Origin of the sequence: Micromonospora parathelypteridis (assembly GCF_014201145.1) — a bacterium.
GTDB lineage: Bacteria > Actinomycetota > Actinomycetes > Mycobacteriales > Micromonosporaceae > Micromonospora > Micromonospora parathelypteridis.
The window spans coordinates 2,291,664-2,521,380 of the sequence record NZ_JACHDP010000001.1 but is presented as its reverse complement, the minus strand read 5'-3'; the positions used below and the strand labels follow the sequence as shown (position 1 = coordinate 2,521,380).

The 229,717-nt window shown below is 70.1% G+C and carries 218 protein-coding genes, 4 tRNA genes, 3 pseudogenes and 1 riboswitch (2 of these 226 only partly in view); of the genes and pseudogenes, 161 read left to right on the top strand and 64 right to left on the bottom strand.

The annotated features are described in order from the left end of the window. Both HNR20_RS11125 and HNR20_RS11120 read left to right on the top strand, forming a co-directional pair. Positions 1-4 (top strand): annotated as a pseudogene (locus HNR20_RS11125) (NADH-quinone oxidoreductase subunit C); its annotated part reaches 593 nt to the left of the window's first position; the annotation flags it as partial. A 230-nt stretch (positions 5-234) separates the two neighbouring features. Continuing rightward, positions 235-1,197, top strand: coding sequence for a complex I subunit 1/NuoH family protein (locus HNR20_RS11120; protein WP_184178804.1), 963 nt, complete (start codon positions 235-237; stop codon positions 1,195-1,197). 104 nt (positions 1,198-1,301) lie between these two features. Here HNR20_RS11120 and HNR20_RS11115 read toward each other — a convergent pair whose 3' ends face one another. Continuing rightward, positions 1,302-2,366, bottom strand: coding sequence for a glutathione S-transferase family protein (locus HNR20_RS11115; RefSeq protein ID WP_373291028.1), 1,065 nt, complete (start codon positions 2,364-2,366; stop codon positions 1,302-1,304). A 73-nt stretch (positions 2,367-2,439) separates the two neighbouring features. Here HNR20_RS11115 and HNR20_RS11110 point away from each other — a divergent pair, with 73 nt between their 5' ends. The 11 genes from HNR20_RS11110 (at position 2,440) to HNR20_RS32975 (ending at position 13,375) form a co-directional block, all read left to right on the top strand. Then, on the top strand, positions 2,440-2,871 hold the full coding sequence (locus tag HNR20_RS11110; protein ID WP_184178802.1) for an ester cyclase: 432 nt from the start codon (positions 2,440-2,442) through the stop codon (positions 2,869-2,871). A gap of 94 nt (positions 2,872-2,965) precedes the next feature. Further along, positions 2,966-3,589, top strand: coding sequence for a NuoI/complex I 23 kDa subunit family protein (locus tag HNR20_RS11105; RefSeq protein ID WP_184178800.1), 624 nt, complete (start codon positions 2,966-2,968; stop codon positions 3,587-3,589). A gap of 43 nt (positions 3,590-3,632) precedes the next feature. Next, positions 3,633-4,196: an NADH-quinone oxidoreductase subunit J family protein gene (locus HNR20_RS11100; protein ID WP_184178798.1), complete on the top strand. Its 564-nt coding sequence runs from the start codon at positions 3,633-3,635 to the stop codon at positions 4,194-4,196. Continuing rightward, complete coding sequence (gene nuoK, locus HNR20_RS11095) at positions 4,193-4,555, top strand: NADH-quinone oxidoreductase subunit NuoK (RefSeq protein WP_184178796.1); 363 nt, start codon at positions 4,193-4,195, stop codon at positions 4,553-4,555. Before HNR20_RS11100 ends, nuoK begins: the two co-directional genes overlap by 4 nt. Continuing rightward, positions 4,552-6,489 (top strand): NADH-quinone oxidoreductase subunit 5 family protein, encoded by a 1,938-nt coding sequence (locus tag HNR20_RS11090; protein ID WP_184178794.1) that lies wholly within the window; start codon positions 4,552-4,554, stop codon positions 6,487-6,489. Before nuoK ends, HNR20_RS11090 begins: the two co-directional genes overlap by 4 nt. Next, the gene (locus HNR20_RS11085; RefSeq protein ID WP_184178792.1) at positions 6,486-7,994 is read left to right on the top strand and encodes a complex I subunit 4 family protein; all 1,509 of its coding nucleotides are present in this window, start codon (positions 6,486-6,488) and stop codon (positions 7,992-7,994) included. Before HNR20_RS11090 ends, HNR20_RS11085 begins: the two co-directional genes overlap by 4 nt. Further along, the gene (locus HNR20_RS11080; protein WP_184178790.1) at positions 7,991-9,478 is read left to right on the top strand and encodes an NADH-quinone oxidoreductase subunit N; all 1,488 of its coding nucleotides are present in this window, start codon (positions 7,991-7,993) and stop codon (positions 9,476-9,478) included. The genes HNR20_RS11085 and HNR20_RS11080 overlap by 4 nt, the downstream gene beginning before the upstream one ends. 121 nt (positions 9,479-9,599) lie before the next feature. Continuing rightward, positions 9,600-10,475, top strand: coding sequence for a zinc metalloprotease HtpX (htpX, locus tag HNR20_RS11075; RefSeq protein ID WP_184178788.1), 876 nt, complete (start codon positions 9,600-9,602; stop codon positions 10,473-10,475). 147 nt (positions 10,476-10,622) lie between these two features. Then, positions 10,623-11,882: an MFS transporter gene (locus tag HNR20_RS11070; protein ID WP_184178786.1), complete on the top strand. Its 1,260-nt coding sequence runs from the start codon at positions 10,623-10,625 to the stop codon at positions 11,880-11,882. A gap of 62 nt (positions 11,883-11,944) precedes the next feature. Continuing rightward, a complete protein-coding gene (locus HNR20_RS11065; protein WP_184178784.1) occupies positions 11,945-12,472 on the top strand; it encodes a dihydrofolate reductase family protein in 528 nt (175 codons plus the stop codon). Positions 12,473-13,000: 528 nt separating this feature from the next. Next, complete coding sequence (locus tag HNR20_RS32975) at positions 13,001-13,375, top strand: zinc finger domain-containing protein (RefSeq protein WP_444543403.1); 375 nt, start codon at positions 13,001-13,003, stop codon at positions 13,373-13,375. A gap of 127 nt (positions 13,376-13,502) precedes the next feature. On the opposite strand, the gene HNR20_RS11060 is transcribed toward HNR20_RS32975, so the two are convergent. After that, positions 13,503-13,997, bottom strand: a complete 495-nt coding sequence (locus HNR20_RS11060) for a YajQ family cyclic di-GMP-binding protein (RefSeq protein WP_124774541.1) — start codon at positions 13,995-13,997, stop codon at positions 13,503-13,505. A 147-nt stretch (positions 13,998-14,144) separates the two neighbouring features. On the opposite strand from HNR20_RS11060, the gene HNR20_RS11055 reads away from it, so the two are divergent. Together HNR20_RS11055 and HNR20_RS11050 are read left to right on the top strand one after the other, a co-directional pair. After that, positions 14,145-14,228, top strand: a tRNA-Tyr gene (locus tag HNR20_RS11055). A gap of 1,724 nt (positions 14,229-15,952) precedes the next feature. Then, complete coding sequence (locus tag HNR20_RS11050) at positions 15,953-16,651, top strand: hypothetical protein (RefSeq protein ID WP_184178782.1); 699 nt, start codon at positions 15,953-15,955, stop codon at positions 16,649-16,651. A 158-nt stretch (positions 16,652-16,809) separates the two neighbouring features. Here HNR20_RS11050 and HNR20_RS11045 read toward each other — a convergent pair whose 3' ends face one another. After that, positions 16,810-19,125 carry an ATP-binding protein gene (locus HNR20_RS11045; RefSeq protein WP_184178780.1) on the bottom strand — a complete coding sequence of 772 codons (2,316 nt, stop codon included), beginning with the start codon at positions 19,123-19,125 and terminating at the stop codon, positions 16,810-16,812. A 99-nt stretch (positions 19,126-19,224) separates the two neighbouring features. Between HNR20_RS11045 and HNR20_RS11040 the strand changes: the two genes are divergently transcribed. Next, positions 19,225-20,298, top strand: coding sequence for a DNA cytosine methyltransferase (locus HNR20_RS11040; RefSeq protein ID WP_184178778.1), 1,074 nt, complete (start codon positions 19,225-19,227; stop codon positions 20,296-20,298). A gap of 462 nt (positions 20,299-20,760) precedes the next feature. Here HNR20_RS11040 and HNR20_RS11035 read toward each other — a convergent pair whose 3' ends face one another. Then, a complete protein-coding gene (locus HNR20_RS11035; protein WP_184178776.1) occupies positions 20,761-21,183 on the bottom strand; it encodes a GntR family transcriptional regulator in 423 nt (140 codons plus the stop codon). A gap of 542 nt (positions 21,184-21,725) precedes the next feature. Here HNR20_RS11035 and HNR20_RS32255 point away from each other — a divergent pair. The 4 genes from HNR20_RS32255 to HNR20_RS11015 all read left to right on the top strand — a co-directional run bounded on the left by HNR20_RS32255 (position 21,726) and on the right by HNR20_RS11015 (position 24,142). Next, positions 21,726-22,070 carry a hypothetical protein gene (locus HNR20_RS32255; RefSeq protein WP_229687083.1) on the top strand — a complete coding sequence of 115 codons (345 nt, stop codon included), beginning with the start codon at positions 21,726-21,728 and terminating at the stop codon, positions 22,068-22,070. 187 nt (positions 22,071-22,257) lie between these two features. Further along, positions 22,258-22,407 (top strand): hypothetical protein, encoded by a 150-nt coding sequence (locus HNR20_RS32250; RefSeq protein ID WP_229687082.1) that lies wholly within the window; start codon positions 22,258-22,260, stop codon positions 22,405-22,407. Positions 22,408-22,556: 149 nt separating this feature from the next. Further along, on the top strand, positions 22,557-23,378 hold the full coding sequence (locus HNR20_RS11020) for a GntR family transcriptional regulator (protein ID WP_184178772.1): 822 nt from the start codon (positions 22,557-22,559) through the stop codon (positions 23,376-23,378). Then, a complete protein-coding gene (locus tag HNR20_RS11015) occupies positions 23,366-24,142 on the top strand; it encodes a glycosyltransferase family 2 protein (RefSeq protein WP_229687081.1) in 777 nt (258 codons plus the stop codon). The genes HNR20_RS11020 and HNR20_RS11015 overlap by 13 nt, the downstream gene beginning before the upstream one ends. Here the strand turns inward: HNR20_RS11015 and HNR20_RS11010 are convergent. Both HNR20_RS11010 and HNR20_RS11005 read right to left on the bottom strand, forming a co-directional pair. Further along, a complete protein-coding gene (locus tag HNR20_RS11010; RefSeq protein WP_184178770.1) occupies positions 24,132-24,575 on the bottom strand; it encodes a hypothetical protein in 444 nt (147 codons plus the stop codon). The genes HNR20_RS11015 and HNR20_RS11010 overlap by 11 nt on opposite strands. 28 nt (positions 24,576-24,603) lie before the next feature. Further along, entirely contained in the window at positions 24,604-26,049 is a 1,446-nt protein-coding gene (locus HNR20_RS11005) for a hypothetical protein (protein WP_184178769.1), read from the bottom strand. 279 nt (positions 26,050-26,328) lie between these two features. Between HNR20_RS11005 and HNR20_RS11000 the strand changes: the two genes are divergently transcribed. The 8 genes from HNR20_RS11000 to HNR20_RS10965 all read left to right on the top strand — a co-directional run bounded on the left by HNR20_RS11000 (position 26,329) and on the right by HNR20_RS10965 (position 32,855). Then, complete coding sequence (locus HNR20_RS11000) at positions 26,329-26,724, top strand: hypothetical protein (RefSeq protein WP_030489556.1); 396 nt, start codon at positions 26,329-26,331, stop codon at positions 26,722-26,724. A 148-nt stretch (positions 26,725-26,872) separates the two neighbouring features. Then, complete coding sequence (locus HNR20_RS10995) at positions 26,873-28,495, top strand: FtsK/SpoIIIE domain-containing protein (RefSeq protein WP_229687080.1); 1,623 nt, start codon at positions 26,873-26,875, stop codon at positions 28,493-28,495. Beyond that, positions 28,492-28,758 carry a hypothetical protein gene (locus tag HNR20_RS10990; RefSeq protein WP_121676974.1) on the top strand — a complete coding sequence of 89 codons (267 nt, stop codon included), beginning with the start codon at positions 28,492-28,494 and terminating at the stop codon, positions 28,756-28,758. Before HNR20_RS10995 ends, HNR20_RS10990 begins: the two co-directional genes overlap by 4 nt. A 3-nt stretch (positions 28,759-28,761) precedes the next feature. Next, positions 28,762-28,950 carry a hypothetical protein gene (locus HNR20_RS10985; RefSeq protein ID WP_091402447.1) on the top strand — a complete coding sequence of 63 codons (189 nt, stop codon included), beginning with the start codon at positions 28,762-28,764 and terminating at the stop codon, positions 28,948-28,950. Next, positions 28,947-29,489 (top strand): DUF2637 domain-containing protein, encoded by a 543-nt coding sequence (locus tag HNR20_RS10980; protein WP_184178767.1) that lies wholly within the window; start codon positions 28,947-28,949, stop codon positions 29,487-29,489. The genes HNR20_RS10985 and HNR20_RS10980 overlap by 4 nt, the downstream gene beginning before the upstream one ends. Beyond that, on the top strand, positions 29,486-31,240 hold the full coding sequence (locus HNR20_RS10975; protein ID WP_184178765.1) for a replication initiator: 1,755 nt from the start codon (positions 29,486-29,488) through the stop codon (positions 31,238-31,240). Before HNR20_RS10980 ends, HNR20_RS10975 begins: the two co-directional genes overlap by 4 nt. Beyond that, positions 31,237-31,422: a helix-turn-helix transcriptional regulator gene (locus tag HNR20_RS10970; RefSeq protein ID WP_030329852.1), complete on the top strand. Its 186-nt coding sequence runs from the start codon at positions 31,237-31,239 to the stop codon at positions 31,420-31,422. The genes HNR20_RS10975 and HNR20_RS10970 overlap by 4 nt, the downstream gene beginning before the upstream one ends. Further along, positions 31,419-32,855, top strand: coding sequence for a tyrosine-type recombinase/integrase (locus HNR20_RS10965; protein WP_184178763.1), 1,437 nt, complete (start codon positions 31,419-31,421; stop codon positions 32,853-32,855). Before HNR20_RS10970 ends, HNR20_RS10965 begins: the two co-directional genes overlap by 4 nt. Before the next feature lie 11 nt (positions 32,856-32,866). Here HNR20_RS10965 and HNR20_RS10960 read toward each other — a convergent pair whose 3' ends face one another. Continuing rightward, positions 32,867-33,373: a hypothetical protein gene (locus tag HNR20_RS10960; protein WP_184178761.1), complete on the bottom strand. Its 507-nt coding sequence runs from the start codon at positions 33,371-33,373 to the stop codon at positions 32,867-32,869. 493 nt (positions 33,374-33,866) lie between these two features. Here HNR20_RS10960 and HNR20_RS10955 point away from each other — a divergent pair, with 493 nt between their 5' ends. Both HNR20_RS10955 and HNR20_RS10950 read left to right on the top strand, forming a co-directional pair. Then, on the top strand, positions 33,867-34,613 hold the full coding sequence (locus HNR20_RS10955) for a hypothetical protein (RefSeq protein ID WP_184178759.1): 747 nt from the start codon (positions 33,867-33,869) through the stop codon (positions 34,611-34,613). 505 nt (positions 34,614-35,118) lie between these two features. After that, the gene (locus HNR20_RS10950) at positions 35,119-35,982 is read left to right on the top strand and encodes an alpha/beta fold hydrolase (RefSeq protein ID WP_184178757.1); all 864 of its coding nucleotides are present in this window, start codon (positions 35,119-35,121) and stop codon (positions 35,980-35,982) included. Between the two features lie 61 nt (positions 35,983-36,043). Here HNR20_RS10950 and HNR20_RS10945 read toward each other — a convergent pair whose 3' ends face one another. Beyond that, positions 36,044-36,415, bottom strand: coding sequence for a hypothetical protein (locus HNR20_RS10945; RefSeq protein WP_184178755.1), 372 nt, complete (start codon positions 36,413-36,415; stop codon positions 36,044-36,046). A 118-nt stretch (positions 36,416-36,533) separates the two neighbouring features. Here HNR20_RS10945 and HNR20_RS31900 point away from each other — a divergent pair, with 118 nt between their 5' ends. From HNR20_RS31900 to truA, 57 genes are all read left to right on the top strand, one after another. Beyond that, the gene (locus HNR20_RS31900) at positions 36,534-36,692 is read left to right on the top strand and encodes a hypothetical protein (protein WP_189062296.1); all 159 of its coding nucleotides are present in this window, start codon (positions 36,534-36,536) and stop codon (positions 36,690-36,692) included. 736 nt (positions 36,693-37,428) lie between these two features. Then, positions 37,429-39,954: a putative bifunctional diguanylate cyclase/phosphodiesterase gene (locus tag HNR20_RS10940; protein ID WP_184178753.1), complete on the top strand. Its 2,526-nt coding sequence runs from the start codon at positions 37,429-37,431 to the stop codon at positions 39,952-39,954. A 93-nt stretch (positions 39,955-40,047) separates the two neighbouring features. Beyond that, a tRNA-Thr gene (locus HNR20_RS10935) sits at positions 40,048-40,120 on the top strand. A gap of 24 nt (positions 40,121-40,144) precedes the next feature. After that, a tRNA-Met gene (locus HNR20_RS10930) sits at positions 40,145-40,217 on the top strand. Between the two features lie 133 nt (positions 40,218-40,350). Beyond that, the gene (gene rpmG / locus HNR20_RS10925; RefSeq protein ID WP_007073056.1) at positions 40,351-40,518 is read left to right on the top strand and encodes a 50S ribosomal protein L33; all 168 of its coding nucleotides are present in this window, start codon (positions 40,351-40,353) and stop codon (positions 40,516-40,518) included. Between the two features lie 126 nt (positions 40,519-40,644). Then, the gene (locus HNR20_RS10920; RefSeq protein ID WP_184178751.1) at positions 40,645-41,091 is read left to right on the top strand and encodes a MaoC family dehydratase N-terminal domain-containing protein; all 447 of its coding nucleotides are present in this window, start codon (positions 40,645-40,647) and stop codon (positions 41,089-41,091) included. A 1-nt stretch (position 41,092) separates the two neighbouring features. After that, on the top strand, positions 41,093-41,485 hold the full coding sequence (locus HNR20_RS10915) for a MaoC family dehydratase (RefSeq protein ID WP_184178749.1): 393 nt from the start codon (positions 41,093-41,095) through the stop codon (positions 41,483-41,485). Positions 41,486-41,614: 129 nt separating this feature from the next. Then, positions 41,615-41,687, top strand: a tRNA-Trp gene (locus HNR20_RS10910). Positions 41,688-41,900: 213 nt separating this feature from the next. Then, positions 41,901-42,293, top strand: coding sequence for a preprotein translocase subunit SecE (gene secE / locus HNR20_RS10905; protein WP_184178747.1), 393 nt, complete (start codon positions 41,901-41,903; stop codon positions 42,291-42,293). 39 nt (positions 42,294-42,332) lie between these two features. After that, on the top strand, positions 42,333-43,055 hold the full coding sequence (gene nusG, locus HNR20_RS10900; protein ID WP_184178745.1) for a transcription termination/antitermination protein NusG: 723 nt from the start codon (positions 42,333-42,335) through the stop codon (positions 43,053-43,055). 187 nt (positions 43,056-43,242) lie between these two features. After that, on the top strand, positions 43,243-43,674 hold the full coding sequence (gene rplK / locus HNR20_RS10895; RefSeq protein WP_110563109.1) for a 50S ribosomal protein L11: 432 nt from the start codon (positions 43,243-43,245) through the stop codon (positions 43,672-43,674). Positions 43,675-43,749: 75 nt separating this feature from the next. Then, complete coding sequence (gene rplA / locus HNR20_RS10890; protein ID WP_184178743.1) at positions 43,750-44,466, top strand: 50S ribosomal protein L1; 717 nt, start codon at positions 43,750-43,752, stop codon at positions 44,464-44,466. A gap of 80 nt (positions 44,467-44,546) precedes the next feature. Then, the gene (locus HNR20_RS10885; protein WP_184178741.1) at positions 44,547-45,410 is read left to right on the top strand and encodes an ABC transporter ATP-binding protein; all 864 of its coding nucleotides are present in this window, start codon (positions 44,547-44,549) and stop codon (positions 45,408-45,410) included. Further along, positions 45,407-46,096 (top strand): hypothetical protein, encoded by a 690-nt coding sequence (locus HNR20_RS10880; RefSeq protein ID WP_184178739.1) that lies wholly within the window; start codon positions 45,407-45,409, stop codon positions 46,094-46,096. Before HNR20_RS10885 ends, HNR20_RS10880 begins: the two co-directional genes overlap by 4 nt. A 349-nt stretch (positions 46,097-46,445) precedes the next feature. Then, entirely contained in the window at positions 46,446-46,991 is a 546-nt protein-coding gene (gene rplJ / locus HNR20_RS10875) for a 50S ribosomal protein L10 (protein WP_184178737.1), read from the top strand. A gap of 54 nt (positions 46,992-47,045) precedes the next feature. After that, on the top strand, positions 47,046-47,435 hold the full coding sequence (gene rplL / locus HNR20_RS10870) for a 50S ribosomal protein L7/L12 (protein WP_184178735.1): 390 nt from the start codon (positions 47,046-47,048) through the stop codon (positions 47,433-47,435). Between the two features lie 570 nt (positions 47,436-48,005). After that, on the top strand, positions 48,006-51,437 hold the full coding sequence (gene rpoB, locus HNR20_RS10865) for a DNA-directed RNA polymerase subunit beta (protein WP_184178734.1): 3,432 nt from the start codon (positions 48,006-48,008) through the stop codon (positions 51,435-51,437). 80 nt (positions 51,438-51,517) lie between these two features. Further along, a complete protein-coding gene (locus tag HNR20_RS10860; RefSeq protein WP_184178732.1) occupies positions 51,518-55,408 on the top strand; it encodes a DNA-directed RNA polymerase subunit beta' in 3,891 nt (1,296 codons plus the stop codon). A 93-nt stretch (positions 55,409-55,501) separates the two neighbouring features. Continuing rightward, entirely contained in the window at positions 55,502-55,870 is a 369-nt protein-coding gene (locus HNR20_RS10855) for a hypothetical protein (RefSeq protein ID WP_184178730.1), read from the top strand. 535 nt (positions 55,871-56,405) lie between these two features. After that, positions 56,406-56,786, top strand: coding sequence for a hypothetical protein (locus tag HNR20_RS10850; RefSeq protein WP_184188292.1), 381 nt, complete (start codon positions 56,406-56,408; stop codon positions 56,784-56,786). Between the two features lie 520 nt (positions 56,787-57,306). Next, positions 57,307-57,681, top strand: a complete 375-nt coding sequence (gene rpsL / locus HNR20_RS10845; protein ID WP_014440718.1) for a 30S ribosomal protein S12 — start codon at positions 57,307-57,309, stop codon at positions 57,679-57,681. A 1-nt stretch (position 57,682) separates the two neighbouring features. Continuing rightward, positions 57,683-58,153 carry a 30S ribosomal protein S7 gene (gene rpsG, locus HNR20_RS10840; RefSeq protein WP_030489583.1) on the top strand — a complete coding sequence of 157 codons (471 nt, stop codon included), beginning with the start codon at positions 57,683-57,685 and terminating at the stop codon, positions 58,151-58,153. Positions 58,154-58,228: 75 nt separating this feature from the next. Further along, the gene (fusA, locus tag HNR20_RS10835) at positions 58,229-60,325 is read left to right on the top strand and encodes an elongation factor G (protein WP_184178729.1); all 2,097 of its coding nucleotides are present in this window, start codon (positions 58,229-58,231) and stop codon (positions 60,323-60,325) included. A gap of 212 nt (positions 60,326-60,537) precedes the next feature. Further along, the gene (gene tuf / locus HNR20_RS10830) at positions 60,538-61,731 is read left to right on the top strand and encodes an elongation factor Tu (protein WP_184178727.1); all 1,194 of its coding nucleotides are present in this window, start codon (positions 60,538-60,540) and stop codon (positions 61,729-61,731) included. A gap of 350 nt (positions 61,732-62,081) precedes the next feature. Further along, the gene (gene rpsJ / locus HNR20_RS10825) at positions 62,082-62,390 is read left to right on the top strand and encodes a 30S ribosomal protein S10 (RefSeq protein WP_007073037.1); all 309 of its coding nucleotides are present in this window, start codon (positions 62,082-62,084) and stop codon (positions 62,388-62,390) included. Between the two features lie 11 nt (positions 62,391-62,401). Continuing rightward, positions 62,402-63,067 carry a 50S ribosomal protein L3 gene (gene rplC, locus HNR20_RS10820; RefSeq protein ID WP_184178725.1) on the top strand — a complete coding sequence of 222 codons (666 nt, stop codon included), beginning with the start codon at positions 62,402-62,404 and terminating at the stop codon, positions 63,065-63,067. Continuing rightward, positions 63,064-63,714, top strand: coding sequence for a 50S ribosomal protein L4 (gene rplD / locus HNR20_RS10815; RefSeq protein WP_184178723.1), 651 nt, complete (start codon positions 63,064-63,066; stop codon positions 63,712-63,714). Before rplC ends, rplD begins: the two co-directional genes overlap by 4 nt. Continuing rightward, positions 63,711-64,013: a 50S ribosomal protein L23 gene (gene rplW, locus HNR20_RS10810; RefSeq protein ID WP_007465304.1), complete on the top strand. Its 303-nt coding sequence runs from the start codon at positions 63,711-63,713 to the stop codon at positions 64,011-64,013. The genes rplD and rplW overlap by 4 nt, the downstream gene beginning before the upstream one ends. 12 nt (positions 64,014-64,025) lie before the next feature. Next, a complete protein-coding gene (rplB, locus tag HNR20_RS10805; RefSeq protein WP_110563095.1) occupies positions 64,026-64,865 on the top strand; it encodes a 50S ribosomal protein L2 in 840 nt (279 codons plus the stop codon). A 12-nt stretch (positions 64,866-64,877) separates the two neighbouring features. Continuing rightward, on the top strand, positions 64,878-65,159 hold the full coding sequence (gene rpsS / locus HNR20_RS10800) for a 30S ribosomal protein S19 (RefSeq protein WP_007465299.1): 282 nt from the start codon (positions 64,878-64,880) through the stop codon (positions 65,157-65,159). Positions 65,160-65,200: 41 nt separating this feature from the next. Then, the gene (gene rplV / locus HNR20_RS10795) at positions 65,201-65,659 is read left to right on the top strand and encodes a 50S ribosomal protein L22 (protein WP_088987577.1); all 459 of its coding nucleotides are present in this window, start codon (positions 65,201-65,203) and stop codon (positions 65,657-65,659) included. Next, a complete protein-coding gene (gene rpsC, locus HNR20_RS10790) occupies positions 65,659-66,528 on the top strand; it encodes a 30S ribosomal protein S3 (RefSeq protein WP_007465294.1) in 870 nt (289 codons plus the stop codon). Before rplV ends, rpsC begins: the two co-directional genes overlap by 1 nt. A 3-nt stretch (positions 66,529-66,531) precedes the next feature. Continuing rightward, entirely contained in the window at positions 66,532-66,957 is a 426-nt protein-coding gene (gene rplP, locus HNR20_RS10785; protein WP_007465292.1) for a 50S ribosomal protein L16, read from the top strand. Then, positions 66,957-67,193, top strand: coding sequence for a 50S ribosomal protein L29 (gene rpmC, locus HNR20_RS10780; RefSeq protein ID WP_007465283.1), 237 nt, complete (start codon positions 66,957-66,959; stop codon positions 67,191-67,193). The genes rplP and rpmC overlap by 1 nt, the downstream gene beginning before the upstream one ends. Beyond that, entirely contained in the window at positions 67,190-67,468 is a 279-nt protein-coding gene (rpsQ, locus tag HNR20_RS10775) for a 30S ribosomal protein S17 (protein WP_184178721.1), read from the top strand. The genes rpmC and rpsQ overlap by 4 nt, the downstream gene beginning before the upstream one ends. Positions 67,469-67,569: 101 nt before the next feature. After that, positions 67,570-67,938, top strand: coding sequence for a 50S ribosomal protein L14 (gene rplN, locus HNR20_RS10770; RefSeq protein WP_007465279.1), 369 nt, complete (start codon positions 67,570-67,572; stop codon positions 67,936-67,938). Beyond that, positions 67,935-68,255 (top strand): 50S ribosomal protein L24, encoded by a 321-nt coding sequence (gene rplX, locus HNR20_RS10765; protein ID WP_184178719.1) that lies wholly within the window; start codon positions 67,935-67,937, stop codon positions 68,253-68,255. Before rplN ends, rplX begins: the two co-directional genes overlap by 4 nt. Further along, entirely contained in the window at positions 68,255-68,821 is a 567-nt protein-coding gene (gene rplE / locus HNR20_RS10760) for a 50S ribosomal protein L5 (RefSeq protein WP_110563094.1), read from the top strand. Before rplX ends, rplE begins: the two co-directional genes overlap by 1 nt. 1 nt (position 68,822) lies before the next feature. Next, on the top strand, positions 68,823-69,008 hold the full coding sequence (locus HNR20_RS10755) for a type Z 30S ribosomal protein S14 (protein ID WP_007465272.1): 186 nt from the start codon (positions 68,823-68,825) through the stop codon (positions 69,006-69,008). A gap of 116 nt (positions 69,009-69,124) precedes the next feature. Continuing rightward, positions 69,125-69,532, top strand: coding sequence for a 30S ribosomal protein S8 (rpsH, locus tag HNR20_RS10750; RefSeq protein WP_007465270.1), 408 nt, complete (start codon positions 69,125-69,127; stop codon positions 69,530-69,532). A 16-nt stretch (positions 69,533-69,548) separates the two neighbouring features. Then, positions 69,549-70,091 (top strand): 50S ribosomal protein L6, encoded by a 543-nt coding sequence (gene rplF, locus HNR20_RS10745; protein ID WP_184178717.1) that lies wholly within the window; start codon positions 69,549-69,551, stop codon positions 70,089-70,091. Then, a complete protein-coding gene (gene rplR / locus HNR20_RS10740; RefSeq protein WP_184178715.1) occupies positions 70,088-70,477 on the top strand; it encodes a 50S ribosomal protein L18 in 390 nt (129 codons plus the stop codon). Before rplF ends, rplR begins: the two co-directional genes overlap by 4 nt. Positions 70,478-70,510: 33 nt before the next feature. Next, positions 70,511-71,125 carry a 30S ribosomal protein S5 gene (gene rpsE, locus HNR20_RS10735; protein WP_074314587.1) on the top strand — a complete coding sequence of 205 codons (615 nt, stop codon included), beginning with the start codon at positions 70,511-70,513 and terminating at the stop codon, positions 71,123-71,125. Then, positions 71,125-71,307 (top strand): 50S ribosomal protein L30, encoded by a 183-nt coding sequence (gene rpmD, locus HNR20_RS10730; RefSeq protein ID WP_110563092.1) that lies wholly within the window; start codon positions 71,125-71,127, stop codon positions 71,305-71,307. The genes rpsE and rpmD overlap by 1 nt, the downstream gene beginning before the upstream one ends. Beyond that, entirely contained in the window at positions 71,307-71,750 is a 444-nt protein-coding gene (gene rplO, locus HNR20_RS10725; RefSeq protein WP_184178713.1) for a 50S ribosomal protein L15, read from the top strand. The genes rpmD and rplO overlap by 1 nt, the downstream gene beginning before the upstream one ends. A gap of 233 nt (positions 71,751-71,983) precedes the next feature. After that, complete coding sequence (gene secY, locus HNR20_RS10720) at positions 71,984-73,312, top strand: preprotein translocase subunit SecY (protein ID WP_184178711.1); 1,329 nt, start codon at positions 71,984-71,986, stop codon at positions 73,310-73,312. After that, positions 73,313-73,966: an adenylate kinase gene (locus HNR20_RS10715; protein WP_184178709.1), complete on the top strand. Its 654-nt coding sequence runs from the start codon at positions 73,313-73,315 to the stop codon at positions 73,964-73,966. It abuts the gene before it with no gap. An 87-nt stretch (positions 73,967-74,053) separates the two neighbouring features. Further along, complete coding sequence (gene map / locus HNR20_RS10710; RefSeq protein ID WP_184178706.1) at positions 74,054-74,905, top strand: type I methionyl aminopeptidase; 852 nt, start codon at positions 74,054-74,056, stop codon at positions 74,903-74,905. A gap of 172 nt (positions 74,906-75,077) precedes the next feature. Then, a complete protein-coding gene (locus tag HNR20_RS10705) occupies positions 75,078-75,653 on the top strand; it encodes a DUF1707 SHOCT-like domain-containing protein (protein ID WP_184178704.1) in 576 nt (191 codons plus the stop codon). 331 nt (positions 75,654-75,984) lie between these two features. After that, positions 75,985-76,206: a translation initiation factor IF-1 gene (gene infA, locus HNR20_RS10700; RefSeq protein ID WP_007073013.1), complete on the top strand. Its 222-nt coding sequence runs from the start codon at positions 75,985-75,987 to the stop codon at positions 76,204-76,206. A gap of 91 nt (positions 76,207-76,297) precedes the next feature. After that, on the top strand, positions 76,298-76,411 hold the full coding sequence (rpmJ, locus tag HNR20_RS10695; RefSeq protein WP_043965539.1) for a 50S ribosomal protein L36: 114 nt from the start codon (positions 76,298-76,300) through the stop codon (positions 76,409-76,411). 266 nt (positions 76,412-76,677) lie between these two features. Continuing rightward, positions 76,678-77,058 carry a 30S ribosomal protein S13 gene (gene rpsM, locus HNR20_RS10690; RefSeq protein WP_184178702.1) on the top strand — a complete coding sequence of 127 codons (381 nt, stop codon included), beginning with the start codon at positions 76,678-76,680 and terminating at the stop codon, positions 77,056-77,058. A gap of 89 nt (positions 77,059-77,147) precedes the next feature. Continuing rightward, positions 77,148-77,555, top strand: a complete 408-nt coding sequence (rpsK, locus tag HNR20_RS10685) for a 30S ribosomal protein S11 (protein ID WP_030329919.1) — start codon at positions 77,148-77,150, stop codon at positions 77,553-77,555. A 13-nt stretch (positions 77,556-77,568) separates the two neighbouring features. Then, the gene (gene rpsD, locus HNR20_RS10680) at positions 77,569-78,195 is read left to right on the top strand and encodes a 30S ribosomal protein S4 (protein ID WP_030489600.1); all 627 of its coding nucleotides are present in this window, start codon (positions 77,569-77,571) and stop codon (positions 78,193-78,195) included. 98 nt (positions 78,196-78,293) lie between these two features. After that, positions 78,294-79,316: a DNA-directed RNA polymerase subunit alpha gene (locus tag HNR20_RS10675; protein ID WP_007465227.1), complete on the top strand. Its 1,023-nt coding sequence runs from the start codon at positions 78,294-78,296 to the stop codon at positions 79,314-79,316. A 34-nt stretch (positions 79,317-79,350) separates the two neighbouring features. Beyond that, on the top strand, positions 79,351-79,908 hold the full coding sequence (gene rplQ, locus HNR20_RS10670; RefSeq protein ID WP_184178700.1) for a 50S ribosomal protein L17: 558 nt from the start codon (positions 79,351-79,353) through the stop codon (positions 79,906-79,908). 67 nt (positions 79,909-79,975) lie between these two features. Beyond that, entirely contained in the window at positions 79,976-80,806 is an 831-nt protein-coding gene (gene truA, locus HNR20_RS10665; RefSeq protein WP_184178698.1) for a tRNA pseudouridine(38-40) synthase TruA, read from the top strand. A 21-nt stretch (positions 80,807-80,827) separates the two neighbouring features. On the opposite strand, the gene HNR20_RS10660 is transcribed toward truA, so the two are convergent. Continuing rightward, entirely contained in the window at positions 80,828-81,895 is a 1,068-nt protein-coding gene (locus tag HNR20_RS10660; RefSeq protein WP_184178696.1) for a hypothetical protein, read from the bottom strand. Positions 81,896-81,998: 103 nt separating this feature from the next. On the opposite strand from HNR20_RS10660, the gene HNR20_RS10655 reads away from it, so the two are divergent. The 3 genes from HNR20_RS10655 (at position 81,999) to HNR20_RS10645 (ending at position 85,353) form a co-directional block, all read left to right on the top strand. Then, the gene (locus HNR20_RS10655; protein WP_184178694.1) at positions 81,999-82,604 is read left to right on the top strand and encodes a class I SAM-dependent methyltransferase; all 606 of its coding nucleotides are present in this window, start codon (positions 81,999-82,001) and stop codon (positions 82,602-82,604) included. Between the two features lie 41 nt (positions 82,605-82,645). Continuing rightward, a complete protein-coding gene (locus HNR20_RS10650) occupies positions 82,646-84,325 on the top strand; it encodes an ABC-F family ATP-binding cassette domain-containing protein (RefSeq protein WP_184178692.1) in 1,680 nt (559 codons plus the stop codon). Between the two features lie 65 nt (positions 84,326-84,390). Next, positions 84,391-85,353 (top strand): aldo/keto reductase, encoded by a 963-nt coding sequence (locus HNR20_RS10645; RefSeq protein ID WP_184178690.1) that lies wholly within the window; start codon positions 84,391-84,393, stop codon positions 85,351-85,353. Between the two features lie 142 nt (positions 85,354-85,495). On the opposite strand, the gene HNR20_RS10640 is transcribed toward HNR20_RS10645, so the two are convergent. After that, entirely contained in the window at positions 85,496-86,179 is a 684-nt protein-coding gene (locus HNR20_RS10640) for a TetR/AcrR family transcriptional regulator (protein ID WP_184178688.1), read from the bottom strand. 109 nt (positions 86,180-86,288) lie between these two features. Between HNR20_RS10640 and HNR20_RS10635 the strand changes: the two genes are divergently transcribed. Beyond that, positions 86,289-86,807: a hypothetical protein gene (locus tag HNR20_RS10635; protein WP_184178686.1), complete on the top strand. Its 519-nt coding sequence runs from the start codon at positions 86,289-86,291 to the stop codon at positions 86,805-86,807. 63 nt (positions 86,808-86,870) lie between these two features. Here HNR20_RS10635 and HNR20_RS10630 read toward each other — a convergent pair whose 3' ends face one another. Both HNR20_RS10630 and HNR20_RS10625 read right to left on the bottom strand, forming a co-directional pair. After that, a complete protein-coding gene (locus tag HNR20_RS10630) occupies positions 86,871-87,419 on the bottom strand; it encodes a hypothetical protein (protein WP_221309763.1) in 549 nt (182 codons plus the stop codon). Between the two features lie 65 nt (positions 87,420-87,484). Beyond that, positions 87,485-93,325, bottom strand: coding sequence for a ThuA domain-containing protein (locus HNR20_RS10625; protein WP_184178682.1), 5,841 nt, complete (start codon positions 93,323-93,325; stop codon positions 87,485-87,487). Positions 93,326-93,637: 312 nt separating this feature from the next. Further along, positions 93,638-93,747: riboswitch (TPP riboswitch) on the top strand. Between HNR20_RS10625 and thiE the strand changes: the two genes are divergently transcribed. The 7 genes from thiE to thiC all read left to right on the top strand — a co-directional run bounded on the left by thiE (position 93,742) and on the right by thiC (position 99,618). Continuing rightward, positions 93,742-94,368 carry a thiamine phosphate synthase gene (gene thiE, locus HNR20_RS10620; protein ID WP_184178680.1) on the top strand — a complete coding sequence of 209 codons (627 nt, stop codon included), beginning with the start codon at positions 93,742-93,744 and terminating at the stop codon, positions 94,366-94,368. Its footprint overlaps the riboswitch before it by 6 nt. Continuing rightward, positions 94,362-95,522 carry a glycine oxidase ThiO gene (gene thiO / locus HNR20_RS10615; protein ID WP_373291005.1) on the top strand — a complete coding sequence of 387 codons (1,161 nt, stop codon included), beginning with the start codon at positions 94,362-94,364 and terminating at the stop codon, positions 95,520-95,522. The genes thiE and thiO overlap by 7 nt, the downstream gene beginning before the upstream one ends. Further along, the gene (gene thiS / locus HNR20_RS10610) at positions 95,513-95,713 is read left to right on the top strand and encodes a sulfur carrier protein ThiS (protein WP_184178679.1); all 201 of its coding nucleotides are present in this window, start codon (positions 95,513-95,515) and stop codon (positions 95,711-95,713) included. The genes thiO and thiS overlap by 10 nt, the downstream gene beginning before the upstream one ends. After that, a complete protein-coding gene (locus HNR20_RS10605) occupies positions 95,710-96,489 on the top strand; it encodes a thiazole synthase (RefSeq protein ID WP_184178677.1) in 780 nt (259 codons plus the stop codon). Before thiS ends, HNR20_RS10605 begins: the two co-directional genes overlap by 4 nt. Continuing rightward, entirely contained in the window at positions 96,486-97,226 is a 741-nt protein-coding gene (locus HNR20_RS10600) for a thiamine phosphate synthase (protein ID WP_184178675.1), read from the top strand. Before HNR20_RS10605 ends, HNR20_RS10600 begins: the two co-directional genes overlap by 4 nt. Next, entirely contained in the window at positions 97,223-98,008 is a 786-nt protein-coding gene (thiD, locus tag HNR20_RS10595; protein WP_184178673.1) for a bifunctional hydroxymethylpyrimidine kinase/phosphomethylpyrimidine kinase, read from the top strand. Before HNR20_RS10600 ends, thiD begins: the two co-directional genes overlap by 4 nt. A 17-nt stretch (positions 98,009-98,025) precedes the next feature. Then, complete coding sequence (gene thiC, locus HNR20_RS10590; protein ID WP_184178671.1) at positions 98,026-99,618, top strand: phosphomethylpyrimidine synthase ThiC; 1,593 nt, start codon at positions 98,026-98,028, stop codon at positions 99,616-99,618. Positions 99,619-99,716: 98 nt separating this feature from the next. Here thiC and HNR20_RS10585 read toward each other — a convergent pair whose 3' ends face one another. From HNR20_RS10585 to HNR20_RS10570, 4 genes are all read right to left on the bottom strand, one after another. Further along, complete coding sequence (locus HNR20_RS10585) at positions 99,717-102,776, bottom strand: hypothetical protein (protein ID WP_184178669.1); 3,060 nt, start codon at positions 102,774-102,776, stop codon at positions 99,717-99,719. Between the two features lie 77 nt (positions 102,777-102,853). After that, complete coding sequence (locus HNR20_RS10580) at positions 102,854-103,165, bottom strand: cupin domain-containing protein (RefSeq protein ID WP_184178667.1); 312 nt, start codon at positions 103,163-103,165, stop codon at positions 102,854-102,856. Next, positions 103,162-104,112 (bottom strand): LLM class F420-dependent oxidoreductase, encoded by a 951-nt coding sequence (locus tag HNR20_RS10575; RefSeq protein ID WP_184188286.1) that lies wholly within the window; start codon positions 104,110-104,112, stop codon positions 103,162-103,164. Before HNR20_RS10575 ends, HNR20_RS10580 begins: the two co-directional genes overlap by 4 nt. A 2-nt stretch (positions 104,113-104,114) precedes the next feature. Continuing rightward, positions 104,115-104,900, bottom strand: coding sequence for an ABC transporter ATP-binding protein (locus HNR20_RS10570; protein WP_184178665.1), 786 nt, complete (start codon positions 104,898-104,900; stop codon positions 104,115-104,117). 270 nt (positions 104,901-105,170) lie between these two features. On the opposite strand from HNR20_RS10570, the gene HNR20_RS10565 reads away from it, so the two are divergent. Next, a complete protein-coding gene (locus HNR20_RS10565) occupies positions 105,171-106,202 on the top strand; it encodes an ABC transporter substrate-binding protein (protein ID WP_184178663.1) in 1,032 nt (343 codons plus the stop codon). 105 nt (positions 106,203-106,307) lie between these two features. Then, entirely contained in the window at positions 106,308-107,168 is an 861-nt protein-coding gene (locus HNR20_RS10560) for an ABC transporter permease (protein ID WP_184178661.1), read from the top strand. Between the two features lie 251 nt (positions 107,169-107,419). Here the strand turns inward: HNR20_RS10560 and HNR20_RS10555 are convergent, their stop codons facing one another. Continuing rightward, positions 107,420-108,598 carry an ABC transporter substrate-binding protein gene (locus HNR20_RS10555; protein ID WP_184178659.1) on the bottom strand — a complete coding sequence of 393 codons (1,179 nt, stop codon included), beginning with the start codon at positions 108,596-108,598 and terminating at the stop codon, positions 107,420-107,422. Positions 108,599-109,042: 444 nt separating this feature from the next. On the opposite strand from HNR20_RS10555, the gene HNR20_RS10550 reads away from it, so the two are divergent. The 4 genes from HNR20_RS10550 to HNR20_RS10535 all read left to right on the top strand — a co-directional run bounded on the left by HNR20_RS10550 (position 109,043) and on the right by HNR20_RS10535 (position 113,640). Next, a complete protein-coding gene (locus tag HNR20_RS10550; protein ID WP_184178658.1) occupies positions 109,043-112,177 on the top strand; it encodes a sensor histidine kinase in 3,135 nt (1,044 codons plus the stop codon). Continuing rightward, positions 112,174-112,581: a roadblock/LC7 domain-containing protein gene (locus HNR20_RS10545; protein WP_007465177.1), complete on the top strand. Its 408-nt coding sequence runs from the start codon at positions 112,174-112,176 to the stop codon at positions 112,579-112,581. Before HNR20_RS10550 ends, HNR20_RS10545 begins: the two co-directional genes overlap by 4 nt. Positions 112,582-112,670: 89 nt before the next feature. After that, positions 112,671-113,036 carry a DUF742 domain-containing protein gene (locus HNR20_RS10540; protein ID WP_007465174.1) on the top strand — a complete coding sequence of 122 codons (366 nt, stop codon included), beginning with the start codon at positions 112,671-112,673 and terminating at the stop codon, positions 113,034-113,036. Then, on the top strand, positions 113,017-113,640 hold the full coding sequence (locus tag HNR20_RS10535; protein ID WP_184178649.1) for a GTP-binding protein: 624 nt from the start codon (positions 113,017-113,019) through the stop codon (positions 113,638-113,640). The genes HNR20_RS10540 and HNR20_RS10535 overlap by 20 nt, the downstream gene beginning before the upstream one ends. Positions 113,641-113,681: 41 nt before the next feature. Here HNR20_RS10535 and HNR20_RS10530 read toward each other — a convergent pair whose 3' ends face one another. Together HNR20_RS10530 and HNR20_RS10525 are read right to left on the bottom strand one after the other, a co-directional pair. Further along, positions 113,682-114,770 carry a uroporphyrinogen-III synthase gene (locus tag HNR20_RS10530; protein ID WP_184178647.1) on the bottom strand — a complete coding sequence of 363 codons (1,089 nt, stop codon included), beginning with the start codon at positions 114,768-114,770 and terminating at the stop codon, positions 113,682-113,684. After that, a pseudogene (locus HNR20_RS10525) lies at positions 114,770-114,913 on the bottom strand (nitrite reductase (NAD(P)H) small subunit); the annotation flags it as partial. The gene HNR20_RS10530 and the pseudogene HNR20_RS10525, both read right to left, overlap by 1 nt. Before the next feature lie 782 nt (positions 114,914-115,695). Between HNR20_RS10525 and HNR20_RS10520 the strand changes: the two are divergent. The 7 genes from HNR20_RS10520 to glmM all read left to right on the top strand — a co-directional run bounded on the left by HNR20_RS10520 (position 115,696) and on the right by glmM (position 120,601). Further along, the gene (locus HNR20_RS10520; protein WP_184178645.1) at positions 115,696-116,388 is read left to right on the top strand and encodes a methyltransferase domain-containing protein; all 693 of its coding nucleotides are present in this window, start codon (positions 115,696-115,698) and stop codon (positions 116,386-116,388) included. Positions 116,389-116,443: 55 nt separating this feature from the next. Next, positions 116,444-117,208, top strand: coding sequence for an SDR family NAD(P)-dependent oxidoreductase (locus HNR20_RS10515; protein WP_184178643.1), 765 nt, complete (start codon positions 116,444-116,446; stop codon positions 117,206-117,208). Positions 117,209-117,314: 106 nt separating this feature from the next. After that, on the top strand, positions 117,315-117,572 hold the full coding sequence (locus HNR20_RS10510) for a DUF6364 family protein (protein WP_088950199.1): 258 nt from the start codon (positions 117,315-117,317) through the stop codon (positions 117,570-117,572). Then, complete coding sequence (locus HNR20_RS10505) at positions 117,562-117,855, top strand: hypothetical protein (RefSeq protein WP_110563057.1); 294 nt, start codon at positions 117,562-117,564, stop codon at positions 117,853-117,855. Before HNR20_RS10510 ends, HNR20_RS10505 begins: the two co-directional genes overlap by 11 nt. Before the next feature lie 338 nt (positions 117,856-118,193). Continuing rightward, positions 118,194-118,637 (top strand): 50S ribosomal protein L13, encoded by a 444-nt coding sequence (rplM, locus tag HNR20_RS10500; protein WP_053653864.1) that lies wholly within the window; start codon positions 118,194-118,196, stop codon positions 118,635-118,637. A gap of 20 nt (positions 118,638-118,657) precedes the next feature. Continuing rightward, positions 118,658-119,125 carry a 30S ribosomal protein S9 gene (gene rpsI / locus HNR20_RS10495; protein WP_110563055.1) on the top strand — a complete coding sequence of 156 codons (468 nt, stop codon included), beginning with the start codon at positions 118,658-118,660 and terminating at the stop codon, positions 119,123-119,125. A 117-nt stretch (positions 119,126-119,242) separates the two neighbouring features. Next, positions 119,243-120,601 (top strand): phosphoglucosamine mutase, encoded by a 1,359-nt coding sequence (gene glmM, locus HNR20_RS10490; RefSeq protein ID WP_184178641.1) that lies wholly within the window; start codon positions 119,243-119,245, stop codon positions 120,599-120,601. A gap of 72 nt (positions 120,602-120,673) precedes the next feature. Here the strand turns inward: glmM and HNR20_RS10485 are convergent, their stop codons facing one another. Next, positions 120,674-121,870, bottom strand: coding sequence for a pyridoxal phosphate-dependent aminotransferase (locus tag HNR20_RS10485; RefSeq protein WP_184178639.1), 1,197 nt, complete (start codon positions 121,868-121,870; stop codon positions 120,674-120,676). 39 nt (positions 121,871-121,909) lie between these two features. Then, positions 121,910-122,452, bottom strand: coding sequence for an MmpS family transport accessory protein (locus HNR20_RS32660; protein WP_184178637.1), 543 nt, complete (start codon positions 122,450-122,452; stop codon positions 121,910-121,912). Positions 122,453-123,153: 701 nt separating this feature from the next. Here HNR20_RS32660 and glmS point away from each other — a divergent pair. Next, positions 123,154-125,067 (top strand): glutamine--fructose-6-phosphate transaminase (isomerizing), encoded by a 1,914-nt coding sequence (gene glmS / locus HNR20_RS10475; protein WP_184178635.1) that lies wholly within the window; start codon positions 123,154-123,156, stop codon positions 125,065-125,067. 4 nt (positions 125,068-125,071) lie between these two features. On the opposite strand, the gene HNR20_RS10470 is transcribed toward glmS, so the two are convergent. Continuing rightward, positions 125,072-126,661 (bottom strand): alpha/beta hydrolase, encoded by a 1,590-nt coding sequence (locus tag HNR20_RS10470; RefSeq protein ID WP_184178633.1) that lies wholly within the window; start codon positions 126,659-126,661, stop codon positions 125,072-125,074. Then, positions 126,658-126,954, bottom strand: a complete 297-nt coding sequence (locus HNR20_RS10465) for a type VII secretion target (RefSeq protein WP_184178631.1) — start codon at positions 126,952-126,954, stop codon at positions 126,658-126,660. The genes HNR20_RS10470 and HNR20_RS10465 overlap by 4 nt, the downstream gene beginning before the upstream one ends. Positions 126,955-127,128: 174 nt before the next feature. Here HNR20_RS10465 and HNR20_RS10460 point away from each other — a divergent pair, with 174 nt between their 5' ends. From HNR20_RS10460 to ung, 6 genes are all read left to right on the top strand, one after another. Continuing rightward, complete coding sequence (locus HNR20_RS10460; RefSeq protein WP_184178629.1) at positions 127,129-127,497, top strand: holo-ACP synthase; 369 nt, start codon at positions 127,129-127,131, stop codon at positions 127,495-127,497. 54 nt (positions 127,498-127,551) lie between these two features. Further along, entirely contained in the window at positions 127,552-129,021 is a 1,470-nt protein-coding gene (locus HNR20_RS10455) for an NAD(P)H-hydrate dehydratase (RefSeq protein WP_184178627.1), read from the top strand. Between the two features lie 90 nt (positions 129,022-129,111). Beyond that, complete coding sequence (alr, locus tag HNR20_RS10450) at positions 129,112-130,230, top strand: alanine racemase (protein WP_184178625.1); 1,119 nt, start codon at positions 129,112-129,114, stop codon at positions 130,228-130,230. Continuing rightward, complete coding sequence (locus tag HNR20_RS10445; protein ID WP_184178623.1) at positions 130,227-131,330, top strand: alpha/beta fold hydrolase; 1,104 nt, start codon at positions 130,227-130,229, stop codon at positions 131,328-131,330. The genes alr and HNR20_RS10445 overlap by 4 nt, the downstream gene beginning before the upstream one ends. Next, on the top strand, positions 131,327-131,809 hold the full coding sequence (gene tsaE / locus HNR20_RS10440; protein ID WP_184178621.1) for a tRNA (adenosine(37)-N6)-threonylcarbamoyltransferase complex ATPase subunit type 1 TsaE: 483 nt from the start codon (positions 131,327-131,329) through the stop codon (positions 131,807-131,809). The genes HNR20_RS10445 and tsaE overlap by 4 nt, the downstream gene beginning before the upstream one ends. A gap of 65 nt (positions 131,810-131,874) precedes the next feature. Further along, positions 131,875-132,576 (top strand): uracil-DNA glycosylase, encoded by a 702-nt coding sequence (gene ung / locus HNR20_RS10435; RefSeq protein ID WP_184178619.1) that lies wholly within the window; start codon positions 131,875-131,877, stop codon positions 132,574-132,576. A gap of 12 nt (positions 132,577-132,588) precedes the next feature. Here the strand turns inward: ung and HNR20_RS10430 are convergent, their stop codons facing one another. Then, a complete protein-coding gene (locus HNR20_RS10430) occupies positions 132,589-133,293 on the bottom strand; it encodes a helix-turn-helix domain-containing protein (protein WP_184178617.1) in 705 nt (234 codons plus the stop codon). A gap of 308 nt (positions 133,294-133,601) precedes the next feature. Between HNR20_RS10430 and tsaB the strand changes: the two genes are divergently transcribed. From tsaB to HNR20_RS10410, 4 genes are read left to right on the top strand one after another with little or no spacing between them, the layout of a single operon-like run. Continuing rightward, positions 133,602-134,279, top strand: coding sequence for a tRNA (adenosine(37)-N6)-threonylcarbamoyltransferase complex dimerization subunit type 1 TsaB (tsaB, locus tag HNR20_RS10425; RefSeq protein ID WP_184178615.1), 678 nt, complete (start codon positions 133,602-133,604; stop codon positions 134,277-134,279). Continuing rightward, entirely contained in the window at positions 134,276-134,758 is a 483-nt protein-coding gene (gene rimI / locus HNR20_RS10420; RefSeq protein ID WP_184178613.1) for a ribosomal protein S18-alanine N-acetyltransferase, read from the top strand. The genes tsaB and rimI overlap by 4 nt, the downstream gene beginning before the upstream one ends. After that, entirely contained in the window at positions 134,751-135,797 is a 1,047-nt protein-coding gene (tsaD, locus tag HNR20_RS10415) for a tRNA (adenosine(37)-N6)-threonylcarbamoyltransferase complex transferase subunit TsaD (protein ID WP_184178611.1), read from the top strand. Before rimI ends, tsaD begins: the two co-directional genes overlap by 8 nt. A gap of 14 nt (positions 135,798-135,811) precedes the next feature. Continuing rightward, a complete protein-coding gene (locus HNR20_RS10410) occupies positions 135,812-136,066 on the top strand; it encodes a hypothetical protein (protein ID WP_053660576.1) in 255 nt (84 codons plus the stop codon). Positions 136,067-136,097: 31 nt separating this feature from the next. Here the strand turns inward: HNR20_RS10410 and HNR20_RS10405 are convergent, their stop codons facing one another. The 8 genes from HNR20_RS10405 to HNR20_RS10370 form a co-directional block, all read right to left on the bottom strand. Next, positions 136,098-136,838 (bottom strand): DUF4142 domain-containing protein, encoded by a 741-nt coding sequence (locus tag HNR20_RS10405; RefSeq protein WP_184178609.1) that lies wholly within the window; start codon positions 136,836-136,838, stop codon positions 136,098-136,100. Between the two features lie 125 nt (positions 136,839-136,963). Then, positions 136,964-137,263, bottom strand: coding sequence for a DUF1707 SHOCT-like domain-containing protein (locus HNR20_RS10400; RefSeq protein WP_184178607.1), 300 nt, complete (start codon positions 137,261-137,263; stop codon positions 136,964-136,966). A 19-nt stretch (positions 137,264-137,282) separates the two neighbouring features. After that, positions 137,283-138,464 carry an ROK family protein gene (locus HNR20_RS10395; RefSeq protein ID WP_184178605.1) on the bottom strand — a complete coding sequence of 394 codons (1,182 nt, stop codon included), beginning with the start codon at positions 138,462-138,464 and terminating at the stop codon, positions 137,283-137,285. 22 nt (positions 138,465-138,486) lie between these two features. Beyond that, a complete protein-coding gene (locus HNR20_RS10390) occupies positions 138,487-139,749 on the bottom strand; it encodes a sugar ABC transporter permease (protein WP_184178603.1) in 1,263 nt (420 codons plus the stop codon). Then, positions 139,746-140,564, bottom strand: a complete 819-nt coding sequence (locus HNR20_RS10385; RefSeq protein ID WP_184178601.1) for an ATP-binding cassette domain-containing protein — start codon at positions 140,562-140,564, stop codon at positions 139,746-139,748. Before HNR20_RS10385 ends, HNR20_RS10390 begins: the two co-directional genes overlap by 4 nt. Positions 140,565-140,678: 114 nt before the next feature. Continuing rightward, complete coding sequence (locus HNR20_RS10380; protein WP_184178599.1) at positions 140,679-141,773, bottom strand: sugar ABC transporter substrate-binding protein; 1,095 nt, start codon at positions 141,771-141,773, stop codon at positions 140,679-140,681. 180 nt (positions 141,774-141,953) lie between these two features. Beyond that, complete coding sequence (gene ybaK / locus HNR20_RS10375; RefSeq protein ID WP_184178597.1) at positions 141,954-142,433, bottom strand: Cys-tRNA(Pro) deacylase; 480 nt, start codon at positions 142,431-142,433, stop codon at positions 141,954-141,956. 10 nt (positions 142,434-142,443) lie between these two features. Further along, positions 142,444-143,640: a THUMP-like domain-containing protein gene (locus HNR20_RS10370; RefSeq protein WP_184178595.1), complete on the bottom strand. Its 1,197-nt coding sequence runs from the start codon at positions 143,638-143,640 to the stop codon at positions 142,444-142,446. 265 nt (positions 143,641-143,905) lie between these two features. On the opposite strand from HNR20_RS10370, the gene groES reads away from it, so the two are divergent. From groES to HNR20_RS10355, 3 genes are all read left to right on the top strand, one after another. Then, on the top strand, positions 143,906-144,214 hold the full coding sequence (groES, locus tag HNR20_RS10365) for a co-chaperone GroES (RefSeq protein WP_506280100.1): 309 nt from the start codon (positions 143,906-143,908) through the stop codon (positions 144,212-144,214). A gap of 70 nt (positions 144,215-144,284) precedes the next feature. Next, entirely contained in the window at positions 144,285-145,925 is a 1,641-nt protein-coding gene (groL, locus tag HNR20_RS10360; protein ID WP_184178591.1) for a chaperonin GroEL, read from the top strand. 125 nt (positions 145,926-146,050) lie between these two features. After that, a complete protein-coding gene (locus HNR20_RS10355) occupies positions 146,051-147,736 on the top strand; it encodes a molybdopterin-dependent oxidoreductase (protein ID WP_184178590.1) in 1,686 nt (561 codons plus the stop codon). A gap of 686 nt (positions 147,737-148,422) precedes the next feature. On the opposite strand, the gene HNR20_RS10350 is transcribed toward HNR20_RS10355, so the two are convergent. After that, complete coding sequence (locus HNR20_RS10350; RefSeq protein WP_184178588.1) at positions 148,423-149,007, bottom strand: hypothetical protein; 585 nt, start codon at positions 149,005-149,007, stop codon at positions 148,423-148,425. A gap of 984 nt (positions 149,008-149,991) precedes the next feature. Further along, complete coding sequence (locus HNR20_RS10345; protein ID WP_184178586.1) at positions 149,992-150,375, bottom strand: WhiB family transcriptional regulator; 384 nt, start codon at positions 150,373-150,375, stop codon at positions 149,992-149,994. A gap of 253 nt (positions 150,376-150,628) precedes the next feature. Here HNR20_RS10345 and HNR20_RS10340 point away from each other — a divergent pair, with 253 nt between their 5' ends. After that, positions 150,629-151,447 (top strand): helix-turn-helix transcriptional regulator, encoded by an 819-nt coding sequence (locus tag HNR20_RS10340; RefSeq protein ID WP_184178584.1) that lies wholly within the window; start codon positions 150,629-150,631, stop codon positions 151,445-151,447. A gap of 22 nt (positions 151,448-151,469) precedes the next feature. Here HNR20_RS10340 and HNR20_RS10335 read toward each other — a convergent pair whose 3' ends face one another. Next, positions 151,470-151,889, bottom strand: coding sequence for a DUF5319 domain-containing protein (locus HNR20_RS10335; RefSeq protein ID WP_110563029.1), 420 nt, complete (start codon positions 151,887-151,889; stop codon positions 151,470-151,472). Between the two features lie 184 nt (positions 151,890-152,073). On the opposite strand from HNR20_RS10335, the gene guaB reads away from it, so the two are divergent. After that, positions 152,074-153,636 (top strand): IMP dehydrogenase, encoded by a 1,563-nt coding sequence (guaB, locus tag HNR20_RS10330; protein WP_184178582.1) that lies wholly within the window; start codon positions 152,074-152,076, stop codon positions 153,634-153,636. Between the two features lie 30 nt (positions 153,637-153,666). After that, positions 153,667-154,785 (top strand): GuaB3 family IMP dehydrogenase-related protein, encoded by a 1,119-nt coding sequence (locus HNR20_RS10325; RefSeq protein WP_184178580.1) that lies wholly within the window; start codon positions 153,667-153,669, stop codon positions 154,783-154,785. Between the two features lie 69 nt (positions 154,786-154,854). Here HNR20_RS10325 and HNR20_RS10320 read toward each other — a convergent pair whose 3' ends face one another. After that, positions 154,855-158,172 (bottom strand): ThuA domain-containing protein, encoded by a 3,318-nt coding sequence (locus HNR20_RS10320; RefSeq protein ID WP_184178578.1) that lies wholly within the window; start codon positions 158,170-158,172, stop codon positions 154,855-154,857. Positions 158,173-158,382: 210 nt separating this feature from the next. Continuing rightward, positions 158,383-159,498 (bottom strand): sugar phosphate isomerase/epimerase family protein, encoded by a 1,116-nt coding sequence (locus tag HNR20_RS10315; RefSeq protein ID WP_184178576.1) that lies wholly within the window; start codon positions 159,496-159,498, stop codon positions 158,383-158,385. 321 nt (positions 159,499-159,819) lie between these two features. Between HNR20_RS10315 and HNR20_RS10310 the strand changes: the two genes are divergently transcribed. Both HNR20_RS10310 and HNR20_RS10305 read left to right on the top strand, forming a co-directional pair. Further along, complete coding sequence (locus HNR20_RS10310) at positions 159,820-161,241, top strand: M1 family metallopeptidase (RefSeq protein WP_184178574.1); 1,422 nt, start codon at positions 159,820-159,822, stop codon at positions 161,239-161,241. 82 nt (positions 161,242-161,323) lie between these two features. Continuing rightward, on the top strand, positions 161,324-162,781 hold the full coding sequence (locus HNR20_RS10305) for a M1 family metallopeptidase (RefSeq protein ID WP_184178572.1): 1,458 nt from the start codon (positions 161,324-161,326) through the stop codon (positions 162,779-162,781). 6 nt (positions 162,782-162,787) lie between these two features. On the opposite strand, the gene HNR20_RS10300 is transcribed toward HNR20_RS10305, so the two are convergent. Beyond that, positions 162,788-163,906, bottom strand: coding sequence for an LCP family protein (locus tag HNR20_RS10300; RefSeq protein WP_184178569.1), 1,119 nt, complete (start codon positions 163,904-163,906; stop codon positions 162,788-162,790). A gap of 145 nt (positions 163,907-164,051) precedes the next feature. On the opposite strand from HNR20_RS10300, the gene HNR20_RS10295 reads away from it, so the two are divergent. Both HNR20_RS10295 and guaA read left to right on the top strand, forming a co-directional pair. Next, positions 164,052-165,749, top strand: a complete 1,698-nt coding sequence (locus HNR20_RS10295; protein ID WP_184178567.1) for an FAD-dependent oxidoreductase — start codon at positions 164,052-164,054, stop codon at positions 165,747-165,749. A 149-nt stretch (positions 165,750-165,898) separates the two neighbouring features. Further along, a complete protein-coding gene (gene guaA, locus HNR20_RS10290) occupies positions 165,899-167,455 on the top strand; it encodes a glutamine-hydrolyzing GMP synthase (protein WP_184178565.1) in 1,557 nt (518 codons plus the stop codon). A 7-nt stretch (positions 167,456-167,462) separates the two neighbouring features. On the opposite strand, the gene HNR20_RS10285 is transcribed toward guaA, so the two are convergent. Beyond that, entirely contained in the window at positions 167,463-167,831 is a 369-nt protein-coding gene (locus tag HNR20_RS10285) for a PspC domain-containing protein (RefSeq protein WP_184178563.1), read from the bottom strand. A gap of 143 nt (positions 167,832-167,974) precedes the next feature. On the opposite strand from HNR20_RS10285, the gene HNR20_RS10280 reads away from it, so the two are divergent. The 3 genes from HNR20_RS10280 to HNR20_RS10270 all read left to right on the top strand — a co-directional run bounded on the left by HNR20_RS10280 (position 167,975) and on the right by HNR20_RS10270 (position 171,614). Further along, complete coding sequence (locus HNR20_RS10280; protein WP_184178561.1) at positions 167,975-168,925, top strand: NUDIX hydrolase; 951 nt, start codon at positions 167,975-167,977, stop codon at positions 168,923-168,925. A gap of 439 nt (positions 168,926-169,364) precedes the next feature. After that, a complete protein-coding gene (locus HNR20_RS10275) occupies positions 169,365-170,330 on the top strand; it encodes an NUDIX domain-containing protein (RefSeq protein ID WP_184178559.1) in 966 nt (321 codons plus the stop codon). Positions 170,331-170,675: 345 nt separating this feature from the next. Beyond that, positions 170,676-171,614, top strand: coding sequence for a CDP-alcohol phosphatidyltransferase family protein (locus HNR20_RS10270; protein ID WP_184178557.1), 939 nt, complete (start codon positions 170,676-170,678; stop codon positions 171,612-171,614). A 59-nt stretch (positions 171,615-171,673) separates the two neighbouring features. Here the strand turns inward: HNR20_RS10270 and HNR20_RS10265 are convergent, their stop codons facing one another. From HNR20_RS10265 to HNR20_RS10255, 3 genes and pseudogenes are all read right to left on the bottom strand, one after another. Next, complete coding sequence (locus HNR20_RS10265; RefSeq protein ID WP_184178555.1) at positions 171,674-172,927, bottom strand: phosphatidylserine decarboxylase; 1,254 nt, start codon at positions 172,925-172,927, stop codon at positions 171,674-171,676. A 553-nt stretch (positions 172,928-173,480) separates the two neighbouring features. Continuing rightward, positions 173,481-173,714 (bottom strand): annotated as a pseudogene (locus tag HNR20_RS32655) (hypothetical protein); the annotation flags it as partial. Beyond that, entirely contained in the window at positions 173,711-175,531 is a 1,821-nt protein-coding gene (locus HNR20_RS10255) for a PspC domain-containing protein (RefSeq protein WP_184178553.1), read from the bottom strand. The gene HNR20_RS10255 and the pseudogene HNR20_RS32655, both read right to left, overlap by 4 nt. 154 nt (positions 175,532-175,685) lie before the next feature. On the opposite strand from HNR20_RS10255, the gene HNR20_RS10250 reads away from it, so the two are divergent. From HNR20_RS10250 to HNR20_RS10220, 7 genes are all read left to right on the top strand, one after another. Then, on the top strand, positions 175,686-176,951 hold the full coding sequence (locus HNR20_RS10250; protein WP_184178551.1) for an ATP-binding protein: 1,266 nt from the start codon (positions 175,686-175,688) through the stop codon (positions 176,949-176,951). A gap of 2 nt (positions 176,952-176,953) precedes the next feature. Then, positions 176,954-177,640 (top strand): response regulator, encoded by a 687-nt coding sequence (locus tag HNR20_RS10245; protein ID WP_030337843.1) that lies wholly within the window; start codon positions 176,954-176,956, stop codon positions 177,638-177,640. Between the two features lie 593 nt (positions 177,641-178,233). Beyond that, positions 178,234-179,871 carry a peptide ABC transporter substrate-binding protein gene (locus tag HNR20_RS10240; protein WP_184178548.1) on the top strand — a complete coding sequence of 546 codons (1,638 nt, stop codon included), beginning with the start codon at positions 178,234-178,236 and terminating at the stop codon, positions 179,869-179,871. Positions 179,872-180,019: 148 nt separating this feature from the next. Further along, positions 180,020-180,946 carry an ABC transporter permease gene (locus HNR20_RS10235; RefSeq protein ID WP_184178546.1) on the top strand — a complete coding sequence of 309 codons (927 nt, stop codon included), beginning with the start codon at positions 180,020-180,022 and terminating at the stop codon, positions 180,944-180,946. Then, positions 180,939-181,907, top strand: a complete 969-nt coding sequence (locus tag HNR20_RS10230) for an ABC transporter permease (protein ID WP_184178544.1) — start codon at positions 180,939-180,941, stop codon at positions 181,905-181,907. Before HNR20_RS10235 ends, HNR20_RS10230 begins: the two co-directional genes overlap by 8 nt. A gap of 25 nt (positions 181,908-181,932) precedes the next feature. Further along, positions 181,933-182,961 (top strand): ABC transporter ATP-binding protein, encoded by a 1,029-nt coding sequence (locus tag HNR20_RS10225; protein ID WP_184188283.1) that lies wholly within the window; start codon positions 181,933-181,935, stop codon positions 182,959-182,961. Beyond that, positions 182,954-183,967, top strand: a complete 1,014-nt coding sequence (locus tag HNR20_RS10220) for an ABC transporter ATP-binding protein (protein WP_184178541.1) — start codon at positions 182,954-182,956, stop codon at positions 183,965-183,967. The genes HNR20_RS10225 and HNR20_RS10220 overlap by 8 nt, the downstream gene beginning before the upstream one ends. Positions 183,968-184,177: 210 nt before the next feature. On the opposite strand, the gene HNR20_RS10215 is transcribed toward HNR20_RS10220, so the two are convergent. Then, positions 184,178-184,489, bottom strand: coding sequence for a chorismate mutase (locus HNR20_RS10215; RefSeq protein ID WP_229687079.1), 312 nt, complete (start codon positions 184,487-184,489; stop codon positions 184,178-184,180). Positions 184,490-184,839: 350 nt separating this feature from the next. Here HNR20_RS10215 and pcrA point away from each other — a divergent pair, with 350 nt between their 5' ends. Next, positions 184,840-187,245, top strand: a complete 2,406-nt coding sequence (gene pcrA, locus HNR20_RS10210; protein ID WP_184178537.1) for a DNA helicase PcrA — start codon at positions 184,840-184,842, stop codon at positions 187,243-187,245. 132 nt (positions 187,246-187,377) lie between these two features. On the opposite strand, the gene HNR20_RS10205 is transcribed toward pcrA, so the two are convergent. Both HNR20_RS10205 and HNR20_RS10200 read right to left on the bottom strand, forming a co-directional pair. Then, positions 187,378-188,151 (bottom strand): M23 family metallopeptidase, encoded by a 774-nt coding sequence (locus tag HNR20_RS10205; RefSeq protein ID WP_184178535.1) that lies wholly within the window; start codon positions 188,149-188,151, stop codon positions 187,378-187,380. Between the two features lie 273 nt (positions 188,152-188,424). Further along, positions 188,425-189,132, bottom strand: a complete 708-nt coding sequence (locus tag HNR20_RS10200; RefSeq protein WP_184178533.1) for a M23 family metallopeptidase — start codon at positions 189,130-189,132, stop codon at positions 188,425-188,427. A gap of 459 nt (positions 189,133-189,591) precedes the next feature. Here HNR20_RS10200 and icmB point away from each other — a divergent pair, with 459 nt between their 5' ends. From icmB to HNR20_RS10180, 4 genes are all read left to right on the top strand, one after another. Continuing rightward, positions 189,592-189,996, top strand: a complete 405-nt coding sequence (gene icmB / locus HNR20_RS10195) for a coenzyme B12-dependent isobutyryl CoA mutase small subunit (protein ID WP_030491849.1) — start codon at positions 189,592-189,594, stop codon at positions 189,994-189,996. Between the two features lie 458 nt (positions 189,997-190,454). Further along, positions 190,455-191,633, top strand: a complete 1,179-nt coding sequence (sucC, locus tag HNR20_RS10190) for an ADP-forming succinate--CoA ligase subunit beta (RefSeq protein ID WP_184178531.1) — start codon at positions 190,455-190,457, stop codon at positions 191,631-191,633. 2 nt (positions 191,634-191,635) lie between these two features. Then, positions 191,636-192,523: a succinate--CoA ligase subunit alpha gene (sucD, locus tag HNR20_RS10185; RefSeq protein WP_110563005.1), complete on the top strand. Its 888-nt coding sequence runs from the start codon at positions 191,636-191,638 to the stop codon at positions 192,521-192,523. 93 nt (positions 192,524-192,616) lie between these two features. Then, positions 192,617-193,216, top strand: coding sequence for a GNAT family N-acetyltransferase (locus HNR20_RS10180; protein WP_184178529.1), 600 nt, complete (start codon positions 192,617-192,619; stop codon positions 193,214-193,216). Here HNR20_RS10180 and HNR20_RS10175 read toward each other — a convergent pair. Beyond that, a complete protein-coding gene (locus HNR20_RS10175) occupies positions 193,112-193,378 on the bottom strand; it encodes a DUF4190 domain-containing protein (RefSeq protein WP_184178527.1) in 267 nt (88 codons plus the stop codon). The two genes, HNR20_RS10180 and HNR20_RS10175, sit on opposite strands and share 105 nt — an antisense overlap. 197 nt (positions 193,379-193,575) lie before the next feature. Here HNR20_RS10175 and HNR20_RS10170 point away from each other — a divergent pair, with 197 nt between their 5' ends. Next, entirely contained in the window at positions 193,576-194,865 is a 1,290-nt protein-coding gene (locus HNR20_RS10170; RefSeq protein WP_184178525.1) for a cell division protein PerM, read from the top strand. 55 nt (positions 194,866-194,920) lie between these two features. Here HNR20_RS10170 and HNR20_RS10165 read toward each other — a convergent pair whose 3' ends face one another. Next, entirely contained in the window at positions 194,921-195,442 is a 522-nt protein-coding gene (locus HNR20_RS10165) for a DUF4190 domain-containing protein (RefSeq protein ID WP_184178523.1), read from the bottom strand. Positions 195,443-195,598: 156 nt separating this feature from the next. Here HNR20_RS10165 and HNR20_RS10160 point away from each other — a divergent pair, with 156 nt between their 5' ends. The 3 genes from HNR20_RS10160 to purH are packed head-to-tail and all read left to right on the top strand — an operon-like array spanning position 195,599 to position 197,961. Next, entirely contained in the window at positions 195,599-195,751 is a 153-nt protein-coding gene (locus HNR20_RS10160; protein WP_184178521.1) for a hypothetical protein, read from the top strand. 21 nt (positions 195,752-195,772) lie between these two features. Continuing rightward, a complete protein-coding gene (gene purN, locus HNR20_RS10155) occupies positions 195,773-196,393 on the top strand; it encodes a phosphoribosylglycinamide formyltransferase (protein WP_184178520.1) in 621 nt (206 codons plus the stop codon). Next, positions 196,390-197,961: a bifunctional phosphoribosylaminoimidazolecarboxamide formyltransferase/IMP cyclohydrolase gene (gene purH, locus HNR20_RS10150; protein WP_184178517.1), complete on the top strand. Its 1,572-nt coding sequence runs from the start codon at positions 196,390-196,392 to the stop codon at positions 197,959-197,961. Before purN ends, purH begins: the two co-directional genes overlap by 4 nt. 117 nt (positions 197,962-198,078) lie before the next feature. Here the strand turns inward: purH and HNR20_RS10145 are convergent, their stop codons facing one another. From HNR20_RS10145 to HNR20_RS10125, 5 genes are all read right to left on the bottom strand, one after another. Further along, positions 198,079-199,113 (bottom strand): ABC transporter ATP-binding protein, encoded by a 1,035-nt coding sequence (locus HNR20_RS10145; RefSeq protein WP_184178515.1) that lies wholly within the window; start codon positions 199,111-199,113, stop codon positions 198,079-198,081. Then, the gene (locus tag HNR20_RS10140) at positions 199,094-200,125 is read right to left on the bottom strand and encodes an ABC transporter ATP-binding protein (protein ID WP_184178513.1); all 1,032 of its coding nucleotides are present in this window, start codon (positions 200,123-200,125) and stop codon (positions 199,094-199,096) included. The genes HNR20_RS10145 and HNR20_RS10140 overlap by 20 nt, the downstream gene beginning before the upstream one ends. Positions 200,126-200,192: 67 nt before the next feature. Then, on the bottom strand, positions 200,193-201,149 hold the full coding sequence (locus HNR20_RS10135; protein WP_184178511.1) for an ABC transporter permease: 957 nt from the start codon (positions 201,147-201,149) through the stop codon (positions 200,193-200,195). Further along, positions 201,142-202,080 carry an ABC transporter permease gene (locus HNR20_RS10130; RefSeq protein ID WP_184178509.1) on the bottom strand — a complete coding sequence of 313 codons (939 nt, stop codon included), beginning with the start codon at positions 202,078-202,080 and terminating at the stop codon, positions 201,142-201,144. Before HNR20_RS10130 ends, HNR20_RS10135 begins: the two co-directional genes overlap by 8 nt. A gap of 197 nt (positions 202,081-202,277) precedes the next feature. Next, the gene (locus HNR20_RS10125) at positions 202,278-203,879 is read right to left on the bottom strand and encodes a peptide ABC transporter substrate-binding protein (protein WP_184178507.1); all 1,602 of its coding nucleotides are present in this window, start codon (positions 203,877-203,879) and stop codon (positions 202,278-202,280) included. Positions 203,880-204,328: 449 nt separating this feature from the next. Here HNR20_RS10125 and HNR20_RS10120 point away from each other — a divergent pair, with 449 nt between their 5' ends. Next, a complete protein-coding gene (locus tag HNR20_RS10120; protein WP_184178505.1) occupies positions 204,329-205,189 on the top strand; it encodes a bifunctional methylenetetrahydrofolate dehydrogenase/methenyltetrahydrofolate cyclohydrolase in 861 nt (286 codons plus the stop codon). A gap of 96 nt (positions 205,190-205,285) precedes the next feature. Next, positions 205,286-206,236 (top strand): malate dehydrogenase, encoded by a 951-nt coding sequence (locus HNR20_RS10115; protein WP_184178503.1) that lies wholly within the window; start codon positions 205,286-205,288, stop codon positions 206,234-206,236. Between the two features lie 139 nt (positions 206,237-206,375). Here HNR20_RS10115 and HNR20_RS10110 read toward each other — a convergent pair whose 3' ends face one another. Then, on the bottom strand, positions 206,376-207,206 hold the full coding sequence (locus HNR20_RS10110; protein ID WP_184178501.1) for an MBL fold metallo-hydrolase: 831 nt from the start codon (positions 207,204-207,206) through the stop codon (positions 206,376-206,378). Between the two features lie 136 nt (positions 207,207-207,342). Between HNR20_RS10110 and HNR20_RS10105 the strand changes: the two genes are divergently transcribed. Next, positions 207,343-208,560, top strand: a complete 1,218-nt coding sequence (locus HNR20_RS10105) for an NADP-dependent isocitrate dehydrogenase (RefSeq protein WP_184178499.1) — start codon at positions 207,343-207,345, stop codon at positions 208,558-208,560. A 297-nt stretch (positions 208,561-208,857) separates the two neighbouring features. Here the strand turns inward: HNR20_RS10105 and galT are convergent, their stop codons facing one another. From galT to cysC, 3 genes are all read right to left on the bottom strand, one after another. After that, a complete protein-coding gene (galT, locus tag HNR20_RS10100; RefSeq protein ID WP_184178497.1) occupies positions 208,858-209,934 on the bottom strand; it encodes a galactose-1-phosphate uridylyltransferase in 1,077 nt (358 codons plus the stop codon). After that, positions 209,931-210,755: a DeoR/GlpR family DNA-binding transcription regulator gene (locus HNR20_RS10095; protein WP_184178495.1), complete on the bottom strand. Its 825-nt coding sequence runs from the start codon at positions 210,753-210,755 to the stop codon at positions 209,931-209,933. The genes galT and HNR20_RS10095 overlap by 4 nt, the downstream gene beginning before the upstream one ends. 113 nt (positions 210,756-210,868) lie before the next feature. Continuing rightward, positions 210,869-212,398, bottom strand: coding sequence for an adenylyl-sulfate kinase (cysC, locus tag HNR20_RS10090; RefSeq protein WP_184178494.1), 1,530 nt, complete (start codon positions 212,396-212,398; stop codon positions 210,869-210,871). Between the two features lie 380 nt (positions 212,399-212,778). Here cysC and HNR20_RS10085 point away from each other — a divergent pair, with 380 nt between their 5' ends. The 5 genes from HNR20_RS10085 to HNR20_RS10065 all read left to right on the top strand — a co-directional run bounded on the left by HNR20_RS10085 (position 212,779) and on the right by HNR20_RS10065 (position 216,952). Then, positions 212,779-213,693 carry an ABC transporter ATP-binding protein gene (locus HNR20_RS10085; RefSeq protein ID WP_184178492.1) on the top strand — a complete coding sequence of 305 codons (915 nt, stop codon included), beginning with the start codon at positions 212,779-212,781 and terminating at the stop codon, positions 213,691-213,693. Continuing rightward, positions 213,686-214,591, top strand: a complete 906-nt coding sequence (locus HNR20_RS10080; RefSeq protein WP_184178490.1) for an ABC transporter permease — start codon at positions 213,686-213,688, stop codon at positions 214,589-214,591. The genes HNR20_RS10085 and HNR20_RS10080 overlap by 8 nt, the downstream gene beginning before the upstream one ends. After that, positions 214,591-215,502 carry an ABC transporter ATP-binding protein gene (locus tag HNR20_RS10075; RefSeq protein WP_184178488.1) on the top strand — a complete coding sequence of 304 codons (912 nt, stop codon included), beginning with the start codon at positions 214,591-214,593 and terminating at the stop codon, positions 215,500-215,502. The genes HNR20_RS10080 and HNR20_RS10075 overlap by 1 nt, the downstream gene beginning before the upstream one ends. Before the next feature lies 1 nt (position 215,503). Next, the gene (locus HNR20_RS10070; RefSeq protein ID WP_184178486.1) at positions 215,504-216,214 is read left to right on the top strand and encodes an ABC transporter permease; all 711 of its coding nucleotides are present in this window, start codon (positions 215,504-215,506) and stop codon (positions 216,212-216,214) included. A gap of 93 nt (positions 216,215-216,307) precedes the next feature. Next, complete coding sequence (locus tag HNR20_RS10065) at positions 216,308-216,952, top strand: hypothetical protein (RefSeq protein WP_184178484.1); 645 nt, start codon at positions 216,308-216,310, stop codon at positions 216,950-216,952. A gap of 48 nt (positions 216,953-217,000) precedes the next feature. Here the strand turns inward: HNR20_RS10065 and valS are convergent, their stop codons facing one another. The 8 genes from valS to HNR20_RS10025 all read right to left on the bottom strand — a co-directional run bounded on the left by valS (position 217,001) and on the right by HNR20_RS10025 (position 228,261). After that, the gene (gene valS / locus HNR20_RS10060) at positions 217,001-219,565 is read right to left on the bottom strand and encodes a valine--tRNA ligase (RefSeq protein WP_184178482.1); all 2,565 of its coding nucleotides are present in this window, start codon (positions 219,563-219,565) and stop codon (positions 217,001-217,003) included. A gap of 56 nt (positions 219,566-219,621) precedes the next feature. Then, complete coding sequence (locus HNR20_RS10055; protein WP_184178480.1) at positions 219,622-221,502, bottom strand: ABC transporter ATP-binding protein; 1,881 nt, start codon at positions 221,500-221,502, stop codon at positions 219,622-219,624. Continuing rightward, complete coding sequence (locus HNR20_RS10050) at positions 221,499-223,355, bottom strand: ABC transporter ATP-binding protein (RefSeq protein ID WP_373291003.1); 1,857 nt, start codon at positions 223,353-223,355, stop codon at positions 221,499-221,501. The genes HNR20_RS10055 and HNR20_RS10050 overlap by 4 nt, the downstream gene beginning before the upstream one ends. 37 nt (positions 223,356-223,392) lie before the next feature. Continuing rightward, complete coding sequence (locus tag HNR20_RS10045) at positions 223,393-223,902, bottom strand: methylated-DNA--[protein]-cysteine S-methyltransferase (RefSeq protein WP_184178478.1); 510 nt, start codon at positions 223,900-223,902, stop codon at positions 223,393-223,395. Then, on the bottom strand, positions 223,899-225,422 hold the full coding sequence (locus HNR20_RS10040; protein ID WP_184178476.1) for a DNA-3-methyladenine glycosylase 2 family protein: 1,524 nt from the start codon (positions 225,420-225,422) through the stop codon (positions 223,899-223,901). The genes HNR20_RS10045 and HNR20_RS10040 overlap by 4 nt, the downstream gene beginning before the upstream one ends. Positions 225,423-225,529: 107 nt before the next feature. Beyond that, the gene (locus HNR20_RS10035) at positions 225,530-226,975 is read right to left on the bottom strand and encodes an FAD-binding oxidoreductase (protein WP_184178474.1); all 1,446 of its coding nucleotides are present in this window, start codon (positions 226,973-226,975) and stop codon (positions 225,530-225,532) included. Positions 226,976-227,221: 246 nt separating this feature from the next. Then, complete coding sequence (locus HNR20_RS10030) at positions 227,222-227,755, bottom strand: hypothetical protein (RefSeq protein WP_184178472.1); 534 nt, start codon at positions 227,753-227,755, stop codon at positions 227,222-227,224. Then, positions 227,752-228,261, bottom strand: a complete 510-nt coding sequence (locus HNR20_RS10025; RefSeq protein ID WP_184178470.1) for a SigE family RNA polymerase sigma factor — start codon at positions 228,259-228,261, stop codon at positions 227,752-227,754. Before HNR20_RS10025 ends, HNR20_RS10030 begins: the two co-directional genes overlap by 4 nt. 140 nt (positions 228,262-228,401) lie before the next feature. On the opposite strand from HNR20_RS10025, the gene HNR20_RS10020 reads away from it, so the two are divergent. Together HNR20_RS10020 and HNR20_RS10015 are read left to right on the top strand one after the other, a co-directional pair. Further along, positions 228,402-228,905, top strand: a complete 504-nt coding sequence (locus HNR20_RS10020) for a hypothetical protein (RefSeq protein WP_184178468.1) — start codon at positions 228,402-228,404, stop codon at positions 228,903-228,905. 98 nt (positions 228,906-229,003) lie between these two features. Further along, a protein-coding gene (locus HNR20_RS10015; RefSeq protein ID WP_184178466.1) for a Type 1 glutamine amidotransferase-like domain-containing protein crosses the window boundary here: on the top strand, positions 229,004-229,717 show its 5' portion. The gene runs 21 nt beyond the window's last position; the window shows 714 of its 735 coding nt (coding positions 1-714); the start codon lies at positions 229,004-229,006; the stop codon falls past the right edge of the window.

Genomic DNA, 229,717 nt, shown 5'->3' with positions numbered 1-229,717 from the left:
TGGCGTGGGGGAGGGTCCGCGTGGCGGCACCCCGGCCAGGCCGGCCGGTGAGCGTCCGGCGCGGCCCGCCCCGGGAGCCCGTCCGGCGCGTACTCCCCGGGCTGCGACGGCCGACGACGGCCCGGCGGTCCCGGTTGAGAGGTCCGCGCCCGCGGCCGAACAGCCGGCGCCCGGTCCGGTCGCGGACCAGCCGGCCCGCGACGGCCGCACCGACGACGACGGGGGTACGACCTGATGCCGCTCTGGGTGGAGCTGGTGCTGCGGGTGGGCGGCGTGTTGGTCGCGTTCCTCACCCTGCCGTTGCTGGTCGGCCAGGCCGAGCACAAGGTGATGGCGCACATGCAGGGCCGGCTCGGGCCGATGTACGCGGGCGGCTTCCACGGCTGGGCCCAGTTGGTCGCGGACGGGGTCAAGTTCGTGCAGAAGGAGGACGTGACCCCGCGCGAGGCGGACCGGGCGGTGTTCCGGCTGGCCCCGGCGGTGGCCCTGGTGCCCTACCTGCTGGTGCTGCTGGTCATTCCGCTCGGCCCGAACGACCTGGTCGGGCAACCATTGGACATCGGCCTGTTCTTCGTGCTGGCCGTGGTCGGTGTCGGGGTCGTGGCGGTGCTCATGTCGGCGTGGGCGTCGGCCAACAAGTACAGCCTGCTCGGTGGCTTGCGGGGGGCCGCCCAGTTGCTCGGCTACGAGCTGCCGTTGGTGCTGGCCGCCGCCTCGGTGGCGATGGCGGCGGGCACGCTCAGCCTCTCCGGCATCGTCGAGGCGTGGCAGCCGTGGTGGCTGCTCTGGCAGGCGCCCGCGATGATCATCTTCTTCGTCGCCGGGCTGGCCGAGATCCGTCGGCCGCCGTTCGACATGCCGGTGGCCGACTCGGAGCTGGTCTTCGGCTACATGACCGAGTACACGGGTCTGCGCTTCGCGTTCTTCCTGCTCGCCGAGTACGTCGGAATCGTGGTGATCGCCGCGCTGACCACGGTGTTGTTCCTCGGTGGGTGGCAGGGCCCGTTCGCCGACGATCAGCTGGGCTGGCTCTGGACGCTGCTCAAGATCTTCGCCGTGTCCTTCGTGATCATCTGGCTCCGGGTGTCCTACCCCCGCCTACGCGAGGACCAGCTCCAACGCCTCTGCTGGCTGGTACTGGTGCCCGCCTCCCTGGCGCAGCTCGTCCTCACCGCAGCCGTCCGCATCGCCCTGTAAGCCTGCAAGATCGCGCTCGATCCTGGATGTCGGGGCCTCCCGCGCCGCCAACACCACTACAACAAGGATCGAGCGCGATCTTGCGGTGCGAACTCGACCGCGGCTCAGCGCAGCGGAGTGTGTGCGGGGTCGACGGGCTCGGCCGGAGGCGGGGGCGGCGTGCCGTCGCCGAAGGGGCGGCCACCGAGGGCCTCCCGACCGTGCGGGGTGAGCCAGTTGGACAGGTCCGGGCCCAGCGGCACGATTCCGGTCGGGTTGATGTCGCGGTGCACCTCGTAGTAGTGCCGCTTGATGTGGTCGAAGTCGATGGTGTCGCCGAAGCCGGGGGTCTGGAACAGGTCCCGCGCGTACGCCCACAGCACCGGCATCTCGCTCAACTTCTGCCGGTTGCACTTGAAGTGACCGTGGTAGACGGGGTCGAAGCGGACCAGCGTGGTGAACAGCCGAACATCCGCCTCGGTGATGGTGTCGCCGACCAGGTAGCGCTGGTCCGTCAACCGCTCGGTCAACCAGTCCAGCCGGTCGAAGAGCCGGTGGTACGCCTTGTCGTACGCCTCCTGGCTGCCGGCGAACCCGCAGCGGTAGACGCCGTTGTTGACGTCCCGGAAGACCACGTCGTTGACCTCGTCGATCTGGGCCCGCAGGTGCTCGGGGTAGAGCTGCGGGGCACCGTCGCGGTGGTACGCGCCCCACTGCGTGGACAGGTCGAGGCTCATCTGCGCGTAGTCGTTGGTCACCACCTGCCCGGTCGGCACGTCGACGATCGCCGGGACGGTGATGCCGCGCTCGTAGCCGGGGAAGCGCTTGAAGTACGCCTCCTGGATGCGCTCGATGCCGAGCACCGGGTCCCGCCCGTCCGGGTCGAGATCGAAGGTCCAGCTCCGGGCGTCGTGGGTCGGGCCGGCCACCGCCATCGACATGGCGCCCTCCAGGCCGAGCAGCCGCCGCACGATGATCAGGCGGTTGGCCCACGGGCAGGCCCGACTCACCGCCAGCCGGTAACGGCCCGGCTCCACCGGGTACCCGTCGCGCCCGTCCTCGGTGATCCGAGTCGCGATGTACCGCTGGTCGCGGGTGAACTCGCCGCCTGGCTCGACGTACTTCCCGCCTGTTTGCTCGCCCACGTCATCCTCCGGTCCGTTGCCCTCTTCCGTCCCATCCTCGCGGATCTCCGGCCCGCTGGTGCACCGTGAGCCAACCTGGCCCCGTCGCCGGGGCCGCCGGCCCGGATACCCTGCCGGCATGACGGATGTGGAGGCCGCGGCCCGGCGTTTCATCGCGGACGTGTGGAACGCCCGCCGGGAGGAGTCGGCGTACGAGTTGATCGCCGAGGAGTGCCCGGGGCTGGGCGGCACCGGGCCGGAGGCGACGCTGGCCTGGCACCGGGAACGGCGGGCGGCCTTCCCGGACCTCCGCTACAAGATCGTGGACGTGGTCGCGGCCGGCGAGCGGGTGGCCGTGCACTGGCGGGCTGCCGGCACACACGTCGGACAGTTCGGGCCGGTGCCGCCGACCGGGCAGGTGGTCAGCTACTCCGGTGCGACGTTCCTGCGGTTCGACGCGGCCGGCCGGATCGTCGAGGTGTGGAGCTGCAACGAGCTGTTCCAACTGCTCCAACAGCTCGGCGTCGAGATGTTGCCCCCGACCGTCGTCAGCGGGCCCACCGGGGCGTGATCCAGCTGATCGGCAGGTAGCCGCCCTCTTCACGTACATCCTGGGGCCGTCCACCCACGGGTGGTGGTCGCGCGCGTCGAGGCCACAGGGCAGGATGGTCGACATGAGCGACCCGAGCGAGCACGGCGACCCGGCCGGCGCCACCAGCGCGCGTAGTCTGCCCGGCGCGGGTCTGGTGAAGGGGCTGGCGGTCACCCTCAAGACGATGACCAGCCGGTCGACCACCCAGCAGTACCCGGACGTGGCCCCCGACCTGCCGCCCCGCTCCCGCGGGGTGATCGCGTTGTCGGAGGAGAACTGCACGGTCTGCATGCTCTGCGCCCGGGAATGTCCGGACTGGTGCATCTACATCGACTCGCACAAGGAGGAGGTGGCGGTCCCCGGCGCCGCCCGCCCTCGCCAGCGCAACGTGCTCGACAAGTTCGACATCGACTTCTCGCTCTGCATGTACTGCGGTATCTGCATCGAGGTCTGCCCATTCGACGCGCTCTACTGGTCGCCGGAGTTCGAGTACGCCGAGTACGACATCAAGGACCTGCTGCACGACAAGGACCACCTCGGTCAGTGGATGGCCACCGTTCCGCCGCCGCCCGCACACGACCCCAACGGCGAGCCGGCCAAGGAGGAGACCGCCGCCGCGCGCAAGGCGTCCGCCGCGCGTCCGGCCCCTTCATCGGTACGCCCCGAGCCCGGCGCCGACCCAGGTCCGGCGTCGTGACGACCGCCCGACGAGTGCAGGCCCCAGCCGTGGGGGCGGCTCGGTGACCGGCGCGGACGTGCTGCTGCTCGCCCTCGGCGCGGTGGCGGTCGGTGCCGGCGTGCTGGTGGTGACGACGAAACACCTGGTCCGTGCAGGGCTCTATCTGGTGGTGTGTCTGGGCGCGCTGGCCGGTGACTTCCTGGTGCTCAGCGCCGAGCTGGTGGCCTGGGTGCAGGTGCTGATCTATGTGGGCGCGGTGGTGGTCCTGCTGCTGTTCGCGGTGATGCTGACCCGGGCCCCGATCGGCGCCTCCGACGACCTGGACCGGTCTGGCTGGCCGGCCGCCCTGATCGGTGGTGGCGCCGGGCTGGGGCTGACCGTCCTGCTCGTCGACGCGTACCGCTGGAGCACCGTCGCGCTGCCCCGAGCGGGCACCGCCGAGCGGCTGGGAGAGCAGATCTTCCAATCCTGGGTGCTGCCGTTCGAGGTGCTCTCGGTGCTGCTGCTGTCCGCCCTGGTGGGCGCGATCGTGCTGTCCCGGCCGGACATCGGCCGACCCGGCCCAGTCGGGGACGCCGCCGCCGAGCGGCCCGGGATCGACGTCAAGACCGGGGGTCGCCGGTGAGGCCGGTCATCCCGTACGTCACCGCGGCGCTGCTGTTCGGCCTCGGCGTGTTCGGCGTGCTGCGCCGACGCAACGCGGTGCTGGTGCTGATGTCAGTCGAGCTGATGCTCAACGCGGTCAACCTGATCCTGGTCACCGCGGACACCACCGCCCGCGCGGTGTTGCCGCACTCCGGGCAGGTCTTCGCGCTGTTCGTCATCGTCCTCGCCGCCGCCGAGATCGGGGTGGGGCTGGCGATCGTCCTGCAGCTCTACCGGCTGCGGGCCACCGTGGCGGTGGATGACGTGCCACTGACCGAGCCGGCTCATCCCGTCGGCGGGCGCGAGCCGGCCGTCCTGGACACGGAGGCGGGCCGGTGACCGGGCTGCTCGGGGCGCTGCTGCCCGCCGTCCCGCTGGTCGCCGGCCTGGTCGGTCTGCTGTTGCCGCCGGCCCCGCGGCACCCGAGCGCGGGTGCGACCGGTGGTGACCGGGCCCGACGGTTGGCCATCGCGCTCGGCGTCATCGGCGCGGCCGGCGCGCTGGCGCTGGCCGTGGCGCTCCTGCTGACGGTCGACGGGCCGACGGAGACGTCGACCACCTGGGTCGACGTCGGCGGGCTGATGGTGACGCTCGGCGTACGGCTGGACGGCGCCGCCGCGCTGGTCGCGGTGGCGGTCACCGCGGTCGCCCTGGCCGTGCAGGTCTACTCGATCGGCTACCTGCGGCGCGGTCCGCACGACGACGTGGACGTCGACCACCGCTACCCGCCGTACGCCGCTCAGATCAGCCTCTTCACCGGTGCCATGCTGCTGGTGGTGGTCGCCGGTGACCTGATCATGCTGCTGGTCGGCTGGGAGGTGATGGGCCTCTGCTCGTACCTGCTCATCGCCCACGACCGCCGACTGCCCGGCGCTCCGGCCGCCGCGATGAAGGCGTTCCTGGTGACCCGGGTCGGTGACGTCGGGTTCCTGCTCGGCATCGCGTTGCTCGGCGTGTCGACGGGCAGCTTCCGGATCGCCGACGTGCTCGCCCATGACCACTCCGGTGCGACGTTGACCGCCGCCGGCCTGCTGTTGCTCGCCGGGGTGGCCGGCAAGAGCGCGCAGTTCCCGCTGCACACCTGGCTGCCGGACGCGATGGCCGGCCCGACGCCGATCTCCGCGCTGATCCACGCGGCGACGATGGTCGCCGCCGGGGTGTACGCGGTGGCGCGGCTCTACCCGCTGTTCACGGCCGCGCCGGTCACGCTGACCGTGCTGGGGGTGCTCGGCGCGATCACACTGCTGCTCGGCGCGCTCGCCGCCACCGCACAGGACGACATCAAGCGGGTGCTGGCCTGGTCGACCGTGTCCCAGTTGGGCTACATGACGGGCGCACTGGCGGTCGGCTCGCCGTCGGCGGCGCTGTTCCACCTGCTCACCCACGCCGCGTTCAAGGCGTTGCTGTTCCTCGCCGCCGGCGCGGTGATCCACGCGGTCGGTACCACCCTGATGTCCGAGATGGGCGGGCTGCGGCGAAGCATGCCGGTGACGTTCTGGTGCACCGTGGTGGGCCTGGGCGCGCTGGCGGGGGTGCCGCCGTTGGCCGGCTTCTGGAGCAAGGACGGCGTACTCACGGTGGCGGAGTCGGCCGCGCTGGAGGGCACCGGCCCGGCACCGTCCTGGGTGGGCTGGCTGGTGTGGCTGGCCGGCTTGGTCGGTGTGGCGGTCACCGCCTGGTACGCCGGTCGGCTGCTGCTGCGCGCCTTCTTCGGCGCGCCACGCCTGCCGCTGGTCCGGCCGCACGATCCGCCGGCGTTGCTGCGCTGGCCGGTGCTGCTGCTGGCCGTGCCGGCCGCGCTGCTCGGTCTGGCCGGGTTCGTCGGGGCGTTCGCCGACCGCCTGCGGTTCGCCACCGTCCCGGTGGCGGGCTCCGAGGACGGCCTGGTCCACCTCGGGTCCGGGGTGCTGCTGCCGTTGGCGTTGCTGCTGGTCGGCGCGGCGCTGGTAACGCTGGGTTGGCGTCGGAACCGGGCCGCCGACCCGGCCGCCGCGCTGGGTCCGCTGCGGCCGGTCTTCGCCCGCGCGTTCCGGCTCGACGACGTCCAGCACACCCTTGTCGTACGCCCCGTCCGCGCGCTGGCCCGCGCCACACGCGCCGGCGACGAGGTGGTGGTGGACGGTGCCGTCGAGGGCAGCGGGCGGGCCGCGTCCGGCCTTGGTGCGGGGCTGGCCGCGCTGCACCGGGCGGCGCTGCCCCGGGCCGCCGCCAGCGTGCTGGCCGGCGCGCTGCTGATCGGTTTGGCAGCCGCCGTATTTGGAGTTATCCAATGACGTTTGGGCAGGTATTGCTGGTCGCCGTTCTGGCGGTGCCGGCGCTCGGCGCGGTCGCGGTGGCGGCGACGCCCCGGGATCGGGCGGCTCGGCTGGTCGGCACGGTAGCGGCGGCGCTGACCCTGTTGGCCGCGGTGCCGCTGGTGTTCGAGGGGCGGGGCTGGTTCGCCTGGTCGGCGGACGCGCCGGCGGTGCGCCCGTGGCACCAACTGGACCTGCCCTGGGTGCCGGGCCTGGAGTTGCGTTTCCATCTCGGCGTCGATGGCATCTCCTGGCCGCTGGTGGTGTTGACCGCGCTGCTCACGCTGCTCTGCTGCGCGTACACGATGTGGCGGGTTCCGGACGGCGGCAGTGGCCGGGCGTTGGTCGCGCTGCTGCTGGTGGTCGAGGTGGGCATCCTGGGCACCTTCCTCGCCCTGGATCTGGTGCTGTTCTTCCTCTTCTTCGAGGTCGTCCTGCTGCCGATGTACGCGATCATCGCCGGCTGGGGTGGCGCGGACCGGCGTCGGGCGGCCCGCAAGTTCGCGCTCTACACCCTGTTCGGCTCGGTGTTGCTGTTGGTCGGCGTGTACGTCGTGGTGGCCGCCGCCGGCACCGCCGACGTGGTGGCGTTGACCGGCGGTGCCGGAATGTCCCGGGGTACCCAACTGGCCGCGTTCACCCTGCTCGCGTTGGCGTTCGCGGTGAAGAGCCCGCTGTGGCCGCTGCACTCCTGGCTGCCCGACGCGCACACCCAGGCCCCCACGGTGGGCAGTGTCGTGCTGGCCGGGGTGCTGCTGAAGATGGGCACCTACGGTCTGATCCGGGTGGCGGTGGGGGTGGCGCCGGAGGGCGCCCGCTGGGCGTCGCCGGTGCTCGGCGTGCTGGCCGTCGCCGCGATCCTGATCGGTTCGCTGGTCTGCCTGGCCCAGTCCGACGTGAAGCGGCTTATCGCGTACTCGAGCGTGGGGCACATGGGCTTCGTGCTGCTGGGTGTCGCCACGTTGACCACCATCGGCATCCAGGCGGCGTTGATCGGCAACATCGCGCACGGGGTGATCACCGGCCTGCTGTTCTTCCTCGCCGGGGCGGTGAAGGACCGCACCGGCACGGGCACTCTCGCCGAGCTGTCCGGGCTGCGGGAGACCGCGCCCCGGTTGGCTGGTCTGCTCGCGTTCGCGGCGATCGCTTCGCTCGGCCTGCCCGGCCTGGCCGGTTTCTGGGGCGAGGCGTTCGCGGTGATCGCGGCCGTTCAGGTGGGCGGCCCACTCTGGACCACCCTCGGGGTGCTGGCCGCGGTCGGCGGAGCGCTCACCGCGGCGTACTTCCTGCGGCTGCTGCGCCAGGTCACCCACAACCGGCCAAGCCCCGCCGTCGGGCCCGTCGGCCCTGGTCTGGCCGGTGCGGAGCTGACCGCGTGGGTGCCGTTGGTGCTGCTCGCGTTGGCCATCGGGCTGGCCCCGGCGCTCGTCCTCGGCGTCGCCGAGGCCCCCGTCGACGCCCTGATTGGGGTGGTCTTCCCATGACTGGCGTGCAGAGCGTGGACAACGTCGCGCTGTTGCCGGCCTACCTGGCCGCCGGCACCGCCGTGCTCGTGCTCCTCACCGACCTGCTCCTGGCCCGGCCACGGGCCACGATCGTGGTGGCGGCGCTCGGCGCGCTCGGCACCGCCGTCGGTGCCGTCCTGGTCGGCGTGGGCGGGGAGCGGCGGACGTTCTGCGTCGGCGCCGACTGCTCCTGGATCTTCGGAGGCCGGGCCGCGCTGGTTGCCACGGTGGTGGCGCTGCTCACCCTGGGCGTGCTCGGGCTCTCCGTGCCGGCGCTGCTCGCCGGGCGGTCGCCGGTGGGGGAGTACGTCTTCCTGCTGGCCTGCTCGATGACCGGCGGTGTGGTGCTCGGCGCGGCCGGCGACCTGATCACCCTGATCGTCGCCCTGGAGACGCTGACGCTGCCGCTGTACGTGTTGGTCGGTCTGCGCCGGGGCAGCCTCGCCAGTGCCGAGGCGGCACTGACGTTCTTCGTGGTCAGCGTGGTGGCGACCACGCTGACCCTGCTCGGCGCCGCGCTGCTGTACGCGGTGACCGGTGGGCTGCACCTGGACCGGCTCAGCACATTGCTCGCCGAGCGGCCAGAGCTGCGGGACCTGCCGCTGACCACCGCCGCGGTGGCGGTGCTGCTGGTCGGGCTGGCCTTCAAGGTGGCGGCGGTGCCGTTCCACGCCTGGGCGCCGGCCACCTACGACGGCGCGCCGCTGCCGGTGGCCGCGTACCTGTCCACGGCGTCGAAGCTGGGCGGCCTGGTCGCTCTGCTCGCCGTGGTGCAGCGGGCGCTGCCGGCGGATCAGACCGGCCCGGTGCTCGCCCTGCTCGCGGTGCTCACCATGACCGTCGGCAACCTCGTCGCCCTGCGCCAGCGGCGTACCGTCCGGCTGCTCGCCTGGTCGTCCGTCGCGCAGGCCGGTTACATCCTCGCCCCGCTGGGCGCTCTGGCGCTGGCTGCCGGCCGCACGGACGAGGCACGGGCCGCCGCGTACGCCGCCGCGGTGGCGTACGCCGTCTTCTTCGTGGTGTTGGAGCTGGCCGCGTTCGCCGGGGTGACCGCGCTGCGCCCGGCGGGCGCGGATGGCGGCACGGTGGACGACCTGCGCGGGGCGGCCCGTCGGCACCCGTGGCGGGCCGCCGCGCTCGGGCTCGCGCTGGTGGGTCTGGCGGGCCTGCCCCCGGGGCTGGCCGGCCTGTTCGCGAAGGTGACCGTGGTGCGGGCGTTGCTGGACGGCGGGGCGGCCTGGCTGGCGCTGGTGGTGGCGCTGAACGCGGTGATCGGGCTGGCCTACTACCTGCGGGTGACCGCCGCGCTCTGGACGCCCACGCCCCTCGCCGCCCCGAATGGCGGCGGCGCTGCGGCCGTACCCCTGGTGGGTGTGGTGGCTGTGGTGCTGGCGGTGGCGACGGTGGCCGCCGTGGTGCTCGGCGTCGCCCCGCAGTTGGTGCTCGACCTGGCCGGCCGCTGACCACACCTGATCTGCGACTCCAGTCTCAGTGAACTCTCAGCGTTGAGACGGATGGTTGGTGGGTACCGGGTTGTTACACCGGTCAGCGGATCCCGGCGATCCGTGCACCGAAGGAGAGATCGTGCACCACAACCGTCTGAAGACCGCCGCGCTGCTCGGCCTGCTCTCCGCACTGATTCTCGCGGTGGGCTACGGGTTCGGCGGCAGTGGCGGCCTGGTCATCGCCGTCCTTATCTCGTTGGTCATGAACGGCGTTTCCTACTTCTACTCCGACAAGCTCGCACTGCGCTCGATGAGGGCGCAACCGGTCACCGAGGCACAGTTCCCCGAGCTGTACCGGATGGTGCGCGAGTTGGCGACCGACGCCCGCCAACCGATGCCACGGCTCTACGTCAGCCCGACCGCGCAGCCCAACGCGTTCGCCACGGGTCGTAACCCGCAGCACGCAGCGGTCTGCGTAACCCAGGGCATCACCGAGATCCTCGACTACCGCGAGCTGCGCGGTGTGATCGGGCACGAGCTGTCACACGTCTACAACAGGGACATCCTGATCTCCAGCGTGGCGGCAGGTCTGGCCAGCATCATCACCCTGCTGGCGAACCTCGCCTTCTTCATCCCGCTGGGCGGTGGGGACGACGAGGACAGGCCCAACCCGGCCGTGCTGCTGCTGACCCTGATCCTCGGCCCGATCGCGGCCACCGTGATCCAGTTGGCGATCAGCCGGAGCCGCGAGTTCCAGGCGGATGCCTCGGGCGCCGAGTTGAGCCGTGACCCGCTGGCCCTGGCCAGCGCACTTCGCAAGATCGATGCGGTGGCTCGACGTCGGCCGTTGCCGGCCCAGGGCCAGCTCACCAGCACCGCGCACCTCATGATCGCCAACCCGTTCCGGGGCGGCGGCATGGCCGCGCTCTTCTCCACCCACCCGAAGATGGAGGACCGCGTCGCCCGGCTGGAGCAGATGGCCGCCAACTCGGGGCCGGTGCAGTTCCAACGCTGACCCGCTGAATTTACGCCTCCGCCCGTACCCGGTCACACCGGGTGCGGGCGGAGTGCTGTGCCGGGGCAGATATCCGGTATCAGCCGACACGTCGGTGGCGTTAGGGTCGTAACGGCTCTCGCTCATTACATCCCCAGGAGGTTCACGGTGGCCGCGCTGCGTCAGTACCTGGGTGTCTGGCGGATTCCCGGCGCGCCGATGTTGCTGGTCCTCGGCATCATCGGGCGGCTCGGGATCGGCATGACCCCGCTGGCGCTGCTCCTGGTCGTCGAGCAGGTGACCGGGCGATACTCGCTGGCCGCCATCGCGGGCGGGATCTACGCCGTCGCCGGCGCCGCGCTCAGCCCGGTGGCCGGGCGGATCGCCGACCGGGTCGGCCCGAGCCCCGTCCTGCTGGTCACCGCTGTGGCCCACCCGCTGGCACTCATCGGCCTGCTGCTGGCCAGCCGCTCGGGCGACGACGCCCTCGCTGCCATCTACGTCGCCTCAGCCGTGGCCGGTGCCACGTACCCGCCGCTCACCGCCGCCATCCGTGGCGCCTGGAACGACCTGACCGGCCCCAACTCCGGCCGGTACCCCCTGCGCAACACCGCCCTGGCCGCCGAGACCTCGCTGTTCGAAATCGTCTTCGTGCTCGGCCCCCTGCTCGTGGCCGGCTTCGTCCTGTTCGCCGACGCGGCGGCCGCGCTGATCGGTGCGGCCGTGGTCACCCTCGTCGGCACGACCGCCGTGGCCCTCGGCCGGGTCATGCGCGGCTGGCGTCCGCACGCGCGGGAGCACCACGCCCGAGGGCTCGGCCCGCTGCGGGTCGCCGGCTTCCCGGCCCTGCTGGTCTGCGTGGCCGGCCTGGGCATCGCGTTCGGCGCCGCCGGGGTGATCGTCCCGGCGTACGCGAGCGGCCACACCACCGACGACCCGGAGAGCCTGGCCGGCCTCCTGCTCGCGGTCTGGGGGATCGGCAGCGCCATCGGCGGGTTCTGGTTCGGCGTTCGCAAACCAGCACTGAACATGACCCGCCAGTTCGCCCTGCTACTCGCCGCCCTGGCCGGCACCTTCGTGGTGTTCGCGGTGATGCCCACCCCGCTGGCGCTGGGTGTCGCGTTGGTCTTCGGTGGGGCCACCATCGCGCCCGCGCTGACCCTGGAGAACACCCTGGTCGGCCGGATCGCACCCACCGGCATGCTGAACGAGGCGTACACCTGGGTCGTCACCGTGGCGGTGGCGGCGAGCGCCGCCGGCGGCTCGGTGGCCGGCCTGATCGTCGATCACGCCGGTGGCGTCCGGTGGGCGTTCCTGTTCGCCGGGGCGGCGGTCGCCGTCGGGGCCGCGGTCGCCGCGTCGCCCACCGGGTCCATCGCCCGTGCCGAAAACACGGCGGTACGCACCGAAGAGCCGCTCACCGTCTGACCTGAGCCGTTGCTCCTGCCGCCGACGGACAGCAGACTGAACGCCGCGGAGAGGAGAAATTCGTGGCCAAGGTCCTCTATTCGGCGACGGCGTCGCTCGACGGCTACATCGCCGGCCCAGGCGGCGACATGTCGTGGCTGACCGAGCACCTCGGCGGCGACAATCCGACGGCGGAGCGCCTGCTCGACAACGTCGGGGCGATCCTGGCCGGCAACGGCACCTTCGGCGGCGACGACCCGAACCGCGGCACCGACAGCGAAGGCGCATTCGGTGGTCAGTACCACGGGCCGGTCTTCGTACTCACCCACCGGCCGCCGGCCGAGCCACCCCCGGACATCACGTTCGTCGGTGACCTGCACACCGCCGTCGCGCAGGCCAAGGAGGCCGCCGGGGACAAGTACGTGAACGTCCTCGGCGCGAACGTCGCCAAGCAGTGCATTCAAGCCGGGCTGCTCGACGAGATCCTCATGTTCTTCGCCCCGGTGCTGCTCGGCGACGGGGTGCGCATGTTCGACCACCCGGGCGGCACCAACGTGCGGTTGGCGCCGCTACCCGGCGAGACCGCACACTGGTACACCGTCGTCTACTGAGCCGCTACCGGTAGTTGTTGAACTGGTGGACGACCAGGTTGACGGTGATCGGAGCACCGCCGGGCATCTCCCACGGCAGTGTTAGCGGCACCCTCCAGGTGACCAGTAAGGGCTGTCCCCACCAACGCGGGCAACGGGATGTCTCGTGTCTTGCGACCCTTGGGCAGCGCGGAGACGAGCCGGCTACCCACAATCTTCAACTGACGGACGACATGCAGGGTGCCCCGAAGGAGGTCGATGTCTTCCACGGCCAGGGCTGGAACGATCGATGTCTGCTGAGGGTCCAGGCCACCTTCGCTGATGTCCGTGCCTCACCGGTCTGGGACTGCGCGCGTTGCCGAGGAGCGGGGCGATTGGGACCGAGCGACCGCGGTGGTCGGTGCTGCTGCGGAGTGCTACGGCACCGACTACGAGCGCCACAACGCATACCCCTGCAAGCTCAAGGGCGCTACGCGGCGCAGGCGACGGCCCTACCGTCCGTGACCGCGGATCCCCTGCGACCGTCGGGCAGGAGTCGTGGGCAGGCCGATGGCCTGCCCTCAGGTTCCTCCGGCCCGATGGTGGGAAGGCGCAGTCGTGCGCATCGACATAAACGAGCCAAGGGCTGCCGAACGGTTCTGGGAAGGGCTGCGAGAGGTAGCTGCTGCTGCTTCGCGGCATCGGGATCCAGAGCTGTACAAGTCGATCGTCAAGATCGGCAGGTCCGCGCTATCCCAAGGTGTGGAGCTAGTGCCATCGAGCGGACTCTTTCTCCAGTGCCCCGTTTGTAGCGTCTCGCCCGGCCAGCGCTGTATTAGCGTGCCCAGACACCCTCTACAAGACGACATTCTCCATCCGGCTCGTCTGGAGCTGGCTGAGAAGGCGCTCAAGGGAGAGATCCCTCTTCCTGTTCCACTCCGCTAGCTGTCTCCCAGGCCGTCGCCAGGCCGTCGGAGGTCGGTCAAAGCCAACCAACGATGACCCTTGGCGACGACGAGTGCACAGGTAGCACAGGGCGACCCAGACGAGGACCTGCGCCGCAGCCAGCGGCTTACCTGTAGTTGTTGAACTGGAGGGCGACGCCGAAGTCCTCGCCCTTGAGCAGCGAGATGACCGCCTGGAGATCGTCCCTCTTCTTGCCGGTGACCCGCAGCTGGTCGCCCTGGATCTGCGCCTGCACGCCCTTGGGGCCCTCGTCGCGGATCTTCTTGCTGATCGCCTTGGCCTTGTCCGTCTCGATGCCCTGGATCACCTTGCAGTCGATCTTGAAGATCTTGCCGGACGGGCGCGGCTCGCCGGCGTCCAACGACTTCAGCGAGATGTTCCGCTTGACCAACTTCTCCTTGAACACGTCCAGCGCGGCGCGAACCCGCTCCTCGGTCTCCGCCTGAAGGCCGATCGCCTCCTCACCAGACCAGGAGATCTCCGCGCCGGTGCCGCGAAAGTCGAACCGCGTCGCGAGCTCCTTCTCCGCCTGCCGGAGGGCGTTGTCGACCTCCTGGCGGTCAACCTTGCTCACGATGTCGAACGACGGGTTTGCTGCCATGTTTCTGCTCCTGCTGTCCGGCGGTCTGGGCCTGCCGTCGGCCACCGACCAGCGGCACGACCCCCTGACCGTACCCGGTTGCGCCGGTACCGGGGGGAGCCGCTATTCTTGCTTCCGCCGCCGCGTTGCGACGCGGTGGGGTGCCCTGGCGGGTTGCCCGAGCGGCCAATGGGAGCGGACTGTAAATCCGTCGCGAAAGCTTCAGAGGTTCGAATCCTCTACCCGCCACCAGGTGCAGACACGGCCCCTGATCAGCAGAGATGCTGGTCAGGGGTCGTCGTCGTTGATCTAGCCGAGTCCGGCTGAGTCCAGCCGTTGACGACTCGTTGTGGGCAGATCGTGGGCAGGTTGATCTTGCCGCCGAGGGGCCCTTCTAGGGCTGTGAACGCTGCGGCTGGTGTCTTGGGGTCCTCGCCTGGCGGAGTCCGTGCCTGTGGCGATCGGCTGAGGGGTCTGCGCGGTGATGTGTCGCCGGCTGCGGGGAGGCCGGGGGCAAGCCAGTCCCGGGGTTGGACTGGCGCGGCAGTCGGAAGCCCTGATCGTCGACGAAGCCGACCGGTTCGGCTTCCGTACCGCCTGGCTGTGATCGTGCTGCCGCAAGGATCAGCAGACTTGGGGCGGCGGGCCGGCGGCAGTCGGTGGCTTCCCGCCCCGGCGCCGGAGGCGGCCGGGGCGGCTTGCCGCCGGCCGGGTTACCGCCCCGCGTCGCGCGGAGCGCGGCGCCTTGATCCAGAACAGAAGAAATCGGCAGCAGCGTAGGACGGAGGGCATATTAGGGACAGCCTGGATCGGCGGGTGACGGCGTCGTCGCCTACGGCTTCTGCAACCCCTGGACCGGAGGACCGTCTCGCGCTGCTCCTCTACGGTGCCGATCTTCCTGATGGCGGCCGCAGTGAGCAGGTCAACCTCCTCACGCTGGTCAGCTTGCCGACAGCGAAGGCCTGAACGCATACGAGCGGCCGTTGCTGAACTCTTACCACTGGCGACATTGCGAGCAAGACCTATAGTTCTGCTGTGGACGGTATTTGGGGCACGGTGCCGGCATGGGTCTCCGCTGTCGGTTCGACGATTGCCCTGCTGATTAGCCTCAGGCTTCTAGCCAACACACTGGCTCAGCGTTCGGAGGAAATTGAAGAACACCGCCGCCAGCAGGCTAGCCTGGTTTCGGCTTGGGTTCCAACGGGTGGGCTCCGCGTCGTCCGCGTACGTAATAGCTCTGACGCGGCCGTCTACCACTGCTTCGTGGTCTATCAAGCAATCCCCTCTGGTACCGGGCCGAGGAGGGGAAGGTACGTGGAACTTCCTGTGGGAGCGTTGCCGCCGAAAGAGGTCACCGACGTCGAAATTCCCCTGGTCGTAGGGTCGGCCTGGTCGCTCAAGGGAATACAATTTGAGGATTCGATCGGGCGGGTTTGGATTAGACGTGAACGCACGGGTCTCGAGCTAGAGTTTGACCCGCTGGCCCGACGATCCTTTCCGAAAAGACTCTGGTTCAGCCTCGGCAAGCTCTTGCCCTTCTTTCGTCGACGGCCAGTCCGCATCCCTAATCCGAATGAAGAACTGGAGACGAGGTGGAGTCGATTGTAGGGCGCTGCCGGCGTAGAGCCGATGTTCTGGGCTAGCCGTTAAGCGGAAAGCCCTTACTACCCAAGCTCCCTGACACTTGCGCGTCTAGCCACCCAGATGTCGCACAAACCTCGGCGGGCTTCCGGACTTGGGCTCGAGAGGGCTGAGGTTTGAACGTCGCTTCGAGGCTTTGCAAGGCCAAGCCTGGTCGGAGCCGGTCATAGACACGATCCCGCGTCGTCCCGCAACCCGACGAACGAGTGCGATTTACCACGGTCGTGCCGCGCTGATCCCCCGCCGTCGTCCGGATACTTGGTCGTCCGCAGCGCCAACTCGGTGTCGTCTATCCGACATCGCCGCATGTGAGGGAGCCCGGCAAAGTGGCCCTAATGAAGAAGCCTGCTGCCACAACCCGGAACCTACTCATCGGCTGCATCGCTCTGAGCATCACAGGTGTGGCCCTCAGCATGTCTGCCATCGTCGGTAATCGAGTTGTCGACTGGGGGTCATTTCCGGACTGGCTTGGTGGTATAGGCACAACGACGGCTACAGTCCTGTTCGCGCTGGGTTGGCAGCGAGAGGCATGGCTTCGCAGGCGGGATCACGAGCGGCAGGCCGTCATGGCTATCCGACAACTGTTGCTGGACATTGAACACCTGTACGTCGTGGAGCGAGATGAGAACCATTCCCTCACCGCCGACGGTCGCAATACAGAGAGTCGTCTCCTCCGGGAGATCCAGGCCCACACTGCGGCCGCGCCAACGCCGCTACGTGAGCGTCTGTACCAGCTCACGAGGTTCTACAGCAGGAGTGCCATCAACAACTTCGAAGGGGACCGCGACTGGCTCATCGCCCATAACTGCAATCGGTACGGTCTCGCTCTTGTCGCGGCCTACGTGCAAGGTAACCCGCCTCCCGCACCGCCCAGCTTCGTTGCGGCCTACGAGGCAGCTCTAGCCGACGAAGAGGCGATCCTTGAGGATATCGACCGCGAGAAGCGTGAGGAGCGGGAGCGGCGTAGAAAAAGCTCCGGCGCCGAGGCGGCGCAGGTGCCCGGTGAAGAAAATCCGCAGAGCGATCCGAGCTAAGGCACTCTCCCGCCCTCGTTAGCCCGGACTCGCCGGAATCATTGCCGGCACTGATACCGATACCGTCTACCGAGCCACGGCAAACCTTGGGCTTGAGAGGCTCGGCCACGGACCTTCAACCGGGCCTCTCAAGCCGCTGATGCTGAATGCGTTGGAGGCTAGCGAACTTCCTCAGAAACGCTCACCGAACCCTGGCTGTCGACTTCGAACAGAACGAAGTCGCCGTCCTCGGCCTCCGTATCTTGAGCAGCGCCCATTGCTTGCCCAGCCTTGACTGCGTCGACCCTGGCAAGGAAATCTTTGTGCGCGCGCTTTGTCAGGTCCAAGAGCCCATGCCAGGTTTGTCGGTTGATCCTTGGGTCCGACTCCAATGAGGATTTAGCCATCGAGCCAAGCTTATCGACGTGATCTACCACGAAGGTGAGGCGTCGGAACGGGAACTGATTCCCCAATTCTGGATTGCCGTCAAGAAAGTTGTTAAGAGCCTGAAGATAATCCGTACCACGCTCGTACTCGCCATTGGTCAAGTGATATTCGAGCCGTTTGATCTCCACGATCCAGAGGGTGCCGGACTCATTCAGCATGACGAAATCGGGCTCCTTCCGCTTGTTGTCGATTGCGGAGGTCACGATTTCTTCGCCAAAGTTCTTGAAGTACCACGCCTCGAAACTCGCACGGACGCGCTTCAGCGACTCATTCATGCCGAGTGGCGTCCATTCTGGGGCAAGGATCCATGGGGCCTGCTCGATCAACTCTTGCAGCGGCCGCTCGAGGGTGGCGGGGTCAGCAACCAGTTGCTCAAGTTTCGCTATCACTTCTAAGCGCTTATCGGCAACTTGTCCGAGCGAATACATCTCGGCAAGTCGTGCACGATGAAATAGGGCCATGACGGCGTCGACTGTCGTAGCAGTTGTTTCTGCTACCTCCCTGAGCGTCCCTAGCAGAGTTCGGTGCGGACCGATAGCAATCGCCAGGTCGGCTATTCGGTCGACATGCTCTTGGTCTTCGAGCGCCTCCGGATCCACATCCTTTACTAGCAGTTTTGCGGCCTCCGTGACGGACTCCCGAAGCTCTGGCTCGTTCGTTGAGGAACTCCCCAGTTTCTTATCAAGCTCGGCCTTCTTCTGGAACTCCTTCCACTTCTCCTTGCGCATCGCCTCGTCAGCACGCTTGGCGAGTTCCTTAACTACGAGTTGGCCCCAGAGCTTCAGGGCCTCACCCTGGTCAGAGGCCCAGATGATGTCCTGTCGGTCTGAACGGACAAGATCGTCCTCCTGGTCGAGCCATTCGGCGTGAATCTCTCCGACTAGGTAAGACCGCATCTTGAATTCACCGGTGAAGCCAGAGTTAATATCAAAGTCCCGCGTCTGCGCAACGATCTTACCGCGCGCATAGACACGAACCCCCGCCATGGCGGGGTCCTTATACGGCTTCCGTGCGTACGCTACGAAACCGGTCACGGGGAGGTAGGTGTCTCCATATGGAACAGGGCGATCTGAAAGTTCAATCTTCGTGTCTTCAAGATAGTCAATCTTAAGCGTTCCCAATTCGAAAGACTGGTCGCTTTGCAAAGAATTTTGGATCGTTACTTTCCAATCCTCTCGCGTCAAACCGAAGCGAGCGCAGAGCTGACGGTCCAATTCTTCACGGCTAGGGACGCGTTTGCGGAAAAAGTCGCGAAGCTTGATCGTAGTACCATGGTTCGGTGTGTATGTCCCATCGAGCTCGCCTGGCTCCGGGTTGTATTCGGCGTCAGTGTCGGCCAACATCTCACCGAGTCGCATAACGATGTGCGAAACGCGGTAGCCCTTCGCTGTTGCGTCGCCCCCAGCGGTAATTACCTCCACCGTCTCGCAAATACCGAATGGGGCAAGCTTGCCGATCCCCTTACGCCCCATCACTGGCCGTAACTTGTCACGAGATTTGTCACTGCCAGTCCGCTTGCGGCGGTCGGCTCCGACGGATAAGTAGTACTGGTTTAGCTCTTCTGCCGTCATGCCATGACCATCGTCATCGATCGTTATCTCGTGCATGGTCACGACAGGCTGGGCGTCTTCAAACGCAACAAGTGCCGTTTGAGCGGAGGGTATGGGCGAATTAGTAACAGGATCTTGAGCCGGTTGTATAACCTGAGCCGCGTCCGCCGGCCCCGTCTTCGAGCTGCCCGCGCTAAGGAAGACCCCCCACGGGAGAATGATCTCAACTTTCTCGGCGTCAGCATCATAGGAGTTGGCAATGAGCTCCGCCAAAACAGCCGTGACTCGGTCGTACAGTTTGATGCCCAGCTTGTCGATCGTCAGGCGACTGATCTTCATCGTGTATTTGTGCTTCGGCGGCTGGCCATCACCCGGTTGCCTCATCGCTGGCACGCCCGACGCGGCGACCTCACCCACCTGATCTGAGGTTCCCCCACCCGCTGGCACTGTCGGCTCCTGCATCTCCTGCACGTCACCCTCCATCGTGTAGACCAGCATCGTGACCCAGGAGAACCTTGAGCGCTACCCCCCTGTAGACCAGGTTGTCACGGAATGTCACCGTCGCGGCCATCACCATTGATCATGTAGCATGCCTTCGTGGATCACCTGACGTGCATCGACCTGTTTGCTGGAGCAGGCGGTGCCACGGAAGGGTTACGTGCTGCGGGCTTTGCCGTCATCGGGGCAGTGGAGAACGACGCCGCAGCCGCGGCCTCGTACCGGCTCAACCAACCGGCCACGAAGCTGTGGGAGCAGGACATCCGGACGCTGGCTGCTAGCCAGTTGCGACGAGATTTGGGGCTCGAACCCGGTCAGCTAACTCTCCTAAAGGCTTGTCCGCCATGTCAGGGCTTTTCGACCCTCGCGCACGGCGGAGAGACGGCAAATAACAGCGAGCGTAACGACCTCGTCCTAGACGTCATACGATTCATTAGATCCCTGCGCCCGTCTGCGGTCCTGCTAGAGAATGTGCCGGGGCTCGAGCGGGACGTGCGATTCAGTCGGATGAAGGAAGCGCTTGCCTCGTTGGGCTACTCGTTTGTCTCCTTCAAGCTGGATGCCGCAATGGTCGGTGTGCCGCAGCGGCGGCGACGCCTTATCATGGTGGCGGTCCGAGGTCGACGTGGCCACTTGCCTGGCACTCTCCCTGAGCTACTGGGTGAGTGGTTTGCGCAAGCACCCAAGACGGCAAAAGAAGCGTTAGACGAGCTCCGCCACAAAGCCGCTCCCGACGACGCTCTGAACAAGCATCGCCGCCACTCGCCCAAAGTTGCTGCTCGTATTGCTGCCGTGCCCGTTGGTGGTAACCGTTTTGATCTGCCGCCGGAGCACCAGTTGGCCTGCCACATCAATCTGAGGAAAAGAAACGCGACTGCCTCTTATGGGCGGGTTCGGTTGGACGCTCCTGCTCCAACGATGACGACTAGGTGCGTCACGCCTGCCTGCGGCTCTTTCATTCACCCGACTGAACACCGTGGCCTGACTCTTCGCGAAGCGGCCGCATTTCAGACGTTCCCTTCGAACTATCGCTTTGTAGGGGACTTCGGTTCCATTGAACGGCAGATTGGTAATGCTGTTCCTGTGCGGATGGCGCAAGCACTCGGTGCGGCGGTCCTAGCGATTCTTCAAAACCGTCAGAAAGGCCGCTCTCGGCTAAGGGGGGGCCGCTGACCCTAACGGCATCTCATCTGCCGTCGACTCGCCCTTCTTGGGAGCGGGCCGGCTCTCGGTCCACCACGTCAAGATGGCTTGACGCAAGTTCGGACGCAGGCGGGTCGGGGGGTGGTCTGCTCGGCTTGCCGGATCGAGGGTAGGCGGGATGGCTTCCGCAACCACCCACGGACAACAGCCCGCCGATGGAGGTTGCGACCACTGTGGAGCCTGAGCACCCCGGCCGGAGACGCAGTAGGCGTAGCCCCGCGATCACCGAAAGTTCGCCGACGCGACCGTCGTACGCTTCCCTACGCCGCGCGGTGCTGGCCGCGCGGCTCGGCCGGCTTGCGGCCGTAGCTTCCGTGCCGGCCGCCGGGCATTTTTTCGTAGCCGAGTCGGAGCGGCGGACGCGCGCCTAGGCGGTGGCGCGCGCGGACCGCCTAGGGCCGCCTTTAGGACGTATCGAAGGTGCGGGCTGGTCTATCGCTCTGTCTGAAGCAGTCGGTAGGTTCTGACGACTGTTCCGACTGCTCCGTTTGTTCGAGTAAGGCGCTGTTGTTCCATCAGGGCCGTGCCCACCTCGACAGCGAATAGGGCTGCAAGCTCTGCGTCAGCGGCGACGTGGCGCTGTTGCGTTTCCGTCTCGGAACCCTCGTCTGGCCCACGCTCGTGCCGGCGGGGGGTCGCATAGGTTCCTCGGCCGTGTTCGGTGGTCACCAAGCCCGCCTCGCGCAACGCGGCTATCGCCTGACGCACCGTGCCACGCGCTGCCTGGAATTGGGCGGTGAGCGCGCTCTCAGCCGGCAAGAGGGCTCCGGGCGGGATGAAGCCGCTCTCGATGCGCGCTTTCAACTCGTCGGCGATGACGCGGTAGCGGGGCTGTCCGTAGTGCGGGGTGGGCACCTGCTCACCGTACCTGGCACTTGTCTTACCAAGTGCCAACCAAGTGACCCGTTTCGACGTCTAGACAACTCGTCCACTTGTAGATACGTTTCCTGATGTGCGGCTGGGGTGACGGCTCGTGTCAGGGGTGGCCTCGCGCCGGCCCTGGTCGCACCTGATGCGCGGCGTCCTGTCGGACCGGTTGCGGTAGCCGCGCCTACAAGTTGGCTCGGCGATACCCGGCCCGTCCGGCGTCGGACGGTGCGCCGTGCCTTCATCCGGGCCGGTGGCCGGCTGCATTCCCCCGTGGCCGGCCACCGGTCCCCGTCTACCTGTGGAGGTGCGATGTCTGGTTCTCATCGCCGGAGCCGCTGGTTCTCGTCCTGGCGGCTCTGGAGACGACCATCCGCCATGAGTGCTAGCAGCAATCAGCCGCCGGGTCCACGCACGGCTTCTGGGACGATCTCGCCGCGGTGGTCCACCGGGGCAACCCGTGAGTTGCCCGTGCTCCGGCTTGCGCCGCTGATGACCCGGGCGCAGCTCCACCGAGGCAACGGCGGGCGGTGGCCGCGGTGAGCCGTACGAACAAGCCATCTAAGGTCACGAGCCACCCGGACTGGTGCGACCCGGAACGCTGCGGCTACCTCGTGCCGCCGGTGATGGCACACATGGCCCGCCGTCATCGCGGCCCGATGCAGCGAGTTGGCGACGGCCGTGCGGCCGGCCTGGTCGTCACGTACCTCATCGGTGCTGAGGCTTTGGATGGTGCCCTGGTCGGTGTTCACGTGACCTGCCGTAGCGGGATCGCCTGGGCCGAGTTGTCGTTGCTACAGGCGATCGAACTGGCCGAGCAACTTGGCGCCCTGGTGAAGCAGGTACTCGGAGAGCCGAAGGCCGACGATGAGTGAAGGCGTCCCACTCACAGGGGACCAACCGCCGTCGTCGACCGCTGCGGTCGTGTGCCCGGTGTGGTGTCGGGGCTGCGGACCGAACGATCCGATGCACCGAGGGCTCCTCGCCACGATCGGACGGGAGCGCAGCGGGTGGGTCTCTGTTCAACTGCTCGTGGACCGCTTTGCCCGGCGGGACCTGGCCGTGAAGCTCGATGTGACTCGTTACGGCGCGACGCAGACCGCGCTTCTGTCCGGCGCGCAGGTGGACCGGCTCATTGACGAGCTGACGCACGCCCGCCTGGAGATGCTGACCCCGGCTGATGGAGGCGAGCAGGCGGGGGAGACGCGGTGAACACCAACAGACGTCCGGGTGTGGCTGTACCTCGTACCCCCGGATCACGCCCTGGGCGACAACCGCGACCGGCGGTCGTCGTACCCCCGGTGCCTGAGCGGCCGGCCGGCGGGACCGCCTGGCAGACGTTGGAACGTCTAGGGGGTACGGTGACCGGTGTGCAAGGCCGGGACTGGCGCCCTCGCTACCTGCAACTCGCGGAAGAGTTGCGGGCGAAGATCGTGAGCGGTGAACTTGCCCCCGGCACTCTGATGCCCAGCGAGACCGAGTTGGCCGACACCTCGGGCCTGTCGCGCACAAGCGTCCGCAACGCCATCCGGCAGCTCCGCGAATGGGGCCTGGTCCGCGCGGAGCAGGGGCGCGGCACCTACGTGCGGGCACCCCGCCAGCGGGTACGCCGTCGCAACACCGAGCGCTACCAGTGGGAGAAGGATCGCGTCCTGCTCGACGAGGACGAGCGGCTAAAGACTGGCGCCACCGAGCACGACACCGGCCTGACCGTCGACGATCTGAAGTTCCACGCCGAGTACTCGCGGGTGGAGGCTGATGCGGAGATGGCGGCGGCCTTGCAGGTCGAGCCGGGTACGCCGCTGCTGCGCCGGGTCTACTGGACGTCGTCGCGGCATGAGAACGCGCCGCTGACCGTGTCGTACTCCTACCTGCCGCACGATCTGGTGGCCGCGAACCCGGATCTGCTCGACGCGGGCAAGGAACCGTGGCCGGGCGGCACGCAGCATCAGCTCTACACGCTGGGTATCGAGTTGGACCGGATCGACGACGAGATTCGCGCCCGCCCGCCGTCGCCCGATGAGGCCGAGCTGCTGGACATCGACCCGGGCGTCTCCGTGCTCACCGTGCGGAAGACCTCGACCGACACCACGGGTCGGATCGTCGAGGTCGCCGACGTGGTGATGCCGGGCGACCGCACCGAGCTTGTCTACTCCCACAAACTCCAGCGGTGGAAAACTTGACGCAGCTCGTCTCGGTCATCACCCCGGTCCACGCGCCCAGCATCGAGCACCTGCCTGGCGCCTACGAGTCATTGGCCAAGCAGGAGATGCCTGACGGCTGGGACTGGGAATGGCTCGTCCAGGAGGACGGGCAGACCGGCGCCCTGGTCGACGCGCTCCCTGACGATCTCCGGATCAGTCTGGGCACCGGCCGTCCCGGTGGGCCTGGTGTCGCCCGTACCCTCGCTCTCTCCCGGGTCTCCGGGCAACTCATCAAGGTCCTGGACGCCGACGACCAGTTGACCGCCGGTGCGCTCGCGCGGGACATCGCCGCGTTCGACGCGCACCCGCAGATCGGCTGGACCACCTCGCGGGTACTCGACCTGCTGCCCGACGGGTCGACCGCAGGATGGGACAAGGACCCGGCCGGCGGCGTCATCGACCGCGGTTCGGTCCTGTCGTTCTGGAAGGCCAATGACTACCGGGCCTCGGTGCACCCGGCGACCCTGTGCCTGCGGCGGGATCTTGTGTTCGCCCTCGGCGGCTGGATGGCGCTGCCGGCCTCCGAGGACACCGGCCTGTTACTCGCCGCCAACGCGGTCAGCGCGGGCTACTTCACCCGGGAGTACGGCCTGCTTTACCGCAAGTGGCCCGGCCAGGTGACCAGCCAGGGCGCGCACCGAGAGCCGGCCGAATACCGGGCTCGGATGCGGATCATCGAGGCCAGAGCCAACGCCCTAGCCTCGATGATCCCGAACGGCTTCGGCGGTCGCGCTACGGCGTAGCTTCGTGCCCTGGCATCCCGTGGGTACGCCGCCGCTCCTTCATCTCCGCCTCAAAGATGTGCCGCCGACCGCCGGCCAACTTCTCCCGCGCGTCCCGCTCGATCTCCTGGAACGCGGCGTAGTAGCCGTCGTCGAACTCCTCCACGATCTGGAACGTCCACCGGCCTGGTAGGACGTTGCGGCCCAGGAGCTCGTGTTCGACCCGGTCGGCCATCTCGTCGTGTCCGGCTTCGCGGAATAGCTTCACGACACGGTCAAGTGTGAGGTCCGCCCCGCCGACGAGTTGGTGTGCCGAGTACAGGTGACCTCGCACCCGATGGATCGTTTCGAGCGCCTTGCTCAATTCGCCTAAGGCCTCAACGGTTATGTCTTCCGTCTTTCCCGGCCGCGCATGCGACTCATCAACCGGCTTCGTGTGTTTCCTTCCTGCCATGCTGGCCCTCTACCCAGAAAAAACGCCCTTACGCATCGTTCCGGGCATCGGTGTCCATCGCGCCCACAAGGGTTAGCGGTGACCCGAAACCGGAGATCACTTCTATGGCCACCACCCGCAACAGTTCTAGATCTGGCTGCAGGGCATTCGCTTCGCGATCTCCTGGGAAGATTGCTTCAATGCCTTCCTTGCCGCCGCCGGCTTTGGAGTGGACTATGCGGCACCTGACGTCGTAAATACGATTTGCGACTTGCTTGACGATGTCTCGCGATGTGTCCTTGGACGAGAGAGTGGTGACATGCTTGATGGGCCCTCTCTTTGTAAAATGCTCTGGTACGGATCGTTCGAGTTGTGTCAACCAATTCATTATTCTGTCGGACCCCACGGAGTCGGCAACCAAGTCTACGAACGAATCGCGCTCACTTTTGGATGATTGCCTGCCTAGGATGCCAATCAGGCTAAGTACGTCTTCATCCTCGGACAGGCTAAAAAGTGGGGAGTGCAAGGTCCGCCGAATCTGTTGGATGGCTGCCTTCCGGTCATGCAGCGGTAGGTAGTATTCGACGCTTTGGTAGTAGAGAATGTAACGGTTTAGGACGGTCTGGTTGAAATGATCGGAGGCAAGTTGGAAGAGGGCGGCAGCCTGATCATTGAACCGTGCGACAGGAAAGCGCAGAGTCGCAAGGCGCGAAGCTATACGGGCATGATACGACCCTCGCTCCCTTCTGGGAATGAGGCTCGTCGACGTGCGCAATGAAGCGGCGGCTTCAAAGAGCAGGGATCGAGCCAATTCTTCTGCCACATGTAGGGCTACCGAGCGGCCGAGATCGTTTTCGAATCGAATCTTGATCGAGTAGAACCGCGTTAACTCTCGGCCGTCTCTCGACCAAGGGGACCCCCAACGAGCCTCCGCCTCAAGCATTTGAAACGCCATGCTCGCGCTCGCGGCTGAAATCTCGATGCAGGTCCTCGCGCGCGGACTGTGCACGTGGGCCCAGATTGCAGGGCCAGGCTCCGCCATGCCTAGGTGAGTTCGTGCATTCGGGAAGAGCGAAGGATGGTCGTTGCTCCTGAGTGAATGCGAACAGGCGACGTCGAGGTGGATTTGGCCACGCCCAAACCTGCTTTCAAGAGCTTTGAGGACAAATTCGACGTATCGGTTGTCAGCGGATATATGTCCGACATGTTTGTCGGTCGGCGTAAATCCGAACGAATGTTCGTGTGCAAGTAACCTGACACCAACCGAACTGCATTTGGCGGCCGCATCTGCTTGAGGATTGCTCTTTATCTCATAGCGGCCCTCAGCGTCATATGTAATGGACCATCCGGAAGCGGAAAGGAGTTCGGTCGCCACGTCAATGGGGGGGAGGTGGGGGTGTGCTTCAAGGTGAGGATCTTGATTGTCGATCTCAACCTCTGGCGTAAAGTCTGCCTCGCTGGACCCGATTTCAACGGGGGATTCTTCGATGCTCAAGGGATAACGATTCCCATCAAATGCGATTGATCATCCTGGGATCTCCATCCTAAATGAACATGGCGTTGGGCGATACGTACAGCAGGGCCAGGGAGTCGGAGCTCATTGCTGGGCAAAACGTGTCATAGGGGTTCTACCCCCGCACTGGGCGGCTTCAAGGTCTTACGGCCGGGTCGCCGGCGACTCCACGGCATGCCATGAGTTGTTGACTTGTCTGCCAAGTGCCGTCTACCTTGGACCGCAACTTGGCAGACAAGTTAACAAGTTGGAGGTTGAGCGGTGGCTCTGCGAGGCGGCACGAGGTTCGCGGTGCGGTGTGAGGACGTGTTCCCGGCGGGGTGCGCGTTGGTGCCCGAGTCCCTGGGCGAGGTCGAGGACTACGACGAGAAGACCGGTCGGCGTAGCCCGGCGAAGGACAAGCTGACCGGCCAGCGGGTGTGGCAGGTCCGGGTGATGGACCTGGATCCGGAGCTGGGGAAGCGGTCGCGGGAGACGACGGTCAAGATCTCGGCGGACTACCAGCCGGTCCCGCCGACGGGCGGCCTGTTCGAGGCGGTGGAGTTCGACGGCATGACCGTCACGCCGTACGTGGGCAACAACGGTCGGATGGCGTATTCGCTGCGGGCGACCGGGATGCGTGCCCCGGCGGGCGTGGCCGCGAAGGCGGCGCAGTAGCCGCATTTGGTGGGGGCGGGGCTGTCAGGTCTTGGCGGACGGCAGCCCCGCCCTCTGTCTCTTTCCCCTGCTCTGCCGAGAGAGGTAGTGACATGTCCAAGCGTATGCCTGCCGTCCTGCGGCGGCCCACAGTGGCGGGTGCGCGATGATGCGCCGGCCGCGTGGCGAGGTCGTGATGACCACCGCCGGGGATCTGATGGTGATCCGGCCGCGCCGGCTGGAGTTGCCGGTCTGGCTGATCGCGGTCGGCCTGGTGCTGCGGTGGCTGTGGCGTGGCCTGTGGTGGTGTCTTCGCCACCCGCTCGCCGTCGCCCTGGTCGTGGCTGGGGTGAGCCTCTACCGCGAGTTCGGCCGGTCCGGCGTGATCGTGCCCGTGGTCCTGGCCGCTGCCGTCTCGGCGCTGTGGCGGTGGCGGCACGAGTCGTCCTGGTGGACCTGGTGCGCCGGCCCGATCCTCGGCCGGTTCCGCCAACTCTTCGTCTACCGGCGGGCCTGGCGCGAGGCAATGACCCTCTGCGGGCTGGCCAAGGTGTACGACCATCGCACGGTCCTGCCGGAGTTGCTGCGGGTCCGTTCGGATCAGGCGCTCGACGTGCTGACCATCCGCATGGTCCGCGGCCAGACACCGGAGGAGTTCCAGAAGGCGACGGCGAACCTGGCGTACGCCTTCGGCCGGCGGCACGCCCGGGTCTACTCCGAGCGTCCCGATGAACCGCCGATCCGGTCGGGCTACTGGGCGCTGGTCCTGGGCGCGGTGGACCGGTTGCGGTTCCGCGACCGGCCGTCGGTGGTCTACCTGGTGGTGGTCCGCACGGATGCGCTGCGCACCCTGGTCGACCCGTTCGACGTCCCATCGGTGCCCGACTTCACCGCGCTACCCCTGGCTCGACGGGAAGACCTGCGGCACTGGTGCCTGCACCTGCTGGCCACGCACGTACTCATCGGCGGTGCCACCCGCTCCGGTAAGGGCTCGGTGCTGTGGTCGCTGGTCCGGGTCCTGGCCGGTGGGATCTCCTCCGGGCTGGTCCGGCTCTGGGTGATCGATCCCAAGGGCGGCATGGAGTTCGCGATGGGTCGGCCGTTGTTCGCGCGGTTCGCCTGCAAGTCGTTCGAGGCCATGGCCGATCTGCTCGACGAGGCCGTGACAGTGATGCGGGAGCGGCAGACCCGGCTTGCCGGCGCGGTGCGGGTCCACACGCCGACCCTGGATGACCCCCTGGTCGTGGTCGTCATCGACGAGATGGCGGCACTGACCGCGTACCTCCAGGATGTCGACCTGCGTAAGCGCGTCGCCGGGTCGCTCGGTCTGCTGCTGTCGCAGGGTGCCGGCGTCGGCGTCCTGGTGGTGGCCGCGTTGCAGGACCCCCGCAAGGAGGTGCTGCCGTTCCGGGACCTGTTCCCGACCCGGATCGCGCTCGGCCTGACCGAGGCTGCTCAGGTCGACCTCGTGTTGGGTGACGGTGCCCGCAACCGGGGTGCCCTCGCCGACCAGATGCCCCGCTGGGCCAAGGGGGTCGGCTACGTGATTCTCGACGGCATTCCAGAGCCGGCGCGGGTGCGCTTTTCCTACATCTCTGACGACCACATCCGGGAGCTGGCCGCCGAGTACCCGGCGCCGGCCGACGCGGCGGACATCCTCGCCCAGGTCGGCCGGGAAACCGCCACCGAACCAACCCGGCCGCCTCTGCCCCGGCAGCGTCGCGGACCACTGCTTCCGGATTCGCTGCTGAACATCCTCGACCGGGACACCGACGGGGGTGAGCCGCGGTGACCGCCCCGACCGACGGCCGAACCTTCTACCGGCTGCGCGCTCCCGGCACCGACGGCGCCACCAGCACGGCGGTGTCCGTTCGCGTCGACCCCGCCCGGCCCGATGCGTACCCGGTCTATCTCGCAGTAGGCGGCGGCCGGCGCCGCATGTACCTGACCCCTGACGAGGCGTGGGCGCTGTGGCGCTGCCTCTCCGAAGCGGTGGCCTCCCTCGGCGAGCCACCCGACCACATCCGTACCCGCGTCGCCCCGGCCCGGAGGTAACCGATGTCCCTCAAAAGCTTCTTCCTCGGCACCCACCGCCTCAAGCCGCTGCACATCGAACTCAACGGCTCCCCGGACCGGCTCGCCGGTGCCCTGCACGGCCTGGCGCACATGGTCAACCGCCGCCGTGACCTGAACGGCCAGCAGATCTGCATCACCCTGACCGTCCGCGACAACGGCAGCGGCCGATGATCCGCGAACGCGCCGAGTCCGGCGTCCGGGTGCTGATCCTGCTCGCCATCGGCACCATGGCCGGCGCCGCCGCCTTCACCCACGTCCACGACCTGACCGTTGCCCACGGCCAGCCCGACTGGATCGGCTGGGCCAACGCCGTGGCGGTCGAGCTGATGGCGATCTACCTCGGCCTGGAGATCCGTGCCCGCCGTCGCACCGGTCGACCTGTCGGCCTGGTCGGCGTCCTCCTGATCGCGTTCGCGCTGCTCTCCCTCGCCGCCCAGGTCGCCGAAGCCGAACCGTCCGTCTGGGGCTGGATCGTCGCGGCGGTGCCGTCGCTGGCCTTCCTCGCCCTGGTGAAGGTCGTCCTGTCCAGCGCACCCACCGCCGCGCCGGCAGCGGAGCCCGATCAGCCGCAGGGCGATTGGTACGACGAGCCGCAGCCTGTCGAACCCGCGCCGCCGGCTCCGGTGATGCCGCCGGCATCAGCCGCGGTGCTGCCTCGGGTCGGTGTCGTCCAGCCCAATCGGCCCCAGGTCGTCGGGATCATCCGATGACGGCTCCCACCCTGCCCGGCCTCGAACCCGCCCCGACCCCGATTGCTCCTCGGCCGGGGTCGCGGGCGGCCCGCATGGCGCTGCCGCGTTCGATCGACGTCCTCAAGGACATCGCCATCGAGTACGGCGTCTGCGTCCGTCCGCTCGCCATGCGCCGGACCGACCTCGACACCGGCCTGACCGAGGTCATCGACCTGCCCTGCGGGGCGACCCGGGAGGACAAGTGCCCGCCGTGCGCCAAGAAGAACCGCCGGCTACGGCAGGCCCAGATCCGCGAGGGCTGGCACCGCGACGACGAACCACTACCCGGCCCGGAACCCGCGACCGAGGCGCAGAAGTCACTGATCCTGTTCCGCGCACACCTGGAGTTCTCCCGCGACGAGGCCGTACGCGCCGCCCAGTGGGACCAGGTGACCGACCTCGACGAGGCTATCCGCGAGGTAGAGGAAGCCATCGCCGCTGAAGGTTTGCGCGGGCGCGTCGGACCACCCCATGCCACCGACGACGAGGACCAGGACGACGAGCCTGGCCAGCGACGCAAGCGCTCCACCAAACGGCGCCAGGATGCCCCCGAGCTGCCCCGGCGCAAGGTTGAGCGGCGCACCGTCGGCAAGACCTACACCGCCCCGGATGGCGCCACCTACCAACCGTCGATGTGGCTCACGCTCACCCTCGACTCGTACGGCCCGGTCCGCCCCGACGGCACCCCGGTCAACCCCGCCAGGTACGACTACCGCCGCGCAGCCTGGGACGCCGTGCACTTCCCCCGGCTTCTCGACCGGTTCTGGCAGAACCTTCGGCGGTGCGTGGGCTGGAACGTCCAGTACGCCGGCTGCGTCGAGCCGCAACGCCGTCTCGCTCCGCACGCCCACTTCGCCATCCGGGGCACCATCCCCCGGGACGTCCTCCGCACCGTGGCGGCGGCGACCTATCACCAGGTGTGGTGGCCCTCGGTCGACGTCCAGCGTTACACCCTCGACCGGCTCCCAATCTGGGACGAGCAGGCGGCGACATGGGTAGACCCAGACACCCGCGAGCCGCTGACCACCTGGACGGAAGCCCTCGACATCATCGACGACGACCCGGACGCCGAGCCTGTGCACGTCGTGCGCTTCGGCGCCCAGGTCGATGCCCGCGGCGTCATGCCCGGCACCGAGGACGCCGAACGGACCATCCGGTACGTCACGAAATACATCACCAAGCACACCGGCGACTGCCACAAGGCGACCACCGACCGGCAACGCAAGCATCTCGACCGGCTCTGGCACCAACTCCAGCTGACTCCCTGCACCGAGCGGTGCGCTAACTGGCTGCTCTACGGCGTCCAGCCCAAGAAGACGCACGCCAAGCTCAAGCCGGGCCGCTGCAAGGGCAAGGTCCACCAGCGCGACACCCTCGGAATCGGCGGCCGGCGCATCCTCATCTCCCGCGACTGGTCCGGCAAGACCCTCGCCGACCACAAGCACGACGCGCGGGCCTGGGTACGAGCACTGCTCGGCGTCACCACCGACGGCACGCAGCTCGTCGACGACCAGGGCGACACCACCGAACGGGTCCGGCACGCCTGGGAGTTGGCCCGACCGGATGACCCGGACGTCGGCCCGATGACCCACCGACTCATGCGATCGATCAGCGAACGGGCCCGCTGGCGGTCCGAACTGCTCGCAGCCAAAGACCGGGCCGCGCAGGGGTCCACAGATCTTTCGGCAACTCAGCACAGCGCACAGCACAACGGGGAGGAGACGCAGTGAACGAGGAGTTGTTGACCGTGCCGGAAGTGCTCGCTGAACTGCGCGTACCCCGCTCGACCTGGTTCTACTGGCGGCAGACCGGCAAGGGGCCGCGGGTGATCAAGCTTCCGAACGGGCAGCTCCGGGTCCGCCGGTCGGCGCTCGGTCGGTGGCTCGGCGACCTGGAGCAGGACGCCGCATGAAGAGCTACGAGGTCCAGATCTGGGAGATCGCCAAGCGTGCTGATCGGAAGGCTCGGCCGTGGCGGGTCCGCTGGGCGGTGAGCGGCCAACGCTTCGAGGACATGTTCCGTACCAAGGCCCTGGCGCACTCGTTCCGCGCCGAGCTGGTCCAGGCGGCCAACGCTGGGGAGCCCTTCGACCCGGCCACCGGCCGCCCGGTCTCCGAGGCCAGAACCAAGAACCCCACCACCTGGTACGCGCACAGCCGCGCGTACGTCGAGATGAAGTGGCCCCGGGCGGCGGCCAAGACCCGGCGGTCGATCGTCGAAGCGTTGACCTCGATCACGGTGACCCTGACTCGGCCAGCGAAGCGGGGCCGACCGACTGACGCCCTGCTCCGTGAGGCGCTGTACCTCTACGGCCTCAACCCACGCCGCTGGTCCGAGGAGATCCCGGCCGAACACGCGGCGGCCCTCGCCTGGCTGGAAACCGCGTCCCTCCCGGTAGTCGAACTCGACTCACCGGCGATGGTCCGCCGCGTCCTCGACAGCCTGTGCGTACGCCTCGACGGCAAGCCCGCGGCTGCCTCCACCGTCCAGCGGAAGCGGGCCACCTTCTACAACGTGCTCGGGTACGCCGTCGAGCTGGAGCTGATCGATTCCAACCCGGTCGACCGGGTCCAGTGGACCGCCCCCGAGGTCGCGCAGTCCATCGACCGGCGTGTGGTGGCGAACCCGGCGCAGGTCGCCACGCTGCTGGAGGCGGTGAAATCTCTCGGCAAACGTGCCGACAAGGTCACCGCGTTCTTCGGTTGCCTCTACTACGCGGGGATGCGGCCGTCGGAAGCCGCGGACCTTCGGCGGGAGGACTGCGACCTTGCCGGCCGGTGCGCCGACTGCGGGGCCGACTTCGACGACCTGGCGGCCGTCAAGCCTTCCCGGTCCTGCGACCACGAGAAGATCGAACATCGCTGGGGCCGCCTGGTGCTCGCCGGCACCTCGCCGCGCGCCGGGTCGCACTGGACCGATGACGGCGGCTCCCACGAGCGGCGCGGACTCAAGCACCGGGGGAGGGCCGAGACTCGCACGGTCCCGATCCCGCCCCGGCTCGTCGAACTGCTGTGCGCGCACGTCGAGAATCACGGGGTCGGCCCGGACGGTCGGTTCTTCCGGGGCCTGCACGGTGGGCCGCTCTCTGAGTCGGTCTACGACCGGTGGTGGAAGCTCGCCCGGGAGAAGGCGCTCACCGAATCGCAGGTCGCCTCGCCGCTCGTCCGCCGGCCCTACGACCTGCGGCACGCGGCGGCCTCGCTCTGGCTGAATGCCGGCGTGCCGCCCACCGAGGTCGCCCGGCGCCTGGGCCATGGCGTCGCCGTCCTGCTCCGCGTCTACGCGAACTGCATCGACGGCGGCGACGACACCATGAACGACAAGATCGGCGAGGCTCTGGCGTGACCCCGTATGAATCAGACGGTGGAGTCAGCGGCCGACGTGGCGTCGCCAGTAGCGGTCAAGCGCCGGGCCTCGGCCAGAACGCGTGCATCGATGTCCGCTTCGGTCTCCTCGCAGAACTCCAGCATGTCGTAGATGTCGTCGAGCATGACCAACTCTTCCGCGAGCGGCGTGCCGTCGTGCCCGATGACCGAGTGAGCCCAACGCGCCAGCTCGCGCGGGGAGAGGGTGCCAGCGAGAAGCTTGGTCGCCATGATGCGTACGGCAGCGTCCTTGCCCTCTTGGCTGCCTTCGGGGAAGAAGGTCAGGCCAAGCTCGTCAAGGGTGGGTTCAAGCCACTGGAGCAGTTCATGGCTGCTGGCGGAGGGCGAGACTCCGGCCAGGATGCGCAGCGAGGGGCTGTCAACGCCCGCCACGAGGCAGTCACAGACGGCCTCGATCACCTCGGCCGCCGTGCCGTGCCTGATGCTCCAAAGAGTGGTGGCGTCCTGGAGGCGAGCGAGAGCATCCTGACCGAGCATCGCTACATGATCGGGCAGCGAGCCCCCGCTGTCGCTTGCTTATCCGCAGCTCGTCTTGCGGCCGTACGACGTGTGGCACGCAGCGGCCTCGCTCTGGCTGAATGCCGGCGTCCCGCCGACCGAGGTTGCCCGGCGCCTGGGCCACGGCGTCGCCGTCTTGCTCCGGGCCTACGCCAACTGCATCGGCGGGGGAGACGACACCATGAACGACAACATCAGCGATGCTCTCGCAGATGCGCCGGCGGTCCGACCCGGCAGAGGTAGGACTCGGGATCAATAGAGAGTGCGATGCACCGTCGATCGAGAGTGGCTTGACCAGTTCAGGGACACTCGTAATCATGTGGCGACCATGTGTAGCTGTCTCGGCGTCGAGAGTCGCAGGTCAGGCGGGCGGTACACGGTGAAGGTGCATTCTGCCTGCGGTCGGGGAGTGGCAACGGCGGGCGCCCCGAGTCTTGCACCAATACGGCGATATCGAGACCGCACCATATGGTTGACGCTCATTCCTCTACTTCTGGCGCTGGTACTCGCTGGCTGCGACCCAGAGGGGGAGGGTAAGGGCAAGGTCAAATACAAGCCTGCGCTGCTGCCGGTGGCCCTGACAGTCGGTCCGGATGGCGTTGCGGTTGAGGGCGAGACGAGCATTGTCACTCCGATCGGCGAGTTCTCGATCGGGGCGGAGTACTCCCTCCCACCCCGAGATGGAAGCACGATCTACGTCCTGCTTCGGGACCGCAAGAAGGGTGCCACCGGGTTTGACAGGGTGTTCAAGGTCCAGACCGGACGCGACCAGCTCACCGTGGTCGTGAACGGAACCACCACCATCCAGGTCAAGGATGGCCAGGTGTTGATCGACGTCACCGGGGGTGCCGTCAAGAAGATCCAGTTCAAGCGAGTGGATCAAGCGAACGTGAAGGAAGGTGGGGACTCGTACTGGTCCAGCGTCGGCGCGAAGTGGAGCCGGGGTTGGGAGTCCTCCCTCTACAAGCCCTTCGTGTTCACCCGCTGGGCATACGATGACTCGACAATCGACAAGTGGTGCGGCCTGGGGTTTGTCTGGTTCCTGCTGCGCTTGGCGCTCACCGTCGTGCTGCTGCTCGTAGATCTGGTGCTGAGTTCGATCTTCTTACTGGCCCAGATCGCCTATTTGATCTTCGGCTCGACTGGACGGAACGTTGTCTGGGGGATTGCCATCTTGCTGGCGGTCGTCGCGGTGATCCGCGGGTTCCTCTATTACTGATCTGGACGTTCGGCGCGTGGGCAGATGGTGGGCGGCCAGCACCTCCGACCTTGGGGCGGAACGAGAAGGAGCAGGTCAGCACACCTGACGCGGCCAAGATCGCGGACGCCCTGTAAATCCGTCGCGAAAGCTTCAGAGGTTCGAATCCTCTACCCGCCACCAGGTGCACGAGAGAGGCCCCCGACCAGCGTGAACGCCGGTCGGGGGCCTCTCTCGTGAGTCCTGCTCGGTCCAGCTCCGACCCGCTCGGTCTCCCTGGCTGTGCCACATACGTGTCACCGACTGTTCTTGCTTGCGTGGTGCCGGCAGAAACGGCAGTCACACAACCACCCAGGTGACTTGCGGCAACTCCCAGCGATCTGGGGGCGACAGGGGACGGCCGTCGACGCAGCCTCCTGTCATGGCCGGGCCGCGGTCGCAGGCCAATGAAAGCGGTCGCAGGCCAATGAAACAAGTAGCCGATGAGCGGATGTTTGCTCGGTGGGGGCCCGGAAACTAGTCGCGCATGTTTGACGGCTTCGAGGACGAGCGGATCGATGTCGGGGAGGTCGAGCTCCGGGTCCGGCATGCGGGGCACGGGCTTCCGGTCCTACTCATTCATGGACATCCCCGTACGGGATCGACGTGGCATCGAGTCGCGCCCCAGCTGGTTGATCGCGGGTTCACCGTCGTCTGTCCCGACATGCGCGGCTACGGGCAATCCGGCAAGGCGAAGATTCTCGCGGATCACTCGCAGCAGTCCAAGCGGGTGGTTGCGGCGGACATGGTGCAGCTGATGGATGAGCTGGGCCATACGACGTTCGCCACCGTCGGGCACGACCGCGGATCGTATGTGGCGTTACGCCTGGCGCTGGACCATCCCGATGCGGTCAGTCGATTGGTAGTCATCGACGGTGTACCCATCAGTGAGGCTCTTGCCAGGTGTGATGCGAAGTTCGCCCATGACTGGTACCACTGGTTCTTCTTCGCCCAGCCAGACAAGCCGGAGCGAGCCATCGCCGCCGACCCCGATGCCTGGTACGCCAGTAAGGCCCGGCCCGAGAGCATGGGAGCCGAGAACTACCAGGAGTTTCGGCACGCCATCCACGATGCGGCCACCGTGCGGGCGATGCTGGAGGACTACCGAGCCGGCCTCGGTGTTGACCGAGCGCACGAGGAAGCGGACCGGCGTGACGGTCGCACTGTCCGCTGCCCAACTCTGTTTCTGTGGTCGACCCGGGACGACATGGAAGATCTGTACGGCGATCCACTAGCAGTCTGGCGCCCGTGGGCCGCCGATCTACGCGGCCACTCGATCGAGTCCGGCCACCACGTCGCCGAGGAGAACCCCGACGACCTGACCGCAGCGCTGCACCACTTTCTGTCATGAGCGTCCGTCCCCGCACGGCGCCGCTGCCGCCGCTGCCCGGCGGCAACCTTCAGCTGTCGGTTTAGTCGCCCCAATCGAGTTGGTGTGTGGGCACACCCGCGAGCCTTCCGTGCCTCACGGCCTCGGCGCGCCCTGTCTGGTCACCAATGGCGTAGCGGAAGATCCGCCCAGGAAAGACCACGACATGGTCATCGGCGACGCGGAAGTCGGCGTACCAGCCCTGGCCTCCGACCAGAGCGTCTGCCAGCGCGGACGCGAGTTCGTCAGCAGTGTCATCAGGGCCCTCGACATCCAGCAGTGTCCACACGTCAGGCTGGTGGCTACCAGCAGCAGCGGATACGTCCTGCCGATCGATCCGGGTAATCCGAAGGTCCCGGACCTGCAGGTCACATCCGACGCGGAGGCTCTCGGCGATAACCCTTCCCTGCAACATGACGACATGGTGAGAGGCGGGTCTGACAGTCTGTCGGCCTCCACCTCAGGTCCTCGGAGCCTTCGAGGTTGATTGCACCGTCGTGCCGCGCTCAGCGCGATGAGGTGTCGCAGATCAGTTGGCAAGGGGTGTCGCGCATCAGCCGACGGAGGTGGCCTACCCCAACGTCTCGTACTTCAGCGAGGCCGACAGCGGCGGCCACTTCCCGGCCTGGGAGGTGCCGGAGCTCTTCTCCGCCGAGATGCGGGCCGCGTTCCGGCCGCTGCGCAACCGCTGACCGCGCTTCGGCCGGCTGGTGACTCTCCCTGCCCAGTGAACGCTGTGCCCGCGTACCGGATAAGCCTGACCGCCGCGACGCCATCCGGACTGGATGCCGCGCCATTGCCGAACTGATGTGCCTGCATCGATGGCGCGGCGGCCGACGTCGGCCAGCCGGGCGACAATTCCTTCTTCCGATGTCGCCAACTCGACTCCCGGGTACGGACAGAAACCAGACCTGTTGCCGGGAGGTAGCGGCGAGTAGCGTGCGTACTTGGGCGGAGAGGCGCGCACTTCATATCAACTGTTACGTCTAGTAGGTGCCTTTCCTCTGCTAGGTCTTTTTTTGGGGCATACAGGCGTGGGTTGATCAGCAGATCGTCTGGCCGGACGTTGTCCCCGCCCGGCCGAGCGGGTCGGCTCGCGGGTCGGTCGGCCTGATCACGGGTGGGAGAACTTTCCTGGCGGACGCCGCTGTGGCACCATCGTGGAATCTCCATCCCCGCACAGCCCCCCTGCCGACAGGAGTTCCACATGTCTGGTCGAAAGTTTGGCCGGCTGCGTATGGCGTCGCTTGCCCTCGCCGCGCTGGCCGTTGGCCTCCTAGGTGCCCAACTCGGCGGTGCCTTCCAGTCCACCGCTATCGAGTGGGGCGCCCCGGCGGGCCACAGCGTTTCGGTTCCGAGTGGAGTGCAGTCAGTCGTCGGTCGGTGACCCCGGTGCGGCGGCGACGTGATCGATGACAGGGCGGTGCGGTGTCACCTAAGGCTGTCCGACGTCGTACGACCGAGCACGCCTGGCTGATCACGGCTCCCCTCGCCGGGATCGCGTTGGTGGGATCGCTGGTTCTCGCGCTTTCGGTGCCGATCCGCCTGGCGGACTGGCCGATTGCTGTGGCGTTGCTGGTGGTGATGGTTGCTGCCGGGATACCAACGCTCAGCTTCGTGGTCCGCCGCCAGGCGGTCGTGGTGACGCTCAGCGAGATCCCGCTCGTGCTCGCCCTGTATTGGCTGTCGCCGCTGCTCATGGTCGTCGTCGCTACGGCGGCCGAACTCTTCACCCAGATGCACCGCGGTTACGCGCCGCCGAAGTTCTGGTTCAACGTCGCCCGGGCGGCGGCCGGAGTCTCGGTGGCCGGTCTGGTGTTGGCCGCCATGCCACCGCACGTCGGGGTGGGGCCGGCGACGTGGGGTGCGGTCTTCGCCGGCGTCGCCGCCAACTCGCTGATCAGTCTGGTCGCCGTGGTCGGCGTGATCACTCTCCTGCAGGGCTGGCAGGGCACCCGGGAGACGACGAGTACGACCGTCCAGGTTCTGCTGACCACGGCACTGAGCGTCGCGATCGGGATGATCATCCTGATCGTGCTGGCGACGACCCTCTGGTCGACCCTGCTCCTACTGGCCCTGGCGGTGGCCGGCGTCATGCTCTACCGCTCGTACTCGCAGTTCATCCGGCAGCACCGCACCCTGGGCGACATGTACGAGCTGACCCGGGCGATGAGCGAGGCGGGTCAGGAGGGCACCCTGACGGATGCGCTGCTCGGCCGCATCCGATCTCTCATGCAGGCGGAGTACGCCACGCTGTGGCTCCCGGCGCAGGGTCGGCACCCGGAGGTCCTGCTGACCGCACGCCTCGACGACCGGGGCCTCCTGGATGTCGCCCGGACCCCGCCGGTGTTCCGGGAGAAGACCCGTGAGTCGGGCCAGACGATCGCCCTGGGTCGGGCCTTCGGCGGTGATCCGGCGCTGCGGTCCGCGCTCGCCGACTCCAAGGTCAAGGACGTCATCGCGGTACCGCTGCGATCGGGGCAGGCGGTGATCGGCACGCTGGAGGTGGTCAACCGGCTCAGCGACGTGGGTCATTTCGCTCCGGCCGACATCCCCATCTTCGAGACCGTTGCGGCGCATGCCGCCGTCGCCTTGGAAAACTCGCGGCTGGTCGACCGGCTCCGGCACGACGCGTACCACGACGCGCTGACCAGGCTGCCCAACCGTCGGCGGATCACCGGCGCGCTCGCGGAGTCCTTCAAGATCGCTGCCCCCGGCGAGGTGGTGGCGCTGTTGCTCTTCGACGTCGACGGGCTGCGCCAGGTCAACGAGTCCCTCGGTCACGCGGCCGGGGACAAGGTCCTCGCCGAGGTCGCCAGCCGGTTGCGGGCCAGCGCCCCGTCGTCGGCTCTGGTCGGTCGGGCCGGTGGGGACGAGTTCCTGGTGACACTGCGGTTGGAGAGCGCTGACGCGGCGCTCGAGTTGGCCGCTCAACTGCGCGACCAGATCCGCGACGAGATGGTCTTCGACGCGCTCACCCTCGACGTGAACACCGCCGTCGGGGTGGCCGTGCATCCCGATCACGGCAGCGATGCGGCGACCCTCCTGCTCAGGGTCGACCTGGCCGCCACGGCAGCCAAGTCGGTGCCGGGCAGCGTGCAGCTCTTCAACCCTGCGTTGGAGTCCCGATCGCTGCGCCGGCTGGGCCTGGCCGGCGATCTGCGCCGAGCACTGGACCAGGACGAGCTGGAGGTCTACTTCCAGCCCAAGGTGACCCTGCGGGACCGGCGTCTGGTTGGTGTCGAGTGCCTGGCCCGGTGGGAGCACCCGACCCACGGCACGGTCGCTCCCGAGGACTTCGTGGCGGTGGCCGAGCACACCGGCCAGTTGAGCCGGCTCACCGAGGTGGTGCTCCGCGAGGGGCTGCGCCGCAGCCGCGACTGGGCGCTGGCCGATCAGCCGCTGCCCATCGCGGTCAACCTGTCGGCCCGTACGCTCACCGACCAGCACTTCCCGGACCGGGTCCAGGAGTTGCTGACCGAGTACAAGGTGCCGGCGCAGCGACTGACCCTGGAAATCACCGAGGCGGGCGTGCTGGACGGCACGGACCGGCCCATCCCGACCCTGCGCCGGCTACGCGACCTCGGTGTCCGACTCTCGGTGGACGACTTCGGCACCGGCGACTCGTCTCTGGCGCACCTCCGCCGGCTGCCGGTGCACGAGGTGAAGGTCGACCGCTCCTTCGTGCAGGGCATGGCGACCGACCCGGGGGACCTGGCCATCGTCAACGCCGTGGTGACCCTCTCGCAGCAGTTCGGCCTGGCCGTGGTCGCCGAGGGCGTGGAGAGTGAGCTGACCCTGGAGCTTCTCCAGGACATCGGTTGTGAGATCGGGCAGGGCTTCCTGTTCAGCCGGCCGCTGCCGTACGAGCGGTTGGCCGCCTGGTTCGGCGCCCAGGTCGAGCCGGAAACGATCTCCAACGGGGAGCTGCCGCGCCTCCGGGTCGTGCCCTGAGCAGGGCGTAGACGATCACCGGGGATCCGATTTCACCTGTCGAGCCGGGCCGTGTACTCTTACTTCTGCGCGCCCCACGGGGAGATCGCGCAGGCCCCCTTAGCTCAGTCGGCAGAGCGTCTCCATGGTAAGGAGAAGGTCTACGGTTCGATTCCGTAAGGGGGCTCGAGGGTTCAGCTGGACCCATCGCAGCGGTGTAGCTCAGATGGTAGAGCAAGCGGCTCATAATCGCTGTGTCGCCGGTTCAAGTCCGGCCACCGCTACTCTCGTCTTCCGGGCTCGTTGCCGGTGGTCGTAAGAAATGGGCGCTTCCGGCGCCCACTTTGCATGTCCGCGCTGTCAGCGTCTAGGCTGGCGCGTCGTAGTTGTTTCCGTTAGCGAGGAAGGCACTCCGCCGTGGCGAAGGCTACCGATGTCCGGCCGAAGATCACTTTGGCGTGTGTGGAGTGCAAGGAGCGCAACTACATCACGCGCAAGAACCGCCGTAACGACCCCGACCGCATCGAGCTGAAGAAGTTCTGCCCGCGCGACGGTCGTCACACGGTCCACCGCGAGACCCGCTGACCGCTGGCCGGCTCTCCTGCCGGCCGCTGTCGAAGCTTTCCAATCGCCGATCTGACCGGTTTGGCGCGGCTACGCCGCCGCCTGCCGAGCAGGTCGGCGATTGTGCTTTCCGTGTAGGTTCGCGACATGTCTCTGGACCCTTCCTTCGTCGGCCGGACCTATCCGCCGACCGCCCCCTATCAGGTGGGCCGAGAAAAGATCCGCGAGTTCGCCACCGCCATCGGTGCCACCGACCCGGCCCATCACGACCTGGAGGCCGCGCAGGCGCTGGGCCACCCCGATCTGCTGGCCCCACCGACCTTCCCGGTGATCGTCACGATGGCCGCGAGCAGCCAGATCGTCGAGGACCCAGCCCTGGGTATCGACTACAGCCGGGTGGTGCACGGTGACCAGCGGTTCGCGTACACCCGGCCCGTGGTCGCCGGTGACGAGCTGGTCTGCACCAACACCATCGAGGACGTCAGCACCCGGGGCGGGCACGGCTTCCTGACCACGCGCACCGACGTGACCACCGTCGGCGGGGAGCCGGTGGTCGCCGTCTGGTCCAAGATCGTCGTACGCGGGGAGGCCTGAGATGGAGTTTCCAGCCAAGACGTTCCGAGTGACCCGCGCGGACCTGGTTCGCTATGCCGGTGCCTCGGGTGACTTCAACCCGATCCACTGGAGCGACAGGTTCGCCACCAAGGTAGGACTGCCCGGGGTGATCGCCCACGGCATGTTCACCATGGCGCTGGTCGGGCGGGCGATCACGGAGTGGGCCGGTTCGCCGGACGCGGTGGTCGAGTACGGGGTTCGTTTCACCCGGCCGGTGGTGGTCCCGGACGATGACCAGGGGACCGAGATCGAGGTCTCCGCGCGGGTCCGTGAGGTGACCGAGGACGGCCTCACCCGACTCGACGTGACCGCCACCTGCCTGGGCGAAAAGGTGCTCTCGCAGGCCCGGGCAACCATCAGGACGACACGCTGAAGCAGGCCCGCCACGCGTGGCGAGGAGACCGGTTGGGAAAGTCGGGCGGCTACCCGTACACTGGTCCGCCGTGGGGCAAGTGACCCCTGCTCGGTCGTCTGTGACCGCGTGGGGCGAGTGTTGCCGCACAGGGGTGTAGCTCAATTGGCAGAGCAGCGGTCTCCAAAACCGCAGGCTGCAGGTTCAAGTCCTGTCACCCCTGCGCCTCAGGCCTGACCGTTCCCGTGGGTCGCGCCGCCAGCATGGCGGCGTCCGGCCCGTGGTGGTGGCATCAGCGGGGTGGTTCCGAGGCAATCGGGCCCTCCGGATGATCCACCGGCCGCGGCCCGTCGCGGGACGGTTGGGTCCGGCCGGCGTGACCAGCGCCGCGTACGCCACTCGGCGTGCGACCCGAGATTCCGCGACGGAGGGCGAAGTGGCCGACAACAAGCGGCGCGGCGAGGACGCCGGCGACGATCGTCTGGACGACGAGGTCGTCGACGAGGTAGCCGACGACGACGCCACCAGCGCGGACGAGCCGGTCTCCCGGGGCGGCACCGCCACGCGGTCGCGTGCCCGGGCGGAGTCGGCGGACAGCCGGCCCACTACCCGGTCGGAGACCGGTCGGGTGGGCGTGTTCGGCCGCATCGCCCGATTTTTCCGCGAGGTCGTAGCCGAACTGCGTAAGGTCATCTGGCCGACGCGCAAGGAGTTGCTGACCTACACCGCCGTGGTGGTGGCGTTCGTCGCGGTGATGCTGACGATCGTTGGCGTGCTGGACTTCGGCTTCGCCAAGGTCGTGCTGTTTGTCTTCGGCAACTCGGACTGACCGGCTGCCTCCAGCCGATAGTGACGGAAGTGAGCGAGCGTGCCTGAGTACGACGAGACCGCCGGACCGGTGGACGAGCAGTCCACGGTCGCGACGGCGGCTGGTGACGAGTCGGTTGAGGCCGCCAGCGAGCCGGAGTTCCCAACGACTGAGCCTGCGCCGGACGAGGAGTACGACCCGGTCGCCGAGCTGAGGCAGAAGCTGCGCTACGCGCCGGGTGACTGGTATGTGGTGCATTCGTACGCCGGCTACGAGAACAAGGTGAAGACCAACCTCGAGACCCGGATCACGAGCCTCGACATGGAGGACTTCATCTACCAGGTCGAGGTGCCGACCCGGGAAGAGGTCGAGGTCAAGAACGGTAAGCGTTCGCAGATCCAGGCCAAGGTCTTCCCGGGCTACATCCTGGTTCGGATGGAGCTGACCGCCGAGTCCTACTCGTGTGTTCGGAACACGCCGGGCGTGACCGGCTTCGTCGGCGCGACCGACCGGGCCGACCGGCCCGCCCCGCTCTCCCTCGACGAGGTGCTGAAGTGGCTGGCGCCGGCCGTCGAGACCGAGCAGAAGAAGTCGAAGCCGGAGATCAAGGTCCTCGACTTCGAGGTGGGCGACTCGGTCACCGTCACCGACGGCGCCTTCGCGTCGCTGCCGGCCACGATCAGCGAGATCAACGCCGACCAGCAGAAGCTCAAGGTGCTGGTGTCGATCTTCGGTCGCGAGACGCCGGTGGAGCTCAACTTCAACCAGGTCGCCAAGATCTGATTGGTCGTCGGCGGCGGGCCCGGCCCGCCGCCGACGTCGGCGTACGCCGTCCCGCTCGACCTCGGCGGACGAGTGGGCTGCGGCCTGCGCTACTCTTGAATGTCGCCGCTGTCGCATCGCGCTGACCGTGCGCGCTCCGAGAGCGGCGACAGCCGCATTTTCCCAGCTCCAAGCCCCAGGAAGTGACATGCCTCCGAAGAAGAAGCTCGTCAAGACGTTCACGCTTCAGTTGCCGGCGGGCCAGGCCACGCCGGCGCCGCCGGTCGGCCCCGCGCTCGGCCAGCACGGCGTGAACATCATGGAGTTCTGCAAGTCCTACAACTCGCAGACCGAGTCCCAGCGGGGCGACATCGTCCCCGCCGAGATCAGCGTGTACGAGGACCGGTCCTTCACGTTCGTGCTGAAGACCCCGCCCGCTGCCCGGCTGCTGATCAAGGCCGCCGGTGTGCAGAAGGGTTCGGGTGTTCCGCAGGCCGAGAAGGTTGGCTCGGTCAGCCGCGCCCAGCTGCGTGAGATCGCCGAGAAGAAGATGGCCGACCTCAACGCCAACGACCTGGCCCAGGCCGAGAAGATCATCGCCGGCACCGCCCGGTCGATGGGCATCACCGTCAACGACTGACGTCGGCCCAGGCCTTCGATCAGACCGTGGGAGGGCTCGCGCCGAGCCCGCCAGAGACCACAGGAGTAATAAGCAATGCAGCGCAGCAAGAGCTACCGCAAGGCCGCCGACGTCATCGACCGGTCCAAGCTCTACACCCCCGCCGAGGCCGTGAAGCTGGCCAAGGAGACCACCAACGTCAAGTTCGACGCCACGGTCGAGGTCGCCATGCGCCTCGGCGTCGACCCCCGCAAGGCGGACCAGATGGTCCGCGGCACGGTCAACCTGCCGCACGGCACCGGTAAGACCGCCCGCGTGATCGTGTTCGCCAGTGGTGCGAAGGCCGAGGAGGCCACCGCCGCGGGTGCGGACGAGGTGGGCACCGACGAGCTGGTCGCCCGGATCCAGGGTGGTTGGCTCGACTTCGACGCGGCGATCGCCACGCCGGACCAGATGGCCAAGATCGGCCGGATCGCGCGGATCCTGGGCCCGCGCGGTCTCATGCCGAACCCGAAGACCGGCACGGTGACCATGGACGTCACCAAGGCGGTGCAGGACATCAAGGGCGGCAAGATCACCTTCCGGGTGGACAAGCACTCCAACCTGCACCTGATCATCGGCAAGGCGTCCTTCACGGAGAGCCAGCTGGTGGACAACTACGCGGCGGTGCTCGACGAGGTGCTGCGTGCCAAGCCGTCCGCGGCCAAGGGCAAGTACCTCCGCAAGGTCATCCTCACCAGCACGATGGGCCCGGGTGTTCCGGTCGACCCGAACCTGGTGAAGAACCTCACCGGAGACCCCGCCGAGGCCTGAGTCGACAGTTGGTTCCACCGGGGCGCCGCCACGATCGTGGCGGCGCCCCGGCGCGTTTGAGGTGTGGCAGGCTCTACGCCATGCGGCTGGAGAACGTCTGGGTGCGGTACCACCGGCCGGGGCCGTGGGTGCTGCGAGGCGTGGACGTGCGGCTCGGTCCGGGCGAGGTGGCGGTCGTGCTGGGCCGCAACGGGGTGGGCAAGTCGACCCTGCTGCAGGTGGCCGCGGGGGTCCTCCGCCCAGGCCGGGGCCGGGTCACCGGCCGGCCGGCGCGGGTGGGCTGGGTGCCGGAGCGTTTCCCGGCCGACCAGCCGTTCACCGTGGCCCGCTACCTGACCGGGATGGCCCGGGTGGCAGGGCTGCGGGGGGCAGCGGTCGACGAGGCGGTGACCTCCTGGACCGACCGGCTCGGGCTGTCCGCCTTCCGCTCGGTCCGGCTGCCGGAGCTGTCCAAGGGCACCGCCCAGAAGGTGGGCCTCGCCCAGGCGATGCTGCGCCTGCCGGGCCTGCTGGTGCTCGACGAGCCGTGGGAAGGGCTGGACGCCGCCACCCGCGAGCTGGTCCCCGAGCTGATCTCCGAGGTGCTCGCCGCCGACGGTGCCGTCCTCGTCAGCGACCACCGGGGGGAGACGGTCCGGCTGCCGGCCGCGCGCCGCTGGTCGGTGGCCGACGGGTCACTGACCGAAGAGGCGCCGTCGGCGGACGAGACGATCGCGGTGGTCGAGGTCGCGGTGCCGGCCGCGCGGGTCGCCGGCACCGTCGCACGGTTGCGCGCCGAGGGCCACCAGATCCTTCGAGTACGCGCCGACGCCTCCATCGCCGCACCACCGGCTCGCCCCGCCACCCCGTCGGTCCGGTCGGCCGGTGAGCCGACGCCCGAGCAGGCCGTGGGCGCCCAGGGTGCCGACGCGGTGGTCGAGCCGGCAGCGGGGGAGGCCCGATGAGCGCGCTGGTGCGGATGCGGCTGGCCGGTTTCCTACGGACCGGCCGGGCGGTGGCACCGTTGCTCGCCGGCCTGATCACGCTCGGCACGCTCTACGGCGGCGGCCGGGCCCAGCCGGCGGAGGCGTACGGCGTCTCGGCGGTGGTGCTCTTCCCGGTGCTCGCCTGGCAAACCAAGATCCTTCTGGACGTGGAGCCGGACGTGCAGCGCCGGCTGGCGCAGGTGACGGTCGGTGCGGCCCGGGAGCGGCTGGCCGGGCTCCTCGCCGCCGGTGTGGCGGCGCTGGTGACGGTGGCCGTCGCGCTGCTCTTCCCGTGGCTGGTCGGCGGGATCTCCGGCCCGGTCGACCCGGGGGACCGGTCGATCCCGGTCGGGCTCGCCCTGGGTTTGTGGGCACATCTGCTCGCCCTGCCCGCTGCGGTCGCTCTCGGCGCGTTGGCCAGCCGGGCCTCGGTTGGCAGTGCCGGGTACGGCGTCGCGGTGCTGGCCCTCGGTGGTGTCGGCGCGGTGGTGCTCGGCCTGAGCGGCTCGGTGGCCCCCTGGCTGGCGCCGCCGATCATGGCTACCGCCCGCACCACTGGTGGCGATGCCGCGGCGCTCACCCTGCTGGGGCTGACCGTGTGGGCGCTGGCCTGGAGCGCGGTGGTCGTTGGCGGCTACCTGTGGCGGCGGCGGGCACAGGGCTGACCGGCGGCGTGCGTGACGGTCTGCGGTGGCGCGGCTCACAGGGGGCGATTTGGTGCAGGTCGCGGGGTCGCGTACTCTTCAAACGTCATCCGTGTTCTCACGGTTGAGGAACCACCCAGAGACCGCTGGTCACCGTGCTTCGGCACGGTCGAAGGCCCCGCGACAACGGGCGACCCGCGTAGGGCGGCAAGCGTAATTCGGCAGTGAGCATGGTCCGCCGACTGTGACGAACTTCCGGCCCTCGCCCCGTGCGCCCTGCGCCGGGGCTTTTCGTTGTCGTGCTGCCTCCGCCCCCGCTCCGGCTTCGGCTGTGACGGGGACCAGCCTCGAGTAACGAGAGAGGAGGGACATGGCGGACAAGCCGATCCGGGCCGACAAGGCCACGGCCGTCGCTGAGCTGACCGAGAACTTCCGTAGCTCGGGCGCCACCGTGCTGACCGAGTACCGCGGTCTGACGGTTTCCCAGCTCACCCAGCTTCGGCGCACGCTCGGCGCCGACACCAGCTACACGGTCGCGAAGAACACGCTGGCGAAGCGTGCTGCGACGGACGCGGGCATCACCGGCCTCGACGAGCTGTTCACCGGTCCTACCGCGCTGACTTTCGTTTCGGGCGACGTCGTCGAGGCGGCGAAGGGGCTTCGCGACTTCGCGAAGGCCAACCCGAAGCTCGTCATCAAGGGCGGTGTCTTCGAGGGCAAGGCCATTTCCGCGGCCGAGGTCACGAAGCTCGCCGACCTTGAGTCCCGCGAGGTGCTGCTGGCCAAGCTGGCCGGCGCGATGAAGGGCAACCTGAGCAAGGCCGCGGCCCTGTTCCAGGCCCCGCTGTCGAAGACCGCCCGTCTGGCGGCCGCACTGCAGGACAAGCGCGAGAAGGAGGGCGCCGAGGCGGCCTGAGGCCACCACGGCGCACCAGTTCTTACTTAACAGAATCAGGAAAGGACGCCAGATATGGCGAAGCTCAGCACCGACGAGCTGCTCGACGCGTTCAAGGAGATGACGCTGATCGAGCTCTCTGAGTTCGTGAAGCAGTTCGAGACGACCTTCGAGGTCACCGCCGCTGCTCCGGTCGCGGTTGCCGCTGCCGGCGGTGCCGCCGGTGGCGCTGCTGCCCCGGCCGAGGAGGAGCAGGACGAGTTCGACGTCATCCTCGAGGCTGACGGCGGCAAGAAGATCCAGGTCATCAAGGTCGTGCGTGAGCTGACCGGCCTGGGCCTCAAGGAGGCCAAGGACGCGGTTGAGTCCGCGCCGAAGGCCATCCTGGAGAAGGTCAACAAGGAGACCGCCGAGAAGGCGAAGGCCAAGCTCGAGGGTGAAGGCGCCAAGGTCACCCTCAAGTGACCTGACGTTCCACCTGCGCGTACCTGGCTCGTGAGCCGGGACACGATCGCGTAGCGGCGGGCGGTGATCCGACACGGATCACCGCCCGCCGTGTTGATGTGCCGGACGCCGAACGGTCCTGAGCTGGGCTCCGACCACCGGTACCGGCGACCCGATCGAGCGCGGCGGGTCGCCCTCCGGTGGGAAAGAAGGGGCAACCCGGATACCGGCCCTTGACGCGGCCCCGGGCTGCCAGGCACGCTGACACCAGCAAGACACCGCGCTTGCGACGGCCACGACGTGGGTATGACAGCGACGGCACCATCGCCGCGTCAACCCGAGCGGCCCAGTGGGGACGTTGCGTTCTGAGCGGCCCGGCAGACCCCGGTTTACGGGGGGCCGAGGCGCGTTCCGCAAACGACCTGCGGGGTGGGCTGGACAGCGGTTAGCCTCTCGGCTACACTGCTAGTTTGCGCTGCCTTCCGACTTGACCCCTGCTCGGAAATGTCCGTTTACGGATATTTCTGGTGGGGTCATTGGAGTGCACGCGTACCAGCCGTTCTGCAGCACCGGTCCTCGGAAGGACGCATCTTGGCAGCTTCCCGCCCTGCGAAGACCAGTCGTACGTCGAGCGCATTCGCTCCCCGCCGAGTTTCATTCGGCAGGATCACCGAACACCTCGAGGTCCCCAACCTCCTTGCCATCCAGAACGAGTCCTTCGACTGGCTCGTCGGCAACGAGGCTTGGCAGGGCCGGTCGGCGGACGACCCGCACGCACGCTCGGGTCTCGCGGAGATCCTTGAAGAGATCAGTCCCATTGAGGACTTCTCCGGCACCATGTCGCTCTCCTTCTCAGCGCCGCGCTTCGACGAGGTCAAGGCCTCGATCGAGGAGTGCAAGGAGAAGGACCTGACCTACTGCGCTCCGCTCTTCGTGACCGCGGAGTTCACCAACAACACCACTGGCGAGATCAAGAGCCAGACGGTGTTCATGGGTGACTTCCCGATGATGACGCCCAAGGGCACCTTCGTCATCAACGGCACCGAGCGCGTCGTGGTCAGCCAGCTCGTCCGGTCTCCGGGCGTGTACTTCGACAAGCAGCCGGACAAGACCTCCGACCGCGACCTCTCCAGCGTCAAGGTCATCCCGAGTCGGGGTGCCTGGCTGGAGTTTGACATCGACAAGCGCGACACGGTCGGCGTACGCATCGACCGCAAGCGTCGGCAGGCCGTCACGGTCCTGCTCAAGGCCATCGGCTGGTCGGCCGAGCGGATCCGTGAGCGGTTCGGCTGGTCCGAGCTGCTGATGACCACGCTCGAGAAGGACCACATCGCCGGCCAGGACGAGGCCCTGCTAGACATCTACCGCAAGCTGCGCCCTGGCGAGCCGCCGACGCGTGAGAACGCCCAGACCCTGCTCGACAACCTCTTCTTCAACCCGAAGAGGTACGACGTCGCCAAGGTCGGGCGCTACAAGTTCAACAAGAAGCTCGAAGTCGACGTGCCGATCACCACCGGCACGCTGACCGAGGACGACATCGTCGCCACCGTGGAGTACCTGTGCCGGCTGCACGCCGGCGAGGACGGCTACGAGGCCGACGACATCGACCACTTCGGCAACCGGCGCCTGCGTACCGTGGGTGAGCTGATCCAGAACCAGGTCCGAGTCGGCCTGTCCCGGATGGAGCGGGTCGTCCGCGAGCGGATGACCACGCAGGACGTCGAGGCGATCACCCCGCAGACCCTGATCAACATCCGCCCGGTGGTGGCGGCGATCAAGGAGTTCTTCGGGACGTCGCAGCTGTCCCAGTTCATGGACCAGACCAACCCGCTGGCGGGTCTTACCCACCGGCGCCGGCTGAGCGCGCTCGGCCCGGGTGGTCTGTCCCGGGAGCGGGCCGGCTTCGAGGTCCGCGACGTGCACCCGTCCCACTACGGCCGGATGTGCCCGATCGAGACGCCGGAAGGCCCGAACATCGGCCTGATCGGCGCGCTGTCCACCTTCGCCCGGGTCAACCCGTTCGGCTTCATCGAGACGCCGTACCGGAAGGTCGTCGAGGGTCGGGTTACCGACCAGATCGACTACCTGACCGCGGACGAGGAGGACCGGTTCGTCAAGGCCCAGGCCAACGCGCCGCTGAAGGCTGACGGCACGTTCGCCGAGGACCGGGTGCTCTGCCGTCGTAAGGGCGGCGAGACCGAGGACGTCATCCCGAGCGCCGTCGACTACATGGACGTCTCGCCCCGGCAGATGACCTCGGTCGCGACCGCCATGATCCCGTTCCTCGAGCACGACGACGCCAACCGGGCACTGATGGGCGCGAACATGCAGCGCCAGGCGGTGCCGCTGGTCAAGGCCGAGGCGCCGCTCGTGGGCACGGGCATGGAATACCGGGCCGCGGTCGACGCTGGCGACGTGGTTGTCGCCGAGGTCGGCGGTGTGATCGAGGATCTCTGCGCCGACTACGTCACCATCCACCAGGATGACGGCCACCGCCGGACGTACCTGCTGCACAAGTTCCGCCGCTCCAACGCCGGCTCCTGCGTCAACCAGAAGCCGGTGGTCTTCGAGGGCGACCGCGTCGAGGCCGGTCAGGTCATCGCCGACGGGCCGTGCACCGACGAGGGCGAGATGGCGCTCGGGCGCAACCTGCTCGTGGCGTTCATGACCTGGGAGGGGCACAACTACGAGGACGCGATCATCCTGTCGCAGCGCCTCGTGCAGCAGGACGTGCTCACCTCGATCCACATCGAGGAGCACGAGGTCGACGCTCGGGACACCAAGCTCGGCCCGGAGGAGATCACCCGCGACATCCCGAACGTCAGCGAGGAAATGCTCGCTGACCTCGACGAGCGCGGCATCATCCGGATCGGTGCCGAGGTCGTCCCCGGTGACATCCTGGTCGGCAAGGTCACGCCCAAGGGTGAGACCGAGCTGACCCCGGAGGAGCGACTGCTCCGCGCGATCTTCGGTGAGAAGGCGCGCGAGGTTCGGGACACCTCGCTGAAGGTGCCGCACGGCGAGACCGGCACGGTCATCGGTGTGCGGACGTTCTCCCGCGAGGACGGCGACGAGTTGCCGCCGGGTGTCAACGAGCTGGTCCGGGTCTACGTCGCCCAGAAGCGCAAGATCCAGGACGGCGACAAGCTCGCCGGCCGGCACGGCAACAAGGGTGTCATCTCGAAGATCCTGCCGATCGAGGACATGCCGTTCCTGGAGGACGGCACCCCGGTCGACATCGTGCTGAACCCGCTGGGTGTGCCGAGCCGGATGAACATCGGCCAGGTGCTGGAGACCCACCTCGGTTGGGTCGCCAAGACCGGTTGGAAGGTCGAAGGCGACGACACCGACTGGAAGCGGCAGCTGCGCTCGATCGACGCGCACGAGTCCGAGGGGGACACGAACGTGGCCACCCCGGTCTTCGACGGTGCCCGCGAGGCCGAGATCTCCGGCCTGCTGGCGTCGACGCTGCCCAACCGTGACGGCAACCAGCTGATCGGTTCCAGCGGCAAGGCGCAGCTGTTCGACGGGCGCTCCGGTGAGCCTCTGCCGGACCCGATCGCGGTCGGCTACATCTACATCCTGAAGCTCAACCACCTGGTCGACGACAAGATCCACGCTCGGTCGACCGGCCCGTACTCGATGATCACGCAGCAGCCGCTGGGTGGTAAGGCGCAGTTCGGTGGTCAGCGTTTCGGTGAGATGGAGTGCTGGGCGATGCAGGCGTACGGCGCCGCTTACGCCCTGCAGGAGCTGCTCACGATCAAGTCCGACGACGTGCTCGGCCGGGTGAAGGTCTACGAGGCCATCGTCAAGGGCGAGAACATCCCGGAGCCGGGCATCCCGGAGTCGTTCAAGGTGCTGCTCAAGGAGCTGCAGTCGCTGTGCCTCAATGTTGAGGTGCTCTCCAGCGACGGCGTGGCCCTGGAAATGCGCGAGACCGACGACGAGGTGTTCCGGGCCGCTGAGGAGCTGGGCATCGACCTGTCCCGGCGCGAGCCGAGCTCGGTCGAAGAGGTCTGAGGTGAGCGGTCGGGGGCCGGTCTTCCGGCCCCCGACCCCACCCGAGAATTAGCAGTACAGACGACGACATAGGGGACATAGTGCTCGACGTCAACTTCTTCGACGAGCTGCGCATTGGTCTCGCCACCGCCGACGACATTCGTCAGTGGTCGCACGGCGAGGTCAAGAAGCCTGAGACGATCAACTACCGCACCCTGAAGCCGGAAAAGGACGGGCTCTTCTGCGAGAAGATCTTCGGTCCGCAGCGGGACTGGGAGTGCTACTGCGGTAAGTACAAGCGCGTCCGGTTCAAGGGCATCATCTGTGAGCGCTGCGGCGTCGAGGTGACTCGCTCCAAGGTCCGTCGTGAGCGGATGGGGCACATCGAGCTCGCTGCTCCGGTGACCCACATCTGGTACTTCAAGGGCGTTCCGAGCCGGCTGGGCTACCTGCTGGACCTCGCCCCCAAGGACCTCGAGAAGATCATCTACTTCGCCTCGTACGTCGTGACGAGCGTGGACGCCGAGTCGCGTCACCGTGACCTCTCGACGATCGAGAACGAGATCCTGGCCGAGAAGCGGCAGTCTGAGAACAGCCGCGACTCGGAGATCGAGAAGCGGGCCGCCAAGCTCGAGGCCGACCTGGCCGAGCTGGAGGCCGAGGGTGCCAAGGCGGACGTTCGGCGCAAGGTCAAGGAGGGCGGAGAGCGCGAGATGCGCCAGATCCGCGACCGGGCCCAGCGCGAGATCGACCGCCTGGACGAGGTGCTGGACACCTTCCGCAAGCTGGAGCCGAAGCAGCTGGTCACCGACGAGCTGCTCTACCGCGAGCTGCGCGACCGGTTCGGTGAGTACTTCACCGGATCCATGGGCGCCGAGGCGATCAAGGCGCTGGTCCAGAACATGGACCTCGACGCCGAGGCCGAGAGCCTGCGGGAGACCATCCGGTCCGGCAAGGGCCAGCGGAAGATCCGGGCGCTCAAGCGGCTCAAGGTCGTGGCGGCGTTCCTGAACACCCGCAACTCGCCGCTCGGCATGGTGCTGGACTGCGTCCCGGTCATCCCGCCGGACCTGCGCCCGATGGTGCAGCTCGACGGTGGCCGTTTCGCGACCTCGGACCTGAACGACCTGTACCGCCGCGTGATCAACCGGAACAACCGGCTCAAGCGACTGATCGACCTCGGCGCGCCCGAGATCATCGTCAACAACGAGAAGCGGATGCTCCAGGAGGCCGTCGACGCGCTGTTCGACAACGGCCGTCGCGGCCGGCCGGTCACCGGTCCGGGTAACCGCCCGCTCAAGTCGCTTTCCGACATGCTCAAGGGCAAGCAGGGCCGGTTCCGTCAGAACCTGCTGGGCAAGCGCGTCGACTACTCCGGCCGTTCGGTCATCGTGGTCGGCCCGAAGCTCAAGCTGCACCAGTGCGGTCTGCCCAAGCAGATGGCGCTGGAGCTGTTCAAGCCGTTCGTCATGAAGCGGCTGGTCGACCTCAACCACGCGCAGAACATCAAGTCCGCCAAGCGGATGGTCGAGCGTCAGCGCCCGGTCGTGTGGGATGTGCTGGAAGAGGTCATCGGGGAGCACCCGGTGCTGCTCAACCGTGCGCCGACCCTGCACCGCCTGGGCATCCAGGCCTTCGAGCCGCAGCTGGTCGAGGGCAAGGCGATCCAGATCCACCCGCTGGTCTGCACCGCGTTCAACGCAGACTTCGACGGTGACCAGATGGCGGTGCACGTGCCGCTGTCCGCCGAGGCTCAGGCCGAGGCACGGATCCTGATGCTGTCGTCGAACAACATCCTCAAGCCGGCCGACGGTAAGCCGGTCACCATGCCCACCCAGGACATGGTCATCGGTCTCTACCACCTCACCCACCTCACCGCCGGTGAGAAGAAGGGCGAGGGCCGGGCGTTCAGCTCGGACGCCGAGGCGCGGATGGCCTTCGACAACGGTGAGCTGCACCTGCAGGCGCTCGTGAAGATCCGTCTTCGCGGCGTGGTCGGGGTCGACAACGGTGCTGGCGCCGAGGCGTGGACCGCCCCGGAGGGCTGGGTCGAGGGTGAGCCGCTGACCGTCGAGACCACCCTGGGTCGGGTGCTGTTCAACGAGACGCTGCCGCAGGGCTACCGCTTCGTGAACTACGAGATCCGCAAGGGTCAGCTCTCCGCGATCGTCAACGACCTCGCCGAGCGCTTCCCCAAGGTGGCGCTGGCCGCCACCCTGGACGGGCTCAAGGAGGCCGGTTTCCACTGGGCCACCTGGTCCGGCGTGACGATCGGCATGGAGGACGTCATCGCTCCGCCGCGCAAGGCGGAGATCCTGGCGCGGTACGAGACGGAAGCCGACCGGATCGACAAGCAGTACCAGCGTGGTCTGATGACCGCCGAGGAGCGTCGCGGCGAGCTCATCACGATCTGGACCAAGGCGACCAACGAGGTCGCCAAGGAGATGGACACCGCGCTGCCGCAGGAGAACCCGCTGTGGAAGATGATCCACTCGGGTGCCCGCGGTAACCTGCTCCAGCTCCGGCAGATCGCGGCGATCCGTGGTCTGGTGGCCAACCCGAAGGGCGAGATCATCCCGCGGCCGATCAAGGCCAGCTACCGGGAGGGTCTGTCCGTGCTGGAGTACTTCATCTCCACGCACGGTGCCCGTAAGGGTCTCGCCGACACCGCCCTGCGGACCGCCGACTCGGGTTACCTGACCCGTCGTCTGGTCGACGTCTCGCAGGACGTCATCATCCGCGAAGAGGACTGCGGCACCGACCGGGCGATCCCGATGCAGATCGGCGAGAAGCTGGACGGCAAGCTCGTCGTCCACACCCACGCCGAGACCAGCGTGCACGCCCGGACCCTGGCCGACGACATCAAGGGGCCGGACGGCACCGTGGTGGCCGAGCGCGGTCAGGACATCAACTCCATCGGGGTCGACAAGATCGTCGCCGCCGGCGTGGAGACGGTCCGAGTGCGCAGCGTGCTCACCTGTGAGTCGAAGCTGGGCGTCTGCGCGGCCTGCTACGGCCGGTCGCTGCCGACCGGCAAGTCGGTCGACATCGGCGAGGCGGTCGGCATCATCGCCGCCCAGTCCATCGGTGAGCCCGGTACGCAGCTGACGATGCGTACCTTCCACACCGGTGGCGTCGCGGGTGAGGACATCACCCAGGGTCTGCCCCGTGTGCAGGAAATCTTCGAGGCTCGGGTCCCGAAGGGTAAGGCGCCCATCGCCGACACCCCGGGTCGGATCCGGATCGAGGACGGCGAGCGCTCGCGGAAGATCATCGTGGTGCCGGACGACGGCAGCGAAGAGATCGTCTACGACAAGATCTCGAAGCGGGTCAAGCTCCGGACCCACGACGGCGGTCACGTCGCGGTCGGCGAGAAGCTGACCGAGGGCACCATCGACCCGCACGAGCTTCTGCGGATCATGGGTCCGCGGGCGGTCCAGGTCCACCTGACCAGTGAGGTCCAGGAGGTCTACCGCTCGCAGGGTGTGCTCATCCACGACAAGCACATCGAGATCATCATCCGCCAGATGCTCAAGCGGGTGACGGTCATCGACTCCGGCTCGACCGAGTTCCTGCCGGGTGTGCTGGTCGACCGGGCGCTGTTCGAGTCGGAGAACCGCCGGCTCGTCTCGGAGGGCGGCGAGCCCGCCGCCGGTCGTCCGGTGCTGATGGGTATCACCAAGGCCTCGCTGGCCACCGACTCCTGGCTCTCGGCGGCCTCCTTCCAGGAGACCACCCGGGTGCTGACCGACGCTGCGATCAACTCGCGCAGCGACTCGCTGGTCGGCCTCAAGGAGAACGTGATCATCGGAAAGCTCATCCCGGCCGGTACGGGCATCAGCAAGTACCGCAACGTCCGGGTGGAGCCGACCGAGGAGGCCAAGGCCAAGGTCTACTCGATGACCGGGTACCCGGAGACCGACTACGGCTTCGGGCCGGCCAGCGGGCAGGCTGTGCCGCTGGACGACTTCGACTTCGGGTCGTACCGCTAAGCACCAGTCACACGACGAGGCCCCCGGCATCCGCCGGGGGCCTCGTCGTGTCCGGACCCACCCACCCCGCTCCGAGTTCGGCATGATGGGGGAATGACGACCGCACCCGGGCAGGTGTCCGTCGCGCAGGAGGGCCTGCGCCACCCGCTGGACCCGGATCCGGCCCGTGCCACGAAGGCGCGGGCGGTTTTCGCGCTGGGGTTGCTCGGCCTGCTGACCGGGCTGTTCATCGGCGGGGTGGTGCCGGCGACGGTGGCACTGCAACTGGCCAGGCAGGCGCGCCGCGAGGCGTACTCCTCGGGGGGTTTCCTGACCGGCGGCGCCTGGCTGCGACGGGGTGAGCAGATGGCCTGGGCCGGCCTGGTGTTGTTCGCGGTCAGTGTGGTGGCCGTGGTGGTGATCGGGGTCGTGCGGTTGGCCGGCACGCCTTTCGGCCACGACTACCCGGCGAACATGGACTGAGTCGCCCGTGGCCGCGCCCGGCGCGGGCGGCGGCATTCTCGGCGGTAGCCTGGCCGGTGTCCGCCGTGCGGTGGTGGCGGCCTTTCGACAGGAGGACCTCGTGACGGATCCGGCGCGGCCCCCTGCGGACGAACCGGCCGGCCAACCGGATGCGCCGGCCCCGTCCGAGCCGAATGACTGGGCGCGACCGGGCCCGAGCAGCGAGCCGCACCCGCCCGCGTCCGCACCGGGTTGGGGCGCGTCGCCATCTCCGGTGCCGCACTCCGGCTGGCCCACGGCCAGTTCGCCCGGCTCGGGTCAGCCGTACCCGGTCTCCGGGCCGACGACTCCGCCGCCGGGTTGGGGCCCGCCGCCGGGTTGGGGTCCGCCGCAGTCGGGGCCGGGGGTGCCGCCGGGTTGGGGTGCGCCGTCGTCGGGGCCCGGGGTGCCGCCGGGTTGGGGTCCGCCACCGTCGGGCTACGCCCCCGCCTGGGGTGGCCCGCCGGCGCATCCGGTGCCACCGCCCACCGACGACCAGCGCCGGCCGCCGAAGCGGGTGGAGGCGGTGCCGGGTACGCCGTTCGGCGTCGTGCACCTGGACGTGGCGCCGGTCACTTCCGGGCTGGCCATCGGGGCGCTGGTGGCCGGGGTCGCGTCGGTCCTGGTCTCGCTGCTGGTGATCTGCTTCGGGGTGGCCTTCGCCAACGATGGCGGGGCCTGGGCCTCCGGAGCGTTCGCCGTGCTCGGGTTGTTGTCCGGCGTGGCGGCGGTCGTCGCCGGACTGCTCGGCCAGCGGCAGATCCGCCGGCCTTCCGCGCCCTCCGCGGTCCGGTTCACCGGCCGAGGGCTGGCGGTGGCGGGGATCAGTTGTGGCGCGGGCGGGGCACTGCTCAGCCTCCTGGGCCTGGGTCTGGCGCTGCTTCTCGCCCTGGCGTGAGCCTGATCACCGTCTGGCTCGGCGCCTGAGCCGGTTGATCGCCGCTCCCGTGGGAGCATCCCGGTGCCCGCCCCGGGGGCGACGGGTGGTCGCGCGGGGAAGCCGGTACACTTGTGTCCGTAGGTGCCCATCGCGGGCGACGGGGCAGGACGAGATTCGGCCGGCGGGTGTGAGACAGTCGCCGGGCCCTTCCGTTTTGACCTGGGCGGTTGTGGTAGGTACTCTTTCCCCTTGTGCCCGGGCATGCCCGGGCAACTCGTGCGTGCGCTGTTTCCGGAGTCCGGGCGGCGGCACGACAAGCCAAGGATCCGGCACGGGGCGACCCGCGCGCCGGTGACACAAACCCGGTCGCACGCGAAAGCGTCCGCAACGGGACCGTGAAGCGGGCGACACGCCCGACCGCGGGTGCCGGGGTCTCCGCAAGGTGGCCCTGGTCGGAATGTAGGAGAGCCGGTCATCAGGCCGGCTAACGAGCAGACGGCGCGGCCGCGGAAGCGGCCGAAGGGAGCGGAGAAACCCGGTGCCCACGATCCAGCAGCTGGTCCGAAAGGGCCGCCAGGCAAAGACGAGCAAGACCAAGACCCCGGCGCTGAAGGGTTCCCCTCAGCGGCGCGGCGTGTGCACCCGTGTGTACACCACCACCCCGAAGAAGCCGAACTCGGCGCTGCGCAAGGTCGCTCGTGTGAAGCTCAGCAGCCAGATCGAGGTGACCGCCTACATCCCCGGTGTCGGTCACAACCTGCAGGAGCACTCGATCGTGCTCGTTCGCGGCGGCCGGGTGAAGGACCTCCCCGGCGTGCGTTACAAGATCGTTCGCGGCTCGCTGGACACCCAGGGTGTCCGCAACCGCAAGCAGGCGCGCAGCCGTTACGGCGCGAAGAAGGAGAAGAGCTGACATGCCGCGTAAAGGACCCGCTCCGCGGCGGCCGCTGGTCGCTGACCCGGTGTACAACTCGCCGCTGGTCACCCAGCTGGTGAACAAGATCCTGCTGCGCGGCAAGCGTCAGCTCGCCGAGACCATCGTGTACGCCGCCCTCGAGGGCTGCCGCGAGAAGTCCGGCACCGACCCGGTCGTCACCCTCAAGCGGGCGATGGACAACGTCAAGCCGACCCTCGAGGTGCGCAGCCGTCGTGTCGGTGGCGCCACCTACCAGGTTCCGGTCGAGGTCCGCCCGACCCGGGCGACCACCCTGGGCCTGCGTTGGCTGGTCACCTACTCCCGCGCTCGGCGTGAGAAGACCATGGTCGAGCGGCTGATGAACGAGCTGCTGGACGCGAGCAACGGCCTCGGTGCCGCCGTCAAGCGGCGCGAGGACACGCACAAGATGGCCGAGTCCAACAAGGCCTTCGCGCACTACCGCTGGTAACACCCTGGTTCCGGCGCCCCACGGGCGCCGGAACCGCCACCAGTTGAGTCGAGACGACGATAAGTAGGGATTGAAGTGGCCGCCGCAGACGCGCTCGCCAACGTACGCAACATCGGCATCATGGCGCACATCGATGCCGGTAAGACCACCACCACCGAGCGAATCCTGTTCTACACCGGCATCACGTACAAGATCGGTGAGGTCCACGAGGGCGCCGCCGTCATGGACTGGATGGAGCAGGAGCAGGAGCGTGGCATCACCATCACCTCCGCTGCTACCAAGTGTGAGTGGAAGGGCCACACGATCCAGATCATCGACACGCCTGGCCACGTCGACTTCACGGTCGAGGTCGAGCGTTCGCTGCGGGTCCTGGATGGTGCGGTCGCGGTTTACGACGGTGTCGCCGGCGTCGAGCCGCAGACGGAGAACGTCTGGCGGCAGGCCGACAAGTACAACGTCCCGCGCATGTGCTTCGTCAACAAGCTCGACCGGACCGGTGCCGACTTCTTCCGCTGCGTGCAGATGATGATCGACCGGCTGAACGCCACCCCGCTGGTGCTCCAGATCCCGATCGGGCTCGAGGGCGACCACATCGGTGTCGTCGACCTGATCGGCATGCGCGCCCTCACCTGGCGCGGGGAGACCCAGAAGGGTGAGGACTACGCGATCGAGGAGATCCCGGCCGAGCTGGCCGACTCCGCGGCCGAGTGGCGCGAGAAGCTGATGGAGACCCTCGCCGACGTCGACGACTCGGTGATGGAGAAGTACCTGGAAGGCGAGGAGGTCTCCGTCGAGGAGATCAAGGCCGCCATCCGGCGTGCCACCATCGCCGGCAAGGCCAACCCGGTGCTCTGCGGCTCGGCGTTCAAGAACAAGGGCGTTCAGCCCATGCTCGACGCCGTGGTCGACTTCCTGCCGTCGCCGCTGGACGTTCCGGCCATCGAGGGTACGGCCACCGACGGCGAGACCCCGCTGCTGCGGAAGCCGTCCAACTCGGAGCCGTTCTCCGGTCTGGCCTTCAAGATCCAGACGGACAAGCACCTCGGCAAGCTCACCTACGTGCGGGTCTACTCCGGCACGCTCGATTCCGGTTCCCAGGTGGTCAACTCCACCAAGGACCGCAAGGAGCGCATCGGCAAGATCTACCAGATGCACGCCAACAAGCGGGAAGAGCGTCCGTCGGCGCAGGCCGGCGACATCATCGCCGTCCAGGGTCTCAAGCAGACCACCACCGGCGACACGCTCTCGGACCCGGCGAACCCGGTCATCCTTGAGTCGATGACCTTCCCGGAGCCGGTCATCTCGGTGGCGATCGAGCCGAAGACCAAGTCCGACCAGGAGAAGCTGGGCACGGCCATCCAGCGCCTGGCCGAGGAGGACCCGACCTTCCGCGTCCAGTTGGACGAGGAGACCGGTCAGACGGTCATCTCCGGCATGGGTGAGCTGCACCTGGACATCCTGGTCGACCGGATGCGCCGCGAGTTCAACGTCGAGGCCAACGTCGGCAAGCCGCAGGTGGCGTACCGCGAGACCATCCGCCGCAAGGTGGACAAGGTCGAGTACACCCACAAGAAGCAGACCGGTGGTTCCGGCCAGTACGCCCGCGTGATCGTGAGCGTCGAGCCGCTGCCGCTGGACAACGACTCGCCGACCTACGAGTTCGCCAACGCCGTCAGCGGCGGCCGCATCCCCCGGGAGTTCATCCCGTCGGTGGACGCGGGTGCGCAGGATGCGCTGCAGTACGGCATCCTGGCGGGCTTCCCGCTGGTCGGAGTGAAGCTGACCCTGCTGGACGGCCAGTACCACGAGGTCGACTCGTCGGAAATGGCATTCAAGATCGCCGGCTCGATGGTGATGAAGGACGCGGCCCGCAAGGCCGATCCCGCACTGCTCGAGCCGATGATGGCCGTTGAAGTCACCACTCCTGAGGAGAACATGGGTGACGTCATCGGTGACCTCAACTCCCGCCGCGGCATCATCCAGGCGATGGAGGAGCGCAGCGGCGCCCGCATCGTCCGGGCTCTGGTGCCGTTGTCGGAGATGTTCGGCTACGTCGGCGACCTGCGGTCGAAGACCCAGGGCCGGGCTAGCTACAGCATGCAGTTCGACTCCTACGCTGAGGTTCCGCAGAGCGTCGCGAAGGAGATCATCGCCAAGGCAACGGGCGAGTAACGCTCTGAGCAGGTGATTCGTGGTCGGTCGCGGGAGGGTTCACCCGCCCGCGGCCACCACGATCGGATCGCGTGAGACCGGGCCTGTAGGCTTCATCGCCGCAGAACCCACAATGGCTTCCCGGCCGTCAGGCCGGAAAGGCTGTCGACAGAGTCCTAAGCGCCGACCGGCGCGCCGGGCGTACGAACCAAGAAGTCCACAGGAGGACACCAGTGGCGAAGGCTAAGTTCGAGCGGACTAAGCCGCACGTCAACATCGGCACCATTGGTCACATCGACCACGGTAAGACGACGCTGACGGCGGCCATCACCAAGGTCCTGCACGACCAGTTCCCGGACCTGAACCCCTACACGCCGTTCGACGAGATCGACAAGGCGCCGGAGGAGAAGGCCCGCGGTATCACGATCTCGATCGCGCACGTCGAGTACCAGACCGAGGCGCGGCACTACGCGCACGTGGACTGCCCCGGCCACGCGGACTACATCAAGAACATGATCACCGGTGCCGCGCAGATGGACGGCGCGATCCTGGTGGTCGCGGCGACCGACGGCCCGATGCCGCAGACCCGCGAGCACGTGCTGCTGGCCCGTCAGGTTGGTGTGCCGTACATCGTCGTGGCGCTCAACAAGAGCGACATGGTCGATGACGAGGAGCTCCTGGAGCTCGTCGAGCTCGAGGTTCGTGAGCTGCTCTCCTCGCAGGAGTACCCGGGTGACGACCTGCCGGTCGTGCGGGTTTCGGCGCTGAAGGCCCTCGAGGGTGACCCCGAGTGGACCGGCAAGCTGCTGGACCTGATGACCGCGGTCGACACCTCGATCCCGCAGCCGGAGCGCGAGGTTGACAAGCCGTTCCTGATGCCGGTTGAGGACGTCTTCACGATCACCGGTCGTGGCACCGTCGTCACCGGTCGTGTGGAGCGCGGCGTTCTCCTGCCGAACGAGGATGTTGAGCTCGTCGGTATCAAGGAGAAGAGCTTCAAGACCAAGGTCACCGCGATCGAGATGTTCCGGAAGACCCTGGACGACGCCCGCGCAGGTGAGAACGTCGGCCTGCTGCTGCGTGGCACCAAGCGCGACGAGGTCGAGCGCGGCATGGTCGTCGTGAAGCCGGGCTCGAACACCCCGCACACGGAGTTCGAGGCGACGGTCTACATCCTCTCCAAGGAGGAGGGTGGCCGCCACACCCCGTTCTTCCAGAACTACCGTCCGCAGTTCTACTTCCGGACCACGGACGTCACCGGTGTCGTCACCCTCCCCGAGGGCACCGAGATGGTCATGCCGGGCGACAACACCACCATGTCGGTGAAGCTGATCCAGCCCATCGCCATGGAGGAGAACCTCAAGTTCGCGATCCGCGAGGGTGGCCGCACCGTCGGCGCCGGGTTCGTCACCAAGATCCAGAAGTGAACTAGGTAACCCCGATTAGGCCCGCCGCCGGTCGTGCGGCATACTAGTCAGGTTGCGTAACGACAGACCGTTGCCTGTGTTCGGCTTGCGCTGAACCTCCGGGTGACGAGACAGTCGAGCGTGGGGTGGTTGGCGGCCCAGTCGCCAACCACCCTCGCACGGCGTTCAGGTCGCGGTAATGCGATCGGCGCCTTGACCCACCGCGCGGTCAGCACCGCTCCGGAACCTCGGGGCGGAGCCTGATCCGAGGGCGCGACACGCCCGACCGCGGGGGTCGGCGAAGTGGGCCTGTACCAGCCGGTACAGGCGCCCGCAACACAGCGGCATCGAGAGAAGGAACAGAAGCCACCATGGCGGGACAGAAGATCCGCATCCGGCTCAAGGCCTATGACCACGAGGTCGTCGACTCCTCGGCTCGGAAGATCGTCGAGACGGTGACGCGCACCGGGGCGCAGGTCGCGGGCCCGGTGCCGCTGCCCACGGAGATCAACCGTTTCTGCGTTATCCGCTCGCCGCACAAGTACAAGGACTCGCGCGAGCACTTCGAGATGCGCACGCACAAGCGGCTGATCGACATCATCGACCCGACCCCGAAGACGGTCGACTCGCTCATGCGCCTCGACCTGCCGGCTGGCGTCGACATCGAGATCAAGCTGTAGGGACCGGACAAATGGACAGGCAAGTCAAGGGGATCCTGGGCGCCAAGCTCGGCATGACCCAGGTCTGGGACAACAACCGCGTTGTTCCCGTGACCGTGGTCGAGGCCGGCCCGTGCGTCATCAGCCAGGTTCGTAGCGCCGAGAAGGACGGTTACTCCGCGGTCCAGCTCGCGTACGGCACCATCGACCCGCGCAAGGTCAAGAAGCCGATCAGCGGGCACTACGCCAAGGCGGACGTGGCGCCGCGCCGGCACATCGTCGAGCTGCGCACCACGGACGCTGGGGAATACTCGCTCGGCCAGGAAGTCACGGTCGAGGAGTTCCCGGCCGGCGTCACCATCGACGTCACCGGCAAGACCAAGGGCAAGGGCTTCGCCGGCGCGATGAAGCGGCACGGCTTCCACGGTCTGGGCAGCAGCCACGGTGTCGAGCGCAAGCACCGTTCGCCCGGTTCCATCGGCGCCTGCGCGACCCCGGGTCGCGTCTTCAAGGGCACCCGGATGGCCGGCCGGATGGGTGGCGTTCGCTACACCGTGCAGAACCTGACCGTCCAGGCGGTCGACACCGAGAACAACCTCCTGCTCGTCCGTGGTGCCATTCCTGGTCCCAAGGGCGCGCTGGTTCTGGTCCGTACCGCGGCCAAGATCAAGGTGAAGAAGGGCGGTGCGGCCAAGTGACCACCGTTGACGTGCGCACCGTCGAAGGCACCACCAGCGGCTCCGTCGAGCTGCCGGAGGACATCTTCGACGTGCAGGCCAACGTCGCGCTGATGCACCAGGTCGTGGTGGCCCAGCTCGCGGCGGCCCGACAGGGCACGCACAAGACCAAGACTCGGGCCGAGGTCGCCGGTGGCGGCAAGAAGCCTTACAAGCAGAAGGGCACCGGTCGCGCCCGGCAGGGCTCGATCCGCGCGCCGCAGTTCGCCGGCGGTGGCGTCGTGCACGGTCCCGTGCCGCGTGACTACAGCCAGCGGACCCCGAAGAAGATGAAGGCCGCCGCACTGCGCGGTGCCCTCTCCGACCGGGCTCGCGCCGGGCAGGTGCACGTCGTCGAGGCGTTCGTCTCGGGCGAGAAGCCGTCGACCAAGGCGGCCCTGGCCACGCTGACCAAGCTCACCGAGGCCCGTCGGGTCCTGGTCGTGCTGAGCAGCACCGACGAGCTGAACTGGGTGTCGCTGCGCAACGAGCCGCGCGTGCACCTGATCGAGTCCGGCCAGCTCAACACGTACGACGTGTTGGTGGCCGACGACGTGGTCTTCACCAAGGACGCCCTGGACGAGTTCCTGGGCGTGCCCGCCGAGACCACCGAGGAGGGTGGCAAGTGAGCACGATCGCCGACCCGCGCGACATCATCGTGGCGCCGGTCGTCTCGGAGAAGAGCTACAGCGAGCTGAACCGGAACTGGTACACCTTCCTGGTGCACCCGGACGCGAACAAGACCGAGATCAAGATCGCTATCCAGCAGATCTTCAACGTCCGCGTCCTGACGGTCAACACGCTCAACCGCCAGGGCAAGCGCAAGCGCACCAAGACCGGTTTCGGTCAGCGCAAGGCGACCAAGCGGGCGATCGTGAAGCTGGCTGACGGTGACCGCATCGAGGCCTTCGGCGGCCCGGTCAGCTGAGGGGTGTAGACAATGGCTATCCGTAAGTACAAGCCGACGACGCCGGGCCGACGTGGCTCGAGTGTCGCTGACTTCGCCGAGATCACCCGGTCCACGCCGGAGAAGTCGCTGCTGGTTCCGCTGCCGAAGAAGGGCGGGCGTAACGCCCACGGCCGGATCACCACGCGGCACCACGGTGGCGGTCACAAGCGTCAGTACCGTCTGATCGACTTCAAGCGGGTCGACAAGGACGGCGTGCCGGCGAAGGTCGCTCACATCGAGTACGACCCGAACCGCACGGCGCGCATCGCGCTGCTGCACTACGCCGACGGCGAGAAGCGGTACATCATCGCGCCGAAGGACCTGAAGCAGGGCGACCGCGTCGAGTCCGGCCCGGGCGCCGACATCAAGCCGGGTAACAACCTGCCGCTGCGCAACATCCCGGTCGGTACCACGATCCACAACGTGGAGCTGCGTCCGGGTGGCGGGGCCAAGCTGGCCCGTTCCGCCGGCGTCGGCATCCAGCTGCTCGGCCGCGAGGGCGCGTACGCGACCCTGCGTATGCCGTCCGGCGAGATCCGGCGTGTGGATGTTCGCTGCCGCGCCAGCGTCGGCGAGATCGGCAACGCCGACCAGTCGAACATCAACTGGGGTAAGGCCGGCCGTATGCGGTGGAAGGGCAAGCGCCCGACCGTCCGTGGTGTCGCCATGAACCCGGTCGACCACCCGCACGGTGGTGGTGAGGGTAAGACCTCCGGTGGTCGCCACCCGGTCAACCCGCAGGGTAAGCCCGAGGGCCGCACCCGCCGTAAGGGCCAGCCGAGTGACCGGCTGATCGTCCGCCGCCGCTACGCCACGCGTAAGCGCGGCTGAGGGAGATAAGACATGCCTCGCAGCCTGAAGAAGGGCCCGTTCGTAGACGACCACCTGCTCAAGAAGGTGGAAGTGCAGAACGACAAGGGCTCGAAGAACGTGATCAAGACCTGGTCGCGGCGCTCGACGATCATCCCCGAGATGCTGGGGCACACGATCGCCGTGCACGACGGACGCAAGCACGTCCCGGTGTTCGTGACCGAGGCGATGGTCGGGCACAAGCTCGGCGAGTTCGCGCTGACCCGCACTTTCAAGGGTCACGAGAAGGACGACCGGAAGAGCCGTCGGCGCTGACGCCGCGGGCATACGGATAGAGGGAACAAGGGGTTACAGCGATGCCAGGAAAGGGCGACGCTCCGGTGCTTCCGGGCGCGCGGGCGGTTGCGCGGCACGTGCGCATCTCGCCGATGAAGGCGCGCCGGGTGGTCAACCTCGTCCGCGGCCTGCCCGCGAAGGAGGCGCTCACGGTGCTGCAGTTCGCGCCGCAGGCTGCGAGCGAGCAGGTGTACAAGGTGCTCGCTAGCGCGATCGCCAACGCGGAGAACAACGAGCGGCTGGACCCCGACGCGTTGCTCGTCAGCGAGGCGTTCGTGGACGAGGGCCCGACGATGAAGCGGTTCCAGCCGCGGGCGCAGGGTCGGGCGTACCGGATCCGCAAGCGCACCTGCCACATCACGGTGGCGGTCGAAGCGGTCGCGCCGGCAACGCCGAGGAAGGCCGCGGCGAAGAAGGCCGCCCCGGCCACGGAGGCCGCACCGGCCGAAGCGCAGAGCAAGACGGAGGACGCCGAGTAATGGGTCAGAAGGTTCACCCCACTGGGTTCCGGCTCGGCATCTCGACCGACTGGAAGTCCCGTTGGTTCGCGGACAAGCTCTACAAGGACTACATCGGCGAGGATGTCAAGATCCGCCGCATGATGTCCAAGGGCCTCGAGCGTGCCGGGATCTCCAAGGTCGACATCGAGCGCACCCGCGACCGGGTCCGGGTCGACATCCACACCGCCCGGCCGGGCATCGTCATCGGCCGTAAGGGTGCGGAGGCCGACCGGATCCGCGGCGAGCTCGAGAAGCTCACCGGCAAGCAGGTTCAGCTGAACATCATCGAGGTGAAGAACCCCGAGTCGGACGCTCAGCTGGTTGCGCAGGGCGTAGCCGAGCAGCTGTCCAGCCGGGTCAGCTTCCGTCGGGCGATGCGCAAGGCCATGCAGTCGGCGATGAAGAACCCGGTCTGCAAGGGCATTCGGGTTCAGGTCTCGGGTCGCCTCGGCGGCGCCGAGATGAGCCGGACCGAGTTCTACCGTGAGGGCCGGGTTCCGCTGCACACGCTGCGGGCCAACATCGAGTACGGCTTCTTCGAGGCCCGTACCACGTTCGGCCGGATCGGTGTGAAGGTCTGGATCTACAAGGGCGACGCCGTCCCGGGCCGGGAGGCTCCGGCCGAGGCCGGTCCGTCCCGCCCGCGTCGTGGTGAGCGCGGCGACCGTCCCGAGCGTCCGCGCCGTGGCCGGTCGGGTTCGTCCGGCACCACGGCCGGTGGCACCGAGGCCGGCCGGGCTGCTGCGACCACCATCGCGCAGCAGGCCGAGACGCCGAGCGGCGAGCCGGTCGACAGCGCAGCTGTCGCGGCCGCGGCTGCTCCGGCAGAAACGCAGCAGGAGGGCTGACAGATGCTGATGCCGCGCAAGCCCCCGAAGGGCTTCCGCAAGCCGCACCACCCGGACCGCAGTGGCGCGTCCAAGGGTGGTAACCGGGTGGTGTTCGGCGAGTTCGGGATCCAGGCTCTCGAGCCGGCGTACGTGACCAACCGGCAGATCGAGTCGGCGCGTATCGCGATGACTCGCCACATCAAGCGTGGTGGCAAGGTCTGGATCACGATCTTCCCGGACCAGGCCCTCACCAAGAAGCCTGCCGAGACCCGGATGGGTTCCGGTAAGGGTTCGCCCGAGTGGTGGGTCGCCAACGTCAAGCCGGGGCGGGTTCTCTTCGAGATGTCCTTCCCCAACGAGCAGATTGCGCGAGAGGCCATGCGTCGCGCGATCCACAAGCTCCCGATGAAGTGCCGCATTGTTACGCGCGAAGTGGGTGAATCCTGATGGCAGCGGGCGTTAAGGCGACCGAGCTGCGTGAGCTCTCCGAGGAGGAGCTGGTCACGAAGCTGCGGGAGGCCAAGGCGGAGCTGTTCAACCTCCGCGTGCAGGCCGCAACCGGGCAGCTGGACAACAACCGGCGGTTGCAGGTCATCCGTCGGGAGATCGCCCGGATCTACACGATCATGCGTGAGCGCGAGCTGGGGCTCTCGGCCGCGCCGACTGAGGTGACTGCATCATGACCGAAGACACCGCAACCGCCGCCGCGCGGTCTCGCCGCAAGGTCCGTGAGGGCCTGGTGATCAGCGACAAGATGGACAAGACCGTCGTGGTCGAGGTCGAGGACCGGGTTCGGCACGCGCTGTACGGCAAGATCATGCGCCGTACCGCCAAGCTGAAGGTGCACGACGAGCAGAACGCCGCTGGCACCGGTGACCGGGTTCTCATCATGGAGACCCGGCCGCTGAGCGCCACCAAGCGTTGGCGGATCGTGGAGATCCTGGAAAAGGCCAAGTAGCGAAGGCTCGAGCTCGCCCGGCGTTGCGTCGGGCGTAGGTTCCGCCAGGCTCCGGCCGGCCGCTACGGCGGCCGGAGAACCGGCAGACATAGGAGATAGACGTGATTCAGCAGGAGTCGCGACTGCGCGTCGCCGACAACACGGGTGCTCGGGAGATCCTGTGCATCCGGGTTCTCGGTGGCTCGGGTCGGCGCTACGCGAGCATCGGCGACGTCATCGTGGCCACGGTCAAGGACGCGATCCCGGGTGCCGGTGTGAAGAAGGGCGACGTCGTCAAGGCGGTCGTCGTTCGCACGGCCAAGGAGAGGCGTCGGCCGGACGGCTCGTACATCCGCTTCGACGAGAACGCCGCCGTCATCATCAAGGACGGCGGGGACCCGCGTGGAACTCGCATCTTCGGCCCGGTGGGCCGTGAGCTGCGGGACAAGCGGTTCATGAAGATTATTTCCCTCGCGCCGGAGGTGTTGTGACCGTGAAGGTCAAGAAGGGCGACACGGTCGTCGTCATCGCCGGCAAGGACAAGGGTGCCAAGGGTAAGGTCATCCAGGCCTTCCCGCGGCAGGACAAGGTCCTGGTCGAGGGCGTGAACCGGGTCAAGAAGCACACCCGCATCAGCACCACCCAGCGTGGCGCCAAGACCGGCGGCATCGTCACCCAGGAGGCCCCGATCCACGTCTCGAACGTGCAGGTCCTGGACTCCGACGGCAAGCCGACCCGCGTCGGTTACCGGATCGACGACAACGGCCAGAAGGTCCGCATCGCGCGTAGCACCGGTAAGGACCTGTGATGACCACGGCTACCGAAAAGACCCTGCCGCGCCTCAAGGAGCGGTACCGCAACGAGATCGTGGCCCAGCTGCGCGAGCAGCGCAGCTACGGCAACCCTATGCAGGTGCCGCGGCTGGTCAAGATCGTCGTCAACATGGGTGTCGGCGAGGCTGCTCGCGACGCCAAGCTGATCGACGGCGCGGTCCGCGACCTCGCCACGATCACCGGCCAGAAGCCGCAGGTGCGGCGGGCGACCAAGTCCATCGCGCAGTTCAAGCTCCGCGAGGGCATGCCGATCGGCGCGAAGGTCACCCTTCGTGGCGACCGGATGTGGGAGTTCCTGGACCGGCTGCTGTCCATCTCGCTGCCGCGTATCCGCGACTTCCGCGGTCTGGACGGGCGCAAGCTGGACGGGCACGGCAACTACACGTTCGGTCTGACCGAGCAGTCGGTGTTCCACGAGATCGACCAGGACCGGATCGATCGCCAGCGGGGCATGGACATCACGGTGGTCACGACCGCCACGACCGACGACGAGGGCCGGGCGCTGCTCAAGCTCCTGGGCTTCCCGTTCAAGGAGAACTGAGATGGCCAAGAAGGCGCTGATCATCAAGGCGGCCGCGAAGCCGAAGTTCTCGGTTCGCGCGTACACCCGCTGCCAGCGGTGCGGGCGTCCGAAGGCGGTCTACCGCAAGTTCGGGCTCTGCCGGGTCTGCATCCGGGAGATGGCCCACCGCGGTGAGCTGCCGGGCGTGTCCAAGGCTTCCTGGTAAGGGCGACCGCGTCCCGGCCGTCGGCCGGGAACTCCTGCACCGATTAGGTATTGCTCTTCGCCGTAGGCCCGGGGCTGATGCCCCGGGAACCCCGGCGAGAAAGGCTGACGAAATCCATGACGATGACCGACCCGATCGCAGACATGCTCACGCGTCTGCGTAACGCCAACCAGGCGTACCACGATCAGGTGAAGATGCCCTACTCCAAGATCAAGGCGAACATCGCCGAGGTCCTGAAGGCCGAGGGTTACATCGCCACCTGGTCGGTCGAGGAGCCCGAGGAGGGCGCCGTCGGCAAGCGACTGGTCGTCGAGCTGAAGTACGGCCAGAACCGCGAGCGGAGCCTGGCCGGCATCAAGCGCGTGTCCAAGCCCGGTCTCCGGGTGTACGCCAAGTCGGACGGGCTCCCCCGGGTGCTCGGTGGGCTGGGCGTGGCGATCATTTCGACGTCCCAGGGACTGCTGACCGACCGGCAGGCCCGCAAGCGGAGTGTTGGCGGGGAAGTCCTCGCCTTCGTCTGGTAACGGGAGACAGGTAGAAATGTCGCGAATTGGACGTAAGTCGATCCCGGTACCAGCCGGCGTCGATATCACGATCGACGGGCAGACCGTCAAGGTCAAGGGCCCCAAGGGCCAGCTGGAGCACACCCTCGCCGAGCCGATCACGGTCGAGCGGGCCGAGGATGGGCAGCTGAGCGTCAACCGGCCGAACGACGAGCGCAAGGCCAAGGAGCTCCACGGCCTGAGCCGTACGCTGGTTGCCAACATGATCGTCGGGGTCACCGAGGGCTACCGCAAGAGCCTGGAGATCGCCGGCACCGGTTACCGGGTCACCGCCAAGGGTTCGGACCTCGAGTTCGCGCTCGGGTTCTCGCACCCGGTGATCGTCCCCGCCCCGGCGGGCATCACCTTCACGGTGGAGCGGCCGACCCTGTTCCACGTGGCTGGCATCGACAAGCAGCAGGTCGGTGAGGTCGCCGCCAACATCCGGAAGATCCGTCCGCCGGAGCCCTACAAGGGCAAGGGCGTGAAGTACCAGGGCGAGGTCATCCGCCGCAAGGCTGGAAAGGCAGGTAAGAAGTGAGCGCCACGCTGCTCAAGCGCCGCCGCGGCGTCGCCGCCAAGCGCGCCGTTGGGCGTGCGCGTCGGCACTTCCGCGTCCGCAAGAACGTCAGTGGTACGGCCGAGCGTCCGCGCCTGGTCGTCACCCGTTCGCTGCGGCACATGGTCGCCCAGATCGTCGACGACACCAAGGGTCACACCCTGGCGTCGGCGTCGACCCTGGACGCCTCGCTGCGCGGTGCGGAGGGCGACAAGAGCGTCCTGGCTGGCAAGGTGGGCGCGCTGCTCGCCGAGCGGGCCAAGGCCGCCGGCGTCTCCAAGGTCGTCTTCGACCGCGGTGGCAACCGGTACGCGGGGCGAGTCGCCGCGCTTGCCGATGCCGCCCGCGAAGCCGGGCTCGAGTTCTAACAACCCCGTCACGAGAGATAAGGAAGGCTGCTGATGCCAGGTCAACAGCGCCGTGGCGGCGGGTCCGGTGGCAACGAGGGTGGTCGCCGCGACAACCGCCGTGAGGGCGGCCGCGGAAACGCGCCCGTCGAGAAGACCCCGCACCTCGAGCGGGTCGTCGCGATCAACCGCGTCGCCAAGGTCGTGAAGGGTGGTCGTCGCTTCAGCTTCACCGCCCTGGTGATCGTGGGCGACGGCGACGGCACGGTCGGCGTGGGCTACGGAAAGGCCAAGGAGGTGCCCGCGGCCATCGCCAAGGGTGTCGAGGAGGCCAAGAAGCACTTCTTCAAGGTCCCGCGGATCGGTCAGTCGATCCCGCACCCGGTGACGGGTGAGGACGCCGCTGGCGTCGTGCTGCTCAAGCCGGCCTCGGCCGGTACGGGTGTCATCGCCGGTGGTCCGGTGCGCGCCGTGCTGGAGTGCGCCGGGATCCACGACGTGCTCTCCAAGAGCCTCGGCTCGTCGAACCCGATCAACATCGTGCACGCCACCGTGGCGGCCCTGAAGGGGCTTGAGTCCCCCGAGCAGGTCGCGGCGCGTCGTGGCCTGCCGGTGGAGGACGTCGCGCCGGCCGCCATGCTGGCGTCGCGTGCGGGGGTGGCGCACTGATGGCACGTCTGAAGGTCACCCAGGTCCGGTCCGTCATCGGGACCAAGCAGAACCAGCGTGATTCGCTGCGTTCGCTCGGTCTCAAGCGGATCAACGACGTGGTGGTCAAGGAGGACCGGCCCGAGATCCGCGGCATGATCTTCACTGTGAACCACCTCGTGAAGGTCGAGGAGGTCGAGTAATGACGATCAAGGTGCATCACCTGCGCCCGGCGCCCGGTTCCAAGACCGCGAAGACCCGCGTGGGTCGTGGTGAAGGTTCCAAGGGCAAGACCGCTGGTCGCGGTACCAAGGGTTCCAAGGCCCGTAAGAACATCTCGGCTGCGTTCGAGGGTGGGCAGATGCCTATCCACATGCGCCTGCCGAAGATGAAGGGCTTCAAGAACAAGTTCAAGGTGGTCTTCCAGGTTGTCAACCTGGACCGACTCGCTGAGCTGTTCCCGAACGGCGGCGAGGTCGGCCCGCTGGAGCTCGTCGAGTCCGGCGCGGTCCGCAAGGGCCACCCGGTCAAGGTCCTCGGCACCGGGGACCTCGGCGGAGTCGCGCTCCAGGTGTCTGCGCACGCGTTCAGTGCGTCGGCCAAGGAGAAGATCGCCGCCGCCGGTGGCTCTGCCACCGAGCTGTAAGGCGTACCACCCATGGCGCCCGTCCAGTTGTGAGCAACTGGCGGGCGCCATGGTCTACCTGGGCCCATTGCGCCCGGTAATATCGGATTCGATTTATGTAGTCGGGCGCATCTGCCCGGACCGGCGTGGGGCTGTTAGAGTCCCATCCCAGCCATGGATTGCGGGCGCTCGCCCGTGATCCACCCCCACCCGCCAGGGTTCACCGGCGGCCCGCCTCGCGCAGGAGGAAGAAGTTGCTGTCCGCCTTTCTCAGTGCGTTCCGTACGCCTGACCTGCGCAAGAAGCTGCTGTTCACAGTAGGCATCATCGCGGTCTACCGGCTGGGTGCAACGCTCCCCAGCCCGGGCGTCTCGTACGGCAACGTGCAGAAGTGCCTCGACACCATTTCGGGTGACTCGACGGGGCCGTTGAACCTGCTCAACCTCTTCTCCGGCGGAGCGCTGCTACAGCTCTCGGTCTTCGCGCTGGGCATCATGCCCTACATCACCGCGTCGATCATCCTGCAGCTGCTGACCGTCGTGATCCCGCGCTTGGAGCAGCTCCGCAAGGAGGGCCAGGCCGGCCAGGCGAAGATCACGCAGTACACCCGCTACCTGACCCTCGGTCTCGGTGTGCTGCAGGCCTCGGCGTTCGTGGCGCTGGCCCGATCGGGGCAGCTGTTCCAGAACCGCTGCGACCAGTTCCCGATCATCCCGACCGGCACCGGCATCCCGGACTGGCTGACCCTGGCCATCCTGGTGATCACCATGACCGCCGGCACCGGCATGGTCATGTGGCTCGGTGAGCTGATCACCGACCGCGGCGTCGGCAACGGCATGTCCGTCCTGATCTTCACCTCGATCGCGGCCCGGCTGCCCAGCGAGGGCTGGCAGATCAAGACCAGCAAGGGCTGGGACATGTTCGCCCTGGTCATCGCGCTGGTCCTGGTGGTCATCACCGCGGTCACCTTCATCGAGCAGGCGCAGCGCCGGATCCCGGTGCAGTACGCCAAGCGGATGATCGGCCGGCGGATGTACGGCGGCACCTCGACCTACATCCCGCTGAAGGTCAACCAGGCGGGTGTGATCCCGGTCATCTTCGGCTCGTCGCTGCTCTACCTGCCGCAGTTGGCCCTGCAGTTCTTCGACCAGAACGACCCGGGCAAGGTCCAGGCGTGGATCCAGAACAACCTGGTGGCACCGGACAGCCCGATCTACATCTCGGTCTACTTCCTGCTGATCATCTTCTTCACGTACTTCTACGTCTCGATCACGTTCAACCCGACCGAGGTCGCGGACAACATGAAGAAGTACGGCGGGTTCGTGCCGGGCATCCGCCCGGGCAAGCCGACGGCCGACTACCTGGACTTCATCCTCAGCCGGATCACCCTGCCGGGCGCGCTCTACCTCGGCGTCATCTCGATCCTGCCGAACTTCTTCTTCATCTGGCTGGACAACCAGCAGTACCAGAACTTCCCGTTCGGTGGCACCGCTGTGCTCATCATGGTCGGCGTCGGTCTGGAGACCGTGAAGCAGATCGAGAGCCAACTCATGCAGCGGAACTACGAAGGGTTCCTGCGGTAGATGAGACTCGTTCTGGTTGGCCCGCCGGGCGCGGGTAAGGGCACGCAGGCGGAATTCGTCGCCGCGCACCTGTCGGTGCCCAAGATTTCGACCGGAGACATCTTCCGCTCGAACGTCACCCAGGGCACGCCGCTCGGTATCGAGGCGAAGCGGTACATGGACGCAGGCGAGCTGGTTCCGGACGAGGTCACCATCAACATGGTCCGGGACCGGCTGGCCGAGCCCGACGCCAGCGAGGGCTTTCTGCTCGACGGCTTCCCGCGGACCACTCCGCAGGCTGCCGCTCTGGACAAGCTCCTCGCCGATCTGGGCACCGCCCTGGATCTGGTTCTGGAGTTGGTCGTCGACGACGACGAGGTGATCCGGCGGCTCTCCGGTCGGCGTACCTGCCGGGGCTGCGGCAAGATCTGGCACGTCGAGTTCGACGCCACCACCCGGCCGGGCATCTGCGACCGGTGCGGCGCCGAGCTGTTCCAGCGCGACGACGACAAGCCGGAGACGATCGCCACCCGGCTTCGTGAGTACAGCGAGAAGACCGCGCCCCTGGTCGACTACTACGGCGCTCAGGGCAAGCTGGTCGGGATCGACGCCACCGGCCCGGTGGAGGACGTCACCACCCGGGCCATCGACGCACTGCGGTCGTACGGCGGCTGAGGTCCTGCCGGGCCACGGCGGATAGAGTGCGAACAGCGGGGTACGCGTGACGTGCCCCGCTGTTCGGCAACGAAAGGTAATCGCTCCATGCGTCGTCCCCAGCTGGACATCCAGCTGAAGACCCCTGACCAGATCGAGAAGATGCGGGCCGCCGGGTTGGTGGTGGCCGAGGCGCTTCGTCGGATGCGGGAGGCCGTTGCCCCCGGTGTCAGCACCGCCGATCTGGACGCCATCGCCGAGTCGACCATCCGCGAGGCGGGTGGCGTTCCGTCGTTCAAGGGCTACCACGGCTTCCCGGCGTCGATCTGCTCCTCGGTCAACGAGCAGATCGTGCACGCCATCCCCTCGCCGGGGCAGGTGCTCCAGGCCGGTGATCTGATCTCCATCGACTGCGGCGCGGTGCTGGACGGCTGGCACGGCGACTCCGCGATCACCGTCGGGGTCGGTGACGTCGATCCGGCTCTGCTGAAGATGGCCGAGGTGGCCGAGGACGCGATGTGGGCCGGCATCGCCGCCGCCGCACGCGGTGCGGCCAGCGGCAAGGGCCGACTCACCGACATCTCGTACGCGGTGGAGAGCGCCGTCCGTAAGGGCGGCCGGTACGGCATCGTCGACGGCTACGGCGGGCACGGCATCGGCACCGAGATGCACCAGGACCCGCACGTGCTGAACCACGGTCGGCCGGGCAAGGGCCCGCGACTGGTCCCCGGCATGGCGTTGGCCATCGAGCCGATGATCACGATGGCGTCGCCACGTACGGTCGAGTTGGCCGACGGGTGGACGGTGGTGACCCGGGACGGCTCGGTGGCAGCGCACGTCGAGCACTCGATGGCCCTGCTGCCGGACGGCGTCTGGGTGCTCACGGCCTTCGACGGAGGCCGGGCCCGCCTCGGCGACCTGGTCACCGCAAGGCAGCCCGCAGCCTCCCCAACCCCCTAACCCCCACCCGGACCCCGCACCCCCGGGCCGATGCCCCCGTTGATCATGAAGTTGTTGCCATGACACGCCGGTGATTCGGGCAATAACTTCATGATCAACCGCTCTCGGGACTGGGGGGCGGTGGAGTGGTCGGGTCGGACGGGACTGGCGTGGCGGTGGCATGCTTGCCGGCATGGACGGGCGCGACGGGATGCGAGCCGCAGACGCGGACCGTGCGGCGGTGGCCGACCGGTTACGGGTCGCCCTCGACGAGGGTCGGCTGGACCTGCACGAGTACGACGAGCGGTTGCAGCGGGCCTACGCGGCGCGCACGTACGCCGAGCTGGAGCCTCTGCTCAGTGACCTGCCACCGGTGACGCCGGCGCAGCGGTCGACCCTGGCACCGGCCGCCCCGCAGAGCGTGGGCGTGGGCGACCAGGCCACCGCGGTGGCGGAGGGCGTCACCGCCCGCTGGCTGGCCGAGGTGTGGTTCCCGTACGTGAAGGTGATCGCGGTCGTGGTCACCATCTGGGCGGTGACGTCGCTGCTCAGTCAGGACCTGCTCTACTTCTGGCCGGCCTGGGTGGCCGGGCCGTGGGGCGCGGTGCTGGTGGTCCGTACGGTGACCGGGCTGTCCGCGGGGGAGCCCCGGCGCCAGGCGATCGAGCGGGAGCGCAAGCGCCAGCGTAAGCAGGCGAAGCGGGAACGCCAGGCGGAGTTGCGCGCCGGCGAAGCGGACGAACGGGACGACCCGCCAGCGGCGGGTTGACCGCCGGCGCTGGCGGAGTCGCCCCCGGCTCGGGTTGACCGGTCGTCGACGACCGGCGTGCACGGCCCGACGATGGGTCTCGCGGAGATCATCGGACACCCGGTTGAGGGCTCGATGCCCGACACGGCGGCGCGGTGGGTGGCCGGTTTGGCGACCGCGCGCAGGCCGGCGTACACTTTCAGATCGGCGCACAGCGTCCACTCCTTCATGCCCACCCTGCGCTTCGGTGGGACCTGGAGCCGCGGCTGGCGCGGGCTTCTGATTTTGATCAGATTTCCGTGTAAGACGTTGTGGGCCGCCCGGAGCAATCGACGTCAGGACAGCGGAGGACATGCCGAAAAAAGACGGAGCCATTGAGATCGAGGGTCGGGTCATCGAGCCCCTGCCGAACGCCATGTTCCGGGTGGAGCTCGCGAACGGCCACAAGGTGCTGGCTCACATCAGCGGCAAGATGCGGCAGCACTACATCCGCATCCTTCCGGAGGACCGGGTCGTCGTCGAACTTTCGCCGTACGACCTGACCCGCGGGCGCATCGTCTACCGCTACAAGTAGTCCTGACGGCGGCCGGGAAGTCCCGTGTCCGTCTTCGACGTCCGGTGTCGCGCAACGCGCGTCCCCGGGCCAGATGGGAAGTAAGGCAACCGTGAAGGTCAAGCCGAGCGTCAAGAGGATCTGCAACAAGTGCCGGGTTATCCGCCGGCACGGCCGGGTCATGGTCATCTGCAGCGACCCGCGCCACAAGCAGCGCCAGGGCTGACTCAGCCCGTCCGGCCGTACTACGACCGGGTGGCGTTGGTCCAGGCAGATCCCCAGCGACACACACATCACACATGCTCGTCCCAGCCACGAGCGGTACGCGAGACGTACTCCTGCGTGGCTGACCCCCGGTCGGAGGCCGGGGCCCGCTCGGGCAGCGACCGATCCCGGTCGCCGGCGCTCACCGCGTCGGAAAGACGGGACGGCCGGTAGCGGGATGGGACGGGTCCACACCTCCGCCACACATCACGAGGAGTACGCCCGCACATGGCACGTCTAGCCGGCGTGGATCTCCCCCGCGAAAAGCGGATGGAGATCGCGCTCACCTACATCTTCGGGGTCGGTCGCACCCGCGCCCTGGAGACACTCGCCGCAACCGGCATCTCGCCGGACAAGCGCGCTCGGGACCTCACGGACGAGGAGCTCGTGCAGCTCCGCGACCACATCGAGGGCAACTACAAGGTTGAAGGCGACCTGCGCCGCGAGGTCGCCGCTGACATCCGCCGCAAGGTTGAGATCGGCTGCTACGCCGGCATCCGGCACCGCCGGGGCCTGCCCGTGCGTGGCCAGCGGACCAAGACCAATGCACGGACCCGCAAGGGCCCGAAGCGGACCGTCGCCGGCAAGAAGAAGCCCGGCAAGAAGTAGATTTTGACCGGAATTCGGGTCGATGTCGGGTCTAGGGAGACCGGACCCCGCGGCCCAATCCGGAAAGTCAACTAGGAGCGCACAGACTTATGCCACCGAAGGCTCGTGCCGGAGCCGCTGTAAAGAAGGTCCGGCGCAAGGAACGCAAGAACGTCGCCCACGGGCAGGCGCACATCAAGAGCACGTTCAACAACACCATCGTGTCCATCACGGACCCGACCGGTGCGGTCATCTCCTGGGCCTCCGCTGGCCAGGTGGGCTTCAAGGGCTCCCGCAAGTCGACTCCGTTCGCCGCGCAGCTGGCCGCCGAGGCTGCCGCGCGTCGCGCCATGGAGCACGGCATGCGCAAGGTCGACGTGTTCGTCAAGGGCCCCGGCTCCGGCCGGGAGACCGCCATCCGTTCGCTGCAGGCCGTGGGCCTCGAGGTCGGCCAGATCGCCGACGTCACCCCGCAGCCGCACAACGGATGCCGTCCGCCGAAGCGTCGCCGGGTCTGAGAGGTAGAGAGAGATGGCTCGTTACACCGGTGCTGACTGCCGCCGTTGCCGGCGGGAGAAGATGAAGCTGTTCCTCAAGGGCAGCAAGTGCGATGGTCCGAAGTGCCCGTTCGAGTCCCGGCCGTTCCCGCCCGGGCAGCACGGCCGCGGCCGCACCAAGGAGACGGAGTACCTGCTCCAGCTCCGCGAGAAGCAGAAGGCCCGCCGTGTCTACGGCGTGCTGGAGAAGCAGTTCCGCGGTTACTACGAGGAAGCCGTTGGCAAGCAGGCCAAGACCGGTGAGGTCCTCCTGCAGATCCTCGAGTCGCGGCTGGACAACGTCGTTTACCGGGCCGGCTACGCCCACTCGCGGGACATGGCCCGCCAGTTGGTCAAGCACGGTCACTTCACGGTGAACGGCAAGAAGGTCGACATCCCGTCGTACCGCGTCAAGGAGCACGACATCATCGAGGTTCGGGGCAAGAGCAAGGAGCTCACCCCGTTCATCGTCGCGCAGGCCCAGGCCGGCTCGAAGACGGTTCCGGCGTGGCTTGAGGCCATCCCGAGCCAGATGAAGGTGCTCGTGCACTCCCTCCCGGCCCGGCAGGTCATTGACACGCAGGTCCAGGAACAGCTGATCGTCGAGCTCTACTCCAAGTAGTCCGAGCTCGTTCGGTGGTCCGCCCTTCGGGGCGGGCCACCGGAACAGTTTGTGTCGTGGGCGTCAAATAGCGGGCGTCCCGGAAGAGAAGAGAAAAGATGCTCATCAGCCAGCGACCCTCCCTCTCCGAGGAGTCGATCAACGAGACCCGGTCCCGGTTCGCCATCGAGCCGCTGGAGCCGGGCTTCGGCTACACCCTGGGTAACTCGCTGCGGCGCACGCTGCTGTCGTCGATCCCGGGCGCGGCCGTGACCTCGATCAAGATCGACGGTGTGCTGCACGAGTTCACCACGATCCCCGGTGTCAAGGAGGACGTGGTCGAGCTCGTCATGAACATCAAGGAGCTGTGCGTCAGCTCCGAGCACGACGAGCCGGTCAGCATGTACCTGCGCAAGCAGGGCCCGGGCGACGTGACCGCCGGCGACATTCAGCCGCCGGCCGGCGTCTCGGTGCACAACCCGGATCTCAAGCTCGCCACCCTGAACGGCAAGGGCCGGCTCGACATGGAGCTGACCGTCGAGCGGGGCCGGGGCTACGTGACGGCGGCGCAGAACAAGCAGTCCGGCGCTGAGATCGGCCGGATCCCGGTCGACTCGATCTACTCGCCGGTGCTGAAGGTGACCTACCGCGTCGAGGCGACCCGTGTCGAGCAGCGTACCGACTTCGACCGGCTGATCATCGACGTCGAGACCAAGCCGTCGATGGGCCCGCGCACCGCGCTGGCCTCCGCCGGTTCGACGCTGGTGGAGCTGTTCGGGCTGGCCCGGGAGCTGGACGAGACCGCCGAGGGCATCGACATCGGGCCGTCCCCGCAGGACGCCCAGCTGGCGGCGGACCTGGCCCTGCCGATCGAGGAGCTGGACCTCACCGTCCGCTCCTACAACTGCCTCAAGCGCGAGGGCATCAACTCCGTTGGTGAGCTCATCGGGCGTACCGAGGCCGACCTCCTCGACATCCGCAACTTCGGTCAGAAGTCGATCGACGAGGTCAAGATGAAGCTCGCCGGGATGGGTCTCGGGCTGAAGGACTCGGCTCCGAACTTCGACCCGGCGCATGTCGTGGACACCTTCGGCGAGGCCGACTACGACACCGACGACTACCGCGAGACCGAGCAGCTCTAGTCCGCGCTGCCGCCACAACTGAGGAGCACCAAAAATGCCCACGCCCACCAAGGGCCCCCGCCTCGGCGGCAGCCCCTCGCACGAGCGGCTGATGCTGGCCAACCTGGCCACTGCGCTGTTCCAGCACGGCAAGATCCAGACCACCGAGACGAAGGCCCGGCGGCTGCGTCCGCTGGCCGAGCAGCTCATCACCAAGGCCAAGCGCGGTGACCTCGCCTCGCGGCGGCGGGTGCTGGGTGTCGTCAAGGACAAGGACGTGGTCTACGCCCTGTTCGACCAGATCGCGCCCCGGTACTCCAACCGCCCCGGCGGTTACACCCGGATCGTGAAGACCGGTCCGCGCAAGGGTGACAACGCGCCGATGGCGATCATCGAGCTGGTGGAAGAGCTTCAGGTCGCCGAGCCCAAGGTGAACAAGAAGACCGCCGCCCGCAAGGCCGCGCAGCAGGACAAGGTCGAGGCCCTGGCCCCGGCTGAGGAGACCCCGCAGTCGGCTCAGGCCGACCAGGACTCCGAGGCGCCGGTGTCGGCGTCCGGTGACACCGACGCCGCCCGCGAGGACAGCGACGAGGCCACCGAGAACAAGGCCTGATCAAGGGCAACGTCGGGCCCGGCACCCCATCGGGGTGTCGGGCCCGACCCGTAACAGGAGGTACGAGGTGGACGAGCGGATCCGGCTGCGGCTGGACGTCTCGTACGACGGCACGGGCTTCTCCGGCTGGGCTGCCCAGCCCAGCCGTCGGACCGTCGCGGGGGTGCTCGTCGAGACCCTGGACCTGGTCCTCGGGGCCGGCACGGCCACCGGGCTGACGGTCGCCGGGCGGACCGACGCGGGGGTGCACGCCACGGGGCAGGTCTGCCACCTGGACCTGCCCGTCGACGTGTGGCGGCAGCACGACGGGCGGCTGCTGCGCCGGCTGGCCCGGCTGCTCCCCACCGACGTACGCGTACGGGCGATGACCGAGGTGCCGGCCGACTTCGACGCCCGGTTCTCGGCCACCTTCCGGCGCTACGAGTACCGGGTCACCGACGCGCCCTTCGGTGCCGAGCCGCTGCGCCGGCACGAGGTGCTGGCCTGGCCGAAGCCGCTGGACCTGGCCGCGCTGAACGCCGCGGCGACCGGCCTGGTCGGGGAGCACGACTTCGCCGCGTACTGCCGGCGCAAGGAGAACGCGACCACGTTGCGCGAGGTGACCCGGTTGGACTGGCGTCGCGACCCGGACGGCATCCTGGTCGCCACCGTGCAGGCCGACGCGTTCTGCCAGGCGATGGTGCGCAGCCTGGTGGGGGCGATGCTGGTGGCCGGGGACGGGCGCCGCCCGGTCGAGTGGCCGGGCAGCCTGCTCACCCGCCAGGAACGGTCCAGCGAGGTGACCGTGGCCCCCGCGCACGGGCTGACCCTGGTCGCCGTCGGTTACCCGGCCGATCCGGCCGAGTACGCCCGCCGCGCCGACCTCACCCGCCGCCTGCGGGTCCCGGTCGAGGGCTGACCGCCGGCCGCGTGGCGAGGGTCAGTCGCCCGGCAACCCGCCGTCGTCGGTGCTGCCGCCCTGGCTCGCGCTGCCGTCGGAGGACGCCGGCGTCGGTTGGGAGGCTGTGCCACCGTCGGCCCGCTGTTGCAGGACTCCCCGGCTGAGGTGCAGCTCGATCATGTCGTACAGGATCTCGCGGACCTTGGTGTCACCCGCCTTGATCGCCGCCCCGTCCTCGCGGACCACCAGCGCGTACGCCAGGTAGTGACCACGGACCTGCCAGCCGACCCGTGCCGGGGCGGTGGTCAGCATGTCGGTGCCGTCGTCGGTGCCGGCGACGAGGCCACGGAACCGGCCCTGCCGCTCGTCGAGGAGTTGGCGTACCCGGTCCCGGGCGCGATCCGCGCTGACCTTGTCGGTGAGGTTGAACAGGCCGGCGGTGACCAGGTGGTCGCCGTCGGGGGTACGCAGTGTGCCCCGGACGACCTGGTTGCAGCCGAGCAGGACCAGCAGGTCGGCGACCTCGTCGGTGGCGGCGACCGCGCAACTGCCGCTGGACTGTGTCTTGAGCACCTGGTAGCTCGGCTGGCCGCTGGTGAGCTTCAGTTCCTTGGTGGGGAAGAGTTCCTTGGCGGTGAGCGGGGCCTGGTCGGACTCCCGGGAGTCGAGGGCCGGTCGTTCCGGCGCTGCCGACGTCGGGGCGGCGGCGTTCGGCTGGTACGTCGGGGTGTTCTGCGGTTGCTCGTTGCGGTCGATGAGCAGCGCGGCGGCGCCGAGGCCGCAGAGTGCGAGCAGCACCAGCACCGCTGCGCCGCCGATCAGCACCTGCCACAGTCGGCCGCCGCCGCGTCGGGCGGCAGGGTCGATCGGCGTGGCTGAGGTGTAGACCTGGCTGCGGGGCGCGGCGGGCGGAATGTCGGCACGAGCCGGTGGTGGTTGCGACGACGGCAGCGAGAGCTGGTTCGCCCGGGGGAGCGACGGCGTGGGGAAGCGTGACGGAGAGGGCCCGGCCGGCGGGGGCGGACCGGCGCCGAGCACCGACAGGTCGGACCCGGGTCCCGGGTACTCCTCGAAAGCGTCCTCATCGGACTCGTACCGATACACCATGTCGCCCAGAGTAGGAGTGATTGTCCCTTTAGGGGGTAATATCAGGGAAATGTGTGCGCGGGCCGTGTCATGGCCAGCCCGGGGCGGTGCGAGAATTGCCGGCGTGACCGGCGACCACTACTTCACTGCTCAGCCCGCCAGCGACGCTCCGCCGCGCGAGGTCGAGTTCTCCGTCGCCGACCGCGACTACCGGCTCGTCTCGGCCGGCGGCGTCTTCTCCGCCAGCCGTCTCGACCCGGGCACCGCCGTACTCTTGCGCAAGGCCGACCTGCCCGACTCCGACACCGTCGGTGACCTGCTTGACCTCGGCTGCGGGTTCGGTCCGATCGCCTGCGTGCTGGCCGACCTGGCACCTGCGAGCACGGTCTGGGCGGTCGACGTCAACGCCCGCGCCCGCGAGCTGACCGCCGCCAACGCGGCCCGGGTCGACGCCGCCGACCGGGTCCGGGTCCACGCGCCCGACGACGTCCCGGCGGACATCCGGTTCGCCCAGCTCTGGTCCAACCCACCCATCCGCATCGGCAAGGACGAGCTGCACGAACTGCTGCTGCGCTGGCTGCCCCGACTCGCCCCGGACGGAGTCGGCTGGCTGGTCGTCGCCCGGCACCTCGGCGGCGACTCGCTGCAGCGCTGGCTCACCGAGCAGAGCTGGCAGGTCGAGCGGTACGCCAGCCAGAAGGGCTTCCGGGTGCTGCGGGTCACCCGGTAATTGGATGTCCCTCCCGGCCTTCACTGGGGCAGGATCCCGGCGTGGGATACGTGGACGTGGCAGCGGTCGGGCACATCCTGCCCGACGGTCGGGAACTCTTCGCCGACGTGTCGTTCCGGGTCGGTGAGGGCAGCAAGGTCGCCCTGGTCGGGCCGAACGGCGCGGGGAAGACGACTCTGCTGCGGATGGTCGCCGGCGACCTGCCGGTGCGTACCGGCGTCGTCGCGCGAGCCGGTGGGCTGGGCGTGATGCGCCAGTTCATCGGCATGATCGGCGACGAGTCGACGCTCGCCGACCTGGCGTTGTCGCTGGCCCCGCCGTCACTGCGCGACGCCGGTCGCCAGCTCCGCGAGACCGAGGCCGCCATGCGGGCGGCCGAGGCCCGCGGCAAGTTCAGCAACGCCGCGGGCAAAGCCCAACTGGCGTACGCCGACGCGCTGGGCGCCTGGGGCGAGGCGGGCGGGTACGACGCCGAGGTGCTCTTCGACACCGTCGCTACCATCGTGCTCGACCTGACCTGGGACGCCGTGCGGGACCGGCCGGTGCGTACCCTCTCCGGCGGCCAGCAGAAGCGCTTCGCCTTGGAGTTGCTGTTGCGCGGCCCGGACGAGGTGCTGCTGCTCGACGAGCCGGACAACTTCCTGGACGTGCCCGGCAAACGCTGGCTGGAGGCGCGACTGCGGGAGTCGACCAAGTCGGTGCTCTACGTCTCACACGACCGCGAGTTGCTGGCCCAGAGCGCCGACCGGGTGGTGGCCGTCGAGGGTGGCAGCGCCTGGGTGCACCCGGGCGGCTTCGCCAGCTGGCACTCCGCGCGGGTGGCCCGGCACGCCCGCCTCGACGAGCTGCGTCGGCGCTGGGACGAGGAGCACCAGAAGCTGCGCGAGCTGATGCTGATGTACAAGCAGAAGGCCGCGTACAACGACGGGTTGGCCTCGCGCTACCAGGCCGCGCAGACCCGGCTGCGCAAGTTCGAGGAGGCCGGGCCACCGCCCGTACCGCCGAAGGACCAGGACATCCGGATGCGGCTGAGTGGCGGGCGGACCGGCAAGCGCGCGGTCATCTGCGAGCAGCTGGAGCTCGACGGCCTGACCTACCCCTTCGACCTGGAGATCTGGTACGGCGATCGGGTGGCGGTGCTCGGTGCCAACGGCACCGGCAAGTCGCACTTCCTGCGGCTGCTGGCCCGGGGCGGCACCGATCCCGACCCGGCGAACGGGCCGGTCGACGGGGCGGGAGCGCTCGCCCCGGTGGCCCACGACGGCGTGGCCCGGCTGGGCGCCCGGGTCCGCCCCGGGCACTTCTCGCAGACCCACGACCGACCGGAGCTGATGTCGAAGACGCTTGTCGAAATCCTGTGGCGTGGCGACGAGCACCGCACGGGGATGGACCGGCACGCGGCGATGGGGGTGCTCAGCCGCTACGAGTTGGCCGGTCAGGGTGACCAGCGCTTCGGCACCCTCTCCGGTGGTCAGCAGGCCCGCTTCCTGGTGCTGCTGCTGGAGCTGTCCGGGGCGACCCTGCTGCTGCTCGACGAGCCCACCGACAACCTCGACCTGGCCAGCGCGGAGGCCCTCGAAGCGGGCCTGACCGCGTTCGAGGGGACGGTGATCGCGGTCACCCACGACCGTTGGTTCACCCGCTCATTCGACCGGTTCGTGCTGTTCCGGGGCGACAGCGAAGTGGTGGAAACGCCCGAACCGGTCTGGGACGTCGGCTGAGTGCGCGGCGGGCCCCTCGTTGACGCCTGGCGTTACCGAGGGGCCCTTTCTCCGCTGGGCATAGGGTGGATCTCGTGACTGAGATGACCTATCGCCGGCTGGGCGACTCCGGGCTCGTGGTGTCCGTCGTCGGGATCGGCTGCAACAACTTCGGCCGGAAGCTCGACCTCGACGGCACTCGTGCGGTGGTGGACGCCGCTCTGGACGCCGGGATCACCCTGTTCGACACCGCCGACATCTACGGTGAGCCGCAGGGCGGCTCGGAGGAGCTGCTCGGGCAGGCGCTCAAGGGGCGCCGGGACGACGTGGTGGTGGCCACCAAGTTCGGTATGGACATGAACGGCCTGAACGGACCGGACTTCGGCGCGCGGGGCGCGCGGCGCTACATCGCCCGCGCGGTGGAGGCGTCGCTGCGTCGGCTCGGCACCGACCACATCGACCTCTACCAGATGCACGAGCCCGACCCCGGCACCCCGATCGACGAGACCCTCGCCGCCCTGGACGACCTGGTCCGCGACGGCAAGGTGCGTTACCTGGGCAACTCCAACTTCACCGGCTGGCAGATCGCCGACGCGGACTGGGTCGCCTCGTCCAACGGTCGGTCCCGCTTCATCAGCGCCCAGAACCACTACAGCCTGCTGGAGCGCTCGGTCGAGACCGAGGTCATCCCGGCCTGCGAGCGGTTCGGCCTTGGCATGCTGCCGTTCTTCCCGCTGGCCAACGGCCTGCTCACCGGCAAGTACAAGCGCGAGGGCCAGCCGCCGGCCGGCAGCCGGCTCTCCGGCGGTGGCCGGTACGCCGAGCGGCTCGCCGCGGCCGACTGGGACACCATCGAGTCGATCGAGACGTACGCGGCCGAGCGGCACCTGACGATGCTCCAGGTGGCGATCGGCGGGCTGGCCGCCCAGCCGGCGGTGACCTCGGTGATCGCCGGTGCCACCACACCGGAGCAGGTGCGGGCCAACGCCGCTGCCGGCACCTGGGAGCCGAGCGACGAGGATCTGGCGGCGCTGCGCGCCATTCTCTGAGCCCCGGACGGCGAGCGCGGTCCCTTCGTGCGAGTTGTCCTCTGACCAGCGGGTGCGAGTCGCAGGCGGCTCGTGTTGATCATTGCTCTGGCCTGGCGCTAAGCGCCAGGCCAGAGCTTTTTCGCAGCTCTGATCGGCGTCTTCAGAGGGCGTGGCCCTCGGGCAGGCGGTCCGCCAGGCCGTCGAGGAGTGCCTGGAGGCCGAAGTCGAATGTGTCCTCGGGTGCCGCGTTGTAGTCGGCGGCCGGCGTTTCGAGGCGGGTGCGTAGCCGGGGGAATTGCCTGGCGACCTCGGTCGCCTTCGCCATGGTGTCCCGGAGGGCCTCGTGCGGGTCGCCACCGTCGCGGCTCAGCCGTCTCATCAGCGACGTGGTGGCGGACGCGCCGAGGACGTTGCCGAGCACGTACGTGAAGACAGCCGCCGCCGCCTGATCCGCATCCGCGCCGGTAAAGCCGGCCGCTTCGTAGACGGCGAGGCTGTGGTCGTCGTGGCGGGCCTTGCCGGGGCCGTAGAAGAGGTGCGTGCCGAGGGCCTGGACCAGCCACGGGTGCCGACTGAGCATTGCGTGCAGGGAGGCGGCCATCGAGGTGGCCGCGGTGCGCCAGTCCATGGCGTCGAGATCGGGCAACTCGATCTCGTCCCAGACGTGGTCGCCGGCCAGCACCACGAGGTCGTCCTTGTTCTTCACGTGCCAGTAGACCGCAGTGGCCGCGGCGCCGAGCCGCTTGCCCAGGCTGCGCATGTTCAGGCCCTCCAGGCCTTCCTCATCGAGCAGCGCGATGGCGGTCTGGATGATCTGTTCCCTGGTCAACGTGTCGCGTGGCATGTGACCCACGGTACTTGAACAAAGTTCTGGAAGAAACTTGCACTTAGTTCGAGTGCTCGCCTAGGCTCACTTGTACATAGTTCAAGTGAGTCACCGAGGAGCCCCGGCCATGAACGTTCTCATCGCGGCAATGCAGCTGCTCGTCGCTGCGGCATTCGTGAGCATCCCGCTCGTCCGTCACCGCTACGGAGCCTCCGCGACCGCCGCTGCGGAGGCGGAGCTCAAGCGCCAGGGCGTACGGCCCACCGTCCTGGCCGAGAACGGGATGAGGTTCGACGCCGGTGGCCACGAGACCGCGGTTCCCGTCACGGTCGCCGCGGTCATGGTGGGCCTGGCCGCGCTCAATCTGACCGGTGGCCCGTGGGCAGAGGTCCTGACCTGGATCTTCCAGTCAATCGTGCTCGCCGGTAACGGCCTGATCCTCTACAGCAACCTGACCGCGGCGAAGTCCGTACGGGCCGCGTTCGTGCGCAAGGGCGACCCGATGCTTGCCCGCATCGACGTGCCAGCTCTGCTGAAGGCCGCCGAGGACGGGTTCCCGGCCTGGACCTGGACCCTGCAGAACGCCCGCCACGTGGTGGTGTTCGGCGCTTCGATCATCACCCTGGCCGTGCTCGCCCTCGCCTGACCCGCGAGCACGGATCCACCGGCCGGTCCGGACGCGCCCACAGGGCCGTCCGGACCGGCCCTCTCAGTCGTTCTGCGGATCGGTGCGGCGACGGCCGAACAGCATGGCCACCCCCATCGCCGCGGCGACGAGGACGAGGCCGGCAGCCGCGAACGGCCACCAGCCGGCACCCGCCCCACGTCCGGCGGTGCGATCTGGCGCGGTCACCGCGACCGGCGCCGGCACCGGCGGGGACTGCGCCGCCCGGGCCTGCACCGTGGCGGTGGCCTCGCTCTGGTGTGGAGCGGGGGCGTTCACCTTCACCCGCCAACTGCCGGCAGAGAGCAGCGGACCGGTGGTGTAGAAGCCCTGACCCTCGGGCGCCGGTTCGAGTTGCACCGGGCCGAGCCGTTGTCCGTCCGGGCCGGTGGCGGTGAGGACCAACCGCACCACCTTGTCGAGCCGACGGCCATCGGCGTAGGTGGCCTGGATGGTGACCCCCTCGGCCCCGTCGCCGGCCACCGTCAGCTTGAGTTTGTCCGCCTGAGCGGCCGCCGGGGCAGCGGAGAGCAGGGTCAGGGCCAGCCCGGCGAACACGGCGGCCAACACCTTGCGGATACCCGTCACGGACATCTCCTCGCTACGGATGAGGGAGGCCCCTCCCCGACGCCGTGGCGTCGGGGAGGGGCCTCGTCGGATCAGAGCTGGCGACCGGGTGCGAGCCGGGTGGCATCCTCACCGAGGCGCCCGGTGCCCTTGACCGATTCGCCGTCGTTCGCCTTGACCCCGGCCTTGCTGGCCGTGCCGCCGAGCCGGACGATCATGGCGTCAGCGTCCCGGATCAGGACGTCCCGGATCTCCGCCTCGGCCACCAGGGTGGCGTCGGCGGCGAGGTTCCGGAACTGGGTCAACTGCTTGATCGCCTTGTTGTCGTTGCCGGCCGCCTCGGCCTGACGGGCCGCGTCCAGCTTCGCGGTCAACTGCTTGTGCGCCTTGGCCGAGAGTCGACTCGTCGCCTTGAACCGGTCCAGCAGGTTCTGCATGTCCCGGAACGAGGTGGTGACGAAGAACCGGACCGTCGAGGTGGTCTCGTTGCCCGCCTTGTCGGTCGCGGTCACGGTCAACTCGTGCAGGCCGAGCGGCAGCTCGTACATGGCCTGCAGAGTGCCGCTGGCGTACGCCTGGCCGTTCAACCTGCCGACCACGGTCGCGATGCCCGAGGTCGGGTCGACAGCCTGCCAGGACACCCGGACGTCCTGGCTGTCTCCGTAGAGCTGGCCGTCGGCGATCCCGGACACCAGCAGCGTCGGCTTGGTGCCGTCGATGCGCAGCACCGCCGACTTGAGCGTCTCGGCGTTGCCCGCCTTGTCGGTCGAGCGGAACAGCAGCTCGTGCTGCCCGTCACCGGTCACCTCGACCGGCGTCGAGTACGGCGTCCACGCGCCACCGTCCAGCGACCACTCCACCGTGTTGACGCCGGAACCGGCGTCGGTCGAGGTCAACACGACCGGGATCGTCCCGTCGTGCCAGCCGGCGTCGTTCGCCGGAGCGAACGTCGCCGAGGTCACCGGCGCCGTGGCGTCGATCTTGACCGAGACGGTCTTCGTCGACTCCACGTTGCCCGCCTCGTCGGTCGAGCGGAACCGCAGCTCGTGCTCGCCGTCCCCGGTGACCTCCACCGGCGCGGTGTAATCCGTCCAGGTGGTGGACCCGTCTAGCTGGTACGCCGTACCGGCGAGCCCGCTACCGCCAGCCTCGTCGGCACCGGTGAGCGTGATCGTCACCGGCCCGGTGTGCCACCCGTCGGTCGGGGTGCCGGAAACCGCCGCCGTGGTAACCGGCGCGGTCTCGTCGGCCACCTCCGTGCTGAGCCGGAAGTAGTCGAACGCGGCGGTCTTCGACGCCGTCTGGTTGGCGCCGAGGGTGAACAACCCGACCTTCGGGGTGGCCCCGACCGTGCTGTTGGTCAACGCCGTCAACGCGGTCCAGGTCGTCCCGTCGGCCGAGTACGACGCGGTGAACGTGTCGCCGGTACGGGCCAGCCGCAGGTGCCACACGGCACCGGTCAGGTTGGCCGCCTCCGGCTGCGGGTTCTGCACCACCCCGGCGATCTCGCTGCGGAACTCGATCCGCCGCGTCACCGCCTGGCCGGCCTGGTTGTCCGCGATGAAGTCGAACTTCAGGTAGTTGTCGTCGTCCGCCTGCACGAGCAGACCGGCCTGCTGGTACTGCTCGTTCAGCAGGCTGCCGTCGACCTTCGTCTCCAGGGTCCAGTCGCCGGACGGCGCGGTCTGGAGGATGAAGTTCTTCGGCCCGGTGTTGTCGGTGCCGTAGATGTCACCGTTGGGCACGTCGATGCGCAGCGCGCCGCCGGTGACCCGGTAACCGGTCGGGTCCTCCCGCAGGATCGCGTCCCACCGGCACTTGTCCAACGTCGTGCCGGTGAACTCGTCCGACGGATCGACCGGCCCGGCCGGGGCGTCCGGCGTGACCTGGAACGAGTCGAAGGCCGCGTCGACCACCGGTGCCTCGGTGCCACCGTTGAGCGCGAAGACCCCGATCCGCGGGTTGGTGATGCCGGCGAGCGCGGCCGAGCGGCCGGCCGGGGTGAAGGTCTGCCCGTCGGCCGAGACGGCCGCGGTCAGGTTCGTCCCGTCGCTGGTGATCCGCAGGTACACGGTGTCACCCGTCGGTGCGGCGACACTGTCGGCAGCCTCGTTGCGCGGCGTGCCGGCCGTCTCCCGGATGAACTCCACCCGCCGGCTGCCGTTGTACAGCAGGTCCAGCTTGGCGTAGTTGTCGTCGTCGCCGTACACCAGGACGCCGGCCTGCTGGTAGTTGGCCGTCACCGGCAGGGTGACCTTGGTGGTCATCTCCCACGCGCCGGTCGGAGCCGCCTGCAGCACCAGGTTGGTGGCGTCGTTGCGAGCGCCGTAGAGGTCACCCACCGAGGTGGGCAGCCGCAGCGCGCCGCCGCTGACCGAGTAGAGCTGGTTCTCCCGGACCACACTGGTCCACCGGCCCTTGTCGAGGCTGGTGCCGTTGAAGTCGTCCGAACGCGCCCCGAAGCAGGACGTGTCCGGCGCGTCCACCCGCACCGGCACCGCGGCGTAGGACTTGGCACCCTTGCTGTCGGTCACCGTGAGGGTGGCCGTGAAGGTGCCCGGGTTGGCGTAGGTGTGGCTGGCGTCCAGGGTGGTCGCCGTGCCTCCGTCACCGAAGTCCCAGGCGTACGTCAGCGGGGTGTCGCCCTCGGCGTCGGTGGCCGTGCCGTCGAAGGCGACGGTGACCGGCGCGGTGCCGGTGGCCGGGGTGGCCGTGGCGCTGACCACCGGTGGCGCGTTCTCGGTGACACCGCGGCCGACGAAGTCCATCCAGTTGACGTTGAACAGCGAGCCCGTCCCGCCGTTCGGGTCACGGGCCAGGAAGTACAGCGAACCGCTCGCGGCACCGGTGACCGGCGCGCTCACGTCCGTGTACGTCTGCCACGCGCCGGTCGCCGGCACGGTGGCCGTGGCGACCACCGGTCCGTCGACCGCACCCGCGCGGACCTCGATCCGACCGCCAGCGGCGGCCGAGGCGGCCCGGAACCGGATCTCGGTGATGTTGGTCAGGTCCGCAGGGGCCACCGACCACCAGTCGCCGTCCTCGATGAACCCGATGTTCTGACCACCGCCGGCGGTGTCGGCGCTGGTCTCCCGCTGCACGCCGGCGTCTCCGCCGCCGGTGCTCACCGGAGCGCGCCCGGTGGCGGTGAAGTACTCGGCCTGCTTCTGCTTCGGCTGCAGGACCTCGATCGCCCGGCCGGTGAGCGGGCTGGCACCACCGGCACCGCCCTCGTCGGTGTAGGTGGCCTCGAAGACCGCGAAGACGTTCGCCTCGGCGCCGTGCCCGGAGGCGAGCGACGTCTGGACGGTGCCGGTGCAGCCGGTGTGCTGCTCCAACGGGTGGGCGTGCTCGTCGTGACCGAGCAGCACCTGCAGCTGCACCTTGTCGCAGTCGACCTGCCCGTCCTCCGGGTCGGTCACCTTGATGGTGTAGCGGACCTGGTCACCCCAGTTGAAGAAGCCACCGTCCGGCGGGTACTCGATGGTCACCGTCGGTGCGGTGTTGCCCACGGTGATCGGCACGTTGGCCACCGCGGTACGGCCCTTCGGGTTGGTGACCGTGAGCTGGGCGGTGTAGTTGCCCGCCGTGGCGTAGGTGTGCGTCGGGTTCGCCTCGGTCGAGGTCTGCCCGTCGCCGAACGTCCAGGCGTAGGTGAGCGTGCCACCGTCCGGATCCCGGGAGCCGGCGCTGGAGAAGGTGACAGTCAGCGGCGCCGCACCCGAGGTCGGGGTGGCGGACGCCGCCGCGATCGGCGCGCGGTCACCGGCGATGTAGTCGATCCGGTAGACGCCCGAGTTGTCGTTGTTGCCGCCGAAGCCGCTGCCCCACTCGATCAGGTACAGCGCGCCGTCCGGGCCGAACTCGAAGTCCATCGGCCGGACCATGCTCATGCCGGTGAGCAACTGGTTGATGTCCACCAACGACTTGCCGTCGGCGGTCACCTGCATCGTGTACATCTTGTTCTGGTTCCACTCACCGAGCAGCGCCTTGCCGTCGTAGTACGCCGGCCACTTCCGGGTGGAGTTGAGGTCGGCGTCGTACCGGTAGACCGGGCCGCCCATCGGTGCGCCACCGCCGCCGATCTCCGGGTAACGCGCGTCACCGGCGTACCCGTAGTCGACGGTCGCCGGGACGACCGGCGGAAGGTTGGTCAGACCGGTGTTGTTGGGTGAGTTGTTCACCGGTGCGGCACAGTCGAACTTCGCCCCGCTCGGACCGGACGGGAACGTGTAGTCGTTGTACGCCTCGTTCGTCCCGGTGCAGTACGGCCAGCCGTAGTTGCCGGGGGTCACGATGTTCCACTCGACCAGGCCCCGAGGGCCCCGGGTCGGGTTGTCCGCGTTGGCGTCCGGCCCGTAGTCCGCGACGTACAACGTGTCGGTCTTCGGGTCGGTGCCGATCCGGAACGGGTTGCGGAAGCCCATCGCGTAGATCTCGGGACGGGTCTTCTCGGTGCCCGGCGCGAAGAGGTTGCCCGTCGGGACGGTGTACGTCCCGTCGTCCTCCGGGTGGATCCGGATCACCTTGCCGCGCAGGTCGTTGGAGTTGCCCGAGGTGCGCTGCGCGTCGTAGTCCTGGCGGCCCGGCCGCTCGTCGAGCGGCGAGTACGAGTTCGACTCGAACGGGTTGGTGTTGTCACCGGTGGCCAGGTAGAGGTTGCCGGCGCTGTCGAAGGCCATGCTGCCGCCCGCGTGGCAGCAGGTGTTGCGCTGGGTGTCGACCCGCAGCACCTGCTTCTCGCTGGCCAGGTCGATGGTGTCGCCGGTCACGGTGAACCGGGACAGCAGGTTGCGGGTGACGCCGTCGTTCGGCGCGTAGTACAGGTACACCCACTTGTTGGTGGCGAAGTCCGGGTCGAGCCGGATGCCGATCAGACCGTCCTCGTTGCCGGTGAAGACGTCCAGGTCGACGGCGGTGACGGTGCTGCCGGTGTCCGGCTTCACGATCTGCACGCGACCGTCGCGCTCGATGTAGAAGACCCGCCCGTCGGGCGCGATGTCCAGCTCCATCGGGTTGCTGGTGTTGCTGTCCAGCGAGACCTTCTCAAAGTTCGAGGTCTTCGTGGCCCCGCAGTCCGCCTCCACCGCACCGGCCGCGGTCTGGATGCCGCCGAGCAGGTGGGACAGGAACTCGGGCTCCGCGTACGACTCCCGGGTGTGTCCGCCTCCCGTGTACCAGGAGCGGCCGCCGTCGAAGTCCTGGCACCAGGCGGTCGGGTGGTCGGCACCCATCGCCCCTGCGCCCGGGGTGTAGCTCTTCTCGTCCAGGCTCGCCAGCACGTGCACGTCGGGCCGCGGGTTGGTCTGGAAGTTGTACCACTCGTCGAACCGGGACCAGCGGTCCGGCAGCCCGACCGTGGACGGGTGGGCGTGTTCCTCCACCTTGACCGTGGCCTGCTGGTTGGCCGGGTGGTTGGCGAAGTACGCGCCGACCAGATCGCCGTACCAGGCCCAGCTGTACTCGGTGTCCGAGGCGGCGTGGATGCCGACGTAACCGCCGCCGGCGCGTACGTAGCGCTCGAATGCCGCCTGCTGCTCGGCATTGAGGACGTCGCCGGTGGTGGAAAGCCAGATCACGGCCTTGTACTTCGCCAGGTTGGCGTCGCTGAATACGGCGCCGTCCTCGGAACTGTCCACGGTGAATCCGTTGGCGGTGCCGAGCTGTTGGATGGCGGCGATGCCGGTGGGGATGGAGTCGTGCCGGAAGCCGGCGGTCTTGGAGAAGACCAGGACGGAGTAGGGATCGACGGCTGCCTTCGCTACCTTCGGCGCCACCTGGGTGACCGGGGCGGCGGCTGGTGCCTCTCGCGGGGGAACCTGCGTGGCCGTCGGTGCCGCCTGAGCGGGCGTACCGAACAGTGTCGTCGAGGCGAGAGCTAGGGAGATGAAGGTCGCGGTGATGGGTACGCGGGCACGACGAGAACGGGACACGCCGCCTCCTGTGTCGTAGTGACAGGGCTCGCGGGAGCCGGCTCGCCGAAGACCGTCCCAGATGGAGTCGGCGGTTACACCGTGCCAGGGTGCCCCGCCGACATTTTTGTCGAATCGCTGAACAAATTAATTCGGCTGGCTCAATGTCCGGCAAGATGCCGGCGGGTAACGGTTCTGCAACGGCGGGCGACATTCCGAACAGGACCGCATGAATCGGCCCATCGATTTCGCTCGTCGCCGCGCGGTCCGGCTGGCCGGTCGCCGCCGAGACCCCGCCTTGGCAGGCCGGCGGATCTGTCGTACGGTGACACGCAAGTAACCCACGGGAGCCCGGTGTACCGGGCTGAGAGGGGGGCTGACAGCCCCCGACCGTTGAACCTGATCCGGGTAATGCCGGCGCAGGGAGGAGCGTTGCCGTGCCGTCCCTAGGGCGACTGCATCTGATCACCGACACCCGACCCGGGCGGGACCCACTCACCGTGGTCCGGGCCGCCCTCACGGCGGCCCGCGCCGACCTGGTGGTGCAGGTCCGGGTCGAGGATTCCGCCACCGACCGCGAGGCGTACGACCTGGCCCGACGGGTGCTGGCGCTCTGCGCGTCGTACGAGGCGACCTGCCTGGTCAACGACAGGTTGCACGTGGCGCTCGCGGTGGGCGCAGCCGGCGGGCACGTCGGAGCCGACGACCTGCCGGTCGCCGCAGCCCGCCGGGTGCTCGGCCCGACCGGGGTGCTGGGAGCCACCGCCCGCGCGCCGGGAACAGCGGCCGAGGCCGTCGCGGCGGGAGCCAGCTACCTGGGCGTCGGGCCGTGCCACCCCACCAGCACGAAGTCCGGCCTGCCGGATCCCATCGGGCCCGCCGGGGTACGCGCTGTCGTCGACGCCGTCGACGTGCCGGTCATCGCGATCGGGGGAGTGACCGCCGCCCGGGTGCCGGTGCTGCGGGCCGCCGGGGCGTACGGGGTGGCCGTGGTCGGTGCGGTGTCCGGTGCCGCCGACCCGGCTCGGGCGACCGCCGAGCTGATCGAGGCACTGACGTGCTGACCGGCCGGTCCCCGTCAGCGCCATCGAGCGATCGGGTCCGGCCGGACGTGGCAGTGGTGGGGGCGGGGCCGATCGGGCTGGCGATCGCCTGGCGCTGCGCCGCCCGAGGGCTGCGAGTGGTGGTGCACGATCCGGCACCCGGCTCGGGGGCCTCGGCGGTGGCCGCCGGCATGCTCGCCCCGGTCGCCGAGGCGTACTTCGGTGAGCGGCAGCTCACCGAGCTGCTGCTGGCGTCCGCCGCCCGCTGGCCGACGTTCGCCGCCGAGCTGACCGAAGCGACCGGCGCCGACATCGGCTACCGGACCGAGGGCACCCTGATGGTCGGGCTGACCGGTGACGACCTGGCCGAGGCGGGCCGGCTCTGGGCGTACCAGCAGGGGTTGGGCCTGCCGGTGACCCGGCTGCGCCCCACCGAGCTGCGCGACCGCGAGCCGGCGCTCGCCCCGCGGGTGCGCGGCGGCGCGCTCGCGCCCACCGACCACCAGGTCGACCCCCGACTGCTGCTGCCGGCGCTGCGCACGGCCGCGCAGCGAGCCGGCGCGGTGCTCGTGCCGCACGCGGTCCGGCACTTGTCCGACGTGCACGCCCGGGTCACCGTGGTCGCCGCCGGCTGCGGGGCCGCCGCACTCACCGGCCTGCCCGTGCGGCCGGTGAAAGGCCAGGTCCTCCGGCTCCGCGCGCCCGATGGCGTCGCGCCGGGCTTCCGGCACGTGATCCGGGGGTACGCCGACGGCGAGCCCGTCTACCTGGTGCCCCGAGCCGACGGCGAGGTCGTGCTCGGCGCGACGGTCGAGGAACGGTCGGACACCACGGTCACCGTCGGAGCCGTGCAACGCCTGCTCCGCGCCGGCGTCGACCTGCTGCCCGAGCTGGCCGAGTACGACCTGGTCGAGGCGACCGCCGGGCTACGCCCCGGCACCCCGGACAACGCACCGATCCTCGGACCGCTGCCCGGCCGGCCGGACGTGCTGGCCGCTACCGGGCACCACCGACACGGCATCGTGCTCACCCCGATCACCGCCGACCTGATCGCCGACCTGGTGCTCACCGGCGTACCCGACCCGCTGCTCGCGTCCTTCCCGCCGGACCGGTTCGTCGGCGCGGCGGACGGCGGCGGACCTGAACCGACGATGGAGGGGGACCGGTGGAGTTGACGGTGAACGGGGCCGGGCGCAGCGTGCCCGGCGGCGCGTCGGTGGCGGACCTGGTCCGCGACGTCGTGCCTCAGCAGCGTGGGGTGGCGGTCGCGGTCAACGGCGAGGTGGTGCCCCGGACCGGCTGGGCGACCACCGCGCTGCGCGACGGTGACCGGGTCGAGGTGCTCACCGCGGCGCAGGGCGGGTGAGCGGCGTGCCATTCGAGCTGGGTGGGGAGACGTTCACCTCGCGGCTGATCCTCGGCACTGGTGGCGCCGCGAACCTGCACGTGCTGGAGCAGGCGATCCGGGCGTCCGGCACCGAGCTGGTCACCCTGGCGCTGCGCCGGGTGGGCACAGCGCCGGGCTCCTCCGGCGGGCTGCTGGACCTGCTGGACCGCTGCGGGGTACGGCTCCTGCCGAACACGGCCGGCTGCCACACCGCGACCGAGGCGGTGAAGGTGGCCCGACTGGCCCGGGACGCGTTCGACACCGACTGGGTCAAGCTGGAGGTGATCGGCGACGAGCGGACGCTGCTGCCCGACGGGGTGGAGCTGCTCCGCGCCGCCGAGGAGTTGGTCGCCGATGGTTTCACCGTGCTGCCGTACACCAGCGACGACCCGGTGCTCGCCCGCCGGCTCGCCGACGTGGGCTGTGCCGCGGTGATGCCGGCCGGCTCGCCGATCGGGTCGGGGCTCGGCATCGGCAACCCGCACCACATCCGGCTCATCCGTCAGGGCGTCGACGTGCCGGTGATCCTCGACGCCGGCATCGGTACCGCGTCCGACGCAGCCCTGGCCATGGAGTTGGGCTGCGACGCGGTGCTGCTGGCCAGCGCGGTCACCCGGGCCGCCGAGCCGGTGGCGATGGCCACCGCGATGCGGTACGCGGTGGAGGCCGGCCGCCTGGCGGCCGGCGCCGGCCGGATCGCCCGCCGTTTCCATGCTCTCCCCTCCACCTCAGACGAGGGAAGACCCGACCTGTGACCCCGCCGTCCGGTGTTGTCGTGTTGACCGATCGGCTCGTCGCGCGGAAAGCGCTCGACCGGGTCGTGGCGGGGGCGGTGGCCGGGAGAGTGCGCTGGGTGGTGCTGCGGGAGAAGGACCTGCCCCGTGCCGAGCGCGCCGCCATCGCCGCCGACCTGCGCGCGATCCTCGCCGAGGTCGACGGCACCCTCATCGTGGCCGGCCCCGACCCGCTCGACGGCGAGGCCGTCCACCTGCCGGCCGCCGGCCCGTACCCGCCACCGACCCACCGGCTCGTCGGCCGCTCCTGCCACAACCACGCCGAACTGGACCGACTGACCACCGAGCACTACGCCATCGTCTCCCCGGTCCACCCCACCCAGACAAAACCCGGCTACGGCCCACCCCTAGGACCGAACGGTCTGCGAAAGCTGGTCGACGCCAGTCCCGTGCCACTGCTGGCCCTGGGCGGAGTGGAAACCCCACAACAGGTAACCGCCTGCGTCCAAGCAGGAGCCGTAGGAGTAGCCGTCCTGGGCGCACTAATGCGAGCCGAAGACCCCTGTGCGGCAGCGGCCAGCCTCACCAGCGCCTATGTCGAGGCGGTCACCCCTGAGCTTCTCAAAGCCGGCGCGAAGGCACCCAGGTCTCCACGACGGGGGCTGCGGCCGACCGTGCCCACGCAGGGATCAAGCCTGACCGCCCGGAGTGGGCACGGTCGGCCGCAGCCCCAAACCGCAACCAAAGAGGCAACATGACCCCGAGCACACTGCTGACCATCGCCGGCTCAGACTCCGGCGGCGGCGCCGGCATCCAGGCGGATCTCAAGGTCTTCGCCGCGCTGGGCGCGTACGGCACCAGCGTCCTCACGGCGGTCACCGCCCAGAACACCCGGGGTGTCGACGCCGTTCTGCCTCTGCCGCCGCGCACCGTCACCGAGCAACTCGAGAGCGTCCTCGACGACTTCACCATCGGCGCGGTCAAGACGGGGATGCTCGGCACCCCGGCGGTCGCCGACGTGGTGGCCGAGGCCGCACGGGACGGCCGGCTGCCCCAGCTCGTCGTCGACCCGGTGCTGGTCGCCACGAGTGGTCACCGGCTCGGCGTGGTGGGCGCGGTGGAGAGGCTGCTCCCGTACGCCAGGGTGGCGACACCGAACTGCGCGGAGGCCGCAGCCATCACCGGGCGCCCGGTGGACGACGTGGCCGGGATGGTCGCGGCCGCCGAGGCCCTCGCGGCCGGCGGCTCGGAATACGTGGTGGTCACGGGCGGCGACCTGGACGGGAGCGAGGCGGTCGACGTGCTGCACGGCGGCGGCGTCACCACCCTGCTGCGCGCGCCCCGGGTGACCACCCGGCACACACACGGCACCGGTTGTTCGTTCTCGGCGGCGATCGCCGTGCGGCTCGCGTTCGGCGATCCGGTGCCGGCGGCGGTGGAAGCCGCCAAGGAGTACGTGCTCCGTGCGCTGACCGGCGCGCGGAGTTGGGAGCTGGGCGCGGGACGTGGGCCGCTGGACCACTTCGGCTGGTCCGCTTGATCACCAGGGAGGCTGTCATGCAGGCACGAGGCAAGGTGTACGTCGAGGGTTCACGGCCGGACGTCCGGGTGCCGTTCGCGGAGGTGGAGCTGACCGGGGACCATCCGCCGGTGCGGCTCTACGACACGTCGGGTCCCGGATCCGACCCTGAGGTGGGGCTGCCGCCGCTGCGCGGGCCGTGGATCGCCGAGCGGGGTGACGTGGCGCCGGTGCGGGGTGCGGGTACGCCGCTCGCCGGGGTGGACGGTCGCCGGCCCACGCAGCTGGCGTACGCGCGGGCTGGCGTGGTGACGCCGGAGATGGAGTTCGTGGCGATCCGGGAGAACGTCGACCCGGAGTTGGTGCGGGCCGAGATCGCCGCCGGCCGGGCGGTGCTGCCGCTCAACGTGAACCACCCCGAGTGCGAACCGGCGATCATCGGTAAGGCGTTCCTGGTCAAGGTGAACGCCAACATCGGCACCTCGGCGGTCAGCTCGTCGGTCGCCGAGGAGGTGGAGAAGCTGACCTGGGCCACCCGGTGGGGTGCGGACACCGTGATGGACCTGTCCACCGGCAAGCGGATCCACGAGACCCGCGAGGCCATCGTGCGGAACTCGCCGGTGCCGATCGGGACGGTGCCGATCTACCAGGCGTTGGAGAAGGTCGGCGGTGACCCGGTGAAGTTGAGCTGGGAGGTGTTCCGGGACACCGTGATCGAGCAGGCCGAGCAGGGCGTCGACTACATGACGGTGCACGCCGGGGTGCTCCTGCCGTACGTGCCGCTGGCCGTGGACCGGGTGACCGGCATCGTGTCCCGAGGCGGTTCGATCATGGCGGCGTGGTGCCTGGCGCACCACGAGGAGAACTTCCTCTACACGAACTTCGAGGAGCTGTGTTCACTGCTCGCGAAGTACGACGTGACGTTCTCCCTCGGCGACGGGTTGCGGCCCGGCTCGATCGCCGACGCCAACGACGAGGCGCAGTTCGCCGAGCTGCGCACCCTTGGCGAGCTGACGAAGGTCGCCTGGGCGTACGACGTCCAGGTCATGATCGAGGGCCCCGGCCACGTGCCCATGCACAAGATCAAGGAGAACGTGGACCTGCAGCAGGAGTGGTGCCACGAGGCGCCCTTCTACACGCTCGGGCCGTTGACCACCGACATCGCTCCGGCGTACGACCACATCACCTCGGCCATCGGCGCCGCGATGATCGGAATGTTCGGCACCGCGATGCTCTGCTACGTCACGCCCAAGGAGCACCTCGGCCTGCCCGACCGTGACGACGTGAAGGCGGGCGTGATCGCGTACAAGATCGCGGCACACGCGGCGGACCTGGCCAAGGGGCACCCCGGCGCGCAGGACTGGGACGACGCGCTGTCGAAGGCGCGGTTCGAGTTCCGGTGGGAGGACCAGTTCAACCTCTCGCTGGACCCGGAGACGGCGCGGTCGTACCACGACGCGACGCTGCCCGCCGAGCCGGCGAAGACGGCGCACTTCTGCTCGATGTGCGGCCCGAAGTTCTGCTCCATGAAGATCACCCAGGAGCTCAAGGAGTACGCCGCCCGCGGCATGAAGGACAAGTCGGAGGAGTTCGTCTCCGGCGGTGGAAAGGTCTACCTGCCGCTGGCCTGACCGATCCCGCACGCTGGGCCGGCGGCTCGTCCACTACCCGACCGGCCCTGCGTGCGGCTCGGCCGACCGATCGGTTGTCCGAGGGGTCTTCTGCCGGGTCAGTCGCGGTGGTGCCGACCGGTGGAGCGCAGCGACCGGCGGCCGCTCTCCTGCTCCGGCTCATTGTCCGACACCGGCTTGCTCAGACCGGCGACCCAGTCGACGAACTCCTCGTCCTGGCTCGGCAGTGGCGCCGTGGCGGCCGGCGGCTCCTGGCTCTCCTCTTCGGCCCGGGACCGGTTGCGGCGGAACAGACCGCCGAGCCGTCCTCGCCGGGAGGGCTGCTCGGCCACCACCGCGGCGGTCGGCGCGGCAGCCGGCGCGTCGTCGGTGGTCGCCGGGTCGGCGGCGCGGGTGGCGGCATCGGAGGGCACGCCAGCCTGGCCCGGGACGGCTGGTGCCGCTGTCGGGTTCGGATGCCGCGTGGGCGCGACCGGTCCGGCGGAAGCGGCCTGGCCCGGGACGACCGGAGACGCTGTCGCGTGCGGAGGTTCGGCTGGTTTGGCGGGGGCGGCCTGGCCGGGGACGACCAGAGACGATGTCGTGCTCGCAGGATCGGTGGGGGCGGCTGGTTCGGTGGGGGCGGCTGGTTCGGTGGGGGCGGCCGATTCGCTGGCCGCGGTGGGGTCGGCCGACGTCGGCCAGGCGGTGTCCGGCGCCTGCGCCGGCCCGGCCCGGCGGGCGGTGCTGAAGGCGTCCCAGGTGCTGGCCCGGCTCAGGTCCGGCAGCGGCGCCCGGTGCCGAGGCCTCGGCGTCGGCGGCGAGGTCGGCTCAGTCTCATCCGGCCCGGTCGCTGTCTCCGATGTCGCTGGCCCCGGGTCAGAGGCTTGCGGCGGCACCGTCCACGCCGAGGTGACCGGCCAGGCCGGCGCTGTCGGCGTCCACCGATCCGTGTCCGGGTCGCTGCCGGCAGTGATCCCGAACAACCCGGCGGTGGAACCGTCCTCGGTGGCGGGCCGCGCGCTGTCGGTCTCGTCGGCCCTGGTGGCTGCGGATCCACTGGCCGGCTCGGCCGGCGAGACGGCGGGACCGGTGGCAGTGGCGGCCGGGGTGCGCGGTGAGTCGCCGGCCTCCGCCTTGGAGTCGGCTGCGGCGGTCGGGGCGGCGGGTGCACTGGTCGAACCGGTCGCGGCGGTCGGGGTGGTCGACGCGGCTGCTGCCGCTGACGCGGTGGAGTCAGCGGCCGGGATGGCCTCGGTGGGCAGACCGGATCCGGTGTCCTGGCTCTCCGCGCTGCGTACCGGAGTGCCGGTGGCCTTGCCAGCGGCGGTCCGGTCGGCCGGCTTTCCGGGCCGGGGGACCTTCCTGGTCCGACCGGTGGTTGCCTCGGCGGTGGTCTCCGACTCGGATGGCGGTGTGCCGTCCGGCGTGTTGGACGTGGTGGCGGCCGGGCTGGCCTTCGGCTTACGGGTACGGCGCGGCTTGGGCGTCAGCGGAGCGTCGGCCGTGCCGGCGTCGTCTGCTCCCGTGCTGGTCGTGTCTGCGCTGATCGTGTCTGCGCTGGTCGTGTCTGCGCTGGTCGTGTCTGCGCTGGTCGTGTCTGCGCTGGTCGTGCCTGCGCTGGTCGTGCCTGCGCTGGCCGTGCCTGCGCTGGTCGTGCCTGCGCTGGTCGTGTCGGAGGTGGGTGGGCCCGAGCTGGTCGGGGCCGCACTGGCCGGCTCGGTGGTGGGGGTGTCCTTGCTGGTGGTGCGGCCGCCGGTCGGTCGGTCGCCCGTGACCGTCGTCGCGCTGCTCGTCGGCTCGTCTTCTGGGCCGCCTGCCGGAGTGGCGGCGCCGGCGCGTCCGGCCGTGGTGCTGGTCGGGGTGGCCGCGGTCGGGGTGGCCTCGGTCGAGCTGCTGACGTCGGTGGCCGGGGGCGCGGTGTCGGCCGGGGAGGTGACATCGTCCCGGCTCGACCTGCGCGCTGCCAGCGCTGCGGTGGAGAAGTCAGTGGTCGGATCGGTCCGCCAGGCCGGGGGTGCCGCCGGAGCGGCGGGGGTCGGACCGTGCTGGCCGCTCGCGGTGGTCGCCGGCCAGTCCCAGTGCGCCGGGACGGTGCGTACGCCATCGGAGCCGCCTGCGGCACGCGGACCTGAGGCGCTGCCGGCCAGCTCAGCACCGGCCGGCTGCCCGACCGGTGGCTCAGTCTTGGCGAGCTGCGCGTCGGTGCGCTCGATGGTGTCCCGGTCGTTCGCCGAACCTGCGGACGCGGTGCCGGGCAGGACCGGGCTGGAAGGCAGCGGGCGCAGGATGTCGCTGGGCTCGATCGCCTGCGGATCCGTGGCGCGGGCACTCGTCGGCCAGCGCAGCAGCGCCGCGGCGGCCGCGCCGAGCGCGCCGGCGAGGATCGCGATCAGCGAGCCGTAGTAGGGGCTGACCTGGTAGCGGTCCACCGCGTCGCCCGGGCCGGCGGTCAGATAGGCGAACGCCACCAGCACCGGACCGGCGACCCCGGTAGCACCGCTGACCAGTGGAGCCTGGCCCCGCCAGCGAGCCAACCCGGCGGTCGCGGCACCGGCCAACAGTGCCACGGTGGGCAGCAGCAGCAGCGCGAGCTGTTGTGCGGCGGCGTCGTTCAGCCAGTTCGGTTCCAGCACCCCGAGTCGGACGGTGGGCAGTGGGCCGACCGTGCCGAGCGACGGCAGGACGGAGATCAGCGCCAGCAGCCAGACCGCGCCGGCAACAGCCGCCATGTTCCAGCCCAGCTCGGGTCGGAGCAGGACGGCGATCGCGGCGCCCGCCCCGATCACCGCACCGAGTACGGCGCAGATGCCCACCGCCCAGACCGGGTCGACGGAGATCAACTCTGCGGCGCGGGCGGGCTGCATGCAGAGCGGGGCGATGACGGTGGCACCGAGCGCCGCCGCGCCACCGATTGCCAACTGCCGGCCGGTGCTGGCCGCCGGAGCGTCGCGGCGAGCGAGTCGTCCGGTCAGGACGGCGCCGGCGACGGCGGCGTTCGCGGCGAACCAGCCCACCCACACGAGCTGGGCCGGCCACTGGTTGACGGTCGTACCGGTGAAGGCGCCGGTCAGCCGGACGATGCCGAAACCGTACGCGACGCCGAGCTGGCCGGCCCCGGCCAGCACGCTCACCCCGAGCGCCGTGAGCAGCAGTCTGCCCCAGGTCCGAAAGGCCATGACCGGCACGTTACGCACCCGGTACACCCGATCGCCACCGGCGCGCCGCGCGGCGCGTCGGCCCACGCTCGGCGGGTCTACTTGAGTTCGACCAGCCGAGCCAGGTAAGTCGTGTCTCCGACATTGGTGAGCATGTGCACTGCCCCCGGGTCCCGGTAGACCACTCCGCCGGTGGGTTCGTCGGCGTCGATCCGGGTGCCGTCGATGGTCTGTACGACGTTCTTCGCGCCCTCGATGGCCACCACCAGGTAGGGGTGATCATGCCGATGCAGCGGCTGCCGCTCGCCCGGCTCGAGGCGGATGTGCCAGACCCGGACCCGGTCGTTCTCGTACACGATCTCCTGGCCCACCGGCCCGAGTTCGGTCCCGTCGACGATCACGTCGCTCATCGTTCTCCGTCCAGTTGGGGGAGCACCTCGGCCGCGATCAGCTCAAGGTGGTCGAGATCAGCGAAGTCGATCAGGCGCAGGTGGACCCGGGTGGCGCCGATCGCGGCGAACTCGCCGATCCGCTGCGCGAGCTGTGCGGGCGAGCCGACCACCGGGTCCTCCGGCGGCAGCGCGCTCTTCTCGTGCAGGGGTGCGGCACGCCGCTGGGCCTCCGCGTCGGTCCGACCGATGGCCACGACGATCCCGGCGGAGAGCACCAACGGGTCGCGCCCGGACTCCGCCCGACCGCTGCGCTCGCACGCCTCACGCACCCGGTCGAACGCCTCGGCCGTGTCCGCCACGGACTTGAACGGCATGTTGAACTCGTCGGCGTACCGGGCGGCCAGCTCCGGGGTGCGCTTGGGGCCGCGCCCGCCCACGATGATCGGTGGCCCGGGCACCTGCACCGGCTTGGGCAGGGCCGGGGCGTCGACCAGGCGGTAGTGGTCGCCGGTGAAGCTGTAGGTCTCGCCGGACGGGGTCCGCCACAGTCCGGTGATCACTTCGAGCTGCTCGGCCAGCCGGTCGAAGCGCTCGCCGACCGGCGGGAACGGGATGCCGTACGAGATGTGCTCGCGCTCGTACCAGCCGGCGCCGATGCCCAGGTCGACCCGGCCGCCGCTCATCTGGTCGACCTGCGCGACCATCACCGCGAGAGGGCCGGGCAGGCGGAAGGTGGCGGACGTCACCAGGGTGCCGAGCCGGATCCGCTCGGTCTCCCGGGCCAGCGCGGCGAGGGTCAGCCAGGCATCCGTCGGGCCGGGTAGGCCCGGGTCGGCGCCCATCGACTGGTAGTGGTCGGCGCGGAGGAAGCCCTCGTAGCCGCAGGCCTCGACCAGCCGCGCGAAGCGGAGCTGGGTGTCGTAGCTGGCGCCCCGGTTGGGCTCGGTGAAGACCGAAACCCGCATGCTCATCGTCCTTCCGCGCCGGCCGCGGCCGGCTGGTCGCGTTCCATCAACAGCTCGTGGAGGTCGGCGCTGACCCGGGCGACGTCGGCCAGGTGCGCGTTGCGGCCCAGGGTGCGGGGCCGGGGGATGTTGACGTCGACCACCTTGCGGATCCGGCCGGGGCGGGGGCTCAGCACGACCACCCGGTCGGCGAGCAGCACCGCCTCGTCGATCGAGTGGGTGACGAAGACGATGGTCGGCTTGTTCTCCATGTGCACCCGCTGGAGTTCGCCGGAGAGCTCCTCGCGGGTGAGCGCGTCGAGCGCGGAGAACGGCTCGTCCATCAACATCACCCGGGGCTCACCGATCAACGACCGGCACAACGACACCCGCTGCTGCATGCCGCCGGAGAGCTCGTGCGGCAGCCTCTTCTCGAAGCCGGCCAACCCGGCCACGTCGAGCAGTTGCCGGGCCCGCTCGCGGTGCTTGGCGCGGCTCCAGCCGAAGATCTCCACCGGCAGCATGACGTTGTCCAGCACGGTGCGCCAGGGCAGCAGCGCCGGCTTCTGGAACAGCATGGCGATGTCCTGGCGAGGGCGGGCGATCGGCGTACCGGCCACGGTGATCTCGCCGGCGGTCAGCGGGAGCAGCCCGGCGATCAACCGCAGCAGCGTGGACTTGCCGCAGCCGGAGCGGCCGAGCACGGCGACGAACTCGCCCTCGGCGACGTCGAGGTTGATGCCACGCAGCGCCTCGACCCGGCCAGATCGGCCCTCGAAGGTACGCGACACCCCGGCCAGTTGGATCATCTCCGGCGGACCTCCGCTGAGTGGACGGTCAGGAATCCGACAAAGGCTAGCCGGCCTGTCTGCGTATCGCACCGTCCGGGGTGGTCATGAGGTTGTTTCCGTTCCGCAACCCGATACGCCTGGCGTCGCAAAGGTGGGTTTCTCGTACGCTGTGCCCGCGAAGAGTCCCCTCACTACCGTGACGCCCGGCTTTCACCCCTCCTGCCGGCCCGTCAAGACAACCCCCTCCGGTGGCCTGCCGGCCCCGGTCGGAAAGGACATGGTGCACTGATGAGAAGGCTGACCCGTACGGTCGCTACGGCCGCGCTGGCCACCGCCCTCGCCCTTGTCTCCGCCTGCAGCAGCGGGTCGGATTCGGCCGACGACGCCAAGGGGGGTGACGGCAAGGCGCTGGAGAAGGTGACCTACCTCACCTCCTTCGGCCAGTTCGGCCGTGACGCCTACGCCTGGGTGGCGAAGGACAAGGGCTTCTTCAAGGAAGCCGGCTTCGACGTCGAGATCAAGGCCGGTCAGGGCACCGGTGGTGTGATCCAGACCGTCGTCGGCGGCCAGGCCGACTTCGGCCCGGTCGACCTCACCGGCAGTCTGCTCCAGGTCGGCAACGGCCAGGCGAAGGACTTCACCGTGGTGGCCGCGATCCAGCAGCGCACCATGGCTGGCATCGCCACGGTCGAGGGCAAGAACATCGCCTCGCCGAAGGACCTGGAGGGCAAGAAGCTCGCCGACACGCCCGGCTCCGTGGTCCGCAACCTCTTCCCGACGTACGCCCGGCTCGCCGGTGTGGACGCGAGCAAGGTGACCTGGGTCAACGGTGAGGCGCAGGCCCTGATCGGCACGCTCGCCTCGGGCGCGGTGGACGGCATCGGCCAGTTCGTCGTCGGCCAGCCGACCATCGAGTCGGTGGCCAAGAAGAAGGCCGTCATGCTGCCGTACAGCAACGTGATGCAGGACCTCTACGGCAACGTGCTGATCACCTCCTCGAAGATCGCCAAGGAGAAGCCCGAGATGGTGAAGCGGTTCACCGCTGCGCTGCTCAAGGGCCTGGAGTACAGCCTGGCCAACTCCAAGGAGGCCGGCGAGATCCTGAAGAAGAACGTCGACGCCGCCAACGCGGTCGCCGCCGCCGCCGAGCTTGAGCTGATGGCCGCGTACGTCCGTTCCGGCAACACCGGCACCGCGATCGGCACCCTGGACAGCGGTCGGGTCGCCAAGAGCATCGCCATCCTGCAGGGCGCTGGCGCGCTCAAGCAGAACATCACCCCCGAGCAGATCATCGACTTCAGCCTCGCGCCGAAGGCCTGATCGTCCGGTCGTCACCAGGGGGTACGTCCCGCCGATTTCGGTGGGGCGTACCCCCGTCGCTCGTCGGCCCCTCCCCGGGGGCCGTGGGATTTCGAGGAGGACAAGATGACCGACGTCCGGTCGGCGGATCCGGCGGTGGCGGCACCTCCACCTGCGGGTAATGGCCGCGAGTCGGGGCGGGCGGGTCGAGGTGCCGGCCTCCGCGCCGGGGCCGGGGCGGCGCTGCTGCCCGCGGCCGGCCTCCTGGTCGCCTTGGCGGCGTGGTGGCTGATCGCTCGGCTGGAGCTGGTCCACCCCGCCGCCCTGCCACCGCCCGGCGACGTGCTCGCCGCGTTCGTCGACAAGCCCGCCCAGATGTTGGAACACACCTGGGACACCCTGCTGGAGATTCTGACCGGCTTCGCCCTCTCGGCGGCCGCCGGTGTCCTGATCGGACTCTCCCTGGCCAGCTCCCGTACGGTCGAGCGGATGTTCACCCCGCTGCTGGTCGCGGTGAACGCAGTGCCGAAGATCACGTTGGGCCCGCTGCTGGTGGTGGCGCTCGGCTGGGGTCAGAAGCCGATCCTGACCATGGTGTTCCTTCTTTGCTTCTTCCCGATCGTGCTCTCCACCGCGACCGGGCTGACCACCACGCCGGCGGACCTGGCGGAGTTGGTGCGCTCCTGGAACGCCTCCCGCTGGCAGGCGTTCCGCAAGGTGCGCTTCCCGGCGGCGCTGCCGCAGATCTTCGTCGGGCTCAAGGTGGCCATGCCACTGGCCGCGATCGGCGCGGTGATCGGCGAGTTCCAGGCCGGCGAGAGTGGCCTTGGCTACCTGATCCTGCAGTACGCCGGCGTGGGCGACACCGCCACCGCGTGGGCGGCGATCATGCTGGTGGCGCTGGTGAGCATCCTGCTCTACTCGGCGCTCCTGCTGATCGAGCGAATCGCGCTGCCCTGGGTAAAAGAAACCACCAGCAGCCGCTAACCCAACAAGAGCAAGATCAAAGATCAGCGCCAAGACACCGATCAAGATCAACACTAAGAAACGCGAAGGGCCGGCCTCCCACTCAGGAGGCCGGCCCGTTTCGTCGACGCTGCTGGCACAAAGGGTGTGGCCGACCGTGCCCGGCGGAGGGATCAAGCCTGACCGCCCGGAGCCGGGCACGGTCGGCCACACCCCACCCGGCACCCCGACGAACCCGCCGGACCAGCGAGCTACACGAGGCCCAGAAGCGTTTACCCCGCCAACCGCCAGCGACCATTACGGGCGACCAGCGTGGTGAGCGCCTGCGGCATCAGCCCGCTGTGGTTGTCGGGCGTCATCCGGATCGGGCCGGACAGGCCGTCCATCTGGGACGTCTCCAGCACGTCCCGAATGCCGTTGCGGTTGACCTTCCCGACCTCGCCACCGGCGCGAAGTTCCGCGTCGGCGATCAGCTGGACGGCGTCCGCGGCGAAGGACGAGGACCCGTTGTACCCGCCGAAGCGCGCGGTGTAGTCCTGGAACCACTGCCGCCGCGCCGCCTTGGCCGGTGTGGTCGCGATCACGTCGTCGATCACCATCGTCTGGGTGAAGATCAGCGTGGCCCGCTCGGTCGCCTTGGCCGCCGCGCCCAGGAACAGGTCACCGGCCGCACCCGCGTCGAAGTAGAGCGACCCCCGGAAGGTGGTCTGCTGGGCGCTGGTGGCGGCCAGTGTCGCCTGCTCGGGAGGGGTCCAGAAGACCAGCGCGTCGGGCTTGCCCGCCGCGAGCTGCTGGATCTGCTGGCTGACGTCGGTGTCGGTGGTCTTGACCTTCTGCTCGCGGAGCGTGATGCGGAGCTTGTCCAGCTCGCTCCTGAGCGCGGTTGCGCCCTCCCGGCCGTAGTCGTCGTCGCTGACGAGCATCCCCACCTTGCGGATGTTGTTGCGGCGCAGTTCGGTGGTCAGTGCGGCAGCGCTGTCCGGGGCGTTGGCGCCCAGCTTGAACACGTAGCGCCGTTGGGCGACCGGGCCGGCGATCGCGCCGGAACTGGCGAGCGCAATGGTGGGAATCCGCTTCTCGTTGATGGTTCCGACAGCACCGACCGCGCATTCGTTGCAACCACCCATGATGATGGCGCTGACGCGTGAATCGCTGCTGAAGTCGACGATGTTGCGAAGTGACTCGGCCGAGTCGGAACGGTTGTCCTTCACCTTCAGCTTGATCTCCCGGCCGTTCAGTGCGCCCGAGGAGTTCAACTGCTCGACCTTGAGTTCGAGGGCCCGCTGGTATGTCCGCCCAACCGGGGCGGCGGCGCCGGAAAGTTCGAGGTCGGCGGCGATCCAGATCGGACTCGTGTCCTGCTCCGCCCCGCCAAACTGGCAGCCGGTGAGCGTGGTGGCCACTACGGCCGATGCGAGCGCCGCGATGGTCGCGGAGCGGATGGGGCTCAACTCAGTCCTCCAGGTGCGGGCGCGGGCGCTGCCCGGTCACCGCCGCTAATCCGTCCTCAGTGGAAGACGGGATCTCCTCTGCCGTACGGTGTGCGCGAAGCCTGCAAAACCTTGCCAATGGCCGGCGCTGTGGTCAAGCGCGGACCCCGGCAGCACTTTCGGGACGGCCATCCCACATGCTGGGGTAACGCAATGTTTGCAAAAGCTCACTTTGCACACACGCGTGACCACTCAGGAGTTACATGCCCTGTTCAGGGGCTTGCGGAAATGAAGGTATCAGTTGCCCGGATCACGGGATGCGCTCCGTCCGACCGTTTCCTACCTCACTGCGGCTTCCCAAACAGGGTCTTCTCTGATGAAATCGCGGCCGTGCCGCGCGTGGTCCCCTCCGCTTACGGCATGGCTCGGCGGCTCAGGCGGGGAAGAAACGACGGAGGCGATGTCGTGAGCACCGGACCGACGACCCTGCCCGCGCTCGGCGACAGCGGTCGGCGTACGCGCCGACGGATGCCGCGACTGCGGGACGCCCGGATCCGGTCCAAACTGGCGTTGATTCTTGTCGTCCCGGTGGCGGCGGTGATCGCGCTGGCCACGGTCCGCCTGATCTCCGTTGGCGAGGGTGCCTTCGACGCTACCCGGGCCCGGTCACTGACGGCTCTCTCCATCGACGTCAGCGCTCTCACCCAGGACCTCCAGGCCGAGCGGATGGCGGCAGCCGCCTACCTGGCCACTCCGCAGCAGCCGGCCGACGCGTACAACCTGCGGGTCCGTGAGACGCAGCGGCAGGTGGACGAGTACCGCGCCGAGCGGGGCCGGATCGGCGAGGTGCCGACGGCCCTGCGGGACCGCCTGGCCGCCATCGACAGCCACCTGTCCACTCTGGACAGCACCCGCCAAGAGGTGTTGGACCGCCGGCAGATGGCGGTCGCCGAGGCGGTGCTCCGCTACGGGGTCATCCTCACCGACCTGGTCTCCTACGGTGACGGCCTGGCCCAGCTGCCCGGCGACGAGAGCCTGTCGGACAGCCGCCGCGCGGTCTCCGCCTTCGCGCGCGCCAAGGCGTCGGTCGCCGAGGAGGAAGCGGTCGCCTTCACCGCCCTGTCGGCGGGCCAGCTCGACCCGGAACAGTTCTCCTCCTTCGTGGCCACTCTGACCAGCCAGCAGGAGGCCCTGGTCGCCTTCTCCCTGGCCGCCGACCCGGTGCAGCGAGCCCTGGTCGACAGCACCGTCTCCGGTGACGCGGTCGGCCTCGCCGACCGGGTGGCCACCGACATCACCCGCTCGGTCGGGCAGCGCCCGCTGGTCACCGCGCAGGACGCCACCGCCGCCATCGGCGCCGTGAACGACCTGATGCGTTGGGCCGAGATCCAACTGCAGGACCGGCTGTTCCAGCAGGCCGACCAGGCGCGCGCGGATGTCATCCGGCAGGCCGTGATCGAGTCGATCCTGGTTCTGCTGACGCTGATCATCGCCGTGTCGTTGGCCGTGGTGCTGGCCCGTTCGCTCAACCACTCGTTGCGCCGACTGCGTGAGGGTGCGCTCTCGGTGGCCAACCACGACCTGCCCGACGCGGTGCAGCGGCTGCAGAACATGGGCAGCGTCGGCGACGGCGGGGTGGACGAGATCGTCCGCCAGGTCCGGGACCCGATCCAGCTGAACAGCCGCGACGAGGTCGGTCAGGTCGCGTTGGCCTTCAACGTCGTCCACCGGGAGGCGGTGCGGGTCGCAGCCGAGCAGGCCGCGCTTCGTACCAGCGTCTCGGCGATGTTCCTCAACCTGGCACGTCGTAGTCAGACCCTGGTCGACCGGATGATCGGCGAGCTGGACGCGATCGAGCGTGGCGAAGAGGACCCGAAGCGGCTCGCGCAGCTCTTCGAGCTCGACCACCTGGCCACCCGAATGCGCCGCAACGACGAGAACCTGCTGGTCCTGGCCGGCGCCGACTCGGCCGTGCCGCGCCGCGACGACGCGCTGGTGGTCGACGTGCTGCGCGCCGCCCAGTCCGAGGTCGAGCTGTACAACCGCATCGAGTTCGGGACGGTGGACACCGACATCTCGGTGGCCGCGAACGCGGTCAACGACGTGGTACGCCTCGTCGCCGAGCTGCTCGACAACGCGACCCGGTTCTCACCGCCGAACACCACGGTGGTCGCCGACGGTCGCCGGATCCGCGACTACGTCCTGATCCAGATCGAGGACCGCGGGCTCGGCCTCACCGACGAGCAGCTCGACTCGCTCAACCGCCGGTTGGCCGCCCCGCCGAGCGTCGACGTCGCCGCGTTCCGGCTGATGGGTCTGGCCGTGGTGAGCCGGCTCGCCTCCCGCTACGGCATCCGGGTGGAGCTGCGCCGCAACGTCGAGGGCGGCACCGTCGCCCAGGTGACGTTGCCCGCCGCCACCGTGGTGCTGCCCACGAACCGGGGCCGCGAGCAGGTGCTCAGCCGGCCGCGTCAGCCGATGGCCGTGGAGCAGAACCCGCTCACTCCGGTCGGTCACACCGAGCAGTTCGCCGGCGCCGCGACGTCGGCGGCCACCCTGCCCGACCAGTGGCGGACCAACGCGCCGGCTCCCGCACAGTGGCAGTCCCCGCTGGACTCCCGGGACACCACCCCGGCCGTCCAGGCGGGTGGCTACACCGGCACGCGTTCGACGGTGCCGCCCGTGCCGGCACCGGCCGCCCCGGCGCCTGTTGCCCCACTTCCGCCGGCGCGGCCCGCGTACAGCAATGGCGCGGTCGCCTCGACCGGCAGCCCGACCGTGGCCTACCCGACCATCGATTCGCTGCCCCGGCGCGGTTCGACCACGGATGCCACGGACGGGCGCAGCGCCCCGGGTCTGCCGGTCGGGCCGGTCGCCGGCCCTGGCGCGGTGGCACCGCCTGCCGCGCCGTCGGTGCCCGCCGCGCCGGTCAGCAGCCGGCCCGAATTCCCCGCCGAGGCACCGATCTTCCGGGAGATGGAGGCGGTCTGGTTCCGGTCGCACGGCGACGACGCCACCGCGATCTTCACCCGGCCCAAGTTCGACGAGCCGCCGCCCGCCGCCGCTCCGGCCGATGCCGGGCTGCGCACGGGCAACGGCGGTCAGCCGAGTGCCGCGTCCGTGCCGGCTGCCGCGCCGGCCCGACCGCCACTGCCGACCCGTACTCCCGGCAGCGCCAACACCGACGGCATCACCCCGTCGGCCACCGGGGGACGCGGCAGCGCGCCCGCCGGTGGGCTCGGCACGCCACCGTCGTACTCCCCGCCGCCGGCCGCCCGGACGGCGCCGGCGGCCCCCACGACGCCGGCCGCCCCCGCCGCGGACCCGCACGCCTGGCGGACGGCCGCCGACGAGGGCTGGTCGCGGGCCAGTCGAGCCGCCGAGCCGGCCCCCGCCGGGACCACCCGCTCCGGGTTGCCCAAGCGGGTGCCGCAGCAGCAGCTCGTACCGGGCGGCATCGAACCGAAGAGCGGCCGGGACCGCAGCCGGCGGACCCCCGATGAAGTACGCGGTCTGTTGTCGGCCTACCACCGTGGTGTGCAGCGTGGTAGGACGGCCGGAACGGACCTGAACAGCACCTCGACCAAGGAGAGCCGATGAACAGGCCAGCTGCCATGCAGGACATGGGTTGGCTGCTCACCAACTTCGCCGACAGCGTGGCGGGCATCGCCCACGTGGTGGCGGTGTCCGCCGACGGGCTGCTGCTCGCGTCCTCCCGGGATCTGCCGGGGGACCGGGCTGACCAGCTCGCCGCGATCACCTCCGGCGTGGTGAGCCTGACCGAGGGCGCAGCCCGGATGTTCAGCGCGGGCGGGGTGTTGCAGACAGTCATCGAGATGGACAGCGGGTATCTCTTCCTGATGTCGATCAGCGACGGCTCGTCGATGGCCGTGCTGGCCGCGCGAAGCTGCGACGTGGGCCAGGTGGGCTACGAGATGGCGCTGCTGGTCGAGCGGGTGGGTGCCGCGCTGGTGCCGCTGCCGCGGGACGCGGTGCGCTCGTAGCACGGTAGGACGGCGCTCGAACCGCGCGTCGAAGCAGGGACGGGAGGCCGCACGGGCCGGCTCCACAAGGGACGAGGAGGTGACTGGGGATGGACCAACGACGCGCTGACCCGCGCGGCGCACTGGTACGTCCGTACGCGGTCACCCGTGGTCGTACCGAACCTCGGCAGGACATCGCCCTGGAAGCCGTCCTCACCGCGTCTCCCACCCAGGTCGCCGAGTCCCGCTTCGCGGGGCATGACAAGCACCGCATCGCCACGGTCTGCGAGGGCCGAGCACAGTCGCTGGCGGAGATCGCCGCGTACACCCGGATGCCGCTGGGCGTCGCCCGGGTGTTGGTCGCCGACATGGTGGCCGAGAGCCTGCTGACGTTACACACTGCTGCTCCCGCCGAGGGGTTCGAGGAGCGGATGGAACTGCTTGGAAGGGTGCTAAGTGGACTTCGCAGGCTATGACCCCGCTGGGGGGCGGCCGGGCCGGGGAATCGTCTCCGCGAAGATCGTCGTCGCGGGCGGCTTCGGCGTCGGTAAGACGACACTGGTCGGGGCGATCTCCGAGATCACACCGCTGACCACCGAGGCGTTGATGACCGCGGCGGGTGTCGGCATCGACGACCCGTCCAAGGTGCCGGGCAAGGAGACCACCACGGTCGCCATGGACTTCGGCCGCATCACCATGGCTCAGGATCTGATCCTGTACCTCTTCGGTACACCTGGTCAGACCCGGTTCTGGTTCATGTGGGACGAGATCATCCGAGGTGCTGTCGGTGCCGCCGTCCTGGTGGACACCCGCCGGATCACCGACGCGTTCGCCCCGCTGGACTACTTCGAGAACCGCAACCTGCCGTACGTGGTGGCGCTGAACCGGTTCGACGGCGCTCCCCAGTACGAGCTGGAGGAGGTCCGCGAGGCGCTGGCCATCTCGCCGCAGGTGCCGCTGGTGATGACGGACGCCCGGCACCGGGATTCGGTCAAGCAGGTGCTGGTGACGGTCGTCGAGCACGCCATGCTCCGGCTGCAGGCCGAGCACGGGCGGGGCTTCCCCACACCGGTCGGCTGAACCGTCGCGTCACGGCCGGCACACACACCGGCCGTGACGCGTCAGTCGATCTGGAGCCGGTAGCCGCGCTTCACGACGGTCTGCACCACGCGGGGCGCGCGCAGGCCGGCCCGGAGACGGGCCACCGCCATCTCCACCGCGTGCTCGTCCGCGCCCCGAGGCAGCGTCCGTAGCAGCGCCGTGCGGGACAGTACCCGGCCGGGGGACTGGGCCAGCGCCCGCAACACCGCCATCGGGGCGGGAGCGAGTGGCCGCAACTCGCCGTCGATCACGGCGGCGTGCCCGCGCAGCGTGAGCAGGTGCCCGCCGGCCTTGAACGTCACGGTCCTGCGGGGCAACTCGTCGACGATGGTCCGCACCAGCGCCCCCAACCGGGCCCGACCCGGGGCGCTCACCGGCACACCGTGCCGCAGCAGCGGCTCGGCGGTCACCGCGCCGACGCAACTGGCCAGTACGTCGCCACGGAACGCGGACACCACCGCGTCGGTCCGGTCCCCGGCCGCCCGTAACAGTGCCTCGGCCGCCGGCGCCGAGGTGAAGGTCACCGCGTCCACCAACCGGCCGGCGATCAGGTCGATCAACCGGTGCAGCGGTGCCGGGTCGGTTGGTGCGGCCCAGCGGTAGACCGGCACCTCGATCACCGTGGCGCCGGCCGCCTCCAGCGCGAGCGTGCACTCGGGCTGCCGCTCACCGTGCAGTTGCATGGCGATCACCTGCCCGGCCACGCCGCGCCGGCGCAGGTGGTTGACCACCTCGTCGCAGCTTTCCGAGGTCGGCGACCACTGGTCGTGCAGCCCGGCCGCCCGGATCGCGCCGCGCGCCTTCGGGCCGCGGGCCACCACGTACGAGCTGGCCAGCACCGAGCGCAGCGGCTCGGCCAGCCCCCAACCCTCGGCCGCCTCCAACCACCCGCGCATGCCGATGCCGGTGTTGGCCATCAGGATGTCCGGCGGCTGTTCCAGGCAGGCGCGGGTCGCCTCGCGCAGCTCGGTGTCGTCGGACAACGGCACGATCCGCAACGCCGGGGCGAGCACCACGCGGGCGCCCCGGCGTTCGAGCAGCGCGGCCAAGTCGTCGCGCCGCCGGTCGGCGGTCACCCCGATGGTGAAGCCCGCCAGTTCTTCGCGCATCAACCCTCCTGTCGTAACCGCACCTCGACCAGCCCGTCGCGGCAACGTGCGTCGTGCCGGGTCACGGCCACCCCGGGCAGGTCGAGGCAGTGCCCGCTGCGCAGGTCGTACATCTGCTTGTGCAGCGGCGAGGCGACCGTCGGTCGGTCGTGGTCGGGCCGGTCGAGAACCGCCGGCTGGCACCGGCTGGCCGCGTTCCTGGTCGAAGGTGATCGACGGGTCGGGCACGTCGGGAGCGTTGACGAAGGAGGTGTAGCGCGCCCGTGGCCGGGTCGTCCTCGCGAAGCGCCAGCCCGCGCCGGAGCGGGCAGTACGGACAGCGCGTCGCCACTTCTCGGGGCACCCGCCCCGGTCCAGTGGCCGACCACGCACCGTCTGTCATGTCGGGAAAGCGTGCCGCCGGGCAGTTTCCAGTCCGGGTCCCTTCTGTTTCGGTCCTGTCAAGTGGGGCTCACACCGCAAGGGGGCTCGGCGGCGAACGGACGGTCGACGGCGGTCGCCTCGGACAGACGGTGGTCCCTGGCGGCCAGGGCACCGCCCGGCGGCGACGGTGCGGCCGGAGAGGGGCCGCCCTCGTGAGTGCTCGCTCGTGGAGATCTTGGACAGTTTCCGTTCTCGCGTAACGGAAACTGTCCAAGATCTGGACATCCGAAGGCCGCTGCGCGATGGGCCGATCCAGGACGCATCCCGCGCAGCCGGGACCGCGTTGGACCGGCGGCATGGGCCGGCTTCGCCGACCTGTCGAAGCCGATCGGTCCCGTCGGCTAACCAGCGCAGCAAGAACTGCCCCCGGCTCCTCGAACCAAGGAGAGCGCCGGGGGCCTCTCGCCGTTCGTCGCCGCCAGCCCAGGTCGTTCGCAACAGCGCCCTTCAACATGAAGTGCTTATAATGTGGGAAAGTCGTCCTACAAAATGGGAGTCTCCGATGAGGGTCGCGGACGCCTTCGACGCGGTGGCCGGCACCTACGACGAGTCCCGCCGGCGGCTGGTGCCCTGCTTCGACGGCTTCTACGGCGCCGCCGTCGAGGTGGCGGCGCCGCCACTGCGCGCTGCGCTGGCCGCCGGTCGTACCCCCGAGGTGTTGGACCTGGGCGCGGGCACCGGCCTGCTGTCGCTGCTGCTCGCCGCGGCGGTGCCCGGAGTTCGGCTGACCCTGGTGGACGCCGCGCCGGCGATGCTCGCCCGCGCCACCGACGAGCTACGCGCCCGGTCCGTCCCGCACCGGACGGTCCAGGCGGACCTGGCCGACCCGCTGCCGGCCGGCCGGTACGACGCGGTGGTCAGCGCGCTGGCCATTCATCACCTGGACGACGCCGGTAAGCGCGCGCTCTACCGGCGGGCCGCCGCCGCGCTGGTGCCCGGCGGTGTGTTCGTCAACGCTGAGCAGGTGGCCGGCCCCACCCCGGCGCTCGATCGGCGCTACGACGAGGTGTGGACGGCACGGATCACCGAGTTGGGATCGTCGCCCGAGGAGATCGCCGCCGCCCGGGAGCGGATGCGGCACGACCGGCCAGCGACCGTGGCCGACCAGTGCCGGTGGCTCGCCGAGGCGGGCCTGGTCGACGTCGACTGTTACTTCAAGGAGTGGCGCTTCGCGGTGTTCGGCGGTCGGGCCTGACTCCCGTCGTCCATGCTCAGGGACTGGGGGTGACGCCGGGTACGAGGAGGACGACATGGCGGGACCGCTCGATGGCACGGTGGCGCTCGTGACCGGGGCCAGCAGCGGCATCGGCGCGGCGACCGCCCGCAGCCTCGCGGCCGACGGCGCGACGGTCGCGGTGCTGGCCCGCCGCCGGGCCAAGCTCGACGAGCTGGCGGAGAGCGTGCGGGCCGGCGGCGGTGTGGCGCTGGCGGTCGAGGCGGACATCACCGACCCGTCGCAGGCGCTGGCGGCCGTGGACCGGGTGGTGGTCGAGTTCGGCCGGCTCGACACGGTGGTGAACAACGCGGGGCTCATGCTCGTCGGCCCGGTCGCCGAGGCCCCGATCGAGGAGTGGGACCGGATGCTCGCGGTCAACGTGCAGGGCATGCTCCATGTCACCCGTGCCGCGCTCCCGCACCTGCTCGCCGCCGCCGAGACCGCTCCCCGCCGAGTGGCGGACCTGGTCAACATCAGCTCCACCGCAGGCCGGGTGGCCCGGCCCGGGACGGCCGTCTACAACCTCACGAAGTTCGGCGTCAACGCGTTCTCCGAGGCACTGCGGCAGGAGGTCGGTCCGAAGCGGGTACGGGTCAGCGTGATCGAGCCGGGGACGGTCGACACCGAGTTGGCCTCGCACGTGCGCGACGGCATCCGGGAGGCGATCGTCCGGCAGACCGAGGGGTTGGAGCTGCTGGAGCCCGAGGACATCGCCGACGCGGTCTCGTACATCGTGACGCGGGACCGACGAGTGGCAGTCAACGAGATCCTGGTGCGGGCCGCCGAACAGACCTGGTGAGTTCACGGAATGTCGTAAAGGTCACCGGAGTGCGTTTTGCCGCCTGTGGTGCCGGCACGCTGAACGAGGATGACTGGTGGTCATACCGCTGGGTAGTCTCATCCGCATGACTGCCAAGGTGACTCTGTCGTTCACGGACGAGACGATCGAGGAGGCCCGGCGGTTCGCCAAGCGCGAAGGACTGTCGCTCTCCGCATGGATGGACCAGGCCGCCCGGGAGAAGGCGCTGCGCGAGGTCTTCACCGCGCACGCCGCCGCCGTGGGCCGTGCCGGTCTGGACCTGGAGTCCGCCGCTCTCGCCGACGCCCGCGAGGTGGGCATGGTCAACGACCTGCTCTCCGGCGGACGACCGCGTGCTGCGTAGGGGAGAGGTCTGGCGCATCGAGGGTGCCCGGGAACGCCTCGGGCTCGTGATCAGCTCAGACGTCTACAACTCCACCGACGTGCCCATCGTGATCGTGGTCGAGGTCGTCGAGGAGTCGCTGCTGCGCGACTCGCCGCTCGCCGTGACGATGGGCCGGTACGTGGTGATGCCCGACCGCATCTCCTCGCCGATGAAGAAGTGGTTCACCGACTGCGTGGACGTCGCCGACACCGACACCATGCTCCGGGTCGGCCGCGCGCTGCGCATCCTCCAGCAGCTCTGACCACAGACCGGGTGGGCGCGCTCACAGCGGCGGGCCGGTGTCCGCGGGCTTGCCTTCATCGCGTTGTGCGTCGCGGTCACCTGGGTCGTCCACCACCGGCCGAGGGCAAATCCGCTGGCCAGCGTGTGAGCTGGGCCACGGTCGGCGCGTCGCCGCGCGGGACCGCACCCCCGTTTTGACCTGCGGACACCGCGCCCGGTATCGTTGCCTGCTGTTGTACGACATCCAGAGGCGTGCCCTATCAGGTACGCTTGGTCGTTCGTGCGCGCTGGTCCGGCCTGCAAGATCTGGTCACCTCGGCGCGCGACCCCAGACCGACGACGAGACAAGGTAGACCTGTGCGTACGTACAGCCCGAAGCCGGGTGAGATCGAGCGTCAGTGGCACGTCATCGACGCCTCTGATGTCGTGCTGGGCCGCCTGGCCACCCACGCCGCCACGTTGCTGCGTGGTAAGCACAAGCCGACTTTCGCGCCGCACGTCGACACGGGCGACTTTGTCGTCATCGTGAACGCGGGCAAGGTTGCGCTGACCGGCAACAAGCGCCAGACCAAGGTCGCTTACCGCCACTCCGGTTACCCGGGTGGTCTGAAGCAGATCGGCTACGACGAGCTGCTGACCAAGCGGCCCGAGCGCGCCATCGAGCTGGCTGTGAAGGGGATGCTCCCGCACAACAAGCTCGGCCGTCAGCTGATCAAGAAGCTGAAGGTCTACGCCGGTGCCGAGCACCCGCACCTCGCGCAGCAGCCGGTGCCGTTCGAGATCAAGCAGATCGCGCAGTGAGCGCGGGCGAAGGAAGCAGCATGACCGACATCACCACCGAGACCGAGGTTGCCCCCGAGGCCACCGAGGCGCCGGCGCCCGTCGCCCGCGCGCCGCGTGGTGACCGCCCGATCCAGACCGTGGGTCGGCGCAAGGAGGCCATCGTCCGGGTCCGTATCGTTCCGGGCACCGGCAAGATCACCTGCAACGGCCGTGACCTCGAGGCCTACTTCCCGAGCAAGGTGCACCAGCAGCTCATCAAGGACCCGCTGGTCACCGCCGAGAAGCCCGAGGCGTTCGACGTCATCGCCAACCTGCGTGGCGGCGGCACCACCGGCCAGGCCGGTGCGCTGCGGCTGGCCATCGCCCGGGCGCTGATCGTCAACGAGCCCGACGACCGCCCGGCCCTGAAGAAGGCCGGCTTCCTCACCCGGGACGCCCGGGTCAAGGAAAGCAAGAAGTACGGCCTCAAGAAGGCCCGTAAGGCTCCCCAGTACTCGAAGCGCTGATCTTCACCAGCGCGTTGTACTTCTGACGGACGGCCGGTTCGCCTCCCCTCGATCGGGGGAGGTGGCCGGCCGTTCCGCTTTCTCCACATCGGCAGTACGCATCGGAGGTTGGCGGGTATGGGTCGGTTGTTCGGCACGGACGGCGTACGCGGGCGGGCAAACGCGGATCTCACCCCTGAGTTGGCACTGGCGCTCGCTGTGGCCGCTGCGCACACACTCGCCGAGACGGACCGCAGCCATCCGCCGCTGGCCGTTGTGGGTCGCGACACCCGGGCCAGCGGCGAGATGCTGGAGGCCGCCGTGGTCGCCGGGCTGACCAGTGCCGGCGCCAACGTGGTGCGGGTCGGCGTGCTGCCCACCCCGGCGGTGGCGTTCCTCACCGCCGAGGCCAAAGCCGACCTTGGCGTGGTGCTCTCCGCGTCGCACAACCCCATGCCGGACAACGGCATCAAGCTCTTCGCCGCCGGCGGGCACAAGTTGCCCGACGAGATCGAAATGCAGATCGAGGCCGCCGTGGAGGCGAACGCCGCCACCGCCTGGGATCGGCCGACCGGCGCCGGCATCGGTCGCGTGCACGACCTGCTCGACGGCGCGGACCACTACGTCCAGCACCTGGTCGGCGCCGTGCCGCACCGGCTGGACGGGATCAAGGTCGTGGTCGACTGCGCCAACGGCGCCGCCGCCGAGGTCGCCCCGGTCGCCTACCGGGAGGCTGGCGCGGAGGTCATCGCGATCAACGCCGAGCCGAACGGGCTGAACATCAACGACGACTGTGGTTCCAACCACATCGAAGGGCTGCGCGAGGCCGTGGTCGAGCACGGCGCGCACCTGGGCATCGCCCACGACGGCGACGCCGACCGCATCGTGGCGGTCAGCGCCGGCGGCGACGAGGTCGACGGCGACCAGGTGATGGCGATCCTCGCGCTGGCCATGCGGGATGCCGGCACGCTCACCCAGGACACGCTTGTCGCGACCGTGATGAGCAACCTCGGCCTGCGGCTGGCCATGTCCGCGCAGGGCATCCGGCTGATCGAGACCAAGGTCGGCGACCGGTACGTCCTGGAGGCTCTGCGCGCCTCCGGGCTGGCGCTCGGCGGCGAGCAGAGCGGCCACATCGTCATGCCCGCGCACGCCACCACCGGCGACGGTGTGCTCACCGGCCTGCACCTGATGGCCCGGATGGCGGCCACCGGAAAGTCCCTCGCCGAGCTGGCCTCGGTCGTCACCAAACTGCCCCAGGTGCTGATCAACGTGCCGGTCGGCGACCGGACCGTCGGCGCCGCCGCACCGGCCGTCCGCGCCGAGGTCGAGCGGGCCGAGGCGGAGCTGGGTGAGACCGGCCGGGTGCTGCTGCGCCCGTCGGGCACCGAGCCGCTGGTCCGGGTGATGGTCGAGGCGGCTACCGAGGCGACGGCTCGCGAGGTCGCCGAGCGGATCGCCGAGCTGGTCCGCACCGCCAGCCCCGCCGCGTCGTAGGTAATCCGAAGGCTGTGGAGCTGACTCGTCTGTGACATCAGCTCCACAGGCTTCGGACGGCGGCCCGCCGGGTCAGCCGATCGGGGCCAGTGCGCGCAGTCGGGTGACCGCCTCGGTCAGCACCTCGGGACGCTTGCAGAAGGCGAACCGGACCAGCCGCCGGCCCGCCTCGGCGTCGTCGTAGAAGACCTGGGTGGGCACCGCCACCACGCCACAGCGCTCCGGCAGCGAGCGGCAGAACTCCACCCCGTCCCGGCCGCCGAGGGCGGTGATGTCGGCGGTGACGAAGTACGTCCCCTCCGAGTCGAGCACCTCGAACCCGGCGTCGGTGAGACCGCCGACGAGCTGGTCGCGCCGCTGCTGGAGACTGTCCCGGAAGCCGGTGTAGTAGTCGTCCGGCAGGGCCAGCGCCACGGCGACCGCCGGCTGCAGTGGCGCGGCGTTGACGAAGGTGAGGAACTGCTTCACCCGCAGCACCGCCGAGACCAGCGCCGCCGGGCCGCTCGCCCAGCCGACCTTCCAACCCGTGCACGAGAACGTCTTGCCCGCCGACGAGATGCGCAGTGTCCGTTCCCGCATCCCGGGCAGCGCGGCCAGCGGCACGTGCGGGCTCGCCGCGTCGGTGAAGACCAGGTGCTCGTACACCTCGTCGGTGACCGCGTACGCGCCGTGCTCTTGGCACAGCTCGGCGATCAACGCCAGCTCAGCCGGGGTGAAGACCTTGCCGGTCGGGTTGTGCGGTGAGTTGAGCAGCACCAACCGGGTGCGCGGGCCGAACGCCGCGCGCAGCGCCGCCGGGTCGAAGGCGTACCGCCCGTCGGCCGCGGGGCGCAGGGTCACCGGCCGCCGGACCGCGCCGGCCAGCGCGATCGAGGCGGCGTACGAGTCGTAGTACGGCTCGAAGCAGACCACCTCGTCACCCGGTTCGCAGAGGGCGAGGATGCTCGCCGCGACCGCCTCCGTCGCGCCCGCGGTGATCACGATCTCACCGTCCGGGTCGTACGCCAGGTCGTGGAACCGCTGCTGATGGGCCGCGACCGCCGCGCGCAGGGCGGGAATTCCCGGCCCGGGCGGGTACTGGTTCTGCCCGCCGCGCAACGCCTCGGCGGCGGCGGCCAGCATCTCCGGTGGGCCGTCGGTGTCGGGGAAGCCCTGGCCGAGGTTGACCGCGCCGGTCCGTGTGGCGAGGGCGGACATCTCGGCGAAGATCGTCGTGCCGAACGGCCGCATCCGGGCCACCAGCGGGTCGACATCGGTGCTCGTCGTCACGGCGTCAGCCTACGGGTGCCCCCGGGGTGAACCCCAGCCTCACTCGACCGAGCAGGTGGTCCGCCAGTATCCCCGCGTCTTGTCGACGATCGGTTTGCCGACGCCGGTGACGGTGAGGGTGCAGTCGAGTGGTCCGTGGTAGTCGATGTCGGGCCAGGTGGCCTCCACCATCACCCTGCTCTGGCCGTTGGTCCGGATGCTGGTGCGCCAGGGCAGCTTCGTGTGGTCGACGTGGATGAGGTCGCTCTCGGCGTCGTAGTACGCGATGTCCGCCTGACCCGACCCGGTGACCTCGTAGACGACAGTCACCGGGGCTGGCCCTGACGTCGGTGCGGTGATCGGTTGTTTGGTGGGGGTGGGTGCCAGGGTGGGCGGCTGCGCGGTGGGTCGCTCGGGGAAGAGCGGCTCGACGGCGGGAGTGGTCCAGTCGTCGTCGGGAAAGACGTACGGGTCCTCGGCGACCGGGTCCGGGCTGTTCCTGTCGAGCAGCAGGCCACCAGCGCAGAGGCAGCCGCAGATGATCAGTACCAGCACCACGAAGACCGCGATGACGATCCCGACGACCCGGCCGCTGTCCGTCACCGGACTGCCGCCGGCCTGCGGGTGCCCGGGGTAGGCGTACGGCGGCGGATAGCCGGGAGGCGGCCATCCGCCGGCTGGCGGCGACCAGCCTGCGTGCGGTGGCTGTGCGGCGGGCGTGGGCCACCCTGCCGGCGGCGATCCGGCGGGTGGCGGGCCCGAGGCGTCGGGCGGGGTCTGCGGCCAGGGGGGTGCCGACGGTTCGGGTGTCCACTGGGCCGCAGGTGGGGACGGCGACCAGGGTGCGGCCGGTGGAGCCGGCGTCCAGGGGGACGGCGACCAGGGTGCGGCCGGTGGAGACGGCGTCCAGGGGGACGGCGGTGCCCACGGCTGACCCGGGGCCAGCGGGTCGGGCGCCGGCAACGCGGCCGAGGAGGGCTGCGCCGTCGGATCCGGCGCTGGTGGGGGCGATGGCCGGTCCGGAGGGGAGGAGGGGGACGGCTCGGGCGGGGGCGCGTCGGACATGGCTGCTCCGGGCTGGAGTGGGTATGGGACGAACGGGCCGTGGGCGGGCGCGCCGAACCCGCCGAGAGACTTTCGTACTCCAAAGGCCCGCCGCAACCCCGTTCGCCGGGGCTGGGCCCTGAGCGAGCCGGGAAGCTCGTCCCGTTGTGGCCCACCAACCACCGATCGCTCAGATTCCGTGATTGATAACCCGACTTTCGAGCACCCATGATGAGTGAAACTGGGTTAGGCTGCGGGCCATGTGTGGAATCGTGGGATACGCGGGCGCGCGCCCCGCACTCGGCATCGTCCTCGACGGGCTGCGGCGGTTGGAATACCGCGGCTACGACTCGGCGGGCGTCGCGATCGTCTGCGACGACCAGCTGCTGACCGAGAAGAAGGCCGGCAAGCTGGCCAACCTGGAGAAGGTGTTGTCCGAGCGGGCCGCCGACGACCCGACCTCCTGCGCGGCCAGCCCGATCGGCATCGGTGACGGCACCACCGGCATCGGGCACACCCGGTGGGCCACCCACGGCGGCCCGACCGACCGCAACGCTCACCCACACGTCGCCGGCGACGGCCGCGTCGCGGTGATCCACAACGGCATCATCGAAAACTTCGCCAAGCTCCGCGCCGAGCTGGAGGCCGACGGCGTCCAGTTCACCAGCGACACCGACACCGAGTGCGCCGCGCACCTGCTCGCCGCCGCGCTGGCCGACCTGCGCGCCGCCGGTCAGCCGGACAGCCCGCAGTTGCTCGCCGCCGGGATGCGCGTGGTCTGCCAGCGGCTGGAGGGCGCCTTCACCCTGCTCGCCGTCGACGCCTCGGTGCCCGGCGCGGTCGTCGGCGCCCGGCGCAACTCGCCACTGGTGGTCGGCCGGGGCGACGGGGAAAACTACCTGGCCAGCGACGTGGCCGCGTTCATCGAGCACACCCGGGAAGCGGTGGAGCTGGGCCAGGACCAGATCGTCCTGATCACCGGTGACAGCATCGAGATCACCGACTTCGACGGCCAGCCCGCCGCCGGCAAGGACTTCCACATCGACTGGGACTCCTCGTCGGCCGAGAAGGGCGGCTACGACTGGTTCATGCTCAAGGAGATCGAGGAGCAGCCGCAGGCCATCGCCGACACGCTGCTCGGCCGGCTCACCGAAACCGGTGAGATCGCCCTCGACGAGGTCCGCCTCAGCGACCAGGATCTGCGCGACGTCGACAAGATCTTCATCGTGGCCTGCGGCACGGCGTACCACTCCGGCATGGTCGCCAAGTACGCCATCGAGCACTGGACCCGGATCCCGTGTGAGGTGGAGCTGGCCAGCGAGTTCCGCTACCGCGACCCCGTCCTCGACCGGTCCACGCTGATCGTGGTGATCTCGCAGTCCGGCGAGACGATGGACACCCTGATGGCGCTGCGCCACGCCAAGGAGCAGAAGGCCCGGGTGCTGGCGATCTGCAACACCAACGGCTCGACCATCCCTCGTGAATCGGACGCCGTGCTCTACACCCACGGCGGTCCGGAGATCGCCGTCGCCTCCACCAAGGCGTTCCTCACCCAGCTCGTCGCCTGCTACCTGATCGGTCTGCACCTGGCCCAGGTGCGCGGCATCAAGTTCGCCGACGAGGTGGGCGCGGTCGTCGCGCAGTTGCAGGAGATGCCGGGCAAGCTGCGTGAGCTGCTGAGCCGGATAGAGCCCGTCCGTGAGCTGGCCCGGGAGCTGAAGTCCGAGCCCACCGTGCTGTTCATCGGCCGGCACGTCGGCTACCCGGTCGCCCTGGAGGGCGCGCTGAAGCTCAAGGAACTGGCGTACATGCACGCCGAGGGCTTCGCCGCCGGTGAGCTGAAGCACGGCCCGATCGCCCTGATCGACAAGGGCACCCCGGTGATCTGCGTGGTGCCCTCGCCGGTTGGCCGGGGCATGCTGCACGACAAGGTCGTCTCCAACATCCAGGAGGTCCGGGCGCGCGGCGCGCGGACCATCGTGATCGCGGAGGAGGGTGACGAGGCCGTCGTCCGGTACGCCGACCACCTGATCTACGTGCCGCGTACGCCGACCCTGCTGGCCCCGCTCGTCACCACGGTGCCGCTGCAGGTGCTCGCCGCCGAGATCGCCGCCGCCCGCGGGCACGACGTGGACCAGCCCCGCAACCTGGCCAAGTCGGTCACCGTCGAGTAAGCCCTCAGCGGCCCAGGACGACCCGGGCCATCCCGTCCAACGCGGGATTGCCCGGGTCCCAGTAACCGGTGTGCCCGCCTCGCCCGCTGGCGAAGACCCGGCCGCCGAAGCCGGGATCTGACGGGTCGTGACCAAACCACAGCTCGTGCCCGGTCCGGTTGGGCCAGCCCAGCACGGCCGCCAGCGGAGCAGAACCCAGCAGTGCCCGTCGGCCCAGCTCGTCCGCTGGGCGGGCCGCTCGGATCACGTCGTCCGGGGCGCTGCTCGCCCAGACCGCTCCGGGTGGCACGCCCAACTCGGCGGCGTGCGACGCGCCGACCCCGGGCGAGCCGACGAAGACCAGCGCGTCGGCGGCCAGCCCGTGCTCCCGGGCGGCCACTCCCACCACCAGTGACCCGTAGCTGTGCCCGAGCACGGTCTGCCGGGCCGGCGGCCCCTCGTGGCTGGCCCGCAACCCCTCCTGGAAGCGGTGCAGCGCCGGGCCGGCGTCCTGGGCCTGGCCAGCCGAGGCGGCCCCGGCCAGGAAATCCGGAGCGTCGTAGTCCAACCAGAGCACCGCCGCGCTGCGCTCACCCGGGGCGAGCTCGATGCACCGGTCCAGCACGCGCGCTGCCCTGCCCAGCTCACCGGGTGCGTCATCCAGACCGGCGGTCATCCCCGGCACGTGGGTCAGCACCCGGTCGGCATGGTCCGGATCGCCGAGCGCCACCACCACCCGGCCCTCACCGGCCGGATCCAACCCGAGCAGGTACGCCCGTGGCTCCCCGCCGGCCGCCAGCCGCCCGGCCAGCGAGTCCAGGCCGGCCAACCGTCCGACCACCCCGTGCAGCCGGACCGCCGCGAGCGGCTCTGGCGGCACCCGGGCCAGCAAGCGTCGCCGCTCAGCCAGCAACTCCTCGCGCCAGAACCCGAGCCGCAGCCGATTGGCCTGGTCACGCGCGGCCACCGGCACCCCGTCCAACCGGCCGACCAGCGCCGGCTCGCGCCCGATCAGCCACCGTCGCTGCGCCGGTGTCAACGCGGACCACCAGGCGCGGACCAGCGTCGGCGCGGCACCGGCTGCGGGCCGGCCCGGCGGCGGCGGGGACACCCAGCCGGAGCCGGCGGCACGGGCCAACTCATCCAACCGGTCGGCGGCCGCCCGATCCGCCGCCCCGGCCCCGTCGAGCGCGTCGCGCAGGGCCGCCGCCACCCGAGCCGCCGCCACGCCGGTCCGCTCGGTGGGTCGGACCCGGGTGGGATCAACGTGCACCCCGCCCGCGCGGTCCACCATCAGCCCGGCCGCGTCCGCCTGAGCGACCGCCGCGGCGAGCCGCGCCTTCGCCACCGTCAGTCGGCCGGCCAACTCGGCCAGCACCTGGTCGACCTCGATCAACGCGGGCGCGACCGAGGTCAGCTCGTCTCGGAGAGTGGCGAGCCGGGCATCAGCCGCTGCGGCGGCCGCACCGGACCAACCGCCCCGCAACCGCCCGCCGGCCCCCCGCAGCTCGCCGACGCGTCGGTCGACCGGCCCGACCATCCCGGCCCAGGCCGCCCCGGCGACCCGCCACCCGCCCGGATCGGCTGCCCACAGCTGCCGGTAGCCGACGCTCACCGGGGCAGAGCGGCGAACCGGTCTGCGGCCCGGTCGTCCACCGCCTCGTACGCCTCGGCCGCCGTCCGCACCCCACCGGAGGTCACCGCCACCTGGGCACCCAGCCGGCAGAACCAGGCATGACCGGCCGCCTCCAACCCGGCCAGAGCCGCGCCAGCTCGCCACTCGGGCGCCACCACCAGCAGCCCGGGCACCCCCGCGAGACCCAACGCCAGCCGGTGCGCCTCGTCGTCGAGGCTGACGGCAACCGCCCGCAGCTCCTCCGGCCGGACAGTGAACGGCTCATCGTTCATGACCACACCCCCGTGGACGATCCGCATCGACGAGCTGACGCTAGGTGGGCCCCGGCGGCCCCGCCCTGCCCTGTGGACAGCCGGCTCTGGGCCGTACCCCGGCGTGTCCACAGGCGTTGCCCACGGCGGGCCCGACGGCTAATCTGCGGCCTCGGCCGCCGGTAGGGTGGTGTGGTGATCGTCGCTGTCGGCATCGATGTCGTCCTGGTCGACCGGTTCGCCCGGGCCCTGGCACGGACGCCGCTGCTCGCCGACCGACTCTTCACCACAGCCGAGCGGCACACCCGCTCCGGCAACCCGCGCTCTCCGGAGTCGCTCGCCGGCCGGTTCGCCGCGAAGGAGGCCGTGGCCAAGGCGCTCGGCGCTCCGACCGGGCTGAACTGGCACGACTGCGAGATCGTGTCCGACCCGGACGGCCGTCCCTGGCTGACCGTCGCCGGCACCGTCGCGGCGGCGGCCGACGCGCGCGGGGTCAACCACTGGCACCTCTCGTTGTCGCACGACGGGGGGATCGCGTCGGCGATGGTGGTCGCGGAACGGTGACGTCGACCGGGTGGGCCGGTCGGGTCCACCCGCGAACGGATGGGACACGGTGGCATGAGATCGGTGTGGCGGGTGACCGACGTACGGGCGGCCGAGGCGGGGCTGATGGCCACGCTGCCGGAGGGCACGCTGATGCAGCGGGCCGCCGCCGGGCTGGCCCGCCGGGCCGCGCTGCTGCTCGCCGAGCGGGGCGGGGTCTACGGCGGCCGGGTGCTGCTGCTGGTCGGCTCCGGCGACAACGGTGGCGACGCGTTGTACGCCGGGGAGCGACTGGCCCGCCGAGGTGTCGACGTGTCCGCCCTGCTCCTCACCCCCGGGCGCGCCCACGCTGCGGGGCTGGCCGCGCTGCGAGCTGCCGGCGGCCGGCTGGTGGACCGTCCGACCGGCCCGGTGGACCTGGTCCTCGACGGCATCGTCGGCATCGGCGGCACCGGAGGTCTGCGGGCGAGCGCGGACGAGGTGGTCCAGCGCCTCTGCGAGCTGCGTGGGCGCGATGACAACCGCTCCACGGTGCTGGCGGTGGACGTGCCGAGCGGGGTCGCGGTGGACACCGGCCACGTGCCGCTGTCGGCGTCCGGCCGACCGAGCGCGATCCGCGCCGACGTGACGGTGGCCTTCGGCGCGCTGAAGCCCGCACTGGTGGTCGGGCCGGCCGCGGCCCTGGCCGGGCAGGTGGAGCTGGTCGACATCGGGTTGCGCCCGTGGCTGCGCGGCACCCCGGCGCTCCGGGTCACCGAGTGGTCCGACCTGATCGACTGGTGGCCGGAGCTGAGCCCGGCTTCGGAGAAGTACACCCGGGGCGTGGTGGGCGTGGCGACCGGCTCGGCGACCTACCCGGGTGCGGCGGTGCTCTCCGTGGGTGGCGCTCTGGCCGGGCCGACCGGACTGGTCCGCTACGCCGGTGGCGCCCGCACCGAGGTGCTGCACCAGCACCCCTCGGTGATCGCCAGTGGGCGGGTCGCCGACGCGGGCCGGGTGCAGGCCTGGGTCTGCGGCTCCGGGCTGGGCACCGGTGCGGACGCGGCTGCCGAACTGCGCGCCGTGCTGGCCACCTCGGTGCCGGTGGTGCTCGACGCCGACGCGTTGACCCTGCTGGTGGACGGGTCGCTCGCCGACCGGCTGCGCGGTCGGGACGCGCCGATCGTGGTCACCCCGCACGACCGGGAGTTCACGCGACTCTGCGGGGAGGAGCCCGGCGCCGACCGGGTCGGCGCGGCGTTGCGGCTGGCCGCCTGGATGAACGCGGTGGTGCTGCTCAAGGGGGACCGCACGGTGATCGGCACGCCGGACGGTCGGGCGTACGTCAACCCGACCGGCACCCCGGCACTGGCCACCGGAGGCACCGGCGACGTGCTGGCCGGGCTGCTCGGCTCCCTGCTGGCGGCCGGGGTGCCCGCCGAACGGGCCGCCGCCTCGGCCGCGTACCTGCATGGGCTCGCTGGCCGGGAGGCGGCCCGGGGTGGGCCGGTGACCGCGCCCGACGTGGTGACCGCACTGCGCCCGGTCGTCGCCCGGCTGGGCTGATCGGGTCGGTTCCAGGCGGCACGACCGGATCGGCTGTCCGGGGCGTGCGTCGCCGCCCGCGGTGATCTCAGCGGAAAGTAGGCTGGGCGCATGTGGCAGGCCGAGGTACGCGTCGATCTTGACGCCATCCGCGAGAACGTGAGCAGACTCCGCTCCGGCACCACGGCCGAGCTGATGGCCGTGGTGAAGGCTGACGGGTACGGCCACGGGATGCTTCCGGCCGCCCGCGCGGCGCTCGACGCCGGGGCGGACTGGCTCGGTGTCTGCACCCTCGACGAGGCGCTCACCCTGCGCCGGGCCGGGGTGACCGTGCCGGTGCTGGCCTGGCTGCTCGCGCCCGGGCTGCCGCTGCACGAGGGGGTCAGCGCCGGGGTGGACCTGGGCGCCGCCAGCCTCCCGCAGCTGGACGAGATGATCGAGGCGAGCCGGCTCGCCGGGCGCCCTGCCCGCCTGCACCTCAAGATCGACACCGGGCTGTCCCGGGGCGGGGCGACCGTCGCCGACTGGCCAGCGCTGCTGGACGCCGCCGCGAAGGCGCAGGCCGACGGCCTGGTCGAGGTGGTCGGCGTGTGGAGCCACTTCGTGTACGCGGACATGCCCGGCCACCCCACCACCGACCGTCAGGTGGCCGTCTTCCACGAGGGGCTGGCCATGGTCGAACGGGCCGGGCTGCGCCCGCGCTGGCGGCACCTGGCCAACTCGGCGGCGACGCTGACCCGCCCGGACACCCACTTCGACCTGGTCCGCCCCGGTCTGGCCATCTACGGGCTCTCCCCGGTGGCCGGTGAGACGTATGGGCTGCGGCCGGCGATGACCGCGCGCGCCCGGGTGATGCTCACCAAGCGGGTGCCGGCCGGCACCGGTGTTTCCTACGGGCACACCTACACCACCCCGAGCGAGGCGAACCTGGCCGTGGTGCCGCTCGGGTACGCCGACGGGGTTCCCCGGCACGCCTCCAACACCGGGCCGGTGCAGCTCGGCGGCGTACGGCGGACGATCTCGGGGCGGGTCTGCATGGACCAGTTCGTGCTCGACTGCGGCGACGACCCGGTGGCCGACGGCGACGTGGCGACGCTCTTCGGCAGCGGCGCCGACGGCGAGCCCACGGCCGACGACTGGGCCGAGGCGGTCGGCACGATCAACTACGAGATCGTCACCCGGTTCGGCAGCACCCGCGTGCCGCGCGTCTACGACGGCGAGCGGGCATGAGCTATCGCATTCCGCGTCCGCGGACCGCTGCGGGCCGGGTCGCGGGGATCGTCGGCGCCGCGGTCGGGGTGGCCGCGGCGGGCCTGGCGGCCGGCGTCGCCACCGAGCGCACCCTGGTCCGCCGGCTCAAGACCGACCCGACCGACCGCTACGCGCACGAGACGTTCGGCGAGCAGCGGTACGACGAGGCGTTCCGTCTCGAGCTGCCGGACGGCACGGACATCCACGTCGAGGTGGTCGAGCCGACCAGGCCGGTGCCGGGGCACCCCACCGTCGTGCTGGTGCACGGCTTCTGCCTGGACATGGGGACGTTCCATTTCCAGCGCCAGATGCTCGCCGCGCGCGGTGACTACCGGATCGTGGCGTACGACCAGCCCGGTCACGGTCGGTCCGGCCGGCTGGAGACCGGAGAGTACGACCTGACGGTGCTCGGCCGGACGCTGCGCCAGGTGATCGACCGCACCGCCCCGGACGGGCCACTGGTGCTGGTCGGCCACTCGATGGGCGGCATGACCATCATGGCGTTCGCCGAGCTGTTTCCGGAGTTGTTCGGTGACCGGGTGGTCGGCACCGTCCTGATGGCCACCTCGGGCGGGCTCATCGCGGAGACCAAGCTGGTCGCGCCCGCGCTGCTCGGCCGGGTCGGAGGTCCGGTGCTGTACATGGTCAGCAACGCCACCCGGTACGGCGGGCCCGTGATCGACAAGGCCCGCAAGTCGACGTCGAACGTTGCCTGGCTGCTGACCCGCAAGTACGGGTTCGGCACCCGCAAGCCCAGCCCGGCGCTCGTCTCCTTCGTGGAGACGATGAACTCGCGGACGTCGGCCGACACGGTGACCCGCTACCTGCGGACCCTGGCCACCCACTCGCGCTTCCCGGCTCTCGCCGCGTTGGCCGCGACGCCGGTGCTGGTGGTGGTCGGCGACAAGGACATGATTACCCCGGTGACCCACTCCGAGGAGATCGTCCGGCGGCTGCCGCACGCCGAGTTCGTCAAGATCAAGGACAGCGGTCACGTGGTGATGCTGGAGCACGCTGACGAGGTCAATGCCGCGCTCGCGCGGTTCCTCGAGTCACTCGGAGAGCCGGAGGAACGGTGAGTCACGTCGTCAAGCTGCCGACCGTCGAGGACACCCGGGAGTTCGGCCGGCGCCTGGCCGGGCTGCTGCGAGCAGGTGACCTGGTGCTGTTGACCGGCCCGCTGGGCGCCGGCAAGACCGCGCTCACCCAGGGTGTCGGCGCGGGGCTCGGTGTCGTCGGGGACATCACCTCGCCGACCTTCGTGATCGCCCGGGTGCACCGCCCCGATCCGGCCCGGGGCGGCCGGGTGGCCCTGGTGCACGCCGACGCGTACCGGTTGGGTGACGCCACCGATCCACGCGCCGAGATCGACGACCTGGACCTCGACGCCTCGGTGGACGATTCGGTGACGGTGGTGGAGTGGGGCGAGGGCCTGGTGGAGCAGTTGGTCGACGCGCACCTGCGGGTCCGCATCGACCGCCGCGACGACGACACCCGGATCGTCGAGCTGGACCCGATCGGTGGCGACTGGGCCCGGCGGCTCGCCGACCTGGGCTAGGCCGGCGGCTGTCGTACCCGATGCCTAGAGTGCGGGGGACCGACCCGCGCTGTGAGAGGTTCCTGATGGCCGACGACGCCCCCGCCCTTGACCTGCTGGCCCTGCTGCCGGAGCAGTGGCGTGCCGTGCTCACCCCGCACCTGGACGCTGCCCGCACCGCTGCGCTGGCCGAGTTCGTCGCCCGGGAATACGCGACGCAGACCGTCTTCCCGCCCCTGGAGGACCTGTTCTCGGCTTACCGGCTCTGCCCGCCGCAGGGCACCCGGGTGCTGATCCTCGGGCAGGACCCTTACCACCGGGCCGGGCAGGCGCACGGGCTGAGTTTCAGCGTCCGGGACGGTGTGACGGTGCCGCCGTCGTTGCGCAACGTCTTCAAGGAGTTGGGTGCGGACGTCGGCGTCCCCAAGCCGCGCAGCGGCAACCTCGACGGTTGGGCCGCCCAGGGTGTGCTGCTGCTCAACGCGGTGCTGACCGTCCGTCAGGCCACCCCGGGCTCGCACGCCAACTCCGGCTGGGAGGAGTTCACCGACGCGACCATCAGGGCGCTGGACGCGTCGTCGGACCGGGTCGTCTTCCTGCTCTGGGGCGGCTACGCCCGCAAGAAGGCCGCCCTGGTCACCAACCCGCAGCACGTGGTGCTGGAGGCCGGCCACCCCAGCCCGATGAACCCGCGCGGCTTCCTCGGCAGCCGCCCGTTCAGCGCGGCCAACAAGGCGCTGGCCGACGCCGGCCTGCCCACCATCGACTGGGAGCGCACCGCCGGCTGAGCCCGCCGTGGTTCAGCCTCCGCCGGCCGCCTGCCGGTCCCGGTAGCGGCGCAACAGCTCGCCAGCGCGTGGCTCGGTCAACTCCAGCTCGACCAGCGGCACCACCCGGTAGATCCGCCCACCGTGCTGCACCTCGATCGTCTCGGGCAGCTCGTCGCACATTGTTGCCCTGACCTCGCCGTACCGGGTCGACCAACGATGCTCACCCGGCTCCTCGGGCTCCAGCCACACTCCGCCGAACTCACCCCAGTTGGCGTTCCACCGCTGGCCGTATGCCGCCTCCAGCCAGCGGGTGAACCGTTTCGAGTCCTGCCAACGCACGGCGATCTCCAGGGCCTCGACCGGCACCGGCGCGCCCTGCAGCAACGCCGCCGTGCTCCCGGTGATCACCTGAGGAAAGTCGGAGAGCCGGTCCAGCATCCGGTCCAGGCCCAACCCGTCGATCCGCTCACCGATCGGCCGGGCCGCCAGGTCGTCGATCCGTGCGTCGAGGTGCGCGTCCAGCGGTTCGACCCCGACCACCAATTGGACGTCCATCGCGGCGAGCAACGCCTCGAGGACGGCGATGCTGGGCGCGCGGTTGCCGCTCTCGATCCGGGCCACCGCCGCCTGGCTGACCCCGGCCAACTCGGCCAGCTCGACCTGGGTCAGGTCGCGTAGGTGCCGCTGCTGTCGGACGGCGCTGCCGAGCAGGGTGACGAGGCGCGTGGTTGGCATGTCGGGATGGTGGACCAGCCCGACCCGTGGCGGATACCGCTGCGGCGGATTGACGACTGGCCACCCTCTGCCCCGGGCTGCGGTGGGCGCGTGACCTGCTCCTGCCGGGCTGGACTTGTCCTGGTGAGCGGTATACCTGTGAGTCATATTTATGACCCACGGGTATACCGCTCACCGAGGTATCCGCCGCGCGCCCGGGGGCGTGCCGCCCCGCCGGTCAGTTGCCTAGGCGGCGCGGGGTGCCGACCGAGCGGGCGGGGGCGGGGCGTGACCGGGCGGCGTTGGCGGGGCGGCTAGGCTGGCTTACCGTGCTCGTACTCGTGGTGGACAGCTCGACCCCCGCGGTGACCGCGGCGCTGGTGGAGGTCTCGGCGGACGGCGTGGTGGCCCGGGCGCACCGGTGCACCGTCGACGCCCGCGCCCACGGCGAACTGCTCGCGCCCCAGGTGGACGCGGTCCTCGCCGATGCCGACGCGCGCCCGCGTGACCTGGCCGCCATCGTCGCCGGGCTCGGCCCGGGGCCGTTCACCGGGCTGCGGGTCGGCCTGGTCACCGCCGCGACGATGGGTCAGGTGCTCGGCATCCCCACGTACGGCGTCTGCTCGCTCGATGCCATCGGTTACCCGGCGGCATCCGGCGAGCCGGTGTTGGCCGCCAGCGACGCCCGGCGCAAGGAGCTGTACTGGGCCGTCTACGACGGCGCTGGCGAGCGGATCGTCGGGCCCGAGGTGTCCACGCCGGTGGTCGCCGCCGCGCGCGCTCGCGAGTTGGGGGCGACGATCGCGGTCGGCGACGGGGCGCATCGGTACGCCGAAATCCTGGACCTGCCCGTTCGGGTCGAGCCGCGGTACCCGGACGCCACCGTGCTGGCCCTGCTGGCCGCCGAGCGGATCCGGGCGGGCGCGCCCAGCGAGCGGCTCACCCCGCTCTACCTGCGCCGCCCGGACGCGGTGGCGGCGACCGGCCGCAAACCGGTCCTGCCGTGACGGCGGTACGGCTCGACCCGTTCCGCTGGTGGCACATCGACGACGTGCTGCCGATCGAGGCTGACCTCTTCGGCGCCGAGCAGTGGTCGCCGGCCATGTTCTGGAACGAGTTGGCCAACGGGCACCACTACCGGGTCGCCGTCGACGCGGACGGTTCGGTGCTCGGCTACGCCGGGCTCGCCGGTGTTCCGCCGGGCGAGGTGTGGGTGCAGAACATCGCCGTCCGCCGGGACGCCCAGCGGCGCGGCGTTGGCCGTGCCCTGCTGGAGGAACTGCTCGCCGAGGCGGCCCGACGCGACGCCCGCAGCACCCTGCTGGAGGTCGCCGTGGACAACGCCGCCGCCCAGCGGCTCTACGCGACGTACGGGTTCGAGCCGATCGGGGTGCGGCGCGGCTACTACCAACCGAGCAACACCGACGCGCTGGTCATGCGGCGCGACGCCGAGCCGACCGGGGACGGATCACACGACCATGGCTGACGAACCGCTGATCCTGGGTATCGAGACCTCCTGCGACGAGACTGGCGTCGGCATCGTGCGGGGGCACACCCTGCTGGCCGACGCGCTCGCCTCCAGCGTCGAGGAGCACGCCCGGTTCGGGGGTGTGGTGCCGGAGGTGGCCAGCCGGGCACACCTGGAGGCCATCGTGCCGACCATGGACCGGGCACTGACCGAGGCCGGCGTGACCCTGGCCGACATCGACGCGATCGCGGTCACCTCCGGGCCGGGGCTGGCCGGCGCGCTGCTGGTCGGCGTGGCCGCCGCGAAGGGCTACGCGCTCGCCGCCGAGAAGCCGGTGTACGGCGTCAACCACCTCGCCGCCCACGTCGCGGTGGACACCCTCGAACATGGCCCACTGCCCGAACCCGCCATCGCGCTCCTGGTGTCCGGCGGCCACTCGTCCCTCCTGCTCGTCGACGACCTGGCCCGGGGCGTCACCCCGTTGGGGGCCACCATCGACGACGCGGCCGGCGAAGCGTTCGACAAGGTCGCCCGGCTGCTCGGGCTGCCGTTTCCGGGCGGCCCGCCCATCGACCGGGAAGCCCGGGCCGGCGACGCCGCCGCGATCGCCTTCCCCCGCGGTCTGACCGCCGCGAAGGATCTCGCCGCCCACCGGTACGACTTCTCGTTCTCCGGGCTGAAGACGGCGGTGGCCCGGTGGGTCGAGGCGCGTCAGCGTGCCGGCGAGCCGGTGCCGGTGGCCGACGTGGCCGCGTCCTTCCAGGAGGCCGTCTGTGACGTCTTGACCAACAAGGCGCTCGCCGCCTGCCGGGCCAGCGGAATCGAGACGCTGGTGATCGGCGGGGGAGTGGCGGCGAATTCGCGGCTGCGGGCGATGGCCGAGCAGCGGGCCGAGAAGTACGGCATCCGGGTCCGCGTGCCCCGGCCGAAGCTGTGCACCGACAACGGGGCGATGGTGGCCGCGCTCGGTTCGCACCTGGTCGCCGCAGGGGTCGCGCCGAGCCGACTGGACCTGCCGGCCGACTCGGCACTGCCGTTGACCACGGTCAGCGTGTGACGGGAGCGGCGGACATGATCGTGCGGATGTGGGAGGCGCGTGCCGAGGCGTACGGCGTCGCCGACCTGATCACCTGGGTGTGCGACACCGCCCTGCCCGAGTTGGAGCACGACCCGCTGCACGTCTCCAGCGAGGTCTTCTCCTCCACCGACCACCGTGTCGTGGTCATCTCCAAGTGGCGCAGCAACCCTCGACCGCTGCCGGATCCGCCTGCCCTGCTGGTGGCTCGCGCCCCGCACTCCTGGGACTTCACCCAGGTCGACCGGTGACGCGAGCCACCAACGAGTCCACTGCCGACGTTCAGTTGCGGCGCAGCATCCGGTAGGTGGCGATTCCGCCGGTACCCAGCGCGGCGAGGAAGACCAGCCAGACGACGGTGCTGCTGACCCCGACCTGTGGGCCGGTGTTGGCGGCGGCGGCGGCCAGTAGCCCGTCGTCACCGGGAGCGGGCAGCGCCGCTGGCGGCAGCTCCGGCCAGCGGACCAGCCCGGTGCTCTCCAGCATCTGCATGTGATGCATGACGAAGCCGTTGGCATCGTCACAGAGCTTGCGGACGGTGGCGTCGCGGGTGCTGGCCCGGACCGCGCCGATCACCGGGAAGATCTTGCCGTGGGCGACCCGGAGCCGGGTGACGAAGATCTGGTCGAACCGGGCGCCGGAGGCCTTCTGCATCTCCGCCAGCCAGCCCTTCTGCTCGGCGGTCGGCTCGCTGGGGATGTTCGCTCCCAGCTTGTTGGCCGCGTCGACGACGAGTTGGTCGAGCGCCTGGTGCTCGTTGGCGATGCCGGCGCCGATCTCCCGGACCTTGGCCGACTGCCCCTTTTCGGCGGCCATCTGGCCGGCCGGCATCTCCCACAGCCCGGCCAGCCGCACTCCGTTGAGCAGCGTCATGTCGGCGGCATTGAGCTGCTGGCCGCCGGCGGGCGCGGCGACGGCGACACCGGGCAGGACACCGATCCCCGCGATGATCGCAATGAGCAGCATCGCCGCTCGATGGGTCCGGATGCCCGGCCGGCGACGGGCGGAACTGAGCGGTGCCATGTCTGTGGTGCCTCCTCGGTCCGGACCGAAACGCGTCTGGACCGGGCAGCCATACCCTGCCGGCTGCCCGTCCGCCCACTGATACGGACTGATCGCGCGATCAGTTCATCGGAGGGGGATGCGGATCAGCGGGTGACGGCGAGGAAGACGCCCAGCAGCAGCAGGGTGAGCGCGGCAGCGGCGAAGAGCATCAGCAACTCCCGACGCCCATGCCCGACGGAATCGTCACCGTCTTTGGCCGGGTCGGGCAGCACCGGCAGGTCGCGGGTCAGCGCGGCCAGGTCGCCGAGGGTGCGTGCTGTCCACACCGCACCGGCCCGATCGGAGAACTCGTCGAGGGTCAGCCGACCCGCCGCAGTGTGCCGGTGCAGCTCGGCGACCACCCGGTTGCGGTCGTCGTCGGAAGCGCGCAGCTCGACATCCACGCCGGACAGCGTACGCGGATCAGCCCACGTCGAGGGGGTCGGCGAGGAGCCGTTCGAAAGCCAGCTCGGCGGCCCCGATCAGAGGCGCGTCCTCGCCCAGCTTCGGCGTACGCAGTCGGACGTGCTCCAGACAGGCGCCGAGCGCGTTGGAGTTGAGCCGGCTGCGGATCTGGGCCGCCGCCGCGAGGTAGAGGTCACGCATGGTCCCGCCGAAGATGACCATCTCCGGGTTGAAGACGTTCACCAGGTTGGCCACCCCGAAGCCGAGCCAGTCACCGGCCTGGCGGACGGCCGCCTGGGCTCGGGCGTCACCCCGGTCGGCGGCGTCGAAGACGGCCAGCAGAGCGTCACGACCTCGGGCGCCGGAGCGGCCGGCGGCGCGCAGCAGACCGTGCTCGCCGATCTCGGTCTCCCAGCAGCCCCGGGAGCCGCACTCGCAGGGTTTACCGTCGAGGACCACCTTCATGTGGCCGACCTCGCCGCCGTACCCACCATGCCCGGTGAGCCGGCGTCCGCCGGCGATGATGCCGGCCCCCACGCCGACGTCGCCGTACAGGTAGAGGACGTTGTCGCAGCCGGCCGCCACCCCCCGGGTGTGTTCGGCGAACGCCGCCACGTCCGCCACGTTGCCCACGGTGACCGGCACGTCGATGCCCAGCTCGGCACCGAGTGCGGCGCCGATCGGCTCGTCCACCCAGCCGGTGGTCGGGCCGAGCCGCACCAGGCCGTCGTCGCGGCGGACCATGCCACAGACCGCCACGCCGGCGCCGACGCAGATCGCGTCGGTGGGCACGACCTGCTGCATCTCCTTCACCGCACCGGCCAGGAGCGGGGCGGCCTCCGCGGCCAGCAGGCCACGCGGTCGGTCCAGGTCCCGGCGGTCCAGGACCGCCCCACCCAACCCGATCCGGGCCGCGCGCAGCCGGTCCACCTCCACTGAGTACGCGTACGCGTAGACCCGGGCCGACTCGGGCCGGACGACCAGTGACGGTCGGCCGGCCCGGCCGGTCTCCTTCGGCGCGCCTTCGCTGACCAGCCCCACCGCGGACAGGTCGGCGGTGAGCGCGCCGATGGTGCTGCGGTTGAGGCCCAGCGTGGTGGTCAGTTCGGCGCGTGTGGTCGCCCCGTGGACGTGCACGTGCCTCAGCAGGGCCCCGAGGTTCTGCCGTCGGACCTCGTCCTGGCTCGGTCCTGGGCGCATCGTGGTGCTACCTCCCGCGCGGTCAGCGGGTGCCGGTGGCTGCCGCGCGGCGGCGGGAGAGCGCGTCGACGCTGGCGGCGAGCAGCAGCACGACGCCGGTGACCACGTACTTGACTCCCGCGCTGTATCCCATCAGGCCCATTCCATTTTCGATTACCGCGACCACCGCGCCGCCGAGCACGGCGTCGAGGACGCGGCCCTTGCCGCCGAAGAGGCTGGTGCCGCCGATCACTGCCGCGCCGACCGCGTAGAGCAGTACGTTACTGCCACCCGTGTTCGGGTCGACCGAGTTGGCCCGACTGGCCGCCACGATGCCACCGATGGCGGCCATGGCCGAGCAGATCACGAACACCGAGATGCGGATCCGGTCGACCCCGATGCCGGCCCGGCGGGCCGCTTCCCGGTTGCCGCCGACGGCGTAGATGTGCCGGCCGTAGCTGGTGCGCTGGAGCACGAAGGTCCAGATGATCAGCAGCACCGCGATGACCGGCACCACGATCGGCACACCCTTGAGGGAGACGACCAGTACGTTGCGGCTGCGCTCCAGGTTGAGGACGTACACCGCCGTCCCGAGGATGACGGCGAGCCCGCCGATCCGGAGCGCCAGCACCGCGATCGGGTCGGTGATCAGGCCGCGGGCCACCCGGTTGCGGTGGCGCAGCAGTTGTACCGCGCCGTAGCCGATGACCGCGAGGGCGGCCAGCGCCCAGCCCAGGGTGGGGGCGAGGTTGCGGTTGGCGATGGCGACCAGCGTTTCGTCGCGGACGGAGATGTTGGTGCCATCCTTCACGAGCATCAGCACGATGCCCTGGAAGGCGAGGAAGCCGGCGAGGGTGACCACGAAGGACGGAATGCCGATCTTCGCGACCAGCAGGCCGAGACTGGTGCCGATGACCAGACCGGTGGCGACCGCGGCGAGCACGGCGACCCACCACGGGTGGCCGAGCACGGTGACCACATTGGCCAGCACCGCCGCGCAGACCCCGCTGGCGAAGCCGGCGGAGAGGTCGATCTCGCCGAGCAGCAGCACGAAGACCAGGCCCATCGCGATCAGCGTGACCGCCGCGCCCTGGGTGAAGAGGTTGGCGAAGTTGCCGGCCGACAGGAACGACGACGGCCGCATGACCGCGAAGACCGTGCAGAGCACGATCAGGCCGAGTACGGCTGGTAGTGCGCCGACGTCGCCACCGCGTACCCGGCTCAGGTAGTTGCGGACATGGCCCCCGACGGTCGGCGCCGGTGTGACGGCCGCCGGGCCGTCGTTGCGCACGGCGGTGGTGGTCATCGGAGGCCTCCTGAGATCGAGTCGGCCGGCAGCGAGCCGTCGCCGTTGCTGCCCGGGTCGGTGGCGAGGCCGAGCCCGCCCGAACGCCCGGCGGTGATCAGCTCGACCACCTGGGCATGGGTGATGTCGGTGGTCTTCACCTGGGCGACCATCTGACCGAGGTACAGCGCGGCGATCCGGTCGGAGACGGCGAAGACGTCGTTCATGTTGTGCGAGATGAGCACCACGGCCAGGCCGTTGTCGGCGAGGCGGCGGACCAGTTCGAGCACCTGGGCGGTCTGTGCCACGCCGAGCGCCGCGGTCGGCTCGTCCAGGATGACGAGCCTGCTGTTCCACAGCACCGCCTTGGCGATGGCCACGGTCTGACGCTGGCCGCCGGAGAGGCTGGACACGTGTTGACGCAGTGAGGTGACGGTGCGGATGGAGAGCCCTGCCAGGGTCTCGGCGGCCAGCTGTTCCATGGTCGGCTCGTCCAGGACGATGCCGCTGCGCTTCTCCCGGCCGAGGAACATGTTCTGCACGATGTCCAGGTTGTCGCAGAGCGCGAGGTCCTGGTAGACGACCTCGATGCCCAGCGCGGAGGCGTCGCGGGGGCTGCCGACGTGCACCGGTTCACCGTTGAACAGGATCTCGCCGGCGTCGGTGGGGTGGATGCCGCTGATGCACTTCACCAGGGTCGACTTGCCGGCGCCGTTGTCGCCGACCAGTGCGGTCACTTCACCCGGGTGGACGGTGAGGGCGACGTCGCGGAGCACCTGGACGGGACCGAAGCTCTTGTCGATCCCGCGGAGTTCCAGCAGGGGGGTCGCGGACACGGGGGTCTCCTTCTCAAGGGAGGTCGGGGCACATCCGGCGGGCGCCGCCCGGCACGGGAGAGGTTCTCCCGTGCCGGGCGGCGATGGTCGTCCCGGCGGGTACTGCGGCGTCGGTCAGCTGATGCCGGCTTCGGCGCAGAGCTTGGCGTACGTCCCGGCGCAGACCTGCTCCTTGGTCACGTAGCCGTCGGCGATGACGTCCTTGACGGTGTCCTTGTAGATGGCCTTCGGGGTGAGCAGCACCGAGGGGACGTCGCGGCCACCCTCCGGGTCCTTGACCGTCTGGCCGGTGTCCTTCTTCTCGCCCTTGGCGAGCGCGATGGCCAGGTCGGAAGCGGCCTTGGCCTCTTCCCGGACGGCCTTGTAGACGGTCATGCACTGGTCACCGACGAGGATGTTCTGCAGGCCCTCGACGCTGGCGTCCTGCCCGGTCACCGGCACCTTGCCGTTGAGCTTGTTCTTCTTGAGGATCGAGATGGCCGCGTTGCCGAGACCGTCGTTGGCGGCCAGCACGCCGTCGATCTTGCCGTTGGCCTTGGTGAGCTGCTGCTCGAAGATCGTCGCGGCCTGCGCGTTGTCCCACGCCGGCACCGCGTCCTCGGGGCCCTTGACGTATTCCTTGGCGTCGAACTTCGGCTTGAGCACCGAGTCGTAGCCAGCCTTGAACAGGGTGGCGTTGTTGTCGGTGGGGGAGCCGTTGAGGTACGCCACGACCGGGTTCTTGGCGCCCTTCTCGGTCAGGCACTTCGTCAGACCTTCGCCCTGGAGCTTGCCGACGCTCTCGTTGTCGAAGCTGACGTAGTACTGGGCGGAGCCGCCGAGGGTGAGCCGGTCGTAGTCGATGGTGGCGACGCCCTGCGACTTGGCCTTGTCCAGCACGGCCTTGCCGGTGCCGGAGTCCAGGTTGACGATCATCAGGGCGGTGACGCCGCTGGTGATCATCTGGTCGGCGATGGTCTGGAAGGCGGTCTTGTCGTTCTGCGCGTTCTGAATGTCGTACTGGACGCCGGCGGCCTTGAACGCCTCCTCCAGGAATCGACGGTCCGCGGTCTCCCAGCGGACGGAGGACTTGCTGTCCGGGAGGATCACGCCGATCTTGGGAGTCTTGGCCGAGCCGGCCTTGTCGTCGCCGGAGTCGTCGCCGCAGGCGGTCAAGCCGCCGGTCGCGAGCAGGCCCACGGCGGCGATGGTGAGGATCCCCTTACGCATGTGCAGGGTCCTTTCGGGGGTGGGGGAGGTGTTGTTTTTGTTGTGTCCGGCAACGTATTGCGCCTCGCGCCGAATCCACAAGACTGCGCAGGTGCCAAGTTTGTTGGCAGCGATAACAATTCAGCAACGCGACTGTTACTCCCCGGGTATCCCACGGGGGAGTCGACGTAACGAGAGCCGTCAGCGGGTCTGCAACGGCGCGGTGCGGGCGTCGGTCAGCGCCACCAGATCCGCTGCGGCCAGTTCAAGTTGCAGGCCTCGCCGACCAGCCGAGACGTAGATCGTCGGGAGACTCAGCGCGGATTCGTCCAGCACGGTGGGCAGTCGCCTGCGCTGCCCCAGCGGGCTGATCCCCCCGCGTACGTAGCCGGTTGCCCGCTCGGCGACCGCCCGGTCGGCCAGCGCCGCCCGCTTGCCACCGACCGCCGCCGCGAGCGCCTTCAGATCCAGCTCGCCGGTGACCGGGACGACCGCCACCGTGAGCGCGCCGTCGACCTCGGTCACCAGCGACTTGAACACGCGCTCTGGCGCCACGCCGAGCGCCACCGCCACCAACGCACCGTAGTTCGGGGCGTCCGGCGCCACCCGGTACGGATGGGTGCGATGCGCGACGCCACGCTTGACCACCAGTGCCGTCGCCGGAGTGCCCTGTCCCGCCACGACGACGACGCTAGTCGACCGGCCTGCCGATCAGTACGGTCGGTGCGCCCGCGATCCGGGTGAGCACCAGGCTCGCCGCGGCGTCGCCGGCCAGCCGCAGGTCCCGCCGGAGCTGCTCCGGGGTGAGCGCCGAACCGCGCTTGAGGATCTCCACCCGGCCCACCCGGCGGTCCCGCAGCAGCGCCCGCAGACGCTTCAGCGAGAACGGCAGCACGTCGGTGATCTCCAGGCAGCGCGCGTACGGGGTGCGGGTCGGGTGGTCGGCGTAGAGGTAGGCGATGCTCGGGTCGCCGAGGGTGGCGTCCAGTTCGACGGCCAGTTCGGCGACGAGGTGTGCGCGTACCACCGCCGGGTCCGGGTCGTACAGGAAGCGGCGGGGCGGCCCGACCGGCGCCTCGTCTGCGCCCGAGCCGGTGAGCTGGTGGCGGTGCGCCTCGGCGCCCTGCTGGCGGTAGAGCGTGGCCCGGCGGGGCGCCTCGGCCAACTCGCCGCACCAGAGCGCGGCCTCGACCAGGTCGCCGTCCACGCCGACCCACTCCGCCTCCGCGCCGGTCGGAATGAGCGCATGGTCCAGGCCCGGCGCCACCTTCACCACGGTGCGCGGAACCCGCTCGGCCAGCCCGGTGACGAAATCCCACGGCGGCGAGTAGGCGCGCGGGTCGAAGATCCGCCGTCCGGTGCCGGTGGAGCGGCGGGCCGGGTCGCAGAAGACCCCGTCGACGCGGGAGACGTCGAACGCGGTGGCATCGCCGCACTCGACCGTGAACAGGTCGGCCAGCCCGGCCGCCGCTGCGTTGGCGGCGGCCATCGCGGCGGTCACCGGGTCGGCCTCCACCCCGTACACCCGGATGCCGGCGCGGGCGGCGGCCAGCGCGTCCGCGCCGAGGCCGCACCCGAGGTCGGCCAGGGTGCGGACGCCAGCCGCGTGCAGCCGGGCGGCCCGACGGTCGGCGACCACCCGGCGGGTGGCCTGCTCCAGGCCAGGGCGGGTGAGGAACATCCCATCGGCGGCCGGGCCGAACTTGCCGACCGCCCGGTGACGGAGCTCGGCCTGGGTGAGCGCCGCCGCGGCCAGCGTCGGCGGCACCCCGGCAGCGCGCAGCGCCGACGCCGCGGCCAGCGGATCACCGCCGGCCAGCCCGGCCGCCGCCGTGAGCGCGGCCGACCCCTCGGGGGTACGCAGCGCCGCCAACTGGTCGAGATCCACCCGATCATTGTCCTGGTCGACTCGGAAATCCTGGCTGGCGGGGCGCGACGCGCTGGCACTCTCCTTGACGGAGTGCTAGCCACGGAATAACCTGCGATTAGCACTCTCACCCTGAGGGTGCCAGCTTCCGGGTCTCGCGACCCGGGTGCGCACGCCAGGCGGACCGGCACCCGCGACGACGGCCCCGCCCGGTGGCATGAGGCAGATTGACGCTGGTCGGCCCCGCCGGCCAGCAACGAAACCAGTACCCCAGGAGGGTATGCCCGTGACTACCGCGACCAAGGTTGCGATCAAGCCGCTCGAGGACCGCATCGTGGTCCAGGCGAACGAGGCTGAGACCACCACGGCGTCGGGCATCGTGATCCCCGACACCGCCAAGGAGAAGCCGCAGGAGGGCACTGTCCTCGCTGTGGGCCCGGGGCGCATCGACGACAACGGCAACCGGGTTCCGGTTGACGTTCAGGTCGGCGACACCGTCCTCTACTCGAAGTACGGCGGCACCGAGGTCAAGTACGCCGGCGAGGAGTACCTGGTGCTCTCCGCCCGCGACGTCCTCGCGGTCATCGAGAAGTAAGCAACCGATCAGTGCCATTGCCTCGGTCCGGCTCGCCGGGCCGGGGCAATGGCGCTTCGAAGGGACATTCATGGCGAAGATCCTGAGCTTCTCGGACGACGCCCGACACCTGCTGGAGCACGGTGTCAACGCCCTCGCGGACGCGGTCAAGGTCACTCTCGGCCCGCGCGGGCGCAACGTCGTCCTGGACAAGAAATTCGGTGCGCCGACGATCACCAACGATGGTGTGACCATCGCCAAGGAGATCGAGCTCACCAACCCGTACGAGAACCTTGGCGCGCAGCTGGTCAAGGAGGTGGCGACCAAGACCAACGACGTCGCCGGCGACGGGACCACCACCGCGACCGTGCTGGCCCAGGCGATGGTTCGCGAGGGTCTGCGCAACGTGACCGCCGGGACCAACCCGGCCGGCCTCAAGCGGGGCATCGACGCGGCGGCCACCAAGGTCTCCGAGGCGCTGCTCGGCCGTGCCGCCGAGGTCACCAGCAAGGAGTCGATCGCGAACGTGGCGACGATCTCCGCGCAGGACGCCACCATCGGCGATCTGATCGCCGAGGCGATGGAGCGGGTCGGCCGCGACGGTGTCATCACCGTCGAGGAAGGCTCGATGCTCACCACCGAACTGGACGTGACCGAGGGTCTCCAGTTCGACAAGGGCTTCATCTCGCCGAACTTCGTCACCGACCTGGAGGGTCAGGAGTCCGTCCTTGAGGACGCGTACATCCTGGTCACCACCCAGAAGATCTCGGCGATCGAGGAGCTGCTCCCGCTGCTGGAGAAGGTCCTGCAGAACAGCAAGCCCCTGCTGATCATCGCCGAGGACGTGGACGGCCAGGCGCTCTCCACCCTGGTGGTCAACTCGCTGCGCAAGACCCTCAAGGTCTGCGCGGTCAAGGCCCCGGGCTTCGGTGACCGGCGCAAGGCTCTGCTCCAGGACATCGCGATCTCCACGGGCGCCGAGCTGGTCGCCCCGGAGCTGGGCTACAAGCTCGACCAGGTCGGCCTCGAGGTGCTCGGCACCGCTCGGCGCATCGTGGTCGACAAGGAGAACACCACGATCGTCGACGGCGGTGGCCAGAAGGCCGACGTCGCCGACCGGGTGTCTCAGATCCGCAAGGAGATCGAGGCCTCCGACTCCGACTGGGACCGGGAGAAGCTGGCCGAGCGGCTGGCGAAGCTCTCCGGTGGCATCGCCGTGATCAAGGCTGGCGCGGCGACCGAGGTCGAGATGAAGGAGCGCAAGCACCGCATCGAGGACGCCATCGCGGCGACCAAGGCTGCGGTCGAGGAGGGCACTGTGCCCGGCGGCGGCGCCGCCCTGGTGCAGATCCTCTCGGTGCTCGACGACGACCTGGGCTTCACCGGTGACGAGAAGGTCGGCGTCTCGGTCGTGCGCAAGTCGCTCGTCGAGCCGCTGCGCTGGATCGCGCAGAACGCCGGTCACGACGGCTACGTCGTGACGCAGAAGGTCGCCGACCTGAAGTGGGGCAACGGCCTCGACGCTGCCAAGGGCGAGTACGTCGACCTGGTCAAGGCCGGCATCATCGACCCGGTGAAGGTGACCCGCAACGCGGTCACCAACGCCGCCTCGATCGCCGGTCTGCTGCTCACCACGGAGAGCCTCGTGGTGGAGAAGCCGGAGCAGGCCGAGCCGGCCGCCGGCGGCGGGCACGGCCACGGCCACGGCCACCAGCACGGCCCGGGTTTCTGACCCGGTAGCGACACCAGTCCGGGGCGCGCCGTCGTACGACGGTGCGCCCCGGTTCGTCTTCGCGGATCACTACCGGCCGCTGACGTTGTTGGCGGCCGGGCGGAACGATCGCGCACACTGGGCCGATGAGCACCACGTCGCGGCGGTACGCCGCGCTGGCCGGAGTGACCGCCGCCGCCATCGCGATCGGGATCGCCGAACCGGTGGCAGTGTTGACGGGTCCCCGGTCGGCGCCCCTGGTCGCGGTCGGCGGGGTGGTCGTCGACGCCGTCCCCGAGTCGCTGAAGCAACTCGCCATCGACATCTTCGGCACCGCCGACAAGATCGCACTGCTGGTCGTCACGGGCCTGTTGCTCGGAGGGTTCGCCGCCCTGTTCGGTGTGCTGGCGGTCCGCCGTCTGGCACTCGGCCTGGCCGGCATCGCCGCGTTCGGTGCCATCGGCGTGGCCGCCGCGCTGACCCGCCCCGGTGCGGACGCCGCCGACGCGCTGCCGTCACTGGTCGGCGCCAGCCTCGGTGCCCTGGTGCTCTGGCTGTTCATTGGCGGCCCGTTGGAGCTGGACCCCTGGCCCTGGTCACCACCCACCCCGATCGCGCCGGTGTCGCCGGCCGGCCCGTCGGCCGGGTCTTCGGCCGAGCCCTCGGGTGGGTCTTCGGCCGAATCGTCGGCTGGGCCGTCGGCTCTGAGCCCGGCTGAGCCTGCGCTGGTGGCAGGGGCGAGTGGGGAGTCGTCGGGCGCCGACCCGGAGTCGAGGCGACGGTTCCTCACCGGCAGCGGGGTACTGCTCGGCACGGCCCTGGTGGGCGGTCTCGGTGGGCGTTGGCTTGCCGGTCGGCGCGGGGTGTCCGCCGCCCGGGATGCGATCCGGCTGCCCGCGCCGGTCGCCCCCGCACCGGCCGTGCCGGCCGGCGCGGACCTCTCGATGGCACAGGTTGCGCCCTACGTCAGCTCGAACTTCGGGTTCTACCGGATCGACACCGCGCTCGTGGTGCCCCAGGTGGACCCGGACACCTGGCGACTGCGAATCCACGGGCGGGTCGGCACCGAACGCACCTACAGCTACGCGGACCTGCTGGCCCGGCCGCTCGTCGAGCGGTACGTCACGCTGGCCTGCGTCTCCAACGAGGTGGGCGGGGACCTGATCGGCAACGCCCGCTGGCTCGGCGTACCCCTGCGGGAGTTGCTGGACGAAGTCGAGCCGGACGCGGACGCCGACCAGGTCGTCGGCCGGTCGGTCGACGGCTGGACCTGCGGCACCCCCACCGCCGCTCTGCGTGACGGGCGGGACGCGCTGTTGGCGGTCGGCATGAACGGCGAGCCACTGCCGGTCGAGCACGGCTTCCCGGTCCGGATGGTGGTGCCCGGCCTCTACGGTTACGTGTCGGCCTGCAAGTGGGTGACCGAGCTGGAGCTGACCCGGTTCGCCGACTTCGACGCGTACTGGGTGCCGCGCGGCTGGTCCGCCCAAGGGCCGATCAAGACACAATCACGGATCGACACGCCCCGGCGACGCAACCGGCTGACCACCGGGCCGGTGACCGTCGCTGGGGTGGCCTGGGCGCAACACCGGGGCATCCGCCAGGTCGAGGTACGCGTCGACGGCGGAGAGTGGCAACAGGCAGCGCTGGCACCGACCGTGTCGGTGGACACCTGGGTCCAGTGGTCGTGGCGCTGGGACGCCACGCCGGGCGAACACCGGCTGCAGGTCCGGGCCACGGACGCGACCGGCGAGATCCAGACCGAGCGTACGCAGGGTGTGGTCCCAGACGGCGCCACCGGCTGGCACTCGGTCACCGTCACCGTCCGCTGATCGCCTGGTGGGTTGCCGCCGGGCTGTCCCGACCTGCCTTGAGTCAGCGCCGGGCCGTGCCGGCCCGCCTTGCGCTCGCCTTGTGCTCGCCTTGGGGGCGGCGCCGGGCGGTCGGCCTGATCGGCGGTACGTCCGGCTGTGGAGATCTTGGTCAGTTTCCGTCAGCTGCTGACGGAAACTGTCCAAGATTGCCGAAGCTCGTGGCTGCGGGGGCGTGTGCCTTGGGCCAGCCCGCGTCGATCAAGGAGTTGTGGTGGGGGACAAAGCAGCCTGAAGCATCCTCGACCGGGCACCACAAGTGCATGATCGACGCGGGCACGGGTGCAGGACGGCCCGGGTGAGGCGTAGGCCCGAGCGCGGACACGGACTGCGGCGCGAGGGCACGGACGCGGTGCCGGCCGGACGCGGGCACGGACGGCGGCGCGAGGCACAGGCGCGAGGCATAGGCGCGGGGCCGGCACGGACGGGCACGGACGCGGCGCAGGCCCAGGCGCTGGCACAGACGCGGCGCGGACACAGACGCAGCCGTATTGGGGCTCGGTGCGGGGCCGGGTGGGGTGCGGGCCGGGTCCGGAACGCTAGTGCGGGGCGGTGTGTGGGGTGTGGATATGCCGCTGGCCGGCACCCCAGGTTCGGGGTGCCGGCCAGCGGTCGTGTTGCCGTGCGGTGGTGCTTTGGTGCGGTGGTCAGCTGTTCCAGTGCTGGCCGACGAGGTCGGCGGCCTGCTGCTCCCACTGGGCGTAGGCGTCGGGGTAGGCGGAGACCTGGACGGTCTGCGCGGCCTGGGTCAGGGGCATGTCCTGCCACCCATCAACCTGCCGCAGACCCTTGAGGAACGCGGTGGTCGAGTAGGCCGGGTCGGTGATCTGCTCCGGGGTACCCCAACCCGAACTCGGGCGCTGCTGGAACAGGCCCAGCGAGTCGTGGTCGTTCATGTCACCCAGGTGACCCAGGTTCTCCAGCTTCGACTCCTGCAGGCTCGTCGCGATCGAGATGACCGCAGCCCGCTCCGGGAGACCAGCCTTCTTCGTCGCGGCGATGATCGCCTTCGCGTTGCCAGTCTGCTCGTCGTTGAGGCTGATGCGGGACTGGTCGCCCTGCGTGCCGTGCGGGATCAGCTTGCTCGTGTCGGGCTTGTCGGCCTGCACCGCCACCGCGACGGGCTTAGCGTCGACCGGGTTGGCGTGGCCGGCGATCGGACCGGCGAACACACCACCGGCGAACGCGAGACCAGCAACAGACAGCACACTCTTACGCATGATCGTGTTCATGGGGGTAGCTCCTTCGGGGGTAGGAACACCCGCACACCAACAGGGGGTGGCAAGCGGGTGTGAGCACCTCGTCCGGCGCTGCACAAAACAGGGGAAAGTCTTAAAGGGGGTTGGCGCCTGGCTGACGGCGCCGAGGTCGGCGGCCTACAAGCGGGGGGCTCGTGGCGCCGGGTCTGTGTGTAACGACCCGAGGTCGGGGCTCATTCCCGGGGTGGCTCACGAGCGGAGGGCTTGTGGCGCGCCCGGGTTCGGCGGCCTGCGAGCGGGGGCTCGTGGCGCCGGGTCCAGGTGTAACGACCCGGGGGCCGGGGTCATTCCGGGGGTGGCCCGTCCATCGGCACCTCGTGGAGGCGGCCGGGCGGGCGGTCGTTCGTGGGGACTGCAACGACCGGGCCCGGGTCGGCATTCCAACCCCGGGGGGCGGGGCGGCTAGCCGGTGGTGCTGCGATCGTCAGGATATGTAACGACCCCGGGCCGGCCATGATTCCGGGCCACGGGTGCGACCGGTCACAGGCCAGAGCGCCCCAGAACGGACAACCACCCACGCACACGACGCACGTCGCCCAGGCCGGACATCCCCAGACCGGACAAACCACCCAACACCCGACACGCTCTGGCCTCGGGTGGCCGGCCACCCGCAAGACCCACTCCAGATCGCCGACATTGCGGTATCCGACGCACGGGATACCCCAACATCGGCGATGTCGTGTCGATCATGTTCGGGACCGGTGACGTGAGGCCCGCGGTGGACGGACCGCGCGGGTGTGGGTCCCACACCACCGGCGCGCGGGCGGCGGCCGTCAGGGCTGGCGGTGACGGGGGGCCGATAGCCGACATGGGGGTCGGCGGTGACGGGAGGGCCGGCATGCCCGTCGTGACGGTGGGCGGCGCTGGGGTGTGTGATCGTCGGGCCTGTGCTCGGCGACGCGAAACCGCGCCCCCGGTGCGGGGACGCGGTTTCGCGGATGTCAGTGACGTGTCGGGTCAGGCGACGTTGCGTTGGGCCGGGACGGTCGACTTGTGCGGGCGACCCAGGCGGGCCTCCAGCCGTGCGACGTCGACCCGGGCGTGCCGGCGGTCAGCGAGGTCCTCCCAGCCCACGGCGAGCAGTCGCAGTCGTTCCGCCTCGCTGAAGCCGCCCCACACGCCGTACGGCTCGCGGACGGACAGCGCGTGCGCGGCGCACTCGGCCCTGACCGGGCAGGCGCGGCAGACCGACTTGGCGGCGGACTCACGACGCAGTCGGGATGAGCCTCGCTCGCCGTCGGGGTGGAAGAACTGGGCGCTGTCCCGCCCCCGGCAGGCACCGAGTCGCTGCCAGTCCCAGAGATCGACGATGGGTCCGGGCAGTCTACGTACGTTCGACATCAGCACCCCTCCTCCCGCGCGGCTCCGCGAGAATCCTTGTGGCCGGCATCCGTGCGGCGGGCCGCGCAGGCGCACCGTTCCCGGCCTGGACCTCCCGGTACCCGGGCCGTCGTCGCCTCACACTTCTGTGATCGAAAACGTCCTAGAAATTGCGGCTTCTGCCCTATTTGTCGGAAAAGTTCGAAGGATTGCCGGGAACCCCCTCCCCAGCCGACCCCGTCATGGTCTGCTCGTTGGCGGAGAGGAGACCACAGTGCGTACCGTTCTTGTGTGCGTTCGGACACCACTCGCGGCCCAGCACCTTACTTCTGCTGCCGCGCGGCTGGGGTTGTCCGCAATTGTTCGTACCGCCGTCTCCGATCCTGAGGTGATGCTGCGGTTGGCCGAGCGACCTGCCGACGTGGTGCTGGCCGACACGGCCCTCACCCGGCCGGACAGCGCCGGCTTCGTCCGTCGGGTGCTGGCCCGCGCGCCGCAGGCCGCGGTGGTGCTGCTCGGTACCGAAGAGTCCGAGGCCGCGGCGGCCACCATCAGCGCTGGCGCCCGGGGTCTCATCCAGAATGTCGACCACGATCTGACCAGTGCGGTGGCCAAGGCTCTGCTGCTGCTCACCGCGCCCGGCCGGGCCTCCCGGCAGCGGATCACCGATCCGGCCCGGGACACCGCGTCGGTGGGCGGTTCCGGTCGCTCCGGGCCGTCGCCGCGTGGCTCCGGTGAGCCCGGCTGGGCGGCCACGCCCGGCGAGGGGCAGGCGGGTGTGCCGTCGGTGCCGGTGCAGCGGGGTGACGACGAGCCTGAGTCTGCGACGGGCGAGTCGGCGGCCGAGCAGACCGACGCGACCCGGCCCGCCCCGAACGCCCGGTCCACCCGCGCGTCGATCGGGCTCACCGAGCGCGAGCTTCAGGTGCTGCTGGGCATGGCCGAGGGCAAGAGCAACGCGGAGATCGGCCGGGAGCTGTTCGTCTCGGAGGACACCGTCAAGACGCACGCCCGCCGGTTGTTCCGCAAGCTTGGTGCTCGGGATCGGGCGCACGCGGTGGCCGCGGGTTTCCGGGCCGGCCTGGTCGCCTGAGGCACGCCGTCGCGCGCCACCATCACTGGGTGGCGGTCGGGGTGCCCGGCTCGTCCTCGGTGCCCTCGCTCAGCGTGTCGTGCACCCCGTCGGCGTACCCCCGGGCGTAGTCCCAGGTCACGTAGTGGTCCGGGTCGGGGTCGTACGCGGGCTCGTGCACCCGGGGGCGACCCGAGTTGAGCAGGTGCCGCAGGTTGCCCCGGAGCAGGTCCCAGTCGAAGTAGTGGGGCTCACGGCAGTCCTCGCATTCGATCACCAGCCCACGGACCCCGATCGGGGCCAGCAGAGCCTGGTAGATCTCCAGGTCGGCGAGGTCTTCCAGCACATCCTGCCGCTCGACGTCGGTCAGTGGATCCGGCGTCGCATCGTCGCCCGGGTCCTCCAGACCCGCTGTCGGATCGGCCGGGTCGCCGTTGAACGGGTCGATGGGCTCGTCGTGCACCCCCTCACCGTAGACCCAACGCGGCGGGGACGTCCGCCCCCGGGCTCGCGCCGGGCCGGCCTGCCACGGACGAGTCGCGCAGCTCACTGGGTACGATGAAGCGACGTGCCGGTACCGTGGCGCGCTCCGGTGCCCGCCCGCGCCACCTCGCTGAAGCCCATCCGAGCAGCTCAGGGGAGCAATCGTGGAAAATTCGCCCAGCGCCGACTTTGCGGCCGGTGTCGAGTACGCCGACCTGGGCGGCCACCTGCCCGAGCTGCCGACCGGCTCCGCCCGGGTGGTTCCGCTCGGCCTCACCTTCGACGACGTGCTGTTGCAGCCGGGCGAGTCGGACGTGGCGCCCAGCGAGGTGGTCACCCGTACCCGGCTGACCAAGGAGATCGAGATCGCCATCCCGCTGGTCTCCAGCGCGATGGACACGGTGACCGAGGCGCGGATGGCGATCGCGATGGCCCGCAACGGCGGCATCGGCGTGCTGCACCGCAACCTCTCGATGGAGGACCAGGCCCAGCAGGTCGACCTGGTGAAGCGCTCGGAGTCGGGCATGATCACCAACCCGGTGACCTGCTCGCCCGAGGACACGGTGCGCGACGTCGACCGGCTCTGCGCGAAGTTCCGCATCTCCGGGCTGCCGGTGACCGACGCCAGCGGCGCCCTGGTGGGGATCATCACCAACCGCGACATGCGGTTCGTCTCCGACCCGTCCACCCCGGTCCACGAGGTCATGACGAAGCTCCCGCTGATCACCGCGCCGGTCGGGGTCAGCAAGGCCGACGCGCTGGACCTGCTGCGCAAGCACAAGGTCGAGAAGCTGCCGCTGGTCGACGAGGGTGGCCGGCTGCGTGGTCTGATCACCGTGAAGGACTTCACCAAGAGCGAGCAGTTCCCGCTGGCGACGAAGGACTCCTCGGGTCGGCTGCGGGTCGCCGCCGCGATCGGCTTCGGCGAGGAGTCGTACAAGCGGGCTCGGACCCTGGTCGACGCCGGGGTGGACGTGGTGGTGGTGGACGTGGCGCACGGCCACAGCCGGGCCATCGTCGAGATGATCCAGCGCCTGAAGCGCGAGACCGACGTGCAGGTGATCGGGGGCAACTCCGCCACCTACGCCGGGGCCCGTGCCCTGGCCGAGGCCGGCGCGGACGCCGTCAAGGTCGGGGTCGGCCCAGGGTCGATCTGCACGACCCGGGTCGTCGCCGGCGTCGGCGTACCGCAGATCACCGCGATCATGGAGGCGGCCCGGGCCTGCCGGCCGCTGGGGGTGCCGGTGATCGGCGACGGCGGGATGCAGTACTCCGGCGACATCGCCAAGGCCCTCGTCGCCGGCGCCGACTCGGTGATGCTGGGCAGCCTGCTCGCGGGTTGCGAGGAGAGCCCGGGTGAGCTGATCTTCATCAACGGCAAGCAGTACAAGTCCTACCGGGGGATGGGCTCGCTCGGCGCCATGCAGAGCCGGGGTGTGCAGAAGTCCTACTCCAAGGACCGCTACTTCCAGGACGACGTGATCTCCGACGAGAAGCTGATCCCGGAGGGCATCGAGGGGCAGGTCCCCTACCGTGGCCCACTCGCCACCGTCGCCCACCAGCTTGTCGGAGGCCTGCGGCAGGGCATGTTCTACAGTGGCGCCCCGACCATCCCCGAGCTGCACCGGCGTGGCCAGCTGATCCGGATCACCGCGGCCGGGCTGAAGGAGAGCCACCCGCACGACGTCCAGATGACCGTCGAGGCGCCCAACTACCACTCCCGCTGACCCACCACCCCCAACCACCTGGAGTCCCCCATGCGTGACGTGGTCGAGATCGGGCTGGGCAAGACCGCGCAGCGCGGCTACCACCTGGACGACATCGCCATCGTGCCGAGCCGCCGTACCCGGGACGTCGATGACGTCTCGACCTCCTGGCAGCTCGACGCGTACCCGTTCGGCATCCCGTGCGTCGGCCACCCCTCCGACGCCACCATGAGCCCTTCGTCGGCGGTGCGGCTCGGTCAGCTCGGCGGTCTCGGCGTGCTCAACGTCGAAGGGCTCTGGACCCGCTACGAGAACCCGACCAAGGTGCTGGAGGAGCTGGCCGGCCTCGGCGAGGACGCCCGCGCCACCAAGCGGCTCCAAGAGGTGTACGCGGAGCCGATCCGCCCGGACCTCATCGCCGAGCGGGTCCGCGAGTTGCGCGCCGGTGGCGGCACGGTGGCGGTGCGGGTCTCTCCGCAGCACACCCTCGCGCTGGCCCCGGTGATCCTGGACGCCGGGGTGGACATCCTGGTCATCCAGGGCACCATCGTCTCGGCCGAGCACGTGTCGACCACCGACGAGCCGTTGAACCTCAAGGAGTTCATCGCCGACCTCGACCTGCCGGTGATCGTCGGCGGCTGCACGGACTACAAGACCGCTCTGCACCTGATGCGTACCGGCGCGGCCGGTGTGATCGTGGGCATCGGTGGCGACGAGTGGTCGACCACCGAGTCGGTGCTGGGCATCCGGGTGCCGATGGCCTCCGCGATCGCCGACGCGGCGGCGGCCCGCCGCGACTATCTGGACGAGACCGGCGGCCGGTACGTGCACCTGATCGCCGACGGTGACATCCAGACCTCGGGCGACATCGCCAAGGCGCTCGGTTGCGGCGCGGACGCGGTGATGCTCGGTGAGCCGCTGTCGCTCTGCGACGAGGCGCCCGCCGGTGGTGCCTGGTGGCACTCGGCGGCGAGCCACCCGTCGCTGCCTCGGGGTGCCTTCGAGGTTGCCGGTGAGCCGCTGGGGTCGATGGAGCAGCTGCTCTTCGGCCCGGCGGATGAGGCCGACGGTCAGCTCAACCTGTTCGGGGGGCTGCGTCGGGCCATGGCCAAGTGCGGCTACCGCGACCTGAAGGAGTTCCAGAAGGTCGGCCTGGTCCTCGACCGCTGACCCTTCGGTCAGACGCCGGAAGGCCGGCCCCGCCACGCTGCGGGGCCGGCCTTCGGCGTACCGGGGGTGTCAGCCCTCGGTGAACTCGACCCAGTTCAGGTTGACGAGGCCGCTGGTCGGGCCGCCGGATACGGCGGTGAAGACCAGGTAGAGCCGATGCGCCCCGGCCGGCTGGTCCACCGGCACCGCGGTGCTGGTGAAGGCCGAGTTGCCGGTGGTCGCGTTCAACGCCGCTGTGGCGACGACGGGGCCGGTCGGCGAGTCGAGTCGCAGCTCCACCGTCGCCCGTGGGGTGCCGGCGGTGGCCGCCGAGCCACCGGAGTGCCGCAGCGTCACGGTGGACACCCCGCCCAGGTTGATCGGGTCGAACGCGAGGTGGTCGCCCGGGTCGATCCCGCTGACGTGCTGCCCGCCGCCGGTGTCACCGGTCACGGCAACCTCGACGCCCTGCCGTACCTGGGCGTTCTCGGCCTGCTGTCGGGGCGTCTGGATGATCGCCTGGCCGACCGCGGTGATCGGGGCCTGACCGCCGCCGCCCAGGTCGCTGTACGAGGCGCTGATTCCCCCGTAGAGGTATCCGCCGGCGTGGTCACCGCCGTCGGCGGGGGTGGCGAGGGTGCCGGTGCAGCCGGTGGTCGAGCTGTCCGGGTGGCCGTGGCTGTCGTGGCCGAGGACGAAGGTCACGGTCACCCGCGAGCAGTCCACCGGCCCGTCCTCCGGGTCCGTCACGGTGACCGTGAACGGCACGGTCTCACCCCAGGTGAAGAAGCTGCCGCTCACCGGGCTGGTGACGGTCACCGTGGGCGCGGTGTTACCCACCACGATCTCCTTGGTGAGCACCGCCGTCTTCCCGCTGGAGTCGGTCACCGTCAGCTTGGCGGTGTACGTCCCGTTGGCCGTGTAGGTGAACGACGGGGCCGGATCAGCCGAGTCGACCGTGCCGTCGCTGGTGAAGTCCCAGGCGTACGAGATGGACTCGCCCGGGTCCGGGTCGTAGCTGCCGGCCGAGGAGAACCGCACGGTCAGTGGTGCCGATCCCGAGGTGGGAGTGGCGTCGAGCTTCGCCACCGGTGACCGCTTGCCCTTGACGTACCGGATCACCGACAACTGCGCGTCCGGGTTGGCCCGGAAGAAGCCGTCGCCGTACTCGAGCAGGTAGAGCGAGCCGTCCGGGCCGAACTCCATGTCCATCGGGTTGTCGAAGACGACGCCGGGAAGGAACTGCTCGACGCCGGTCAGGGTGCCCCGGCCGTCGGTGCGCATCATGAAGATCTTGTCCCGGGTGAACTCACCGAACACCACCGCGTTCTGGTAGTACTCGGGGAACTTCACCTCGGAGGTCGACGCCGGGTCGTACGAGTAGATCGGGCCGCCCATCGGGCCGACGCCGCCGGTGCCGATCACCGGCCACTTGAAGTCGCAGCCGGCCGGCGGGTTCTCCAGGTACGAGCCGGCACACGGGGTGCGCGCGTCGAACGTGTACCAGAACTGCGGCTGCTCGACCTTGGGCAGGACCCGCAGGCCGGTGTTGCGCGGTGAGTCGTTCACCGGGGCGCCGCAGTTGAACGGGGCGCCGGAGGTCCGGGTCACGAAGTCGAAGTCGATGTACGGCAGGCTCGGCGAGTAGCAGTACGGCCAGCCGTAGTTGCCGGCCTTGTCGGTGGCGAACCAGCGGCCGGTGCCGTCCGGCCCCCGGGTGGCGCTGGGTACGCGGGAGTCCGGCGAGTAGTCGCCGACGTAGACGATGCCCTTGGCGTCCACGTCGTACCGGAAGGGGTTGCGAAGCCCCATCAGGAAGATCTCCGGTCGCGTCTTGGCGGCGGTGTCCCGCTCCTCGGGGAAGAGGTTGCCCTTCGGGATGGCGTACGTGCCGTTGGCCCGCACCTTGATCCGCAGCAGCTTGCCCCGCAGGTCGTTGGTGTTGGCCGCCGAGCGCTGCGCGTCGTAGCCGGGGCCCTGGGTCGGCGACTCGTTGATCGGCGTGTAGCCGTCGGAGCCTCCGGCGTTGGTGTCGTCGCCGGTGATCAGGTAGAGCAGCCCCTTGCCGTCGAACTTGATCTCGCCAGCCACGTGGCAGCAGATGCCGCGGTCCACGTCGACCCGGAGGATCTGCTGCTCGGTGCTCATGTCCAGGTGCGGAGTGGGCGAGTCCACCAGCTTGACCCGGGAGAGCTGGTTGTAGCCCTTGAACTTGTCCCAGACGGTCGGGTCGGTGGAGGTGGCCGGCGCGTCGCCCTCGTTGACGCCCGGGGTGGCCGGATCGTCGACGGGAGTGTTCAGCCTGGGGGCGTAGTAGATGTAGACCCACTTGTTGGTCGCGAAGTCCGGGTCGATCGCCACCGACTGGAGGCCGTCCTCGTCGTGCTGGTACACGTCGACGGTGGTGATCACCGGGCTGGCGCCGGTGGCGGGGTCGTAGAGCCGCACCTCGCCGCCGCGGGTGTTGTGCAGCACCCGGCCGTCCGGGAGTACGGCCAGCGACATCGGCTCGCCCGGGTCGTCGTTGAGGGTCACCTTCTCGTAGTTGCCGAGCACCGTGGCGCCGCAGTCGCCCTCGACCACGCCGGCGGACCACTGGATGCCGCCGAGCAGGTGCTCACGGAACTTCGCCGAGCGGTACGTCTCGATGCTGTGCCCGAGGCCGGTGTAGAAGGAGCGCCCGCCCTGGTGGTCCTTGCACCAGGTGACCGGGTGGTCGTACCCCATCGCGCCGCCGGTGTAGGTCTTCTCGTCCACGGTGGCCAGCACGTGTGCGGAACCCCGGACGTTACGGCTGAAGTTGTACCACTCCTCGGTGAGGGTGAGCGTGCGCGGCAACGTCTCGCTGGCGGGGTGGGCTCGGTCGGCCACGTCCACCACGCCGCGAACGGCCGGCGAGGCACCGGCCACCTTCGCGCCGACCAGGTCCTGGTAGAAGGTCCAGTCCGGCTCGGTCTCCGCCGCCGCGTGCACGCCCACGTAACCGCCACCAGCCTTGACGTACGCCTCGAACGCCGCTTCCTGGCTGGCGTTGAGTACGTCGCCGGTGGTGTTGAGGAACACCACCGCGCGGTACTTCGCCAGCTCGGCGGCGGTGAACACGGCCGCGTCCCGGCTCACCGTGACGGTGAAGTCGTTCGCCTGGGCAAGCTGCCGGATGGTCGCGACGCCGTCGGGAATGGACGCGCGGCGCTCACCCGCGGTCTTGGTGAACACCAGCACCCGGTAGGTCTGCGGGGCGCGGGCGGCAGAGCGCAGCGCGGTTGGTCCGTTCTCCACGACGGCCGGCGTGGTCGGGGCCACGTCGTCGGTCGGGGCGGCGGTCGCGGGGACGGCAGAGGTGAGGGGGATGGTGAGGATCAGTCCAGCGGCGACGGCGAACCATCGTCGTCCGGTCGGTCGGGGCATCGGTTCCTCCGGTGGTCGGCAGACGCGCGGCATCCCCGGCCGCTGAGGGCCGGCAGCACGTCTGCGTGGGGGATGGACCGGGCGCGTCCCGTCGCCGAAGGGGGACGCGGGTGACCGGGCCGGTGTCGTACGGCCCGTCAGCGCGAGCCGGCGCGGTGGCCGGCGGAGGGGGCGCGACCGGTGTCCGCTGGACACCGGTCGCGCCGGGGATCACTTGTCGACGTAGATGGTCAGGTCGGACATGTTGCGGTAGCTGGTCGCCGCGAAGTCGAGCGACTGTCCCCTGTTCTCGGTGCCGCCGGGGGCGGTGTCCATCTCCCAGTTGGCGTGGTGGAAGTTGCGCTCGCCGATGGTCTGGAAGAACTGCTGGAAGTTGAGGTCGCCCTCGCCCAGCGGGGTCATCTGGTGACCGTTGGGCACGCTGGTGTCCCGGTCGCCGTCCTTGGCGTGGAAGAGCGGGAACCGGGTGGTCCGCTCGGCCACGGTGAGGATCGGGTCGAACAGGTCGGTCACCTCCTGGCCGGTCGGGTTGACGTACTTCTGGTGCTTGTAACGGGCGACGTAGGCCCAGTAGATGTCGAGTTCGAAGAAGACGTACCGCGGGTCGGTGATCTCGAAGAAGTACTCCAGCCGGCGGATGCCGGAGGACCGGGTCTGTCGGCCCTGCGCGTCGCGCGGGCCCCGGTCGATCAGGAAGCTGTACGCGGTGTCGTGGTTGTGCGTGTAGAGCCGCATGCCCCGGGCCCGGGCCTGTCGGCCCAGCTCGTTCCAGATGTCCGCGGCGGCGTCCCACTCGGCCTTGTACGCGCTGCTGGTCGGATCGCTGCCGGTGCCGATGTTCTTCATGCCGAGTTCCTCGGCGATGTCGAGCTGTTGCTGGAAGGTGGCCGGCTGGATGGAGGCGTGGGTGCCGTTGGCGACCAGACCGTTGTCGTCGAGGATCTTGCGGATCTCGGCTGGGGTGATCTGCCGGCCGAGGATCTCGGTGCTCTGGGTGTAGCCGGCGAACTCGATCTCCTTGTAGCCGATCTCGGCGAGCCGGGCGAGGACGCGCTCGAAGCCGTACGGCACCCCGCTGTCGTCCGGCGCGGCGGTGATCCGGTCGCGGACGCTGTAGAGGATGATGCCGCGGTTCTTGGCCGGGATCAGCGGCTCGACCCGCAGCCTGCTCGCCTTCTTGGGGTTGGCGAGCGCGGGAGTGCCGGTGGCGAGGACCGGCAGGCCGGCCGCGCCGATCGCGGCGGCGGCGCCGGCCGAGGCCGCGAGCAGGGACCGGCGGCTGAGCCGGCCGGTGGGGGAGGCGTCGGGGGTGGTGTGGTCGGGCATGGTTCCACCTTTCGCGACGGCGGTTGCCGTCGATCACGATCAGCAGAGGCGCGACGTGGTCCGGTCGCGGGGCGCCGCCGAGCGCCCGTGGGGCCAGGACGCGGGTGTGTGCCGTCCCGGCGGTGATCGGCGTGAATGTTCCGAGCTCGTTACATCTTGGAGACAGACACTAACGTCGGTCTAAGTCAAAAGAAAGTGTCGATCGATGAGAACTTTTGAACGTTTCAACGAAAGTTGCTGATGATCGTCAATATGGATCGCGCGGACGGCGGCGCTGACTACGCTCGTCCTGACCGGGGAAGCCGCGGGAGGAGTGTGTGCATGGTCCTGACCGGACGGACGCCGGCCGGCAGTCGGGTCGCCGCCACCGTCGCGCTGACCTGCGTCATCGGATTGATCGCCGCCGGTTGTACGGGCGATGACGGCGGCGGCTTCCGGCCCGGCGCGGCCGACGTCGGCGACCCGTACGTGCCGGGGCGCGGCAACGGCGGCTACGACGTCACGCACTATGGCCTCGACGTCCGCTACGACCCGTCGACGGATCGGCTGACCGGTCGAGCCGTCATCACCGCCACGGCCACTCAGGACCTGTCTCGCTTCAACCTGGACCTGGCCGGCCTGGACGTCGGCGCTGTCACCGTGGGGGACGCGCGGGCCGACCACCGTCGCGGCGACGGCGAGTTGGTGGTGACCCCGCGCGACGGGCTCCCGCGCGGTCGGCAGTTCACCGTGACGGTCGACTACGGGGGTGTGCCGACACCCGTCGCCGACGGGGCGCTGGGCAGCGGAGGCTTCCTGCACACCGCCGACGGCGCGGTCGCGCTCGGCCAACCCGACTCGGCCGCCACCTGGTTCCCGGTCAACGACCACCCCTCGGACAAGGCGACCTACGACCTGGCGGTGACCGTCCCGGACGGCCTGGCCGCGCTGAGCAACGGAGTGCCCGGCCCGAAGAGCAGCGCCGACGGCTGGACCACCTGGCGCTGGTCGGAGCGCGCCCCGATGGCCAGCTACCTGAGCACACTGGTGATCGGCAACTACCGGGTGGTGGTTGGCACCCACGCCGGCCGGCCGATGGTCACCGCGGTGGCGGCGAGCCTGCCGCCGGCCGGTGGCGCGGCCACCTCACTGGCCCGCACCGGTGCGATCGTCGACTTCCTGGCCAGCCGCTTCGGCCCGTACCCGTTCGACTCGTACGGCGGGATCGCGATCGCCGACGACCGGATCGGGTACGCGCTGGAGACCCAGTCGCGCCCGGTCTACGGGCCGGCCTTCTTCACCGACGACCGGCCCAACCTGAGCGTCGTCGCGCACGAGCTGGCCCACCAGTGGTTCGGCGACAGCGTGTCGGTGGGCAGGTGGAGCGACATCTGGCTCAACGAGGGCTTCGCCAGCTACGCCGAGTGGCTGTGGGAGGAGCACGACGGCGGCCGGACCGCCCAGCGCAACTTCGAACTCCAGTACGCGACGACCGACTGGTCGCAGCCGTCGGTCGAGCCGGGCCGGGAGGGGATGTTCGGCGCGGCCGTCTACAAGCGGGGGGCGCTCGCCGTGCACGCGTTGCGACGGACCGTCGGTGACGACATGTTCTTCCGGATCCTGCGTACCTGGACCGCCGAGCGGGCGGGGGGTAACGCGACCACCTCGGACCTCGTCGCGCTGGCCGAGCGGGTGGCGGGTCGACAGCTGCGGCCGCTCTTCGACGCCTGGTTGGTGGGTGGGTCGGCGCCCACACTGCCCTGACGGAGCCGCGACGGTCGGTCGATATGCTGCCGCCTGGGAACGGCGGCGAAACGCCCGTTCACCGTACGCGGGAGGGTGTGGGATGCGGGTGACGCGGCACGGACTGCGGATGGGCGCCGCTCTGCTGGTGACCGGGGCACTCGCACTGTCCGGATGCGACTCGACGGGCACGGAGGCGGAGCCGTCGGCGAGCGCGTCCCCCACGCCGTCGCGGACGTTCACGGCGGGCGCGGCGGGGGTCGGCGACGCCTACTTTCCGAGCTACGGCAACGGCGGCTACGACGTCGACCGGTACACCGTCAAGGCGCGCTACGACCCGGCGAAGGACCAGCTCACCGGTACGACCACCGTGCAGGCCTCCGCGACGGCCGACCTGTCGACGTTCAACCTCGACCTGGCCGGCCTGACCGTCACCGCGGTCACCGTGGACGGCGCACCGGCAACGCACAGCCGGGAGCGGAACGAGCTGGTGATCAAGCCGGCCTCCGGCCTGATCAACGGCAACGGGTTCGTCGCGGAGATCGCCTACGAGGGTGTGCCGAAGCCGCTGAAGAACGAGACGCTCGGTGACGGCGGGTTCCTGCACACGTCGGACGGTGCCATCGCGCTGGGGCAGCCCGAGTCGGCCAGCACCTGGTTCCCGGTCAACGACCACCCGTCGGACAAGGCGGCCTACGACTTCGAGATCACCGTTCCGGACGGTCTGACCGCGGTCAGCAACGGCGTGCCGGGCGGTAAGGCCAGCTCGGACGGTTGGACCACCTGGAAGTGGTCGGAGAAGTCGCCGATGGCCAGCTACCTGAGCACGCTCGTGATCGGGAAGTTCCGGATCACCACTGGCGAGCACAAGGGCCGCCCGGTGTTCAGTGCGGTCACCACAAACGTGGCCAAGGGCGCCGCGGACACGTCGATCGCGGAGACCGTCAAGGTGGCCGACTATCTGGAGAGCGTGTTCGGGCCGTACCCGTTCGACGCGTACGGCGGCGTGGTGGTCTCGGACAGCCGGATCTCCTACGCCCTGGAGACGCAGAGCCGCCCGGTCTACGCCGCCAGCTTCTTCCGGCAGGGCGCGAACACCGAGGTGGTCGCCCACGAGTTGGCACACCAGTGGTTCGGCGACAGTGTCGCGCTGGCCAAGTGGGAGGACATCTGGCTCAACGAGGGCTTCGCGACGTACGCGGAGTGGCTGTGGGCCGAGCACACCGACGAGTACACCGCCAAGCAGGCGTTCGACATCCGGTTCGCCCAGGTGCCCGCCCAGGTGTGGAGGACGCCGCCGGGCAAGCCGGGCGTGAAGGAGCTGTTCAGCGAGTCGGTCTACCAGCGCGGTGGCATGACCCTGCACGCCCTGCGGGTGGCCGTTGGCGACAAGGCGTTCTTCGAGATCGTCAAGACCTGGGCCGCGGAGAAGCGCAACGGCACCGCCACCACGCCCGAGTTCGTGGCCCTCGCCGAGCGCATCTCCGGCAAGCAACTCGACGCGCTCTTCGATGCCTGGCTCTACGGCACCAAGAAGCCGGCCCTGCCCAAGCGGCTCTGACCACTGTCAGTTCTTGACCACCAGGGTGGGGTGGGCTGCCAGGTAGGCATCCGCGCGGCCGGCGCGGAGTTCGGTGATGAACTTCCGGCCGTCGGTGGTCAGCTGTTCGCCGCGGTAGGCGCTGCCCTTGCCGACACCGGAGCCGGGCAGGCCGACCAGCGTGAAGCGGTTCTCCGGCACCCCACCCAGGGCGTACGCCACGTCGACGATCCGGGGCCCACCCGCGTAGACGAGAGTGTCGCCCAGTGCCGCGACCACCTGGTCGACCCGCTCCGGTTGCCGGGCCAGGCCCTCGTCCAGGATCTTGCGGGTCAGCGCCCGGATCAGCTGCTGCTGGTGACGCTGCCGGGCGTAGTCGCCGCCGGTGATGTAGCGCTGCCGCGCGTAGTCCAGCGCCTGCCAGCCGTTGAGGTGCTGGTTGCCCTTCTCGTAGACCTGCTGCGGCCCGGTGTACCCGCCCGGCGCGCTCTCCCGATACTTGCCGTCCGGCCGGCGGTGCAGCGAGGCGACCCGCTGGTCGACGTAGATGTCCACCCCGCCGAGGCTGTCGACCAACTTGTCGAACCCGTTGAACGTGAGCACCGCGCCGGCGTCGATGCGCAGCCCGGTGTATCCGCTGACCGTGCTGCGCAACAGCTCGTACCCCTGGGCCGTGCTTGGTTGTTTGGGTTTGCCCGGCACCCGGCTGCCGAAGCTCATCGCGTGCGTGAGCTTGGTCTTGCCGCCCTTGTAGCCAGCCTTCGGGAACGCCGGGATGTCCACCAGCAGGTCGCGGGGGAGGGAGAAGAGGTACGCCTGACCCAACCCCTTGGGTACGTGCAGCACCAGGACGGCGTCGGCGTGCGGCTCCCACCCGGGCACGCTGACCCGGGTGTCCACACCGACCAGCAGCAGGTTGAGCGGGCCGGTGATGTCCGCGCCCGGCGGTGGGCCGCTCGGGCTCGGGGTGGGCGTGCTGATCGGTGACGGGGTCGGTGAGCCGGCGACCGGGGTTCCGCCGGGCTTGCTGTCGCCGGTCAGTCGGGTGATCACCACCGCGCCGCCCGCGATCAACGCGACGGCGGCGAGGGCCACCAGGCCCAGCAGCAGCCACCGCCGGCGCGGTGCCATCGACCCGAGGATCATCTTGGATTCCTTCCACCCGTCTGGTGAACAACGCTCCGACGGGTGCCCCGGGTTGCGGCCGGAAGGCGTCGGGTCGGTAGGCCGGTGCATGATCGCGCAAAAACTGTCGCTGGCGCGAGCGCTACTCGCGAGTAATGATGCGTCCATGCGGTACGACGTGGTCGTCATCGGGTCTGGCTTCGGCGGCAGCGTCACCGCGCTCCGGCTGGCCGAGAAGGGCTACTCGGTCGCCGTGCTGGAAGCTGGCCGGCGCTTCGCCGACGACGAGTTCCCGCAGACCTCCTGGAGGGCCCGCCGGTTCCTCTGGGCACCGAAGCTGGGCTGCTACGGCATTCAGCGGCTCACCCTGCTCCGCCCGGCCGACCGGCGTTCGGGCACCGGGGTGCTGGTGCTCTCCGGCGCCGGGGTGGGCGGCGGCTCCCTGGTCTACGCGAACACCCTCTACGAACCGCTGCCGGCCTACTACGCCGACCCGCAGTGGCGGGACATCACCGACTGGCGGGACGAGCTTGCCCGCCACTACGACCAGGCGAAGCGGATGCTCGGCGTCACCACGTACCCCCTGGACACCGGCGCGGACCGCGCCATGCGGGCGGTGGCCGAGCGGATGGGGGTGGGGCACACCTTCCACGCGACCCCGGTGGGCGTGCACATCGGCCGTCCCGGCCAGCGGGTCGCCGACCCGTACTTCGGTGGTGCCGGCCCGGAGCGCACCGGCTGCCTGCACTGCGGCTCGTGCATGACCGGCTGCCGGCACGGGGCGAAGAACACGCTGGTCAAGAACTACCTCTGGCTCGCGGAACGGCTCGGGGTCACGGTCCGTCCGTTGACCACGGTGACCGCCGTCCGGCCCGCCGACGGCGGCGGGTACGAGGTGCACACCGAGCGCACCGGCGCCTGGCTGCGCAAGGGTCGGCAGGTCATCCACGCCGACCAGGTGGTCTTCGCGGCCGGGGCGCTCGGTACCCAACGGCTGCTGCACGAGATGAAGGCCGGCGACGTGCTACCCGGACTCTCGCCGCGCCTCGGCGAGCTGACCCGCACCAACTCGGAGGCGATCCTGGGCGCCTCGGTGCCGCGCCAACGAGCCCGCTCCGAGGGGTTGGACTACACCGAGGGGGTGGCCATCACCAGCTCGTTCCACCCCGACCCGCAGACCCACGTCGAGCCGGTCCGCTACGGGCGGGGCTCCAACGCGATGGGGCTGCTCCAATCCCTGCTGGTCGACGGCGGCCCGCACCGGATGCGGCGCTGGTTGGGCAGCATCGTGCGGCAGCCGGGGCTGACCGCCCGGATGCTGTCGGTGCGCGGCTGGTCGGAACGGACGGTGATCGCCCTGGTGATGCAGTCGGTGGACAACTCGCTGACCACCCGGTGGCGGCGCGGCGCGTTCGGCCGCAGGCTGGTCACCGGCCCGGGCCACGGCACGCCGAGCCCGACCTGGATCCCGGCCGGCAACACGGCGGTCCGCCTGCTCGCCGACGAGATCGGCGGCACTCCCGGCGGCTCGGTCACCGAACCGTTCGACATCCCGATAACCGCGCACATCCTGGGCGGGGCGGTGATCGGCGCCACCCCGGCCGACGGGGTGATCGACCCCTGGCACCGGGTGTACGGGCACCCGGGGCTGCACGTGGTCGACGGCGCGGCGGTCTCGGCCAACCTGGGCGTGAATCCGTCCTTGACGATCACCGCGCAGGCGGAACGAGCAATGTCCTTCTGGCCCAACAGAGGCGAAAAGGACCCCCGCCCGCCGCTCGGCGACCCGTACCGCCGCCTGGCACCCGTACCCCCGCACCACCCGGCGGTGCCCCCGAACGCCCCGGGCGCGCTGCGTCCCTGACCTCCCCTGCGCCGATCTTGCAGTTGCGGTCGTCGTTAGGCGGCGAATGTGGCTTTTGGCGGGACAGTAAGTGCAAGATCGCGAGGGGAGGGGGTTGAGCGGCGAGCCGGTGCCGGGGCTGGCCGTGACACTCGGTAGGCTTTGTGCACATGAGCCTGCCTCGCCCCGTCCTCGTGGTGGACTTCGGAGCCCAGTACGCCCAGCTCATCGCGCGCCGGGTTCGCGAGGCGAAGGTCTACTCCGAGATCGTGCCGCACTCGATGCCGATCGCCGAGATGCTGGCGAAGAACCCCGCCGCGATCATCCTCTCCGGCGGCCCGTCCAGCGTCTACGCGCCGGACGCGCCGCAGATCGACGCGGGCCTGTTCACGGCCGACGTGCCGGTCTTCGGCATCTGCTACGGCTTCCAGGCGATGGCCCAGGCGCTGGGCGGCACGGTCGCGAGGACCGGTAACCGTGAGTACGGCGGCACGCCGCTGCGCCCCCGCCTCCTCGACCCCGGCGTGCTGCTGCGCGACCTGCCGGCGGACCTGCCGGTCTGGATGAGCCACGGCGACGCCGTCACCGAGGCGCCCGAGGGCTTCACGGTGACCGCCGAGTCGGCGGGCGCGCCGGTGGCGGCATTCGAGGACCTGGCCGGACGCCGGGCCGGCGTGCAGTTCCACCCGGAGGTCGGGCACACCGCGCACGGTCAGGAGATGCTGACCCGCTTCCTCTACGACATCGCCGGCATCGAGCCGACCTGGACGCCCGAGAACATCATCGACGAGCAGGTTGCCCGGATCCGCGCCCAGGTCGGCGACAAGGAGGTCATCTGCGGCCTGTCCGGCGGGGTGGACTCCGCGGTCGCCGCCGCGCTGGTGCACAAGGCGGTCGGTGACCAGCTCACCTGCGTCTTCGTCGACCATGGCCTGCTGCGTGCCGGCGAGGCCGAGCAGGTGGAGAAGGACTACGTGGCCGCCACCGGCATCAAGCTGAAGGTGGTCGACGCGGCCGACCGGTTCCTCGGCGCGCTGGCCGGGGTGACCGACCCGGAGCAGAAGCGCAAGATCATTGGTCGGGAGTTCATCCGGGTCTTCGAGGCAGCGGCCCGCGAGGTCGCCGCACACGGCGACGTGGAGTTCCTGGTCCAGGGCACCCTCTACCCGGACGTGGTCGAGTCCGGCGGCGGCACCGGCACCGCCAACATCAAGAGCCACCACAACGTCGGCGGCCTGCCGGAGGACCTGAAGTTCGCGCTGGTCGAGCCGCTGCGCACGCTCTTCAAGGACGAGGTCCGCGCGCTCGGCCTGCAGCTCGGCCTGCCCGAGGCGATGGTCTGGCGGCACCCGTTCCCGGGCCCCGGCCTGGCCATCCGGATCATCGGCGCGGTCGACCAGCAGCGCCTCGACCTGCTCCGCGAGGCCGACCTGATCGCCCGCGAGGAGTTGACCGCCGCCGGCCTCGACCGGGGCGTGTGGCAGTTCCCGGTGGTGCTGCTCGCCGACGTGCGCAGCGTCGGCGTACAGGGAGACGGGCGCAGCTACGGTCACCCCGTGGTGCTGCGCCCGGTCTCCAGCGAGGACGCGATGACGGCTGACTGGTCACGCCTGCCCTACGAGATCGTTGCCCGGATCTCCACCCGGATCACCAACGAGGTGGCCGAGGTGAACCGCGTGGTGCTGGACGTGACCAGCAAGCCGCCGGGCACCATCGAGTGGGAGTGAGCCCGGCTCAGGCAGCCGGCGGAGTGCTGGACGGGGTCGTCGGCGGGTAGGGCGGCGTCGGGGCGTACCCCGGCTCCGGCCCGCCGGGCGCGGGCCCGGCGGTGGGCGGCGGGCCTGCCTGCGGCGCGACGCCCGCCGTGTGCGGCCAGGCCGGCGCGCCGGTGGGCTCCTCCGGCATGAGGAACCACATGATCGGGTACGCGAACAGCGCGAGCCCGCCGGTGAGCAGACCGGTGACCGCGAAGATCACCCGGATCAGGGTGGGATCGATGGCGAAGTAACGGCCGATGCCGCTGGCGACCCCCGCCACCATGCGGTCGGTGGTGGGTCGCCGGAGCTGCCGGTACGGGGCGTGGGGAGCGGTGGTGGATGTCATGTCTCCACAGTCCGCGCCGGTGCCCGGCCTGCCCTCGGTGACCGCCCGGATCCTTACCCTGACCAATCCCTGAGCGGGGTCAAACAGTCAGGAATCCGACTCTTTTCCGTTCCGGTAACCCGGCCCGGGGAGAATTTGCTTTCGTGACCACCTTGCTGGAGCCGCTCCGCAGGATCGCGGCATACGCAGTTTGTGCTGATTCAAAAGGCCGAGTCTTGCTGGTCCGCGCGTCGGAGCGCTCCGGCACCCCCGGCACGTGGTCCCTGCCCGGCGGGGCGGTCGATCACGGCGAGGACCCGAACCACACGGTGGTCCGCGAAACCGCCGCCGAAACCGGCCTCTCGGTCGCCGTCTCCGGCCTGGCCGACGTGCTCGCCGACATGCGGGCACTGCCGGAGCGCGGCATCACCATCCACACCGACCGGTTGATCTACCGGGTGGCGGTGCGCGGCGGCACGCTGGCCGACCGGGTCGGCGAGCGCCCCACCGACCTGGCCCGCTGGTACACCCTCGACGAGGCGCGCGAGCTGCCCCTGCGCTCGTTCACCGCACGTGCCCTCGGGCTGCCCGCCTCCTCGGCCGACGTGGTGCCCGACGAGGCACCCGAATTTCCCTCGTTCTACGCGGTGCCCGGCCCCGACGGGCTGCACCGCGCGCAGCGATTCGCCGCGTACGCGGTGTGCACCGACCCGGCCGGTCGCGTGCTGCTCACCCGGATCTCCGACGGCTACCCGGGCGCCGGCTGCTGGCACCTGCCCGGCGGCGGCACCGACTACGGCGAGCAGCCCGGCGCCGCGCTGATCCGGGAGCTGATCGAGGAGACCGGCCAGGCCGGTCGCCTCGTCGAGCTGCTCGGGGTGGCCAGTCACCGCGACGCCGCCTCGCTCGGCCCAGAGGGCTACCCGATCGACTGGCACGGGGTCCGCGCCTTCTACCGGGTCGTGGTCGACCAGCCCAACCCGCTGACCGTGGCCGACGTGGGCGGTTCCACCTGCGAAGCCCGCTGGTTCGCCCGCGAGGAGCTGGGCGCTCTCCCCACCCACCACCTCACCGAGGTGACCGCCGAAGCAGTCCAAGCCGCCCAACTCACCTGACCCCGCCCGCTCCGGGTCGTTCGGGGTGGCCGTGCGTGCGGGCGGTCGTGCGTGCGGGCGGTCGTGCGTGCGGGCGTGCGTGCGGGCGGTCGTGCGTTGGGATGTCGGTGTGCGGGCGGGGCAGTTGTGCGTCTTGATGGCCCGTGCGGCGCCCCGCCAAGGGGCGCAACCGGCCGTAAGCCCGGGGAAGAGCGGCGCGAGCGATGATCCACTCCGTATCACCGGCATTGCGGTAACCCACCGCAGGGATACCGCGACATCGGCGAAACGGAGTCGATCACCACTAGATACACCCCCACCTGGCGCCAACCAAGCCCAACCCGGCCCCACCGCCCCAGCTCCGCGTTGATCATGAAGTTATTGTCAGGACACGCCGAGATGGACGGCGATAACTTCATGATCGACGGGCAGTTCGACGGGGGAAGCGGAGTGGGCCGGGATGGAGCTTGTGCGGCGCGTCGGGGCTTATGGGATCTTGTGGGATTCGGGCCGGGTCCTGGTGGTCCGGGACGGGGTTGAGGGTGAGTTCCCGGGGATTTGGCGGCTGCCAGGTGGTGCGGTCGCGCACGCCGAGCACCCGGAGCGCGCCGTGGTCCGGGAGATCGCCGGGCAGACCGGGCTGACTGTGACCGTCGGTCCGCTCCGGGCAGTGCTAGCCGACGTGACCACCTGTCCGGAGGACGACGTCGCGCTGCACACCGACCGGCTGCTGTTCGAGCTCAGCGCGCGCGAAGGCGCAATGCGCGACGGCGCGTCGGGTGACGGCGCGATGCGCGAAGGCGCATCGGGTGACGGCGCGCCGGGTGACGGCGGGGGTGGCTCGGGGGGCCAGGCTCGATGGCTCACCCTGCCCGAGGCGGCGCGGTTGCCGTTGGCGCCGTTCAGCGCGGAGGCGCTCGGACTGCCGGTCACCCCGCTGCCGCCCGGAACGCACCGGTCGCGTGAGCCGTTCGCTCCGGCGGATCCCGATCGCAGGCTGCGCTTCGGGGCGTACGGGCTGGTCACCGACCCGGCCGGGCGGATCCTGCTCACGCAGATCGCGGCTGGCTATCCCGGTGCTGGGCAGTGGCATCTACCCGGCGGTGGCACCGATCACGGCGAGCAGCCGACATCTGGGTTGCTCCGAGAGTTGGTCGAGGAGGGTGGTCAACTGGGCCGGGTGGTGGAGCTTCTCGGGGTGGACAATCTGCACAATCCCGCCGCGTTCGGCCCGGAGGGTCGACCGTTGGACTGGCATGGCGTACGGGTGATCTATCGGGTGCTGGTGGACGTACCTACTGATGCGGTGGTCACCGAATCCGCCGGAGGTTCGACGGCGCGGGCCGGCTGGTTCACCCGTGCCCAAGCTGTTGACCTGCCGTTGAGCGACATCGCTGCCTTGGCAATCGGACAGAGTGGCAGATAGCACGCGGCTCGGTGAGCCGAGATGGTGACCCTCCGGTACAGTCAAAGGCGGGAATGATGGAGGAAACGGGCGATGAGGCCCGGGATGGGAATAAGCGAGCGGTTCGAGCGGTTTAAACCAGTTACCAGTACCGCCGGCAGCTATCGCCAAGCCACGTTCCCCTATGCGATGGTGTACTCCGCAAAACGGCTGCCGGGCCACGCAGGGTCCGGCACGAGACAGCCGGACACCCGCCCCACGGCGGCCAGCCGATCCGGTGATGGAGGAAACGTGCCGAGAGCCCCATGGCGCCGGCGTCGTACTACTGACAGTCCGCGCCCCGCAGGGCGTCGCTGGGCGGGCAGGTTGCGCCGCAGCAGCACGTTCGCCCGCCAGGTGCTGTTGGTCCGGGTCGGTCGTCGTGACGGTGACCTGCACGCGACCGACGTGGCCCCGCCCGAGCGTCGGTACGCCGACCGGCAGCGCCGTCGCTACGGTCTGGACCGGCTCAGCCGACCGACACTGGGCGTCGGCCGGGCAGAGATCGAGGCGGTCATGCCGATCAGCCCGGCGATGCCGCCGATGGCGCATGCCGACGAGGCTTCGGCGCGATCGATTCCGCTGCTCCCCGGCGAGCGCACCCTCGCCCGCCGGATGAAGTTCGGCCTGGTCAACGCCTGCACGATCGCCAGCCTGATGCTCGGCATGCTGGCCATCTTCCTGGCCATGCAGGGCGAGGTGCGGATCGCCGCGCTCTGCCTGATCGCCTGCGTCGGCTTCGACGGTCTGGACGGCGCACTGGCCCGCCGGCTCGGCGTGGCCAGCCCGTTCGGCGCGCAGATGGATTCGCTGGCCGACATGTGCTCGTTCGGCCTCGCCGCGCCGGTCGTGGTCTACGCCTCGCTCGCTGGCTCCGTGTCCACGGCCGCCGCGGCGGTGGCGTGCGCCCTGGTCGCGGCGTGTGCCGCGATTCGACTGGCCCGCTTCAACGTCTCGCCGAAGGACGGCCGCTTCTTCTGCGGTGTGCCCACCACCATGGCGGCTGCGGTGCTCGCCGTGACCGTGGCGATCGGCCTGCCCGTGCCCGGCGCCGTGCTGGTCGCCGGGGTCGCGCTGCTCGCCTTCGCGATGGTCTCGAGCTTCCCGTACGCCAAGCTCGCCCGTCTGGTGAAGCTGCCGCCGTGGCTCTGGTTGGCCCCGGTGGTCGGCGCGCTGGTCGACATCCGGCTCACGTTCGCCCTGATCGTGGTGGGCTACCTGGTCAGTGGGCCGGTGCTCTGGCTGCGGCAGCGTCGTACCGCCTGATTTTCAGCAGTTGAGAACGGGGCGCCGCGGACAGCGGCGCCCCGTTCCGCGTTGGTGGGTCAGCGCCAGCGGGCGATGACCGTGGACCCGCCGACCACCTTGTCGCCCGGCCCGACCAGCGGGTCCGCGGCCTCGGCCGGGAGGTAGACGTCGGTCCGTGAGCCGAACCGGATCAACCCGAAGCGCTCGCCCTTGGCCAGCAGCGCGCCGATCGGCGCGCGCTGGACGATCCGGCGGGCGATCAGCCCGGTACGCTGCGCGACCACCACGGTGCCACGAGCGGTGTCCAGGACGGTGTACGCCGCCACGTTGTGCTCGGCGTCCGGCTTCATGGCGTTGACGAAGCCGCCATCGGCGACGAAGTAGTCCACCACCTTGCCGGCGACCGGGGCACGGTTGACGTGCACGTCCAGCACCGAGAGGAAGACCGCGACCCGCAGCCACTCGCCGTCGCCGAAACGCTCGTCGTGCAGTCGCTGCACCGACAGGACCTTCCCGTCCGCGCTGGCGACGACGGCGGTCGGGTCTTCCGGCACGTCCCGCTCCGGATCGCGGAAGAACGCGGCGACCGGTCCGGCGGCCAGCGCTGGCAGTAGCCAGAGCTTGGACGAGGGACGCGCCACCCGGGTCAGTGCCGCGAGGCCCAGCGCGATGCCGGCGGCGGCCACGCCGTTGGAGTCGATGTGCATGCCGCGGGTCAGCGGCACGCTCGACGGCCGGTGCGGGGGGGTCAACCTGTCGGCCGAGGCGGGGCTGGCCGGGGTGAAGCGCAGTCGGTAGACCCGTACCGGCGGGTTGTTGCGGAGCACCAGGTCGGCGCCGACGCCGTAGAGGGCGTCCTGCCGAGCCAGCTCGGCGGCGGCGCCGGTGGTCCGGCCGGGCGTGGCGATGGTCGCCACGCTCAGCACCGCACCGTCGGACAGGTATTTCGCCAGACCCTCGATGCCGCTGCGGGTCTCCTCGGCGGTGCCGCTGAACACCTCGCCGGCGATGACGACCCCGGCGGCCTCGGCCTCGGCCAGTGAGTCGACGACGCCCACCCGGTCGGCGACCCAGCGGCCCTGGGCGGTGACGTGCTCGCGGAGCGCGGCAGCGCCGAACGGCTCGGCGGGCACCACGGTGAGCCGGTCACCGGGGAGCAGCGCCTCGATCGCCGCGGCCAGCACCGCGGACTCCGGACCCACCCCGACCAGCAGGGCGGCCTTGGGGTCGTTGATCCGGGCCAGCTCGGAGATGAGGGTACGGGCGGCTCGCTCGCCGATGCGGACCGGACCGGACCGACCGGTGGTACGCACGGCGGGGGACTGGGTCATGTCGGGCGGGCTCCTGACGGGGGTAGAGACGGGAATCGCGGCGGGACCGCCATGGCGGGACGGGCCGGCCGGCGGAGGCGAGATCTCCACCGGCCAGCATATGCGCCCGTACGCGCCATCCGCACCGCCGTGGCGGTCGAGTAGGCCGACGCCCGGCGGGTGACCGACGTCAGGCCTCCCCGCGTCGACCCTCCCGCTCGTTGCCCGGTTCGTCGTCGACCGCGTCGACCGGACGGTCGGGCCGGGTCGGCTCATTCCCCTCCACCGGGGTTGCTCGGTCGAGGATTCCGACCGTCGGCTCGTCGGTCTCGTTGTCGGGCTGGGCGGGGACCGGGTTGGTCTGCGGCTCCGACGGTGGGTGAGCCAACCAGGCCGGGTGGATCACGTCGGTGGTCGGTGCCTCCGGCGCTCGTACCTCGGTGGTCGACGTCTCCGGTGTCGATCCCGGCAGGGGAGCGTCCCAGGTGGACTGTTGGGCTTCCCAGGCCGGCAGCGCAGCGCCGGAGGTCAACGCGGCGGCACCGGAGACCGGCGCGGACGCACCGGAGACCGGTGTGACGGCCTCGGTGGCACCGGCCTCGGCGGTCTGCTCGGGCCGGCCCGACCGACCGGAGCGCAGCGCGCCGACCAGTCCGAAGACGCCGATCAGGATCAGTGCGCTGGCCAGGAACCAGCCGACCGCGGGTAGCGCGAGCCCGAGTATCTGGCCGAGCAGCCACCAGGCGGACAGCGCCAGGAACACGAGCCCGAAGGCGAACGACACCAGATCCGTGCGGTGAGCCTTCACCGGGTCACCTCCAGGTTGCCAGCATTGACGTGGATGTAGAGGCGTAGCTGCCCGCCGCCGGCACCGTCGACGCCGAGGTCGGTGCTCTCCTGCAGGCGGCCGTCCAGCCCACCGGAACGGTTGCCGAAGATGATGGCGTCACCAGCGTTGACGTCGGCCACCGTGGTGACGTCCACGTTCGGCGGGACGACCACGGTCGCCTTACCGAAGTTGATCGCAACCGTCACCTGGCTGTCCCGCTTCGCGAAGTCGATCCCCCGCAGGTCGAGCACGGCGTCACCGAAGCTGTTCTCGTACCGGTCGGCGAGGTCGCGGTAGTCCGTCGGTGCCCAGGTCACCGCGCCGTCGACCCCCCGGATCCGGTCGTAGGACTCGGCGACCGTCGCCGTGCCCAGCGCCGCCGCGGTCACCAGGCCGAGCGCGATGAGCCAGCGGGCCCGCCCGAACCAGGTGCCGACCAGCAGCCCCAGCCCGATCGTGGCCAACGCGGCCGCGAAGTACGCCGAGGCGCTGATGGAGAAGACGTCCAGCAGGTCGAGCAGGGCGACCACACCGAGGACCAGGAAGATCAGCGAGAAGGTCACCGCGCCGAGCGGCGAACGCTCCCGGGGGCGCTTCGGCGGCTTCGGTGGCTTCGGCGGCGGGGACGCGGCCGGGGCTGGCGAAGCGTACGGGCCGTGCGGCGCGAACGGGGGACGGTATCCGGACGGCGGGGCGGCGGTCGGATAGCCGGACGGGGCAGCGGGTGGACCGGTCACCGGCGCCGACGGCCAGCCGGCGCTGGGCGTGTCGGTGCTCGGCCAGCCCGTGGTGGGTGCCGGCCAGCCGGCCCCGACAGTCGTCGGGCCAGCCGGTTGCCCGGATACCGAGCCCATTGCGGACACTGGCTGCGCCGTGGCGGGCGGTTGCGGCACGGCGGCCGGCTGCACGTCGTACGCCGGGGTGGTGACGGTGGGCGCCGCCCCCGTCGTCGCGGTGGCGTACGCCGGATCTCCGCCGACCGTCGGCAGCGGGGCGGTCGATGGGACCGTGCCGTACGACGGTGCGGGCCAGGCCACCGGCGGTACCGGTCCGGGCGGGGTGCCGGACGGGGCGGACGGTGCCGGTCCACCCGGGGGGCCTGCCGGTGGGTTGTTCCGGCTGTCCCGGTTGAGCAGCAGCGCGCCGGCGACCAGGATGGCCGCGCCGAGCAGCACCGCGCGGAAGGCGTCGGTGACGATGTAGCCGAAGCTGGCCGCGACCAGGATGCCCAGCACGATCACCGTCACCGGCGACATGCTGGAGCGACCGCGGCCGAGCATGGACTCGATCGGGGACGCGGTGTCGCCCTCATTCGGAATGATCAACCAGGCGGCGACGTACACCAGGATGCCGATCCCCCCGAAGAACCCGAGCACCGCGAGCAGCACCCGCCAGAGGACCGGATCGGTGTTGGTGGCTCGTCCGATCGCGGCGCAGACCCCGGCCAGATACCGCCCCTCACGCGGTCGGACCAGCCCGTACCGCGAGGTGAAACCAGCGCCGCCCAGCGGCGGTGGCGGCACGGACGGACCGGGACCACCCTGTCCGGGTGGCGTGCCTCCGGCCCCGCCGGCGCCGTAGCCGGTGCCGGCCGCGAAGCCCTGGCCCGGATGGCCGGCGACGGGCGGCCCGTAGCCGGCGGCGGGTGCGCTGTCGGCGGTTGGGCCGGAGCCGGTGGGCGGACCAAACGTGCTGGGCTCGGTCCATTGGGCGGGCGTCGCGGCAGGCGGGGGCGGTGTCGAACCGCCCGGCTGTGCCGACCCCGGGCGGGGTGGCGGGGCAGCTTCCTCGGTCATGCTTCGATCCTGCTGCCAGGTGAACCCGAGCGACCTCAGGACCCGACCCTGACCCCACCCTGAGATACGGCGGCCGGAATGTCGGGGGCGTCCCCGTGGTCGTGGACGCCGCAGCGTGTGACGATCGAATCACCGACCTCGACCACCCGCCACCATGACCAGGGAGCCTCCGATCAGCACCGTGACTCCGCCCCCGCGCCTGTATCGCGCACCCGAGCACCGGATGGCCGCCGGCGTCGCTGCCGGTATCGCCGACCATCTCGGCATTTCGGTGCTGCGGGTGCGCGTCGCGTTCATGGTGCTGCTCGGCCTGAGCGGGCTCGGCCTGCTGCTCTACGCGGCCTTCTGGGCGGTGGTGCCGTTGCGGCCCGGTGACACCGCGGTGCCGCCCCGACGCGACGTCGCCCAACTCCTGCCGTTCGTCGGGATCGGGCTCGGTGTCCTGTTGATCCAGGTGATGGTCTTCGACTCGGTGGGTGCGGCCGGCACCGCCGGTTGGTTGGTGGCCATCATCGCGGTCGGCGCCGGGGTCATCTGGCACCAGTCCGCGCCGGAGCGCCGGCGGCAGTGGGGCGAGGCGATGCCGGTGCCCTGGCTCGGCGCGGTCGTCGAGGAGAGTGACCGGCGCGCGTTCGTGCTCCGCTTCATCGGCGGAGGAGTGTTGGTCGCGGTCGGCATCATCGGCGTCGCGGCCGTCTACTCGCCCGCGCAGAACTTCGACGCGGTGATCAACGGCGTGATCTTCGCGCTGGTCGGGCTGGCGGGGGTTGGCGTGGTCGCCGCGCCAGTGCTCTGGAGGACGTACAGCCAGCTCCGCTCGGAGCGCGAGGGGCGCATCCGCGAGCAGGAGCGGGCCGAGTTGGCCGCGATGGTGCACGACCAGGTGCTGCACACGTTGGCACTGATCCAGCGCAACGCCGGCGACGTCAAGATGGTGCAGCGGCTGGCCCGAGGGCAGGAACGGTCCCTGCGCAACTGGCTCTACAAGCCCACGGCGTCGCCGAGCGAACGTTTCGCCGCCGCCTTGGAACAGGCCGCCGCCGAGGTCGAGGACACCTACGCCATCACGGTGGAGGCCGTGGTCGTGGGGGACCGGGAGACCGACGAGAAGGTGGGGGCGCTGGTCGCGGCCGCGCGGGAGGCGCTGGTGAACGCGGCCCGCCACGCTGGCGTGCTGACCGTGTCGCTCTACGCCGAGGTGGAGCCCGATCAGGTCAGCGTCTTCGTCCGGGACCGGGGGAAGGGCTTCGATCCGGATACCGTGGAGGACCACCGGCACGGCGTACGCGGCTCGATCATCGGGCGGATGAAGCGGCACGGCGGACGGGCCGAAATCCGGTCCGGCCCGGGGGAGGGGACCGAGGTCCGGTTGATCCTGCCGATCTCCCGGGACTCGTCCGCAGCGGAGAGGAACAGATGACCATGGCCGAGCAGTCGACCGAGCACCTCGACCCGGCGGATGCCCGCCCCGAGCGGCTGCGGGTGTTCCTGGTGGACGATCACGCCATGTTCCGGGCCGGGGTGCGCGCGGAGCTGGGCGCCCACGTCGAGGTGGTGGGCGAGGCGAGCACGGTGGCCGAGGCGGTCACCCGGATCGCCGCTGTCGGACCGGACGTGGTGCTGCTCGACGTGCACATGCCCGACGGCGGCGGACGCGCGGTGCTGGAGGCGATGCGGCGTACCCACCCGCAGGTCAAGTTCCTGGCGCTGAGCGTCTCCGACGCGGCGGAGGACGTCATCGGGTTGATCCGTGCCGGTGCTCGGGGTTACGTCACCAAGACCATCTCCCCGGACGAGCTTGCCGCGGCGATCCGCCGGGTGGCGGACGGGGACGCGGTGTTCAGCCCCCGGCTGGCCGGGTTCGTGTTGGACGCCTTCGCAGCCCGACCGGACGCTCCGGTGGCCGACCCCGAGCTGGACCAGCTCACCAACCGTGAGCGGGAGGTGCTGCGGCTGCTGGCCCGGGGGTACGCGTACAAGGAGATCGCCAAGGAGCTGTTCATCTCCATCAAGACGGTGGAGACGCACGTGTCGAACGTGCTGCGCAAGCTTCAGATGTCCAACCGTTACGAGCTTTCCCGCTGGGCGGCGGATCGCCGGCTCGTCTGACGTGGCGTTGCGCCGGCCGAGGGATCAGATAGGTGATCTCCGCGCACTCGGCCACCCGGCCGGTGATCGTGCCCGTAGAGCCGTAGTCGACCTCGTCCGGATGGGTGAAAACGCGAGCGGTGACGGACGTCCTATCGGGCAGGCGAGGGCCCTGGGCGGCGCACCGTGCTTGAGTCCGGGCGCAGCCTGGCTGCTCGGGTGATCCCGGGTATTTCCTGGTCAGAGCTGCCCGCACCGACCGTTTTATGATCATTTTTCAAGTATCGGCAACGTGGCGGGCAACTAACGGCTTGATAACGGCACCTTCACGGAAGCGGCCAGTGGGTGTCACAGTGGCAGCACCTCACCATCGGTGTGTGGCACTCCGCACGGCCCATGACCACGTCCTCGTCGATTACGACGGTTCGTGGCCGTGCCCTCTGCGTCGTGTCGCGCCTCGTTGGCGGGGGAGCCCGGCGGATCGGAACATCAGGGGTGTCCCCAACTTCCCTGTGGTCCCGGCGACCCGCGCCCCGGGGTGGTCGGGCGGTGTCACCCCCAAACGTGCGTGAAACCCACGACGGAACCTGGTTAGAAAGAGGAGGCCCCTCGGAATGAGAGTCTCGAAGCGGGCGACGAGCGCTATCGCGCTCAGCGCGGCTGCCGCGCTTGTCGCGAGCGGTTGCTCGAGCGGTGGCGACGGCGATGCTGCCGCCGGCGCGGACGGCGCGATCGTTGTCCACGGTGTCCAGCCGGAGAACCCGCTGGTTCCGTCGAACACCACGGAGACCGGCGGTGGCAAGGTCATCGACTGGCTGTGGACCGGCCTGGTCGAGTACCCGAACGACGGTGGGGCCCCGCGCAACGCGCTGGCGGAGTCCATCAACACCACGGACTCCAAGGTCTTCACGATCAAGATCAAGAAGGGTACCAAGTTCCACGACGGTACCGAGGTGAAGGCGAAGAACTTCGTCGACGCCTGGAACTGGGCTGCCTACTCGCCGAACGGCGCGCAGAACGGCACCTTCTTCGCCGACATCGCGGGCTTCGACCAGACCTACACGTCTGACCCGGATGGCCCGGACGGTCCGCAGAAGGCCCCGGCCCCGACCGCTGAGAAGCTGTCCGGCCTGAAGGTCGTCGACGACCAGACCTTCGAGGTCACCCTGGCGGCGCCGACCGCGGTCTTCCCGACCAAGCTCGGCTACAGCGCCTTCATGCCGCTGCCGGACGCCTTCTTCACCATGAAGCCCGAGGAGTTCGGCAAGAAGCCGATCGGCAACGGCCCGGTGAAGTTCGTGTCGTGGAGCGACAACGTCCTCATCAAGCTGACGCGCTTCGACGACTACAACCTGCGCGACAAGATGAAGATCAAGGACGTTGACGTCAAGCTGTACCAGGACGAGACGGCCGCCTACGCCGACCTGCTGGCGAACAACCTCGACTTCATGGAGGTTGTCCCCACCTCGGCGCTCGCCGGTGACAAGTGGAAGACCGACCTCGGTGAGCGGGGCCTGTCGACCGTCACGCCGTCGACCGCGCTGATCGCGTTCCCGTTCTACGACAAGCGCTTCCAGAACGCGAAGCTGCGTCGCGCCGTCTCGCTGGCGATCAACCGGCAGGAGATCTCGGACAAGATCTTCTTCGGCACCCGCAAGCCGGCCGACAGTTGGGCGAACCCGCTGACCCCGGGCGCCAAGCCGGGTAACTGCACCGCCTGCAAGTTCGACCCGGCCACGGCCAAGACGCTGCTGGCCGAGGCCGGCGGCTTCACCGGTGAGATGGTCTTCTACTACAACGCTGACTCCAGCCACGGTGACTGGATGGACGCCGTTGCGCAGCAGATCAAGACCAACCTCGGCATCAACGCTCGGGCCGAGGGTGTGCCGACGTTCGCGGTCTTCCGCCAGAACGTCAACGCCCACAAGATGACCGGCCCGTACCGCGCTGCCTGGCAGCAGGACTACCCGGACGTCGAGAACTGGATCAACCCGCTCTACGTCACGGGTGGCTCCTCGAACGACGGTCTGTACAGCAACAAGGAGGTCGACGCCCTGGCCAAGGAGGCCAGCGCCGCGCCGAGCCTGGAGGCCTCGCACGAGGCGTTCGCCAAGGCCGTCGAGAAGGTCGACCAGGACGTCCCGAGCATCCCGATCTACTTCTACGGTCAGCAGTCTGGCCACTCGGAGAAGATCAAGAAGCTCGAGCTGAACAACGTCGGCGAGATCGACATCACCTCGGTCGAGCTCTGATCCGAACGGTCTGACCCCGGGTCGGGCTCGCCATATCCGGTGAGCCCGACCCGGGGCCGTTCCGCGAGAGGGTGTTACAACACTCCACTCGCACGTTGTCACCACCGTGTCGGCCTTCCGACGCGCCCCCTGTCTGGAGGACCACCCCATGGGCCGTTATCTGTTGAGACGGCTGCTGCAACTCGTGCCGGTCTTCATCGGTACGACGTTCCTGATCTACTGGCTCGTCTGGGCTGTTCCCGGCGATCCGTTCGCAGGAAAGTGCGGCGAGCGTCGCTGCCCGGACCAGTACATCGCCTTCATGACCGAGAAGTACCACCTGGACCAGAACGTCTTCGTGCAGTACGCCAACTACATGAAGAACCTGCTCCAGGGTGACTTCGGTCAGACCTTCTCGCAGCAAGAGATCAGCGACATCATCGCGACCGCGTACCCGAACACGCTGAAGCTGGCCCTGGTGGCGCTCGCCATCGAGGCCGTGATCGGCCTCGGCGCCGGCGTGCTGACCGGTCTGCGGCGCAACGGCTTCCTGGACAACCTGGTCCTGGTCTCCACCCTCTTCCTGATCGCGCTGCCGGTCTTCGTGGTCGGCTTCGTGCTCCAGTGGCTGCTGGGCGTGCAGTGGCACATCGTCAAGCCGACCGTCTCCTCCGAGATGCGGTGGTCCGAGCTGATCGTGCCGGGCTTCGTGCTCGGCAGCGCGTCAGTGGCGTACATAGCCCGGGTGGCACGTACGAGCATCGCGGAGAACCGTCGCGCGGACTACGTACGGACTGCCATCGCCAAGGGCCTGCCGATGCGCCGGGTGGTAGGCGTTCACCTGCTGCGCAACTCGCTCATCCCCGTGGTGACCCTGCTCGGCACCGACCTCGGCGCACTGATGGGCGGCGCGATCGTCACCGAGGGGATCTTCGGCATCAACGGTATCGGCCGCTCGGTGTATCGCGCGATCGTGACCAAGGAAAGCGCCACCGTGGTGGGCATCGTGGTCGTCCTAGTGCTGGTCTATCTCGTGATGAACCTGCTGGTTGACCTGCTTTACGCCGCCTTGGACCCGAGGATTCGTTATGAGTGACCCAAGTACCGCATCGATCGTCAGCACCCCTGGCGCACAGCCGACCGAATCCGCCGCCCCCGCCACCGCGGGCCAGCCGCAGAGCAACGACAAGCCGCGTGGCCTGCTCGGTGACGCTTGGCGGGACCTGCGGCGCAAGCCGCTGTTCTGGATCTCGGTCACGCTGATCGTGATCTTCCTCCTGATGGCGGCCTTCCCGGCGCTGTTCGCGCCCGGCGACGCCGTCAATGGATCGCTGACGAACAGCCTCAAGAAGCCGTCCGCCGATGGTTGGTTCGGCTACGACGTGCAGGGCCGCGATGTCTACGCCCGGACCATCTACGGTGCGCGGGCGTCCATCATCGTCGCCGTGCTCTCCGTGATCGGCACCCTGCTCGTCGGCGGAGCGATGGGCATCATCGCCGGCTACCGCGGCGGCTGGGTCGACGGTCTGCTGAGCCGGATCGCCGACGTCTTCTTCGGTCTGCCCTTCGTGCTCGGCGCGATCGTCATCCTGACCACGTTCAACGGTTCGGGCTCCGGCAACAGCAAGGCCCAGATCATGGGCCTGGTGATCGTCTCGCTGATCGTGCTGAGCTGGCCGGTCGTCATGCGGTTGATGCGTTCCTCGGTGCTCGCCACCAAGGAGGCCGACTACATCGTCGCGGCCCGCGCCCTGGGCGCCGGCACCGGCCGGATCATCCTGAAGCACCTGCTGCCGAACTGCCTGGCCCCGCTGCTGGTCTACGGCACGATCATGGTCGGCTCGTTCATCGGCGCCGAGGCCACCCTGTCGTTCCTGGGCGTCGGCCTGAAGTCGCCGGTGGTGTCTTGGGGCATCATGATCAGCGGCGGTAAGGACTTCATCCGGGTCGCGCCAGGGCTGGTCTTCTTCCCCGCCGCGTTCCTCGTCACCGCAGTGCTGAGCTTCGTGATGCTCGGTGAGGCGGTCCGCGAGGCCCTCGATCCGAAACTCCGCTAGGGGATATCCAGTGTCCGACATTCTCGTGTCTGAGCAGTCCGCGCCGGGATCCGGCGGGTCCGGACGTCCCTCCGGTCGGCTGCTCGAGGTCGACGACCTGCGGGTGGAGTTCCGCACCCGGGACGGCGTCGCAAAGGTCATCAACGGGGTCACGTATCACGTCGACGCGGGGGAGACCCTCGCCGTGCTCGGCGAGTCCGGCTCCGGTAAGAGCGTCACGGCGCAGACCATCATGGGCATCCTCGACACGCCACCCGGCTTCGTCACCGGTGGGCAGGTCCGCTTCCACGGCAAGGACATGCTCGGCATGTCCAGCGAGGAGCGCCGCCGCATTCGCGGTGAGGGCATCGCGATGATCTTCCAGGACGCGCTCTCCGCGCTGAACCCGGTCTTCACCGTCGGGTTCCAGATCGCCGAGCAGTTCCGGGTCCGGCGGGGCATGGGTCGCGCGGAGGCCAAGAAGCGCGCGATCGACATGCTCGACCAGGTCAAGATCCCGAACGCCAAGGGCCGGTTCAACAACTACCCGCACCAGTTCTCCGGCGGTATGCGGCAGCGCGCGATGATCGCGATGTCGCTGGCGCTCGACCCGGAGGTGCTGATCGCGGACGAGCCGACCACCGCGCTCGACGTGACCGTGCAGGCCCAGATCATGGACCTGCTGGCCGAGCTTCAGCGTGAGCGGCAGATGGGCATGATCCTGATCACCCACGACCTCGGTGTGGTCGCCGACGTCGCGGACCGGATCGCGGTCATGTACGCGGGCCGGATCGTCGAGGAAGCCGACGTCTACGACCTGTACGCCAAGCCGGCGCACCCGTACACGATGGGCTTGATCGACTCGATCCCGCGCATGGACGAGAAGGGGCAGCAGCTCCGGACGATCAAGGGCCTCCCGCCGAACCTGATGAACATCCCACCGGGCTGCCCGTTCAACCCGCGCTGCCCCATGGCTCAGCCGGTGTGCCGGGAGAAGGTCCCGCCACTGCTGCAGGTGGGCAACGGCCGGGCCAGCGCCTGCCACTTCGCCGAGGAGCTGGTGAACCGTGTCTGAGAACATCCTCGAGGTCCGTGACCTGGTCAAGCACTACCCCGTCACGCAGGGTGTGGTGTTCAAGAAGACCGTCGGTCAGGTCAAGGCGGTCGACGGGGTCTCGTTCGGCCTGCGCGCCGGCGAGACGCTCGGCGTGGTCGGTGAGTCCGGCTGCGGCAAGTCGACCCTCGCCCGGGTGCTGATGAACCTGGAGAAGCCGACCGCCGGCAGCGTGGTCTACAAGGGCCAGGACACCTCGAAGCTGTCCGGCGGGGCGCTGCGGCGCCTCCGCCGGCAGATCCAGCTGGTCATGCAGGACCCGTACACCTCGCTGAACCCGCGGATGACCGTCGGTGACCTGCTGGGTGAGCCGTTCGAGATTCACCCGGAGGTGGCGCCGAAGGGCAGCCGTCGGGCCAAGGTCAGGGAGCTGCTCGACCTGGTCGGGCTCAACCCGGAGCACATCAACCGGTACCCGCACCAGTTCTCCGGCGGTCAGCGTCAGCGCATCGGCATCGCCCGTGCGCTCGCGCTGCGGCCCGAGATCATCGTCTGCGACGAGCCGGTGTCGGCGCTGGACGTCTCCATCCAGGCCCAGGTGATGAACCTGCTGGAGCAGTTGCAGGGCGAGTTCGGGCTCTCGTACGTCTTCATCGCGCACGACCTGTCGGTGGTTCGCCACCTGTCGGACCGGGTCGCGGTGATGTACCTCGGCAAGGTCGTCGAGATCGGCACCGAGGACGAGATCTACGAGCGGCCGACCCACCCGTACACCCAGGCTCTGCTCTCCGCGGTGCCGGTGCCGGACCCGACGCAGCGGCACAACAAGACGATCATCCGGCTCACGGGTGACGTGCCGTCGCCGATCAGCCCGCCCTCGGGCTGCCGGTTCCGGACCCGCTGCTGGAAGGCGCAGGACGTCTGCGCCGAGCAGGTCCCGTTGCTGGAGATCCGGCAGGACTCGGACCACCCGAGCGCCTGCCACTTCGCGGAGCGGCGCGAGATCGTCGCCACTCACGAGGCGTAGGTCAACCGAAACCGCCTGCCGCCGTCACCACGACGACGGCAGGCGGTTTCGTCTGTCCACGACCTGGAGCGGGCCGCTCCCGTGCCGAATGGCCGGAGGGCACTCTCGGCCGCCCCGGAGGCCAGCGGCCCGCCGACGGGGCGTACAGCGGACCGTGCGGCTGGTCCACGTGGCTTCAGCGGCCGTGCGGCGCACTGCGAGCGGTGCGCCTCACAGCGGGCCGCGGCCGGCGCGGAGCAGCAGCAGGGCCAACTGGGTGCCGTCGGCGCCGAGCGCGACCCGGAACCGCTCCAGGATCTCCCGTTCCCGGGAGAGCACGAGACGTGTCCCGCCGGACGCCATCCGGGTCGCCCCGACCTCGTGGGACAACGCGGCCCGCTCCTGCCAGAGCGCGATCAGCGCGTGGTCGATCTCGTTGATCCGTCCCCTGATCTCCAGGATCCGCGCGGACGCGGTCGGCTCCGCGGTGCCGGTCTGTGGCTCGGCCGGCCCAGCGGTTTCGACCGTCGGCGACGTGGACACCGCTGGCTCCCTCCCGTTCGCCGCGGGCTGTTCAGCCTTCGGTCGGATCGGGCCGCCGCTCTGCTCCATCACGTCTGTCATCATCGGGTACCTCTCGCACTGTGGTGCCCGGTGCCCGAAACCCGGGACAGAAAAAGCCCCGGACTCCAGGAGCCCGGGGCTTTAGCAGGTCTGAATCGATCAGGCGCGACCTACGGCAGCCGGACTCCCGGTGCCATAGTAAAAGTAGTAACGCGCAGCGATCACGCCGTCGAGTATGCCCACGTCGGCAGTGGGTGCGCAAGGCCTTGCCCGCACCTCGGCGCAGCGGGAGGGGAAGTGTCTGGCCGGCGGCATAGACTTGTCGGGCGATGCATCCTCTCTTCGACATTCCCGCGTCCCCGCCTGCGCCGGAGTCCGCGCCGGCCCGCCCGCACCGACCTGGGCCGGCCGCTGCGCGTCTCGATCCGCAGCAGTTGCTCGCTGGGCTGAACGGGCCACAGCGCGACGCCGTCAGCCACGCCGGCTCGCCGTTGTTGATCGTGGCGGGCGCCGGGTCCGGCAAGACCCGGGTGCTCACACACCGGATCGCCTACCTGCTCGCCGCACGGGACGTCCATCCGGGCGAGATCATCGCGATCACCTTCACCAACAAGGCCGCCGGCGAGATGAAAGAGCGTGTCGCCGCGCTGGTGGGTCCCCGGGCCCGCCTGATGTGGGTGTCGACGTTCCACTCCGCGTGCGTCCGGATTCTGCGCGCCGAGCACGAGCACGCCGGCCTCAAGTCGACGTTCTCGATCTACGACGCGGACGACTCCCGTCGGCTGATGCAGTTGGTCACCCGCGAGCTCGATCTCGACCCGAAGCGGTACCCGGCGCGCGGTCTGGCCGCCCAGGTCTCCAATCTCAAGAACGAGCTGGTCGACCCCGAGCAGTTCGCGGCGCGGGCCACCGGGCCCAACGAGCGGGCGTTGGCTGAGGCGTACACGCTCTACCAGCGCCGGCTGCGTGAGGCGCACGCACTGGACTTCGACGACCTGATCATGACCACGGTGCACCTGCTCCAGTCCCACCCGCACGTCGCGGAGAGCTACCGTCGGCGGTTCCGGCACGTGCTAGTGGACGAATACCAGGACACCAACCACGCGCAGTACACGCTGATCAAGGAGCTGGTCTCCGGCACCGACGGGCTGGACCCCGCCGAGCTGTGCGTGGTCGGCGACGCGGACCAGTCGATCTACGCGTTCCGGGGCGCGACGATCCGCAACATCCTGGAATTCGAACGCGACTTCACCGACGCGCGGACGATTCTGCTGGAGCAGAACTACCGCTCCACGCAGACCATCCTCAACGCGGCCAACGCGGTGATCGACCGGAACACCTCCCGCAAGCCCAAGCGGCTGTGGAGCGAGGCCGGCGCCGGCGAGCGGATCGTCGGGTACGTGGCCGACACCGAGCACGCCGAGGCCGACTGGGTGGCCCGGGAGATCGACCGGCTGGTCGACGCCGACGAGACCCGTCCCGGCGACGTCGCGGTCTTCTATCGCACCAACGCCCAGTCGCGCGTCTTCGAAGAGGTGTTCATCCGCGTCGGCCTGCCGTACAAGGTGGTCGGCGGGGTGCGCTTCTACGAGCGCAAGGAGGTTCGCGACGCTCTGGCGTACCTGCGTTCGGTGGTCAACGACGACGACACGGTGAGCCTGCGGCGGGTCCTCAACACCCCCCGCCGCGGGATCGGCGATCGCGCCGAGGCGTGTGTCGAGGCGCTCTCCAGCCGGGACCGGATCTCGTTCGGCGCGGCGCTGCGCCGGGCCCGGGAGGCACCGGGCATCTCCAGCCGGGCGGCCAACGGCATCGCCGACTTCGTGGCGCTGCTCGACGGTGCCCGGGAGCTGTCCGAGACCGGCACCCCGGAGGAGGTGCTGGAGGCGCTGCTGACCCGCTCGGGCTACCTCACCGAGCTGGAGGAGAGCCTGGATCCGCAGGACGCGGGCCGGGTGGACAACCTCCAGGAGCTGGTCAGCGTGGCCCGGGAGTACACCGAGCGGATCGAGGCGCTGGGCGAGGAGGGGGAGCGGGCCACCCTGGCCGGCTTCCTGGAGCAGGTGGCGCTGGTCGCCGACGCGGACCAGATCCCCTCCGACGATCCCGACCATCAGGGTGTGGTCACCCTGATGACGTTGCACACCGCCAAGGGCCTGGAATTCCCGGTGGTCTTCCTGACCGGCCTGGAGGACGGCGTCTTCCCGCACCTGCGCTCGCTGGGCGACACCCGCGAGTTGGAGGAGGAGCGTCGACTGGCGTACGTCGGCATCACCCGTGCCCGACAGCGGCTCTACCTCTCCCGGGCGGTGACCCGCTCGGCCTGGGGGCAGCCGTCCTACAACCCGCCGTCGCGGTTCCTGGAGGAGTTGCCGTCGGAGCTGGTGCACTGGGAGCGCACCGAGGGGTCGTACACCTCGTGGGCTGGCGGGGGCGGCGGCGTCGGCGGTCGTGCGGACCGCGCGCCCGGCGGGCGGGGCACCTTCACCGGAGGCACGCCGAAGGCGGCCCAGCTTGCCCAGCGGCTCGGCGTGGACGCCAGCCGGCTGACCACGGCCAGCGAGCTGCCGCAGGGGCCGAAGGTGTCTGCCGGCGACCGGGTCAATCACCAGCGGTACGGGCTGGGGCGGGTGCTCGCCGTCGAGGGGCACGGCCCGGGTGCCCGTGCGCAGATCGACTTCGGCGACCAGACCATGTGGCTGGTGCTGCGGCACGCCCCGGTCGACAAGCTCTGACCCGACGGGCTGGGTCGGCGCGCGCCGGATCACCGCCCGCAAGATCGCACTGAATCAAGGAAAGAGTGGCCTCCGGTACCACTGAGGCCACTCTTTCCTTGATGTAGCGCGCGGACCACGCGGCACTCTGCCTCAGCAGCCCAGATTCACGCCGTGCGCCCGCATGAACGGGGCGGGGTCGATCTGGTTCCACATGCCCTGGTGCACCTCGAAGTGCAGGTGTGGGCCGGTGGCGTCGCCGGTGGCGCCCTCGTAGCCGATGACCTGGCCGGCTTTGACCGCCTGGCCGACCGTGACCGCGATGCGGCTCTGGTGGGCGTAGTGGGTCAGGTAGCCGTTCCCGTGGTCGATGAAGACGGAGTTGCCGTACCCGTCGGAGGCGTCACCAGCCTGGGTCACGGTGCCGGCGGCCGCGGCGCGGATCGGCGTACCGGAGGGCAGCGCCAGGTCGATGCCGGCGTGCAGGGTGCCCCAGCGCTGCCCGTAGCAGGAGGTGACCGCGGCGCCCGGCATCGGGTCGACCCAGGCGGGCGTGGGCTTGGTGGTCTTCTTCGGCTTCGGCTTGGCCTTCGCGGCGGCCGTCTTCGTGGGTGTCGGGCTGGCGCTTGCCGTCGACGGGCTCAGCGTCGGGCTGGCCGAGGGGGTAACCAGGTTGCTCGACTCGCGAGCGGAGCGGTCCGCCCGGCTGGCGGCCTCGGCCCGGGACTGCGCGTCGAGGGAGACGGCGGCGGGTGCCGGGTGGTCGGTGCCGGTGGTCGCGACGGCGACGCCCCCGAGGCCGAGGGCCACCAGAGCGGCGGCCGCGAGCACGATGAGGCGGTTGCGCCGGCCGCCGCGCTGCGGCTGCTCGATCCGGGTGGTGCTGTCGGGGGTGTTCTCGTTCTGGACGGGGCTGTCTTCCTGCACGGCGGGCCTTCACAGTCGAGGGGCACTTGACCTCGAAATACTGGTGTCGGGCCGAGCGGGCGGCGGTAGGGGGACCGCACCGCCGGGCGCTCGGCCGTGGGCCGCGTGCCCGGATATGACCCGCTGTGCGGTGCTACATCCGGATAAGTGATCATGCTGCTGGGTGTCGCCGGTCACAGTCCGAGCTGTGACCCGGCAGACATCCGCCGGGTCCGTCCAACGAAAAACCGCCCGGATCGACAGATCCGGGCGGTCAACGGTCGTTGCACAGCGTCAGGAGGCGGCTACCTCGCTGTAAATTGCCTCGACTTGCAGCTTGATGTCCACTCCGCGCTGCTGGAGGTAAGGCACCGGGTCGACCGGCTGGCCCTTGACATGGATCTCCAGGTGCAGGTGGGTGCCGTAGGCGTGGCCGGTCTGGCCCACCAGGCCGAGCTGGTCGCCCGCTTTGATCTGCTGGCCTTCCTTGACGCTCACCGCGGAGGAGTGGCCGTAGATGGCCTCGCTGCCGTCGGAGTGCTGGACGATCACGGCGTTGCCGTACCCGCCGAACCAGCCGGCCTTGGTGACCAGGCCGTCGTGGATCGCCACATAGGGAGTGCCCTCGCCGGCGACCAGGTCCACGCCGGTGTGCAGCTTGCCCCAGCGCATCCCGTAGGGGGAGTTGAAGTCGTAGCCCTGCAGCGGCAGCAGCCACACCTCGGGCTCGGCGCTGTCCTTGCTGCGGCTGTCCCGGGAGGCGCGGTCGGCGTTGTCCGCTCGATCCGCCGCTTCCTGACTGGTGACCGACGCCTGCTTGAGCTCGTCGAGCACCGTCGGGCTGACGTCCTTGGCATCCGGCAGGGCGCTCGCGCCGAGTGCGACGATGCCGGCCCCGACGAACGCGGTGGTGACGACAGCGGCGTAACGGCTACGCGGTGGGGTGGGCACGCGGCGACGACCGCGATATCGATCGGGCTCAGACGACAGGCGCTGGCGCACGCACACCCTCCGTTGTCGGGGTTCCGAAGCGGCCGGTGGGCGTTCGTGAAGCTCCAATGAACGTCCGCTGACCGCGTCGTCACCCGTCCATGGACCTGATGACAACCGTGGACACGTTAGCCAACCACCAGGCCAGCCACAAGCTAGAGCGCTAAATTGGCGTGTCGATCTGTCCGTTTGCGTCCATTATTGTCACGCATCGTGACGCTGAACGGTGCCCCCGATGCTGCCCGTTCGTCGCCGAGCGTGACCGGTCCGGCGGAGTCGTCCGGCTTGACTGCGGGCAGTGCCGGGAGCAGTGGCCAGCGGCGCTGGCGGGACTTCCCTAGGCTGCCTGGTGGTCGCCCCGGGCCGTGAGCGTCCCGGAGACCGGTTCCCGGCCCGGATTTCCGGGGCTGGGTCCGCCGGGTTACCGTTCGTTCAGGTGAAGGCCGTGAAGCCGGTGAAAGGTGTGCGCTGATGAGCTCTCGTATTCGGGTCGTCGTCGCCAAGCCCGGCCTGGACGGCCACGACCGAGGCGCGAAGGTCGTCGCGCGTGCCCTGCGGGATGCCGGGATGGAGGTCGTCTACACCGGCCTGCACCAGACCCCCGAGCAGATCGTGGAGACCGCCATCCAGGAGGACGCCGACGCGGTCGGCCTGTCCGTCCTCTCCGGCGCGCACATGACGCTCTTCCGCCGGGTGCTGGAACTGCTCGGTGAGCGGGACGCCCGCGACATCGTCGTGTTCGGTGGCGGCATCATTCCGAACGGCGACATTCCCGAGTTGGAGAAGCTGGGCGTCGCAAAGATCTTCACGCCGGGCGCCACCACTCAGGCGATTGTCGAGTGGGTCCGACAGAACGTCGCGCAGCCGGTTTCCTGAGGCAGTTCGCCAAGGGCTTGCCACGGCAGCCTTGAAAGACGTCGGCGATCGGGCTCCGGGCACGGGGGAGGGGCCGGACGCACCCCTCACACGTCCGGCCCCTCTATGCACGATGCCCCGCCGCCACCCCTCGACCGACAGGGCATCGGCCGTCTCCCGTCATCGCGCTGTTCAGCGCTCCGACACCTGACTCAACGACGCCCCCACGGCCGGGTTACGCAACCCTGTCAACATCGCCCGGACGGTGGATGCCGGCCGAATCATGGCCGGAAACCGGCCGCATCCGATGCCCGGTTGTGCATTACCGCACACCGCGCACCCGCTCGGTTGCCGGTGGTGCCGACCTCGCTAGGCTGCGGCCAATGGCCTGTTTCAACTGATGACAGGCGTCAAACTGTTTTCTGAACGCTGGTGGCGGCGCGACGGCGCGCCGCGGAGACGGGACGGGACGCGCAATCGTGGACCTGTACGAGTACCAGGGGCGGGACCTGTTCGAGCGGCACGGCTTGCCCGTGTTGGCCGGCGGCGTCGCCACTACCCCCGAAGAGGCCCGCGCGATCGCCGAACGCCTCGGCGGTCGCGTGGTCGTCAAGGCGCAGGTGAAGGTCGGTGGCCGAGGTAAGGCCGGCGGCGTCAAGCTGGCCGAGGGCCCGGATGAGGCGGTGGCGAGGGCCACGGACATCCTCGGCATGGACATCAAGGGTCACACCGTCCACAAGGTCATGATCACCGTGACCGCGGACGTGGTCGACGAGTACTACTTCTCGTACCTGCTCGACCGGGCGAACCGCACCTTCCTCTGCATCGCCAGCGTCGCCGGCGGCATGGACATCGAGCAGGTCGCCGCCGAGACCCCCGACAAGGTCGTGAAGGCCCCGATCGACGCCGTGAAGGGCGTGGACGAGGCCAAGGCTCGCGAGATCGTGACCGCTGCCGGTTTCCCGGCCGAGGTCGCCGAGCAGGTGGTCGAGGTGGCCGTCGGCCTGTGGCAGGCGTTCGTCGCCGAGGACGCCACGCTGGTCGAGGTCAACCCGCTGGCCAAGAACGGCGACGGTCGGCTGCTGCTGCTCGACGCCAAGATCAGCCTGGACGAGAACGCGGCGTTCCGGCACCCGGACCACGAGGCGCTGGTCGACCAGGCTGCGGTGGATCCGCTGGAGCAGGCCGCGAAGGCCAAGGACCTCAACTACGTCAAGCTCGACGGCGAGGTCGGCATCATCGGCAACGGCGCGGGTCTGGTCATGTCGACCCTCGACGTGGTCGCGTACGCCGGTGAGCGGCACGGCAACGTCAAGCCGGCCAACTTCCTCGACATCGGCGGCGGCGCGAGCGCCGCGGTGATGGCGAACGGGCTGGAGATCGTGCTCTCCGACCCGGCCGTGAAGAGCGTCTTCGTCAACGTCTTCGGCGGCATCACCGCCTGCGACGAGGTCGCCAACGGCATCATCCAGGCGCTGGCCCTGCTGGAGCAGCGCGGCGAGCAGGTCACCAAGCCGCTCGTCGTCCGTCTCGACGGCAACAACGCCGAGGCCGGCCGGGCGATCCTGGACGGCGCGAACAACCCGCTCGTGCAGCGGGTGGACACCATGGACGGTGCGGCCGAGCGGGCCGCCGAGCTGGCAGCTGCGGGGGTCTGATCATGGCTATCTGGCTGACCAAGGACTCGAAGGTCATCGTCCAGGGGATGACCGGTTCCGAGGGTTCCAAGCACACCCGGCGGATGCTCGCCGCCGGCACCAACGTGGTGGGCGGCGTCAACCCGCGCAAGGCGGGCCAGAAGGTCGACTTCGACGGCACCGAGCTGCCGGTCTTCGCGTCCGTCGCGGACGCGATGGCCGAGACCGGGGCGGACGTCACTGTCATCTTCGTGCCGCCGCAGTTCACCAAGGCCGCCGTGGTCGAGGCGATCGACGCCGCGATCCCGCTGGCCGTGGTGATCACCGAGGGCGTACCGGTGCACGACACCGCATCGTTCTGGGCGTACAACGTGGCGAAGGGCGAGCAGACCCGGATCATCGGGCCGAACTGCCCGGGTATCGCCTCGCCGGGTGCCTCCAACGCCGGCATCATCCCGGCCGACATCACCGGCTCCGGCCGGATCGGCCTGGTCAGCAAGAGCGGCACGCTGACCTACCAGATGATGTACGAGCTGCGCGACATCGGCTTCTCCACCTGCGTCGGCATCGGCGGTGACCCGATCATCGGCACCACCCACATCGACGCCCTGGCGGCGTTCGAGGCCGACCCGGAGACCGACGCCATCGTGATGATCGGTGAGATCGGCGGCGACGCCGAGGAGCGGGCCGCCGAGTTCATCAAGGCCAACGTCACCAAGCCGGTGGTCGGCTACATCGCCGGCTTCACCGCCCCTCCCGGCAAGACCATGGGTCACGCCGGGGCGATCATCTCCGGCTCGGCCGGCACCGCCGAGGCGAAGCAGGCGGCGCTGGAGGCGGTCGGAGTCAAGGTCGGCAAGACGCCGACCGAGACCGCCCGCCTCATGCGGGAGATCATGTCCGGCAGCTGAGCCGGGCCAGGCAACACCGAAGGGGGTCGACCGCAGCCGGTCGGCCCCCTTCGTCGTACCACCGGAGCGCCGCGCGGACCGTAGGCTGCCGGCGTGCTGACAGTGCAGCGGCTGAGGGCCGACCACGCGGACGCCCTGCTGGCCTTCGAACGGGAGAATCGGGCGTACTTCGCGCGCTCGGTGCCGGATCGTGGCGACGCGTACTTTTCCGGGTTCGCCGACCGGCACCGCGCGTTGTTGGCCGAGCAGGAGGCGGGCCTGTGCCACTTCCACGTCGTCCTGACCGAGCAGGGTGACCTGGTCGGCCGGGTCAACCTCGTGGACGTCGCGGCCGGGTTCGCCGAGCTCGGCTACCGGGTCGGTGAGCGGGCCGCGGGCAAGGGCGTCGCCACCGCGGCCGTCGAGCAGGTGTGCCACCTGGCCGCCGACGACTACCGGCTCGCCGGTCTCACCGCGCTGGCCACCCTCGACAACCCGGCGTCCCAGGCGGTGTTGGCACGCACCGGGTTCACCGTGTCCGGTGAGACCAGCATCGGCGGCCGCCCCGCTCTGCGCTTCCAGCGTCAGTTCGCTGGTCGACCAGCCCGCTCAGTCGTTGTTCCAGAACGGGTAGTTGCCGGTCGAGCGCAGGATCGCTCCGCCGATGATGTTGATCACGCCGAAGACGATGGCGAGGTAGCCGAGCAACGGTGACTGCCCGTTCCGTCGGGCATCCCGGATGGACAGGTAACCGAAGATGATGCCGAGGATGCCGCAGCAGATCAGCCCGAGCACGATGCCCAGCACACCCCAGAGCGTGGTCCGGTCCCGTCCCCGGGCCGGTGGCGGCGGGGGCGGCGGGTATGGCGTCGTCACAGCTTCCTCCGGGTGGTCGTGGTCGGCGTACCGACCGGACCGTGACCGGCGGACCCGACCCGGGTGGCGGCGATCGCGCCCCCCAGGGCCGAGGCTAGACCGGACCGGGCCGTCCGGACTCAGGTTCGGTCAACTCGCCGCCCTCCGGACGGGTTAACGGACTGCCACCGCCCGCACGACGTGCCAGAGTAGAGCGGATGTCCCCCGTCACCCCTGACCGTCCCAGCCGTCCCGGCGGTGTGCGCGCCGACGACCGGCCGGTCGACCGTGCCGCGCCGGCCCGACGGGTGCCCGCGCCCCGCGCGGGCGGGTCGCCACGCGGGCGTGCGCCGTTGCCCGTCGCCGCCGGGGTGGCTGCCGGCTGGGCCGCCCTCACCTCCTACCTGCCGGTCGCCATCGTGCTCGGCCTGGTCCAACTCGGCACGGATTCCACCACCCTGGCCAGCACCCTGCGCACCGCGCTGGCCGGCTGGCTGCTCGGGCACGGCGTCCCGCTGCACACCGAGTCCGGTCCACTCGGGCTCGCCCCGCTGGCGCTGACCGTGCTCGCGCTCTGGCGACTGACCCGAGCCGGTGTGCACGTCAGCCGCGCGATCGGCGCCCGCGACACCCGCTCACCGCGCCGGGCGCTGCTCGCCGCGGGCGCGGTCGGCATCGCGTACGGGCTGCTCGGCGCGCTCGCGGCCGTGCTGGTCGGCACCGACGGGCCGGATGCGTCGGTGATCCGGGCGGGAGCCACGTTCGCGGTGGTCGGCACACTCGCCGCGCTGGTCGGCGCGACCCGCATCACCGCCGTGACCCGACTACTCGTCACTCGGATGCCGGGCCCGGTGCGCGACGGCATCCGCACCGGTCTGGTGGCCGGGCTGCTGCTGCTCGGCGCGGGCGCCGGCGCGGCCGGCCTGGCGGTGGCGACCGGCGGCGGCGACGCGGCGGACATGATCGGCGCGTACCGGACCGGGGTTGCCGGGCAGGCCGGCATCACACTGGTCAGCGTCGCGTACGCGCCGAACGCGGCGATCTGGTCCGCCAGCTACCTGCTCGGGCCGGGCTTCGCGGTCGGCACCGACACCGCGGTTCGTACCAGTGAGGTGTCGGTTGGCGCGCTGCCGGCCGTGCCATTGCTCGCCGGCCTGCCGCGTGGCCCGGTGGACGGCTTCGGCGCCCTGCTGCTCGCGGTGCCGGTGCTGGCCGGGATGGTCGCCGGCTGGTTGCTCGCCCGCCGGGTGGCTCGACTCGCCGGGCCGGAGCGGGCCCCGCAGCGCTGGGCCGAGTTGCTGGCGCCGGCGGCGCTGGCCGGGCCGGTGGCCGGCGTGCTGCTCGGCGTAGCCGCCGCGGTGTCCAGCGGGCCACTCGGTGCCGGTCGGTTGGCGCAGGTCGGCCCGGTGGGCTGGCAGGTCGGGGCGGTGGCGGCCGGTGTCATCGCGGTCGGCGCACTGCTCGGCGCCGCCGCCACCCGAGCACTGACCCGCGCCCCCGCACAGTAGAACGAGCGCGGGGCGCCCCGGACGAATCCGGAGCGCCCCAGGCGTGCTGGATCCGTCAGGGCTGGGTCGGCAGGCCGACGTTCAGCGCGACGCTCAGGACGACCGCGAGGATGCCGAGCCCGACGCCGACCGCGCCGCAGATCAGGCCGGCCTTGGCCTGACCGGCGTTGTTGGCCTGCCCCTGGGCGGCCTTCTGCCGGCCCAGGTAGCCGGTCACCGCGCCGCCGATGCCGACCGGGATGCCCAGGAGAGGGCAGCACGCCAGCGGGATCGACGCGATACCGAGGATCAGCGCCACCAGGCCGAGGGTGTTGTTCTGCCCCTGCGCCTGCGGGTAGCCGGCGTTCGGGTACGTCGGGCCGCCGCCGTACGGGGGCTGCTGCTGGCCGTACGGCTGACCGGAGACCGGCGGCTGACCGTACGGGGCGGCCGGCGGCTGACCGTACGGGTTAGCCGGCTGCTGGCCGTAGGGAGCGGCGGGCGGCTGACCGTACGGGTCGTGCGGCGGCTGGGGAGCGGTCGGGTCCTGGTTGGGCTGCTGGCCGTACGGGTCCTGGCCGGGGTTACCGGGTTGCATTCGAGAAACTCCTTGAACTGGTTCCGTCAGTTGCTGCTGTTGTTTCCAACCATGATCGCTGCCAGTCCTCCGAATGCACAGCACAGCAACACGACGACATCGTCATGTTGCCGTCGATCGACGGCTGCCGTTGGGAGTGGGGACCGGGCGGCATGGGTGCTCCTCATCTCAGCGACCCTGCTGGCCTGCCGGGTCAGTGACGGGGCGCGGGTCGGCGCGGCGTTCGGCCCGAGTGAGCGGCAGCGTACCGGGTCGATGCTCGTCAGCACTGTCACGATCGGCGCGCCGCCCAGCCGAAGGGCCTCCTGACCTGCCCGATAGGGTGGCCCGGTGACCGAGCCCGCGTCTGTCGCCCGCATCGTCGTCCTCATCTCCGGCTCCGGAAGCAACCTTCAGTCGTTGCTGGATGCCGCCGTCGATCCCGCGTACGGTGCACAGATCGTCGCGGTCGGCGCGGACCGCGACGGCATCGCGGGCCTGGACCGGGCCGACGCGGCCGGGGTGCCGACCTTCGTCGAGCGGGTCCGCGACCACGACACCCGCGAGGACTGGGACGCCGCGCTCACCGCGCACGTCGCGAAGCACCAACCCGACCTGGTCATCTCCGCCGGTTTCCTCAAGCTGGTCGGCCCGCAGTTCCTCGCCGCCTTCGGCGACCGCTACCTGAACACCCACAACACGCTGCTGCCGGCGTTCCCCGGCATCCACGGCCCGCGTGACGCCCTCGCCTACGGCGTGAAGCTCACCGGGGCCACCCTCTTCTTCGTCGACGCCGGCATGGACACCGGGCCGATCGTCGCGCAGGTCGCGGTGCCGGTGCTGGACGACGACGACGTGGACACGCTCACCGAGCGCATCAAGGAAGCCGAGCGGCACCAGCTCGTCGAGCAGGTCGGTCGCCTGGTCCGCGAAGGCTGGACCATCACCGGAAGGAAGGTCACGGTTCCGTGAGTCCCACTCAGGACGGGCGCCGCCCGATCAGGCGGGCGCTGGTCAGCGTCTACGACAAGACCGGGCTGGTCGAGCTGGCTCAGGCCCTGCACGCCGCCGGCGTGGAGATCGTGTCAACCGGCAGCACGGCGGGCACCATCGCCGCCGCCGGTGTGCCGGTGACGCCGGTGGAGACGGTGACCGGGTTCCCCGAGGTGCTCGACGGCCGGGTGAAGACCCTGCACCCGAAGGTGCACGCGGGCCTCCTCGCCGACCTGCGCAAGGACACGCACGTGGCACAGCTCGACGAGCTGGGGGTCTCCGCGTTCGACCTGTTGGTCTCCAACCTCTACCCCTTCCAGGCGACCGTCGCCTCCGGCGCCGGCGTCGAGGAGTGCGTCGAGCAGATCGACATCGGTGGCCCGGCCATGGTGCGGGCCGCCGCCAAGAACCACGCCTCGGTCGCCGTGCTCACCGACCCGACCGGTTACCCGGCGCTGGTCGGCGCGCTCGACGAGGGCGGCTTCACCCTCGCCCAGCGTCGCGCGTTGGCAGCGCGGGCGTTCGCCGACATCGCCGAGTACGACGTGGCGGTGGCCCAGTGGTGCGCCCAGGAGCTGGCTCCGGCCGACGACTCGTGGCCGGCGTTCACCGGGTCGGCGCTGCGCAAGTCGACCGTGCTGCGCTACGGGGAGAACCCGCACCAGCCTGCCGCGCTCTACACCGACCCGGACGCCCCGGCGGGGCTGGCCCAGGCCGAGCAGCTGCACGGCAAGGAGATGTCGTACAACAACTACGTCGACGCGGACGCCGCCTGGCGGGCCGCGAACGACTTCGCCGACGAGCCCGCGGTGGCGATCATCAAGCACGCCAACCCGTGCGGCATCGCGGTGGGCGCGGACGTGGCCGAGGCGCACCGCAAGGCGCACGCCTGCGACCCGGTGTCGGCGTACGGGGGCGTGATCGCGGTCAACCGGCCGGTCTCGGTCGAGCTGGCCCGGCAGGTCGCCGACATCTTCACCGAGGTGGTGGTCGCCCCCGGCTTCGACGAGGGCGCGGTCGAGGTGCTGCAGGGCAAGAAGAACATCCGGCTGCTGCGCGCGCCGGCCTGGAGCCCGGCGAAGGTCGAGTGGCGGCCGGTGACCGGTGGCGTGCTGACCCAGGTCGCCGACCGGGTGGACGCGCCCGGTGACGACCCGGCGACCTGGCAGTTGGCGACCGGCGAGGCCGCCGATGAGGAGCTGCTGCGGGACCTCGCGTTCGCGTGGCGGGCGGTCCGCGCGGTGAAGAGCAACGCGATCCTGCTCGCCAAGGACGGTGCCACCGTCGGCGTCGGCATGGGTCAGGTCAACCGGGTCGACTCGGCGCAGCTCGCGGTCAGCCGCGCGGGTGCCGATCGGGCCCGTGGCTCGGTCGCCGCCTCGGACGCGTTCTTCCCGTTCGCCGACGGCCCGCAGATCCTCATCGACGCAGGCGTCCGCGCCATCGTCCAGCCCGGCGGCTCGATCCGCGACGAAGAGGTAATCGAAGCGGCCAAGAAGGCCAACGTAACGATGTACCTGACGAAAACCCGCCACTTCTTCCACTAACCCCGGTCCCTCTGTCCCGCCCCCGTTGATCATGAAGTTATTGCCCGGCCGTTCGGCGTGTCGGGACAATAATTTCATGATCAACAGGGACGGGACGGAGCGCGGCGGCGGGTGGGGTTACGCGGTTGCGGGGCGGAGCTCGGCGAAGTGGCAGGCGGACGGGTGGGGGTCTGCTGCGCGGGGCACCGTCTGGGGGTCCTGGGTGGCGCAGATGTCCTGGGCCTTCCAGCAGCGGGTGCGGAAATGGCAACCGCTCGGCGGGTCGGCCGGGCTGGGCACGTCGCCGACCAGCCGGATCATGTTGCGCTGCTCGCGGGCCTCCGGGTCCGGCACCGGCACCGCGGAGAGCAGAGCCTGGGTGTACGGGTGGGTGGCCCGCTCGTAGATCTCGTCATCGGTGCCGATCTCCACGATCCGGCCGAGGTACATCACCGCGACGCGGTCGGCGATGTGCCGCACCACGGACAGGTCGTGGGCGATGAAGATGTACGAGAGCCCCAGCTCGTCCTGCAGCTGCTTCAGCAGGTTGATCACCTGGGCCTGGATGGAGACGTCCAGCGCCGACACCGGCTCGTCGCAGACGATGATCTCGGGCCGCAGCGCGAGCGCGCGGGCGATGCCGATGCGCTGACGCTGACCGCCGGAGAACTGGTGCGGGTACCGGTTGATGTGCTCCGGGTTGAGCCCGACCAGGTCGAGCAGCTCCTGGACCCGCTTCTGCTTGCTGCCCTTCGGCGCGGCATCCGGGTGGATCTCGAACGGCTCGCCGATGATGTCGCCGACGGTCATCCGTGGGTTGAGCGAGGTGTACGGGTCCTGCATCACCATCTGCATGTTGCGGCGCAGTCGACGCAGCTCACCCCCGGAGGCCTTGAACAGGTCCCTGCCCTCCAGGGTGGCCTGCCCGGAGGTGGGTGTCTCCAGCCGCATCAGCAGCCGGGCGAGGGTGGACTTGCCGCAGCCGGACTCGCCGACCACGCCCAGCGTCTCGCCCCGGCGCAGCTCGAAGCTCACCCCGTCGACGGCCTTGACCGCGCCGATCTGCCGCTGGAACAGCACGCCCTGAGTGATCGGGAAGTGCTTCACCAGGTTGTCGACGGAGAGGATGGTCTCGCCGCGGACCTTGGTGGAGTTAGCGGGCGACACTGTCATCACGGACCTCCTGCGCGAAGTGGCAAGCGCTGGTCCGGCCGTCGCCGAGGACCAGGTCGTGCGGCACGACGTCCACGCAGACCTGCTGGACGTACGGGCACCGGGGGTGGAACGGGCAGCCGGACGGGATGCGCATCAGGTTCGGCGGCAACCCCTTGATCGTCGACAGTTCCTGGCCGCGGACGTCCAACCGGGGAATCGACTCCAACAAACCCTTGGTGTACGGGTGGGCCGGCGCCTTGTAGAGCGAGCGGACGTCGGCGTGCTCGACGATCCGGCCGGCGTACATGACCGCGATCCGGTCGGCGACACCGGCGACCACACCCAGGTCGTGGGTGATCAGGATCATCGCCATGTTGAATTCCCGGCGCAGGTCGGCCAGCAGGTCCATGATCTGGGCCTGCACGGTGACGTCGAGTGCCGTGGTGGGCTCGTCGGCGATCAGCACCTTCGGATCCAGCGCCAGCGCCATGGCGATCATGACGCGCTGCCGCATACCGCCGGAGAACTGGTGCGGGTAGTCGCCGATCCGCTTGGCGGCGCCCGGGATCTTGACCAGGTCCATCAGCTCGATGGCACGGCGGCGGGCGTCGGCCCGGGACATGCCGGCGCGCTGGCGCAGCGTCTCGCCGATCTGCCAGCCGACCGGAAAGACCGGGTTCAGCGCCGAGAGCGCGTCCTGGAAGATCATCGCGATCTCCGTGCCGCGGATCTGCCGGCGCTGCTCCTCGGAGCGAGCGAGCAGGTCCTGACCCTGGTAGAGGATTTGGCCGGAGCGGATGAACGCCGGCGGCGTGTCCAGGATGCCCATGATCGCCTGAGCGGTGACCGACTTGCCGGAGCCCGACTCACCGAGCACGGCCAGCGTCTCGCCGGCGTCGAGGTGGTACGACACGCCGTTGATCACCCGAGCCACGCCCTCGTTGGTGCGGAACTCGATGTGCAGGTCCCGCAACTCCAGCAGATGGCCGCCTTCGGGAGTGGCGGAGGCGGGGGTGGGTTGAACGGTCATGACAGTGCTTGCCTTTCGCTCGCGACTGCGGGGCTCGCCACGCTCACTCCTCGCGCTCGCATGTCTCTCACCGGAGCTTCGGGTCGAAGGCGTCACGGATCGCGTCGCCGAGCATGATGAACGCCAGCACGGTCAGCGCGAGGAATGCGGACGGGACGATCAGCGGCGTGGCCGCCTCACGCATGTGGATCCGGCCGGTGTCGATGTCCTGGCCCCACGAGATGGTCGGTGCCTTCAGCCCGATGCCGAGGAACGAGAGCGTCGCCTCGGCTGCGATGAACGAGCCGAGCGCGATGGTCAGCACGACGATGGCCGGGGCCAGTGAGTTCGGCAGGATGTGCCGCCACATGATCCGCCCGTTGCCGGCGCCGAGCATCCGGGCCGCCGCGACGTAGTCCTGCTCCTTCGCGGTGATCACCGAGGAACGCACCACCCGGGCGGCGGTCGTCCAGCCCAGGAGGGCAAGCACGAAGACGACCGCGCCGATCCGTGCCCACTGGCTGTCGCTGGACACCCGCTTGAGCAGCACGATCGCGGCCAGCAGCAGCGGGATGCCGAGCACCACGTCGATCACCCGGGACAGCACCGCGTCGACCCAGCGGCCGAAGTAGCCGGCGAGCATGCCGACCACCAGCGCGATGATCCCGGTGCCGAGCGCGGCGAGCGCGCCGACCACCAGCGAGGCCCGGGTGCCGTAGACCGCCCGGGAGAACGTGTCGCAGCCCTGGAAGTCGTACCCGAAGATGGCTCCGCCGGACGGCCCGGCGTGCTGCCGGGAGAGCACGCAGTCGTTCGGGTTGTTGGCGGTGAACACCCCGGGAAGCAGCGCCATCAGGGTGAAGGTGACGACAAGCGCCAGCGAGATCCAGAAGATCGGATTGCGGCGCAGGTCGCGCCAGGCGTCTCCGGCCAGGCTGCGAGGCTTGTGTGCGGCGCCGACCTGGTTGGGTGTGCCCGGCTCGCCCGAGGGGCCACGCCGTGCGGCCTGGTTCTCGGTGGCCGCCACAGTTTCAAAGTCACTCATAGCGGATCCTCGGGTCGAGTACGGCGTACAGGACGTCCACCACCAGGTTCGAGACCAGGTAGACCACGACGAGCACACTGACGATGCCGACCACCAGGGGGCCGTCCTCGGTGCGGATGCCGCGGAAGAGGTTGAAGCCCACGCCGGGGATGTTGAAGACGCCCTCGGTGATGATCGCGCCGCTCATCAGGTTGCCCAGCTCCACACCGAGGAAGGTGACCACCGGGATGAGCGAGTTCCGCAGCACGTGGACGACGACGATTCGACGCTTGACCAGGCCCTTGGACCGGGCGGTCCGGACGTAGTCCGCGCGCAGGTTCTCCGCCACCGAGGCCCGGGTGAGCCGCAGCGCGGTGGCCAGCGACAGCGAGCCGAGCACGATGCCGGGCAGCAGCAGCGCGTAGAGCGTCGGGTCGGAGCCGGCGGTGGGTGGGAAGAGCTGCCACTTGACGCCCAGGAAGTACTGCGCCAGCGGCGCCAGCACGATGGTCGGGATGCCCAGCACCAGCAGGGTCAGCACCAGCGTCGAGTTGTCGAAGATGCTGGCCCGGCGGATGCCGGCGATCACGCCGGCGCTGACGCCGAAGATGATCGCCACGGCGAGCGCGATGAGCGCGAGCCGGACGGTGACCGGCCAGGCCTGCTGGAGGATGTCACCGATGTTCCGACCGGTGAGCGATTCGCCCAGGTTGCCCTTGAGCAGGTTCTTCACGTAGTCGAAGTAGCGGTAGAAGAAGCCGCCGACGCCGGTGGCGTCCAGGTGGTACTTCTCGGTCAGGTAGGCCCGTTGGGCTGGCGTCACCGGCCGCTCGCCGGCGAGCGCCTGGATGGGGTCGCCCTGCCCGGCGAATGTCAGCGCGTAGACGATCAGGGTGGTCCCGAAGAACGCCAGGACCATCTGCAGTAGGCGCCGCAAGATGTAGCGGAACATGCTTAGCAGTCTCTCCGGAAATGTGCGAAAGGGTCGCAGGACGGCATCTCTGGTCGTACCCGAAATATCCGAGACGCGCCGTCCGGCCCGGGGAAGCCGGCACCACCGACGCCGGGTCCGCTTCTGCGGCCCGGCCCCGGTGGTGCGGTCCGGGCCACCCGGGCATCGTCGCCCGGGTGGCCCGCACCATGGTCAGCTCAGTTGGCTGCTTCGATCTTGATGAGGTTGACGCGCTGGAACAGGTCCATCTGCACGTTCTTGACCTTGGACGAGGTGCCGAACACGTTCTCGCCGAAGCGGAGCGGGATCACCGGCATGTCCTTGGCCAGGATGTCCTCCGCCTGCTGGTACTTGGCGATCGCCTCGTCCTGCGTCTTGGCGGCGGAACCCTCCTTGACCAGCCTGTCGAAGTCCGGGTTGCTGTACCCGTAGTAGTTCGACGAGCCGTTCGTGGTGTACAGCGGGCCGAGGTAGTCCTCCATGGTCGGGTAGTCCATGACCCAGGCCATCCGGAACATGCCCACCGGCTGCTTCTTCTCGACCTTGGTCAGCAGGTCGGCGAACTTCGGCTCGGCCGAGCCGACGGCGTCGACACCCAGGTTGGCCTTGAGCTGGTTGACCGTGGCGTCGACCCAGTCCTTGTGGCCGCCATCGCCGTTGTAGGAGATGACGATCTTCGACGGACCACCGGCGGCCTGGTAGAGCTTCTTGGCCTCGGTCGGGTTGAACTCGCCAGCCGCGCCCGCGGTGTTGTCCCGGTAGCCCGGCAGGACCGGCGAGACGAAGGAGCGCGCCGGCTGCTGCGAGCCCTTGAAGACCGACTTGGTGATCTCGTCACGGTCGATCGCCATCGAGATGGCCTTACGCACGTCCGGGTTGCTGTAGTCCTTGTCGAACGTCGGGAACGCCAGGAACTGGAACGACGACATCGGGCTGGTCTTGTACCGGTCGCCGAGGTCGCTCGGCGCGGTGCTCAGGCTCTCGGACGGGATCGTGGGCAGCACGTCCAGGTTGTCCGCCAGGACGTCCGCGTAGGCCGCGGTCAGCTGCTGGTAGATCCGGAACTCGATGTCCTTGACCTTGGGCTTCTCACCCGGGTACGCGTCGTAGCGCTCGACGTCGATCTTGCTGTCGTGCTGCCAGGTGCCCTTCATCTTGAAGGGGCCCTGCCCGATCGGCGCCTGCTCGTAGGAGTCCTTGAGCACGCCCGGGGCCGAGAACGCGGCGTCCGGCACCGGGTAGAACGCGGTGTAGCCGAGCACCGTCTTGAAGTCGATGTACGGGTCGGACAGCGTCACCGTGAAGGTGAGGTCGTCGACCTTCTTCAGACCGGACATCTCCTTGGCCTTCGGCGCCTTGCCCTGCAGGTCCGCGTAGCCAGCGATCTTCTCGAAGAAGTAGTTGCTGTCCTGACCGTTGGGGGCGTACGCGCCGTAGTTCCAGGCGTTGATGTAGTTGTCGGACTTGACCTTCTCGCCGTTGTGGAAGGTGAAGCCGTCCTTGAGCTTGATCGTCCAGACCTTGTTGTCGGACGAGGTCACCGACTCGGCTGCGACCTCGTACGGCTTGTTCTGGGCGTCGTAGTCGACGAGCGGGCTGAACAGGCCGGTGAGCACCTGCGCGCCGGACGTCTCGGTGGTGTTGGTGGGAACCAGGTGCTTCGGCTCGGCGATCTGGATGCTGACCGCCGAAGTGCCGCTGCCGCCGGATCCACCGTCTCCGCCGCTGCCGCAGGCCGCGAGGCCCAGCGTCACCGCGAGCGGGAGGGCGGTCCAGGCGGCGAGTCTACGAACTCGCATTGAGCCTCCTCATCTCCTCACGCTGCGCAGTCATGCCCGACGCTGGGTTTACGCTGCGCAACAAACGGCAACGGTAGGTCGGCGACAGGTCTTCGGCAACGACGCGGTTGCGGGTGGGTAACAGTCCAGGGGGTCCCGGCTTGCTCAAGGTCAGCGGATCTGCTAGCGAAAACCGGTCTAAACGTCGGTGGCCAGCGGATGTTCGACCGGATGCCGCGCTCGCTGTGCCGCCCTCGACCCGGCTGGCGCTCTCTTGACCGGCCGTCCGGTCTCTGCCCGACGCTGGCCTGATGTCTGGTTCGATGGTGACCGAATCCACAAAATGTGACTGAGAGTGACTAGCGACACGTCACAGAACGTCACACGCGCACGGCGATGAATCGGGTGACGGTCGGCCGCCCGAGCGAGGTCGTCTGAACCGCGAGCGGTGGTCGTGAGACGATCTGGTCGTGACGGCGACGCTTCTGGACGGCAAGGCAACCGCGGCGGAAATCAAGGACGAGCTGCGGATACGGGTGAAGGCACTCGCGGAACGCGGCATCACCCCGGGGCTGGGCACGGTCCTGGTCGGGGCGGACCCGGGCAGCCAGGCGTACGTCAACGGCAAGCACCGTGACTGCGCCGAGGTGGGCATCGCCTCGATCCGTCGGGAGCTGCCGGCCGACGCCACCCAGCAGCAGGTCGACGACGTGCTGGCCGAGCTGAACGCCGACCCGGCGTGCCACGGCTACATCGTCCAGTTGCCGCTGCCGGCGCACCTCGACACCCAACGGGTGCTGGAGCTGATCGACCCGGACAAGGACGCCGACGGCCTGCACCCGGTCAACCTGGGCCGGCTCGTCCTTGGCTACGAGGGCCCGCTGCCCTGCACCCCGCGCGGCATCGTGGAGCTGCTCCGCCGGCACGACGTGGCGCTGCGCGGCGCGACCGTCGCCGTGGTCGGTCGGGGCAACACCGTCGGCCGCCCGCTCGGCCTGCTGCTCACCCGGCGCAGCGAGAACGCCACGGTCACGCTGTGCCACACCGGCACCCTCGACCTCGCCTCGCACACCCGGGCCGCTGACATCGTCATCGTCGCGGCCGGCGTACCGGGCCTGCTCACCGGCGACATGATCAACCCCGGCGCGGTCGTGGTGGACGTCGGCATCACCCGCGTGATCGGCGCCGACGGCAAGGGCCGCTACACCGGCGACGTGGACCCGGAGGTGGCCGAGACGGCCGGCGCGCTGGTCCCCATGCCGGGCGGCGTGGGTCCGATGACCCGGGCCATGCTGCTCACCAACGTCGTGGAGCGCGCCGAGCGCGGTTGAGGTGTAACGCCGTAACCGTCCGACCCTGGCCTGATCGGTGCCAGGATGGCTGATACGGTCCGGAAAACCGACTGGTTATCAGGGAGTGGGACGACCATGGGTAAGAAGGTCACTGTCGTCGGGGCTGGCTTCTACGGCTCCACCACCGCACAGCGCCTGGCCGAGTTCGACGTCTTCGACACCGTAGTGATCACCGACATCGTGGAGGGCAAGCCCGCGGGTCTCGCGCTCGACCTCAACCAGTCGCGGGCCATCGAGGGCTTCGAGACGAAGGTGGTCGGCGTGACCACCGGCCCGAACGGTGAGGGCTACGAGTCGATCGAGGGCTCCGACGTCGTCGTGATCACCGCCGGTCTGCCGCGGAAGCCCGGCATGAGCCGGATGGACCTGCTGGAGACCAACGCCAAGATCGTCCGCCAGGTCGCCGAGAACGTCGCCAAGTACGCCCCGAACGCCGTCGTCATCGTGGTCTCCAACCCGCTGGACGAGATGACCGCGCTGGCGCAGCTCGCCACCCAGTTCCCGAAGAACCGGGTGCTCGGCCAGGCCGGCATGCTGGACACCGCCCGGTTCAGCAACTTCGTCGCCGAGGCGCTGAACGTGCCGGTGGCGTCGGTACGCACGCTGACGCTGGGCTCGCACGGCGACACCATGGTCCCGGTGCCGTCGAAGAGCACCGTCAACGGCAAGCCGCTGCGTGACGCGATGCCGGCCGAACAGATCGAGGAGCTGGTCGTCAAGACCCGCAACGGTGGCGCCGAGGTTGTCGCGCTGCTCAAGACCGGCTCGGCGTACTACGCCCCGTCCGCCGCCGCGGCCCGGATGGCGAAGGCCGTCGCCGAGGACTCCGGCGAGGTCATGCCGGTCTGCGCCTGGGTCGACGGCGAGTACGGCATCTCCGGCGTCTACCTCGGTGTCGAGGCTCAGATCGGCGCCGAGGGCGTGAAGCGGGTCGTCGAGACCGACCTGGACGCCGACGAGCGCGCCAGCCTCCTGGAGGCCGCCGAAGCCGTCCGCGCCAAGCAGGGCGACATCTCCAGCATGTGAGTCCCCGAACCACTCGAAGGGCCCGCCGGCCAAGCCGGCGGGCCCTTCGACCGTCCCACCCCCACCCACCCCCACCCCCACCTGGTTGATCAAGAAGTTTGCGTCACCGTGACCGCGATTCCTGACGCAAACCTCTTGATCAACAGGGTGCGAGTGGGTGGGGGTGGGCGTGGGGGTGGGGGGTGAAGGGGGTGGTCAGGTGAGGGGTGGCTAGAAGGGTGGGGGAGTGGGTGCGGAGGGCGGTCAGCCGGGAGATGCGGGCCAGCTCCGGGTCTTCTTCGTGGGTGTAGGTCAGGTTGGGGTCGACGAGTTGGATCATGTGCACCAGCAGGTCGCCGGTGATCAGCATCCGTTCGTCGGCCGCGGTCAGGAGCACCGACTGGTGGCCGGGTGTGTGGCCCGGGGTGGGCAGCAGGCGTACCGCTGGGGTGAGGGTGGTCTCGCCCTCGACCACCCGCAGCTGGCCGGCGGCGCGCAGGGGCGCGATCAGGCCGGCCGGCAGCCCGGGGTTGAGCGTCTCCGCGGCGTCGAGTTCGGCGCGCTGCAGCAGGTAGTTGGCGTTCGGGAAGTACGGCCGGCCGGGTGAGCCGGTGACCGCCCACCCGATGTGGTCGGTGTGCAGGTGGGTCAGCACGACCGTGTCGACATCGGCCGGGTCGATGCCCGCGGCGGCCAGTTCGGCGGGCATCCGGCCGGGCACCGGTGCCCAGCTCGCGGCGGGTGCGTCGGTCGGGCCGATTCCGGCGTCGACGAGGGTGACCGGGCCGTCGCCGGAGCGGACCGCGAAGCTGCGGAACTGCAGCCACCACTGCCCGTCGGCGGTCACCGAGCCGGGGTCACGCCGGTCGGCCTCCCGCCAGTGGGCCGCCGTGGCGTGCGGAAACGCCTCGGTGCGGGGTTGGAAGAAGGCCCCCTCGGCGTCGTTCAGTGCGGTGACCGTGATAGACCCGAGGGTGCGGCTCAGTGGCATCGGGCGATCCTGCCAGCGAACTCCTGAGCCGCGCAGCCCGGTTTCCGCCGGCCGGTCGAGGCCGGCTGGGAGCTGCCGGCCCAATTGCAGTACGCTCGTACTGCTTGAGCATGTCCCCCGAGAGGAGCGCCGGCCGATGGCGAAGATCAAGGTAAACAACCCGGTCGTAGAACTCGACGGCGACGAGATGACCCGGATCATCTGGAAGCAGATCCGGGAGCAGCTGATCCTGCCCTACCTCGACGTCGACCTGCACTACTACGACCTGTCGATCCAGCACCGCGACGAGACCGACGACCAGGTCACGATTGACGCCGCCAACGCCATCAAGGAGCACGGCGTCGGCGTCAAGTGCGCGACCATCACCCCGGACGAGGCCCGGGTGGAGGAGTTCGGCCTGAAGAAGATGTGGCGGTCGCCCAACGGCACCATCCGCAACATCCTCGGCGGCGTCGTCTTCCGCGAGCCGATCATCATGTCCAACGTGCCGCGGCTGGTCCCCGGCTGGACCAAGCCGATCATCATCGGCCGGCACGCCCACGGTGACCAGTACAAGGCCACCGACTTCGTCGTCCCCGGCCCGGGCACGGTGACCATCACCTACACCCCGGCCGACGGCGGCGCGCCGATGGAGATGGAGGTCGCCAACTTCCGGGGCGGCGGCATCGCCATGGGCATGTACAACTACGACGAGTCGATCCGGGACTTCGCCCGGGCGTCGTTCCGGTACGGGCTGGACCGCAACTACCCGGTCTACCTGTCCACGAAGAACACCATCCTCAAGGCGTACGACGGCCGGTTCAAGGACATCTTCGCCGAGGTGTTCGAGGCCGAGTTCAAGGCCGAGTTCGACGCTGCCGGCATCACCTACGAGCACCGGCTGATCGACGACATGGTCGCCGCCGCGCTCAAGTGGGAGGGCGGCTACGTCTGGGCCTGCAAGAACTACGACGGTGACGTGCAGTCCGACACCGTCGCGCAGGGCTTCGGCTCGCTGGGTCTGATGACCTCGGTTCTGCTCTCCCCGGACGGCCGGACCGTCGAGGCCGAGGCCGCGCACGGCACGGTCACCCGGCACTACCGGCAGTGGCAGAAGGGTGAGAAGACGTCGACCAACCCGATCGCGTCGATCTACGCCTGGACGCGGGGCCTGGCCCACCGGGGCAAGCTGGACGGCACCCCGGCGGTCACCGAGTTCGCCAACACGCTGGAGCAGGTCATCGTCGACACCGTCGAGGGCGGCCAGATGACCAAGGACCTGTCGCTGCTCATCTCGCGCGACGCTCCGTGGCTGACCACCGACGAGTTCATGAACGCGCTCGACGAGAACCTGGCCCGTCGGATCGCTGCCTGATCCAGGCGTACCGCATGATCGGAGCCCGCCGGCACCTGCCGGCGGGCTTCGGCGTTTCTGGCGGTGACGCGCCGGTTGGCGTCACTCCGGCCGGCGCGCCTCGTTGACCAGGATGGACGAGATGCCAGTCGCGTCCGAGGAAGGTTGACCACGGTCGACCCGCGGCACCCGTGCGCCGATCAGCCAGCCTTCCCGGCTGTGCCGTGCACAGCCAGCCGTCCCTTCCCTGCGGGGGGCCCTGTCCCGGGCCCCCCGCGCCCTGTTCTCACCCAGCTCAGGCGGCGTCCGCGCGCCGTCTCAGGCCGCGCGCAGCAGGTCGGCGGCGCGTTCGGGGGAGATGTCGTTGATGAAGACACCCATCCCGGACTCGGAGCCCGCCAGGTACTTCAGCTTGTCCTTGGCGCGCCGGATGCTGAACAGCTGCAGGTGCAGGTGGCCCAACTCCCGGTCGATCCGCACCGGCGCCTGCTGCCAGGCCGAGATGTACGGCATCGGCATGTCGAACAGGTTGTCGAAGCGGCGCAGCAGATCCAGGTAGAGCGGCCCGAAGGCGTCCCGCTCGCTGTCGCTGAGGGCCGGGATGTCCGGCACCACACGGTGCGGCGCGACGTGCACCTCGAACGGCCAGCGGGCGGCGGCCGGCACGAACGCCGTCCAGTGTTCGTTCTCGGCGACCACCCGGTCGCCGGTGGCGCGCTCGGCGGCCAGCACGTCCGCGTACAGGTTGCCCCCGCCGGTCCGCTCGGCGTGTCGGCGTGCCGCGGCCAGCAGCGCGCGGGTGCGCGGCGTCACGAAGGGGTACGCGTAGATCTGCCCGTGCGGGTGGTGCAGGGTGACGCCGATCTCGACGCCCCGGTTCTCGAAGCAGAAGACCTGCTCCACGCCGGGCAGTTCACCGAGCACCTCGGTGCGGTCGGCGAGTGCGTCCAGCACGGTGCGGACTCGGCGCGGGGGCAGGCTGGCGAAGGAGGCGTTGTGGTCGGAGGTGAAGCAGACCACCTCGCACCGACCAAGGCCCGGCCGAACCGGTGTGAACGGGGTGATTTCCCCGGGCTCGTCGGCCACTCGGCCGCTCAGTGACGGGAACCGGTTCTCGAAGACCACCACGTCGTAGTCGGGCGCGGGAATCTCGGTCAGCCGGTCGCCCTCCGACGGGTCGAGGGGGCACTCGCTCGCCGGCGGGAGGAAGATGCGGGTCTGCCGGTGCACGGCGACCGCCACCCACTCGTCGGTCAGCGGGTCGTAGCGCAGTTGGGACGCGGGGGGCGGCGGCGGCAGATCGCGGCGGTCCGGCTGGTCGCGGACCGCGTCGTCGCGCTCGTCGAAGTAGATCAGCTCCCGGCCGTCGGCCAGATCGATCGCGGTGCGTTTCACTGCGCCGCCCCCTCACTTGTCGGCGTGCGCGTCGCGCGGCCCGCCCCTGTCGCCTTTACCATGATCAATTCGCCCACCTGTTCGCCGAGTACCCGTCGCGCGGGCGGAGGCAACCGGTCGTCGCTGACCAGTACGTGTGCTGCTGCCAACTCGACGATCGAGGAGATGCCCACCGTGCCCCACTTGGTGTGGTCGGCGAGCACCACCAGTTGATCCGCCGCGGCCACCAGCGCGCGGTCGGTCTCCGCCTCCATCAGGTTCGGGGTGGTGAAACCGGCCCGCTCGGTGATGCCGTGCACGCCCAGGAAGAGCAGATCCAGGTGCAGAGACCGGACGGCGCCGACCGCGAGTGGACCGACCAGCGCGTCCGACGGCGTGCGTACGCCGCCGGTGAGCACCACCGTCTGGTCCGGTCGACCACCGGCGTGCAGGATCTCGGCCACCGGCAGCGAGTTGGTCACCACGGTCAGGCCGGGCACGTCCACCAGCCTCCGGGCCAGCTCGGCCGTGGTGGTGCCGGCGGAGAGCGCGACCGCCGCGCCGGGCCGGACCAGCTGGGCCGCCCGGTCCGCGATGGCGGCCTTCTCCGACAGTTGGCGGACCGACTTGGCGTGGAAGCCCGGCTCGTCGGTCGAGCTCGAACCGGCTGTCGTGGCGCCGCCGTGCACCTTGGCCAGCAGGCCCCGCTCGTGCAGCGCCTCCAGGTCACGCCGGATGGTCATGTCGGAGACACCGAACTCGCCGGCCAACTCGCTCACCCGGACGCCGCCCGTCGACCGGACCCGCTCCAGGATGGCCGCCTGCCGCTGTTGAGCGAGCATTCGCCGTGCCTCCCGGGGGTCCACGCACTCTCACGCGGTCAAACGTGTTCCAACAAAGATGAACACTAGCGCGTAGCGGGTGGCGCTGGAAGAAACGGGGGTACGGCGACGCCTCAGGCGGACGCGACCTTCAGCTCCACCCAACCGGTCTCGGTCAGGTGATGCAGCACGGACTGCACCGCGTCCGCGACGCTCAGGTCGGTGGTGTCCAGCACCAGATCGGCGTCGGTCGGCTCCTCGTACGGGTCGTCGATGCCGGTCATCCCGGTCAGCAGGCCGGCTCGCGCTCGTGCGTACAGGCCCTTGCGGTCCCGGCGCTCACACACCTCCAGCGGCGTGGCGACGTGCACCAGCACGAAACCCGCCCCGGCGGCCAGGGCCATCTCACGGGCCGTTGCGCGGGCCGCCGCGTACGGGGCGATCGGGCAGCAGATGCCCACCCCCCGGTGCCGGGCGATCTCGGAGGCCACCCAGCCGATCCGCCGCACGTTGAGATCCCGGTCGGCCTTGGTGAAGCCCAGCCCGGCGGAGAGTTCCCGGCGCACCACGTCCCCGTCGAGCAGGGTCACCGTGCGGTCACCGCTCTCCCGCAACGCGTCCGCCAGCCCGCGGGCGATCGTCGACTTGCCGGAGCCGGAGAGGCCGGTCAGGAAGACCACCAGTCCGCGGTGCCGGCGCGGTGGCCGGGTCCGGGCCAGCTCCCTCGCCACGGCCGGCGGGGTGTGCCACTCCGGCAACGGGAAGCCCCGGTCGAGCAGGTCGTCGATCTCCTGCTGGGTCAGCGCGAGCCGACGGTTGCGCGGTGGGATGTCCTCCCTCCAGCGCCACTGCCCGTCCCGGTTGTCGTACGCGAGTTCGCGTGGCACCAGCACCCGCAGCCCGGCACCGGAGAGCATCTCCCCGGTGGAGAGCAGGTGGGTGACTCCGTACGCGGCGGAGACCCGGGCGCGCAGCAGGGCGTCGCTGATCTCCTCCCGTCGATGCGACAGCGGCACCGCGACCACGGTGGCGGGCGGCATCCGGTCCCGGGCGGCGAAGATGGTGCGTACCAGCGCCTCGGGCGGGAGCCCACCAGCGCCGCCCTCACCGACCGGGATCATCACGAGCAGGTGTGCGGCCAGGGTGCGGGCGGCGTGGGCGATCTGGGCGAGCTGCGGACGATGCAGTGGCCGGTCGGCGATCACCCCGAGCACCCGGCCCGGGGGCAGCAACGCGCGGACCTCCTCAGGGGTGCGGCGCAGTCGCTGGAACGGGCCGTGACCGCCGTCGCCCAGCCGTCGGAGCTGGCCGCCCACTCCTGCCACGCCCTCGCGCACCTGCCAGACGTCCGCCACGTCGAGGGCAGCCGCCGGTGCGCCCTCGCCGTCGGTCAGCACCAGCGCCCGGCGGGCCGGGTCGCGCGGATCGAAGCCCTGGGCCAACGCGGTCGGCACCTGCAGAGTCACCGCGACCTGCCACGGAGTGCCGTCGGCCAGTCGGCCGCGACGGCTGACCGACACCAGGTCGGCGCGGGTCATGAAACCGCTCAGAGGGGCGTACGCACCGGTCAGCAGCAGCTCCAGATCCGCGAGCTCACCGGGACGCGGCGTGTACGCCGGCGCATCCCGGAGCACCTCGTCGGGCAGCACCCAGCCGTTGCTCATCCACACCCCCCACTCGCTGACCGGCACACAGTTTCGCAGCCGACCGCCGATCGGTCGAGAGCGCCACTCCACGACCCCTGCGGGCGGATCAACGCCGGATCCGCCGCCCTACTGCCGATCGCACCCGGCTCCACACCGAACCGGTCCCCGTCGGCGAAGAGGATCTCGCTCGACATTCCGGTAGCGCGGGCACGACGGCCAGTCGGCTGGGAGGTGAATGGTGTCACCCCGGATGGTCCTTTCCCGAGGCGGGGTCGCGCCGAACGCGTACGGCGCCCACCCCTGCGAGGGACCTTAGGGGTCCACCGCCGCAATGATCAGGGAAGCGCCGGGGGCGTGCCGGTGTCCGCGGTGGGCATCGACTCCCTACGCTGGGCAGCGTGACACTGATCGCGACCCAGTCGCTCACCAAGACGTACGGAGGTCGGGTCACCGCGCTGGCCGACCTCACCGTCGCCGTCGAGCCCGGGATCATCGGCCTGGTGGGCGCGAACGGCGCCGGAAAATCCACGTTGATCAAGATTCTGCTCGGCCTGATCGCCCCGACCAGCGGTCAGGTCTCGGTGCTCGGCATCGACCCGACCGTCGACCCGGCGGCGGTCCGCGCGCGCGTCGGCTACATGCCCGAGCACGACTGCCTCCCGCCGGACCTGTCCGCCGCCGAGTTGGTCACCCACCTCGGCCGGATGAGCGGCCTGCCACGCACCGCCGCCCGCGAGCGGGCGTCGGAGGCGCTGCGGCACGTCGGCCTCTACGAGGAGCGTTACCGCCCGGTCGGTGGCTACTCGACCGGCATGAAGCAACGGGTCAAGCTGGCCCAGGCGTTGGTGCACGACCCCGACCTGCTGTTGCTCGACGAGCCGACCAACGGCCTGGACCCGGCCGGCCGCGACGCCATGCTGGCCCTGGTGCACCGGATCGGCACCGAGTTCGGCATCTCCGTGCTGGTCTGTTCACACCTGCTCGGCGAGGTGGAGCGAATCTGCGACACGCTGATCGCCATCGACGGCGGCAAGCTGCTGCGCGCCGACCACATCTCCGCGATGACCACGGCCACCGACGTGCTCGCCGTGGAGGTCAGTGAGGGCACCGAGGAGCTTGCCGCCCGGCTCGCCGCGCTCAAACTGCCGGTGGCGCGGGACGGGCGTCTGCTTCTCGTACCGCTCGCCGATGACGGCACCTACGACCTGATCCTCGGCGCCGTCGCCGAACTGGACCTGCCACTGCACCGACTGGACCAGCGCCGGCACCGGGTGGCCGAACTCTTCGCCACGAGGGAGCGCACCAATGCCTGAGCCGTCCTCCGCCGCCGTGCGCCCCGCGCCGACCGGCGTCATCCACGACATCGGCTACCAGCGCTACGAGGGCCCGAGGCTGGGCCGCCGGCACGTCTTCGGCGCGCTCTACCTGCACGGGCTGCGCACCACGTTCGGGTTCGGGCGTAGCGCCAAGGCCAAGATCTTCCCGTGGCTGGTGGTCGGCATCGTCACCCTGGTCGCGGTGGCCCTCGCGGCCGTACGCAGCCAGATCGGCGAGGTCGTCGCCACGTACGCCCAGTTCGCCGACGCGATGAGTTGGCTGGTCATCTTCTTCGTCGCGGTGGCCGCGCCGGAGTTGGTCTCCCGCGATCTGCGCAGCGGCGTGCTGCCGCTGTATTTCTCCCGACCGCTGCCGCGCACCGACTACGCGCTGGCCAAGCTGCTGGCGCTCGTCACGGCGCTCTGGCTGCTGCTCGGTGGGCCGCAGCTGGTGATGTTCCTGGGTGCCGCTTTCACCACCAAGGACGGCATGCGCGGGGTCTGGAACGAGCTGCTGGACCTGCTGCCCGGGCTGCTCTACGCCGGGCTCTGGGCGGTGGTCTTCGCCTCGATCGGGCTGCTGGTCGCGTCGCTGACCGGCAAGCGGGCCTTCGCCGCCGGCGGTGTGGTCGCGGTCTTCCTCATGACCACCCCGATCGTGGGCGTGCTGAGCATCCTGCCGTCGCAGGCGGCCAATGAGCTGGCCGGGCTCGCCTCCCCCTCCACCCTGGTCCAGGGGGTCGGCATCTGGTCGCTGGGCGACCTCCTGGTCGAGGGCGATCCGGGCGAGATGATGATCGGCGGTTTCGGTCCGGTCTACGCCCTGGCCGCGGTGCTGCTGGTCGCTGGCGCGACCGCCCTCCTGCTGGTCCGCTACCGGAAGGTCGCCTCCTGATGAGCACGCTGAGTCTGACCGGGGTGTCCCGGTGGTACGGCAACGTGGTCGCGGTCAACGACATCAGCATGGCTCTCGGGCCGGGCGTGACCGGCCTGCTCGGCCCGAACGGCGCCGGCAAGACCACGCTGCTGCACATGATGGCCGGGTTCCTCGCGCCGTCGCGGGGCACGGTCACCCTCGACGACCAGCCGACCTGGCGTAACCCTGACGTCTACCGACGGCTGGGCCTGGTCAGCGAACGGGAGGCGGTGCAGGGCTTCCTCACCGCGTACGAGTTCGTGCTGGCCAGCGCGAAGCTGCACCGGCTGGCCGATCCGGCGGCGGCCGCCCGACGGGCGATCGACCTGGTGGAGCTGGAGGCGGCGCAGAACCGCCGGATCGGCACGTACTCCAAGGGCATGCGACAGCGGGCCCGGGTGGCCGCCGCGATGGTGCACGACCCGCAGGTGCTGCTGCTCGACGAACCGTTCAACGGGATGGACCCGCGCCAGCGGCTGCACATGATGCAGTTGCTGCACACGCTGGGCGACGCCGGCCGGACGATCCTGTTCAGCTCGCACATCCTCGAAGAGGTCGAGCAGGTCTCCGGGACGGTACAGGTGATGGTGGCCGGCCGGTTGGCGGCCTCCGGCGACTTCCGGACCATCCGCCGGCTGATGACCAACCGCCCGCACGTCTTCGCGGTGCGGTCCACCGACGACCGGGCGCTGGCCGTCGCGCTGATCGCCGAGCCGTCGGTGAGTGGGGTCGAGTTGGACCCGACGGGTCTGACCGTGCGGGCCGGCGACTATGGCGCCTTCACCCGCGCGCTGCCCCGGATCGCGCTCAAGCAAGGCATCCGGGTGCGCCAACTGGTGCCGTCCGACGAGTCTCTGGAGAGCGTCTTCTCCTACCTGGTGGAGGCCTGACATGTCGACAATTACCTGGATCACCGCGCGCGGGCTGTTCGGCCGGCGTCGGTTCCTGCTGCTGCTCCCGCTGCCGTTGGTGCTGCTCGGGCTGGCCGTGCTCTGCCGGTCGCTGGGGGTGGACCCGGGCGAGTGGGGGCCGCCGGTGCTGGTCGGCCTCGGGCTGGCCGTGGTGCTGCCGGTGGTTGCGCTGATCATCGGCACGGGCGTGCTGGGCGCCGAGATCGACGACGGCACGGTCGTGCACATCCTGACCAAGCCGCTGCCGCGCTGGCAGATCGTGCTGCCGAAGCTCGCGGTGGCCGCCGGGGTCACCGCGGCCACCGTCGCGGTGCCGCTCTACGTCGCGGGCGTGCTGGCCGATTCGGTACGCCTCGGTCTGGCGCTGGCGGTCTCGGCGACGCTCGGCGCGCTGGCGTACTCGGCGTTGTTCCTCGCGCTCAGCCTGGTCACCAGGCGGCCGGTGCTGCTCGGCCTGGTGTACGTGCTGATCTGGGAAGGGCTGCTGGGCAACTTCGTCAGCGGCACCAAGGTGCTCTCCATCCAGCAGTACGTGATCGCCCTCGCGGACCGGATCGCCCCTACCGGGCTGCTGGAGACCACCGTGTCGGTGCCGGTGGCGTCGGTGATGACCGCGCTGGTGAGTGTCGGCTTTACCGTGCTGGCCATCGACCGTCTGCGCTCGTTCAGCGTGGCTGGCGAAACGAGCTGAGACCGGTGCGAAGCGGTGTTCCGGCCAGCCACCGTCCCGCGGTAGGGCTGGCCGGATGGACCGGTGGACCCACACCGGGCCAGGCTGTGGGGCGTGAGCGTCGATGCGGAGCGAACGTCGTTGGCTGAGCCGTACTCCCGGAGCAGCCGGCCGTGGCTGACCAGCCTGGCGGTCGCCGGGCTGGCCTGCGCCACGGTCGCCACGGCCGCGCAGGGCAGCGGTCAGTTCCACTGGTGGGCCGTGTTCATCCTGATCCCGACCGCGTTGATCGCGGCCAGCGGTGGGCCGTTGCTGGCCCGGGGCGGTGGCCGGGCGTTCGCCGGGTACATGCTCGCCTGCGTCGGCGCGATGGGGTTCGCGGTGGGCGCGCTGCTGATGTTCGGCGTGATGGGGCGGGGTTGGCCGCTGCTGGTGGTGCTGCCCTGCCTGGCGGTCGCCGGCACCTACGGCTGGCGGGCCGCCCACCCGCTGGCCCGTGGCCTGCACCGGGCGGTGGCCCTGCTCGCGCTGACCGGCGCGTTGCTCGGCTTGACCCTCCAGCTTCTCCGGGTGGATCTGATCGACCTGGAGACCGGTTGGTGGGGTGCGTTCCTGATGCTGGCCGGGGCCATCGTGCTGGGCAACGCGGGCGAGCTGACCCGGCACCGGATGCCGTACCGCCTCCAGGCGATCACCCTGCTGGTAGGGCCGGCGGTGATCGCGTTCCTGCTCGGGCTGCGCTTCCTGCGCGGCTGGTGATGACCGGTCCGCCGCCGCCCCGGCGGGGTGGGCGGCGGCGGACGCAGGTCAGAAGGCGCAGGCGATGACGAGCTCCGGGGTGCGGTCGGGGAGCAGGTCGAGTTTGCCGATCCGGCCGGCCGCCCGTAGGTCGTCGGCGACCAGGTTGAGCTGCTCCAGAAGCGCCGCCGGGCCGAGCGCCTCGGCCAGCGGCACGTCCGCCTTCATCGACAGTTTCCGCTCCGACTTGGCCCGCCGCACCTGGCTCAACGCGTCGCCGGCAAGCCGCAACAGCGCCGGCTCGCCCGATCCCTCGATCGTCCGGGCCACCTCGTGGGTGGTGGGCCACGGCGCACTGTGCACCGAGCCGTACCGCCACCACGACCACACCTCCTCGGTCACGTAGGGCAGCACCGGGGCGAACAGCCGCAGCTGCACCGACAGCGCCGAGGCCAGCGCCGCCCGTGCCGAGTCGGCGGCCGGGCCGGTGCCGTAGGCGCGTTCCTTCACCAGCTCGATGTAGTCGTCGCAGAACCGCCAGAAGAACGCCTCGGTCGCCTGCAGTGCCGCCGTGTGGTCGTACGCGTCGAAGGCGGTGCTCGCGGCGGTGACCACGGTGGCCAGTTCGGCGAGCATGGCCCGGTCCAGCGGGGTGGTCGCCGGGGCGCGCAACGCGTCCGCAGCGCCCAGCCCGAGCGCGAACTTGGAGGCGTTCAGCAGCTTGGTGGCCAGGCGCCGGCCGATCTTGATCTGGGCCGGGTCGAAGGCCAGGTCCATGCCGGGCTTGCCGCTGGCCGCCCAGTAGCGGACCGCGTCCGAGCCGTGCTGTTCCAACAACGCCAGCGGGGTGACCACGTTCCCCTTGGACTTGGCCATCTTCTTGTGGTCCGGGTCGAGGATCCAACCGGAGAGCACGGTGTCCCGCCAGGGCAGCACACCGTGCTCGAAGTGCGAACGGACCACGCTGTCGAAGAGCCAGGTCCGAATGATCTCCTGCCCCTGCGGGCGGAGGTCCATCGGGAAGATCCGGGCGAACAGGTCCGGGTCGGTTTCCCAGCCGCCGACGATCTGTGGGGTCAACGACGAGGTCGCCCAGGTGTCCAGCACGTCCGGGTCGCCGACGAAGCCGCCGGGTCGGCCGCGCTGCGACTCGTCGTAGCCGGGCGCCGGGTCGGTGGATGGGTCGACCGGCAGCGCGGACTCGTCCGGCGTGAGAGGGTGGGACCAGTCCGGCTCGCCAGTGTCGTCGAGCCGGTACCACACCGGCACCGGCACTCCGAAGAAGCGTTGGCGACTGACCAGCCAGTCCCCGGTCAGGCCGCCCACCCAGTGGTCGTAGCGGTGCTTCATGTGCGCCGGCACCCAGTGCAGCTCCGCACCCCGGGCCAGCAGCGTCGCCCGCAGGGAGTCGTCCCGGCCGCCGTTGCGCAGATACCACTGTCGGGTCGAGACGATCTCCAGTGGCCGGTCGCCGCGCTCGTAGAACTTGACCGGGTGGGTGATCGGGCGTGGCTCGCCGATCAGGTCACCCGCGTCGGCCAGCATTCCGACGATCTCCCGGCGGGCGCCGTTGACCGTCTGCCCCGCCAGCGCCGCGTACGGCTGCGCCGGCACCCCGGCCGGCGGCTCGGCGAGCAGCCGGCCGTCCCGGCCGATCACGACCCGGGTGGGCAGCCGCAGCTCACGCCACCAGGTCACGTCGGTCAGGTCACCGAACGTGGAGACCATCGCGACACCGGTGCCCTTGGCCGGGTCGGCGAGCGGGTGGGCACGTAGCGGCACCTCGACGTCGAACAGCGGGCTGCGCACGGTGCCGCCCACCAGGTCGGCGTACCGCTCGTCGTCGGGGTGACAGACCAACGCCACACAGGCCGGCAGCAGCTCGGGCCGGGTGGTGTCGATGAGCACCTCGCGCCCGTCGGACGCGATGAACCGCAGCCGGTAGTAGGCGCCCTGGCGCTCCCGGTCCTCCAACTCGGCCTGGGCGACCGCGGTGGCGAAACCGACGTCCCAGAGTGTCGGCGCCTCCGACTGGTACGCCTCGCCGCGCCGCAGGTTGCGCACGAACGCCCGTTGGCTGGTGGCCCGGGCGGTCCGGCCGATCGTCGTGTACGTCAAGGACCAGTCCACCGAGAGCCCGAGCCGCCGCCACAGCGCCTCGAAGGCCTGCTCGTCGGTGACGGTCAGTTGTTCGCACAGCTCGATGAAGTTGCGCCGGGAGATCGGGGTGGGGTCGCGGCGGGCCGCGTCGTCGACCGGGGCCGCCGGTGGCCGCCACACCGGGTCGTACGGCAACGCGGGATCGCAGCGCACCCCGTAGACGTTCTGCACGCGACGCTCGGTGGGCAGGCCGTTGTCGTCCCAGCCCATCGGGTAGAAGACGGCCTTGCCGCGCATCCGCTGGTACCGCGCGACGGTGTCGGTGTGCGTGTACGAGTACACGTGCCCCATGTGCAACTCGCCCGATACGGTCGGCGGCGGAGTGTCGATCGCGTACACGTCCCTGCGCTGCTTCGAGCGGTCGAACGCGTACGTGCCTTCCTCCTGCCAGCGGCGTGCCCAGCGCTCCTCGAGCCCGTCCAGGGTCGGACGCTCGGGAACGCCGGCTCGGGCCGTCCTCGCCGTTTCGGTCATCCTGCGATCGTAGGCACCGCCGGAGGGTCGAGCCACGCAGTTGCCGCAACGCTGGTTCAGATCAACGAGTCGCGCCACTGCCGGTGCAGGGCCGCGTACCGGCCGTCGGCCTCGGCCAGCTCACCGGGTGGGCCGTCCTCGACGACCTTCCCGTCGTCGAGAACGAGCACCCGGTCGGCGGTCTCCACAGTGGAGAGCCGATGTGCGATCACCAGGGCGGTTCGGTCGCGCAGGATGGTGCCGAGTGCCCGCTGCACGAGCCGTTCGGTCGGCACGTCCAGCGACGACGTCGCCTCGTCCAGGATCAGCACGGTCGGGTCGGCCAGGAACGCCCGGGCGAACGCGACCAACTGCCGCTGCCCGGCGGAGAGCCGCCCGCCACGGCGGTGCACCTGGGTGGCGTACCCCTCGGGAAGGGCCGCGATGAAATCGTGCGCGCCGATCGACCGCGCGGCGGCCTCGACCGCCGCGTCGTCCGCGCTCGGGCGGCCGAACCGGATGTTCTCGGCGACCGTCCCACTGAAGAGGTGGTTCTCCTGCGTCACCAACACGACCGCGCGGCGCAGGTCGGCGTCGCTCACCTCGCGCAGGTCGACCCCGTCCAGCCGGACGATGCCGGTGTCCGGGTCGTGGAACCGGGCGACCAGCTTCGCGATTGTCGACTTGCCCGCGCCGGTCGGCCCGATCAGCGCCACGGTCTGTCCGGCCGACACGGTCAGCTCCAGCCCGCCGAGGATCGGGGTGCCCGCCCGGTATCCGAAGGAGACCGCCCGGAAGGTCAACTCGCCGCGGCCGGGCCCGCTCGGCAGCGGTGTGGGCCGGTCCGGCTCGGCCACGGCCGGCCGTTCGTCGAGCACCCCGGCCAACTTCTCCAGTGCCGCCGTGGCCGACTGCAGCGAGTTGTAGAACTGGCTCAACTCCTGCATCGGCTCGAAGAAGCGACGTAGGTAGAGCAGGAACGCGGCGAGCACGCCGATCTCGGTCTGCCCGCCGAGCACCCGCCAGCCGCCGTAGCAGAGCACCACCGCCACGGTGACGTTGCCGATCAGTTTGATCGCCGGCGAGTACGTGGCGATCAGCCGGAACGTGTGCAGGCTGGTTCGTCGGTAGTCGTCGCCGAGCGCCACGAAGATCCGTTGGTTGCGCGGCTCCCGGCGGAACGCCTGCACCGCCCGGATGCCCCGCATCGACTCCACGAAATGCACGATGACCAGCGCGACCGCGTCCCGGGTCCGCCGGTACGCGCTCGCCGACGACCGGGCGAACCACCGGGAGAGCCAGAACAGGAACGGGAAGGCGAGCAGCGTCACGGCGGCCAGCGGCAGGTCCAGCCAGAGCAGGATGGCGGCCACCGACAACATCGACAGCCCGGCCATCACCAGGCTGTCGATCCCACCGTCGACCAGCTCGGCGATCGAGTCCAGGTCACTGGTGAGCCGGGAGACCATCCGGCCCGAGGTGTACCGCTCGTGGAAGCCCACGGACAGCCGCAGGAAGTGCCCGAACACCCGTTGCCGCAGGTCGAGCAGGACGGCCTGGCCGATCCGGGCAGAGATGGTGAGGAACCCTCGGCGAGCCGCGTACTCGGTCATCGAGGCGACCGCGAACGCCCCGGCGACGGCGACCAGCGGGCCAGCGTCGCCGGCGCGCAGCGGCGGGATGGCCCGGTCGATGCCGACCATGACGAGGTACGGGCCGGCCATCGCGGCGGCGTTCTGGGTCAGCAGCAGGCCGACCGCGGCGGCGAGTCGCCCCCGGTGTGGTCGGAGCTCATCGGCGAGCAGGGCCCGGCTGAGCCGGCGCAGCCGGGCCACCGCCTCGGGTGCGGCGTCCTCGGCTCGACTCCGGTCGGCCTCCGGGTCCGTGGCGGTTCCACGCCAGCGGGTGAGCTCCGGCTCCTCCTCGGGCGGTGGGTCGGCCTGCTTCGGCACTGTCACGAGCGCACCAGCCCCCACCCGTCCGATGGGGACGGGCTCGGGCCGGCGGCTCCGGCCGCGGGTGGGTGCCCGGTCGGCGGCTCGGCGGCGAGCAGCGCCCGGTACGCCGGCACGGTGGCCAGCAGTTCGGAGTGCCGCCCGATCGCGGTGATGTGCCCGTCTTCGAGCAGGGCGACCCGGTCGGCCAGGGCGATCGTCGAGGGTCGGTGCACCACCAGTAGCGCGGTGCTGTCGCGCAGGACCCGCCGCAGTGCCGCCTCGACGAGCGCTTCGGTGTGCACGTCGAGGGCCGACAGCGGGTCGTCCAGCACCAGCACCGCCGGTCGGCCGAGCACGGCCCGTGCCAACGCGAGTCGTTGCCGTTGCCCGCCGGAGAGGGACAGCCCCTGCTCGCCTACCCGGGTGGCCAATCCCCACGGCAACTCGTACGCGAAGTCCGCCTGGGCCAGCGCGAGGGCCGCTTGGACGTCGTCGTCGCCGGCGTCCGGGCGTCCCAGGGTGAGGTTCTCCCGCACCGACATGGAGAAGAGCGTGGGTTCCTCGAACGCCACCCCGACCAGTCGGCGCAGCGAGGCCAGCCGCAGCTCGCGCAGGTCGTGCCCGTCCAGGGTGATCCGGCCGGCGGTCACCTCGTGCAGCCGGGGCACCAGGGAGAGCAGCGTGCTCTTGCCGGAGCCGGTGGCACCGACCAGGGCCAGCGTTTCGCCCGGTTCGATGGTCAGGTCGATTTCGCGCAGCACCGGGGTGGTGGCACCCGGGTAGCTGAACGCGACGCGCTCGAAGCGGAGCCGGCCGTGGACCGTGTCTCGGGGGAGCGCGAGCGCGCCGGGCAGGTCCACGATCTGGGGTGGGGTGTCCAGCACCTCCTGGAGCCGGTCGGCTGCGGTGGCGGCCTCCTGACCGTTGGCGATGATCCAACCCAGCGACTGCACCGGCCAGATGAGCATCAGTTGGAGGCTGACGAACGCGACCAGCTCGCCGATGGTGAGCGCACCCTTCGCGGCGGCGGCCGCCCCGGCCACCAGCACCACGCCCAGGGTCACGTTGGGCACCAGGTCGAGCAACGCCGAGGTGTTGGCCAGCAGTCGCGCCTTGCTGACCCCTGTGTCGTGCAGCCTGCGGGCCCCGCCGGCGAAGCGGTCCGCCAGTTCGGGCCCCCGGCCGTACGCCTTCATGGTGCGCAGGCCCTGTGCTGTCTCCTCGACCAGAGTCGCCACGTCGCCCTGCTGATCCTGCATCCGTCGGGACGCGGCATGGTAGTGCCGCCCGAACCGGCGACTGATCAGCAGCAGCGGCACCGCGCTGGCCGCGACCAGCACCCCGAGTACCGGGTGCAGGTTGATCAGGAGCACCACCACGACCACGTAGGTGGTCAGGTTGAGCACCAGGAAGAACACGCCGAAGGAGAGGAACCGGCGGATCACCGACAGGTCGCTGGTGATCCGGGAGAGCAACTGGCCGGACTGCCAACGGTCGTGGAAGTTCGTCGGCAGTCGTTGCAGGTGGGCGTAGACGTCGGCGCGTAGCGCCGCCTCCATGCCCACCGCCGAGGAGGACTGCACCCACCGGCGGATGAAGATGAGCACCGCCTCGACCACGCCGAGCAGCAGCGCCAGGCCGCCGAGCTGGAGCAGCCCGACAGGTTCGTGTCGGGCCACCGGCCCGTCCACCACCCGCTGCACGACCAGCGGTACGGCGATCCCGGCCGCTGTTCCGGCGAGGCCCGCGACGAGCAGCCAGGCGAACTCGGCGGCGTACGGGCGCAGGTAGGGACGGAGGCGCCAGAGGTTGTGCAACGGATGGTGGGGCGCGGCGGCCCGGGTGGCCGGGCTGCCGCCGATCTCCACAGGCACTACCAGACGGTAGCGTTAATAGAAGGCGACAATTGTGTCAGCTTGTCGTCAAGCGCCGCTCATGACCGAGAAGCCACTTCTTCACGTCCAGTCCCCAGCGGTAGCCACCGAGCGTGCCGTCGGTGCGAAGTACCCGGTGGCAGGGCACGAACAGTGCCGCCGCGTTCCGGGCGCAGGCAGCGGCGGCGGCCCGCACCGCGGGTGGCCGACCGGCGAGCGCGGCGTACCCGGTGTAGGTGATCGGGGTGCCCGGAGGCACCTCGCGCAGCACCTGCCACGCGTGCGCCATGAACTCCCCGCCGGTGTGCTGACGAATCGGCACGGCGTCGATGGCGCTGAGGTCACCGTCCAGGTAGGACGTGACGGCGGCGCTGACCGGGCCGAGGTCGGCCCGCTGTCGCAGCGGCCCCCGCAGGGTCGGGTGGACCAGGGGCAGCAGCGCCGCCGGGTCCGGGGTGAAACCGGCCGCCCGAACGTCGCCGTCCGGGCCGGCGATGATGCTGAGCGGACCGGTCGGTGTGCTCAGCACGGTGCTGTCGATGCTCATGCCGCTCTCCAGAGTCTGATCGTGGCGTAGGACCGCCAGGGGCGCCAGCGTTCGGCGTGCTTGTCGAGGGTTGTCGGGGTGTCGGGCAGGCCCAGCGCGGCGGCGCCGCGCCGGACCGCGAGGTCGGTGCTGAGCAGGACATCCGGGTCGCCGAAGGCGCGCATGGCCAGGTAGTTGGCGGTCCACGGGCCGATGCCGGGCAGCGCGAGCAGCCGCCGGACGGCGTCCTCCCGATCGACGCCCGCCGCGAGGTCCAGCGACCCGTCGACAACCGCCCGCGCCAGCCCACGCAAGGTCTCCCGCCGTGCGGCGGGCATCCCAAATCCCGAGTCCGGCAGCACCAACAAGTCCTCCGCGCTCAAAAACCCCCGCAACCCCGCGCCCCGACCCTCCTCGCCCAGGTGAGCATGAAGTTGTTGCCGCGACACGCCGACGCCGTCGGCAATAACCTCATGATCGACTTGAGCGGTGGGGGTGGTGGGGGTGGTGGGGGTGGTTAGGAGGCGGGTCAGGGTTTTTTGGGCCGATAGGACCGAGACCTGTTGGCCGATGATGGCGCGGACGGCCATCTCGAAGCCGTCCACGGCACGGGGGACCCGGATTCCCGGTTCGGCGGCGACCGCCGGAGCGAGCGCCGGGTCGGCGGCGAGCGTGGCGTCGATGGCCGCCGGGTCCGCGTCCAGGTCGAGCAGCCGCCGGCAGCGGGCCACCGCAGGTGCCAGGTCACGCAGGTCGGTCAGCCGCAGCGTCGCCGCGACGTGCCCGTCCGCCGGGGTCAGCGCCACCTCGCCGGTGCCGTGTGGCAACCGCAAACCCCGGTGGTACGTCCCGTCGCGGACCTCGTCCAGGCCGGGCAGCGCCCGCACCGCGAGGAAGTCCAGCAGCGCCTGGGCGTGCAGCGGCGGGCGGTACGCCAGCCGGAGCGCGATGGTGCCCGCCCCGATCGCTGCCTGCTGGCCACCCCGGGCCGTCCGCAGGTCGGACGGTGCGCTCGCGTACACCTCGCGGAGCGTGTCGTTGAACTGCCGGATGCTGCCGAAGCCCGCGGCGAACGCGATCTCCGCCATCGGCAGGCCGGTCGTCTCGATCAGGATCCGGGCGGTCTGCGCCCGCTGAGCGCGGGCCAGCGCGAGCGGTCCGGCACCCATTTCGGCGCTCAACATCCGGTGCAGGTGCCGATCGGTGTAGCCCAGACGGGAGGCCAGCCCCGGTACGCCGTCCCGGTCGACCACCCCGTCGGCGATCAGCCGCATCGCCCGACCGACCACGTCCGCGCGGACGTCCCACAGGGGTGAGCCCGGCGCGGCGTCCGGCCGGCAGCGGCGGCAGGCGCGCAGCCCGATCCCCTGCGCGGCGGCGGCGGACGGGAAGAACCGGACGTTCTGCCGTTTGGGCGTGATCGCCGGGCAGGACGGCCGGCAGTAGATGCCGGTGGACGTCACGCCGGTGTAGAACCAGCCGTCGAACCGCTGGTCACGGCTGTCCACGGCCCGGTAACAACGCTCGAAGTCCAACTCCATGTCACCGATGATGCCCCGCTGGTCGGGCCGCCTGCTGGCGGGAATCGGACCTCAGTGTGCCCCCAGCTGGACGACCGGCGGTCGGCCATCGGCGGCGGGCGTGGAGGTCAGCGGCGGCGCCGATGAGGCTGGCCGGATCGGCCGGGCTGACCGGATCGGCTCGACTGACCGGCGCGGCCCTGCTGACCGGCTCGGGTGGGCTGACCTGCTCGGGTGGGCTGGCCGGTCAGCAGGGCCGGCCGGAAGACGCCATCCGGGTCGTACCGCTTCCACAACCGCCGCACCCGGGCCCCGGTCTCGCCCGGGTAGATCCGGGCGAACGCGGCCGGGTTCGGCCGGCTCTCGAAATTGACGTACGCGCCGTCGGCGCGGGCTCCGGCGGCCCGCCAGGCGGCGTCCAACGCAGCCCCGCCCTGCGGTGGGAACACCGAGGCGATGACCAGCGTGTCCTGGTGGCGATGCGGGTACGCGGTCGCGTCGGGAGCGACGTCGTTGACCGCCCCACCCAGCGAGCGGAGCTGGACCACCGCCCGCCCCGGCCCGGTCACCGCTCGCATCACGGCCCGCGCGCCGGCGTCGTCCAGCCCGGTGAACAGACCGTTGGTGGTCGTGCCACGTTGCTGCCCGACGTTGGGGTGCAGGTGCGCGGTCGGCACCAGGGTCGGGTAGGGCAGCAGGTCGGTCCGGTGTTCGAGCACCTTTCCGATGGCGAGCAGCGGCTCCACCGCGGGCCGGGCCCGGCGCAGGCTCTCGGCGGCCACCACGGCGGTGATGGACATGAGGGCCGAGCGGCCCTCCGCGTACAGCACGGCCGCCGCGGACAACTCCCGTGGGGCCTGCGAGAGGTAGGCCGTCCACTCCCGGATGGTGCGACCGTCCGGGTGCGCTTCGACGACCAACTGCGCCACGCCGACATTGCGCTGCTCGGCTGCCTCGATCTCGAAGGCCACCACGATCCCCGCGCCGGCTCCGGCACCGCGGACCAGCCAGAACAGCTCCGGCTCGTGCTCCGCGTCCGCCCGTACCAGCGTCCCGTCGGCGAGCACCACCTCGACCGCGCGGACACGGTCGATGGTGAGGCCGTGGGCGCGGACCAACCAACCGACGCCGCCGCCGGTGGCCAGGCCGCCGACGCCGACGTTGCCGTGGTCACCTGAGCTGATCACCAGGCCGTACGGGGCCAGCGCCTTCGCGACGTTCGCCCAGCGGGCACCGGCCTCGACCCGGACCAGCCCGGCCCGCTCGTCGAGCACCTGCACCCGGTTGAGCATGGACAGGTCGATGACCACGCCACCGTTGTTGGAGGACGCCCCGGAGAAGCCGTGCCCCCCGCTGCGGACGGCGATGGGCAGTCGCTGTTCCCGCGCGTAGCGGAGCGCGTCGACCACCTGCGCGGTGGTCTTCGGCAGCAGCACGGCCGCCGGCGACGCCGACGTGGTGTACGTCGAGCGCAGTTGCGCGTACCGGCGGTCACCGGGTGTGACGATCTGCCCGGTGAGCGAGTTGGGCACCCGGGCCATGGCGGTGGTCAACGCGGCCTCCGCAGCTCGCACACCGGATGTCCGTTATCGGTCATGGCCCAAGAATGAGCGGGCGTGCCGGCCTCGGCAAACCTGGTGCGCCGGCGCATCCTGTTCACCGGTGCGCTGGTACGGGAAGTGCCGGGAGAAGGTGACCGGGATCTCCGATCGACCTCTCGACTCGGGGAAGCCGCCAGCGTCCTGACGCCGCCGCCGGAGACGACCGTGGGTTGGCCGGTCAGGCCGGGGCCGGGGGGCCGCCTGCCTGACCGGCACTGTTCACCGCGAAGGGCTCGACGGAGACGGCGTGGGAACGGGCGCGCCAGGGGCGCCGGGCATGCCGGGGGCACTGGGCACACCGGGCGCAACAGGGTCGCCGGGCACGCCGGGCGCACCACCCGGCGCGCCGGGCGCACCGGACCCGTCCGGCGAGTCCGACGGCGTCGGCCGGACCGGTACGCCGGGTGTGCCCGGACGACTCGACGGGTTCGGGTTCGCGCCGCCGGGGCTGGGTACGGCCGTCGGCACCTCGGCGGGCGCGGACGGGCTGGGCACGGGCGGGCTGGGCACGGTCGCCGGGCCCGCCGGGCTGGGCGCGGCCGGTGGGAGCTCGTCCGAGCTGGTCGCGGCGAGAGCGAGCGGAGTGGCGATCAGGACCGCCGCGAGGACGCCGACCGCTCCCATCGTCACCGTGGCGCGGCGCCGGTTGCGCACCCGCCGTTCCGCTCGGTTCAACTGGTCATGCACGATCGGTGCCTCCTCGGCGAGGTCGGTGAGAGTGGAGCGGATGAGGTGCTCGAAGGGGTCGGTCATCGCCGTACCTCCAGCATTTCGACCTCCGGGAGCAAGGCGCGCAGGCGCGTGACCGCCCGGTGGGTACGGCTGCGCACCGTGCCCACGGAGCAGCCGAGCAGTTCGGCGACCCGGGCTTCCGGCAGGTCCTCGTAGTAACGCAGAACCACCACCGCCCGCTGTGCCGGTGGCAGGTGGCGCAGCGCGGCGCGCATCGCCAACCGCACGTCGGAGCCGCCGCTCGGATCGGCGCCGACCGGTTCGTCCGCCGGGTTGAGCGGCGTCTCCCGCCGCCGGCGCAGTCGCCGCCACCAGCTGACCTGCTCGCGGTACATCACGACGCGGAGATACCCCTCGGGGTCGGCGTGCCGGATGGATCCCCACTTCGGGATGGTCCGCGCCAACGCCGACTGGAACAGATCTTCGGCGGCGTTGCGGTCACCGGTCAGCAGGTAAGCGACCCGCATCAGTGCCGGCGTCCGGCTGCCGACGAACTCGGCCAGCCGAGCCCGTTCGTCCTCGTCCACCCACCACCTCCCGTTTCGTTGTCACACCTACAGACGCCCCAGGTCATCGTCGCTATCCACGATCCAACGGGGTTTTTCGACCCGGAAGTGTCGGTCGTGGCGGGTAACGTCCGGCCACCAACTGAAGAAGGGTGCGGCGAATGGCGAGCGTGGCGGGTTGGGCGGCGGCGTCGACACAGGGCGCGTTCCCGCCGCTGCCCCGCGCGGTGGCGCAGTCCCTCTACCGCCGGATGCGGGCCGTCGCGCCGGCCGCCGTGGGCGCCATCGAACGGGACCGGGCGACCGATCCGGAGCAGACCTTCTCCGACACCGCCTGCGGCCGGTTGGCGGGCTCACTCGACGACGCGGGCCTGCGGGCGCTCGGGATGTGGACGCACCACTGGTGCATGCGCTTCTACGACGACGACACCCGGGTCGGCCGGCGGTTGGTTCGCGAGATCGCCGCGCGGCCGGGGCTGGGCTGGACGGCCGACGAGGTGCACTGGATGCTGCGCGAGTCGGTCTCGGCCGGCCCGGCCGCTGCCGATCGGTTCACCCTGCCCCACGCAGCCGCCGCGCAACTGGCCCCGGCCGACGAGCTGCCCCCGCGCCAATGGCCCGAGGTCGAGGTGCCCCGCCAGCGGCGACCGGACCTGTCCAGTTGATCGTCGTTGAGGGCAGGCGGTGCGGCGACCGCCGCGTGGGCGGGTGACCGGCTGCGGCAGGATGGACGGCGCACCGCCCTGACGGAAGGACACCTCCAATGCCTGCCAGCGAACCGACCATCCTCGCCACCAGCATGGGCTTCTTCCGGGGCGACCGCGGCCCCGCCGACCTGCGCCCCGGCCCGGTCTTCGAGTTGGCGGCCGAGCTGGCCGAGGCCGGTCCGCAGCCGCGGATCTGCTACCTCGGGCAGGCCGTCGGGGACCAGCCCACCTCGCTGACCGCGGCCTACGGCGCGTTCGCCGACACCCGGTTCCGGCTGTCGCACCTCGCCCTGTTCCCGATGCCGAACGTCGAGGACGTCCGCGCCCACCTGCTCGCCCAGGACGTGCTCTGGGTCGGTGGCGGCAGCGTGGCCAACCTGGTCGCGGTCTGGCGGGTGCATGGGCTCGACGAGATCCTGCGCGAGTGCTGGCAGGCCGGCGTGGTGCTGGCCGGGGTCTCCGCCGGCTCGATCTGCTGGCATGTCGGCGGCGCCACCGACAGCTTCGGTCCGCGCCTGCGCGGCTTCACCGAGGGCTTGGCCTGGCTGCCGTACGGCAACGGGGTGCACTACGACAGCGAGGCCGAGCGGCGCCCGCTCATGCACGAACTGGTTGGCAACGGGACGCTGCCGGCCAGCCACTGCACCGACGACGGGGTCGGCCTGGTCTACCGGGGCACCCGGCTGGTCGAGGCAATCGCGGACCGCGAGGGCGTCTCGGCGTACGAGGTCAGCCGCAACGCGGACGGCAGCGTCCAGGAGACGGTCATC

Coding starts and splice junctions, on each gene's coding strand:
- HNR20_RS10965 (WP_184178763.1), top strand. CDS start 31,419: ATGAAGAGCTACGAGGTCCAGATCTGGGAGATCGCCAAGCGTGCTGAT.
- HNR20_RS10575 (WP_184188286.1), bottom strand. CDS start 104,112: ATGCGGGTTTCGGTCTTCACCGAGCCCAACCGGGGCGCCAGCTACGAC.
- HNR20_RS11120 (WP_184178804.1), top strand. CDS start 235: ATGCCGCTCTGGGTGGAGCTGGTGCTGCGGGTGGGCGGCGTGTTGGTC.
- HNR20_RS10715 (WP_184178709.1), top strand. CDS start 73,313: ATGAGACTCGTTCTGGTTGGCCCGCCGGGCGCGGGTAAGGGCACGCAG.
- HNR20_RS10950 (WP_184178757.1), top strand. CDS start 35,119: ATGTTTGACGGCTTCGAGGACGAGCGGATCGATGTCGGGGAGGTCGAG.
- HNR20_RS10705 (WP_184178704.1), top strand. CDS start 75,078: ATGGACGGGCGCGACGGGATGCGAGCCGCAGACGCGGACCGTGCGGCG.
- rplK (WP_110563109.1), top strand. CDS start 43,243: ATGCCTCCGAAGAAGAAGCTCGTCAAGACGTTCACGCTTCAGTTGCCG.
- HNR20_RS10915 (WP_184178749.1), top strand. CDS start 41,093: ATGGAGTTTCCAGCCAAGACGTTCCGAGTGACCCGCGCGGACCTGGTT.
- alr (WP_184178625.1), top strand. CDS start 129,112: ATGTGGCAGGCCGAGGTACGCGTCGATCTTGACGCCATCCGCGAGAAC.
- rpsS (WP_007465299.1), top strand. CDS start 64,878: ATGCCTCGCAGCCTGAAGAAGGGCCCGTTCGTAGACGACCACCTGCTC.
- HNR20_RS10130 (WP_184178509.1), bottom strand. CDS start 202,080: ATGTTCCGCTACATCTTGCGGCGCCTACTGCAGATGGTCCTGGCGTTC.
- HNR20_RS10105 (WP_184178499.1), top strand. CDS start 207,343: ATGGCGAAGATCAAGGTAAACAACCCGGTCGTAGAACTCGACGGCGAC.
- HNR20_RS10635 (WP_184178686.1), top strand. CDS start 86,289: ATGAACGTTCTCATCGCGGCAATGCAGCTGCTCGTCGCTGCGGCATTC.
- HNR20_RS10240 (WP_184178548.1), top strand. CDS start 178,234: ATGAGAGTCTCGAAGCGGGCGACGAGCGCTATCGCGCTCAGCGCGGCT.
- HNR20_RS10380 (WP_184178599.1), bottom strand. CDS start 141,773: ATGCGTAAGGGGATCCTCACCATCGCCGCCGTGGGCCTGCTCGCGACC.
- HNR20_RS10660 (WP_184178696.1), bottom strand. CDS start 81,895: ATGGTGTATCGGTACGAGTCCGATGAGGACGCTTTCGAGGAGTACCCG.
- HNR20_RS10230 (WP_184178544.1), top strand. CDS start 180,939: ATGAGTGACCCAAGTACCGCATCGATCGTCAGCACCCCTGGCGCACAG.
- HNR20_RS10110 (WP_184178501.1), bottom strand. CDS start 207,206: ATGCCACTGAGCCGCACCCTCGGGTCTATCACGGTCACCGCACTGAAC.
- HNR20_RS10070 (WP_184178486.1), top strand. CDS start 215,504: ATGTCGACAATTACCTGGATCACCGCGCGCGGGCTGTTCGGCCGGCGT.
- HNR20_RS10285 (WP_184178563.1), bottom strand. CDS start 167,831: ATGACATCCACCACCGCTCCCCACGCCCCGTACCGGCAGCTCCGGCGA.
- rplL (WP_184178735.1), top strand. CDS start 47,046: ATGGCGAAGCTCAGCACCGACGAGCTGCTCGACGCGTTCAAGGAGATG.
- cysC (WP_184178494.1), bottom strand. CDS start 212,398: ATGAGCAACGGCTGGGTGCTGCCCGACGAGGTGCTCCGGGATGCGCCG.
- HNR20_RS10030 (WP_184178472.1), bottom strand. CDS start 227,755: ATGACCGACCCCTTCGAGCACCTCATCCGCTCCACTCTCACCGACCTC.
- HNR20_RS10115 (WP_184178503.1), top strand. CDS start 205,286: ATGGGTAAGAAGGTCACTGTCGTCGGGGCTGGCTTCTACGGCTCCACC.
- HNR20_RS10545 (WP_007465177.1), top strand. CDS start 112,174: ATGAACAGGCCAGCTGCCATGCAGGACATGGGTTGGCTGCTCACCAAC.
- HNR20_RS10515 (WP_184178643.1), top strand. CDS start 116,444: ATGGCGGGACCGCTCGATGGCACGGTGGCGCTCGTGACCGGGGCCAGC.
- HNR20_RS10585 (WP_184178669.1), bottom strand. CDS start 102,776: ATGGCCTTTCGGACCTGGGGCAGACTGCTGCTCACGGCGCTCGGGGTG.
- HNR20_RS10300 (WP_184178569.1), bottom strand. CDS start 163,906: ATGATCCTCGGGTCGATGGCACCGCGCCGGCGGTGGCTGCTGCTGGGC.
- HNR20_RS10355 (WP_184178590.1), top strand. CDS start 146,051: ATGAGCACCACGTCGCGGCGGTACGCCGCGCTGGCCGGAGTGACCGCC.
- thiC (WP_184178671.1), top strand. CDS start 98,026: ATGCAGGCACGAGGCAAGGTGTACGTCGAGGGTTCACGGCCGGACGTC.
- rplF (WP_184178717.1), top strand. CDS start 69,549: ATGTCGCGAATTGGACGTAAGTCGATCCCGGTACCAGCCGGCGTCGAT.
- HNR20_RS10235 (WP_184178546.1), top strand. CDS start 180,020: ATGGGCCGTTATCTGTTGAGACGGCTGCTGCAACTCGTGCCGGTCTTC.
- HNR20_RS10975 (WP_184178765.1), top strand. CDS start 29,486: ATGACGGCTCCCACCCTGCCCGGCCTCGAACCCGCCCCGACCCCGATT.
- HNR20_RS10255 (WP_184178553.1), bottom strand. CDS start 175,531: ATGACCGAGGAAGCTGCCCCGCCACCCCGCCCGGGGTCGGCACAGCCG.
- HNR20_RS10265 (WP_184178555.1), bottom strand. CDS start 172,927: ATGACCCAGTCCCCCGCCGTGCGTACCACCGGTCGGTCCGGTCCGGTC.
- HNR20_RS10885 (WP_184178741.1), top strand. CDS start 44,547: ATGCGGCTGGAGAACGTCTGGGTGCGGTACCACCGGCCGGGGCCGTGG.
- HNR20_RS10045 (WP_184178478.1), bottom strand. CDS start 223,902: ATGAGCATCGACAGCACCGTGCTGAGCACACCGACCGGTCCGCTCAGC.
- HNR20_RS32975 (WP_444543403.1), top strand. CDS start 13,001: ATGGCCTGCCCTCAGGTTCCTCCGGCCCGATGGTGGGAAGGCGCAGTC.
- HNR20_RS10455 (WP_184178627.1), top strand. CDS start 127,552: ATGAGATCGGTGTGGCGGGTGACCGACGTACGGGCGGCCGAGGCGGGG.
- tsaD (WP_184178611.1), top strand. CDS start 134,751: ATGGCTGACGAACCGCTGATCCTGGGTATCGAGACCTCCTGCGACGAG.
- rpsH (WP_007465270.1), top strand. CDS start 69,125: ATGACGATGACCGACCCGATCGCAGACATGCTCACGCGTCTGCGTAAC.
- HNR20_RS10250 (WP_184178551.1), top strand. CDS start 175,686: ATGACCAGGGAGCCTCCGATCAGCACCGTGACTCCGCCCCCGCGCCTG.
- HNR20_RS10985 (WP_091402447.1), top strand. CDS start 28,762: ATGTCCCTCAAAAGCTTCTTCCTCGGCACCCACCGCCTCAAGCCGCTG.
- HNR20_RS10295 (WP_184178567.1), top strand. CDS start 164,052: ATGCGGTACGACGTGGTCGTCATCGGGTCTGGCTTCGGCGGCAGCGTC.
- rplA (WP_184178743.1), top strand. CDS start 43,750: ATGCAGCGCAGCAAGAGCTACCGCAAGGCCGCCGACGTCATCGACCGG.
- HNR20_RS10465 (WP_184178631.1), bottom strand. CDS start 126,954: ATGAACGATGAGCCGTTCACTGTCCGGCCGGAGGAGCTGCGGGCGGTT.
- rplB (WP_110563095.1), top strand. CDS start 64,026: ATGGCTATCCGTAAGTACAAGCCGACGACGCCGGGCCGACGTGGCTCG.
- HNR20_RS10570 (WP_184178665.1), bottom strand. CDS start 104,900: ATGATCCAACTGGCCGGGGTGTCGCGTACCTTCGAGGGCCGATCTGGC.
- HNR20_RS10640 (WP_184178688.1), bottom strand. CDS start 86,179: ATGCCACGCGACACGTTGACCAGGGAACAGATCATCCAGACCGCCATC.
- glmS (WP_184178635.1), top strand. CDS start 123,154: ATGTGTGGAATCGTGGGATACGCGGGCGCGCGCCCCGCACTCGGCATC.
- HNR20_RS10170 (WP_184178525.1), top strand. CDS start 193,576: ATGTCCCCCGTCACCCCTGACCGTCCCAGCCGTCCCGGCGGTGTGCGC.
- HNR20_RS10995 (WP_229687080.1), top strand. CDS start 26,873: ATGCGCCGGCCGCGTGGCGAGGTCGTGATGACCACCGCCGGGGATCTG.
- rpsG (WP_030489583.1), top strand. CDS start 57,683: ATGCCGCGTAAAGGACCCGCTCCGCGGCGGCCGCTGGTCGCTGACCCG.
- HNR20_RS10755 (WP_007465272.1), top strand. CDS start 68,823: ATGGCCAAGAAGGCGCTGATCATCAAGGCGGCCGCGAAGCCGAAGTTC.
- HNR20_RS10855 (WP_184178730.1), top strand. CDS start 55,502: ATGACGACCGCACCCGGGCAGGTGTCCGTCGCGCAGGAGGGCCTGCGC.
- thiD (WP_184178673.1), top strand. CDS start 97,223: ATGACCCCGAGCACACTGCTGACCATCGCCGGCTCAGACTCCGGCGGC.
- HNR20_RS10305 (WP_184178572.1), top strand. CDS start 161,324: ATGCGGGTGACGCGGCACGGACTGCGGATGGGCGCCGCTCTGCTGGTG.
- HNR20_RS10345 (WP_184178586.1), bottom strand. CDS start 150,375: ATGTCGAACGTACGTAGACTGCCCGGACCCATCGTCGATCTCTGGGAC.
- HNR20_RS10075 (WP_184178488.1), top strand. CDS start 214,591: ATGAGCACGCTGAGTCTGACCGGGGTGTCCCGGTGGTACGGCAACGTG.
- HNR20_RS10125 (WP_184178507.1), bottom strand. CDS start 203,879: ATGCGAGTTCGTAGACTCGCCGCCTGGACCGCCCTCCCGCTCGCGGTG.
- ung (WP_184178619.1), top strand. CDS start 131,875: ATGGCCGACGACGCCCCCGCCCTTGACCTGCTGGCCCTGCTGCCGGAG.
- HNR20_RS10410 (WP_053660576.1), top strand. CDS start 135,812: ATGATCGTGCGGATGTGGGAGGCGCGTGCCGAGGCGTACGGCGTCGCC.
- HNR20_RS10165 (WP_184178523.1), bottom strand. CDS start 195,442: ATGCAACCCGGTAACCCCGGCCAGGACCCGTACGGCCAGCAGCCCAAC.
- HNR20_RS10310 (WP_184178574.1), top strand. CDS start 159,820: ATGGTCCTGACCGGACGGACGCCGGCCGGCAGTCGGGTCGCCGCCACC.
- HNR20_RS10145 (WP_184178515.1), bottom strand. CDS start 199,113: ATGACAGTGTCGCCCGCTAACTCCACCAAGGTCCGCGGCGAGACCATC.
- HNR20_RS10520 (WP_184178645.1), top strand. CDS start 115,696: ATGAGGGTCGCGGACGCCTTCGACGCGGTGGCCGGCACCTACGACGAG.
- rplJ (WP_184178737.1), top strand. CDS start 46,446: ATGGCGGACAAGCCGATCCGGGCCGACAAGGCCACGGCCGTCGCTGAG.
- rpsQ (WP_184178721.1), top strand. CDS start 67,190: ATGACCGAAGACACCGCAACCGCCGCCGCGCGGTCTCGCCGCAAGGTC.
- HNR20_RS10540 (WP_007465174.1), top strand. CDS start 112,671: ATGGACCAACGACGCGCTGACCCGCGCGGCGCACTGGTACGTCCGTAC.
- HNR20_RS10390 (WP_184178603.1), bottom strand. CDS start 139,749: ATGACCACCACCGCCGTGCGCAACGACGGCCCGGCGGCCGTCACACCG.
- rpsC (WP_007465294.1), top strand. CDS start 65,659: ATGGGTCAGAAGGTTCACCCCACTGGGTTCCGGCTCGGCATCTCGACC.
- HNR20_RS10040 (WP_184178476.1), bottom strand. CDS start 225,422: ATGGAGTTGGACTTCGAGCGTTGTTACCGGGCCGTGGACAGCCGTGAC.
- HNR20_RS10245 (WP_030337843.1), top strand. CDS start 176,954: ATGGCCGAGCAGTCGACCGAGCACCTCGACCCGGCGGATGCCCGCCCC.
- HNR20_RS10960 (WP_184178761.1), bottom strand. CDS start 33,373: ATGCTCGGTCAGGATGCTCTCGCTCGCCTCCAGGACGCCACCACTCTT.
- HNR20_RS10430 (WP_184178617.1), bottom strand. CDS start 133,293: ATGCCAACCACGCGCCTCGTCACCCTGCTCGGCAGCGCCGTCCGACAG.
- rplP (WP_007465292.1), top strand. CDS start 66,532: ATGCTGATGCCGCGCAAGCCCCCGAAGGGCTTCCGCAAGCCGCACCAC.
- rplV (WP_088987577.1), top strand. CDS start 65,201: ATGCCAGGAAAGGGCGACGCTCCGGTGCTTCCGGGCGCGCGGGCGGTT.
- HNR20_RS10020 (WP_184178468.1), top strand. CDS start 228,402: ATGGCGAGCGTGGCGGGTTGGGCGGCGGCGTCGACACAGGGCGCGTTC.
- rplQ (WP_184178700.1), top strand. CDS start 79,351: ATGCCCACGCCCACCAAGGGCCCCCGCCTCGGCGGCAGCCCCTCGCAC.
- HNR20_RS11080 (WP_184178790.1), top strand. CDS start 7,991: ATGACTGGCGTGCAGAGCGTGGACAACGTCGCGCTGTTGCCGGCCTAC.
- groL (WP_184178591.1), top strand. CDS start 144,285: ATGGCGAAGATCCTGAGCTTCTCGGACGACGCCCGACACCTGCTGGAG.
- HNR20_RS10350 (WP_184178588.1), bottom strand. CDS start 149,007: ATGAACACGATCATGCGTAAGAGTGTGCTGTCTGTTGCTGGTCTCGCG.
- HNR20_RS10510 (WP_088950199.1), top strand. CDS start 117,315: ATGACTGCCAAGGTGACTCTGTCGTTCACGGACGAGACGATCGAGGAG.
- HNR20_RS10560 (WP_184178661.1), top strand. CDS start 106,308: ATGACCGACGTCCGGTCGGCGGATCCGGCGGTGGCGGCACCTCCACCT.
- HNR20_RS10920 (WP_184178751.1), top strand. CDS start 40,645: ATGTCTCTGGACCCTTCCTTCGTCGGCCGGACCTATCCGCCGACCGCC.
- HNR20_RS11085 (WP_184178792.1), top strand. CDS start 6,486: ATGACGTTTGGGCAGGTATTGCTGGTCGCCGTTCTGGCGGTGCCGGCG.
- HNR20_RS10315 (WP_184178576.1), bottom strand. CDS start 159,498: ATGCCCGACCACACCACCCCCGACGCCTCCCCCACCGGCCGGCTCAGC.
- HNR20_RS11045 (WP_184178780.1), bottom strand. CDS start 19,125: ATGCTGGTCTACACGATGGAGGGTGACGTGCAGGAGATGCAGGAGCCG.
- HNR20_RS10080 (WP_184178490.1), top strand. CDS start 213,686: ATGCCTGAGCCGTCCTCCGCCGCCGTGCGCCCCGCGCCGACCGGCGTC.
- HNR20_RS11050 (WP_184178782.1), top strand. CDS start 15,953: ATGAAGAAGCCTGCTGCCACAACCCGGAACCTACTCATCGGCTGCATC.
- rplO (WP_184178713.1), top strand. CDS start 71,307: ATGACGATCAAGGTGCATCACCTGCGCCCGGCGCCCGGTTCCAAGACC.
- rpsI (WP_110563055.1), top strand. CDS start 118,658: ATGACCGACATCACCACCGAGACCGAGGTTGCCCCCGAGGCCACCGAG.
- HNR20_RS10095 (WP_184178495.1), bottom strand. CDS start 210,755: ATGCTCGCTCAACAGCGGCAGGCGGCCATCCTGGAGCGGGTCCGGTCG.
- HNR20_RS10945 (WP_184178755.1), bottom strand. CDS start 36,415: ATGTTGCAGGGAAGGGTTATCGCCGAGAGCCTCCGCGTCGGATGTGAC.
- rpsJ (WP_007073037.1), top strand. CDS start 62,082: ATGGCGGGACAGAAGATCCGCATCCGGCTCAAGGCCTATGACCACGAG.
- HNR20_RS10980 (WP_184178767.1), top strand. CDS start 28,947: ATGATCCGCGAACGCGCCGAGTCCGGCGTCCGGGTGCTGATCCTGCTC.
- HNR20_RS11010 (WP_184178770.1), bottom strand. CDS start 24,575: ATGGCAGGAAGGAAACACACGAAGCCGGTTGATGAGTCGCATGCGCGG.
- glmM (WP_184178641.1), top strand. CDS start 119,243: ATGGGTCGGTTGTTCGGCACGGACGGCGTACGCGGGCGGGCAAACGCG.
- infA (WP_007073013.1), top strand. CDS start 75,985: ATGCCGAAAAAAGACGGAGCCATTGAGATCGAGGGTCGGGTCATCGAG.
- icmB (WP_030491849.1), top strand. CDS start 189,592: ATGAGCTCTCGTATTCGGGTCGTCGTCGCCAAGCCCGGCCTGGACGGC.
- HNR20_RS10630 (WP_221309763.1), bottom strand. CDS start 87,419: ATGTCCGTGACGGGTATCCGCAAGGTGTTGGCCGCCGTGTTCGCCGGG.
- HNR20_RS10565 (WP_184178663.1), top strand. CDS start 105,171: ATGAGAAGGCTGACCCGTACGGTCGCTACGGCCGCGCTGGCCACCGCC.
- HNR20_RS10405 (WP_184178609.1), bottom strand. CDS start 136,838: ATGGCACCGCTCAGTTCCGCCCGTCGCCGGCCGGGCATCCGGACCCAT.
- HNR20_RS11060 (WP_124774541.1), bottom strand. CDS start 13,997: ATGGCAGCAAACCCGTCGTTCGACATCGTGAGCAAGGTTGACCGCCAG.
- rpsE (WP_074314587.1), top strand. CDS start 70,511: ATGCCAGGTCAACAGCGCCGTGGCGGCGGGTCCGGTGGCAACGAGGGT.
- rpmD (WP_110563092.1), top strand. CDS start 71,125: ATGGCACGTCTGAAGGTCACCCAGGTCCGGTCCGTCATCGGGACCAAG.
- HNR20_RS10135 (WP_184178511.1), bottom strand. CDS start 201,149: ATGAGTGACTTTGAAACTGTGGCGGCCACCGAGAACCAGGCCGCACGG.
- HNR20_RS10675 (WP_007465227.1), top strand. CDS start 78,294: ATGCTCATCAGCCAGCGACCCTCCCTCTCCGAGGAGTCGATCAACGAG.
- rplE (WP_110563094.1), top strand. CDS start 68,255: ATGACCACGGCTACCGAAAAGACCCTGCCGCGCCTCAAGGAGCGGTAC.
- HNR20_RS10395 (WP_184178605.1), bottom strand. CDS start 138,464: ATGCGCCCAGGACCGAGCCAGGACGAGGTCCGACGGCAGAACCTCGGG.
- map (WP_184178706.1), top strand. CDS start 74,054: ATGCGTCGTCCCCAGCTGGACATCCAGCTGAAGACCCCTGACCAGATC.
- HNR20_RS10445 (WP_184178623.1), top strand. CDS start 130,227: ATGAGCTATCGCATTCCGCGTCCGCGGACCGCTGCGGGCCGGGTCGCG.
- HNR20_RS10880 (WP_184178739.1), top strand. CDS start 45,407: ATGAGCGCGCTGGTGCGGATGCGGCTGGCCGGTTTCCTACGGACCGGC.
- HNR20_RS10580 (WP_184178667.1), bottom strand. CDS start 103,165: ATGAGCGACGTGATCGTCGACGGGACCGAACTCGGGCCGGTGGGCCAG.
- pcrA (WP_184178537.1), top strand. CDS start 184,840: ATGCATCCTCTCTTCGACATTCCCGCGTCCCCGCCTGCGCCGGAGTCC.
- HNR20_RS10325 (WP_184178580.1), top strand. CDS start 153,667: ATGCGTGACGTGGTCGAGATCGGGCTGGGCAAGACCGCGCAGCGCGGC.
- rpsK (WP_030329919.1), top strand. CDS start 77,148: ATGCCACCGAAGGCTCGTGCCGGAGCCGCTGTAAAGAAGGTCCGGCGC.
- valS (WP_184178482.1), bottom strand. CDS start 219,565: ATGACCGAAACGGCGAGGACGGCCCGAGCCGGCGTTCCCGAGCGTCCG.
- rpsM (WP_184178702.1), top strand. CDS start 76,678: ATGGCACGTCTAGCCGGCGTGGATCTCCCCCGCGAAAAGCGGATGGAG.
- rpmC (WP_007465283.1), top strand. CDS start 66,957: ATGGCAGCGGGCGTTAAGGCGACCGAGCTGCGTGAGCTCTCCGAGGAG.
- rplC (WP_184178725.1), top strand. CDS start 62,402: ATGGACAGGCAAGTCAAGGGGATCCTGGGCGCCAAGCTCGGCATGACC.
- sucD (WP_110563005.1), top strand. CDS start 191,636: ATGGCTATCTGGCTGACCAAGGACTCGAAGGTCATCGTCCAGGGGATG.
- HNR20_RS10140 (WP_184178513.1), bottom strand. CDS start 200,125: ATGACCGTTCAACCCACCCCCGCCTCCGCCACTCCCGAAGGCGGCCAT.
- HNR20_RS10275 (WP_184178559.1), top strand. CDS start 169,365: ATGGAGCTTGTGCGGCGCGTCGGGGCTTATGGGATCTTGTGGGATTCG.
- HNR20_RS11105 (WP_184178800.1), top strand. CDS start 2,966: ATGGTCGACATGAGCGACCCGAGCGAGCACGGCGACCCGGCCGGCGCC.
- HNR20_RS11110 (WP_184178802.1), top strand. CDS start 2,440: ATGACGGATGTGGAGGCCGCGGCCCGGCGTTTCATCGCGGACGTGTGG.
- HNR20_RS10320 (WP_184178578.1), bottom strand. CDS start 158,172: ATGCCCCGACCGACCGGACGACGATGGTTCGCCGTCGCCGCTGGACTG.
- rpsD (WP_030489600.1), top strand. CDS start 77,569: ATGGCTCGTTACACCGGTGCTGACTGCCGCCGTTGCCGGCGGGAGAAG.
- HNR20_RS10530 (WP_184178647.1), bottom strand. CDS start 114,770: ATGCGCGAAGAACTGGCGGGCTTCACCATCGGGGTGACCGCCGACCGG.
- guaA (WP_184178565.1), top strand. CDS start 165,899: ATGAGCCTGCCTCGCCCCGTCCTCGTGGTGGACTTCGGAGCCCAGTAC.